General features: G+C 30.8%; 197 protein-coding genes, 2 tRNA genes and 3 pseudogenes (2 of these 202 cut by a window edge). 85 read left to right on the top strand and 117 right to left on the bottom strand.

What is annotated here, in order from left to right; genetic code table 11:
- The 6 genes from ACFQ5N_RS04790 to ACFQ5N_RS04765 all read right to left on the bottom strand — a co-directional run.
- Positions 1-674, bottom strand: partial view of an enoyl-CoA hydratase/isomerase family protein gene (locus ACFQ5N_RS04790; RefSeq protein WP_386808197.1) — the 5' portion only. Its footprint begins 103 nt before the window's first position; the window shows 674 of its 777 coding nt (coding positions 1-674); the start codon lies at positions 672-674; its stop codon lies off the left edge, out of view.
- Positions 675-678: 4 nt separating this feature from the next.
- Positions 679-2,088, bottom strand: a complete 1,410-nt coding sequence (locus tag ACFQ5N_RS04785) for a sensor histidine kinase (RefSeq protein ID WP_386808195.1) — start codon at positions 2,086-2,088, stop codon at positions 679-681.
- Positions 2,089-2,197: 109 nt separating this feature from the next.
- On the bottom strand, positions 2,198-2,455 hold the full coding sequence (locus ACFQ5N_RS04780; protein WP_386808193.1) for a SemiSWEET family sugar transporter: 258 nt from the start codon (positions 2,453-2,455) through the stop codon (positions 2,198-2,200).
- Positions 2,456-2,534: 79 nt separating this feature from the next.
- The gene (gene ald, locus ACFQ5N_RS04775; protein ID WP_386808191.1) at positions 2,535-3,608 is read right to left on the bottom strand and encodes an alanine dehydrogenase; all 1,074 of its coding nucleotides are present in this window, start codon (positions 3,606-3,608) and stop codon (positions 2,535-2,537) included.
- Between the two features lie 89 nt (positions 3,609-3,697).
- Entirely contained in the window at positions 3,698-6,514 is a 2,817-nt protein-coding gene (leuS, locus tag ACFQ5N_RS04770) for a leucine--tRNA ligase (protein WP_386808188.1), read from the bottom strand.
- Between the two features lie 149 nt (positions 6,515-6,663).
- A complete protein-coding gene (locus ACFQ5N_RS04765) occupies positions 6,664-7,206 on the bottom strand; it encodes a DUF2911 domain-containing protein (RefSeq protein WP_386808186.1) in 543 nt (180 codons plus the stop codon).
- A gap of 179 nt (positions 7,207-7,385) precedes the next feature.
- On the opposite strand from ACFQ5N_RS04765, the gene ACFQ5N_RS04760 reads away from it, so the two are divergent.
- On the top strand, positions 7,386-8,300 hold the full coding sequence (locus tag ACFQ5N_RS04760) for a DMT family transporter (RefSeq protein ID WP_386808184.1): 915 nt from the start codon (positions 7,386-7,388) through the stop codon (positions 8,298-8,300).
- On the opposite strand, the gene ACFQ5N_RS04755 is transcribed toward ACFQ5N_RS04760, so the two are convergent.
- Together ACFQ5N_RS04755 and ACFQ5N_RS04750 are read right to left on the bottom strand one after the other, a co-directional pair.
- Positions 8,292-9,221, bottom strand: a complete 930-nt coding sequence (locus ACFQ5N_RS04755) for a ketopantoate reductase family protein (RefSeq protein ID WP_386808182.1) — start codon at positions 9,219-9,221, stop codon at positions 8,292-8,294. The two genes, ACFQ5N_RS04760 and ACFQ5N_RS04755, sit on opposite strands and share 9 nt — an antisense overlap.
- Before the next feature lie 44 nt (positions 9,222-9,265).
- Positions 9,266-11,581, bottom strand: coding sequence for a TonB-dependent receptor (locus tag ACFQ5N_RS04750; protein ID WP_386808180.1), 2,316 nt, complete (start codon positions 11,579-11,581; stop codon positions 9,266-9,268).
- Positions 11,582-11,730: 149 nt separating this feature from the next.
- Here ACFQ5N_RS04750 and ACFQ5N_RS04745 point away from each other — a divergent pair, with 149 nt between their 5' ends.
- From ACFQ5N_RS04745 to ACFQ5N_RS04720, 6 genes and pseudogenes are all read left to right on the top strand, one after another.
- Positions 11,731-12,390: a metal-dependent transcriptional regulator gene (locus ACFQ5N_RS04745; RefSeq protein WP_386808178.1), complete on the top strand. Its 660-nt coding sequence runs from the start codon at positions 11,731-11,733 to the stop codon at positions 12,388-12,390.
- Positions 12,391-12,394: 4 nt separating this feature from the next.
- Complete coding sequence (locus ACFQ5N_RS04740; protein ID WP_386808176.1) at positions 12,395-13,432, top strand: metal-dependent transcriptional regulator; 1,038 nt, start codon at positions 12,395-12,397, stop codon at positions 13,430-13,432.
- Positions 13,416-15,614 (top strand): annotated as a pseudogene (gene feoB, locus ACFQ5N_RS04735) (ferrous iron transport protein B). The gene ACFQ5N_RS04740 and the pseudogene feoB (ACFQ5N_RS04735) overlap by 17 nt, the downstream one beginning before the upstream one ends.
- 17 nt (positions 15,615-15,631) lie before the next feature.
- On the top strand, positions 15,632-16,225 hold the full coding sequence (locus ACFQ5N_RS04730; protein ID WP_386808174.1) for a Crp/Fnr family transcriptional regulator: 594 nt from the start codon (positions 15,632-15,634) through the stop codon (positions 16,223-16,225).
- Between the two features lie 58 nt (positions 16,226-16,283).
- Positions 16,284-18,716 (top strand): arylsulfatase, encoded by a 2,433-nt coding sequence (locus ACFQ5N_RS04725; RefSeq protein ID WP_386808173.1) that lies wholly within the window; start codon positions 16,284-16,286, stop codon positions 18,714-18,716.
- Positions 18,717-18,959: 243 nt separating this feature from the next.
- A complete protein-coding gene (locus ACFQ5N_RS04720; protein WP_386808172.1) occupies positions 18,960-19,766 on the top strand; it encodes a hypothetical protein in 807 nt (268 codons plus the stop codon).
- A gap of 198 nt (positions 19,767-19,964) precedes the next feature.
- Here the strand turns inward: ACFQ5N_RS04720 and feoB (ACFQ5N_RS04715) are convergent, their stop codons facing one another.
- The 3 genes from feoB (ACFQ5N_RS04715) to ACFQ5N_RS04705 form a co-directional block, all read right to left on the bottom strand.
- Complete coding sequence (gene feoB, locus ACFQ5N_RS04715; RefSeq protein ID WP_386808171.1) at positions 19,965-22,070, bottom strand: ferrous iron transport protein B; 2,106 nt, start codon at positions 22,068-22,070, stop codon at positions 19,965-19,967.
- 15 nt (positions 22,071-22,085) lie between these two features.
- Positions 22,086-22,310 carry a FeoA family protein gene (locus tag ACFQ5N_RS04710; RefSeq protein WP_386808170.1) on the bottom strand — a complete coding sequence of 75 codons (225 nt, stop codon included), beginning with the start codon at positions 22,308-22,310 and terminating at the stop codon, positions 22,086-22,088.
- A gap of 75 nt (positions 22,311-22,385) precedes the next feature.
- Entirely contained in the window at positions 22,386-23,060 is a 675-nt protein-coding gene (locus ACFQ5N_RS04705; RefSeq protein ID WP_386808168.1) for an SCO family protein, read from the bottom strand.
- A 158-nt stretch (positions 23,061-23,218) separates the two neighbouring features.
- Here ACFQ5N_RS04705 and rseP point away from each other — a divergent pair, with 158 nt between their 5' ends.
- Positions 23,219-24,532 (top strand): RIP metalloprotease RseP, encoded by a 1,314-nt coding sequence (gene rseP, locus ACFQ5N_RS04700; RefSeq protein ID WP_386808166.1) that lies wholly within the window; start codon positions 23,219-23,221, stop codon positions 24,530-24,532.
- Between the two features lie 94 nt (positions 24,533-24,626).
- Here rseP and mgtE read toward each other — a convergent pair whose 3' ends face one another.
- Genes mgtE through ACFQ5N_RS04680 form a run of 4 tightly spaced genes read right to left on the bottom strand, consistent with a single transcriptional unit; the run spans position 24,627 to position 28,873 of the window.
- The gene (gene mgtE, locus ACFQ5N_RS04695) at positions 24,627-25,976 is read right to left on the bottom strand and encodes a magnesium transporter (protein WP_386808164.1); all 1,350 of its coding nucleotides are present in this window, start codon (positions 25,974-25,976) and stop codon (positions 24,627-24,629) included.
- Positions 25,966-26,742 carry a 16S rRNA (adenine(1518)-N(6)/adenine(1519)-N(6))-dimethyltransferase RsmA gene (rsmA, locus tag ACFQ5N_RS04690; RefSeq protein WP_386808163.1) on the bottom strand — a complete coding sequence of 259 codons (777 nt, stop codon included), beginning with the start codon at positions 26,740-26,742 and terminating at the stop codon, positions 25,966-25,968. Before rsmA ends, mgtE begins: the two co-directional genes overlap by 11 nt.
- A gap of 4 nt (positions 26,743-26,746) precedes the next feature.
- Positions 26,747-27,079, bottom strand: a complete 333-nt coding sequence (locus ACFQ5N_RS04685; RefSeq protein WP_386808161.1) for a DUF4286 family protein — start codon at positions 27,077-27,079, stop codon at positions 26,747-26,749.
- Positions 27,080-27,097: 18 nt separating this feature from the next.
- A complete protein-coding gene (locus ACFQ5N_RS04680) occupies positions 27,098-28,873 on the bottom strand; it encodes a tetratricopeptide repeat protein (protein WP_386808159.1) in 1,776 nt (591 codons plus the stop codon).
- A gap of 137 nt (positions 28,874-29,010) precedes the next feature.
- On the opposite strand from ACFQ5N_RS04680, the gene ACFQ5N_RS04675 reads away from it, so the two are divergent.
- Complete coding sequence (locus ACFQ5N_RS04675; protein WP_386808157.1) at positions 29,011-29,154, top strand: hypothetical protein; 144 nt, start codon at positions 29,011-29,013, stop codon at positions 29,152-29,154.
- Here the strand turns inward: ACFQ5N_RS04675 and serS are convergent.
- From serS to ACFQ5N_RS04660, 3 genes are read right to left on the bottom strand one after another with little or no spacing between them, the layout of a single operon-like run.
- Positions 29,147-30,421, bottom strand: a complete 1,275-nt coding sequence (gene serS, locus ACFQ5N_RS04670) for a serine--tRNA ligase (protein ID WP_386808155.1) — start codon at positions 30,419-30,421, stop codon at positions 29,147-29,149. The genes ACFQ5N_RS04675 and serS overlap by 8 nt on opposite strands.
- Before the next feature lie 52 nt (positions 30,422-30,473).
- Positions 30,474-31,016 (bottom strand): hypothetical protein, encoded by a 543-nt coding sequence (locus ACFQ5N_RS04665; RefSeq protein WP_386808153.1) that lies wholly within the window; start codon positions 31,014-31,016, stop codon positions 30,474-30,476.
- A gap of 23 nt (positions 31,017-31,039) precedes the next feature.
- Positions 31,040-31,972 (bottom strand): bifunctional riboflavin kinase/FAD synthetase, encoded by a 933-nt coding sequence (locus ACFQ5N_RS04660; protein ID WP_386808151.1) that lies wholly within the window; start codon positions 31,970-31,972, stop codon positions 31,040-31,042.
- Between the two features lie 159 nt (positions 31,973-32,131).
- Here ACFQ5N_RS04660 and ACFQ5N_RS04655 point away from each other — a divergent pair, with 159 nt between their 5' ends.
- Both ACFQ5N_RS04655 and ACFQ5N_RS04650 read left to right on the top strand, forming a co-directional pair.
- Positions 32,132-35,962, top strand: a complete 3,831-nt coding sequence (locus ACFQ5N_RS04655; protein ID WP_386808149.1) for a reprolysin-like metallopeptidase — start codon at positions 32,132-32,134, stop codon at positions 35,960-35,962.
- Between the two features lie 26 nt (positions 35,963-35,988).
- Positions 35,989-36,195, top strand: coding sequence for a YwbE family protein (locus ACFQ5N_RS04650; RefSeq protein ID WP_386808147.1), 207 nt, complete (start codon positions 35,989-35,991; stop codon positions 36,193-36,195).
- Between the two features lie 107 nt (positions 36,196-36,302).
- Here ACFQ5N_RS04650 and ACFQ5N_RS04645 read toward each other — a convergent pair whose 3' ends face one another.
- The 5 genes from ACFQ5N_RS04645 to folB form a co-directional block, all read right to left on the bottom strand.
- Positions 36,303-38,138, bottom strand: a complete 1,836-nt coding sequence (locus ACFQ5N_RS04645) for a M1 family metallopeptidase (RefSeq protein WP_386808145.1) — start codon at positions 38,136-38,138, stop codon at positions 36,303-36,305.
- Positions 38,139-38,237: 99 nt separating this feature from the next.
- On the bottom strand, positions 38,238-39,881 hold the full coding sequence (locus ACFQ5N_RS04640; RefSeq protein ID WP_386808143.1) for a S8 family peptidase: 1,644 nt from the start codon (positions 39,879-39,881) through the stop codon (positions 38,238-38,240).
- Positions 39,882-39,895: 14 nt separating this feature from the next.
- Positions 39,896-40,756 carry an MBL fold metallo-hydrolase gene (locus tag ACFQ5N_RS04635; RefSeq protein ID WP_386808142.1) on the bottom strand — a complete coding sequence of 287 codons (861 nt, stop codon included), beginning with the start codon at positions 40,754-40,756 and terminating at the stop codon, positions 39,896-39,898.
- A gap of 148 nt (positions 40,757-40,904) precedes the next feature.
- Positions 40,905-40,975 (bottom strand) — tRNA-Cys (locus ACFQ5N_RS04630).
- Between the two features lie 143 nt (positions 40,976-41,118).
- Entirely contained in the window at positions 41,119-41,478 is a 360-nt protein-coding gene (gene folB, locus ACFQ5N_RS04625; RefSeq protein WP_386808140.1) for a dihydroneopterin aldolase, read from the bottom strand.
- Positions 41,479-41,757: 279 nt separating this feature from the next.
- Here folB and ACFQ5N_RS04620 point away from each other — a divergent pair, with 279 nt between their 5' ends.
- Complete coding sequence (locus ACFQ5N_RS04620) at positions 41,758-43,437, top strand: glutamine--tRNA ligase/YqeY domain fusion protein (protein WP_386808138.1); 1,680 nt, start codon at positions 41,758-41,760, stop codon at positions 43,435-43,437.
- Between the two features lie 77 nt (positions 43,438-43,514).
- On the opposite strand, the gene ACFQ5N_RS04615 is transcribed toward ACFQ5N_RS04620, so the two are convergent.
- The 11 genes from ACFQ5N_RS04615 to ACFQ5N_RS04565 form a co-directional block, all read right to left on the bottom strand.
- Positions 43,515-44,489 (bottom strand): DUF4837 family protein, encoded by a 975-nt coding sequence (locus ACFQ5N_RS04615; protein WP_386808137.1) that lies wholly within the window; start codon positions 44,487-44,489, stop codon positions 43,515-43,517.
- 4 nt (positions 44,490-44,493) lie between these two features.
- Positions 44,494-46,032 (bottom strand): lytic transglycosylase domain-containing protein, encoded by a 1,539-nt coding sequence (locus ACFQ5N_RS04610; RefSeq protein WP_386808135.1) that lies wholly within the window; start codon positions 46,030-46,032, stop codon positions 44,494-44,496.
- Between the two features lie 6 nt (positions 46,033-46,038).
- Complete coding sequence (locus ACFQ5N_RS04605) at positions 46,039-46,992, bottom strand: OmpA family protein (RefSeq protein ID WP_386808134.1); 954 nt, start codon at positions 46,990-46,992, stop codon at positions 46,039-46,041.
- Between the two features lie 18 nt (positions 46,993-47,010).
- Positions 47,011-47,769, bottom strand: coding sequence for an exodeoxyribonuclease III (locus tag ACFQ5N_RS04600; protein ID WP_386808133.1), 759 nt, complete (start codon positions 47,767-47,769; stop codon positions 47,011-47,013).
- Between the two features lie 211 nt (positions 47,770-47,980).
- Positions 47,981-49,804: an AMP-binding protein gene (locus tag ACFQ5N_RS04595; RefSeq protein ID WP_386808132.1), complete on the bottom strand. Its 1,824-nt coding sequence runs from the start codon at positions 49,802-49,804 to the stop codon at positions 47,981-47,983.
- Positions 49,805-49,811: 7 nt separating this feature from the next.
- Positions 49,812-52,109, bottom strand: coding sequence for a penicillin-binding protein 1A (locus ACFQ5N_RS04590; protein WP_386808131.1), 2,298 nt, complete (start codon positions 52,107-52,109; stop codon positions 49,812-49,814).
- Positions 52,109-52,591, bottom strand: coding sequence for a gliding motility lipoprotein GldH (locus ACFQ5N_RS04585; protein WP_386808130.1), 483 nt, complete (start codon positions 52,589-52,591; stop codon positions 52,109-52,111). The genes ACFQ5N_RS04590 and ACFQ5N_RS04585 overlap by 1 nt, the downstream gene beginning before the upstream one ends.
- Positions 52,584-54,044 carry a regulatory iron-sulfur-containing complex subunit RicT gene (gene ricT, locus ACFQ5N_RS04580; RefSeq protein WP_386808128.1) on the bottom strand — a complete coding sequence of 487 codons (1,461 nt, stop codon included), beginning with the start codon at positions 54,042-54,044 and terminating at the stop codon, positions 52,584-52,586. The genes ACFQ5N_RS04585 and ricT overlap by 8 nt, the downstream gene beginning before the upstream one ends.
- A 112-nt stretch (positions 54,045-54,156) precedes the next feature.
- Positions 54,157-54,387: a ferredoxin gene (locus ACFQ5N_RS04575; protein ID WP_386808127.1), complete on the bottom strand. Its 231-nt coding sequence runs from the start codon at positions 54,385-54,387 to the stop codon at positions 54,157-54,159.
- Positions 54,388-55,641 carry a peptidase U32 family protein gene (locus ACFQ5N_RS04570; protein WP_386808125.1) on the bottom strand — a complete coding sequence of 418 codons (1,254 nt, stop codon included), beginning with the start codon at positions 55,639-55,641 and terminating at the stop codon, positions 54,388-54,390.
- 103 nt (positions 55,642-55,744) lie between these two features.
- Positions 55,745-57,097, bottom strand: coding sequence for a Kelch repeat-containing protein (locus ACFQ5N_RS04565; RefSeq protein ID WP_386808124.1), 1,353 nt, complete (start codon positions 57,095-57,097; stop codon positions 55,745-55,747).
- Between the two features lie 196 nt (positions 57,098-57,293).
- Between ACFQ5N_RS04565 and ACFQ5N_RS04560 the strand changes: the two genes are divergently transcribed.
- Positions 57,294-58,283 (top strand): aspartate-semialdehyde dehydrogenase, encoded by a 990-nt coding sequence (locus tag ACFQ5N_RS04560; RefSeq protein ID WP_386808122.1) that lies wholly within the window; start codon positions 57,294-57,296, stop codon positions 58,281-58,283.
- Between the two features lie 71 nt (positions 58,284-58,354).
- Here the strand turns inward: ACFQ5N_RS04560 and trxA are convergent, their stop codons facing one another.
- Positions 58,355-58,714 carry a thioredoxin gene (gene trxA / locus ACFQ5N_RS04555; protein ID WP_386808120.1) on the bottom strand — a complete coding sequence of 120 codons (360 nt, stop codon included), beginning with the start codon at positions 58,712-58,714 and terminating at the stop codon, positions 58,355-58,357.
- Between the two features lie 343 nt (positions 58,715-59,057).
- On the opposite strand from trxA, the gene ACFQ5N_RS04550 reads away from it, so the two are divergent.
- From ACFQ5N_RS04550 to ACFQ5N_RS04535, 4 genes are all read left to right on the top strand, one after another.
- Complete coding sequence (locus tag ACFQ5N_RS04550) at positions 59,058-61,841, top strand: TonB-dependent receptor (protein ID WP_386808119.1); 2,784 nt, start codon at positions 59,058-59,060, stop codon at positions 61,839-61,841.
- Positions 61,842-61,866: 25 nt separating this feature from the next.
- Positions 61,867-63,375, top strand: coding sequence for a G-D-S-L family lipolytic protein (locus tag ACFQ5N_RS04545; protein ID WP_386808117.1), 1,509 nt, complete (start codon positions 61,867-61,869; stop codon positions 63,373-63,375).
- A 165-nt stretch (positions 63,376-63,540) separates the two neighbouring features.
- On the top strand, positions 63,541-65,049 hold the full coding sequence (gene atpD, locus ACFQ5N_RS04540; protein WP_386808116.1) for a F0F1 ATP synthase subunit beta: 1,509 nt from the start codon (positions 63,541-63,543) through the stop codon (positions 65,047-65,049).
- 12 nt (positions 65,050-65,061) lie between these two features.
- A complete protein-coding gene (locus ACFQ5N_RS04535) occupies positions 65,062-65,340 on the top strand; it encodes a F0F1 ATP synthase subunit epsilon (protein WP_386808115.1) in 279 nt (92 codons plus the stop codon).
- Positions 65,341-65,398: 58 nt separating this feature from the next.
- Here ACFQ5N_RS04535 and ACFQ5N_RS04530 read toward each other — a convergent pair whose 3' ends face one another.
- Positions 65,399-65,929: an RNA methyltransferase gene (locus ACFQ5N_RS04530; RefSeq protein ID WP_386808113.1), complete on the bottom strand. Its 531-nt coding sequence runs from the start codon at positions 65,927-65,929 to the stop codon at positions 65,399-65,401.
- Positions 65,930-66,190: 261 nt separating this feature from the next.
- Between ACFQ5N_RS04530 and ACFQ5N_RS04525 the strand changes: the two genes are divergently transcribed.
- The 5 genes from ACFQ5N_RS04525 (at position 66,191) to ACFQ5N_RS04505 (ending at position 72,389) form a co-directional block, all read left to right on the top strand.
- Positions 66,191-68,197, top strand: coding sequence for an LruC domain-containing protein (locus ACFQ5N_RS04525; protein WP_386808111.1), 2,007 nt, complete (start codon positions 66,191-66,193; stop codon positions 68,195-68,197).
- Between the two features lie 148 nt (positions 68,198-68,345).
- Positions 68,346-70,922 (top strand): DNA mismatch repair protein MutS, encoded by a 2,577-nt coding sequence (mutS, locus tag ACFQ5N_RS04520; protein WP_386809023.1) that lies wholly within the window; start codon positions 68,346-68,348, stop codon positions 70,920-70,922.
- Positions 70,923-70,996: 74 nt separating this feature from the next.
- Entirely contained in the window at positions 70,997-71,449 is a 453-nt protein-coding gene (locus ACFQ5N_RS04515; RefSeq protein WP_386808108.1) for an RNA methyltransferase, read from the top strand.
- Positions 71,450-71,499: 50 nt separating this feature from the next.
- The gene (locus ACFQ5N_RS04510) at positions 71,500-71,817 is read left to right on the top strand and encodes a Sec-independent protein translocase subunit TatA/TatB (RefSeq protein WP_386808106.1); all 318 of its coding nucleotides are present in this window, start codon (positions 71,500-71,502) and stop codon (positions 71,815-71,817) included.
- Entirely contained in the window at positions 71,817-72,389 is a 573-nt protein-coding gene (locus tag ACFQ5N_RS04505; protein ID WP_386808104.1) for a phosphatase PAP2 family protein, read from the top strand. The genes ACFQ5N_RS04510 and ACFQ5N_RS04505 overlap by 1 nt, the downstream gene beginning before the upstream one ends.
- On the opposite strand, the gene ACFQ5N_RS04500 is transcribed toward ACFQ5N_RS04505, so the two are convergent.
- The 5 genes from ACFQ5N_RS04500 to ACFQ5N_RS04480 form a co-directional block, all read right to left on the bottom strand.
- Positions 72,382-73,023 carry an O-methyltransferase gene (locus ACFQ5N_RS04500; protein WP_386808101.1) on the bottom strand — a complete coding sequence of 214 codons (642 nt, stop codon included), beginning with the start codon at positions 73,021-73,023 and terminating at the stop codon, positions 72,382-72,384. The genes ACFQ5N_RS04505 and ACFQ5N_RS04500 overlap by 8 nt on opposite strands.
- A 76-nt stretch (positions 73,024-73,099) precedes the next feature.
- Positions 73,100-73,348, bottom strand: coding sequence for a hypothetical protein (locus ACFQ5N_RS04495; RefSeq protein ID WP_386808099.1), 249 nt, complete (start codon positions 73,346-73,348; stop codon positions 73,100-73,102).
- An 11-nt stretch (positions 73,349-73,359) separates the two neighbouring features.
- Positions 73,360-73,926: a sigma-70 family RNA polymerase sigma factor gene (locus ACFQ5N_RS04490; RefSeq protein ID WP_386808097.1), complete on the bottom strand. Its 567-nt coding sequence runs from the start codon at positions 73,924-73,926 to the stop codon at positions 73,360-73,362.
- A gap of 110 nt (positions 73,927-74,036) precedes the next feature.
- Positions 74,037-78,068 (bottom strand): PAS domain S-box protein, encoded by a 4,032-nt coding sequence (locus tag ACFQ5N_RS04485; protein ID WP_386808095.1) that lies wholly within the window; start codon positions 78,066-78,068, stop codon positions 74,037-74,039.
- Between the two features lie 110 nt (positions 78,069-78,178).
- Positions 78,179-78,970, bottom strand: a complete 792-nt coding sequence (locus ACFQ5N_RS04480; protein WP_386808093.1) for a sensor histidine kinase — start codon at positions 78,968-78,970, stop codon at positions 78,179-78,181.
- 179 nt (positions 78,971-79,149) lie between these two features.
- Between ACFQ5N_RS04480 and panB the strand changes: the two genes are divergently transcribed.
- The 4 genes and pseudogenes from panB to ACFQ5N_RS04460 all read left to right on the top strand — a co-directional run bounded on the left by panB (position 79,150) and on the right by ACFQ5N_RS04460 (position 81,688).
- Positions 79,150-79,968 carry a 3-methyl-2-oxobutanoate hydroxymethyltransferase gene (panB, locus tag ACFQ5N_RS04475; RefSeq protein WP_386808090.1) on the top strand — a complete coding sequence of 273 codons (819 nt, stop codon included), beginning with the start codon at positions 79,150-79,152 and terminating at the stop codon, positions 79,966-79,968.
- Between the two features lie 61 nt (positions 79,969-80,029).
- Positions 80,030-80,962, top strand: a pseudogene (locus ACFQ5N_RS04470) (2-hydroxyacid dehydrogenase); the annotation flags it as partial.
- Positions 80,936-81,379: a VOC family protein gene (locus tag ACFQ5N_RS04465; protein WP_386809022.1), complete on the top strand. Its 444-nt coding sequence runs from the start codon at positions 80,936-80,938 to the stop codon at positions 81,377-81,379. The pseudogene ACFQ5N_RS04470 and the gene ACFQ5N_RS04465, both read left to right, overlap by 27 nt.
- 33 nt (positions 81,380-81,412) lie before the next feature.
- Positions 81,413-81,688, top strand: coding sequence for a TM2 domain-containing protein (locus ACFQ5N_RS04460; protein WP_386808088.1), 276 nt, complete (start codon positions 81,413-81,415; stop codon positions 81,686-81,688).
- Between the two features lie 7 nt (positions 81,689-81,695).
- Here the strand turns inward: ACFQ5N_RS04460 and ACFQ5N_RS04455 are convergent, their stop codons facing one another.
- The 3 genes and pseudogenes from ACFQ5N_RS04455 to ACFQ5N_RS04445 all read right to left on the bottom strand — a co-directional run bounded on the left by ACFQ5N_RS04455 (position 81,696) and on the right by ACFQ5N_RS04445 (position 85,287).
- Positions 81,696-83,525, bottom strand: coding sequence for a GNAT family N-acyltransferase (locus ACFQ5N_RS04455; RefSeq protein WP_386808086.1), 1,830 nt, complete (start codon positions 83,523-83,525; stop codon positions 81,696-81,698).
- 37 nt (positions 83,526-83,562) lie between these two features.
- The gene (locus tag ACFQ5N_RS04450) at positions 83,563-84,810 is read right to left on the bottom strand and encodes an aspartate kinase (RefSeq protein ID WP_386808084.1); all 1,248 of its coding nucleotides are present in this window, start codon (positions 84,808-84,810) and stop codon (positions 83,563-83,565) included.
- 1 nt (position 84,811) lies between these two features.
- A pseudogene (locus ACFQ5N_RS04445) lies at positions 84,812-85,287 on the bottom strand (N-acetyltransferase family protein).
- 124 nt (positions 85,288-85,411) lie between these two features.
- Between ACFQ5N_RS04445 and fbp the strand changes: the two are divergent.
- Complete coding sequence (fbp, locus tag ACFQ5N_RS04440) at positions 85,412-86,434, top strand: class 1 fructose-bisphosphatase (RefSeq protein ID WP_386808082.1); 1,023 nt, start codon at positions 85,412-85,414, stop codon at positions 86,432-86,434.
- 137 nt (positions 86,435-86,571) lie between these two features.
- Positions 86,572-87,180, top strand: a complete 609-nt coding sequence (locus ACFQ5N_RS04435; protein ID WP_386808080.1) for a superoxide dismutase — start codon at positions 86,572-86,574, stop codon at positions 87,178-87,180.
- A 67-nt stretch (positions 87,181-87,247) separates the two neighbouring features.
- Here ACFQ5N_RS04435 and ACFQ5N_RS04430 read toward each other — a convergent pair whose 3' ends face one another.
- Positions 87,248-89,149: an amidophosphoribosyltransferase gene (locus tag ACFQ5N_RS04430; protein ID WP_386808078.1), complete on the bottom strand. Its 1,902-nt coding sequence runs from the start codon at positions 89,147-89,149 to the stop codon at positions 87,248-87,250.
- Positions 89,150-89,212: 63 nt separating this feature from the next.
- Positions 89,213-90,139, bottom strand: coding sequence for a PfkB family carbohydrate kinase (locus tag ACFQ5N_RS04425; RefSeq protein ID WP_386808076.1), 927 nt, complete (start codon positions 90,137-90,139; stop codon positions 89,213-89,215).
- Between the two features lie 98 nt (positions 90,140-90,237).
- Here ACFQ5N_RS04425 and ACFQ5N_RS04420 point away from each other — a divergent pair, with 98 nt between their 5' ends.
- The 17 genes from ACFQ5N_RS04420 to ACFQ5N_RS04340 all read left to right on the top strand — a co-directional run bounded on the left by ACFQ5N_RS04420 (position 90,238) and on the right by ACFQ5N_RS04340 (position 105,674).
- The gene (locus ACFQ5N_RS04420) at positions 90,238-90,660 is read left to right on the top strand and encodes a SufE family protein (RefSeq protein ID WP_386808074.1); all 423 of its coding nucleotides are present in this window, start codon (positions 90,238-90,240) and stop codon (positions 90,658-90,660) included.
- Between the two features lie 51 nt (positions 90,661-90,711).
- Entirely contained in the window at positions 90,712-91,032 is a 321-nt protein-coding gene (locus ACFQ5N_RS04415) for a DUF59 domain-containing protein (RefSeq protein ID WP_386808072.1), read from the top strand.
- On the top strand, positions 91,033-91,542 hold the full coding sequence (locus ACFQ5N_RS04410; protein ID WP_386808070.1) for a DUF2480 family protein: 510 nt from the start codon (positions 91,033-91,035) through the stop codon (positions 91,540-91,542).
- A gap of 80 nt (positions 91,543-91,622) precedes the next feature.
- A complete protein-coding gene (locus tag ACFQ5N_RS04405) occupies positions 91,623-92,555 on the top strand; it encodes a DUF3078 domain-containing protein (RefSeq protein ID WP_386808068.1) in 933 nt (310 codons plus the stop codon).
- A 215-nt stretch (positions 92,556-92,770) separates the two neighbouring features.
- Positions 92,771-93,655 (top strand): DUF3078 domain-containing protein, encoded by an 885-nt coding sequence (locus ACFQ5N_RS04400; RefSeq protein ID WP_386808066.1) that lies wholly within the window; start codon positions 92,771-92,773, stop codon positions 93,653-93,655.
- A gap of 79 nt (positions 93,656-93,734) precedes the next feature.
- Entirely contained in the window at positions 93,735-94,796 is a 1,062-nt protein-coding gene (locus tag ACFQ5N_RS04395) for a CNNM domain-containing protein (RefSeq protein ID WP_386808065.1), read from the top strand.
- A gap of 293 nt (positions 94,797-95,089) precedes the next feature.
- Positions 95,090-95,332, top strand: coding sequence for a 4Fe-4S dicluster domain-containing protein (locus ACFQ5N_RS04390; protein WP_386808062.1), 243 nt, complete (start codon positions 95,090-95,092; stop codon positions 95,330-95,332).
- 2 nt (positions 95,333-95,334) lie between these two features.
- Positions 95,335-95,964 carry a ferric reductase-like transmembrane domain-containing protein gene (locus ACFQ5N_RS04385; protein WP_386808060.1) on the top strand — a complete coding sequence of 210 codons (630 nt, stop codon included), beginning with the start codon at positions 95,335-95,337 and terminating at the stop codon, positions 95,962-95,964.
- Positions 95,961-97,712, top strand: coding sequence for an FAD-binding protein (locus tag ACFQ5N_RS04380; RefSeq protein WP_386808058.1), 1,752 nt, complete (start codon positions 95,961-95,963; stop codon positions 97,710-97,712). Before ACFQ5N_RS04385 ends, ACFQ5N_RS04380 begins: the two co-directional genes overlap by 4 nt.
- 270 nt (positions 97,713-97,982) lie before the next feature.
- Positions 97,983-99,284, top strand: coding sequence for an Lcl C-terminal domain-containing protein (locus ACFQ5N_RS04375; protein WP_386808057.1), 1,302 nt, complete (start codon positions 97,983-97,985; stop codon positions 99,282-99,284).
- Between the two features lie 209 nt (positions 99,285-99,493).
- Positions 99,494-99,907, top strand: coding sequence for a hypothetical protein (locus tag ACFQ5N_RS04370; protein WP_386808055.1), 414 nt, complete (start codon positions 99,494-99,496; stop codon positions 99,905-99,907).
- A 202-nt stretch (positions 99,908-100,109) separates the two neighbouring features.
- Positions 100,110-100,859: a polyphosphate polymerase domain-containing protein gene (locus ACFQ5N_RS04365; RefSeq protein WP_386808053.1), complete on the top strand. Its 750-nt coding sequence runs from the start codon at positions 100,110-100,112 to the stop codon at positions 100,857-100,859.
- A gap of 11 nt (positions 100,860-100,870) precedes the next feature.
- Complete coding sequence (locus ACFQ5N_RS04360) at positions 100,871-101,467, top strand: DUF4956 domain-containing protein (protein ID WP_386808051.1); 597 nt, start codon at positions 100,871-100,873, stop codon at positions 101,465-101,467.
- 11 nt (positions 101,468-101,478) lie between these two features.
- Positions 101,479-102,183: a DUF2490 domain-containing protein gene (locus tag ACFQ5N_RS04355; protein WP_386808050.1), complete on the top strand. Its 705-nt coding sequence runs from the start codon at positions 101,479-101,481 to the stop codon at positions 102,181-102,183.
- Between the two features lie 138 nt (positions 102,184-102,321).
- Complete coding sequence (locus tag ACFQ5N_RS04350; RefSeq protein ID WP_386808049.1) at positions 102,322-103,749, top strand: CotH kinase family protein; 1,428 nt, start codon at positions 102,322-102,324, stop codon at positions 103,747-103,749.
- Between the two features lie 102 nt (positions 103,750-103,851).
- Positions 103,852-104,964 (top strand): sensor histidine kinase, encoded by a 1,113-nt coding sequence (locus ACFQ5N_RS04345; RefSeq protein WP_386808048.1) that lies wholly within the window; start codon positions 103,852-103,854, stop codon positions 104,962-104,964.
- Positions 104,961-105,674 carry a LytR/AlgR family response regulator transcription factor gene (locus ACFQ5N_RS04340; protein ID WP_386808047.1) on the top strand — a complete coding sequence of 238 codons (714 nt, stop codon included), beginning with the start codon at positions 104,961-104,963 and terminating at the stop codon, positions 105,672-105,674. The genes ACFQ5N_RS04345 and ACFQ5N_RS04340 overlap by 4 nt, the downstream gene beginning before the upstream one ends.
- On the opposite strand, the gene hflX is transcribed toward ACFQ5N_RS04340, so the two are convergent.
- Complete coding sequence (gene hflX, locus ACFQ5N_RS04335) at positions 105,671-106,885, bottom strand: GTPase HflX (RefSeq protein WP_386808045.1); 1,215 nt, start codon at positions 106,883-106,885, stop codon at positions 105,671-105,673. The two genes, ACFQ5N_RS04340 and hflX, sit on opposite strands and share 4 nt — an antisense overlap.
- A gap of 105 nt (positions 106,886-106,990) precedes the next feature.
- Between hflX and ACFQ5N_RS04330 the strand changes: the two genes are divergently transcribed.
- The gene (locus tag ACFQ5N_RS04330) at positions 106,991-107,962 is read left to right on the top strand and encodes an endonuclease/exonuclease/phosphatase family protein (RefSeq protein WP_386808044.1); all 972 of its coding nucleotides are present in this window, start codon (positions 106,991-106,993) and stop codon (positions 107,960-107,962) included.
- A 54-nt stretch (positions 107,963-108,016) separates the two neighbouring features.
- Here ACFQ5N_RS04330 and ACFQ5N_RS04325 read toward each other — a convergent pair whose 3' ends face one another.
- From ACFQ5N_RS04325 to ACFQ5N_RS04300, 6 genes are all read right to left on the bottom strand, one after another.
- Entirely contained in the window at positions 108,017-108,349 is a 333-nt protein-coding gene (locus tag ACFQ5N_RS04325; RefSeq protein ID WP_386808042.1) for a hypothetical protein, read from the bottom strand.
- Between the two features lie 345 nt (positions 108,350-108,694).
- Positions 108,695-109,021: a hypothetical protein gene (locus ACFQ5N_RS04320; RefSeq protein WP_386808040.1), complete on the bottom strand. Its 327-nt coding sequence runs from the start codon at positions 109,019-109,021 to the stop codon at positions 108,695-108,697.
- A 233-nt stretch (positions 109,022-109,254) separates the two neighbouring features.
- Positions 109,255-109,581: a hypothetical protein gene (locus ACFQ5N_RS04315; protein ID WP_386808038.1), complete on the bottom strand. Its 327-nt coding sequence runs from the start codon at positions 109,579-109,581 to the stop codon at positions 109,255-109,257.
- 190 nt (positions 109,582-109,771) lie between these two features.
- A complete protein-coding gene (locus ACFQ5N_RS04310; protein WP_386808036.1) occupies positions 109,772-111,838 on the bottom strand; it encodes a DUF5689 domain-containing protein in 2,067 nt (688 codons plus the stop codon).
- A 10-nt stretch (positions 111,839-111,848) separates the two neighbouring features.
- Positions 111,849-114,614: a TonB-dependent receptor domain-containing protein gene (locus ACFQ5N_RS04305; protein ID WP_386808034.1), complete on the bottom strand. Its 2,766-nt coding sequence runs from the start codon at positions 114,612-114,614 to the stop codon at positions 111,849-111,851.
- A gap of 44 nt (positions 114,615-114,658) precedes the next feature.
- Positions 114,659-117,538 carry a lamin tail domain-containing protein gene (locus tag ACFQ5N_RS04300; RefSeq protein WP_386808032.1) on the bottom strand — a complete coding sequence of 960 codons (2,880 nt, stop codon included), beginning with the start codon at positions 117,536-117,538 and terminating at the stop codon, positions 114,659-114,661.
- Between the two features lie 200 nt (positions 117,539-117,738).
- Here ACFQ5N_RS04300 and ACFQ5N_RS04295 point away from each other — a divergent pair, with 200 nt between their 5' ends.
- From ACFQ5N_RS04295 to ACFQ5N_RS04280, 4 genes are all read left to right on the top strand, one after another.
- Positions 117,739-118,785, top strand: a complete 1,047-nt coding sequence (locus tag ACFQ5N_RS04295; RefSeq protein ID WP_386808030.1) for an endonuclease/exonuclease/phosphatase family protein — start codon at positions 117,739-117,741, stop codon at positions 118,783-118,785.
- A 41-nt stretch (positions 118,786-118,826) separates the two neighbouring features.
- Positions 118,827-119,612, top strand: coding sequence for an EcsC family protein (locus ACFQ5N_RS04290; protein ID WP_386808028.1), 786 nt, complete (start codon positions 118,827-118,829; stop codon positions 119,610-119,612).
- 149 nt (positions 119,613-119,761) lie between these two features.
- Positions 119,762-122,158 (top strand): TonB-dependent receptor domain-containing protein, encoded by a 2,397-nt coding sequence (locus tag ACFQ5N_RS04285; protein WP_386808026.1) that lies wholly within the window; start codon positions 119,762-119,764, stop codon positions 122,156-122,158.
- A gap of 58 nt (positions 122,159-122,216) precedes the next feature.
- On the top strand, positions 122,217-123,341 hold the full coding sequence (locus ACFQ5N_RS04280) for a PepSY-associated TM helix domain-containing protein (protein ID WP_386808024.1): 1,125 nt from the start codon (positions 122,217-122,219) through the stop codon (positions 123,339-123,341).
- 5 nt (positions 123,342-123,346) lie between these two features.
- On the opposite strand, the gene recJ is transcribed toward ACFQ5N_RS04280, so the two are convergent.
- Complete coding sequence (gene recJ / locus ACFQ5N_RS04275; RefSeq protein WP_386809021.1) at positions 123,347-125,044, bottom strand: single-stranded-DNA-specific exonuclease RecJ; 1,698 nt, start codon at positions 125,042-125,044, stop codon at positions 123,347-123,349.
- 106 nt (positions 125,045-125,150) lie between these two features.
- Here recJ and ACFQ5N_RS04270 point away from each other — a divergent pair, with 106 nt between their 5' ends.
- The 4 genes from ACFQ5N_RS04270 (at position 125,151) to ACFQ5N_RS04255 (ending at position 126,857) form a co-directional block, all read left to right on the top strand.
- Positions 125,151-125,597, top strand: a complete 447-nt coding sequence (locus tag ACFQ5N_RS04270; RefSeq protein WP_386808022.1) for a hypothetical protein — start codon at positions 125,151-125,153, stop codon at positions 125,595-125,597.
- An 11-nt stretch (positions 125,598-125,608) separates the two neighbouring features.
- On the top strand, positions 125,609-126,049 hold the full coding sequence (locus ACFQ5N_RS04265; RefSeq protein ID WP_386808021.1) for a hypothetical protein: 441 nt from the start codon (positions 125,609-125,611) through the stop codon (positions 126,047-126,049).
- A 10-nt stretch (positions 126,050-126,059) separates the two neighbouring features.
- Positions 126,060-126,524, top strand: a complete 465-nt coding sequence (locus ACFQ5N_RS04260; protein WP_386808019.1) for a hypothetical protein — start codon at positions 126,060-126,062, stop codon at positions 126,522-126,524.
- 132 nt (positions 126,525-126,656) lie between these two features.
- Positions 126,657-126,857 (top strand): helix-turn-helix transcriptional regulator, encoded by a 201-nt coding sequence (locus ACFQ5N_RS04255; protein ID WP_386808017.1) that lies wholly within the window; start codon positions 126,657-126,659, stop codon positions 126,855-126,857.
- 303 nt (positions 126,858-127,160) lie between these two features.
- Here the strand turns inward: ACFQ5N_RS04255 and ACFQ5N_RS04250 are convergent, their stop codons facing one another.
- Together ACFQ5N_RS04250 and ACFQ5N_RS04245 are read right to left on the bottom strand one after the other, a co-directional pair.
- Positions 127,161-128,171, bottom strand: coding sequence for a dipeptide epimerase (locus tag ACFQ5N_RS04250; protein ID WP_386808015.1), 1,011 nt, complete (start codon positions 128,169-128,171; stop codon positions 127,161-127,163).
- 198 nt (positions 128,172-128,369) lie between these two features.
- Positions 128,370-128,795, bottom strand: coding sequence for an OsmC family protein (locus tag ACFQ5N_RS04245; protein ID WP_386808013.1), 426 nt, complete (start codon positions 128,793-128,795; stop codon positions 128,370-128,372).
- A gap of 210 nt (positions 128,796-129,005) precedes the next feature.
- Between ACFQ5N_RS04245 and ACFQ5N_RS04240 the strand changes: the two genes are divergently transcribed.
- Positions 129,006-129,449: a hypothetical protein gene (locus tag ACFQ5N_RS04240; RefSeq protein ID WP_386808011.1), complete on the top strand. Its 444-nt coding sequence runs from the start codon at positions 129,006-129,008 to the stop codon at positions 129,447-129,449.
- An 87-nt stretch (positions 129,450-129,536) separates the two neighbouring features.
- Here ACFQ5N_RS04240 and ACFQ5N_RS04235 read toward each other — a convergent pair whose 3' ends face one another.
- The 4 genes from ACFQ5N_RS04235 to ACFQ5N_RS04220 all read right to left on the bottom strand — a co-directional run bounded on the left by ACFQ5N_RS04235 (position 129,537) and on the right by ACFQ5N_RS04220 (position 134,222).
- Positions 129,537-131,666 carry a Tex family protein gene (locus tag ACFQ5N_RS04235; RefSeq protein WP_386808009.1) on the bottom strand — a complete coding sequence of 710 codons (2,130 nt, stop codon included), beginning with the start codon at positions 131,664-131,666 and terminating at the stop codon, positions 129,537-129,539.
- A 205-nt stretch (positions 131,667-131,871) separates the two neighbouring features.
- Complete coding sequence (locus ACFQ5N_RS04230; protein WP_386808007.1) at positions 131,872-132,945, bottom strand: hypothetical protein; 1,074 nt, start codon at positions 132,943-132,945, stop codon at positions 131,872-131,874.
- A gap of 16 nt (positions 132,946-132,961) precedes the next feature.
- Positions 132,962-133,672 (bottom strand): hypothetical protein, encoded by a 711-nt coding sequence (locus tag ACFQ5N_RS04225; protein WP_386808006.1) that lies wholly within the window; start codon positions 133,670-133,672, stop codon positions 132,962-132,964.
- Complete coding sequence (locus ACFQ5N_RS04220; RefSeq protein WP_386808004.1) at positions 133,659-134,222, bottom strand: RNA polymerase sigma factor; 564 nt, start codon at positions 134,220-134,222, stop codon at positions 133,659-133,661. The genes ACFQ5N_RS04225 and ACFQ5N_RS04220 overlap by 14 nt, the downstream gene beginning before the upstream one ends.
- A gap of 171 nt (positions 134,223-134,393) precedes the next feature.
- Between ACFQ5N_RS04220 and ACFQ5N_RS04215 the strand changes: the two genes are divergently transcribed.
- Positions 134,394-134,945, top strand: a complete 552-nt coding sequence (locus tag ACFQ5N_RS04215; protein WP_386808003.1) for a hypothetical protein — start codon at positions 134,394-134,396, stop codon at positions 134,943-134,945.
- A gap of 173 nt (positions 134,946-135,118) precedes the next feature.
- Here ACFQ5N_RS04215 and gdhA read toward each other — a convergent pair whose 3' ends face one another.
- From gdhA to metG, 3 genes are all read right to left on the bottom strand, one after another.
- A complete protein-coding gene (gdhA, locus tag ACFQ5N_RS04210; protein WP_386808002.1) occupies positions 135,119-136,456 on the bottom strand; it encodes an NADP-specific glutamate dehydrogenase in 1,338 nt (445 codons plus the stop codon).
- Positions 136,457-136,589: 133 nt separating this feature from the next.
- Positions 136,590-139,622 carry a PEP/pyruvate-binding domain-containing protein gene (locus tag ACFQ5N_RS04205; RefSeq protein WP_386808001.1) on the bottom strand — a complete coding sequence of 1,011 codons (3,033 nt, stop codon included), beginning with the start codon at positions 139,620-139,622 and terminating at the stop codon, positions 136,590-136,592.
- A 139-nt stretch (positions 139,623-139,761) separates the two neighbouring features.
- Complete coding sequence (metG, locus tag ACFQ5N_RS04200) at positions 139,762-141,819, bottom strand: methionine--tRNA ligase (RefSeq protein WP_386807999.1); 2,058 nt, start codon at positions 141,817-141,819, stop codon at positions 139,762-139,764.
- A 102-nt stretch (positions 141,820-141,921) separates the two neighbouring features.
- Here metG and ACFQ5N_RS04195 point away from each other — a divergent pair, with 102 nt between their 5' ends.
- From ACFQ5N_RS04195 to ACFQ5N_RS04180, 4 genes are all read left to right on the top strand, one after another.
- Complete coding sequence (locus tag ACFQ5N_RS04195; protein WP_386807998.1) at positions 141,922-142,815, top strand: S66 peptidase family protein; 894 nt, start codon at positions 141,922-141,924, stop codon at positions 142,813-142,815.
- Between the two features lie 55 nt (positions 142,816-142,870).
- Positions 142,871-143,230: a YraN family protein gene (locus ACFQ5N_RS04190; protein WP_386807997.1), complete on the top strand. Its 360-nt coding sequence runs from the start codon at positions 142,871-142,873 to the stop codon at positions 143,228-143,230.
- 96 nt (positions 143,231-143,326) lie between these two features.
- Positions 143,327-143,734, top strand: a complete 408-nt coding sequence (locus tag ACFQ5N_RS04185; RefSeq protein WP_386807996.1) for a DUF134 domain-containing protein — start codon at positions 143,327-143,329, stop codon at positions 143,732-143,734.
- 19 nt (positions 143,735-143,753) lie between these two features.
- The gene (locus ACFQ5N_RS04180) at positions 143,754-144,128 is read left to right on the top strand and encodes a NifB/NifX family molybdenum-iron cluster-binding protein (protein WP_386807994.1); all 375 of its coding nucleotides are present in this window, start codon (positions 143,754-143,756) and stop codon (positions 144,126-144,128) included.
- Positions 144,129-144,164: 36 nt separating this feature from the next.
- On the opposite strand, the gene ACFQ5N_RS04175 is transcribed toward ACFQ5N_RS04180, so the two are convergent.
- On the bottom strand, positions 144,165-145,511 hold the full coding sequence (locus ACFQ5N_RS04175) for a redoxin family protein (protein WP_386807992.1): 1,347 nt from the start codon (positions 145,509-145,511) through the stop codon (positions 144,165-144,167).
- Between the two features lie 42 nt (positions 145,512-145,553).
- Positions 145,554-145,907, bottom strand: a complete 354-nt coding sequence (locus ACFQ5N_RS04170) for a hypothetical protein (RefSeq protein ID WP_386807991.1) — start codon at positions 145,905-145,907, stop codon at positions 145,554-145,556.
- A gap of 64 nt (positions 145,908-145,971) precedes the next feature.
- Between ACFQ5N_RS04170 and ACFQ5N_RS04165 the strand changes: the two genes are divergently transcribed.
- Both ACFQ5N_RS04165 and ACFQ5N_RS04160 read left to right on the top strand, forming a co-directional pair.
- Positions 145,972-146,490, top strand: a complete 519-nt coding sequence (locus ACFQ5N_RS04165; protein ID WP_386807990.1) for a CvpA family protein — start codon at positions 145,972-145,974, stop codon at positions 146,488-146,490.
- Between the two features lie 74 nt (positions 146,491-146,564).
- Positions 146,565-147,662, top strand: coding sequence for a TlpA family protein disulfide reductase (locus tag ACFQ5N_RS04160; protein WP_386807988.1), 1,098 nt, complete (start codon positions 146,565-146,567; stop codon positions 147,660-147,662).
- 64 nt (positions 147,663-147,726) lie between these two features.
- On the opposite strand, the gene ACFQ5N_RS04155 is transcribed toward ACFQ5N_RS04160, so the two are convergent.
- The 18 genes from ACFQ5N_RS04155 to ACFQ5N_RS04070 all read right to left on the bottom strand — a co-directional run bounded on the left by ACFQ5N_RS04155 (position 147,727) and on the right by ACFQ5N_RS04070 (position 167,390).
- Entirely contained in the window at positions 147,727-148,479 is a 753-nt protein-coding gene (locus tag ACFQ5N_RS04155) for a tetratricopeptide repeat protein (protein WP_386807987.1), read from the bottom strand.
- Between the two features lies 1 nt (position 148,480).
- On the bottom strand, positions 148,481-150,247 hold the full coding sequence (locus ACFQ5N_RS04150; protein ID WP_386807985.1) for a BatD family protein: 1,767 nt from the start codon (positions 150,245-150,247) through the stop codon (positions 148,481-148,483).
- Positions 150,248-150,253: 6 nt separating this feature from the next.
- On the bottom strand, positions 150,254-151,066 hold the full coding sequence (locus tag ACFQ5N_RS04145) for a tetratricopeptide repeat protein (RefSeq protein WP_386807984.1): 813 nt from the start codon (positions 151,064-151,066) through the stop codon (positions 150,254-150,256).
- Positions 151,056-152,105: a VWA domain-containing protein gene (locus tag ACFQ5N_RS04140; RefSeq protein WP_386807983.1), complete on the bottom strand. Its 1,050-nt coding sequence runs from the start codon at positions 152,103-152,105 to the stop codon at positions 151,056-151,058. The genes ACFQ5N_RS04145 and ACFQ5N_RS04140 overlap by 11 nt, the downstream gene beginning before the upstream one ends.
- Before the next feature lie 25 nt (positions 152,106-152,130).
- Positions 152,131-153,138, bottom strand: a complete 1,008-nt coding sequence (locus ACFQ5N_RS04135; protein ID WP_386807981.1) for a vWA domain-containing protein — start codon at positions 153,136-153,138, stop codon at positions 152,131-152,133.
- Positions 153,125-154,051, bottom strand: a complete 927-nt coding sequence (locus ACFQ5N_RS04130; protein WP_386807980.1) for a hypothetical protein — start codon at positions 154,049-154,051, stop codon at positions 153,125-153,127. The genes ACFQ5N_RS04135 and ACFQ5N_RS04130 overlap by 14 nt, the downstream gene beginning before the upstream one ends.
- A 33-nt stretch (positions 154,052-154,084) precedes the next feature.
- The gene (locus ACFQ5N_RS04125) at positions 154,085-154,957 is read right to left on the bottom strand and encodes a DUF58 domain-containing protein (protein ID WP_386807978.1); all 873 of its coding nucleotides are present in this window, start codon (positions 154,955-154,957) and stop codon (positions 154,085-154,087) included.
- Positions 154,958-155,037: 80 nt separating this feature from the next.
- Positions 155,038-156,042, bottom strand: a complete 1,005-nt coding sequence (locus ACFQ5N_RS04120; RefSeq protein WP_386807976.1) for an AAA family ATPase — start codon at positions 156,040-156,042, stop codon at positions 155,038-155,040.
- 115 nt (positions 156,043-156,157) lie between these two features.
- The gene (locus ACFQ5N_RS04115) at positions 156,158-156,904 is read right to left on the bottom strand and encodes a UDP-2,3-diacylglucosamine diphosphatase (protein ID WP_386807975.1); all 747 of its coding nucleotides are present in this window, start codon (positions 156,902-156,904) and stop codon (positions 156,158-156,160) included.
- A gap of 37 nt (positions 156,905-156,941) precedes the next feature.
- Positions 156,942-158,576: a S41 family peptidase gene (locus ACFQ5N_RS04110; protein ID WP_386807973.1), complete on the bottom strand. Its 1,635-nt coding sequence runs from the start codon at positions 158,574-158,576 to the stop codon at positions 156,942-156,944.
- Complete coding sequence (locus ACFQ5N_RS04105; protein WP_386807971.1) at positions 158,573-158,998, bottom strand: deoxycytidylate deaminase; 426 nt, start codon at positions 158,996-158,998, stop codon at positions 158,573-158,575. The genes ACFQ5N_RS04110 and ACFQ5N_RS04105 overlap by 4 nt, the downstream gene beginning before the upstream one ends.
- A 56-nt stretch (positions 158,999-159,054) precedes the next feature.
- Entirely contained in the window at positions 159,055-159,639 is a 585-nt protein-coding gene (locus ACFQ5N_RS04100; protein ID WP_386807969.1) for a HupE/UreJ family protein, read from the bottom strand.
- Positions 159,640-159,692: 53 nt separating this feature from the next.
- On the bottom strand, positions 159,693-161,177 hold the full coding sequence (locus ACFQ5N_RS04095; protein ID WP_386807968.1) for an aminotransferase class V-fold PLP-dependent enzyme: 1,485 nt from the start codon (positions 161,175-161,177) through the stop codon (positions 159,693-159,695).
- A gap of 8 nt (positions 161,178-161,185) precedes the next feature.
- Positions 161,186-163,144 (bottom strand): protein-disulfide reductase DsbD family protein, encoded by a 1,959-nt coding sequence (locus ACFQ5N_RS04090; RefSeq protein ID WP_386807967.1) that lies wholly within the window; start codon positions 163,142-163,144, stop codon positions 161,186-161,188.
- A 325-nt stretch (positions 163,145-163,469) separates the two neighbouring features.
- Positions 163,470-164,147, bottom strand: coding sequence for a response regulator (locus ACFQ5N_RS04085; protein WP_386807965.1), 678 nt, complete (start codon positions 164,145-164,147; stop codon positions 163,470-163,472).
- Positions 164,148-164,156: 9 nt separating this feature from the next.
- On the bottom strand, positions 164,157-166,136 hold the full coding sequence (locus ACFQ5N_RS04080; RefSeq protein ID WP_386807963.1) for a tetratricopeptide repeat-containing sensor histidine kinase: 1,980 nt from the start codon (positions 166,134-166,136) through the stop codon (positions 164,157-164,159).
- Positions 166,137-166,274: 138 nt separating this feature from the next.
- On the bottom strand, positions 166,275-166,436 hold the full coding sequence (locus ACFQ5N_RS04075) for a hypothetical protein (RefSeq protein ID WP_386807961.1): 162 nt from the start codon (positions 166,434-166,436) through the stop codon (positions 166,275-166,277).
- Positions 166,437-166,664: 228 nt separating this feature from the next.
- Complete coding sequence (locus ACFQ5N_RS04070; RefSeq protein WP_386807960.1) at positions 166,665-167,390, bottom strand: LytR/AlgR family response regulator transcription factor; 726 nt, start codon at positions 167,388-167,390, stop codon at positions 166,665-166,667.
- Between the two features lie 222 nt (positions 167,391-167,612).
- On the opposite strand from ACFQ5N_RS04070, the gene ACFQ5N_RS04065 reads away from it, so the two are divergent.
- Positions 167,613-167,768 (top strand): hypothetical protein, encoded by a 156-nt coding sequence (locus ACFQ5N_RS04065; protein WP_386807958.1) that lies wholly within the window; start codon positions 167,613-167,615, stop codon positions 167,766-167,768.
- A gap of 16 nt (positions 167,769-167,784) precedes the next feature.
- Here the strand turns inward: ACFQ5N_RS04065 and ACFQ5N_RS04060 are convergent, their stop codons facing one another.
- Complete coding sequence (locus ACFQ5N_RS04060) at positions 167,785-169,470, bottom strand: mechanosensitive ion channel family protein (protein ID WP_386807956.1); 1,686 nt, start codon at positions 169,468-169,470, stop codon at positions 167,785-167,787.
- A gap of 136 nt (positions 169,471-169,606) precedes the next feature.
- Positions 169,607-169,688: transfer RNA gene (locus tag ACFQ5N_RS04055), tRNA-Leu, on the bottom strand.
- 150 nt (positions 169,689-169,838) lie between these two features.
- Between ACFQ5N_RS04055 and ACFQ5N_RS04050 the strand changes: the two genes are divergently transcribed.
- The 3 genes from ACFQ5N_RS04050 to pth all read left to right on the top strand — a co-directional run bounded on the left by ACFQ5N_RS04050 (position 169,839) and on the right by pth (position 172,111).
- Positions 169,839-170,780 carry a ribose-phosphate pyrophosphokinase gene (locus ACFQ5N_RS04050; protein WP_386807954.1) on the top strand — a complete coding sequence of 314 codons (942 nt, stop codon included), beginning with the start codon at positions 169,839-169,841 and terminating at the stop codon, positions 170,778-170,780.
- 24 nt (positions 170,781-170,804) lie between these two features.
- Positions 170,805-171,410: a 50S ribosomal protein L25/general stress protein Ctc gene (locus tag ACFQ5N_RS04045; protein WP_386807952.1), complete on the top strand. Its 606-nt coding sequence runs from the start codon at positions 170,805-170,807 to the stop codon at positions 171,408-171,410.
- A gap of 134 nt (positions 171,411-171,544) precedes the next feature.
- The gene (pth, locus tag ACFQ5N_RS04040; protein WP_386807949.1) at positions 171,545-172,111 is read left to right on the top strand and encodes an aminoacyl-tRNA hydrolase; all 567 of its coding nucleotides are present in this window, start codon (positions 171,545-171,547) and stop codon (positions 172,109-172,111) included.
- A gap of 30 nt (positions 172,112-172,141) precedes the next feature.
- Here pth and ACFQ5N_RS04035 read toward each other — a convergent pair whose 3' ends face one another.
- The 13 genes from ACFQ5N_RS04035 to ACFQ5N_RS03975 all read right to left on the bottom strand — a co-directional run bounded on the left by ACFQ5N_RS04035 (position 172,142) and on the right by ACFQ5N_RS03975 (position 187,888).
- Positions 172,142-173,437, bottom strand: coding sequence for a redoxin domain-containing protein (locus tag ACFQ5N_RS04035; protein ID WP_386807947.1), 1,296 nt, complete (start codon positions 173,435-173,437; stop codon positions 172,142-172,144).
- A gap of 172 nt (positions 173,438-173,609) precedes the next feature.
- On the bottom strand, positions 173,610-174,059 hold the full coding sequence (locus ACFQ5N_RS04030; protein ID WP_386807945.1) for a 6-pyruvoyl trahydropterin synthase family protein: 450 nt from the start codon (positions 174,057-174,059) through the stop codon (positions 173,610-173,612).
- Between the two features lie 9 nt (positions 174,060-174,068).
- Positions 174,069-174,251, bottom strand: coding sequence for a hypothetical protein (locus ACFQ5N_RS04025; protein WP_386807943.1), 183 nt, complete (start codon positions 174,249-174,251; stop codon positions 174,069-174,071).
- Between the two features lie 3 nt (positions 174,252-174,254).
- Positions 174,255-175,010: an enoyl-CoA hydratase/isomerase family protein gene (locus tag ACFQ5N_RS04020; protein WP_386807941.1), complete on the bottom strand. Its 756-nt coding sequence runs from the start codon at positions 175,008-175,010 to the stop codon at positions 174,255-174,257.
- A 12-nt stretch (positions 175,011-175,022) separates the two neighbouring features.
- Complete coding sequence (locus ACFQ5N_RS04015; protein ID WP_386807938.1) at positions 175,023-176,357, bottom strand: MATE family efflux transporter; 1,335 nt, start codon at positions 176,355-176,357, stop codon at positions 175,023-175,025.
- The gene (locus tag ACFQ5N_RS04010) at positions 176,350-176,856 is read right to left on the bottom strand and encodes a GNAT family N-acetyltransferase (protein WP_386807936.1); all 507 of its coding nucleotides are present in this window, start codon (positions 176,854-176,856) and stop codon (positions 176,350-176,352) included. Before ACFQ5N_RS04010 ends, ACFQ5N_RS04015 begins: the two co-directional genes overlap by 8 nt.
- 14 nt (positions 176,857-176,870) lie before the next feature.
- Positions 176,871-177,719: an alpha/beta hydrolase family protein gene (locus ACFQ5N_RS04005; RefSeq protein WP_386807934.1), complete on the bottom strand. Its 849-nt coding sequence runs from the start codon at positions 177,717-177,719 to the stop codon at positions 176,871-176,873.
- Positions 177,720-177,729: 10 nt separating this feature from the next.
- Positions 177,730-180,465: a PD-(D/E)XK nuclease family protein gene (locus ACFQ5N_RS04000; RefSeq protein WP_386807932.1), complete on the bottom strand. Its 2,736-nt coding sequence runs from the start codon at positions 180,463-180,465 to the stop codon at positions 177,730-177,732.
- A 264-nt stretch (positions 180,466-180,729) separates the two neighbouring features.
- Entirely contained in the window at positions 180,730-182,100 is a 1,371-nt protein-coding gene (locus ACFQ5N_RS03995) for an OmpA family protein (RefSeq protein WP_386807930.1), read from the bottom strand.
- Between the two features lie 115 nt (positions 182,101-182,215).
- Complete coding sequence (gene kbl / locus ACFQ5N_RS03990; protein WP_386807928.1) at positions 182,216-183,409, bottom strand: glycine C-acetyltransferase; 1,194 nt, start codon at positions 183,407-183,409, stop codon at positions 182,216-182,218.
- A 24-nt stretch (positions 183,410-183,433) separates the two neighbouring features.
- Entirely contained in the window at positions 183,434-186,583 is a 3,150-nt protein-coding gene (locus ACFQ5N_RS03985; RefSeq protein WP_386807925.1) for a UvrD-helicase domain-containing protein, read from the bottom strand.
- Between the two features lie 51 nt (positions 186,584-186,634).
- Positions 186,635-187,252, bottom strand: coding sequence for a hypothetical protein (locus ACFQ5N_RS03980; RefSeq protein WP_386807923.1), 618 nt, complete (start codon positions 187,250-187,252; stop codon positions 186,635-186,637).
- A gap of 195 nt (positions 187,253-187,447) precedes the next feature.
- The gene (locus ACFQ5N_RS03975; protein ID WP_386807921.1) at positions 187,448-187,888 is read right to left on the bottom strand and encodes a TerB family tellurite resistance protein; all 441 of its coding nucleotides are present in this window, start codon (positions 187,886-187,888) and stop codon (positions 187,448-187,450) included.
- 98 nt (positions 187,889-187,986) lie between these two features.
- Here ACFQ5N_RS03975 and mfd point away from each other — a divergent pair, with 98 nt between their 5' ends.
- Complete coding sequence (gene mfd / locus ACFQ5N_RS03970) at positions 187,987-191,364, top strand: transcription-repair coupling factor (RefSeq protein WP_386807919.1); 3,378 nt, start codon at positions 187,987-187,989, stop codon at positions 191,362-191,364.
- Positions 191,365-192,228 carry a DMT family transporter gene (locus ACFQ5N_RS03965; protein WP_386807918.1) on the top strand — a complete coding sequence of 288 codons (864 nt, stop codon included), beginning with the start codon at positions 191,365-191,367 and terminating at the stop codon, positions 192,226-192,228. It abuts the gene before it with no gap.
- Position 192,229: 1 nt separating this feature from the next.
- On the opposite strand, the gene ACFQ5N_RS03960 is transcribed toward ACFQ5N_RS03965, so the two are convergent.
- On the bottom strand, positions 192,230-192,826 hold the full coding sequence (locus ACFQ5N_RS03960; RefSeq protein ID WP_386807917.1) for a beta-phosphoglucomutase family hydrolase: 597 nt from the start codon (positions 192,824-192,826) through the stop codon (positions 192,230-192,232).
- Positions 192,827-192,893: 67 nt separating this feature from the next.
- A complete protein-coding gene (gene dprA, locus ACFQ5N_RS03955) occupies positions 192,894-193,997 on the bottom strand; it encodes a DNA-processing protein DprA (protein WP_386807916.1) in 1,104 nt (367 codons plus the stop codon).
- A gap of 96 nt (positions 193,998-194,093) precedes the next feature.
- On the opposite strand from dprA, the gene ACFQ5N_RS03950 reads away from it, so the two are divergent.
- Together ACFQ5N_RS03950 and ACFQ5N_RS03945 are read left to right on the top strand one after the other, a co-directional pair.
- Entirely contained in the window at positions 194,094-195,026 is a 933-nt protein-coding gene (locus ACFQ5N_RS03950) for an HU domain-containing protein (RefSeq protein ID WP_386807915.1), read from the top strand.
- 67 nt (positions 195,027-195,093) lie between these two features.
- Positions 195,094-195,603 carry an acyl-CoA thioesterase gene (locus tag ACFQ5N_RS03945; protein WP_386807914.1) on the top strand — a complete coding sequence of 170 codons (510 nt, stop codon included), beginning with the start codon at positions 195,094-195,096 and terminating at the stop codon, positions 195,601-195,603.
- Between the two features lie 2 nt (positions 195,604-195,605).
- Here the strand turns inward: ACFQ5N_RS03945 and ACFQ5N_RS03940 are convergent, their stop codons facing one another.
- The 4 genes from ACFQ5N_RS03940 to ACFQ5N_RS03925 are packed head-to-tail and all read right to left on the bottom strand — an operon-like array spanning position 195,606 to position 200,304.
- A complete protein-coding gene (locus tag ACFQ5N_RS03940) occupies positions 195,606-196,832 on the bottom strand; it encodes a murein hydrolase activator EnvC family protein (protein WP_386807912.1) in 1,227 nt (408 codons plus the stop codon).
- Positions 196,832-197,608, bottom strand: a complete 777-nt coding sequence (locus tag ACFQ5N_RS03935; protein ID WP_386807910.1) for a DUF4292 domain-containing protein — start codon at positions 197,606-197,608, stop codon at positions 196,832-196,834. Before ACFQ5N_RS03935 ends, ACFQ5N_RS03940 begins: the two co-directional genes overlap by 1 nt.
- Complete coding sequence (locus tag ACFQ5N_RS03930; RefSeq protein ID WP_386807909.1) at positions 197,609-198,601, bottom strand: tetratricopeptide repeat protein; 993 nt, start codon at positions 198,599-198,601, stop codon at positions 197,609-197,611.
- Between the two features lie 29 nt (positions 198,602-198,630).
- Complete coding sequence (locus tag ACFQ5N_RS03925) at positions 198,631-200,304, bottom strand: ABC transporter ATP-binding protein (protein ID WP_386807907.1); 1,674 nt, start codon at positions 200,302-200,304, stop codon at positions 198,631-198,633.
- A 216-nt stretch (positions 200,305-200,520) separates the two neighbouring features.
- Between ACFQ5N_RS03925 and ACFQ5N_RS03920 the strand changes: the two genes are divergently transcribed.
- Positions 200,521-202,383: an ABC-F family ATP-binding cassette domain-containing protein gene (locus ACFQ5N_RS03920; protein ID WP_386807906.1), complete on the top strand. Its 1,863-nt coding sequence runs from the start codon at positions 200,521-200,523 to the stop codon at positions 202,381-202,383.
- A 93-nt stretch (positions 202,384-202,476) separates the two neighbouring features.
- Here the strand turns inward: ACFQ5N_RS03920 and ACFQ5N_RS03915 are convergent, their stop codons facing one another.
- A complete protein-coding gene (locus ACFQ5N_RS03915) occupies positions 202,477-203,193 on the bottom strand; it encodes a 3'-5' exonuclease (protein ID WP_386807905.1) in 717 nt (238 codons plus the stop codon).
- Between the two features lie 190 nt (positions 203,194-203,383).
- On the opposite strand from ACFQ5N_RS03915, the gene ACFQ5N_RS03910 reads away from it, so the two are divergent.
- Positions 203,384-204,085, top strand: a complete 702-nt coding sequence (locus ACFQ5N_RS03910) for a response regulator transcription factor (protein ID WP_386807903.1) — start codon at positions 203,384-203,386, stop codon at positions 204,083-204,085.
- Positions 204,075-205,124 (top strand): sensor histidine kinase, encoded by a 1,050-nt coding sequence (locus ACFQ5N_RS03905; RefSeq protein ID WP_386807902.1) that lies wholly within the window; start codon positions 204,075-204,077, stop codon positions 205,122-205,124. The genes ACFQ5N_RS03910 and ACFQ5N_RS03905 overlap by 11 nt, the downstream gene beginning before the upstream one ends.
- Here ACFQ5N_RS03905 and ACFQ5N_RS03900 read toward each other — a convergent pair.
- The 5 genes from ACFQ5N_RS03900 to rnpA form a co-directional block, all read right to left on the bottom strand.
- Complete coding sequence (locus tag ACFQ5N_RS03900) at positions 205,092-205,907, bottom strand: glycosyltransferase (protein WP_386807901.1); 816 nt, start codon at positions 205,905-205,907, stop codon at positions 205,092-205,094. The two genes, ACFQ5N_RS03905 and ACFQ5N_RS03900, sit on opposite strands and share 33 nt — an antisense overlap.
- Positions 205,908-206,138: 231 nt before the next feature.
- Positions 206,139-207,410: a phosphoribosylamine--glycine ligase gene (gene purD / locus ACFQ5N_RS03895; protein ID WP_386807899.1), complete on the bottom strand. Its 1,272-nt coding sequence runs from the start codon at positions 207,408-207,410 to the stop codon at positions 206,139-206,141.
- A gap of 63 nt (positions 207,411-207,473) precedes the next feature.
- Positions 207,474-209,162 (bottom strand): DUF6909 family protein, encoded by a 1,689-nt coding sequence (locus tag ACFQ5N_RS03890; protein ID WP_386807898.1) that lies wholly within the window; start codon positions 209,160-209,162, stop codon positions 207,474-207,476.
- A 61-nt stretch (positions 209,163-209,223) separates the two neighbouring features.
- Positions 209,224-210,861: a S41 family peptidase gene (locus tag ACFQ5N_RS03885; RefSeq protein ID WP_386807897.1), complete on the bottom strand. Its 1,638-nt coding sequence runs from the start codon at positions 210,859-210,861 to the stop codon at positions 209,224-209,226.
- Complete coding sequence (gene rnpA, locus ACFQ5N_RS03880; protein WP_386807896.1) at positions 210,848-211,234, bottom strand: ribonuclease P protein component; 387 nt, start codon at positions 211,232-211,234, stop codon at positions 210,848-210,850. Before rnpA ends, ACFQ5N_RS03885 begins: the two co-directional genes overlap by 14 nt.
- Positions 211,235-211,325: 91 nt before the next feature.
- On the opposite strand from rnpA, the gene ACFQ5N_RS03875 reads away from it, so the two are divergent.
- A complete protein-coding gene (locus tag ACFQ5N_RS03875; protein WP_386807895.1) occupies positions 211,326-212,504 on the top strand; it encodes an acyl-CoA dehydrogenase family protein in 1,179 nt (392 codons plus the stop codon).
- A gap of 51 nt (positions 212,505-212,555) precedes the next feature.
- Here ACFQ5N_RS03875 and glmS read toward each other — a convergent pair whose 3' ends face one another.
- From glmS to ACFQ5N_RS03860, 3 genes are read right to left on the bottom strand one after another with little or no spacing between them, the layout of a single operon-like run.
- On the bottom strand, positions 212,556-214,409 hold the full coding sequence (glmS, locus tag ACFQ5N_RS03870; RefSeq protein WP_386807893.1) for a glutamine--fructose-6-phosphate transaminase (isomerizing): 1,854 nt from the start codon (positions 214,407-214,409) through the stop codon (positions 212,556-212,558).
- 12 nt (positions 214,410-214,421) lie between these two features.
- On the bottom strand, positions 214,422-215,948 hold the full coding sequence (locus tag ACFQ5N_RS03865; RefSeq protein WP_386807891.1) for a DUF4270 domain-containing protein: 1,527 nt from the start codon (positions 215,946-215,948) through the stop codon (positions 214,422-214,424).
- A 17-nt stretch (positions 215,949-215,965) separates the two neighbouring features.
- Positions 215,966-216,775, bottom strand: a complete 810-nt coding sequence (locus tag ACFQ5N_RS03860; RefSeq protein WP_386807890.1) for a glycogen/starch synthase — start codon at positions 216,773-216,775, stop codon at positions 215,966-215,968.
- A 106-nt stretch (positions 216,776-216,881) separates the two neighbouring features.
- Between ACFQ5N_RS03860 and panC the strand changes: the two genes are divergently transcribed.
- Genes panC through radA form a run of 4 tightly spaced genes read left to right on the top strand, consistent with a single transcriptional unit; the run spans position 216,882 to position 220,488 of the window.
- Entirely contained in the window at positions 216,882-217,721 is an 840-nt protein-coding gene (panC, locus tag ACFQ5N_RS03855) for a pantoate--beta-alanine ligase (RefSeq protein ID WP_386807889.1), read from the top strand.
- Between the two features lie 38 nt (positions 217,722-217,759).
- A complete protein-coding gene (gene panD, locus ACFQ5N_RS03850; RefSeq protein ID WP_386807887.1) occupies positions 217,760-218,110 on the top strand; it encodes an aspartate 1-decarboxylase in 351 nt (116 codons plus the stop codon).
- A gap of 2 nt (positions 218,111-218,112) precedes the next feature.
- A complete protein-coding gene (locus tag ACFQ5N_RS03845) occupies positions 218,113-219,087 on the top strand; it encodes a lysylphosphatidylglycerol synthase transmembrane domain-containing protein (RefSeq protein ID WP_386807885.1) in 975 nt (324 codons plus the stop codon).
- Positions 219,088-219,129: 42 nt separating this feature from the next.
- Positions 219,130-220,488, top strand: a complete 1,359-nt coding sequence (gene radA / locus ACFQ5N_RS03840; protein WP_386807884.1) for a DNA repair protein RadA — start codon at positions 219,130-219,132, stop codon at positions 220,486-220,488.
- Between the two features lie 47 nt (positions 220,489-220,535).
- Here radA and ACFQ5N_RS03835 read toward each other — a convergent pair whose 3' ends face one another.
- Together ACFQ5N_RS03835 and ACFQ5N_RS03830 are read right to left on the bottom strand one after the other, a co-directional pair.
- A complete protein-coding gene (locus tag ACFQ5N_RS03835; protein ID WP_386807883.1) occupies positions 220,536-221,282 on the bottom strand; it encodes a uroporphyrinogen-III synthase in 747 nt (248 codons plus the stop codon).
- Between the two features lie 16 nt (positions 221,283-221,298).
- A complete protein-coding gene (locus tag ACFQ5N_RS03830) occupies positions 221,299-221,961 on the bottom strand; it encodes a DUF4271 domain-containing protein (protein ID WP_386807881.1) in 663 nt (220 codons plus the stop codon).
- A gap of 68 nt (positions 221,962-222,029) precedes the next feature.
- Here ACFQ5N_RS03830 and ACFQ5N_RS03825 point away from each other — a divergent pair, with 68 nt between their 5' ends.
- From ACFQ5N_RS03825 to ACFQ5N_RS03815, 3 genes are read left to right on the top strand one after another with little or no spacing between them, the layout of a single operon-like run.
- A complete protein-coding gene (locus ACFQ5N_RS03825) occupies positions 222,030-222,749 on the top strand; it encodes a polyprenol monophosphomannose synthase (protein ID WP_386807879.1) in 720 nt (239 codons plus the stop codon).
- 11 nt (positions 222,750-222,760) lie between these two features.
- Complete coding sequence (locus ACFQ5N_RS03820) at positions 222,761-224,110, top strand: dihydroorotase (RefSeq protein WP_386807877.1); 1,350 nt, start codon at positions 222,761-222,763, stop codon at positions 224,108-224,110.
- On the top strand, positions 224,103-224,516 hold the full coding sequence (locus tag ACFQ5N_RS03815) for a DUF4296 domain-containing protein (RefSeq protein ID WP_386807876.1): 414 nt from the start codon (positions 224,103-224,105) through the stop codon (positions 224,514-224,516). The genes ACFQ5N_RS03820 and ACFQ5N_RS03815 overlap by 8 nt, the downstream gene beginning before the upstream one ends.
- Positions 224,517-224,563: 47 nt before the next feature.
- On the opposite strand, the gene ACFQ5N_RS03810 is transcribed toward ACFQ5N_RS03815, so the two are convergent.
- Positions 224,564-225,571 (bottom strand): SDR family oxidoreductase, encoded by a 1,008-nt coding sequence (locus tag ACFQ5N_RS03810; RefSeq protein ID WP_386807874.1) that lies wholly within the window; start codon positions 225,569-225,571, stop codon positions 224,564-224,566.
- 82 nt (positions 225,572-225,653) lie between these two features.
- Between ACFQ5N_RS03810 and tyrS the strand changes: the two genes are divergently transcribed.
- A complete protein-coding gene (gene tyrS, locus ACFQ5N_RS03805) occupies positions 225,654-226,940 on the top strand; it encodes a tyrosine--tRNA ligase (RefSeq protein ID WP_386807873.1) in 1,287 nt (428 codons plus the stop codon).
- Between the two features lie 54 nt (positions 226,941-226,994).
- On the opposite strand, the gene ACFQ5N_RS03800 is transcribed toward tyrS, so the two are convergent.
- Positions 226,995-227,975 carry a LuxE/PaaK family acyltransferase gene (locus ACFQ5N_RS03800; RefSeq protein WP_386807872.1) on the bottom strand — a complete coding sequence of 327 codons (981 nt, stop codon included), beginning with the start codon at positions 227,973-227,975 and terminating at the stop codon, positions 226,995-226,997.
- 88 nt (positions 227,976-228,063) lie between these two features.
- On the opposite strand from ACFQ5N_RS03800, the gene ACFQ5N_RS03795 reads away from it, so the two are divergent.
- From ACFQ5N_RS03795 to amaB, 3 genes are all read left to right on the top strand, one after another.
- Positions 228,064-228,600: an RNA polymerase sigma factor gene (locus ACFQ5N_RS03795; protein ID WP_386807871.1), complete on the top strand. Its 537-nt coding sequence runs from the start codon at positions 228,064-228,066 to the stop codon at positions 228,598-228,600.
- Between the two features lie 17 nt (positions 228,601-228,617).
- On the top strand, positions 228,618-229,838 hold the full coding sequence (locus tag ACFQ5N_RS03790) for an outer membrane beta-barrel protein (protein WP_386807870.1): 1,221 nt from the start codon (positions 228,618-228,620) through the stop codon (positions 229,836-229,838).
- 129 nt (positions 229,839-229,967) lie between these two features.
- Positions 229,968-230,686: the start of an L-piperidine-6-carboxylate dehydrogenase gene (gene amaB, locus ACFQ5N_RS03785; protein WP_386807869.1), read on the top strand. The gene runs 823 nt beyond the window's last position; 719 of the gene's 1,542 nt are visible here — the first part of the coding sequence; its start codon is at positions 229,968-229,970; its stop codon lies beyond the right edge, outside the window.

The raw sequence follows: 230,686 nt of genomic DNA, 5'->3' as shown, positions 1-230,686 counted from the left end.
CCGTTTACGCAATTGGTATAATTAGCATTTACAGATTTAATTGCAGCTGCAATTGCCACAGATGAATTGTTTGTAATTTTACCTGCTAACTTTTTGCATAAAGGCAACAAATCAATTTGTTCAACAACATAATTCACCAAACCCCAATCTTTTGCTTCCTCAGCCGAAATCATATTGGCTGTCATAATCATTTCCATAGCTTTTCCTTTTCCAACTAATTGAGACAAACGTTGCGTACCACCATAACCTGGAATTACACCTAAACTAACTTCAGGCAATCCCATTTTAGCATTACTGCTTGCAACTCTAAAATGTGCCGCCATAGCTAATTCTAATCCGCCACCAAGTGCAAAACCATTTACAGCTGCAATTACTGGTGTTCCTAAATTTTGAACAAAATCGAACAAAAGCTCTTGTCCTTTTCGTGCCAACTCAGTACCTTCTTCAACAGTGAAATCAGAAAATTCTTTTATATCTGCACCTGCAACAAAAGCTTTTTCACCGCTACCTGTTACAATAATCACTTTAATTTCAGTATTTTCATCTAACCGTTTAAATGCAGTATGCAACTCTTTAATAGTTTGCGTATTTAATGCATTTAATTTTTTGGGTCTGTTAACTGTAACAATTGCTAAATTAGTATGCTGCTCAATCAATACATTTTCAAAATCCATGATGTTATTTTTTTGGTATTACAATTCTAAAAACTGTTCCTTTATTTAGTTGTGAGGTAAAAGTGATACTTCCGTTATACGTTTCTATAATATTTTTAACCATAGGCAATCCTAACCCCATTCCACTTGATTTTGTTGTAAATTTTGGTTCAAAAATTTTATCTTCATCTTCAACTGAAATTCCTTTACCATTATCAGAAACTAAAATAATTACATTTTCATTTTCTTCAGCTACGGAAACCTCAACTTTTTTATGCTCTACTTCATCTAGCGCTTGTGTTGCGTTCTTCACCAAATTGGTAACCATTCTAATTAATTGGGTTTTATCTAATTCAGCAACAATTTCTTCTTTCTTTGGAAAAAAGGAAATATAATCTTCAGTGAAAATATCTAACGCATGCTTAACAACATCTACAACATTTAGCTGTTCTTTACTTTGAGTAGGCATTTTTGCAAAATTTGAGAAAGCCGAAGCAATAGAACTCATAGTGTCTATTTGCTGAATTAATGTTTTACTATACTCGTTAATTTTATCGTAAATTTCAGGATCTTCAGCATTAAATCTACGTTGAAAACTTTGCACTGTTAAACGCATTGGAGTAAGCGGATTTTTAATTTCATGTGCCACTTGCTTAGCCATTTCTCTCCAAGCTTGCTCGCGTTCGCTCTTTGCCAATTTAACTGCACTTTCTTCTAACTCATCAACCATTGCGTTGTAGGCGTTTACCAAAGTAAAAATCTCAGTACTGGCATCTTTCAATATAATTTTTTCATTGCGCTTGTTCAAACGCGTATGTGTCATTTTATCTGTTACCGCTTTTATAGACCTTGTAATGTAACTAGAAATAAAATAAGCCAATCCTATAGCAAACAAAAACATTAAAGCGTACACATAAGCCATACGCATTAGAAACTCTTCTAAATCTTTATCTTGAGCGGTGTTATCTTGTACATACTGTAAGTTTAAAATTCCAATTGGCATAAATTTATTATCGGTAATATAAGTGTATGAAGACTGAAAACTATTACCTTCAATTGTTTTAGTATTTACAGACCTGTGTTGATAGTTTGAATAAATTTCATTTAAAATAGAGTCTGATAACATTTTAGGCGCATCACTTTGTACAAAACCTGCATGCGAACTAATTGCCAATTTTCCTTCCAACTCATAAATATTGATTTCTAAATTTTCAATATCTGAAATTTCATAAATTTTATCTTTAAAAATATATGGAAGGTTCTTTGTTTCTAGAGAATAAGTGTTTCCCGTATTGAACCAATAATTAATAGAAGCTTTAACAGATTCTTCTTTTCGAAGTAATCTACCTTCATTATACTCATCTGTTTGTTCTTTATATTGGTAAATTGTAACTGCCGCAATTAATACTGATGCCAATAATATTAATAATATCATGGCTAAAAATATTCTATTCCGAAGTGATAACTGTTTAATCCTCATGGTTTAATTTGAAGTAAATATACTTATAATTTCACTGCGTAATTACAATAAATATACCAAAGGTTTATTTATAGCGAACTTTAAACCCAATAATAATTAAAGTTAAAATAGCAGTAATACTATTTGCAACTATCATAGCAAAGCTGTTTAAATGAATTCCATAAATTAACCATAAAACAATACCCACAAACATGGAGATATACATTGTTAATGAAATATTACCTGCCGATTTTGTTTTCCAAGTTTTATAAACTTGAGGAACGTAGGCTGAAGTGGTTAAAAAAGCCGCTACCAAACCTAACAATTCGAATTTATCAATCATTTTTATGAATTAAAACACAAAGCTACACAAAAAAAGCCTTCATAAAATTATGAAGGCTTTTCTAAACTATGAAAATTTCTTATTTCAAAATGTCTTCACAAACAATTTCTCCTTTTACAATATTTAATCCGCTATTTAAATTTGGATTAGATTCACAAGCATTTACCCAACCTTTGTTTGCTAATTGCAATACATAAGGTAACGTAACATTTGTTAATGCAATTGTAGATGTATAAGGCACTGCTCCTGGCATATTTGCTACACAGTAATGTACTACATCATCAATAATATAAATAGGATCTTCGTGTGTTGTAGGTTTTGTAGTTTCAATACATCCTCCTTGATCTACAGCAACATCAACTATTACTGTTCCAGGTTGCATTTCTTTCAACATATCACGTGTAATTAATTTTGGCGCTTTTGCTCCTGGAATTAATACACCTCCCACAATTAAATCGGCATCTTTAATATGTCTTCTAATATTGTACTCACTAGAAAATTCAGTTATTACATTGTTTGGCATTACATCATTAATATAACGTAATCTATCCATGTTAATATCTAAAATATTAACAATAGCACCCAATCCTGCAGCCATTTTAGCAGCTTGCACACCAACAACTCCACCACCTAAAACTAATACTTTTCCTGGACGTACACCTGGTACACCACCAAGTAAAACACCTTTTCCTTTAATTGGTTTTTCTAAATACTTAGCTCCTTGTTGAACAGCCATTCTACCAGCAACTTCAGACATTGGAGTTAACAATGGTAAAGTACCATTATCATCAACAACCGTTTCATATGCAATACAAATTGCTTTACTAGCAACCATTGCATCTGTTAAAGTTTGATTTGAAGCAAAATGAAAATACGTAAAAATAACTTGACCTTCTTTTGCCAAACTATATTCTTTTTCAATTGGCTCTTTCACCTTCACAATCATATCTGCAATTGCATACACTTCTTCAATTGAAGGCAATAAAGTTGCGCCTGCTTTTACATAATCATCATCACTAAAACCACTATCAAATCCTGCTCCTTTTTGAACATAAACAGTGTGGTTGTTTTTAGTTAATTCAAAAACTCCTCCTGGAGTTAATGCTACTCTACTCTCGTTGTTTTTAATTTCTTTTGGAAGACCTACAATCATTTTTTAGGATTTTAAAATATTAAACAAAAAAAAATAAAAAAACTCAACATTAGCGCTACAATATTAATATCTACTAATAGAATATTACCCTAACCCACAATGTTGATTATTTTTCCAGGAACAACAATTACTTTTTTAGGTGTTCTACCTTGTAGTTGCTCCTTAGTTTTTTCGTGTGCCATAGCAGCAGCTTCAATTTCATCTTTACTTAAATCTAAAGATAATTCCATTTTGAAACGCATTTTTCCATTAAATGAAACCGGATACACTTTACTACTTTCCACTAAATATTTTGGCTCAAAAACAGGGAAATCAGCTATTGAAACAGATGTTTCATACCCTAATTTATTCCATAACTCTTCAGCAATATGCGGCGCATAAGGCTCCATAATTACAGCTAATGGCTCTAAAATAGCACGTTTATTACATTTTAACGCTGTTAATTCATTTACAGCAATCATAAATGTTGAAACTGATGTGTTGAAAGAGAAATTAGCAATATCTTCTTCAACCTTTTTTATAGTTTTATGTAAAGTTTTAAATTCTTCTTTTGTTGGCTCTTCATTAGAAACCGAGAATTCACCATTAACAATATACAATTTCCAAAGCTTTTTTAAGAAACTGTACACTCCTGAAATTCCTGAAGTTTTCCAAGGCTTTGATTGCTCTAAAGGTCCTAAAAACATTTCAAACAAACGTAAACTATCTGCGCCATATTCTTCACAAATAGTATCAGGATTAACAACATTGTATTTAGATTTTGACATTTTTTCAACCTCACGACCAACAACATATTTATCGCCTTCTAATACAAATTCAGCATCTTTATATTCAGCTCTCCAATTTTTGAATGCTTCAACATCTAATTCATCAGATGTATTTACAAAAGAAACATCGGCATGAATTGGTTGTACTTTTAAATCTCCTATTAATCCTTTTGAAACAAATTTATTTTCACCTTCAACTCTATACACAAAAGCTGAAGTACCGGTAATCATTCCTTGGTTAATTAACTTTTTAGCAAACTCATCATTTGGAACAAAACCTCTATCAAACATAAATTTTTGCCAAAAACGAGCATACAATAAATGCCCTGTTGCGTGCTCACTTCCACCAATGTATAAATCTACATCTTGCCAATAATTTACCGTTTCTTGCGAAAAGATATCCTCGCTATTTGAAGGGTCCATATAACGGTTAAAATATTGTGAACTTCCTGCCCAACCTGGCATAGTATTTAACTCTAAAGCAAACACAGTTTTACCATTAATTTCATCATTTGAAACAACCTCATTTTTAACAGTATCCCAAGCCCAAACAGTTGCATTTCCTAATGGCGGCTTTCCATCTTCCGTAGGTAAATACTTTTCAACCTCAGGTAATACAATTGGCAAATAAGCTTTGTCAATCATTTGTGGCATTCCGTTTTTGTAATATACCGGAAAAGGTTCTCCCCAATAACGTTGACGACTAAAAACAGCATCACGCAATCTGTAATTTATTTTACCATAACCAAATCCTTTTTCTTCAATTTCATAAATGATTCTTTTCATCGCTTTTTTGTACGATAAACCATTTAAAAAATCGGAATTTGCAATTTTTACACCTTCTTTTGTTGAACAAGCTTCTTCAGAAATATCAACGCCTTCAAAAATATTTGGAATCTCTAATTCAAAATGTTTTGCAAATGCGTAATCACGCTCATCACCACAAGGAACCGCCATTACTGCACCTGTTCCGTAACCTGCCAACACGTAATCACCAATCCAAATTTGAATTTTATCACCTGTAAAAGGGTGTATTGCATACGCACCTGTAAATACTCCCGAAATAGTTTTTACATCGGCCATACGTTCTAGCTCACTACGTTTTGCAGTAGCTTTTTGGTAGGCTTCAACCGCGTCTTTTTGTGCTTCTGTTGTAATTTTAGAAACCAATTCATGTTCTGGCGCCAATGTCATAAAACTAACACCAAAAATAGTATCAGGACGCGTAGTAAAAACTGAAATTTTATCGTTTTCAAATCCATCAACATTAAAATCAACCATAGCACCTTCAGATCTTCCAATCCAGTATGTTTGCGAATCTTTTAACGGTTGTGGCCAATCTACCTTATCCAATCCGTCTAATAATCGTTGTGCATATGCAGTAATTCTCATACTCCATTGCATCATTTTTTTACGAACTACAGGATGACCACCACGCTCTGAAACTCCGTTTACAATTTCATCATTTGCAAGTACAGTTCCTAAATTAGGACACCAGTTTACTTCCGTTTCAGATAAAAACGTTAAACGGTATTGTAATAATATTTCTTGTTGTTTTTCTTCTGAAAACCCTTTCCAAGCTAATGCAGTAAAAATTTCAACATTTTCATCACAAACCGCATTTACTTTTGCATTTCCTTCAGCCATGAAAATAGCTGATAGCTCTGAAATAGGTTTTGCTTTATCTGCATCTTTACAATAATACGACTCAAATAATTGAATAAAAATCCACTGTGTCCATTTGTAATAACTAGGATCTGACGTTCTTACTTCTCGTGACCAATCAAAAGAAAATCCAATTTTATCTAATTGTTTTCTATACGTTTTAATATTAGCTTCTGTTGTAACCGCAGGATGTTGCCCAGTTTGTATAGCATATTGCTCTGCTGGCAATCCAAAAGAATCGTACCCTTGCGGATGCATTACATTAAAACCTTTGTGACGCTTATAACGTGCATAAATATCAGACGCAATATAACCTAGTGGATGCCCAACATGAAGCCCAGCTCCTGATGGGTAAGGAAACATATCTAACACGTAAAACTTTGGTTTTTCAGATATGTTTTCGGCTTTAAACGTTTGGTTTTTTGCCCAATACTGTTGCCATTTTGCTTCTATCTCTCTAAAATTATATTCCATCCTAATTTTTCATTTTTTAAAAGCGCAAAGTTACGTTTTAAAAAGAAAACAGTAAAGTGTTTATTTTAGAAACTAGTTAGAACTTTTTTTAACTAAAAAACGGCGTAAAACCCAAGGTTTACGCCGTTTTAATATCTAAAGTAAACTAATTATCCTTTTACAGGAACAGTAACAATTGTATTTCCAAAACCAAAGTACATAGTTGCATCATTATCCTTTCCGTCAAAAGCTATAGAAAAAGCTTCAATCAATTCATCTGATTTTGAAACAGCTCCTTTTACTCTAACAACGTCTTCAGCTTCTTTATAAAAATAAGATCCCCAAACATTTTCAGCAGTACTTAAAATAACTGTCCATTCATTTTCATTTGGAATGGTGAACAACGTGTATTTACCAGCTTTTACAACTTCACCACCAAAAGTCACATCTTTATAAAAAGTAATTTCAACAGCTTCATTTGCTCCTGTTCTCCAAACTTTACCAGCTGGAGCTAATTTTTCAACAGTTCTTCCTTTTAATTGCGGACGACTATAAATAACCTTTACCATTTTGTTTGATTCCTTATAACTTGAAGGATAAGCTGCGGCATCCATTGGACTTTTGTCTAATTTTGCAAATTTTTGAGCAGACATTTCATTGGTAAACAGTAGTGCGATTGCTAAAACAGCAACAAATAGTACATTTTTTTTCATTTTAATAATTTTAATTAGAATATTAATTTTGAGCTTTGTCTGCAAAAAATAGCATTTCATACACCAAATAGTATTAATTTTTTGTTAAAGCCTTTTAAAATAAATAAACACAGCTCATTTTTAAAGCCTTTAAATTTCAGAATATTGATTACTTTCGCGCTCATTAATCATTTTTATTAGTGAATAAACAAAACTACAAAGCACATTTAGCACTACTTGGCGCCAATGTTATTTATGGAATGAACCATTTAATAGCTAAAGATATAATGCCTGAAAAATTAGGCCCAACGGCTTTTATTTTTCTAAGAATTTTAGGTGCAAGTATCTTATTTTGGATTCTTAAATTCACTATTAAAGAAAAAATAGACAAAGAAGATTATTTTAGACTTATTGTTTGTGGTATTTTAGGTATTGCCATTAATCAGCTGCTTTATTTTCATGGTCTAAATTTAACTTCTCCCATTGACGCCTCAATTATTTACACTTCGGTTCCTGTTTTGGTTTTAATTTTCAGTTATTTTATACTGAAAGAAAAAATTACACGCACAAAAATTGTAGGAATTATAATTGGTGGAACCGGTGCTTTGTTGCTTATTTTATATGGAAACAAAAATGAAGGAACCAGTACTTTTTTAGGAAATATGTTAATTTTTTCAAACGCCATATTTTACGCATTCTATTTAGTTTATGTAAAACCATTAATGAAAAAATATCATCCAATAACTGTAATTAGTTGGGTGTTTTTAATTGGGTTTTTATTTATGATTCCTGTTGGTTTTAACGACTTTAGAGCCACAAATTTTGAAGCTTTTACTTTAAATACGTACTTAGTAATTGCTTTTGTATTGTTTGCAACCACCTTTTTAACTTATTTATTTAATATTTATGCATTAACAAAAGTTGCACCTTCAGTAAACGGAAGTTATATTTATTTGCAACCTGTTGTTAGTTTTGTAATGGTGAGTTTGTATGCTTTTGTTATAGGAAATGAAGCGTATGCACAAGACATAAGTTTAACCAAAATAATAAGCTCTATTTTAGTAATTGCGGGTGTTTTTTTAATTAGTAAAAAACCTAAAGCAAAATTAGCTTAAACCTCTTGCTTTTTTTTCCTGCGGAAGCAAAGTGTAATAAATAAACTCATTTACAGGCGTTGCCACACCCAACTCTTTACCCAATCTAACAATTGTCCCATTTTGAGCTTCTAACTCTGAAGGTTTTCCGTTCATAATATCTCGCTGTAAAGAAGCCGTAGTTTCATATGGCAACGATTCAATAATATCAAATTGTTTTTGAATAATATCACCAGGTAAGTTTACACCTTTTGCTTTTGCAACCTCAAGAATTTCTTGAGCAGTTTGCAATAGCATATTTTTTATATATGGTGAAGCCAACATTTCTCCATGAGTGGCTCTTGTTAATGCTCCCATAGCACTAACGGTAGTTATGTATAAATACTTAGTCCATATTTCTTTTTGAATATCGTTTGCTAAAACTGTTTTAATTCCTGCATTTACTAAGGTATTCTTCAATTCTAAAGCTCGGTTGGTTTTTGTATTGTTTAATTCCCCAAAAACAATAGTTGGTTCATAAGCAACGTGATTTATAACTCCATAATCTTCTACAAAACTAACTACTTTACACAAGCCACCTAACACGTGTTTTTTATCAATTATTGAACTCAAAACTTCATGATTATCACATCCATTTAACAATGAAATTACAACTGTATTCTCGTTCAATACTGGTTTAATTGTTTTAGCAACTTCAGCCAACTGCCAAGTTTTTGTACAAATTAATATTACATCAATCTCTTTAACTTCAAAAATATCATTTGTTGCTACGGCCGGCTTTAGTAAATAATCTCCTTTTACACTTTTTAATTGCAACCCATTTTTTTGAATTGCTTCTAACTGTTTTCCACGAGCAATAAACGTTACATTATTTCCTGCTTGTGCCAATCGAGCACCAAAATAACCACCTATGCCTCCGGTTCCATAAATTACTATATTCATACGTTAAAATTACTAAAAGCCTTTTACTTAAGATGAATTATTTCTTAAAAAGAACCAATTTTTACACCCATAAAATAGGTTCTTGGCATTGCTGGACCATACACATAATTACTATCTCTATTTTTCCCTGAATCAAAATCACTTTGATACGCATTTAACACATTTTTAATTCCTCCAAAAAATTCTAATCCTGTTCCTAAAGAAGCAATTTCAAAAATATATCCGGCTTTAAAACTTAATTCGGTAAAAGGGTTTGAAGTTACATACGCGTCAAATTCTTGCTCAGGAGCACCGGCCAAATGCACAATTTCCATTGAACCTGTATACACCATATTTAATGAAGCATTGAACTTTGGCGTAGGTGTATAAGTTAATGTAGAATATCCATACACATTTGGTGTTCTCAAAAATTTTCGTGTAGGTTCCAACGTTTCAGAATACGAAACTGTACTATCATATTTACTAGATTGTGCCGTTAAACCCAATTCTAACTGTACTTTTTTATTATAATTCCCTCTTAACTCTATAGTTCCTCCTTTAACAATGGCACCATCTCCATTTCTTTTCTCGTACAACAAACCAAAATCATCAGACCCAATAGGTTCTAAATAAAATGCATCTTTTAAATGCGTATAAAATCCTTCAACTGTAAAACCTGCAATAAATTTTTCAGAAGATTTATCATAATTTACAGAACCACTAAAACTACTCGATTTTTCTTCTTGTAAATTTGGTGATAATGAAATTCTAGACACTCCACCTCCTGCAAACGCAATATGCAAATCGGTATCAAAAGCTTGTGGCGCTCTAAAACCAGTTCCCCAAGTTAACCTAAATTGTGTTGTTTTTTTTAACTTATACAACATAGAAACTCTTGGGCTAAACACCATGTTATCTAACAAATTGTGCTTGTCTCCACGTATTCCTAAGAGTAAATTAAATGCATTTGAAATTTCCCAATCGCTTTGTAAAAACATTCCAAAATTGGTTGTTTTTTGATCTATTAAATAATTATATGCTTCAATTTCATCATAAACCACATCATCAACATACTCTAAACCAGCTGTAACAACATTTTCGCCGTGTAAAAAATCTAAAAACCGATGATTTAATTGAGCTCCGGCTTGCCAAGTAGACACTTCAGAAATTCCGTAAGGTGGATTTGCATAATGATTTAAAATATCTTCCTCTGAATCCTCGGGTAATTCAGGACGTATCCCTGTATAATGATCTCTATCTGTTTTTTGGGCGGACATATATGTAATAAAAGAAGAATTGTCTTCATTAAAATTCAGCTGATAATCTAACGTTCCTACCAACACGTTATGTGTACGCTCTTCAGCTTGCAAGGAAAAATGAGGTGGTCCATCAACCATTTCTCCACCATAACGATATTCATTCATACTAGTTAAACTCAATTCTATTTTTTGATTTTCCGTTGGTAAGAAAAACATATTTATTCCGTAGGAATCGTTTTTCAATTCAGGTAATTCAGAAAAATTATCGTCATTAGCATCGTAGTATTCTCTATTACGTTGACTAATAAAAAAAGAAACACCTGCATTTTCATTCTTTGTAAGTAGCGTTGCATTTCCGTTTAACATATGATCTGAAGCCGACCCATCAATACTTTGAAAAGTATAGCCAACATTAAAATAATTTTCCTTTGGAACTTTGGTCAATACATTTACAGTACCACCAATAGCACTAGAACCGTACAATGCAGAACCTCCACCACGTACAACTTCAATGCGCTCAATCATATTTTGAGGTATTTGCTCTAAACCATACAAACCTGTTAACGGACTAAAAACCGGGCGACCATTGATTAATATTTGCGAATACCCACCAGCCAAACCATTCATTCTCAATTGTGTATAATTACACGTTTGGCAGTCTGTTTCCACACGTAATCCAGGTTGAAATTTCAATCCTTCCGATAAATTACATGCCTGAACATTGGTTAACATTTGACTATCTATAACACTCACAATAATTGGAGATTGCGTTTGTCTTTTAAATGTTTTTGTTCCCGTAACCACAATTTGATCTAAGCCAAAAACATCTTCTTCTAACTTTTTATTTAAAATAAACTCTTGATTCGTTTCAATTTTAACCTTTATTTCTACCGTTTTAAACCCAAGTGAACTAATTACTACAATTAGCTCTCCACTAGGCACAGTAAAACTATATTCTCCTTTAGAATTAGTTGTTGTACCGTAACTGGTATTTTTTATTTGAACGGTAACTCCCGGCACACCGCCAATCTCGTCTATAATCTTCCCTTTTAATACACCTCCTTCAGTAGCAAAACCAAACTGCATTAAAAACAACAATAAACCTCCTATAATATTTTTCAAAATTCTTTATTTTTTTTACAAATGTAATTATTATTTTTAGACTTGTCTAAATTTCTATTTAACGAAGACTAAATTATTAATTCTAACCTTCTAAAAAATAATTTATTGATTTAAAATATTTTATCTAAATTTGTTTAAAATTATTATTTGTGCTATCTCAAACAGAAGAAAATTATTTAAAAGCTATTTATCACATAGAAGCATCTCACGTTAAAAACGTGAGTACAACTTTAATTTCTAAAAGTTTAGTTACTAAAGCCTCATCTGTTACAGATATGCTTCGGAAATTAGCTGATAAAAAATTAGTGAATTACGAAAAATATAAAGGTGTAAAACTAACAACTGAAGGAAAGAGTATCGCCCTTAAAATTGTGCGAAGACACCGACTTTGGGAAGTGTTTTTAGTAGAAAAACTAAATTACAATTGGGACGAAGTACACGATATTGCAGAGCAATTAGAACATATAAAATCTAATTCCTTAATTGACAAATTAGAAGTCTTTTTAAATTTCCCAACACACGATCCGCATGGAGATCCAATTCCTGATTCAAAAGGAAATTTAAATATTAAAGAAACAGTATTACTTAGCAATGCCAAAGAAGGCGTTTTATATAAAATTGCCACTGTAAAAGACAATTCAAAATCTTTATTACAATTTTTAGACAAGCACGCGTTAACCCTTGATTCTGAAATAACGATACTTGATAAATTTGATTTTGATGATTCTGTAACAGTGAAATTACAACAAGAAAACACCTTAACGCTTTCAAAAAAAATATGTGAAAACGTATTTGTAACTATAAAATAAGACCATGACAAACCCAGTAATATATTTAATTGTATTCGGAATAGTAGTACTACTACTTTTAATCTTATTTTATCCAAAAACAGGTTTATTTTGGAGGCTTCAAAATAGTTTTAAAAATGACTCTAAGGTTCTTATTGAAGACATTTTAAAAAAATTGTATCACGCTGAAGACAGTGGAAAATCTTTAAACAGCAACGATATCATCAACTCTTTAAATGCTAGTCCCCAAAAGGTATTAACTACCATTGATGATATGAAACAAAAAGAGCTCATTCATTTTGAAAATGGAGATATAAAACTAAACGAAACCGGAATGGACTATGCACTTAGAATTATACGTGTGCATAGATTATGGGAAAAATATCTTTCTGAAAAAACTGGGTTTAACAAAAAAGACTGGCACGAAATAGCAGAGGAAATGGAACATAAATTAGACTCTGAGCAAGCACAAGAATTAGCGAATCACCTAGGAAACCCAAGATTTGACCCTCATGGAGATCCCATACCAACTGCTGCTGGTACCATTGAAAAACTACAAGGAAAACCACTACCAACATTTGAAGAAGGTACCATTGCAACCATTGTTCATATAGAAGATGAACCAGATATTATTTACAAACAAATACTAGCTGAAGATTTACGTATTGGGTCTCATATACGTATTGTTGAAAATAACCAAAAGCGAATTGTATTTCATTCAGAAGGTGAAGAATATATTTTAGCTCCTATTGTTGCCAACAACATTACAATTGTTGAATTGTTAAAAGAAGAAATTTCTGAAGAAGATACTTTTAGACTTTCAAATTTAAAAGCACACGAAAAAGCAAAAATAATAGGAATTTCCAGAGAATGTAGAGGTGAAATACGTAGAAGATTATTGGATTTAGGTTTTGTAAACAATTCTTTAATTGAAGTTGACTTAACAAGTCCTATGAAAGATCCAAGAGCTTATTTAGTTAGAGACACAGCAATTGCCATTAGAAACGAACAAGCCAAATTTATATTAATTGAAAAAGTTAACAACTATGCAACAATCAACTAAAAGCGCTTGTGAAGGCTGTGATTTAAACCAAGCTTCTAACTTAAAAAAATTAGGTATCAATATAGATGATACTGATTTTGTAGTTGCGTTAGCAGGAAACCCAAACACAGGTAAAAGTACCGTTTTTAATGCCTTAACAGGATTGAGACAACACACAGGAAACTGGCCTGGAAAAACCGTTACTCGTGCTGAAGGTGGATATAGTTACAACGATAAAAAATATAAATTAGTTGATTTACCAGGTACATATTCGCTGCTTTCAACCTCACAAGATGAAGAAGTAGCAAGAAACTTTATTCTTTTTGGAAAACCTGATGTTACTATTATTGTTGTAGATGCCAGTAGATTGGAACGAAATTTAAATTTGGTATTGCAAATTTTAGAAATTACAGACAAAGCTGTTTTGTGCTTAAACTTAATGGATGAAGCAAAACGTTTAGGAATAGAAATTGACGAAAGAACTTTAGCAAGAGACCTAGGAATTCCCGTTGTTCCTGCCAGTGCACGGTCTAAAAAAGGAATTCCAGAACTTTTAAAAACAGTAAGTCAAGTGGCTAGCGGAGAAATAAAATGCAAACCGCATCGCATTAAAAATGTTCCAAAAAAAATAAATGCAGCCATTGAAAAATTACGTTTACAAATAGAAGCCGAATTTCCTAATTTGCCTAACAGCAGGTGGATTGCCTTGCGATTACTTGATGGAGATCAACGCATTATTGAAGCTGTTAAAACAGGTGAATTTATTACTGAATAAATAGAAGCTATTACCATGAATACACAGAAAATATTAAATACCAGTAATGATTTAAAATGGGAAATTGGCGAAGGTTTTCACGATAAATTAACGGAAGGTATTTATGCAGATGCCGCTACCATTGCTCAAAATTCAGTTCATAAAAATGGTGACAAAAAACACTTTAGGTTTGACCGAAGTTTGGATAAAATTGTAACTAGCAAACTATGGGGTTTTCCTATTATGGTTGCTATCCTGTCTATTGTATTATGGCTCACCATTATTGGTGCTAATTACCCATCTGGTTTATTAGCTGACTTATTAATAGGAACCATTTATCCTTGGTTAAAAGGTATAGGGGAAACTTTTGGATTTTCTTGGTGGTTAAGTGGCTTTTTATTTGACGGTGTTTATTTAGCATTAGCCTGGGTAATTGCAGTAATGCTTCCGCCAATGGCAATATTTTTTCCATTATTTACACTATTAGAAGATTTTGGATATTTACCAAGAGTTGCTTTTAATTTAGATTATTTATTTAAAAAATCTGGAGCGCATGGAAAACAAGCGCTTACTATGAGTATGGGTTTTGGATGCAATGCTGCTGGTGTTGTTGCCACTCGTATTATTGACAGTCCAAGAGAACGTTTAATAGCAATTATTACCAATAATTTTTCATTATGTAATGGTCGTTGGCCAACACAAATACTTATTGCTTCTATATTTATTGGAGCCTTAGTTCCTCAAAATTTTGCTGGTGCTATTTCAACATTAGCTGTAATTGGAATTGCATTATTAGGAATTGTAGTCACCTTTTTAGTCTCATTATTTCTTTCAAAAACAATGTTAAAAGGAGAAGTTTCTTCTTTTACTTTAGAATTACCACCTTACCGACCACCTGTATTTTGGAAAACAATTTACACCTCTTTAATTGATAGAACACTTATTGTTTTATGGAGAGCATGTCTTTTTGCTGTTCCAGCAGGAGCAATAATTTGGTTAATTTCAAATGTTACTATTGGAGATACTACTATTGCAAATTGGTTGATTGTAAATTTAGATGGTTTTGGGTTCTTACTTGGTTTAAACGGAGTAATTCTGCTTGCGTACATTGTTGCGATTCCTGCGAATGAAATTGTAATTCCAACAATTTTAATGCTAACCGTAATGAGCGCTTCAATTGCAGGTGTTGGAGAAGGAAATGGGGTGATGTTTGAATTAGAATCTGTTTCAGCAACTGGAGATATATTAAGAGCTGGAGGATGGACTTTATTAACAGCTATTAACGTGATGCTTTTTAGTTTATTACACAACCCGTGCAGTACAACTATTTATACTATTTACAAAGAAACAAAAAGTGTAAAATGGACTACTGTTGCTAGTATACTACCTATTATTTTAGGTTTTACAGTATGTTTTATTGTAGCACAGGTTTGGAGAATAATTGCATAAAGCTCAATTTTTATAAAATGGATCTATCAAAAAAAGCTATAAAAGACATCATTACTAAACAATTTCCAGTTTTAGGTAAAGAAGAAATAAAACTATTTTTATCTATCTCAGAATATTCTTGGGCAAAAAGCAAAAAACTTTTATTAAAAGGCGGTAGTAATAGCAAACAAGTATTACTTATTTTAAAAGGTTCAGCAAGAGCTTTTATGATTGATAAATCTGGCCAAGATTTAAACAATTATCTAAGAACAGAAGGCAATTTAATTGCTGATGCTAGAGTATTTGGAAATGAAACTCAAATACTATCTGTTGAGTCGGTAAGTGAAATTCATTATCTTAAATTTGATATTGAACAATTAGAACAACTTGGGTACAAGAACAAAAAACTAATGGAGTTTTATTTAAACTTTTTAAAAGAAATAATTCTTGCACTCTCACACAGAGTCAATACTTTTGTTAGCATGACAGCCAAAGAGCGCTACGATGATTTAAAAAAATGGAATCCATTATACCTTCATTCAACATATGATAAACATATTGCCAGTTTTTTAGGAATCACACCTTTAACCCTCCATAGAATCAAAAAAAATAAGATAAAACCTATCAAATGATATTTTTTTTGAAAATTATAAACAATAAATTTGTTTATAATTTCAAATCATTTTTTTTATGAAAACTACTAAATTAAAGGTATTCTTTAGAATACTATTTGTTGGTTGCTTAGTTACAGTTGTTTCAAGTTGTAACCAAACAGCAAATCAATCAAAAGAAAGTAACAACGCTACTCCTGAATTTAAAGGTAAAATAGCTTTAGACATTCGTGATTCAGAATCAGACTGGTCAGCTTACACACCAAAAGCAGCACCTGAAGGTGCTCCAAATGTACTGTTTATACTATATGATGATACTGGATTAGGAGCTTGGTCTCCTTACGGTGGTGCAATTAACATGCCAACAATGGATAAACTAGCTGCTAATGGTTTAACGTACACGCAATGGCATACCACTGCACTATGTTCGCCAACGCGTTCAACAATTCAAACAGGAAGAAATCACCATTTAAATGGAATGGCTGCTATTACAGAAACAGCCGATGGTTTCCCAGGAGCAAATGGTAGAATGGGACCAGAAGTAGCTCCTCTTTCTGTAATATTACAAGAAAATGGATACAGTACTTTTTGGATTGGGAAAAATCACAATGTTCCTGAGCAAGATGTTGCATCTGGAGGAAGTAAAAAACAATGGCCATTACAAATGGGATGGGATCGTTTTTACGGATTTATTGGTGGAGAAACTAACCAATGGTACCCAGATTTAATTGAAGACAATCATTTTGTAGAAAAAGAATTTGAAGAAGGGTACCACCTTTCTAAAGATTTAGCAGATCACGCTTTGGGAATGTTAAAAGACCAACAAGCTACCAATCCTTCAAAACCTTGGTATATGTGGTACAATCCAGGAGCAAATCACGCACCTCACCATGCACCTAAAGATTACATTGCTAAATACAAAGGAAAATTTGATGCTGGTTATGATGCTTATAGAGATTGGGTAACTGAACGTATGATTGAAAAAGGAATTCTACCTGAAGGAACGGTAAATACACCTATGAACCCAATGCGTGAAGATATGGCACAAGCAATTGATATGGTTCGCCCTTGGGATACTTTAAATGACGATGAGAAAAAATTATTCGCTAAAATGGCAGAAGTATATGCTGGTTTTTCTGAATTTACCGATGTACAAGTAGGAAGAGTAATTGATTATTTGGAAGAAAGTGGACAATTAGAAAATACAATTGTATTATACGCTGCTGATAATGGAGCGTCAGGAGAAGGTTCTCCAAATGGATCAGTAAACGAAAACAAATTTTTTAATGGGTACCCAGATGAATTATCTGAAAACATGAAATATATAGATGTTTTAGGAGGTCCAGAAACATATGAACATTATCCAACGGGATGGGCTTCTGCTTTTTCAGCACCTTTTAAAATGTTTAAGCGTTATTCGCAATATGCTGGAGGTACAAATGACCCTTTAGTAATTTCTTGGCCAAAAGGTATTAAAGCAAAAGGAGAAATTCGTAATCAATACCATCACTCTGTCGATATTGTTCCTACTTTATTAGAAGCAATAGGATTGGAAATGCCTAAAGTACATAATGGTGTAAAACAAGTACCACTATCAGGTGTTTCAATGGCATACACTTTTGATGCAGAGCCAAATGCCTCTACTCAAAAACACGTACAATATTATGCTATGTTAGGTTCTCGTGGAATTTGGAAAGATGGTTGGAAAGCTGCTGCTGTTCACGCACCTCTTTCAGGAGTTGGAAATTTTGACAAAGACGATTGGGAATTATACCACGTTGCTGTTGATAGATCTGAATCTCATGATTTAGCAAAAGAAAACCCAGAAAAATTACAAGAATTAATTGATGCTTGGTTTGTTGAAGCAGAGAAAAACAATGTATTGCCGTTAGATGATAGAAGTGCTGCTGAAATAATTGGTATTGAAAGACCATCTGCAGAACCATCTAGAGATAGATATATTTATTATCCTTTTGCTGCTGCGGTACCAGAAGGAAATGCGGTGAATGTAAGAGGACGTTCTTATAAAATATTGGCAAATGTAGAAATTACAAATACTACATCTGGAGTTGTATTTGCACATGGTTCTCGTTTTGGAGGTCATTCTTTATTTATCAAAAACAAGAAATTATACTATGTATATAATTTCTTAGGGATAAAACCTGAGCAAGTTTTTGAATCTTCTGTAAAACTAAAACCAGGTAAATACACTATTGGTATGGAGTTTATTAGAGAAAAAACAGGTGAAAAAGGAGAATCTCTTGGTAAAACAAAACTATACATAGATAATAAAGTGGTAGCTGAAGGCCCTATGAAAACACAGCCAGCGAAATTTACATTATCTGGAGATGGATTATGTATAGGATATGATAGCGCAGATGCTGTTAGTGAAAATTACCCTTCTCCAAGTAAATTTAATGGAGGAAAAATTGATTTTGTTGGTGTAACTGTAGAAGGAGTTCCTTATGTAAACTTAGAAGCTGAAGCAAAAAGAGCAATGATGAGTCATTAATTTGAACTTTTTAAGTTTATTATTTATTAATAAACGCTTAAATGATAGCCAATTTTTAGACTTTAATTATCTAAAAATTGGCTATTTTATTTGAATCAAACTCTTAAAGCAATTATTCACAGTTAGTTTTTTCAAATAAAAATTATAACTTGCAATAAATTGTCTTTCACATTACTATTTTAGTAAGGTTTTAGCTCAAGAATATAGGACATTTATATAAAACATCTTTCAATTTTTACAGTTATGAAAAAACTAGTTTTAAGTTTCGTTTTGCTTCTATTTGTAGTAAATATAAACACCCTAAAAGCACAAAATGAAGAGAATACGGGTCATTCAGCAGAGAAATTAGCAAAACAATTAGCAAATCCAGTAGCCTCACTTATTAGTGTACCCCTTCAAAATAATTTTGATTTTAATCTTGGTGCTTTCAACGGCTTTCGATATAACGTTAATCTTCAACCCGTAATACCTATCTCTATTAATGAAAAATGGAATTTAATTAGTAGAACAATCTTACCTTTTATTTCTCAAAATGATGTTACTGCAATTGGAACTAACCAAACAGGCCTTGGAGACACTACACAAAGTATCTTCTTTTCTCCAAAAGAAGTTAAAAATGGTATGGTTTGGGGAACTGGTGTAGTTTTAACAATACCAACAGCAACAAACAATTTAGGTTCAAAAAAATGGGGAGCAGGTCCAAATTTACTAATATTAAAATTACAAGGTCAATGGACATATGGAGCATTAGCAAACCATATTTGGTCCTATGCAGGCAGTGGAACAAATGACATTAGTAATACTTTTTTTCAACCTTTTTTAACTTATGCAAATAAAAGTGGAGCTTCATTCACTATTGCTTCAGAAAATACACAAAGTTGGGACAGTGACACATTTAGCGGTTTTGCAGGCGTTTACTTTTCAAAAGTTTTAAAATTTGGAAAACAAATGATGCAGTTAGGTGGAGGACCAAAAATTTATTACGGTAACAATCCTTTAAATCCAGAATGGGGAATTAGAGCAAATATTATTCTATTATTTCCAAAATAAGCTGATTCCCTTTTTAATAGACACTTATTTTAAAACTCATATTGTTTAAACAAATTCGTAGTAATAACTGTTAGAAAATACTTTAACAATTACAATTGGTATTACACTTACTTCCTTTGCTTTTAGATTTAAAGAAATACTTTTTAATTAAAAATGCAAGGGCCAATCCCAATGTTATGTATACTAAAATATCTTGCATTAGCTTAAAATATTAAATGCTATTACCGCCGAAAAATAAGCTAAAGCTCCCATACAAATTAATTGTAAAATAGGCCATTTCCAGGAGTTAGTCTCTTTTTTAACAATGGCTAAAGTACCAATACACTGCATGGCAAATGCATAAAATAACAATAACGAAACTCCTGTTGGTAAATCAAATACTTTATCTCCATTTGAATCAACTTCAGCAGCCATTCGCTGTTTTATTGTGCTTTCATCTCCATCACTATCTACATTATAAATAGTAGCCAAAGCACCTACAAACACCTCTCTAGCCGCAAAAGAACTAATCAAGGCAATCCCAATTTTCCAATCATACCCCATAGGCTTTATGGCTGGTTCAATGGTTTTTCCCATATAACCAATATAAGAGTTTTCTAATTTATAAGATGCTATTTTCTTTTGAAGATCTTCTTGAGATAATTGAGCATTTTCTTGTTTGGCTGCTACTGTTTCCTCGGCATTCTTAAAAGATGCCGGCCCGTTTGATGCTAAAAACCATAAAACAATTGAAATTGCTAAAATAATTTTTCCTGCACCAAGTACAAATGCCTTTGTTTTTTCAACAACTTCATATAAAATGTTTTTTATTGAAGGTATTTTATAATTTGGCATTTCAATTACAAACAATGTTTTCTTTTTTATTTTTAAAACCTTATGCAATACTATTGCCGACAAAATTGCAGCGGCAAATCCAAGTAAATATAAAGCCATCATTGTTAAACCTTGTAAATTAAGAAAACCTAACACTTGCTTATCAGGAATAATTAATGCTATTAAAATGGCATAAACAGGTAGTCTTGCAGAACAAGTTGTAAACGGAATAACCAAAATAGTTATCAAGCGTTCTTTCCAACTACTTATATTTCTGGACGCCATAATTGCCGGAATAGCACACGCTGTTCCTGAAATTAATGGAATCACACTTTTTCCACTCATTCCAAATCTTCTCATTATTTTATCCATTAAAAAAACCACACGACTCATATACCCGGTTTCTTCTAAAATGGCAATAAAAGTAAATAAAATGGCAATTTGAGGAATAAAAATAATAACGCCTCCAATACCCGGAATAATACCTTCTGCAACTAAATTGGTAAAGGTTCCTGGTGGCATTACAGATTTTGCCCAAGAACTTAAACTTGCAAAAGCGCCATCAATTAAATCCATTGGATAACTAGCCCAATCAAAAATACCTTGAAAAATAAATAATAAAATGGCTGCAAAAATTATATAGCCAAATATTTTATGCGTTAAAATTCTATCTAATACACCTCTTAAATCGGTTGCTTTAGATGAATCTACGTTGAAATTTTCTTTTAAAACATCGTTGATAATTTGATACCTTAAAATTGTTTCTTTGTGCTGATATCGTTTTATGCAAACGGCATCTTCTCTAAATTTTAAAACTAATTTTTGTTGTTTTTCCGTCAAAAAGTCAAACTCTTCGTCTTGTGTAATTAACAACCACGATTTATACAACGGGAAATCTGGAAATGCTTTTTTTAGGTTTTCAAAGTAGTCGGCATCAATTCTATCAGAAATTTTTGCAACAGGAGTTTTATCTAAACTTTTGTAAGCAAGTATTTCAGTTTTTAACTCTTCAATCCCAATTTTTTTTCTTGCACTAGCTAAAACTATTTTTGTTTTTAGCTTTTCTTCTAATTTTTTAACATCTAAATTAATCCCTTTTCGTTTCATTTGATCAACCATATTGATCACCAAAATTGTAGGGAGTTTTAAGTCTTTTATTTGAGTAAATAAAAGTAAATTTCTTTTAATATTTTCAACATCTACCACTACCACCACAACATCAGGAAAGGTGTCGTTGTTTTCATCTAACAATGTGTTTAGCACCAACGTTTCATCCATAGATGATGGGTTAATACTATAAGTTCCAGGCAAATCTATTATTTCGGCCTTAGCCGTATCATTTAACTTACAAATACCTTGCTTTTTATCTACAGTTATTCCTGGATAATTTCCAACCTTTTGTTTTAACCCTGTTAATTGGTTAAATAAAGAAGTTTTTCCTGTGTTTGGGTTTCCTATTAAAGCAACTTTTACAACCTTTTCACTATTCATTCAGTTTACAGTTTGTTACTTATTAATGGTAATTTTCTCGGCAGTTTCTTTTCTAATTGCTAAATGACTTCCATTGACTTTAATATACAAAGGATCTTGCATAGGTGCTTTTTGAATAAGTTGCACCTCAATACCTGGTAAACAACCCATTTCAAGAAGCTTTAAAGGAATTTGCTCCAAACAAAGTTTTTCTATAAAAGCCTTTTCTCCTATCTTTAAATTTGCAATGGTTTTAAACATTATTAAGAATTATTATAAATAATATACAGCAAATATACTAAATTAGAACGATTCTAAACAATGATAATTGTCACTTTAATTTTTTTCAGCTTGTAATATTCGAATATCTGCGGTTAAACGCTCAATATCTTCTAGGTCAGTTCCATCATAAAAGCCTCTAATCTGTTTCTTTTTATCAACCAACACAAAATTTTCAGTATGTACAAAATCTTGCAAGCCACCATCACCTTCATCTAAAACAGCAAAATAACTTTTTCTGGCTAGTTTGTATATATGTTTTTTATCGCCAGTTGTAATGTTCCATTTTGAATCAATTACACCTTTTACATCAGCATAAGCTCTTAAAACCGAAACACTATCAATTACTGGTGTTACTGAATGTGATAAAAACATAACATCATCATCGTTTTTAAATGTTTCTTGTAAAATACCAATATTATTGGTCATTACCGGGCAAATTGTTAAGCATCTTGTAAAAAAGAAATCGGCTACATAAATTTTACCTTCATAATTGGCTTGCGTAATGGTATCTCCATTTTGATTAATTAATTTAAAATCGGATACTTTATGATTATTTCTAATATGCACCAAAGATTCATCAACCAATCTTGGATTTACATCAGCAGGATTAAAAACTGGCAATCGCTTTTCAGGTGTAAGCATTGTATAAATTGCATATACCATTAACACTGAAAAAACACCCATAATAACCAACGTAGGTACCGACTTCTTGAAAAACTTTAAATCCATTTTTGCATAAAATTAAAAAACAAATTTAGCACAATTAGTATACATAGTTACTTAAGTCTTTTAAAACTTTGTTAAAAGGTAACTTAACCTTATTTCTTAGTTTTTACAACTGTATTTAAAACCGTACATTTGTGCGATTTTATTTTGAAAAAACATATATGGAAATATTAATAAAGGCTTCACAATTTATTTTAAGTCTATCTTTTTTAATTGTTTTGCATGAATTAGGACACTTTATTCCTGCAAAGCTATTTAAAACTCGAGTTGAAAAATTTTACTTATTTTTTGATTACAAATTCTCTTTATTTAAAACAAAAATTGGCGATACCGTTTACGGAATAGGTTGGATACCTTTAGGTGGTTATGTGAAAATTTCAGGGATGATTGATGAAAGTATGGACACTGAGCAACTAAAACAACCTGCTCAACCTTGGGAATTTAGATCTAAACCAGCTTGGCAACGCTTAATAATTATGTTGGGTGGTGTTATTGTAAACTTTATACTTGGTATTTTAATTTACATAATGATAACCTTTGTTTGGGGAATTGATTACGTAGCTCCTAACGATGTGAAACAAGGTTTTGCTGTTCATGAGACGTTTAAAGAATACGGATTTAAAGATGGTGATAAAATTACCAAATTTAACGGCGAAACACCTTTGGATGTTACTGATGTAAACAAACATTTATTTTTAAGAGGTATTACTTCTTTAGATGTAACGCATCAAGATGGAACTAATGAAACAATTGCAATACCTGAAAATATTGGAAGTATTATGTGGGAAAATGGAGTTATGACACCTTTTTCACCTATTATTCCTCCAGTAATTGGAACAGTTTCTACAGATTCACCAGCTGACAATGCAGGATTAAAAGTAGGAGATAGAATTGTTTCTATGAATGGTGTGGCAATTAACTATTGGCACCAATTAACATCAACTATAGTAAGTGCTACTGAAGAAATTGCTATTGTTGTTGAAAGAGATGGAACAACTGAAAACATAGTAGTAAAACCAGGTGAAGATAAAACTATTGGTGTAGCTCCAAGCACATCAAACACCGTTGTAGTTCAACATAAAGACTATACTTTTTTAGAGAGTATTCCTATGGGTAATTCTTTAGCGGTTTGGACGTTGAAAGACTACATTTCTCAATTTAAATATGTTTTCACTAAAAAAGGAGCAACAAGTATTGGTGGTTTTATTGCAATTGGAAATATTTTCCCTGCAACTTGGAGCTGGCAAGCATTTTGGAGCATTACAGCCTTTTTATCAATTATGTTAGGGTTTATGAACTTACTGCCAATTCCAGCTTTAGATGGTGGTCATGTAATGTTTACTTTATATGAAATTATTACAGGTAGAAAACCAAATGACAAGTTTTTAGAGTACGCTCAAATAACAGGATTTATATTGTTAATTGCATTGCTTATTCTTGCCAATGGAAATGATATTGTGAAACTATTCTCTTAATAGTATTAACACTTAAAAAAAATGCCGAACAAGTTTTGTTCGGCATTTTTTTTATTCATTTTGAATAGAAATATTCTTATAAACTTCTTTAAAACTAAAAACCTAAAATGCTTTTAGCAATATAGAAAAACAAAAATATTCCAAAAATATCATTACTTGTTGTAATAAAAGGTCCGGTAGCAATAGCTGGATCAATTCCACGCTTATCTAAAATTATTGGTACAAAAGTTCCAATTAACGAAGCTATAATAATTACACATAACATAGAAATTGCCACGGTAAAACTAAATTTAAAATCCATACTAGTAACCAACCCAAAAATTATAATAAGTAAGCCTAAAACAACACCACTTATTAAACTAATGCTAACCTCTTTAATAAGACGTTTAAACAAACTACCTTTAATAATATCATTAGCCAAACCTTGCACTATAATTGCAGAAGATTGAACACCTACATTACCAGCCATTGCGGCAATTAAAGGCGTAAAAAAGAACAGCTCTTTATAATTACCTAAAGCCGCATCAAAACCTTCCATAATAAAAACACTACCAAGCCCTCCAAAAAGCCCTAAAACAAGCCAAGGCAAACGTGCTTTTGTTAATTCAATAATACTATCATCAGCTTCAACATCATCTACTAAACCAGCTGCCATTTGATAATCTTTTTCAGCTTCTTCTTTTATAACATCAACAATATCATCAATGGTAATTCTTCCAACTAAACGACCTAATTCATCAACTACAGGAATGGCTTCTAAATCGTACTTTTGCATAATTCTAGCCACTTCATCTGTTTTATCATGAACATTAACCGAATCAACATTTTTAATAAAAACATCAGTAATTGGAGATCGTGTTGAAGTTGTTAATAAATCTTTTAATGATAAGCGACCTTTTAAAACATCGCTATCATCAACAACATAAATAGAGTGTACACGTGTAACTTCCTCAGCTTGTGCCCGCATTTCTTTAACACAAGTAAGCACATTCCAATTTTCATTCACCTTCACCAATTCCTTTGCCATTAAACCACCGGCAGTATCTTCATCATACCTTAAAAGTTCAACAATTTCTTTGGCGTGCTCAACATCTTCAAGTTGAGATATTACTTCTTCCTTTTGCTCTTCAGGTAATTCGTTGATAATATCAGCAGCATCATCTGTATCTAATTCATCAATTTCTTCGGCAATTTCTTTTGAGGAAAGTCCTTTTAATATTTTTTCACGATCATCCTCATCTAACTCTGCAATAACATCCGACGTAAAATCACTATCTAATAATTTTATAATATATAGTGAATCTTCAGTGCTTAACTCTTCAATTAACTCAGCAACATCAGCATAATGTACATCTTCTAAACTTTTTAAAAGTGTATTATCATGTTTATCAATAATTAGTTGTTGAATATTTTCAATATATTCTTTTGTAATTTCAAACTGCATCTTTTTCTATTTTAGAAGTAAGACTAATAAACTCTTGAACAGACAACTGTTCTGGACGTTTTCCAAAGATAGCATCTTCTCTTAAAACATCAGACAGATTGAATGTTTTTAAACTGTTACGTAATGTTTTTCTACGTTGTTGAAAAGCGGTTTTTACTACTCTAAAAAATAATTTTTCATTTACAGGAAGGGTATAATTTTCTTTCCTTATCAATCTAATCACTCCTGAATCTACTTTTGGTGGTGGATTAAAAACCGTTGGTGGTACTGTAAATAAATACTCAACATCATAAAATGCTTGCGTTAACACTGAAAGAATTCCGTATACCTTACTTCCTTTTTTTTCAGCTATTCTTTGAGCAACTTCTTTTTGAAACATCCCCGAAAACTCAGGTATTTGATGTCGGTTTTCTAAAGTTTTAAAAACTATTTGTGTTGAAATATTGTATGGAAAATTACCAATAATTGCCAATTGTTCCTCTCCAAAAAAATCAGACAAGTTTATTTTTAAAAAATCTTTTGAAATAATCCTGTTTGCTAAATTTAAGTAATGTGCTTGTAAGTATTCAATCGATTCTGTATCAATTTCAATTACGTGTGTTGTAAATGGTTTTTTGAGCAAGTATTTTGTTAAAACACCCATTCCAGGACCAATTTCCAATACATTTTTGTACCCTTTTTCTGTTAAACTATCTGCAATTTGTTTTGCAATAAGTTCATCTTTTAAAAAGTGCTGTCCAAGGTGTTTTTTTGCTCTTACACTCATATAATTAATTTTTTACAGTAACACTAAATTGCTCGCTTATTACTTTTAATTCTGTTCTAAAAGCTATTATTTTATCTTGAAATAAGCTGTTTGCTTCATCTCTAAGTTTTGGAGCATCATCTTTATAATATGCTTCTAAAGTCTCCATACTATCTGTTGTGTATTGAACAGAATATGTTGTACCTCCCATTTCTTCATCAATTAAAACTTGAGTCATTTTAGCGTTGCTAAATTTACCCGAATTTAACATTTCTGGAATGTGTACCGTTTTCATCCATTGCAACCATTTGTCATGGATTTCTTCTGCTACGTTAGTTGTTACGTTATATATATACATGTTATTAGTTTTTAGCTTTTAATTTATATGGTCTCCTCTTAATTTTCTATACTTTTTTCGGGCATCTACTAAAAAAATACTCGAAGGATATTCAAAAATTATGCGTTGATAATTAGAGGTTGCTTTTTCTATATTATTTAATTTATTTAAGTATAATTCAGCCAAAGAATAAATGGCATTGTCAACTAAAATATCGTCATTTTTTAAAGCAATAATTGCTAAATAATTAGATTCAGCTTTTAGATAATCTTCTGTTTTTTCAAATAATTTTGCTTGCTTAAACAACGCTTCATCAAGTAATGAATGCTCTTTATAATTAGTTACAATTACCTGTAATGTATCTATTGCTTGTTTGTTTTTATGTTGATACTCTAATAATTCTGCACTTGCATATGTTTGCAAAACAACTCTTAAACTATCTTTTGCACTATTATCTGTTATCAATAAATTTAAATCTAACGCATCATTTGAAATTAATTGCGACGTTGAATTTTTTAGCACGCTTAACTGTGATTGTGCCCATTCAAAATCTCCTTTAAAATAAGAAGTTTGCGCAATTTTAAAACGTGCTTCTTGCCCTATTTCATGATTTTTTAAACTATTTTGAACTTGAGTATAATAAATTAATGCAGTACTAAATTTATTTGTAAACACTAAAACATCTGCCAATTTGGTTTTTACAAAACCATTTTGAAAATCATTTAAAGGTAATTTTAATATCTTTTTTAACTCTGAAATTGCTTTTTTAGGTTCACCTCTTTTAAACGCTAAAAAATCAGCATAAGCAACTTGAATATTTAGTGTAGTTTTATCTTTTCCGTATTGCTTAAATAATTCTTGAAATTGAGTTTCAACTACCTCTAAATCTATGTTAGACTCCATACTAATTTGCAGTAAATACAACTTAGCAGTTAATTCAACATCAACATCTTTTGTATTTTCTAATACATATTGAAAACAACTTTTAGAAACTTCAAAAGCCTTATTTTCAAAAGCTATAGTTGCTATTTCAATTATAGGATTTAAATCTTCTAAATTTCTTTTATACACCGCTTTTTCTTGAATAAAAGCCTTCATATAATCACTTTGCTGCAAATACAACCAACTTAACAATTGATTCCAACTATTTTTAGGATTGTTTTGAGAACGTTTTAGCAATAATTTTCTTAATGTAATATTATTGGTGTTTTCGGGGTCATCACTTAAAAAGCTACCCATATAATTTTTAGCACGTGGTACATATTTCTCATCCAATTCAACCATATCTAAATATGTATTAAACATATTTGGAACATCTGCTTTTTCACCATAAATGGTTGCAATTTGAAAATTGTAATTTGCAGACGGATTCAATTGCATTGTTTTTTTATACGCCAATAAAGCTTCATCTAACAAATGATTATCTTGAAATGATTTCCCTACTAAATATCCAATATTTGGATTTTCATCAATTGCTGCTAATGCCTTTTGGTAATATAAATTTGCAGTTTCTTTATGGTGTTGTAATTGAAAAATATAACCCAAGTCAACATACAAATAATTATTATTAGCACTTTTTCGAAGTTGCTTTTGAATTAAATCATTAGCTGTATCATACGCTTCTAACAATTGATAACAATCAATTAAATAATTGGTATAACTTGAATTATGCGGATTTTTCTCATGTAATTTTTTATAAATAGAAGCAGCTTTTTCATACTCTCCATTTCTAAAATATTGATACGCCAATTGCTGATCTTGTGCAAGCATTTGCAAAGAAAAACAACAAAAAAATATGAGAATTAATTGACGCATTTACTATTTATTATAGTTTCAAAGATAACCAAACAACTGTTAAAGTTTTTATAAATACAGCTTAATTTGATTCCTTAATTGTAACATTTTGGCCTGAAATTTGTCTTAAACATATAACACAAACAATCTTTATAAACATGAAAGAATTAATTAAACAATACGAGGCAGCTAAAAACAGCGCATTAAAATTTATGAATAACGGAGAATTACACGCATATTTTGATGCGTTAATTAAAATGAACCACTATAAAAAATTAATGATTGCTGTACAGGCTAATTAATTATATCAAAGCCACAATACGGAACTAAAACTTCAGGAATTTTAATTCCTTCAGGTGTTTGGCAATTTTCTAACAATCCAGCTAAAACTCTTGGTAAAGCTAAAGAACTACCATTTAACGTATGTGCTAATTCGCTTTTACCATCGCTATTTTTAAAACGAAGTTTCAAACGGTTTGCTTGAAAAGTTTCGAAGTTTGATACCGAACTAATTTCTAACCAACGATCTTGTGCTGTTGAAAACATTTCAAAATCATAGGTTAATGCAGAAGTAAATCCAATATCGCCACCACATAAACGTAAAATACGGTAAGGCATTTTAAGATCTTGTAAAATTCCTTTCACGTGTTCAACCATACCATCTAATGCTTGGTAAGATTTTTCTGGGTGTTCAATTCTAACAATTTCAACTTTATCAAATTGGTGCAATCTGTTCAACCCACGAACGTGCGCTCCATAAGAACCAGCTTCACGTCTAAAACAAGGTGTGTAAGCTGTTTTACAAATAGGAAATTCACTTTCTTTAACAATAACGTTTCTATAAATATTTGTTACAGGAACTTCACCTGTTGGAATCAAATATAAATCGTCTTGTGCATCATGATACATTTGACCTTCTTTATCTGGTAATTGCCCTGTTGCAATACCTGAAGCTTCATTAACTAAATGAGGTACTTGAACCTCATCATAACCAGCATCCGTATTTTTATCTAAAAAATAATTTATAAGTGCTCTTTGTAATTTGGCACCTTTTCCTTTATAAACAGGAAAACCTGCTCCTGAAATTTTATTTCCAAGCTCAAAATCTATAATATCATATTTTTTTGCCAGTTCCCAATGTGGTAATGCCCCTTCGTGTAAAACAGGAATTTCACCTTCTTCAAAAACGTTTACATTGTCTTCATCTGTTGATCCTGCAGGAACAATTTCATTAGGAATATTTGGAATTAAATACAATAACTCCTGTAATTCTGTTGCTTTTTGTTGAAGTGTCTCAGTCAACTCTTTTGATTTCTCTTTAAGTTGCCCTGTTTTTTTCTTTAAAATTTCAGCTTTTTGGCGTTCACCAGTTTTAAAAAGCATTCCAATATCTTTTGATAATTTATTGGACTCGGCTAATACTGCGTCTAATTCAGTTTGTGTTGCTCTTCTTTCTTCGTCAGCTAAAATAGTTTTATCAACTAATTCTGCTGCATTTTTTAAGTTTCTTTTCGCTAAACCTTTTAAAACAATTTCCTTGTTTTCTCTAATAAACGCTACTTGTAACATGGCTTTTTCCTTTAATTAGTCCGCAAATTTAAGAAATTGCTATGAAAAGAAGCTAATTACTTGTAGTTGATTTTAAAGAAACCGTTTCGTGAATTTCGGAAACAATTTGAGGGACTTTTTTAATGATAAAATTTACATCAATTTTCACCAAATTAGGCGCTGTTTTTGTCAAGTTAAAAACACCTTTTGAAACAGGAAAGTAACCGCTTTCTCCTTTGCAAAAACACAAACGACCGTAATGCATTTTTATCTCTTTTAAAGTTTCATTTTGTAATTGTAAATCCTTTGTTAAATCTAGCTCAGCATACACAATTTCAGTATAATTACTGTCTTCAGTATCAGAAATTGGATTTTTTGTAAATGAATATTTAAACAATGTTTTAGTACCATCATCAATTACAGGGTACACATTTCCAAATTCATCTGTTTTAAAATTTAAAGATTTATTTGGAATTAACTCTAACAAACAGGTTCCCGATTTTGGACAATTTTCACTTTGTTGCATTACAACATCATTTACTAAAACTGAATTTGTAGGTTGCGAAGTTTTACAAGATACTAACACCAAAAAACAAATAATTACAAGATTTTTCATAGGTTTAATTTACAAAATTTATGCTAAAAAATATCGTTAATTAATTTAAGTGATTTTTCTTTATCTTTTTTTAATTGCTGCTGCAAGGCTTCAATAGATTCAAATTTTTGTTCATCACGTAAAAATGACACTACCTCAACCTGAATTTTTTGACCGTACAAATTGGCCTTAAAATCAAAAAAATGAATTTCAATGGTTTGGTTTTTACCACTAACAGTTGGCCTAAAACCAATATTCATCATTCCAAAAACTGTTTTAGAATTTAATTCAGATTTTACCAAATATGCACCCGTTTTTGGTAAAAGTTTGTACGTTTCTTTAATTCTTAAATTTGCAGTTGGAAACCCAATTTTTTCACCTAAATTATTTCCGCTAACTACTTCTCCGGTTAATATAAAATAGTAACCTAAAAAGTTATTTGCTTTTTCAATTTCACCATTTTCAATGGCAGTTCTAATTTTTGTTGAACTCACAGAAATATTGTCTATATCTTTTTGAGAAATTTCATTCACACCAAAATCATAGGTATGCCCATATTCTTCTAATTGCTCAAAATTACCTTCTCTATTTTTTCCAAAGTGATGATCATATCCTATAATTAATTTTGAAATATTTAAGGTGTTTACAAGAATTTTTCGAACAAAATCTAACGCCGTAAGTTTAGAAAAATCTTCAGTAAAAGGCTGAATAACAATTTCTTCTAATCCGATTTTCTCTAATAATTGAATACGCTCATCAATTGTATTTATTAACTTTATATCAATATCTTTTTGCAACACCATTCTTGGATGCGGGAAAAAAGTAAGCAGTAAAGATGTGGCATTTTTTTTATTAGCACTCTTAATTAGTTTTTTTATAACTTTTTGATGCCCTACGTGCACCCCATCAAACGTACCTATGGTAACAAATGTTTTGTTGGTTGAATTATATTGAGATAAATCGTTGTAAATTTTCAATGTTGAAAACAATATTTAGGAATTGAAGTGGTAAAAATAATGTATTTTATTAAAAAGCAGCATACCCAAATTAATTTATATTGGTATTAAAATTGTAGAAAAAAGAATATGAGTTATATTTGTTAACACTAAAATTTATATTTAACTAGAACTAAAACTATGAAAGCATTATTTTATAAACTAATTACCAGCGTATTTTTTTTCTTTTTTACAGTGCTTTCACTTACAGCCCAATCACACGATGAATTGTGGTCTAGAAACGCTGAAGTTGAAGTAAATTCAAAACATAAAGTTGAAAGAAGATCAATTCCAAATGCTTATGAAATTTTTCAATTAGACATTGATGCTTTAAGCCAAAAACTTCAAAATACTCCAAAAAGAAAGGGCAAACAAGGAAAATCAAGTAGTATTATTGGTTTTCCAACTGCTTCTGGAGATATTGTAAATTATGAAGTTTTTGAAGCTTCCATTTTAAATGAATCCTTACAAAATAAATATCCAAGTATTAAATCTTACATTGGTAAAAGTGTTGACAATTCTGGAGAAATAATTAGATTTAGTTTATCAAAAATAGGTTTACACGCAATGGTTATGCAGCATAAAGGTGGTGCTGTTTTTATTGACCCGTACACTTCAGATTTTAAATCGTATATGGTTTATTCAAAAAAAGATGTACCAACAATAGATCCTTTTGTTTGTTTGGTTGACGAAACAAATTCAGAAGAAACTTCAGAAAAATCAACGCTTAGTTCAAAAAGCACGAATGCAAATGATGGCCAATTAAGAACTTACAGATTAGCTATTGCTACAACAGGAGAGTATTCTCAGTTTCAATTAATTTACAACGGTATAGGTTCAAGTACACCTATTTCAGAAAAAAAAGAAGTAATACTTTCAGCCATTAATGTTACAATGACACGTGTAAATGGAATTTTTGAACGTGATCTTTCATTAACCATGGAATTAGTTGCAAATAACGACGATGTTATTTTTTTAGATCCAGGTCTTGACGGGCTAACAAATGACGATGGTAGTGTTTTAATTAGTGAAAGCCAAACCGTGATAGATGCCAACATAGGTTTTGATAACTATGACATTGGCCATACATTTAGTACTGGTGGTGGTGGTTTAGCACAATTAAATTCACCTTGTACCACCAATAAAGCTAGAGGAATAACTGGTTCAAGTTACCCAATTGGTGACACTTATGATATAGATTATGTTGCACACGAAATGGGACATCAATTTGGGGCGCATCATACATTTAATAGTGATGAAGGAAGCTGTGATGGAAATATAAATAGCAGCACAGCCATTGAACCAGGAAGTGGTTCTACAATTATGGCGTATGCAGGTTTATGTACTCCTGAGAATGTGCAATCACAAAGTGATGACTATTTTCATTTAGTAAGTATTAGAGAAATGTGGTCAAATATTAGCTTTGGAAATAGCAGTAGTTGTGCAGTATTAACTGACACCGGAAATTCAGCACCTAATGTTAGTACATTAACAAACTACACCATCCCTGTTTCTACTCCTTTTGTTTTAAGCGCTAATGCTACAGATGCTGACAATGATATTTTAACTTATACTTGGGAACAATTAGATACTGAAACTGCTATTGCTCCTCCAATTCCAACATCAACAGAAGGACCTTCATTTAGATCGGTTGCGCCAAGTACATCACCAATGAGATACTTTCCAAATCAAAGTACGGTGATTGCTGGTAACTTAAATAATTCTTGGGAAGTGTTACCTTCAGTTAGCAGAACTATGACATTTGGTGTTAATGTTAGAGATAATAATTTAAATGGAGGACAGTCTGCAAGTAAAGAAATGACCTTAACATTTAGCGACTCTTCAGGACCTTTTAAAGTAACCTCTCAAGCTAGTGCTACTTCATGGAATTCAGAAGATTCAAAAACAATTACATGGGATGTTGCAAATACAACCAGTGCTCCTGTGAGCTGTTCAAATGTAAATATTTTACTTTCAACTGATGGAGGTTATACCTACCCTTACACATTGGCTTCAAATGTTCCAAATAACGGTTCGTACTCTATTACTGTTCCTAATACAACCACCAATTTAGGAAGAGTTAAAGTAGAAAGTGTTGGCAATATTTTTTACGCTATAAACAGTGCAAATATTAGTATTCAAGCCAAAGAGTTTCAAATGAATTTTAGCGAAAGTAACGTACAAGTTTGTAAACCGTCAAATGCAGTTTATAGTTTTAATTACAATACTTTTTTAGGTTTTAATGAAACCACAACATTCTCTGCTACCGGAAATCCTGCAGGTTCTGTGGTTACATTCAACCCTACAACTGCAACGGCTAATAACACAACTGTTGAAATTACCATTAGCAATCTTACCAATGCTACTGTTGGAGCATATGAAATTGATATTATTGGAACATCAGCAACTACTTCATTAGAAAGAACAGAAACACTTACATTGAATGTTTTTGATGATAACATAACAGCACCAACACTAGCAAACCCTGTAAATAATGCAACCGAACTATTAAGCCCATTTGTTTTTGAATGGGATACTAATGAAAATGCAGAAACTTATCAAATTCAAATTGCTACAGACAGTGATTTTAACTCAATTGTTGAAGAAAACAATGCCGTTACGTCAAACACTTATACTTCAGAAGTTTTAGATACCAACAACACTTATTTTTGGCGAGTAAAAGCAATAAATAACTGTGGTGAAAGTGTTTTTTCAGAAGTATTTTCATTTCAAACAGCAAGTGTTTTTTGTAATATACATAGCGCTACAGATACACCTTTAAATATACCAGACAATAATTCAAGTGGTGTAAATTCAGTAATTTCAGTAACAGATAACTTATCTATTTCAGATATTAAAGTTTCAGTAAATATTACGCATCCTTATTTACAAGATTTAACCTTGACACTTACTAGTCCAAATGGCGTTGCAATTTTACTCTCTGTAAGTAATGGTAGTTCTGGATCTAATTACTCAAATACAATTTTTAGCGATGATGCCACCACAGCTATTAGTGATGGTTCAGCTCCTTTTAGCGGAGAATACACTCCTCAAGTAGCATTATCTAACCTAGACAATACAACATCATTAGGTGATTGGACCTTAAATGTGACAGATAATGGAGCTCAAGACGTGGGTGTTATTGTAAGTTGGGCCATAGATATTTGCGGAGTACAAGCTGCAGATGCGAATGACGACGATAATGATGGCGTAAGTAATGATATTGATCTTTGTCCAAACTCAACACCGGGTTCTAATGTAGATGCACTAGGTTGTTTTATGCTTTCTGCAAGCAATTTTAATATTGAAGCTATAGGTGAAACTTGCTCTGGAAAAGGAAACGGACAACTATTAATTTCTACGGAAGAAAGACATACTTATACCACAACCATAAATGGTGTTGACTATAGTTTTTCAAACAGTAGAATTATTGAGAATTTACCTAACGGAACCTATGATTTTTGTATTGCTATTGCTGAAGAAAATTATGAGCAATACTTTACAATAACTATTGAAGAAGCCGCTACAATTTCAGCAAAAGCAACTGTTAAATCTAATAATGCAGCCATAACAATTTCTGAAGGAACAGCACCTTACAGCATATTGGTAAATGGAAAAGAAGTATTAAAAACTTCCAACCCTTCTTTTTCAATTGCAATTGAACACGGTGATGTTGTTGAAGTTAAAACAGCTATAGAATGTGAAGGTGTATTCTCAAAAAACATTGATTTATTTGAAAACATAATAGCCTATCCAAATCCTTCAAATGGTAGTTTCCAAATTACGGTACCTTCTAACAATAGCAATGTAACTGTTGAAATTTACAATGTACAATCACAATTATTATTAACTAAGGTTTACCCTGTAAAATATGGAGAAATTCAATTAAATATTGAAGAAATGCCTTCAGGTGTTTATTTTGCCAAAATTATTTCAGAGAACCCAGCAACACTAAAATTAATTAAACAATAGTTCATTAACACCATTATTTTTAAGACATGGAAACTCAAAAATTAGAAGGGAAATTTAGAAAGAATATAACTATTGGAAGTACTGTTGAAGTTGTACAAAAGCAACACCAAAGATCTGGTGAATTAACTGAAGGAATTGTAAAACGTTTTTTAACCAAATCACCCAATCATCCGCACGGAATTAAAGTACAATTAGAAACTGGTATCGTTGGCCGTGTAAAATGGGTTTTGTAAGTATTAAAACTTATAATTATTAAATTTCACATAAAACCCTGTATTCAAAAAGTATGAATACAGGGTTATTTATTTTTTAGATGTACGTTTTATTAAAACTTACATTCTTATTTTTTTACATAAGTATTATTTGCTTTATCAATATCAGCCATCATTCCTGAAGGATCAATTTCAACCTTAACAACATCCTTTTTAGTAGTAAAAGTATAGGTAGGATATGCCCAAGCCCAATCTTTTAAAATAGTTGCTGAAGTTGGTTTTGTTCCCCTCATCATTTGCAACGGAATATTAAAATTTTCTGAAGTCCCATCAGCATAAGTAACAGTAACATCAATTGGCATTGGCATTGCACCAGCTCTTGCTAAAGTAATTGTACTTCCTTCAACTTTTGCTACAGCATAATCTATGGTATGTTTTGTCTCTGTCCATTCATTTAAATACCAATCTAAATGAATTCCTGAAACTTTTTCAGCAATACGTTTAAAATCGTTTGGTGTTGGGTGTTTAAATTTAAAGTCGTTATAATATTGTTTTAACGTTTCCTTTACGTTATCCTCACCAATAATATAGTTTAATTGCGAAACAAAAATACTTCCTTTGGTGTAGCTTCCAATACTAAAAGCTGCGTTGGTATTAAACCTATCAGAATGTGTAGTTAGCGATTCTTCAAAATCGTTTTTTACAATATAATAGTAACCTCTGTAGCCATTTGAGTTTGGTGTATCACTTTCTCCTTTTAAATATTTATTAGAAGCTAATGTTGAAATATATGTTGTAAATCCTTCATCCATCCAAGAATGCTTACTTTCATTGGTAGCTAATAAATGCTGAAACCATGCATGCGCAAATTCATGAAAAATGGTTCCTGCAATTCCATTTAAACTTTTTCCGCCAGCAACCAAAGTACACATTGCATACTCCATACCACCATCTCCACCTTGAATAACTGAATATTGTTCCCAAGGATACGGTCCAATAGCAGTATTGTAATACTCCATAGCTTTTACCGTTAATGGCTGTACTTCTTTCCAAGCTTTTTTATAGGTATCGGTATTTTTATATAAAAAATGAAGTGTTGTTCCACTTTCAGTTTTCACAACATCATGAGCATAATTAGCATCAGCAGCCCACGTAAAATCGTGTACCATTTTTGCCTTAAAATGCCACGCCAATTTTTCTCCTTTTTGAATAGCTAAAGGCAAACTTTTGTTTTCATATCCGTGACCAATTTCTTGCGGATTTTGAAGTACTCCGGTTCCACCAACTGTATATGTTTTATCAATATGAATAGTTACATCAAAATCACCCCAAACTCCGTGAAACTCACGAGCAATATATGGATGATCGTGCCAACCTTCAAAATCATATTCAGCCATTTTTGGATACCATTGTGCCATAGAAAGTGCAATACCATCTTCACTATTTCTTCCTGCTCGTCTAATATGAACAGGTACTTGACCTTCAAATTCCATATCAAATGTTACTTTTTCTCCAGGCTGAATTGGTGAAATCAAATCAACAACTAGTAACGTTCCTTCCACAGTAAATGATAACTTTTTTCCGCCTTGTTTTAACGATAACACATTTAAATACCCTATTTCATTTAGTTTTAAATCTGCTATTCTACTTTTATAAACAGGATTTTCCTTTGTTCCTGTGTTGGTAACCATCCTTCTATCTGGGTCTACAATTGATTGTAGCCTGCTATCCATTTCGCTTCCTGGTTGAAAAGCATTGTAGTATAAATGGTAAAAAACTCTGTTTAAAACATCAGGAGAATTATTAGTGTACACCAATTTTTGAGTTCCGGTATATTGGAATGTTTCTACATTCATATCAACATCCATAGTATAATCTACCTGTTGTTGCCAATACGATGTATTGTTTTGAGCATTTATTAAAACAGTGTTGGCAACAAATAAGAGTATCAATAATTTTTTCATGAGGTTGTTTTTTTTCGAAAGTGCAATATAGCTATAACTATAGAAACTAAAAAAGCACCTTCAAAATGAAGGTGCTCTTTTAACAGAACATTATAATTTTTACTTTTTATTTACCATTTTATCAGCTAATAACAATGCATTGTAAGCATTTAATACTTTTCCTGAAACTGATAATGTTGAAAAATTAGCTTTTTCACCTTCTTTTCCTGGAATTAAAACATCCATATCAACTTCAATACCTGAATTCATGATAATGTGTTTTACTTGACTTGCAGATAACTCTGGGTAGTATGATCTTACCAAAGCAGCAACACCTGCAACTTCAGGAGATGCCATTGATGTACCATTGTATTTTGCATACTCATTATTTGGAATTGTAGAATAAATTTGAACTCCAGGAGCAAAAACATCTACATTTATTTTTCCGTAGTTTGAAAAAGTTGCAGGCATATTTTCATCATAATTAGAGCTCATTGCTCCAACGGTTAAAACATTGTCACAAAGTTCATTTATTTTATCAGCAGTATCATTTGGCCAATTTTCACTTACATCAATATCTTTACCATCATTACCAGCCGCGTGAACTAATAATACATCGTTTTTCTCAGCATATTTAAAAGCTTCAAAAACCCACTCTGGATTTGGAGACCAACTTTTTCCAAAGCTCATATTAATTACTTTTGCACCATTATCAACGGCATATCTAATTGCTAAAGCAACATCTTTATCACGCTCATCTCCATCAGGAACGGCTCTTACAGACATTAACACAGCATTATCTGCAACACCTTTCATTCCAAGGTTATTAGTACGATTTGCTAAAATAATTCCTGAAACATGTGTTCCATGTGATTCTATTTCTTTTGAACCAATTACAGCACCATTTCCATAGTTTAAATTTGTAATATCCTCAGGGTCATCACCTACAATTGCTCTACCATCATACTCTAAATCGTAACTTTTATTTTCTGCTTGAGAATCATAGTACTCTTTAAAATCTTCATATGTAGCGCCTCTTTCATACAACGCAATTAATCCTGCTACTTGTCCTGACAGTGCAACATCATCAGATTTAAATGCTTTTAAAGCTTCTAATGAAATACTATCAGTACCCATTGCTTTCATAACATTTTCAAATGTGTCATTAATTTGATTTAAACGCTCCATAGTTGCAATATGTGATCCTGCAGAAGCATTGTAAGCTTTTTCGTATTTTTTAAACAATTCAAAATCTGCTTTATCTTCAGCACTTACAGTTTCAGCTGTTTTACCTTCAAATTTAGCTTTTGATTTTGCATATAAACGAGTAATTTCTAACTGCTCAGGAGCAGCAACACCATAACCTCCTAAAAAGTTCCATCCATATACATCATCAACATATCCATTTTTATCATCATCAATTCCATTTCCAGGAATTTCTTTTGAATTTACCCAAAGTACATCTTTTAAATCTTCGTGTTCAATATCAATTCCTGAATCAATTACACCAACTACAACAGTTGTACTTTCTTTTCCTTCAACAAATTTATAAGCTTTCTCTAAACTCATTCCTGGAATTGAGTCTGATGCTAAATCGGCATGCGCCCAATGATTAAAATCTTCATCACTAATTGTTCCTTTTTTTGCAGTTGCATTTGCTACAGCTGTGTCCATTGTAGGAACGGCCATATTTTTAATTGAACTACAACTTGATAATGTAATGGCTGCAATGGCCACTACATACATTGGTTTTAATATTCTCATTTTTATCTTTATTGTTAATTAAATACTTCGTTAAATTTAAAGGTTTCGTTCACTCGAACTCCTTTTTCTGTATGCTTTACTGTACATAATTGGTTGCTAGCATCATGCTCTAAAAACAACACATAATTATTATCTGCAGCTTTATTTAAAAATTTCGCTTTTTCATCCATTGTTAATAAAGGACGCGTATCATAACCCATCACATACGGTAAAGGAATATGACCTACAGTTGGCAATAAATCTGCCATAAAAACCAAGGTTTTATCTTTATACTGAATATGAGGAATCATTTGTTTTTCGGTATGGCCATCAGCAAATAAAATATCAAATCCTAGTGCAGTGTTTTTAGCAAAATCACCAGTAGGAATATCTAAAAACTGTAACTGTTCGCTCGCTTCAATAGGATTTATATTTTCTTTTAAAAAAGAGGCTTTTTCACGCACGTTAGGAGCTATAGCCCATTGCCAATGATTTTTATTAGACCAAAATTTGGCATTTTTAAAAGCAGGTTGGTAACCAGTTCTGTCTTTATTCCATTGAATAGCACCACCACAGTGATCAAAATGTAAATGCGTTAAAAAAACATCGGTAATATCATCACGGTGAAAGCCGTATTTGGCTAATGAACTATCTAAAGAAAACCCTCCAAAAAAGTGATAGTATCCAAAAAAATTATCAGATTGTTTGTTTCCTGTTCCTGTATCAATTAATATGAGCCTATCTCCATCTTCAATAAGCATACTACGCATACTTAAATCAACTAAATTATTTGCGTCAGCCGGGTTGGTTCTTTGCCATAAAGTTTTAGGAACTACACCAAACATAGCACCACCATCTAACTTAAAGTTTCCTGTTTCAATAGGATAAATTTTCATACACGAAAAAATTTCAATACAACTAACTGAATATCAATACAAAATACATACCAGTTATACTTATTGCAAGCACAAATATACATTAATTTATGCTTAACAAAATGTTAAAGAATTAAAAAAACCCAAGCATATTGCTTAGGTTTTTTTGAGGCGACGAGCGGATTCGAACCGCTGTAGGAGCTTTTGCAGAGCCCAGCCTAGCCACTCGGCCACGACGCCATAATTTGGATTGCAAATTTAATATTTTTTAATGAGTTAACAAGTATTTTTTTAATTAATGTTTAATAGCTGCTTATTCAAAATTACTCACTTGTTACTATAGTTGTTTTAGTTGTCTGAATATAAATACAATAAAAGCTAAATTATTCTCTTTTTTTACTCATTTCAATAGTCACCATTGCTACATTGCCTCCAATTGGTGGATTTAATTTAGAAACTTCAACTTTAGCCAATTTTACAATACTAATTTCAGCTAAAATACGATCTAAAATACGTTTAGCAACTTCTTCTAAAAGTTTAGAACGTATAGCCATTTCCTCTTTTACAATTTTGTTTAAATGTACATAATCAACCGTATCTGCCAGGTCATCAGACACTGCAGATTTTGATAAATTAGCTTTTACAGCAACATCAACTCTATAATCTGAACCAATTTTACCTTCTTCAATTAAACAACCATGATAGGCATATACTCTAATGTTTTTTACTTTAATTGTTCCCATAATAGCTTAAATTTTATGAACTACTACAAAGGTAGAATTATGAAATGATATTTTACCATTAATTATTGAAATTTAACCCCTGCGTTAGGGATAGAATGGTTTGTTTGAGCTCTTTTTTTTGTTTTTCTAAACTAAAAAAAAGCGAGTAATGATAGCCCGACCTGTAAGGGAACGCCCAAATAATTTTTATAATTTTAAACAGAATGCTTCATTTAGTACAGTTACAAGTTGAATTGCCAAAAAAAATCGATATTTTTGCCCTTTATTACTATTATAATTATGAGTGAAGAAAATAAATCACTGAATTTTATTGAGCAAATTATTGAAGAGGATTTGGCCAACGGACTACCAAAAGAGAAATTGCGTTTTCGATTTCCGCCTGAACCAAATGGTTATTTGCACATTGGACATGCAGCTTCTATTTGTTTAAATTTTGGCTTAGGTTTAAGTTACAATGCGCCTGTAAACTTGCGTTTTGATGATACAAACCCTGCGAAAGAGGAACAAGAATATGTAGATTCAATTAAAGAAGATATTAAATGGCTTGGCTTTAATTGGGATAAAGAATTGTATTCTTCAGACTATTTTCAGCAATTATTTGATTGGACAATTACCTTAATTAAAGAAGGTAAAGCGTATGTAGATGACCAATCTTCTGAAGAAATGGCAAAACAAAAAGGTACGCCTACTGAAGTTGGAATTAATAGCCCAAATAGAGATAGAAGCATTGAAGAAAACTTAGATTTATTCATGAAAATGAAAAATGGTGAGTTTGAAGAAGGTTCTCATGTTTTGCGTGCAAAAATTGATATGGAACACGTAAATATGCATATGCGTGATCCAATTATGTATAGAATTTTGAAAAAACACCACCATAGAACTGGAGACGATTGGTGTATTTACCCAATGTACGATTGGACACACGGTGAAAGTGATTATTTGGAGCAAATTTCACATTCTATTTGTACTTTAGAATTTAAAAGTCATAGAGATTTATACGATTGGTACGTAGACCAAGTAGTAGATCCAAGTTTATTAAGACCTAAACAACGTGAATTTGCTCGTAGAAATTTAAGCTATACTGTAATGAGTAAGCGTAAATTATTGCAATTGGTTGAAGAAGGTATTGTAAATGGTTGGGATGACCCTAGAATGCCTACAATTTCAGGTTTGCGAAGAAGAGGTTATACTCCAAATTCAATTAGAACTTTTAGTGAAACTGCAGGAATCTCCAAAAGAGATAATGTTACAGATGTTGCTTTGTTAGAACATTGTATTAAAGATGATTTAAACAAAACTGCACCACGTGTAATGGCTGTATTGAACCCTGTAAAAGTGGTAATTACCAATTATCCTGAAGGAAAAGAAGAGCTTTTAACTGCTGAAAACAATCAGGAAGATGAAAATGCAGGTTATAGAGAAGTGCCTTTTAGCCGAGAAATTTATATTGAAAAAGAAGACTTTAGAGAAGAAGCTAATAAGAAGTTTTTTAGATTGAAACTTGGTAAAGAAGTTCGTTTAAAAAACGCATATATTATTAAAGCTGAAAGCTGTATAAAAGATGAAAATGGTGAAGTTACTGAAATTCACTGTACTTATGATGAGGATTCTTTAAGCGGAAGTGGAACTGAAGCAAGCAAACGTAAAGTAAAAGGTACCTTACATTGGGTTTCTATAAAACACGCAGTAAAAGCAGAAGTAAGAGTATACGATCGCTTGTTTACAGATGAAGCTCCTGATAGTTATAAAGACAAAGATTTTAAAGAATTTATAAATCCGAACTCGTTACAAATTATCAATGCTTTTGTAGAACCAAGTTTAAAAAGTGCCAAAAACTTAGATCGTTTTCAATTTCAACGATTGGGATACTTTTGTGTAGATACTGATTCAACTGAAAGCCATTTAATTTTTAACAGAACTGTGCCTTTAAGAGACAGTTGGGCTAAAATGGCTAAGTAAATTATCTTTTATTATAGAACTAAAAAACCCGTTTCAACAATATTGAAACGGGTTTTTTATGATTTATTTTTTGTATTCTAGTTAACTTTTAAGGTTTTTAAAATAGCTTCTAATTCAAACATATAATCACGTTTATTAATTCCAGGAGCAAACGTTAAACCTTCAACCACAATTAAACGATTATTAGGCTTATCAACTACAGTATAGCTTAAAAAAGGACCTGCCATATACACACCTTTCACTTCCCATTTACCTCTTGTTTCAAACGCTTTTTTTCCATCAATTTCAACATCAAATATGTGTGGTGTATACGCTTCTTCTGTAATCATATAAGAATCGTCAACTTGACCAGGAATATTTTTTTTACCAAACGCATTTCTAATGGCTACAATATTATTTCCATTCTCATCGTCTTCTGAAGTAATTGGCACACTATACGCAAATAACTCCATACTATTTCCTCCATTTAAGTGATATCTATACCAAACAAAATCACCGTTATCTTCAACCTTCCTGTATGTTCTAGGAATTGTAATACTAAAACCTTGTTTTTTAAATGTTTCAATTTGAGCTGGATCCCAATATTTTTTTAAAATACTTCTTCTAACCGTTTCTAAATCTGCGCTTTTAAAAACTTCAATTATTCTTTGACTGTTTTTTTGAATTTCAGCAATTAGTTCTTCTTCATTTTTACCGGTAATAGTAATTATTTTTTGTGGAGACGCATACACTTCTGAACCAACTAAGAATGAATTTTCGCCAGTAATTCCAACATTTAAAATACTACGTGTAGCTTTAAACATAGAACTAAAATTTTCCATAGGTACTTGTGTTACTTCAAACTGAGACTCAGGTTGTGGTAAACCTACTACAGGCTCTGCAATTATTTTACGCAATTCGTCACCAATATCACCAGCCCATTCGCTATTTTTCATAACAACCAACAAATTATTAATTCGTCCGTTTGCCTCTTTATAACTCTTTTTTTGATTTCCTGAATCACACGAAATAAAGAGCGTAATAATTGCTAATAGAATACCTAGTTTTTTCATTATTTTAATTATTATAAATTTTTAATTCAGTTCCTGGCTTTAGACTTTTAACCCTCCAAATATCATTCCAATCCTTAATATTTTGAACTGAAACATTTGGGTATTTTTGTGCAATTAACCAAAGTGAATCACCAGACTGCACTTTATAAGTAGAATATTTACCCGTTGGAACCACTTTTTTAGATGTTGAAGCTACTGCTTTTGTAGGTTCAACATTCATTTTTTTAGGATAAATAGTAAGTTTTTGCCCTACTTTTAAGCGTGAACTCTTTAAATTATTCCAACGTTTTATACTACTAACAGAAACACCATATTTTTCAGAAATTTTACCTAAATAATCTCCACTTTTAACTCTGTAAACTGTACGATCATTCATTTCAACATAACGTGGCAAGGGTTTTTCACGTTTTGCTTCTTCAGCCAAGGCATATTTGTAAATAAGATCCTCATTGCTCACAAAAGCTCCAATATCTTTTTTAGGTAAGGTTAATGTGTAATTTTTACCTTTTATAAATGGAATAATATCTAATTTATATTGCGGATTTAAAAACTGAAGCACTTCAATATCAACATTCAATGTTTCATAAATTTGCTCAAATGTTAATTGTCCTTTTACCTGAACTGTATCTGTCTCAAAATAAGCAATCGCATTTTTTTTAGCCTTTATATTGTGCTCTTCAGCATATTCAAATATATATAAGGTTGCGTAAAACGCAGGTACATACCCAGCTGTTTCTCTTGGTAAATTATGACGTATATTCCAATAATTTTTACTTCCTCCAGATCTTCTAATAGCTTTACTTACATTCCCTGGCCCAGAATTATACGCCGCTAAGGCCAAATCCCAATCACCAAAAATTTTATACAAACTTGACAAGTATTTACAGGCAGCTTCTGTTGCTCTGTAAGGGTCTGAACGCTCATCTACATATGAGCTTACATTTAAATCAAATTGCTTCCCTGTTTGGTACATAAATTGCCACAAACCTTTGGCGCCAACATATGATTTTGCTCTTGGCTTTAAGGCCGATTCAACAATGGCTAAATATTTAATTTCTAACGGAATATCATATTTATCCAATTGCTCTTCAAACATTGGAAAATAATAACGTGCGCGTTCCATTAACACTGAAAATGCTGATTTTCGTCTTTTCAAGTATGTTTTAATTACTTGCTCTAAGTTTTGGTTGTACTCAATATGAAAAGGCGTTTTACTATCTAATGCCAACAAACGTTCTTTTAACAAAGCTGTTGGAAGCTCTTCAAGTTCTGTTACCAATTTTTCATCATCTCTTAACACGTACGGAATTGTGTCATACAGCGGAGACTTAATCAATTCATTCAACCATAAACTATCAATTACAGCGGCTTCTACATGAGTTTTAAATAATAATGAATCTGGTGTTTTTAACAATAAACTATCTCCAGAAGAAAGTAATTCTTTAGAATCTTCAATAGTTTCAATAGCCAAAGTGTCGGATTCTGTTTGAGAAAACCCGACACTTGTTACTACTAATAAAAGTACTATTAGTATTTTTTTCATGTATTCTTATTCGTTTAAAAGTTTTGAAATTTCGTCTAAGTTAGGCGCTAAAATAATTTCAATTCTTCTATTTTTTGCTTTTCCTTCTTTTGTTTCATTGGTACCCACAGGTACATATTCACTTCTTCCTGCTGCTGTAATTTGTGTAGGATTTACTTTTTCGCTTTCTAAAATACGTACAATTGCAGTTGCGCGTTTTACAGATAAATCCCAATTATCTAAAACTGTTGTTCCTTTGTATGGCACATTATCTGTGTGCCCTTCAATCAACACATTTATATCTGCGTTTTCAGCTAAAACAGTTGCCAATTGCTTCACGGCTTTTTTCCCTTCAGAACCAACTGCCCAGCTACCAGAATTAAACAATAATTTGTTTTCCATAGACACATAAATTTTTCCATTTTTATGTTCTACAGTTAATCCTTTTCCTTCAAAATTATGCAATGCGCTAGAAATAGCATCTTTTAATTGCTGCATTTGCGCCTCTTTTGCATTGATTAAACTTTGTAATTCTTCAATTTGAATAGAGCGTTCATTTAATTCTTTCTGAAGATTTTCTAAACGCAAACTTTCAGCCGCTAATATTTTCTCTTTCTCTTCTAACTGTGCTAACAACTCTTGATTTTTTTGAGATTGTTCAGCCAATTTTTTTGAACTTTGAGCAGATAAAGCTTGGTATGATTCGTCTAAATTATTGTATTTGTGTTGCAATGCTTCTAAATCACTTTGCAATTGTGCCTTTTGTGCTGAAAGCTCGTCATACTCTTTATTCAATTTCACTAAATCGTCTTCAAGTGATTTTTTAGCTGCTAATAAATCGTCTTTTTCTTCTATTAATTTTGAATTTGAAGAACGTAATTTATTGTATTTAGATTCTAAATCTTGATATACTTTTTTTGACACACATGCATTTAATGTACATGCAATTACGCATAAAAGTGCTATTTTTTTTAACATCATAAAGTTTTGTTTTAGTATTTAATCAATTTCTACTACAATAGGACAATGGTCTGAATGCTTTGCTTCAGGTAAAATATACGCCCTACTAATTCTATCTTTTAACGGTTCACTTACCATATTATAATCTATACGCCAACCTTTGTTATTGTTACGTGCATTTGCTCTATAACTCCACCAACTATAATGATTTGGTTCTTTATTTAAATAACGAAAAGAATCTATAAATCCGCTATCAATAAAACTTCCAATCCATTCACGTTCAACAGGTAAAAATCCTGAAACACCTTTCATTTTAGGATTGTGAATATCAATTTCTTCATGACAAATATTGTAATCTCCACAAATAACAATATTTGGAATTTCTTTTCGCAACTCATTTACATACTCTTGAAATTCAGCCATATAATTTAGCTTAAAATTTAAACGAGCATCATTTGTTCCTGAAGGCAAATACAAGCTCATTACTGAGACATCATCAAAATCTACACGTAAATTTCGACCTTCAAAATCCATTGATTCAATTCCCGTGCCATACTCAATATGATTTGGTTTTATTTTAGATAAAATAGCAACACTGCTATACCCTTTTTTTTGTGCCGAAAACCAATAGTGATATGGATAACCAGCATTTTCAAATAAACTTAAATCTAATTGTTCTTTATGCGCCTTGGTTTCTTGAATACAAATCACATCAGGATTTGCAGCTTCCAACCATTCTATAAATCCTTTTTTTAATGCAGCTCTAATTCCGTTTACGTTATATGATATTATTTTCATTATTATTTTTAAGTATTGAAAAATTAAAAGTTTGTAAAGTTAACTGAAAGATTTAATGATTAAAAATAAAAACCAACTAAGAAATTTTATAACAATTATTAAAACGCTTAAATCTTTCTCTTATTATTTTAAAATATTGATAATCATTAATATTGAAGCGATTAACTGAGTTCCTGCAAATAGATACTTTAAATTGTTTTATCAGAAAAAATTACTGTTTCTTTTTGTATAATTCTTTTAATGCTCTTCGCATTATTTTGTTTGATGCTGTTCTTGGTAACATTTCTATTTCCACTAAATCTGAAACTTTAAAAAGTGGATTTAATTGCTCTTGAACACTCTTTTTTGTTTGCACTAATTTTTCTTCAGCTGATAAGGTTGATGTACAAGCAACATAAAATACAACTAAATTACTTGGACCTCCGCCTTTTGGTGTAACTGCAATTGCCGCTGCTTCTTTTACAAAATTTTGTTGGTTAACAATTGCTTCAATTTGAACCGAACTTACTTTAATTCCACCTAAATTTATGGCATCATCAACTCTTCCTTGAGCTTTGTAATAACCGTTTGATAGCTGTTCCAATTCATCTCCATGTCTGCGTAATAATTTACCTTCAAAAGTTGGTGTATTTTTATAATACACTTCAAAATGATTTTTATTTAACAAGCTTTTAGACAAACCCAATATTGGCGGAATTAAAAACAGTTCTCCTTTATTTGAAAGTTTATTTTCTTCATTCAACAATACAAATTCACCACCCAATGCTTGGGTAGAAAAGGTGCTTGCACAATTTGGTTGCACAATAGTACTTGTAACATATCCACCACCAATTTCAGTACCTCCGCAGTATTCAATAACAGGTTTATTGTTAGCCAACTGCATTAAATATTCCATTTCAAATGGGTTAGAAACTTCACCTGTTGAACTAAAACATTTTATACTACTCCAATTAAATTGCTCCATACAACCAGAAGTTTTCCAATGCTTTACAAAACTTGGAATTACACCTAACATTGTTACATTAGCATTTTGTACAAAAGCACCAAAATTTTCACCTATTGGTGCTCCATTATACAACGCAATAGTTGCTTTATTTATTAGCGTTGCAAATACTAGCCAAGGCCCCATCATCCAACCTAAATTGGTTGGCCAACAAACCACATCATTTTTGTGAATATCTTGGTGATAATATCCATCGCTGGCGCACTTTATAGGTGTTGTATGTGTCCACGGAATTGCTTTTGGCGCTCCGGTTGTTCCAGATGAAAACAAAATGGTAATGATATCATTTGGCTTTTGAATAACCGTTTGAAAGGCTGTTTTTTCACTTAAAAAATCAGTCCAACAGCTATCTTTTTCTCTTAAATTATTTTTTTCTTCGGAAGTTTTTATAACAATTGTTTTCGGAGCATTTGCTTCCAATAACTTTGTGTATAATGGTAACTCTTTACCATTTCTATGAATAACATCTTGCGTAAAAACTACTTTAGGATTCGTGATTTTTAAACGAACTGAAATTTCATTTGGAGTAAAACTATCTGCAATAGTAACAATAGGCATACCTGCTTTAATACCTGCTAAATAAATAGCAACAGCTTCCAAAGTCATAGGCATATCAATAGCTATTGTATCACCTGTTTTTAAACCTATTTCAAGAAAACCATTGGCAATTTTATGAACAAGTATTAAAAGTTCACGCTGTGTTACTTTTTGAAGTGTTCCACCTTCATGTTGAAATACTAAAACAACCGCATCCTCTTCATTCTGAAAACAAGAGTCTACAATATTTAATTTTGAATTGTATAGCCATTCGGCATTTTCAACACCTTTTGCAATGTTTAATATAGCAGTGAATTTTTCTTGAAATTGAATTCCTAGGTTTTGAACTGTTTCTGTCCAAAAATCTTCTTTATGTTTAACTGACCATTTCCAAAAATCATCATAATTTTCAAAACCATGTTGCTGCATCATTTTATAAATGTTGCTGTGCTCAATGGTTTCTTTTGATGGTTTCCAATATGGCTTACAAGTCATTTTTTATTTAAAATTCTTCAACTTCTTCTATAATTGTTTCAACAGTTTCATCTTCTTCAGTAGTTTCATTACAATCAACTTGAATACTTAGATCTTCAGGCATTTCAAAATCTTCTTGACTTACTGATAGCTCAGGGTCTGCATATAATTTCTTATAATACAATGCCCAAATAGGCAACGCCATTGTAGCACCTTGACCTTGTGTAATTCTTTTAAAGTGTGTTGCTCTATCTTCACCTCCAACCCAAACTCCTGTGGCTAAATTTGGCACAATTCCCATAAACCAACCATCTGATTGATTTTGAGTTGTACCCGTTTTACCAGCAATAGCATTTGTAAACTCATATGGGTAACCTGTGGCAACATTATCTGGGTATTTTCCCCATTTAGTTCTTAATCTAATTCCCGAACCAGCCTGTGTTACACCTTCTAACAAATTAACAACTACATAAGCAGATTCTTCACTTAAAACCTCTTTTGAAGAAGGTACAAATTGCTCTAAAACGGTTCCGTTTTTATCTTCAATTTTTAAAAGCATCATTGGCTCAATTTGCAAACCTTTATTTGCAAAAGTTGCATACGCACCTACCATTTCATACAGTGATAAATCTACCGAACCTAAAGCAATTGAAGGAACTTCTGGAATTTTACTTTTAATACCAGCACTTTTTGCCAACGCTACAACCGTTTTTGGGTGTACACGATCAATTAAATTAGCTGTTACTACATTTACCGATCCTGCCAAAGCCTCTTTTAAAGTTAACTCTCCACCGTATTTATCATCAGAATTTTTTGGGGTCCAATCTTCTGGCATTCCGTATTTTTCCTTCGGAATTGTGTACGGAGTGTTTGGTAATTTAAAACAAGGTGATAATTTTAACTGATTGATTGCTGAAGCATACACAAAAGGTTTAAAGGTAGAACCTACCTGACGTTTTTGTTGTTTTACAGCATCGTATTGAAAATGTTTGTAATTAAAACCACCAACCCAAGCTTTTACATGACCTGTTTGCGGCTCAACCGACATTAAACCTGATCTTAATATTTGTTTGTAATATAAAATAGAATCTTTTGGTGTTAAAATGGTGTCAATATCACCTTTCCAAGAAAAGATTTTCATTTCTGTTTTTTTATTGAAAGAAGCTCTAATTTCTTTTTCTGAAGCTCCATTTTTCTTCATTCGTTTCCATCGATTAGATCGCTTCATAGCTTGCGTCATAGTAGTTGCTATTTCACTATCTTCTAAATCATAAAAAGGTGCTGTTTTATTTCTTTTTTGCTCTTTGTCAAATACACGCTGTAGGTTAGACATATGTTCGTCCATTGCTTCTTCAGCATATTTTTGCATTCGAGAATCTAAGGTTACATAAATTTTAAGTCCGTCTCTATGTAAATTGTATTTAGTACCATCAGGTTTAGGATTGTTTTTAATCCACGTTTTCATAACATCACGTAAATACTCTCTAAAATAGGTAGCAGTTCCATCACTATGACTTTCTCTATTGACATCTAAATTTAGATCTGTCAATTGTAGCGAATCTTTCTCCTTTTCAGAAATAAATTCATTTCGAAACATTTGCCCTAAAACAACATTTCTTCTATTCCTAACCAACTCTTCTCTTCTTAAAGGATTGTAGTAAGAAGCATTTTTAAGCATTCCAATTAACATTGCAGATTCAGCAACTGTTAAATCAATTGGTTCTTTCCCAAAATAAATGCGTGAAGCAGAACGAATACCTACTGCTAAATTCAAAAAATCGTACTTATTTAAGTACATGGTTAAAATTTCTTGTTTGGTATATTGGCGTTCTAATTTAACCGCAATTACATACTCTTTAAATTTTTGAAGTATTCTTTCTGGTAAATTTTTTGAACCTTCACCAGTAAACAATAATTTTGCCAATTGTTGAGTAATAGTACTCCCACCACCATCTTTTCCTAATTTTGCAACGGCACGCGCTGTTGCTTTAAAATCAATACCTGAATGCTCATAAAAACGTTCATCTTCAGTTGCAACCAACGCTTTAATTAAATTTGGTGGTAAATCTTTAAATTTAACTGGAGTTCTATTTTCTTTAAAATACTTTCCTAAAGTTTTTCCATCAACAGAAATAACTTCAGTAGCTAAATTATCTTCTGGATTTTCTAATTCTTCAAAAGTTGGAAGCGTTCCAAAAACTCCCCAAGAAGCTAATAAAAATATAAATATAATAGATAGCGTTCCTCCTAAAATAGCAATCCAAAACCATTTTATATATTTTGAAAAATTAGGAGTTGTTGTTTTTTTTGCTTGTGCTTTTGCCATTAGTTCACTTTTTCTATACTTAAACCTACATCAATAATACCATTTAAAGGTGCGCTTCCATTAATATCATTTATGCCTCTTGTTGCGTGTTGAATATTAAATTTATAATCACCTTTTTCTGTAAAAACTACATTTTCTTTATAAAACAGTTTATTCTCTTTTACATCAGTAAATCCGGTTCCCAACCATTTTCCTTGGCTATCTGCCATTTCATATTCTAAGGTATCTATTACCCTTAAACCTTTAGGAAATTCAATTTTAGCTATTAAAAATATAGAACTGTAATTGTAATCTTTATTATTTCTTATAGCTATAAACACATTTTTAGCCGAAATAGTATCTGTATTTGAAACAATAAATTCAATGTTATTTTCAGAAGCCCACTGATTGTCTTCAATAGATTGATATTGATCGTATATCAACCCCGAATCACAAGAAACAAGCAGCAAAGCTCCAATTAAAAATTGGAAATATTTATGCATCTTTAGTAGTATTCTCACTTTTTTTAGGTGGTCTTCTTCTTTTATTTCTGTTTTTATTATTTCTTGGCTTATTTACAGGTTTATCAGCTCCCTCAACTTTTGGTTGTTGTTTTTTATTTGCCAAAGGTTTATTTGGTTTGTTTTTAGGGTTCTGTTTGTTCTGAACCGGTTTATTGTTTTGAGCCGATTTATTACCTTGAACAGGTTTCTTTTTATTTTGATTTCCAGGTTTATTTGGATTTACTCTTTGCTTTTTAGGAGCCGCCTTTCGTTGATTTTGCCCACCTCTTGTTTGAGCTGGCTTATTAGCACTTTTTGCTTGAGGTTTTCTTTTTTTATTTCTGCGTTTATTGTTGCGCTTTGGCGCATCAAATCTGGTTAAACTATCTTGCCCAACAACGTTTTCAAAATCAACTTTAACTTCTTCAACTAAATCATCTTCATATTCTTCTAACGAAGCAATTTTTTCTTGATTTTTATTTAAAGCAATAATTTCTTGAACTTGCTCTAAAGTTAGCTTATACCACTTACTTCTATTTTCAATATACGTATACCAAAGTAACCCTTTAAAAATGTCCATTTTTACAAATGAAGCATTCCCTTTTTCAGTTCTTAAAATTACATCTTGTCTTGGAAAACCATTTAAGGCATCTAAATACGTATCTAACTCATAATTTAAACAACACTTTAGTTTACCACATTGACCTGCCAATTTTTGGGGATTTAAAGATAGTTGTTGGTAACGTGCTGCAGTTGTATTTACTTTTCGTAAATCTGTCAACCAAGTTGAACAACACAACTCTCTACCACAAGAACCTACACCTCCTAAACGTGCCGCTTCTTGACGAAGCCCAACTTGTTTCATTTCAACACGAATACTAAAAGCACTTGCCAAATCACGTATTAATTGTCTAAAATCTACACGATCATCAGCTGTATAATAAAAAGTTGCTTTATTTCCATCACCTTGATATTCAACATCAGACAATTTCATTTTTAAGCCTAATCGCATTAAAATTTCACGACCACGATATTGTGTATCATATTCTTTGCTACGTGCAGCCTTCCAAATATCAATATCTTTTTGACTTGCTTTGCGGTATATTTTTTTTACAAGTTCACTATCAGGAGCAATTCCTTTCTTCTTCATTTGTACTTTAATCAATTCTCCTGTTAGAGAAACAGTACCAACGTCATGTCCTGGATTTCCTTCAACAGCAACAATATCACCTATTGAAAGTTGAAGTTTATCATGGTTATGATAAAAGTGTTTTCTACCATTTTTAAAACGTACTTCTACAATGGTTTCAGGTTCTTGACCTGAAGGAAGCGCCATGTTTGAAAGCCAATCAAAAACGGTAAGTTTTTCACAACTATCAGTGGCACAATTACCGTTACTTTTACAACCTTTTGGCGTACTATTTATATCTGAAGAGCAACTATTACAGCTCATATATTTTTTAATTTTATTGTGTTACGTAAAATTGATAATTCAACTCTACAACCTTCACTAATTTGTAAAGATATGATTAAAATTACGAACTGTAAAACGTATAAAAAGGGATTTACGTTTGTTTTACATCAATAATTTTTACTGGGCAAGCTTCTTTTGCTTTTATACTGTCATCAAAAATAGTTTCGTCAGGAGATTTTATAGTAAAAAACCCTTTCTTTTCTTTAGCATGCAACAGCACAGATTTTCCGTCTTTTTTAGACATTTGAAACTGAGCAGGAGCCAATTCAACACAGTAATTACAGCCAATACATTTAGCTCTTTGTAATGTAATAATAACCATTTAGGCTTCTACTTTGTTTTCAACTATTTTGTATAGTTTATCAGAAGGTCTAATTCTAAACTCTAAAGGAATTGTTACAGAATCTCCCTTGGTTCCTTTTTCACCTTTTACATCGTTTACAAACATTTCTTTCACTTCCATTTCTTGAGCACCTGTTGTTGGACCAGTAATTAAAATAGTATCTCCAACAACAACGTCGTAAGCTTCTATTTTAAACTCCCCAATGTTTGCCTTTGGAAAATAATGCATTCCTTTTCCAATATATACTTTCTTTTGAGTGGCATGACTTCCAGATCCTTTGCTCCATTCACCAAGTTGCTGTCCTAAATAATAACCACTCCAAAATCCACGATTGTATACTTTCTCTAATTCTTGCATCCAAGAAATTACTTTTTCTTTGCTATAAGTTCCAGCTTCAATACTATCAATTGCATCACGGTAACATTTTATAACTTTTGCAACATATTCAGGAGCTCTTCCTCTTCCTTCAATTTTCAATACTTTAACACCAGCATCAACAATTTCATCTAAAAAATCAATAGTACATAAATCTTTTGGAGACATAATATATTCATTATCTAGCTCCATTTCAACACCTGTTTCTTGATCTACAACCGTATATTTTTTTCGGCAATTTTGTTTACAAGCACCACGGTTTGCTGACGAGTTATGGTTGTGCAAACTCATATAACATTTTCCTGAAACCGCCATACATAAAGCACCGTGTCCAAAAATTTCAATTTCTAATAAATTTCCTGAAGGTCCACAAATATTTTCTTTTGCTATTTGCTCAGTAATTTTCTTTACTTGACGCAAACTTAACTCTCTACTTAACACCATAGTATCAGCAAACATGGCATAAAAACGTGCCGTTTCTATATTTGTAATGTTAATTTGAGTAGAAATATGAACTTCCATCCCAATGGCTCTAGCTGAAGCAATTACAGCTTGATCCATAGCAATTACAGCTGTAATATCAGCTTCTTTTGCTTTTTGAAGAAGGGTTTTTATAATTGTTAAATCGTGATCGTAAACAATAGTATTTAATGTTAAATACGTTCGTACGTTTTTAGCTTTACATCTGTCTGAAATTTCCTGCAAATCATCTAACGTAAAGTTTATAGTTGCTCTTGCGCGCATATTTAATTGCTCAACACCAAAATATATTGAATCTGCGCCGTTGTCTAATGCAGCTTGTAATGATTCAAAATTTCCGGCAGGAGCCATTAATTCAATTTTCCCAGTAGTAGTCATTCTTTTTTAATTTTTTGCAAAATTACGTATTTTCTTATAACTATTAGTTATTCAACTAAATAATCGTTTTCTAAAGAATGTTAAAAAAAATGAAGGTGAAAATTTATAAGGTTTTAGTTCTTATAATTTTAGTTTTATTGAATTCAGAAATATCAATACTATATAATGCTGAGGAAGGAGTTGTTTCAAAATCACCAAAACGTAAACCGCCAAGTATGTATAGTTTATTGTTTGAAAAATACATTTTTGAATAGGTTATATTTAATTTAATATAAAACTCATTCAACTCTTTAGTAAGTGTATTGTATGTATATATTTTGTCTTTATCAAAAAGATAAATTATTTCATTATTATTTGCTATGGCCGGAGACTCCATTCCAAAAAACAAATTACCTTCTTTTTGCCACGTATTTGTTTTTAAATTATAACTTTCTATTTGCGACAATGGCTTTTTATTAAAACCACCTATTAAATAAATTTTATCTTTAATTAGCACACCTTGTGTTTCTTTAGCTACTGACATGGTATCTAGCTGATACCAAAATCCTTCTTTCAAATTATATAAATGAACTTTGTTATTATACTCTTTAGCACCGCTTTTTTTCATTTTTACTGAACCACCAAGAACAATTAAATTGCCTTGGTAATTAAAAGAGGCAAAATTAACAGCTTGATGCGGATTTGTTTCATCAACAATTCTTGTATTGTTTTGTACATCTAATAATTCAATAGTTGCATTTAAATAATCTTTTCTGCCTCCACTAGATAATATTTTACCTCCTAAAATATATACATATTGATTGATGATGTTTACATTATGTGCTGATCGTTTATCAAATTTCAAGATGTTTTTCTCCCAAGTATTTGTTGGTATATCATAGGTTAAAAAATCTCCTCTATACATATCATAATTATAAGAAACACCAGCTTTTAAAAGTTTTTCAATAAGCGTTAAATCTGAATGCTCATACTTTTCTAAGGTTTTTTCAACAGCATCAAAATTGTAAGAAGCATCTCCACCAACAACAAATATTTTATCATTATTTAAAACTCCACCAAATGAAAAAATACCATATTTCATTGATTTTAACTTTTTATAACTAATTGTTTGCTTTAAGTTTCTTTGATTAACTAAGGCAACTTCATCTAAAAAATTAACATTTTTCACCAAATACACATTGTAGATTTTTTGTCCTTTATTTAAAGCCATTTCAACAGTTTGATACCCAATATGTGAAAATTGAATATTCCCAAGGCCTTTTTTATTGGTAGCTATTTTTAAATAATAAACACCTTTAGGATTAGAAAACGTGCCATCTTCAAGGTTAACAACACTTACATTCACACCTTCAATAGGTTTATTTGTTGCTGCATCAAAAATTCGACCTTCAATATATTGTGAATAAGAGCTAATCGCAATAAATACAAATAAAATACACGTTGTAATTTTTTTCATTTTAGTTTTTTCTTTGAAGTCAAAATTTAAGCATTGTGATAAATTTAGTCTAAAAAAATACAACAATAACAAACTTTACTATTTGAGTGCATTTTTTAACAAAAAAATATTTTTGTGTTAATTATTATTTTTTAATGTTGGTTTGTCCCTTTTTTTTACAAAATTTGTATTCATATTAAACTTAAAAACCAAAAAGATGAAAGTAGCTGTTGTAGGCGCTACCGGTATGGTAGGAAACGTAATGTTACAAGTTTTAGCGGAAAGAAATTTTCCAATTACTGAATTATTATTAGTTGCCTCTGAAAGATCAAAGGGGAAACAAATGGAATATAAAGGTAAAACTTATACAGTTATAGGTTTGCAAGATGCTGTTGATGCAAAACCAGACATTGCTTTATTTTCTGCTGGCGGAAGCACTTCTGAAGCTTGGGCTCCAAAATTTGCTGAAGTTGGTTGTACTGTTGTTGATAATTCTTCGGCTTGGAGAATGGATCCTACTAAAAAATTAATTGTTCCAGAAATTAACGGAGACGAATTAACAAAAGAAGATAAAATTATTGCAAATCCAAACTGTTCAACTATTCAATTAGTAATGGCTTTGGCTCCTTTACATAAAAAATATAAAATGAAACGTGTGGTAATTTCTACCTATCAATCTGTTTCAGGAACAGGTGTAAAAGCTGTTGAGCAATTAGAAAACGAAACAAAAGGAATTAAAGGAGAAATGGCTTACCACTATCCAATTAATAGAAATGCAATTCCACAGTGTGATGATTTTATTGAAAATGGGTACACAAAAGAAGAAATGAAATTAGTGAATGAACCAAAGAAAATTTTAGCTGATGATTCTTTTTCTGTAACGGCAACTGCGGTACGTATTCCAACTGCTGGTGGACATTCAGAAGCTGTAAATATTGAATTTGTAAATGATTTTGATTTGGCTGAAGTTAGAAAATTATTAGCTGAAACTCCAGGAGTTATTGTACAAGATAATTTAGACACTTTTACATATCCAATGCCAGCTTATGCACACAATAAAGATGAAGTTTTTGTGGGTCGTATTAGAAGAGATGAATCACAAGCAAATACATTAAACCTTTGGATTGTTGCAGACAACTTACGTAAAGGAGCTGCAACCAATACTATTCAAATTGGTGAATATTTAATTGCAAACGAATTGGTTTAAATTTTAAATCAAGTTATATATATAAAAAAGCCGCACAATGTGCGGCTTTTTTATTTTAGGTGTTTTAAATGTTATTTTTCAACCTTTAAAACATCTGCTATAATTTTTTCTAAATCATGTTTTGGAAGCGCACCTTGTGCCATTTGAGGCTCACTATTTTTAGGTACAAACAACATTGAAGGAATACTTCTAATTCCAAAAGCTGCTGCTAATTCTTGTTCAGCCTCTGTATCAACTTTATAAATATTTACTTTCCCTGCATAATCATCACTCAATTCTTCTAAAACTGGTGCAAGCGACTTACAAGGTCCACACCAATCTGCGTAAAAATCAATAATACAAGGTATTTCTCCTTCAAATTTCCACTCTTTATTTTTTTCGAAATTAAAAACCTTTTCTAAAAAGGTTTCTTTAGTCAATAATTCTGTCATCTTATTAAGTTTTTATATCAATTATTACGCAATATACATACCACGTTTATTTACCGACAAAGTGACATAAAAACTACCAAAGCGCAAGTAACTTTTATCACATTGATTTTCATTTTATGAACATACCTAAGCTTTCATGTAATACTTTTAACCCTTTCAATCAACTTTAAAAAAAGTATTTGTAACCTAAATTTATTTTTCCTCACAAGTTGCAAAAACTGAATAAAATTCAAAAAATACAGCTCAATAATAAATATATTTCGTTTAATTATTGGATTTTTACGATAATTAGAAAATTATTGTAATTTGCGCCGAATTAAATTTAACATCAATCACACAAAAAATGAAAAAATTATTAAGTTTTTTTATCACATTATTTATGGGTTCTGTTATGCTTGCTCAAACAGCCATTACAGGAACAATAAGTGACGCAAACGGCCAGCCAATTCCGGGTGCCAACATTGTAGTTTCAGGAAAATCAATTGGAACTACTACAGATTTCGATGGAAATTTCTCTTTAAAAGTAAATCAAACACCTCCTTTTTCTATAGAAGCTTCTCTAATAGGTTTTGCAACTGTAACAGCTAAAATTACCCAAATAAATGAAAATGTAGCTATTACTTTAGGAGAATCTGCAACAATTTTAGACGAAGTTGTGGTTTCAGCATCTAGAACTCCTGAACGTATTTTAGAATCACCTGTAACCATTGAAAGAATGGATATTAGAGAAATTAAAAACACCACATCACCTTCATTTTATGATGGTATTGAAAACCTAAAAGGTGTAGATGTTAATACCAATAGTTTAACATTTAAATCTGTAAACACACGTGGTTTTGCCACATTTGCCAATACACGTTTTATGCAGTTAGTAGATGGAATGGACAATTCATCACCTGCATTAAATTTTAACTTAGGAAACTTGTTAGGAATGTCTGAGTTAGATGTAAATAGTGTTGAACTTTTACCAGGAGCATCATCAGCCTTATACGGTGCAAACGCTTTTAATGGTGTTTTATTTATGACTAGTAAAAATCCATTTGACCATGACGGAATTAGTTTTTACGCAAAAAGCGGAATGACTACCCAAGAAGCTGCAGGAGACAATCAATTTGTAGATTTTGGAATAAGAATGGCTTATAAATTCAGCGAAAAATTTGCAGCCAAAGCTTCGTTTTCTTTTTTAAAAGGAACCGATTGGTTTGCTACTGATTATAGAGATTTTACCAATCCTGATTTTGACAGAACCAATCCAGCTTATGATGGTTTAAATATATATGGTGATGAAGTTGCAACAACCTTAAATTTTGATGCTTTAGCCGGCTTACCTGAAGGAACATTAGGATCGCAAAAAGTTTCAAGAACAGGTTACCAAGAAAGTGACTTAACAGATTATGTAGCGCAAAGCGCAAAAGCAGACATTGCTTTACATTACCGCCCAACTGGAGGTGAATTAGAGCTAATTTATAATTTTAAGTTTGGAGTAGGAAATACTATTTATCAAGGTGCAAACAGGTACGCTTTAAAAGATTTCTTTATGCAACAACAAAAACTTGAAATTAGAAATAATAACTTTTTTGTGAGAGCTTATATGACAGGTGAAGATGGAGGAAACTCTTACGACACTCGTTTTGCTGCTATTAACACCAACAGGTCTTGGAAATCTGATACCGATTGGTTTACTGAATACGCACAAACCTACATTGGTGGTCGCTTAGGTTTAATTCCTGGGATGCCAGCATTAGATGATGCTACAGCGCACCAAGTTGCACGTGGCGTGGCTCAAACAGGTGCTTTAGTACCAGGAACAGCAGAATTTAAAAAAGCTTTAAATGAAGTAATTGCAATTCCTGATTTAACAACAGGTGCAAAATTTCAAGACAATACCAAATTGTACAATGTTGATGTAAATTACAATTTTCATGAATTAATTGACTTTGTAGATATTCAAGTTGGAAGCCAATGGAGAATGTATTCAATAAATTCAAAAGGTTCAATTTTCACTGATTATGATGGACCTATAAATTATGACGAATGGGGAGCTTACATGCAATTACAAAAGAAATTTATTAACGAAAGATTAAAATTTACAGGATCTATTAGATATGACAAAGCGCAAAATTTTGATGGTAATTTTTCACCTAGAGTTTCATTCACATATTCAGCAGGAGAAAACAAAAATCACAATATAAGAGCTTCTTTTCAAACAGGGTTTAGAAATCCAACAACACAAGATCAATATGTTGGTATAGATGCTGGTAGTTTAATTATTGTTGGTTCAGCACCTGACAATTTAGAAAGATACACTTCAAATCCGTTACCAGTGAGTGCTATTGGGCAATCATTAGGTGCACCAAGCACTGTACAATTAACAGGAACTGATGCATATTACAACGCATTTTCAATATCTTCTATTTCAGCAGGATCACCAGAAAAAGCTTACTTTGATTTAGTAAAACCTGAAAAAGTAACAGCGTATGAAGTAGGTTATAGAGGACGATTTAACAGAATTGCTTTAGATGTAAACGCATATTACAATGATTATAAAGATTTTATTGGTAACAAAAATGTAGTTGTTCCTTTATACGGTCAAACAGATTTTTCTGATTATAACCCTGAGACTATGCCAGCTCCGCCTGCTTCAATTGCACTTAGCCAAGGAGATTACCAAGTATTCCAAATTTTTACAAATTCACCAGCAGATATTTCTTCATACGGAGGAAGTATTGGTGTTTCTTCTAAAGTGTTTGCAGATTATAGTTTTGGAATTAGTTACACATTCTCAAAATTTGATTTTGACCAAAGCACTGATCCTGATTACGAAGCCGGATTTAATACTCCTGAACATAAGGTAAAAGTTTCTTTTGGAAACCCAAAAATTATTAAAAATGTTGGGTTCAACATTAATTATAGATGGAATGATGAATATTTGTGGCAATCAACATTTGCTGATGGTATAATTGCAGCACGATCAGTATTTGATGCACAAGTAAATTATACCGTTTCAAAAATTAAATCCGTTTTTAAAATTGGAGGCGCAAACATAGGTGGTAAAGAATATTTTAGTGCACCTGGAACTGGAAAAATAGGGTCGCAATATTATATGTCTTGGACCATTAATCCTTAATTTAATCTCTATAACTATTAAAATTATGAAAAAAATAATATACATCGCCTTCTTCACTATAATTTTTACTGCTTGTACAGATGATGACTATGGAGTAACTCCTTATATTGTAGAAACGCCTGAAGCAGATATTCCTGAGATAGATTACACAAGTGGCACTGCTGATTTTTCAAACTTTGTTGCTGTAGGAAACTCTTTAACCGCAGGATATTCAGACGGAGCATTATTTATTGATGGTCAAAACACATCATTTCCAAATATACTAGCTACGCAATTTCAATTGGCTGAAGAAAGTACATTTACACAACCACTAATGAGTGATAATTTAGGTGGACTTCTACTTGCAGGAAATCAAATTACTTCCAATAGATTGTACCTTTCATTTGCATCAGGGTCTCCAAATCCTGAAGTTATAAATGGAACTCCTACTACTGAAATTACAAACATAATAACAGGACCTTTTAACAATATGGGTGTTCCTGGCGCAAAAAGCTATCACCTTACCGCTGCCGGATATGGTAATATTGCAGGTGTTGCTACCGGGCAAGCAAATCCATATTACGCAAGAATGGCAACAAGCTCAGAAAGTTCAGTAATTGCAGATGCTATTTCTCAAAACCCAAGTTTCTTTTCATTATGGATAGGAAACAATGATATTTTAAGTTTTGCTACTTCTGGTGGTGCAGGAATTGATCAAACTGGAAATATGGATCCTTCATCTTATGGAAGTAATGACATTACAGACCCAACTATTTTCTCACTTGTTTATAGCCAATTATTAGAAAATTTAACAATAAGTGGTGCAAAAGGTGTTGTTTCAAATATCCCTAGTATTTCATCAATTCCATATTTCACAACAGTTCCTTACAATGCAATACCTTTAGATGCTGCAACTGCAACAATGTTAAATAGTGCATTTTCAGAATACAATCAAGGTTTACAATTTATTGTTGATAACACTCCATATTTATCACAAGAAGAAGCTGATAAACGAATGGTTTCTTTTGTTGAAGGTCAAAACGCTGTACTAATTTTAGACGAAGATTTAACAGATTTATCTGCGTTAAATCCGAAATTAACAAATATGAGACAAGCAACTGCTGAAGATTTATTAGTGTTAACTTCTAGAACATTTTTAGGTACAACTGTAGGTGATAATCCGCTGTATATAAATGGTGTTTCGGTTCCTTTAGAAGATAAATGGGTATTAACTGCTACAGAGCAAGAGCTGGTTGAAACTGCAAGGTTAGCATATAATACATCTATTGAAAATTTGGCTACTCAACACGGTTTAGCATTTTATAATGCAGCTGCAACTTTACAAGAATTAAATGAAGTTGGAATCACACAAAACGGAATTACCTCAACGGCAACATATGCAACCGGAGGTGCTTTTTCTTTAGACGGTGTACACCCTTCACCAAGAGGATATGCAATAATTTCTAACGGAATGATTGATGTTATTAATGCAACGTACCAATCAAATATACCCAATGTAAATGTTGGAAACTACCAAGGTTTATACATAAATTAACAACTATAATTAAAATTGATTCAAATGAATTAAAAAACAGATGTTAACATTAGGATTTTATTTTTTAATTCTTTTTTAAATTAAATCAAAAAAACTATCTTTGGCTTCTGAAAAAGGAGGCTCGCCTCAAAAGGTTAAACTACTAAAAAATAAACAGTTAAAGTAATGGCAAAAGTTACAGGTAAAGTGGCACAAATTATTGGACCAGTTATTGACGTTGAATTTGGTTCAGAAGCAGAACTTCCAAAAATATATGACTCATTAGAAATCACTAAAAAAGATGGTTCTTTATTAGTTTTAGAAGTGCAATCACATATTGGTGAAGATACAGTTAGAACTATTTCAATGGATTCAACAGATGGTTTAAGTAGAGGAACTGAAGTTGTTGCTACAGGAAATGCAATTCAAATGCCAGTTGGTGCAGATATTTACGGACGTTTATTTAACGTAATTGGAGATGCTATTGATGGTTTAGGAGATTTACCTAAAGCAGGAGAAAATGGTTTACCAATTCACCGTCAATCTCCTAAATTTGAAGACTTATCTACTTCAACTGAAGTATTATATACAGGAATTAAAGTTATTGACTTAATTGAACCATACGCAAAAGGTGGTAAAATTGGATTATTTGGCGGAGCCGGTGTTGGTAAAACAGTATTAATTCAAGAGTTAATTAACAATATTGCAAAAGGTCACGGTGGTTTATCTGTATTTGCAGGTGTAGGAGAAAGAACTCGTGAAGGAAATGACCTTTTAAGAGAAATGTTAGAGTCTGGTATTATTAAATACGGTGACGATTTTATGCACTCTATGGAAGATGGAGGATGGGATTTAGATAAAGTTGATAAAACTGAAATGAAAGAATCTAAAGCCACTTTCGTATTCGGACAAATGAATGAGCCACCAGGAGCACGTGCACGTGTAGCCTTATCTGGTTTAACAATTGCTGAATATTTTAGAGATGGTGCTGGTGAAGGTCAAGGAAAAGATGTATTATTTTTCGTAGATAATATTTTCCGTTTTACACAAGCTGGTTCTGAGGTATCTGCCTTACTAGGTCGTATGCCATCAGCGGTAGGTTACCAACCAACATTAGCAACAGAAATGGGAGCAATGCAAGAGCGTATTACTTCTACTAAAAACGGTTCAATTACATCTGTACAAGCGGTATACGTACCTGCAGATGATTTAACGGATCCTGCGCCGGCAACAACATTTGCGCATTTAGATGCAACAACTGTATTGTCTCGTAAAATTGCTGAGTTAGGTATTTATCCTGCGGTAGACCCGCTAGATTCTACTTCAAGAATTTTAACTGCTGAAATATTAGGTGACGAACACTATGATTGTGCACAACGTGTAAAAGAGTTATTACAACGTTACAAAGAACTACAAGATATTATTGCAATTTTAGGTATGGAAGAGTTATCTGAAGAAGATAAACAAGCAGTACACAGAGCACGTAGAGCACAACGTTTCTTATCACAACCTTTCCACGTAGCTGAACAGTTTACAGGAATCCCAGGAGTTTTAGTTGATATTAAAGATACTATTAAAGGATTTAATATGATTATGGATGGTGAGTTAGATAAATATCCTGAAGCAGCTTTCAACTTAAGAGGTTCTATTCAAGAAGCAATTGATGCTGGAGAAAAAATGCTTGCTGAAGCATAAAAACGAATTGATATGATTTTAGAAATAGTTACACCAGAAGCAACATTAGTACATAGTGATGTTGAATTAATTTCAGTTCCTGGAATAAATGGTGAATTTCAAATATTGAATAATCACGCACCTATTGTTTCTTTATTAGTTGAAGGAACTGTGAATTTTAAAGGTGATAATGTGAAAATTGAAGAAGAATTTCAAGATAAATTTACCAATGTAAAAGGAGCATATTCTTTAGCAATAAAAAGCGGAACAATTGAAATGAAAGAAAACAAAGTAATTATACTTGCTGACTAAATTTCAATATAACATAACAATCTTAAAGCCTTGTTTTTTTAACGAGGCTTTTTTTTGCTTAATACTTAAACTTTTTAAATAAATCCCATAATACCACACCACAACTTACAGAAATATTTAATGAGTGCTTTGTACCAAACTGAGGTATTTCAATACAAAAATTAGATGCAGATACTACTTCTTGCTGAACTCCTTTAACCTCATTACCCATAACTATCGCATATTTTTGATTTGGTACAATTGCAAAATCTTGTAACAGAGTGCTATTTTCAGCTTGCTCAATTGAAGCCACCAACACATCTTCACGTTGTAATTTTTGCACTAAAGATAGTGTGTCTTCTACATATTCCCAAGCAACAGATTCTGTAGCTCCCAAAGCTGTTTTATGAATTTCTTTATGTGGCGGCTGTGCAGTTATTCCACACAAATAAATTTTTTCAATTAAAAATGCATCACTAGTTCTAAACACTGAACCAATATTATTTAAACTTCTAATATTATCTAGAATTACAATTAAAGGAATTTTATCAGTTTTTTTAAAATCCTCAACATTCAATCTGCCAAGTTCGCTATTTTTTAATTTTCTCATATGTTAAATATTAAAGCAAATATAAATGTTTAACTCAACTTTCTACTATTACAATTCAATTTCACAAGTATAACACCTCATTTATTGTCCAAAAAACAATTTAAATTCCAAAATATGGAATAATTCAAATGCTTTTTACCTTTGAAAATCCCCATTTTAGGCGTATCTTAGTATAAATTTTCATAATTGGCACAATATTAGGTAATTAAATTTATAATAAAATTAAACCTAATGGAAGCAGTAACAAAAATTAAATTCCCCATGAAAAATATTAAAACCTCTTTATTAGTAGTAAGTATCTTTTTTATTGCATTTACCTCTTGTACAAAAGATACCATTTCCGAAGTCACAGAACCTGAAGTAGTCGATGTTAGCGAATTAGAAATCGACAAGTTAAATATTCCTGACGGATTTGACTTTAGCACAACACAAACAGTTACTGTTACTATTAACGATAATAAAAGTAATGTTAAGTACGACGTATACGCATATTCTGATGAAAAGTATTTTGAAGGAATGCAAACCTATGAAAGTGAAAGCGGAGAAACTGTTACAGATTCAATTTTTAAATCAGATGTTTTAAACAAACTTATTTTTACAGGAGTACCTTACAATGGTAAATTAAGTCAAACCGTTACATTACCTAATTACTACAATCAGATTTATATTAGAAGAAATGACAATTTAAAATATTCTTCTGCTATTGAAACTATTAGTAATAAAAAAGTTGAATACACTCATAACGAAGTAGCAAGTAAATCATACGGTACAAAAGTAGATGATCTTTTATACTGTGTAAATGGTTCTGCAGAGTTGTTTCAAGTAGATCCAATTACCGGAGCTTATACGTATTTATCAGATATGCCAATGGGTAGTTATACGTGTGCTATAGATCAAGCAAATAAAACAATGTACTCTATTGGACGATCTAGTCCATATCCATTAATGAAATATTCAATTGAGGATAACTCATGGGAAACAGTTGCCAATGTTCAAAAAGGAGGACCTCGTTTAGATTATAATTATAGAGATGGATTGTTGTATTTTTCTAGTGGAGCAACGTTATACACTTACGATCCAACAAATGGAAACACATTAAATACTTGGTCTATTAATGGACTTGACAATACAGGTGGTGGAGATTTAGCTTTTGCAGAAGACGGAACACTATTTATGTGTACGTTCTCAGGTTTATACAAACTTGAATTAGATGAAAATAATGAATACGAAAGCACTAGAATAAGTGCAGACAATTTACCTTTTAAACCAACTTCTATGACATTTGATTCTAATCAAGAGTTATGGTTAGCAAGTAACGATAGTAGCTCTGATTTAATAATTATGGATACCGAAACAGGTGGATGGCAATATAATTACGGACCAAACGCTAATAACAATGTTGAATATGGAAGAACAATAAACGACCTTACAACTTTTAGAATTTATTCGGAAACTACTGAAGATACAGATTCTGACGGTGATGGAATTATTGACAGAGATGATGAATATCCAGATGATGCAGAAAAAGCATTTGAAGTTTTTACACCAAGTAAATACGGGTGGGGAACAATTGCCTTTGAAGATTTATGGCCAGCAACAGGTGATTATGATTTTAATGATGTAGCATTAAATTACAAAGTAATAGCAGTATTAAACTCACAAAACTTAGCAGTTCAGATAGATTTTATTTACAATGTAAAAGCAAATGGAGGAAGTTACATTAACGGATTTGGTCTTGAAATGGAAGGACTTTCACCTTCAGAAATTGAAAGTGTTACAGGAACAGTTTTAACACAAGGTTATATTAATGAAGATGCCAATGGAACCGAAGTAGGACAAGAAAATGCAGTAGTTATTTTGTTTGACAATGCGCATACAATGAAAGGAAATGAAACAACATTATCAATTAAATTTAAATCTCCAATTACAACTGAGAAATTAGGAACAGCTCCTTTCAATCCATTTATGATTATTAATAAAATAAGAGAAAAAGAAGTACACTTACCAAATGGACACACAACTTCTTTAGGTTTAAAAAGTTTTGAAATTGATGGTATTAATAGAGATGAAGACGGAGATTACTTAACAGACAATGGATTACCTTGGGCCATTAACATTGTACATGATTTTAAAGTTCCTAAAGAAAAAATAACTATTACAGATGCCTACAACTATTTTAGCCAATGGGCAACTTCTGGAGGGTATGAATATGCCGATTGGTATAAAGACAGCGCAGGATACCGAAATGAACAAAACATAGATAATTAATTAACTATTTTATTCTAAATAAAGGTCCATCTTCAAACAAGTTGGACCTTTTTTTATGTTTGTAATACTAATTGTAATTCTATAACTTCGCTTTCATTAAATTTAAAACCATCCACACTTGGGAAAAGCCAAAAAAGTTACTCCATTAATGAAACAGTATAATGCTATTAAGGTGAAATACCCTGATGCCATGTTACTTTTTAGAGTGGGAGATTTTTACGAAACCTTTGGAGAAGATGCCAAAAAAGCTGCGCACGTTTTAGGTATTATTTTAACCAAACGTGGTGCAGGTAGTGAAACTGAAACTGCCTTAGCAGGTTTTCCGCACCATTCACTAAACACCTATTTACCAAAACTGGTAAAAGCCGGAATGCGTGTTGCAATTTGCGATCAATTGGAAGATCCAAAAATGACTAAAAAAATTGTGAAACGTGGTGTTACCGAATTGGTTACTCCAGGTGTAGCGCTAAACGATGAAGTTTTACAATCTAAAAGCAATAACTTTTTAGCCTCAGTACATTTTGGTAAAAAAATAATTGGTGTAAGTTTTTTAGATGTTTCAACAGGTGAATTTTTAACCGCACAAGGAAACAGCGAATACATAGATAAATTATTACAAAACTTTAGCCCAAGCGAAGTGTTGGTTCAAAAACAACATAAAGCAAAGTTTTTTGAACTTTTTGGAGAGCGGTTTTACACATTTTATTTAGAAGATTGGATTTTTCAATCAACCTATGCGTTAGAAACCTTAACCAATCATTTCAAAGTAAAAACCTTAAAAGGATTTGGCGTTGATGAATTGAACGAAGGTATTATTTCATCAGGTGCCATTTTACACTATTTAGGAGAAACACAACATAATAAACTAGATCACATTTCGGTTATCAATCGAATTTCAGAAGACAATTATGTTTGGATGGATAGGTTTACCATTCGTAATTTAGAATTGTACAATTCTACTTCAGTAAATGCCGTTACACTTTTAGATGTAATTGATAAAACTATTTCACCTATGGGTGGACGCCTATTAAAGCGTTGGTTGGCATTACCTTTAAAAGACATGAACCGCATAAAAAAGCGCCATGATATTGTAAAATATTTAATTGACAATGATGACTTTTTTGATATTGTTACCTATCAAATTAAACAAATTAGTGATCTTGAAAGGTTGGTTTCAAAAGTAGCAACAGGAAAAGTGAATCCACGAGAAGTTGTATTGTTAAAAAACTCATTAAATGCCATAATTCCAATTAAAGAAGCTGCTGAAAAAAGCGGTAATGAAAGTTTAAAAATAATTGGCGAACAACTACAAAACTGTAATACGCTTCGTGAAAAAATTTCAAAAACAATTAACGAAGATGCTCCGGTAAACATTAACAAAGGAAATGCCATAGCCACAGGAGTTTCTGCCGAATTAGATGAATTAAGAGCTATTTCAACTTCAGGAAAAGATTACTTAGATGCTATGCTGGAACGAGAAACAGAACGTACCGGAATTTCATCATTAAAAATAGCCTTTAACAATGTTTTTGGGTATTATATTGAAGTTAGAAACTCACATAAAGACAAAGTTCCTGAAGAATGGATTCGCAAACAAACGCTGGTAAATGCGGAGCGGTATATTACTGAAGAGCTAAAAGAATACGAAACCAAAATTTTAGGTGCTGAAGAAAAAATTGGAAAACTTGAACACGAGCTTTTTGCTGAATTAATTAGCAATTTACTAGACTATATTCAGCCAATACAGTTAAACGCCCAATTAATTGCTCAAATTGATTGCTTGCTTTCTTTTGCTGAATTGGCCAAATACAACAATTATGTTCGCCCACAAATTGATGAAACTTCAGATTTAGAAATTAAAAATGGGCGTCATCCAGTAATTGAAAAACAATTACCGATAGGAGATGAATATATTGCCAATGATGTTGTTTTAAATAGAACACAACAACAAATTATTATGATTACCGGTCCTAATATGAGTGGTAAATCGGCTATTTTACGTCAAACAGCATTAATTGTATTATTAGCACAAATGGGAAGCTATGTTCCGGCACAAAATGCCAGAATTGGTATTGTAGATAAAATATTTACACGAGTTGGTGCAAGTGACAATATTTCAATGGGCGAATCTACTTTTATGGTAGAAATGAACGAAACAGCAAGTATTCTAAACAATATTTCAGAACGTAGTTTGGTGCTTTTAGATGAAATTGGAAGAGGAACAAGTACGTATGATGGTATTTCTATTGCTTGGGCAATTGCTGAATATTTACACGAACATCCAACAAAAGCAAAAACTTTATTTGCAACTCACTATCATGAATTAAATGATATGACCAATACATTTAATCGTGTAAAAAACTTCAACGTTTCCGTCAAAGAACTAAAAAACAAAGTTATTTTTTTACGAAAGTTAGTAGCCGGAGGTAGCGAACATAGTTTTGGTATTTATGTTGCTAAATTAGCAGGAATGCCAACTGCAGTGGTTCACAGAGCCTCAAAAATGTTAAAACAATTAGAAAAAAACCACACCAACACAGAGGTAAAAGAAACCTTAAAAAATGCACAAGAAGAAGAAATGCAGTTAAGCTTTTTTAACCTTGATGATCCTTTACTTGAAGACATTAAAGAGGAAATTCTTTCAACAAATATTGATGCATTAACACCAATTGAAGCTTTAATGAAATTGAATGAAATAAAGCGAATGTTGACGAAGAAAAAGTAATTAAAAAGTTTCAATCGTCATGTCAAACCTAATTTGCTTCACGATGAAATATTTAAAATAAGCGTATAAATAGAATGATAAATAATTTAGAACAAGGCTTTTTTGGAATTGGGATTCAAAATGGAAAAACTCCTGAAAACTTAGGTGTTTTATGGAGATCAGCTCAAAACATGGGTGCTAGTTTTATTTTTACCATTGGCAATAGGTATGCAAAACAAGCTTGCGACACGCACAAAGCAACAGGTGCTATGCCTTATTTTCATTACAATACTTTTGAAGATTTTTACAACAACTTACCTAAAGGAGCTCAATTAGTTGGTGTTGAATTAGATGAGAAAGCAGTGCCTCTTGAAACTTTTACGCATCCAAGACGTTGTGTTTATTTATTAGGTGCTGAAGATCACGGTATGTCTAAAGCTGCTATAGAAAAATCGCATTTTTTAGTAAAATTTAAATCTACATTAAGCTTAAATGTTTCTGTTGCAGGAAGTATTGTTATGTATGATAGACAAGCTAAAATAAGTTAACATTTTTTATTGATTCAAATATATTATCTTTACAAACTAAATTACTAAACATGTATCTATTCATTAGCGGACCTGAAATTTTTGTAATATTACTTATTGTAGTAATGGTTTTTGGTGCTGATAAACTTCCTGAAATTGCACGTGGCTTAGGAAAAGGAATGCGTCAAGTTAAAGATGCAACCAACGATATAAAACGAGAGATTAAAACAAGTGCTGAAAAAAATAATGTTGATATTGACGTTGCCACAAAAGTTAGAGACGAAATTAGTAAAGTAAAAGATAATATTGGTGATTTTACCGATCCTGTAAGTAAAGTAAAAAACAATGTTATTGATGAAATTACTGGACCAATAAAACGAACAAAATAGTGTTAGAGCTATTAAATACGCTTGTAAATTTAGACAAACAACTACTTCTTTTTTTACATGCTCAAGGGAGTTTATTTTGGGATGATTTTTGGATTTTTATTACCACACCAATACACTGGATTCCTTTTTTTATTTTACTATTCTTTTTAGGTTATCGTGTATATAGGTTAAAAAAAGCCTTACTCATAATGGGTTTTACAGCTTTAAGTGCTTTAACAGCATTTACCTTAGTAAATATTATTAAAAACTACATTCAACGGTTACGCCCCATAAATGACACCTCTATAAACACAAATATTAGGGTATTAATTGAGCAAAATGATTTTAGTTTTGTTTCAGGACATTCAACCGTATCATTTACAATTGCATTTTTAATGTTTTGGGTTTTAAAACAAAAATACAAATATGCTTTTTTAGTATTTTTATTTCCTTTACTGTTTGCATACAGCCGAATTTACTTAGCAGCCCACTTTCCTTTAGATATTTTATTTGGAATGTTACTAGGTTATTTAATTGCAACCATTTTTAATTTAGGCATTCAAAAAGTAGTTTTCAAAAAAGAAACTATTTAACTCTACTTATTGTTAAACCATCTCTAATAGGAAGCAATACGGTTTCTATGCGTTCATCTGTATTTAATAACGCATTGTAAGTTAACAATGCTTTTGTATCAATATCCTTTGGATTTAATTCTTCAACAACTTTGCCACTCCACAAAACATTATCAGACAAAATTACACCTCCTGGGTTCATTTTATCAATAATTAAATTAAAATAATTTACATAATTAGATTTATCAGCATCAATAAAAACCAAATCAAACTTTTCTGTAATTGTTGGAATAATTTCCAATGCATTTCCTACACGTTGTTTTATTTGCTTGCTATAAGCAGACTTTTCAAAATAACTTTTAGAAAAATCTTCTAACTCTTCATTTTTATCAATAGTAATTAGTAAACCATCTTTTTTCAGTCCTTCAGCTAAACACAAAGCTGAATAACCTGTATACGTGCCAATTTCTAAAATTGTTGATGGTTGTATTAGTTTTGACAACATAGATAAAACACGCCCTTGAAAAGCTCCACTTAACATTCTTGGATTTAACACCTTTTGCCAAGTTTCTTTATTTAATTGCTTTAAAATTTCGGGCTCTTGTTGTGAATGCCCTTCAACATAAGCATCAATATTTTCAGGTAAAAAATTCATGTTTATTTAATTTATAAAAATACAAAAAACGGAACTTTTGTTGAAGGTCCGTTTTTAAATATTTCGTTTTTAATTGTTAACTATTTTTTTGCAACTCTTTTTCCATGCATTGCTTTTCTTCTTCTGAAAGACAGCATTTTTCTCTTTTTTGCACCTCTGCTTGTTTTTTATAACATTTGGTCATAATACCATTTTGTTTACTATACCTTCCACATTTTTTACATAAAAAAAGGTGCAAACTCAATTTAATTCTTTCCAACAAAGATACTTCACCATATTGGCTTTTATCACAAATTGTAGTTGCTTCGTCACAGCTTAATTTCATTTGTCTAAATTTTAATTTTTGAACCAATTATCTTCCATACATTTTCTTAACTGAGTTCTGGCTCTATGGATTATTACCCAAAGATTTGACGAGGTAATTTCTAATTCCTTACAAATCTCCTCGGTTTCAAACTGTTGAATTGTTTTCATACGAAAAACCATACCGTATTTTTCAGGCAAATTATCAATGCATTGCTCTAAAACTGTATTCAACTCTTCATTTTCTATACTTTTATCGGTGTTGTTACTCCAATTTGAAGGCACTCTCTCTTCAATCCATTCTCCTTCACGATCACCATCAGCATAAAAATTCATTTTCACTTCAGCTTGTCCTTTAGCTGAATTTATTTTACGATAATGGTCTATTATTTTTCGCTTCAAAATAGCTATTAACCAAGTACGCTCACTTGCCAACCCTTGAAAATTATCTTTGGATTTTAAGCCTGAAAAAAAAGTTTCTTGCACCAAATCTTTGGCCAAATCATGGTTGTTAACTCTACTTATTGTATAATTAAATAAATAATCTGCATGTAATTTTACCCAAGAGTCTGGGTTTAAAGTATGTTTCTTTTCTGCCATTATTTTTATGCTATAGGCTAAAATAGTTATTTATTTAATACTAACCTTGTGCTGTGTGTTTTTTAAAGTTTTAATATTCTCAAAATAAAAAACTAATAAAATAACATAAATTAATTAGTGAATTCTTGTATTAAATCAAATAATATTTTTTTATCAATAGGTTTTGAAACATACCCATCAAAACCATTCTCCAACGCGTTTTCTTTGTCAGATTCCATGGCAAAAGCAGATAGCGCTACGATAGGAATATTTGGTCGTATTTGTTTAATTTCTTTCATAGCCTCAATCCCATTCATTATCGGCATTTTAATATCCATTAAAATTAATTTAATTTCAGGATGTTTTTTTGCCATTTCAACAGCTTCTAATCCGTTTTCAGCTTCTATTACTTTATAGTTAGTTTTTGAAAACAATTCATTAATATATAATAAATTATATTCTTCATCTTCTGCTACTAAAATTGAAATCTCAATATTACTTTCCACAATTTTTACTTTTTTATCTACTACACTTCTTACTATTGTCTCTTTAACTTTGGTATAAGGAACGGTGAAAAATATAGTAGTTCCTTCCTTTGAGGAGTTCAACCAAATTTCACCTTTAAATAATTCAACAAACCTTTTAGATATTGCTAATCCTAATCCGGTTCCTTTACTTTGTTTTGAATAATCTTCATCTACTTGAATGAAACGGTCAAAAATAACATCATGTTGTTTTTTATCAATTCCAACACCTGTGTCTTTTACATAAAAACGTAAAAAGCCATCAATTAGTTCATATCCAAATTCAATACTTCCTTTGTTTGTAAATTTAAAGGCATTTGACACTAAGTTTGTAATGACTTGATTTAGCTTTGTTTTATCTATTTTTATATTACTTTCAGAATTTTTAAGTCCTTTAACACAAGTTAATTTTAAATTACTTTTTTTGGCTTTAGGTGCATAAAATGTTTCTAAATTATGCAAAAGCTCGTTTACATTTACATTTTCATAATTTAATTTTACAACTCCTGCCTCTATTTTTGAAATATCTAAAATATCATTTACAATAGATAAAAGTTGCTTGGAACTATTTATCACAATTTTAGCATATTCTTTCCTTTCAGCATAAGACAATTCAGGATTTAAAAATAATTCAGAAAAACCAATAATACCATTCATTGGTGTTCTAATTTCATGACTCATATTTGCTAAAAAAGACGATTTTAACCTATCAGACTCTTGTGCTTTAGCCAACGCCAATTTAAGTTCATTCTCTGTATTTTTACGCAATATTGCAATACTTATTTGATCTGCTACAAATTCTAATAATGAGAGGTCTTTTTCAGTATACGCATCAACATTTTCATAGCTTTGAACTACAATAACACCAAATACTTTATCTTGTGTTTTTAAAGGAACACCTGCCCAAATTCTTGAATCGTTTCCTATTAAACCAACTTCTCCACTTTCTACAAGTTTTGCGTGTGATTCATTCGTAAACAACATTGATTTTTTAGATTTAAACACATAACCTGTAAGTGATTTCTTGGCTGGGAAATCTGTTGTAGCTTCAATTTCATCAACAATTACTGGTGTATGAAAAGAATCATTTTTTTCATTATACAATGCTATATAAAAATTACGCGTGTCAATTATTTTACTTAATTCGTGTCTTATAAAATAACCAAACTCTACAAAATCTTCAATTCTAATTGCTGCATTTGAAATGTTATAAAGTATTTTTTCTAATTCTTCTTTTTTTACTCTTTCACTAATATCCCGAACCAATGCATGAATGGTAATATCATTTTTATCTTCACCAATTTTTGTTAAAGAAACTTCTGTTGGAAACACAGTTCCATTCTTTTTTTTATGATACCATACAAACCTTTCACTTCCATTTTCTAAGGCTAACCTCATCATTTCTTCTGCTTTTAAAAAAGAACTTTCTCCACCTGGCTGAATTTTAGGTGAAATTTCTGAAGGATGCACTTTTACTAAAGAAGCTTTATCTGAATATCCAAATAGTTTTAAAGTAGCCACATTACAGTCTACAAAATTACCATTCTTCAAAATAAAAACAGCATCGCCTGATTTTTCAAATAAATCTTTATACTTTTTTTCTGATTTTTTTAATAACGTTTTTGATAATATTCTATCTGTAATATCATCAACAAAACAAGCAGTACCAATTACATTATTTAAAGCATCTTTTAAGGTTACGCTGTACCAATCACAAGTAATAATTTTACCACTTTTAGTTATATTCTCGTTGGTGTTTTTTAAACTTTGATTATTTGTAAATAGTGTTTCCCTAAGAACACTCATTTCGTGCTTTAAATGAGGTGGAGTTAACAAATCTTTTATTGACTCTCCAATTACTTCTTCAGCTGAATATCCAAAAATTCGTTCTGCTGAATTATTCCATTCAATAACTTTATAATTAACATCCCACATTATTGATGCTAGTGGTGTATTGTTAAATTGGTCTTTTAACCGTTGATTACTTTTAAAAAATAAATCTTCTGTTTTTTTACGCTCCGTAATATCCGATGTTATTCCTTGAATATGAGTTACCTTACCTTTATCATCTTTAATTACCTCAATACTGGTTTCAATCCACTTAATTTCACCTGTTTTGGTTACTACTCTAAACGTTTTCTTGGGCTTTACTTTTTCTGATGCTACTTCTCCTTTTAATAACTGAAAAAAATAGGTTCTTATAAAATCAACATCAGGAGGATACACCAATTCAATTATTTTTACTTTTCCACTTAACAATTCAGTGTCTGTATACCCAAATAATTTATCTGAATTTTCAGAAGCAAAAACAATAGGAAAATCCCAACTGTTTTCACATAAAATAGCTACAGAAGAGCTTTTATTAATAATATTATATGCTGCTTTTACTTTATTCTCATTTTCTTTTTGACTGGTAATTTCATGAAAAAACATAAGCATAGTATCACTAGAAGGAATAATTCTATTCTCAAACCAACGACCCCAAGGTTGAAAGTAGTTTTCAAAACTTATTGCTTTTTTAGTTTCTAATGCTTTTTGATAATTATCATAAAACAAATCACCTTCTTTTTCATGAAATTCACTCCAAATATTTTTCCCAATAAGTTCAGCTTCATTTTTACCTAATAATTTACACGCTATGCTATTTAAATATAAATAATTGGAGTTTTTATCTAATATCACAAAACCATCTTGAATACTTGAAAGGGTATTTGATAATATTTTTTTAGTTTTATTAAGTTTTTTTTCAGATAAAACCCTCTCAGTAACATCTTGACATATACCAACTACACGCTGTACTTTACCGTTAGAAATAATAACACTTCTTTTTTCGTAAACATACTTTAGCTCACCTTGTTTGGTAAAAATTCTATATGTTAAATTTTGATTAGGATTGTTTATTAGATAATCTAATGAAAAGTTATTTACCAAGGCAATATCATCTTTATGAATAAAAGACAGGTAAAAATTTAAACTAAGTAATGAAAGGTTAGGAGCCATTCCAACCATAGAAAACACCTCGTCTGACCAATTTAACTCTCCTAACTCAAAATCGTAAAACCAGCTAGATAATTTTGCAATTTCCTGAGCTTCTTTATACCGTTTTTCACTAATAATTAAAGCATTTTTTGCCTTTACTCTTTCGGTTATATCTTCAATTGATACAATTACATTTTTTAAGGTTTCTTCGCTTCCTAACTCAACTCTATATTTTATTATAATATTAAGAACATCACCTTCTAAGGTTTTATTCACAGTTTCAACAACAGTTTCCTTTTTCCCCGTTAAAATATCTCTAACTAATTTTGAAAACCCTTTGGAAGAATCAACCGTAAATACTTTATCTAAGTTTGCTAATAAATCTCGTTTATCTTTAGCCTTGTATAATTTAACTGCAGTGGCATTTACTGCTTTTATAATAACTTTTTCGTGCAATCTATCAACAATACTTTTATTTTTCAACAAAAAATTTTCAACATCTAAGTTTGCTTCCTTTGCTTTTTTGTCAATAAAAATTTTTACTTCCGAAAAGTCTTCAATGTATAATGCAATTGGTGCATACTCAAAAAAACCAAAGTAATTTTGCGCATCATAATTCATCTCAGACATATTAGATTTAATAGTATTGTTCTCCTCCATCTAGCTATTATTCATATTATTCACCTTATAAATATACGTAATATTTATAATTTTACATATTGAAATAACTGAAGCTTTCTCTTTTGGCGAAACCTATTTGCTTGAAACAATTATTTTGGAATAGAAAATTTAAAAGAAGTGCCTTTGTTTAAGGTGCTATTTACTTGAATAGTTCCTTTATGAAAGTCTAAAATAAGTTTTACAATTGCCAAACCTAAACCTATACATTTTTCTTTATTTTCAGAATAGGTATTCACTACATAAAACTCTTTAAAGATATTGGTAACATCTAATTCTGACATTCCAATTCCTTCGTCAATTACCTTAGTTTCAATATAATTTTCATGTTCCACAACTTCAATACTAATTGTGGTATTAGCAGGTGAAAAACGAATAGCATTTTGAATTAATGCACTTATAACAGTTTCAATTTCAGTTTTATCAAGCGTTACAAAAATTTGATTTTTAGGTAATTTTGTTGAAATACTAATTTGTTTAGTTTCAGCTTCAGCATTAAACTCACTTATCACTTTTTTTACTAATGAAACATATTCAACTTTGGCTAAATTTAATGCGTACGATGGAGATTTTAACCTGTTTAACTTACTTAAAGCATTTAAAAATTGTATGGAAAAATCTGTAGAGTTTTTAATAACCTCAACATACTTTTCAAATTTTTCAATTGAAGTGTCCAATCCATTACTTGCCAATATTTCTGAAAAAGAATAGGCAACTCCTATAGGGTTTTTAAGGTTATGAACTACCTTTCTGTTTCGCACAAAGTTTTCTTCTTGAATGGTTTGTAATTGATTGTTTTTAGATTTTAATTGTAAGCTTAGCTCAACAATTTTATCTTCCAATTCCTCAATATAATTGGCTGATTTGTTTTGGTTCTTTTTCAAAATAATGCGGTTTAAAAAGTAAAAGTAAATTTAATAATGCTGAAAATCAAACTTTTGTTAAATTCTATAACTATTCGCAAAAATACTTTTCAACAATATGAAGTTTAAATAAAACTAAGCTATATAAATCTGATTTTTGATTACTTTTGCTCTTTAGTTTTTTAAAACAAAGCAAACCAATGTCAACTGCAAAAAAAAGTTACAAAAAAATTACCACAAAATCATTAACAGATATGAAAATGAATGGCGAGAAAATTGCCATGTTAACTGCCTATGACTATACCATGGCAAAAATTGTGGATAATGCTGGAATGGATATTATTTTAGTTGGAGACTCTGCCTCAAACGTTATGGCGGGTCATGAAACTACTTTACCTATTACATTAGATCAAATGATTTACCACGCAAGCTCTGTTGTAAGAGCTACTTCAAGGTCACTTGTAGTGGTAGATTTACCTTTTGGTAGTTACCAAGGAAACTCTAAAAGTGCCTTAGATTCTGCCATAAGAATTATGAAAGAATCTGGTGGACACTCTGTAAAATTAGAAGGTGGAAGTGAAATAGCCGAGTCTATTTCAAGAATTTTAACCGCAGGAATCCCAGTAATGGGACACTTAGGCTTAACACCGCAATCAATTTATAAATTTGGAACTTTTACCGTAAGAGCCAAAGAAGAACAAGAAGCAAAAAAGCTATTAGAAGACGCTAAATTATTAGAAGAACTTGGATGCTTTGCCTTAGTACTTGAAAAAATACCAGCTAAATTAGCCAAAGAAGTTGCTGAAAGTTTATCAATTCCTGTAATTGGTATTGGTGCAGGAAACGATGTTGACGGACAAGTATTGGTTACGCATGATATGCTTGGAATGACACACGAATTTCATCCACGTTTTTTACGCCGCTATTTAGATTTATACAGTGAAATGACAGGTGCTTTTGAAAGCTATATTTCAGATGTAAAAACCAGAGACTTTCCAAATGACAGTGAGCAATATTAATTCCTTTTAACTATATTTAAGCGTAAAAAATAAAACTACAAATAAGCAAAACACCAATTTTATGAAAGTACTTCTTATAGATACCAATCATGAAATTCTTCAAAAAGGTTTAGAGCAATTAGGTTGTATTTGTGATGAAGATTATAAATCTACAAAACAACAAATTGAAGAAAAAATTCACAGGTATGAAGGAGTTGTTATTAGAAGTAGATTTAATATTGACACAACTTTTATAAACAAAGCAACAAACCTAAAATTTATTGCAAGAGTTGGTGCCGGATTAGAAAGTATTGATACTAGTTACGCTGAACAAAAAGGAATTCACTTAATCTCAGCTCCTGAAGGAAACAGAAATGCTGTTGGTGAACATGCGTTGGGAATGATTCTTTCCTTATTCAACAACCTTAAAAAAGCAGATTTAGAAATTAGAAAAGGAAAGTGGTTACGTGAAGCAAATAGAGGATTGGAACTTGAAGGGAAAACCGTTGGACTTATAGGCTACGGTAATATGGGAAAAGCTTTTGCTAAAAAGCTAAAAGGTTTTGGTGTTGAAACTATTTGCTATGATATAAAAGAAGATGTTGGTGATGAAAATTGCACACAAGTTTCTTTAGAAGAATTGCAACATAAAACCGATGTTTTAAGTCTACACACACCGTTTAATGAGCTTTCTCACAATATGGTAAACGCCTCTTTTATTGAAAAATTTAAAAAGCCTTTTTATCTTATAAATACAGCAAGAGGATCTGCTGTGGTTACAAATCACTTAGTAGAAGCGCTTAGCAACAAAAAAATATTGGGCGCTTGTTTAGATGTGTTAGAATACGAAAAGTTATCATTTGAAAATTTATTTGAAAATGAAACACTACCTGAAGCTTTTGAACATTTAATCAATGCTGAAAATGTATTACTTTCACCTCATATTGCTGGTTGGACGGTTGAATCGAATATTAAATTAGCTCAAACTATTGTTGATAAAGTAGAAACTACTTTTTTTACTAAAAAAGAGCAACAAACCAAACCTGTATTAAAAAGAGTTACAGGTATTGGAGGGTTATTTTTTAAAACAAACAATCCTACCAAGTTAAAAGACTGGTACAAAGCACATTTAGGCTTTAACACCGATGATTACGGCGCTACTTTTTGGTGGAAAGATAAAAATGGAAATAACGCCAGCACACAATGGAGTCCTTTTAAAAGTGAGTCTGATTACTTTTCTCCTTCAAAAAAAGAGTACATGTTTAATTATAGAGTTGATAATTTAGTAAATTTACTGCACGCATTAAAAAAGGAGAACGTAACCATAGTTGGAGAAATGGAAACCTACGACTACGGAAAATTTGCTTGGATTTTAGATCCTGATGGAAATAAAATTGAATTGTGGGAACCAATTGATGCTGCATTTTTATAAAAAAAAAAATAAATCAATATAAACTGAAAAAAAATGGATGTAATAGATGAAAATGGACAAGTTGTGCCAAAAAGCAACGAAGAAAGTAAAAGAGTGATTACTGGAGTATTAGCAATAGTATTAGGCTCTCTTGGTGTTCATAAATTTGTACTTGGCTATACAAAAGCAGGAATTATTCAATTAATTATCTCTTTTGTTAGTTGCGGAATTTTAACTTTAATTCCTTTTATTGAAGGTATCATCTACTTAACAAAATCAGATGAAGAATTCATAAACACTTATCAAAAAAACACTAAAGAGTGGTTTTAACAATATATTAGAAGGCGGAATTCTTTTTTATTTCGCCTTCAATTATTTCATCTTCTATTTTACTTTCTAGCTCAGCTTGAAACTCTTCTAAAACTGGTTTTACCGTACTTTCTGGTATATCTGAAACACGAATATACATTAAACCATCTACAGCATTATTAAACTTAGGATCTACATTAAAAGCTACTAACCTGGCATTTTGTTTTACATATTTTTTAATTAAAACAGGCAAACGTAAATCTGGCTCTAACTCATCAATAACCTTATCAAATTTATTTAAATCTGCTTCTGTTGCATCAAAAACAAAATCTTTATCAGCATCTTTTAGCTTTACTTTATATTCTTTTTTAGGATGAATGTATTGCGCAATATACGGATCGTAATAATGTGATTTCATAAACTCAATCATTAACGATTTTGAGAAATTTGAAAACTGATTGCTAATACTTACACCACCAATTAAATATTTATATGCTGGATAACGAAGCGTAACGTGTACAATTCCTTTCCACAACAAAAATAATGGCATTGGTTTTTGTTGGTACTCCTTTATTACAAAAGCACGGCCCATTTCAATGGAATTTTCCATCATATTATACAATTCAGGCTCAAATTTAAACAATGTATGTACGTAAAAACCTTCAATTCCGTACTTTGCATAAATGCCTTTTCCTAAGCCCATTCTATAAGCGCCAACTATTTTTTTAGCCACATTATCCCATAAAAACATATGGTGATAGTAGCCATCAAAAACATCTAAATCTATAGATTCATTAGTACCTTCTCCAACTTCTCTAAAAGTAATTTCACGCAAACGTCCAATTTCAAACATCACATTTGGAATTGCTTTACTTGGCGCAAAAAACACTTCATAATTTTTACTTAAAAGCAAGCGCCCATTTTGATTTCTTAACGCTTCAACTTCTTCAATAATTTTATCGTTATTTTTTTGTTGAACAATCTCTTTTGGTGCCTTCGGAATTTTTAAAGACTGGGAATTTATTCCTACAAACTCCTTTTCAAAAGGGTTTGCTAACATATAAGTTTTTTTACGTATAAAACTCCTAAATTCTTGCAAATTAGGATACGCTTTTTGGTCTTTTACAGAAATAGGTTTTCCAATTCTAACTTTAATTACCCTTCCTTTTTGCGATAATAATTCAGAAGGTAATTTAGCCGTTCTTAAGGTTGGATTTAACTTTGACAACAAATAAAAAAGACGACTATTTTTAGCATGAAAATAAATAGGAATTACAGGGACATTTGCTTTTTGAATTAATTTTAAAGCACCTTCTTCCCACGGTTTATCTACAATTAACTTTCCGTCTTTGTAGGTTGAAACTTCTCCTGCAGGAAACAACCCTAAAGGATAACCTTCTTTTAAATGTAATAACGCGCTTTTAATTCCTGCTAAGCTAGATTGAACTTCTTTTCTATCTTCAAACGGATTTACAGGCATAATAAAAGGCTTCATAGGCTCAATTCTATGCAGTAAAAAATTAGCTATAATTTTATAATCGGGTCTTCTTTCTATTAACAGTTTCAACAATAAAATACCGTCTAATCCGCCCAAAGGATGATTAGAAACTGTAATAAACGAACCTGTTTTTGGAATTCTGTTAAGATCTTCTTCAGGGATTTCAAATTTAATTTGAAAATCATCTAATAATGCTGAAAAAAACTCTAAATCTTTTAAATGTTTGTGCTTGTTGTAAATTTTATTCAACCTAGAAATTCGAAGAATTTTCATAATTCCCCAACCAAAAAAAGTACCAATAAACCCATATTTATCTAGGCTTACTGCTTGTGCAACCTCCTTAGCTGTAACTAAACTCATTTAAAAAAATTATGAATAAGAACAAAAATACGTAAAATTATTCCATAATAACTTGAACCGTACCTTTTGTTACTTGTTTTAATAATACCTTCCCTTTTTGCTCTATAGTAGCAATTGATTTTTTAGTTGCATGCCTAATGGTATACAAATTAACAGCTTTAAAATAACTAACTTTATATTTCTTTGTAAGTTCTTCTAAAAAGTCTTGAAAATTACCAAATTTATCTTCAATGCACACCGAAAAGCTCAATGCGGAATTTTGTATTAAATTTACTTTTAATTTAAAATCATGTAAAATTTTAAAAATATGGCTCAAATTATGCTCTACCATAAAAGAGAAATCTACCGCAGCTATTGATACTAAAATTTGATCTTTTTTTACTATAAAACAAGGTGTTTCAGGTACTAAATCATAACCTTTACTCACCGTGGTTCCTTTCAAATCTAAATTATAAAACGAACGTACATACAACGGAATATTTTTATTTTCTAACGGCTTTAATGTTTTAGGGTGAATAACTGATGCTCCATAAAAAGCCATTTCAATAGCTTCATGATAAGAAATTTGGTTTAATAGTGTTGTACTTTCAAAAAAACGTGGATCGGCATTTAAAACGCCATCAACATCTTTCCAAATTGTTAAACTATTTGCCTGTAAACAATACGCAAAAATAGCCGCACTAAAATCTGAACCTTCACGCCCTAATGTTGTTGTTTCTCCGGTATTGGTAGCACCTAAAAACCCCTGAGTAATGTATAAATTAGCTGTATTTAACTGTGAAATATTTGCACAAGTTACTTCCCAATTTACTTGAGCATCTCTAAAATGAGCAGTTGTTTTAATAAAATCTCTAACATCAATCCAGTTATTCTCTATTTGCTGCTCTTTTAAATAAGCACTTATAATTTTGGTTGAAAGCAGCTCTCCAAAACCTACAACCTGATCGTAAATAAAATTATAATCTTTCTTTTTATTTGAAATAAAAAAACCACTTAATTGACCTAAAGTAATTTCTAATTCTAAAAAAATTGGATTGTTTTTATCAGAGAAAAGTGCATTTATAATTGTTAAATGAAAGTCTCTCACAAATTCAATAGAACTATTTAAATTGTGTTGTTTGTAACAATAAGCAGCTACAATATTTTCAAATGCATTGGTCATTTTTCCCATTGCAGAAACAACAATAAGTGTGTTATGATAGCCTTCATGTTTTAACACACGAACCACATTTTTAACACCATCAGCATCTTTTACTGATGCACCACCAAATTTGAAAACCTTCACGTTACTTATTTAAGTATTTTTTCATTTCATCCCAATGAATTTGAGCGGTATCCCAATCTCTCAATACCTTTGCCCCAGTACTTTCATAAAAGGTAATTGCTGGCTCATTCCAGTCTAACACAGCCCATTCAATACGTTTTACACCTTTATCAAAACCATATTCAATTACTTTTTTAAACAAAGCACTTCCTATTTTTAAACCACGTTTTTTTCGGTTACAATTAAATCTTCTAAGTGAATTGTTGGTCCTTTCCAAGTAGAATATCTTGGATAAAAAAGAGACATTCCAACAATTTCGTTATCAATTTCAGCAACAAAAATGTTAAAAAGAGGTGACGCTCCAAAACCATCCTTTTGCAAATCTTCAACTGTTACCAAAACGGCATCTGATTCTTTTTCAAAATCTGCTAATTCTTGAATTAAATTTAAAACTGAAGGCATATCTTCAATCTTCCCTTCTCTTATGGTAAAATTCATTTTTCTATATATTTTTATTCGTATATGCTAAAGTAAAACTCTTTATGTAAACTATATTACAAACTAGTTGAATTTTCAAAATATTTTTTTCGATATTTGTATAAACTAACACTATATAATATTCATGGAAAACAACAATTTAACATTAGGAGAGTTTATAATTGAAAATCAAAAACATTATAAATCTACTTCTGGAGAATTCACCCGATTATTAAGCTCTATAAAATTAGCTGCTAAAGTTGTAAACTACAAAGTAAACAAAGCTGGTTTGGTAGATATTATGGGAGCTGCAGGTGAAACCAATATTCAAGGAGAAGATCAACAAAAATTGGACGTATATGCCAATGATGTTTTTATGAAAACGCTTATTAATAGAGAAATTGTTTGTGGAATTGCTAGTGAAGAAGAAGATGATTTTGTTACCATTACAGGGAAAGAAGGTACTAATGAAAATAAATACGTTGTACTTATTGACCCATTAGATGGCTCTTCAAATATTGATGTAAACGTATCTGTTGGTACAATTTTTTCAATTTATAAAAGGGTAACTCCTATTGGTACACCAGTACAAATAGAAGATTTTTTACAACCAGGTAATTTACAAGTTGCTGCAGGTTATGTGGTATACGGAACATCAACTATGTTAGTTTACACATCTGGTAATGGAGTAGATGGATTTACGTTAAATCCTGCAATTGGTTCATTTTACTTATCGCACCCTAAATTTAGATTCCCAGATGATGGTAAAATTTATTCTATAAATGAAGGAAATTACATTCATTTTCCGCAAGGAGTAAAAGATTATTTAAAGTACTGCCAAGAAGAAAAAGATGAGCGCCCTTACACGTCAAGATATATTGGATCTTTAGTATCAGATTTTCACAGAAATATGATTAAAGGTGGAATTTACATGTACCCAACAAGTTCTATTGGGCCAAAAGGAAAACTACGTTTGTTATACGAATGTAATCCAATGGCTTTTTTAGCAGAACAAGCCAATGGAAAAGCTTCTGATGGGTTCAAAAGAATATTAGATATAAAACCTACAGAATTACACCAGCGTGTGCCTTTTTTCTGTGGAAGTAAAAATATGGTTGCCAAAGCCGAAGAGTTTATGGCTAATTACCCTGAAGATGCCGATTATTAATTTTTTTAAAATTTCACAATCAATATAACATTTAACAATAACACTATAAAAACATTTGATTTTTAAGATTTCTTAAAATGAAAACTGTTAACTACCTTTGAAGAAAGAAGAATAATTTAAACTAAAAATATATAACTATGTCTTTTGAATTACCAAAATTACCGTACGCTTATGACGCTTTAGAACCACATATTGATGCTAGAACAATGGAAATACACCACTCTAAGCACCACGCTGGATATACAAACAACTTAAACAATGCTATTGCTGGAACAGATTTAGAAGGAAAATCTATTGAAGATATTTTAGGAGGTCTAGATATGAGTAATGGAGCCGTAAGAAATAACGGTGGTGGTTTTTACAATCACGGTTTGTTTTGGGATGTAATGAACCCTGAAGGAAAAGGATATTTAAGTGGAGAATTAAAAGATGCTATTATTGCAGAATTTGGTTCAGTAGATGCTTTTAAAGATGCTTTTGCAAAAGCTGCAGCAACTCGTTTTGGATCAGGATGGGCTTGGTTATGCGTTCATAAAGGTGGAAAAGTTGAAATTTGCTCAACTGCAAACCAAGACAACCCTTTAATGCCAGGTGTTAGCTGTGGAGGTTTTCCAATTTTAGCATTAGACGTTTGGGAGCACGCATATTACTTAAACTACCAAAACAGAAGACCAGATTACATTAATGCATTTTTTAATGTAATTAACTGGAATCACGTTGAAAAATTATACGCTGAAAACAAATAAATTTCAGTTTATTTAAAATAAAAAACGCACCCAATGGGTGCGTTTTTTTATACTATAAATTAAGCTATTAATAAGCTCTTTCATTATTTCCTTCAAAGAAATTAATATACGAATCATTCACTACTCTGTTTCCACCAGGCGTAGGATAATTCCCTGTAAAGTACCAATCTCCTAAGTGATTTGGACAAGCTTTATGTAAATTATCAACTGATTGATAAATAATTTCAACTTCAGCATTAATATCATCTGTTTTCAACATTTCAGCAATTTTATTAGAAATTTGCTCATCGGTAAATGATGCGTAAATATCTTGAACAGAATTGGTAATCTCAGCATCTTCTAAATGTTGTTGGTTTTTACATTTTTTATAAACCTCTTCAACAATATGATATTGATTTGTATCTTTTAACAACTCTAACGCTGCTCTAAACGCAATAAAATCACCCATTTTTGCCATATCAATTCCATAACAATCTGGATATCTAATTTGAGGTGCCGAAGACACAACAATTATTTTTTTAGGTTTTAGCCTATCTAAAATTTTAATAATACTTTTTTTCAAAGTTGTACCACGTACAATACTATCATCAATAATTACCAAATTATCTGTTGGCTTTACAATTCCGTAGGTAACATCATATAAATGTGCTACTAAATCATCACGGCTATTATCATCAGCAATAAATGTTCTTAGTTTTGCATCCTTAATTGCTAATTTCTCTACTCTAGGTCTTTCTGACAATATCTCAGTAACTTTTTCAGCTGATAAATTACGTTTACCATCTAAAATCATTGCTGTTTTTTGTTTGTTTAAAAAATCTTCAGCAGCTTCGCTCATTCCATAAAATGATGTTTCAGCTGTATTTGGAATATATGAAAAAACTGTTTCTGAAATATTATTATCAATCTTTTCTAAAATTTGAGGAAATACAAACTTTCCTAAATTTTTACGCTCCGTATAAATATCAGCATCACTTCCTCTTGAAAAATAAATACGCTCAAATGAACATGCTTTTTTAGGTAATGGCTCTGTTACTTGTGGTAAACTAATTTCACCACTACGCTTAATAATTAATGCATGACCTGGCTCAATTTCTTTCACATCATTAATTGAAACGTTAAACACTGTTTGAATAACAGGACGTTCTGAAGCTACCACAACAACCTCATCATCTTTATAATAAAATGCAGGTCTAATTCCGGCTGGATCTCTTAATACAAACGCATCTCCATGACCTAACATACCAGCCATTGCATAACCACCATCCCAATTTTTTGCAGAACGTTTTAATACTTTTTTAATATTAATTCGTTCTTCAATTAAAGGAGAAGCATCCTTTTTAGATACACCATCATTTTTCTTTATTTTTTGGTATGATTTTTCAACAGCATCATCAATAAAATGACCTATTTTCTCCATTACCGTAACTGTATCAGTCAATTCTTTAGGGTGCTGACCAATTTCAACCAAATCATTAAACAGTCGTTTAGAGTTGGTCATATTAAAGTTACCTGCTACAATTAAGCTTTTATGACGCCAGTTACTTTGACGCAAAAATGGATGAACGCTTTCTATACTATTTTTCCCAAAAGTACCATAGCGTACGTGTCCTAAAAACAAATTTCCAATATAAGGCGCATTGTTTAATTGCCATTGAACATCATCAACTTTATCTGGGTTTTCTTCATTTAATCCATTTAATCTTCCATTAATTTGAGAAAAAATATCCTGAATTGGTTGTGGTTTGTTAGACCTTACCCTGCTAATATATCTAATTCCTGGATCAACGTTAAACTTAACACTTGCTAAACCAGCTCCGTCTTGTCCGCGGTTATGCTGCTTTTCCATTAATAGGTACATTTTATTTAAACCATAAAATGCAGAACCATATTTGTCCTTATAATATTGTAATGGTTTTAATAACCTAACCATTGCAATTCCACACTCGTGTTTAATAGCGTCACTCATTGTTTTGTTTTAATTATTCAGTTAATATAAATAAAAAATTCGGCACGCACGCCGAATTTCATTTTAACTTAATTCTATTTCAAATTGAGTTAATTGTTTAAATTGTAATAATCTTTCTTGAATTTCCTTTTCTAATAAAGATTCCATTCGCTCTGTTCCAAATTTCTCTACACAAAAAGAAGCTAAATTAGACCCTGCAATTACCGCCCTTTTCATATTTTCAAAAGAAATATCTTCAGATTTGGCTAAATAACCAATAAACCCTCCGGCAAAAGTATCTCCTGCTCCTGTTGGATCAAAAACTTCTTCTAAAGGCAATGCTGGTGCAAAAAACACATCGCCATTGTTAAATAACAAAGCACCGTGTTCTCCTTTTTTAATCACCACATATTTAGGTCCCATTTCATGAATTTTTTGAGCCGCTCTTACCAATGAATATTCTCCTGAAAGCTGGCGAGCTTCTTCATCATTTATAGTAATTACATCAACTTTAGCAATTACCTCCATTAATTGATCTAAAGCACTATCCATCCAAAAATTCATAGTATCTAAAACTATTAATTTTGGTTTTGTTGAAATTTGATTAATTACGCCCATTTGAACAGCTGGGTGTAAATTTCCTAACATTAAAAAATCTGTATCAGTATATTCCTCTGGAACAACTGGGTTAAATTCAGCCAATACATTTAAATCTGTAATTAAAGTATCTCTGGTATTTAAATCGTTATGGTATTTTCCTTTCCAAAAAAACGTTTTTCCATCTTCAATAATTTCAACACCATCAGTATTAATTCCTTTTCCGTTTAATTGCGTTAAATAATCCTTCGGAAAATCTCCTCCAACTACAGATACAATACCTGATTTTACACCAAATTGCGCTGCAGAAAGTGAAATATACGTTGCTGCACCACCTAAAATTTTATCAGTTTTTCCAAACGGAGTTTCAATAGCATCAAAAGCAACCGTACCAACTATTAATAATTTACTCATATTTTATAGTATATACACATCTAATTAACCTTTTTAATTGTGTTTAAATTTTTTTTAGACACTTGATGTGATTATTTTTGCAAAAATAAGTTTAAAAAATGACTATCAAAGAAATACAAGAAGAAATTATAGATGAGTTTTCAATGTTTGAAGATTGGATGGAACGTTATGAATATATTATTGAACTTGGAAAATCGCTTCCAATGATAAATGATAGTTTTAAAACAGATGAAAATTTAATTGTAGGTTGCCAAAGTAAAGTTTGGTTACATTCTGAAATAGAAGGTAATGAAATAAGTTTTACAGCAGACAGTGATGCTATTTTAACTAAAGGAATTGTAGCTTTATTATTGCGTGTTTTTAACAATCAAAAACCTTCAGATATTTTAAAAACAGACTTGTTTTTTGTTGATGAAATTGGTTTAAAAGAACATTTGTCTCCAACACGTGCCAATGGCCTTGTTTCTATGATTAAACAAATTAAATTATACGCATTGGCTTTTCAATCTAAATTAAGTTAATTCATGTATATTTGTACTTATTTAGAATGAATATAAAGAAGTTTTTTTGAGATGAATAGTGATAGAGTTGAAGATTTAGGGAATAAAATTGTAGGGAAATTAAAAACAATTTATGACCCTGAAATACCTGTAGATATTTTTGAATTAGGATTAATATATGATGTTTTTGTTAGCGAACATAATGATGTTAAAATTTTAATGACTTTAACTTCTCCAAACTGTCCAGTTGCTGAAACTTTACCTGTTGAAATTGAAGAAAAAGTAAAAACATTAGAAGAAGTTAACAACGCTGAAGTTGAAATTACCTTTGACCCAATGTGGACACAAGATATGATGAGTGAAGAAGCTAAACTAGAACTTGGATTTTTATAAATGCCTACTGAAATTGTAAATAGAGTTGCCAACAGCCAACTTCAAACAATTGACCTTGAAGATTATTATCCAGCAGGTCCAAGATCTGTTATTGACATTAAACAATGGTTATTTCATGAACTTGTTTTAAAAGAAACTGAATTTCGTGAACACTTAAACAAGCACGATTGGAGTCAATACCAAAACCATTTTATAGCTTTAACTTGTTCATCTGATGCTATTATACCTTCTTGGGCGTATATGCTTATTAGTACATTTTTAGCTCCATACTCAAAAACTATTGTTGTAGGTAACTTAATTGAACTAGAAACGGCAATCTTTCAAAATATTATTTCTAATTTAAATATTGAAGCTTTTATAAACAAACCTGTTATAATAAAAGGTTGTGCTAACAAACCAATTCCACCAACAGCATACATTCAATTAATTCAAAAATTACAACCTCAAGTAAAATCAATTATGTTTGGTGAAGCCTGTTCAACAGTACCACTTTTTAAAAATAAAAAATAATTTTTGTGACTTTTAAATTAGAAAAGAGTCTAACTAATACATAAAAACATTTTAAAAATTAAACTAAAACAATGAATCAAATGAAAAAAGTAATTTTAGCAATTGCGGTACTTTTTGGTACTACAAGCTTATTTGCACAAACTTTAGAAGAGTTAAAAGCTGAACAAGCACCTAAAAAAGATTCTATAGCTGCTTTACAAGCTAAAGTTGACGCTATAGATGCACAAATTGAAGCTTTACCAGGATGGAGAACTGGTGCTTTAGGTACTATTGGAGGTACTTTATCTGGATCTGATAATTGGTATTCTCAAGCTACTCCAAATTCATCTGCAGGTAAAATAGGATTCACTGTAAATGCTTTTGCAAACCTTATAGAAGAATCGTTTTTCTGGAGAAATTCAGCAAATGTAAACTTAAGCTGGGTGAAATTTGACGATAAAGATGATCCTACTGATCATTCTGATTTTGAAGAAGCTACAGATGTTTTCAACATCTCATCTCTTTACGGTAGAAAATTAAGTGAAAAATTCGCTATTTCTGGTTTAGCAGAATACAGAACAACAATACTAAGTAACTTTAATGATCCTGGATATTTAGATCTTGGGGTTGGTGCAACATGGACACCTGTTACAAATTTAATTGTTGTAATTCACCCTTTAAACTACAACTTTGTATTTAGCAGTGGAGATACTGTATTTGAATCTTCTTTAGGAGCTAAAATTGTAGCTGACTATGCTAGAAAAATTGGAAATGTAAAGTTTAAAACTAACCTTTCTGCTTTCCAAAGCTATAAAAGCTCAGACTACTCAAACTGGACTTGGACAAACACATTTGGATACACATTATGGAAAGGTATTGGTGTAGGGTTTGATTTTGGGTTAAGAAAAAACAAACAAGAAGCTTTAAACTATGCTTTGTCTAATTTGGCTGATGGTGCTACCACTCCAACTTTTGACACTGTAGATAACAAATTACAAACTTACTGGATGTTTGGATTGAATTATTCTTTATAATTTATTTCAAACAACTCAAAAAATAAAAAAGAGCTTTCAGTTGAATGAAAGCTCTTTTTTTTGGTTCCTATTAAATTATTTTTATAAAATCACATTTGGCAAAATTTTTGTTGAATACTTTTTATCAAAATCAAGTATTCATTTTACAATCAATTATTTAAAAATTTGATTGTATTTTTTTTACTTTTAATGTTTTTAATAAATTCATAACTATTATGAAGTATCCATTAGTATTCATTGTTTTTTTATTCATTTTTAATAGTTCATTTGCCCAAGAACTTAAACTAAAAGAAGTAACTAAAGAAGGTTGGGTACATCACGGAAAATTTACCTTTTTATTTAACCAATCAGCCTTTTCAAATTGGGCTGCTGGTGGTGAAAATACACTTGCCGGAAACATTAATTTAAACTACACATTCAATTATAAAAAAGACAAGTTTATTTGGAACAATAAAATAATAAGTTCTTACGGACTCACAAAAAGTAAAAATACCGATTTTCCTAAAAAAACTTCTGATGGAGTAATGTTTAACTCTATGTTTGGTTATGATGCAGACAATTATTGGTTTTACTCTTTATTAGTGAATTTTAAAACACAATTTGCCAAAGGATACAAATACAATAAAGATGATAATGGTAAAGAATATCGCGAAGAATACACTAATTTTATGTCTCCCGGATATTTACTAATTGGTCCAGGTATGCTTTGGGAAAAAAGAAAAACCTTAAAATTAAACCTAGCTCCTGCCACTTCTAAATTTGTATTTGTTGATAAAGATTTTACAACTCCAGATAAAGGTTATTTTGGGGTTGAAGAAGGAGAAAGTATACGTTATGAAATTGGTTTTAGCGCATCATTGTACTACAAATTTAAAGTAATGACAAATGTAACTCTAGAAAATATTTTAGCCTTTTATTCCAACTACATAGACAATCCTCAAAACATTGATATGAATTACACAGTAAACTTAGATATGAATATCAATAAATATTTATCTGCCGATTTTATTTTTCAATCTATTTATGATGACAATGCCTTTAAAGGTTTTCAAATAAGAGAAGTATTTGGAATTGGATTAAACTATAATTTTGAACATTAAAACTTCTCTAATTTCAGTTTACATCATTTTATCTTAAAGTAAAAATTATTGCTTATTTTAGCAGCAAAACAACTGCTAAATGTCATTACTAATATTTTACGCAATCTTATCAATCTTTTTCTCGTTCTTGTGTTCTGTGCTAGAAGCGGTATTATTAAGTATTACTTCTACCTTTATTCAAGTTAAAAAACAAGAAGGAAAAAAGTATGCAACAACGCTAGAAAACTTTAAAAAAGATATTGATCAACCTTTAATTGCAATTTTAACCGTAAATACAATTGCACACACAGTTGGTGCTATTTTGGTTGGAGTTCAAGCCGAAACATTAGATTATGATTTTCAGTTTTTAGGAATCAATGTTGTTGGTATCGTATCAGCAATTATGACTTTTTTAATTTTAGTAGTTTCAGAAATTATACCTAAAACAATTGGTGCAACTTACTGGAAACAACTTGCCAATTTTACCGCAAAAGCACTTTCATTCTTAATTTTCCCATTAAAATGGACAGGAATTTTATGGTTGTTACAAATAGCTACCAAATTAATTGGAGGAAAAAATGCACACGGTTCTATTTTAAGTAGAGAAGATTTTCATGCAATGACAGATATTGCACATAAAGAAGGGGTTTTTGAAAAAAATGAAAGTGCCATTATAAAAAACTTACTGTCGTTTAAAGATATTGAAGCAAAAGATATTATGACTCCAAGAACCGTAATGATGACGGCTTCTGAAGACACATCAATACAATCTTTTTATGACGAGCATCCAAAACTACGCTTTTCTAGAATTCCAATTTTTAAAAGCGATTCAGATTTAATCACAGGAATGATTTTAAAAGATGAAGTTATGGAGCAAATTATTAACGGAAAAGGAGACGAACCTTTATCATCTATTAAAAGAGAAGTTTTACTTACCAATAGAAATATTCCTATTCCTGATTTATTTGAAATTTTAATTTCAAAAAAAGCACATATTGCATTGGTTACTGATGAATATGGAACAACAACTGGCCTGGTAACTATTGAAGATGTTATTGAAACCCTACTTGGTTTAGAAATTATGGATGAAAGTGATAATGTAGCCGACTTGCAACAACTAGCCAGAAATAGCTGGGAATTACGTGCAAAAAAATTGGTTTAATTGAAGAGAAAAACAAAGAAGAATAACAATACTTTCTTCTCAAATTTTCGCACTTTTTGTACTACTTTAAAAACACTTCCTATTTATAGGTTCACAACTGAATTTGTTTTATGCTCTATAAAATAACTTACTCCTAGTTAAAAAACAGCCTAAACCGTTATCTTTCTAACAATTACACCTTTACAAAAAAATACAGCTTGGTTTAAACACTCATTTAACCAAAACACACTTTCGTTATTAAAAACAAGGGAAACGTTGATAATAATTTAGCAATTAAACTATAAGTTTTTTCTTTGAACTACAATTCAAAAGAAAAAGTAATGGCTATAGAAAATATAAACGGATGCATTGGGTGTGAAGAATGTATAAAAAGCTGCCCTACAGACGTTATAAGGTTAAATCCAGATTCTAAAAAAGCAGAGATTTTATATCCTGAAGACTGTCAAATTTGTCATTTATGCCGTTTATATTGTCCTGTTGACGCTATAACTATTACACCAAACAAATCTATTCCAGTAATCGTTTCATGGGGTTAATTATGAAAAATAAACACTACATCTTTAAAATAACATCATTGGCCATTATTTTTATAATAGTGCCAATTTTATTATACTTCTTAGGGGATTTTCCAAAAAGAAATTTACTAATGGAAAGCGTATCACTCATAACCATTATTGGCTTTACACTTTTATTATCTCAATTTTTTTCAACTAGAATGAATAAAAAATTAGTTAAAAAAATTAGAATGGTAAACGTTTTAAAAGTTCATAAAATAATTGGGTATCTATTTATTTCAATCCTTTTATTTCATCCTATTTTAATTATTCTTCCAAAGTTTTTTGACAATGCTGTAACTCCGTTAGATGCATTTACAAAATTAATTACAACTTTTGATAGTTTAGGTGTAATTTTAGGCTTAATTGCCTACGTATGCATGGTAATACTTTTAATTACTTCATTTTTTAGGTTTAAACTTAAATTAACCTATAGAACTTGGAGAAGCATACACGGTTATTTTACCATGCTTTTTATTGTTACCGCTACTTGGCATGTAATTAACATAGGTCGCCACAGTAATACACCATTCTCCATTTATTATGTACTAATGGTTGCCAGTGGAATTTTCTACCTACTTAGAACGTACCTTTTTAAAACTTCAAAAAAATGAAAAAGACACCAACAAAAAATAATATTTCTAGACGTAAATTCATTTCTTTAGCCGGTGGAGCAGCAGCCAGTTTAGCAGCAATGTCAGCCATAGGAATGCCATTAGATTGGGCTTTAAACAATCCAGAAATTGATGTTGACTCTTTAAATATTGATAAAATTAACACTGACGTACTGGTAATTGGTAGCGGAATGGCAGGTTTATTTGCCGCCGTAAAAGCACATGATGCAGGTGCTAAAGTTCATATGGTTTCAAAAGGTAGGTTAGGTGCTTCAGGACAAACACCTTTTGCTAAAGGTATTTTTGCTTTTGATCCTGAAAAAGAAAATTTAACCTTAGATGAATTTGTTGCTAAAGTTTCAAAATCTTCACTAGGAACAAATAACAATGCCTATACACGTCAAATGGCTAAACATTCTTTAGCGCGCGTAAACGAGTTAAAAGAATGGGGATTTTTTAATTCAGCCATTTACAACAAAAGTTTTAGCAAACCCATTGAAGAAAGAAAAATTCCGGTACATGAACGTATTGTAATTACACATTTAATAAAAGAAAATAACAAAATAGTAGGCGCAGCAGGTTTTAGTGTTGATAAGGAAAAAGTACTTTTTTATGAAGCAAAAAGCGTAATACTTTGTACGGGTGCTGGCGGATTTAAACCTAACGGTTTCCCAATTTGTGACCTTACACATGACGGTACTGTAATGGCTTACAATATTGGTGCAAAAGTAACAGGGAAAGAATGGAATGATGGACACCCTGGTAAAGCAGAAAATTCCGCAGCTTGCTACAATGGTTGGGGAAATATGTTTGAACAAAAACCAGGTACTACAGGAGTTGAAATTCGACATGATTTAGGTGTTGATATGAATTATGTTGCCTACAAAAATGGAAGTCCTTTAAAAATGGGACCTCCAGGATCGGGTCAACAAACAAATGTTAGTGGAGGACCATATAAACCAAGTGAATTCGAAAGAAAACAATCTGGTCCGCCGGGAGAAGATGGCAAAGAAGGAAGAAGACCACCAAAAGGTGGTAAAGAAGGCGGAGCACCTCCAGGAATGGGAGGAAGTATTGTAGGTGGTTCTTCCGCAGGAATGGCAATACACAAGTCTGAAGGTTTGGTGCCAATTAACGATCAATGCGAATCTACTATTCCAGGCTTATACGCCGCTGGTGATGCTTTAGGTTCATATATGGCAGGAGCTATTTACACACAAATAGGATCTTCATTAGCCGGATCTGCAGTACAAGGTGGTGTTGCTGGTGAAGCCGCAGCAAACTACAGTAAAAATATAGAAACTACTCATATTTCTACTTCAAAAATAAATGAAATTCAAGAAGAAATATTAGCGCCTTTAAAACGAGAAGCAGGTTACAGTCCGGCTTGGGTAACACAAACCTTACAAGGAATTATGATTCCTAATTTCATTATTTACATTAAAAAAGAAAACTTGTTAAAAGCCGCTTTAGCTTATGTTGAAGAATTAAGAGATCACCATGCGCCAATGCTAAGAGCTTCAAATTTACACGAATTACGTTTAGCGCACGAGACTAAAAATATGATTGTAAGTGCCGAAATGAAATTAAAAGCATCAATTATGCGTACCGAAAGTAGATGCAGTCACTACCGATTAGATTACCCAGAAATAGATAACGAAAACTGGCAAGCTTGGATTAATATATTTAAAGGAGCTGATGAAACTATGCAGTTTGAAAAACAACCTTTTAATACTTGGCCTGTTTAAAATAAATATAAAAGAACACCCTTTTTTCATTTTCCTAGAAAGAATCAACACCCTAAATGTTGGTTCTTTCTTTTTTTAAGTTCCTATTTCACTGTAATTAACAAAGTTTCATTTCTTAATCAAAAGATGTTAATTTTTGGGTTTTAAAACACAGCGCTTCATAGATAAAAACCACCTAAACGTTGATTCAAATTTTTATTTAATCCACTCTACTCTTTCTTTGTTTCATCTTAAAAAACAATTAAAATAATGACACTAAATTTAATACACATGAAAACAATGAAACTTAAAAATTTAAGCCTACTATGCCTTAGTGCATGCTTGGCATTTGCTACAATAGCTTGTGATGATGATGATGATGATACGATAACTGATGAAATAGACGGAACAGAAGAAACTACAGAAAATTTACCTGATATTTCAGGATTCCCTATTGTTGGAACTAACCAATCAAAATTCTTTAACAATACAACAGAAACCACAACGCAATCCACAGATGATGACTTTTATGGTCAAAACGCAAATTACCCAGGTACAACACCAAGTTATGAAGATAATGGAGATGGTACAGTAACCGATATGGTTACAGGGTTAATGTGGGAACAATCTTTTGACCACAACGGAGATGGCAGTATTGATGCAGATGATAAATTATCTTATGCTGATATACTAATAGTTGTAAACACAACTTCTACAGGAGGTTATACTGATTGGCGTGTACCAACAATTAAAGAAATGTATTCTCTTATGATGTTTAGCGGTCGAGATATAAGTTCTGTAGAAGGAGATGATACTACAGGTTTAATACCTTTTATCAATACCGATTACTTCGACTTTGATTATGGAGATACGGAAGCTATGGAGCGTTTAATTGATGTTCAGTGTGCTACTACAGCTGTTTACGTAAGTGACGAAGTTAGTGAAACCGTTTTTGGAGTGAACCTTGCTGATGGACGTATAAAAGGTTATGGAACTGAGATGATGGGACAAGACAAATCGTTCAATTATTTATTAGTTCGTGGACGTGAAACTTATGGTATAAATGAGTATAGCGACAATGGTGATGGTACCATTTCTGACTCTGCAACAGGTTTAATGTGGATGCAAGATGATAGTGCTGCTAGCATGGTTTGGAAAGATGCATTAAACTATGCAGAAAACTTTGAATATGCTGGGTTTAGTGATTGGCGCTTACCTGATGCAAAAGAATTACAAGGAATTATAGATTACACAAAATCTCCAGCTACAACTAATTCTGCAACTATTGATAGTGTATTTAATAGCACTGTAATTGAGAATGAAGCAGGTGAAGATGATTATCCTTGGTATTGGAGTAGTACAACCCATGAAGCAGAGTCTGATGACATGGAAGGTGGATGGGGAGTTTATTTAGCTTTCGGACGTTGTATGGGTAATATGGGAACTGATACCTGGACTGATGTTCACGGTGCAGGAGCACAACGTAGCGATCCAAAAGATGGTGACCCTACTGAATTTGAAGATGGCCATGGACCACAAGGAGATGCTATAAGAATTTTAAACTATGTGAGATTAGTACGAAATATAAATTAATAAGGTTTGGTTGATGAATGTGAAAGGCTTGTTATTCCTGGGGAGGATTACAAGCCTTTCCTTTTTTTAGAACATCTTCTATAAAAACTAGTATTCATAGATAAAATACAGCAATTCATTGATTGTTATTTCACACTTCTGCAAACTTATGTTTCTTTGAATAACGATTTAAAAATAAATAAAAAAAGCAATATTAAAAAATTCAGATTATGAGATTTAAAATGAACAAAGTATGGAAATTGGTTGTTGTAGCATTGATAATTACAACAAGCGCATGTGGGCAACAAAGAGGCGGTCAAGGCGGCGGTCAGCAAGGTGGAGGTCAACAAGGACCACCTCCAGTACCAACTGCAAAGGAAATTAAAACAATGGTAAGCAATTTAGCTGAGGAGCTCTTATTATCAGAAGAACAAGAAGAACAAGTATTAGAATTATATACAGCGCATTTTGAAGAGGTTGAAGACAAAACAAGTTCTGGAAGACCTGATAGAAGTGAAATGGAAGAATTAAAAGAAGATTTTGAAAATGATGTAAAAGATGTTTTAACTGAAGATCAACAAAAATTGTATACAACTTATCAAAAGAAAAACAGTAAAAAAAGAAAATCTAAACGAGAGATGTAAAATTTAAACCCAAAATTCACATTAAATAGAAGTGAATAATTACGTAAATTGAGGTGTTTGATTACTATCCGCTTATAAAAACCAGTTGGTTTTAATAAGCGGATTTTTTTTGCTTTTTTTTAAGACTATTTCATTGATGTAATTCCCCAATTCATTGATTTTCTTTCTTTACAAGCCTTATACTTAGTTCCTTTACACCACAATGAAACAACAAATAAAACAAGTCGTAAATAATTTAGATCCTATTTCTTTAAGCGAAATGGACGGTGTTTCTTTAATGAAAAGAACTGACACAAAATTTGTAATACATCAAAAACAATTAATTGAAGTATTAAAAACTGTCACAGATAAATATAGAGTTCTTGAAATTAATGGAAATAGATTATTAACCTATTCATCATTATACTTTGACACTGAAGACAAAAAATTTTACCACGACCATCATAATGGTAAAGTAAACAGAACAAAAGTAAGAATGCGTAAATACATGGAGTCTAACATATGTTTTCTTGAAATTAAACAAAAAGACGGAAAAGGAAAAACTACAAAATCTAGAATTCAAATTAAAGATTTTGAAACAAAACTTCCTCAAGATTTAATAGATTTTATTGACAGTAAAACCATTGAAAAAATAGACCTAAAACCTATTATATGGAACAAATTTGATCGTATTACATTGGTTAATAAACACGCCATGGAACGCCTAACCATAGATTTAAACCTTGAATTTAAAATGAATTCTTCTACAAAAGAATACCATAATTTGGTAATAGTTGAAGTAAAACAAGAACGTTTTGATAGAACTTCTCCAGTAGTAAAATCTTTAAAAGAAAAAGGTATAAACCCTTACAGCATGAGTAAATATTGTATTGGAATGACAAACATTTATCCAGATATTAAATACAATAGATTCAAAAAAAAATTAATAAAAATCAATAAAATAACAGCTTAAAACAACAATCAATGGAATTCTTAGACATCCCTTTTTTCGATGATGATTTTTTTAAAATGATCTTTCGATTTATCCTAAACTTTTTATTTTTAACCGTTATCATTCGTTTTATTTATTACCCTGATTCAAAACGAAAAGACTACGTTTTTACCTATTATTTAATTAGTATCATTGTTTTTTTCCTATGCTTTACGCTTAAAAAATACGAAATGGACATAGGTATGGCTTTAGGTTTATTTGCCATTTTTGGAATTATACGTTACCGCACAAACCCCGTAGATATAAAAGAAATGACCTATTTATTTGTAGTTATTGGTGTATCTATTATAAATGCATTGGCAAATAAAAAAATGAGCTATGCTGAAATTCTTACAGCAAATGCCATGATTATTTTTGTTTTACTTTTTATTGAAAAATACTGGGCATTAAAACAAGTAGTTTCTAAATCTGTTGTTTATGAAAATATTCAAAACATAAAACCAGAAAATTACCACTTATTAAAAGAAGATTTAGAAACAAGAACAGGATTAGAAATTAACAAAATAAAAATTGGTGATGTAGATTTTTTAAAAGACACAGCAAAGGTTACCATTTTTTATTTTAAATAAAACACTCCATTATGAAAAATAAAACAATATTAATATTATTGGCTTTCACCCTTTTTGTAGTTCAAAAAAACCAAGCTCAAGATGAAGATTTAAATGATTGGGAAAGCTGGAACTCAATAGGAATAAAATATAAGCTAAATAAAAAATGGGCTTTTGAACTAGAACAACACCTACGTTTAAAAGAAAACTTTTCAGAAATAAAAAAATACATTACCCAAGTTGGTGTACAATACAACATCACCAAAAAATTTAAAGTTGGAGCAGCTGCTAGGTACATAAGTAAAAATGACAATACCGGTAATATTCAAGGCTACGAAGACTATTTTAGATTTCATCTAGAGGCAAGTTACAAACATAAAGTTGATGATTTTACCTTTGGATATCGTTTAAGATACCAAAATAAAAATGAGTTAGGTGTTAGTCCTTCTGAAGGTGATTACGCCAACCAACACCTTCGTTTTAAAGCAAGTGTAGGTTATAACATAAAAAACTGGAAACTAGATCCAGAAGTCTCTGCTGAAATATTCAACCATTTTGAAGAAGGCGAAGAAAATGGCTTTGACAGGTATAGAATTACCGTAGGTTCAGAATATAACATGAAAGCTTACGGAAAATTAAAATTTTATTATCGCTTTAAAAAACAGCTTAATGAAACTTATCCTGAAACCAAAAACATTATTGGATTAAAATACACTTATACAATTAAAAATAAATAAGCATTACAAAAAATAAATACCTAATTATAAAAGCTATTCGTAGATAAAATAACCTAGTTCATTGATTCATTTTTCTATAAAACTAGTAACCCGTTATTTTTGTTCATTATAAAACACCACTTTAAACATAAGAATATTATGAAAAAACCAATTATTAAAATTTTAAGCATAATGTTCATCTCAACAGCATTCATATTCACAAATTGCTCTGACGATGAAACTTTCACAGATAATGGTTCTAGTTCTGGCACAACAGAAGAAACAACACCAGTAATTGATGATATAGATTTTGAGGCAACAGATTGGACTACAGAAACGCATAGTAAAGATGCCGACCCAAACTTTGATGAAGTTTTTAGCAATACTGAAGTAAAACGTTTAGATTTTGTTATTTCTGAAGAAAACTGGAACGTAATGTTGAATGACATGACAAACATTTACGGTACTTTTGGCCGTGGTAGCGGTGGATCTTCAAGTTTTTCTGATGAAGACCCTGTTTTTGTTCCTGGATCTGTTTTTTATAATGGTACCGAATGGTACAAAGTAGGTTTGCGTTTTAAAGGAAACTCAAGCTTACAAACAGCTTGGCAATCAGGAATTTTAAAATTGGCTTTTAAAATGGATTTTGATGAATATGAAGATGATTATCCGCAAATAAAAAATCAACGTTTTTATGGCTTTAAAAAATTTAGTCTTAAAAACAACTACGACGATAATTCATTATTAAGAGAAAAAGTAACAGCTGACATATTTAGAGATGCAGGATTAGCAGTTTCAAATACAGCTTTTTACACGCTATACGTTGATCACGGTAATGGTCCAGAATATTTTGGATTGTACACCTTAGTTGAAGAAGTTGACAACACCGTAATTAAAACACAATTTTCTAGTGATGATGGTAACTTATACAAACCTGAAGACTACGGATCAAGCTTTGCCTACGGAACATTTAATGAAGATGGATTTGAAAAGAAAACAAATGAAGATGATTCTGACTGGAGTGATATTCAAAGTGTGTTTACAGCCTTACACGCAACTACAAGAACAAGCGATCCTGCAACTTGGAGAGCAGGATTAGAAGCTGTTTTTGATGTTGAAACATTTTTAAATTATCTAGCAGTTAATACAGTGGTACAAAACTGGGATACGTATGGAAGAATGGAGCATAATTATTACTTATACAACAATCCAGACAACGGTTTATTAACTTGGATTCCTTGGGATAATAATGAAGCTTTACAAGACGGAAAACAAGGAGGCTCATTGAATTTAAATTTCTCTGATCTATCAAGTAATGATTGGCCTTTAATTGAATATTTATATGATGATGATGTGTACAAAGCAAAGTACGATGCTTATGTAAAAGCAACAATAGACGGTCCTTTTAATACAACTTACATTCAAGGAGTTTATGACACGTATGCAAGTTTAGTTGAAACGTATGCAACATCAGAAGTAAATGGTTATACATTTTTAAATAGCAGTAGTTCATTCTACACAGGTATATCAACATTAAAATCACATGCTGCAAGCAGAAGCACTGCAGTAAGCAATTATTTAAATTAAGTTAAATTTGGTTTGGTTATATTTGTTCGTACATCCTTATAGGGTTGGTTGTACGAACAAATTTTTTATCCAATTTTCTCTATATACTTTAGCAGAGACACAATGAAATCAACAAAGAATTTCAATAATTTTCAGCCAATAATTATTACTGCTTTTTGGGCATTATTATTTGCATCTCCACTACTATTTGGGCGATTTGAAAATGAAATAGAATGGGACCATATTTTTATAGTTTGGCTAAATTACCTACCATTGTTACTTGTTTTTATTGTAAACAGGTACATTTTATTACCAAAATTATTATTTAAAGGAAAAAAAATCGCTTATTTTTCTGCTACCTTTTTACTAATTTGCTCCATAGCTTTTAGCTTGTTTTTCTTTCATCCAAAAAACAACACACAACAAAGAAGGTTACCTCCACCACCCGAGAGAAGTCAAAATATGGACTTTCAAAGACCTGAACCACCACGGTTTAATTCAAAAGAAAGACTTCCTATGCCTTCTAACCAAAAAACACCCGATTCTATTCCGCCTTATGCAAACTTTTTAATACTTGCTATTTTATTAGTAGGTTTTGATGCCGGATTAAAAATTTCTATGCGCTGGGCAAAATTAGAACAGGAGAAAATGAAACTTCAAACTGAAAATATTGAAAATCAACTTGCTATACTAAAAAACCAAGTAAGTCCCCACTTTTTCATGAATACCTTAAACAATATTCATGCGCTGGTTGATATTGATACTGATGAAGCCAAAAAAGCAATCATTAAATTGTCAAATCTTATGCGTCATTTACTTTATGATTCTGAAGAAAAAATGACTCCAATTAAAAAGGAAATTGAATTTATTGAAAGTTATATTGAATTAATGCGCCTTCGTTTTTCAAATAAGGTGAAAATTAATGTTGAAATTCCTTCAGAAATTCCACATAAATTTATTGCACCATTGCTGTTTACTTCATTATTAGAAAACGCTTTTAAACACGGAATTAGCTATCACACAACATCTTTCATAAATTTAGCGCTGTCTTTTAATAAAAATAACCTGAATTTTATAATTGAAAACAGCAATCACCCCAAAAAAGATGAAGCAGCTTCAGGTATTGGAGTTGAAAATACAAAGAAACGTTTAGATCTTATCTACAAAAATAAATATACCTTAGTGGTTGATCAAAACGAAAAAATATATCGTGTAAATTTAACTGTTCCAATATGATAACTTGTATAGCAATTGATGACGAGCCTTTAGCTTTAAGACAAATAACAACATATATTGAAAAAACACCTTTTTTAGACTTAAAAGATTGTTTTGAAGGTCCTATTGATGCTATTACATACTTACAAACACACACCATTGATTTAATGTTTGTTGATATTAATATGCCAGATATTAATGGTTTAGATTTTGTAAAATCATTAGAAAATCCACCAAAAATAATTTTTACAACGGCTTATAGCGAATATGCCGTAGAAGGATTTAGAGTAGATGCTATTGACTATTTATTGAAACCTATAGATTATGCTACTTTTTTAAAAGCTTCAAACAAGGCAAAATCTTGGTTTGATGTTCATGAAAAACAACCCGAACAGCTTCAAAGTAATGAAGATTTTTTGTTTATAAAATCTGAATACAAAATTGTACGCATAAAACTAGATGATATTAAATATATTGAAGGTATGCGCGAATATATTCGTATTCACTTAGCTAATGACAAGCCTATTATGACACTTTTAAGCATGAAAGCTATGGAAGCTCAATTAGCAAACAAAAACTTTATGCGTGTTCATCGTTCATATATTGTGAATTTAAATAAAATTTCAACTATTGAACGTAACAGAATTATTTTTGACAAAGTATATATTCCGGTAAGCGACCAGTATAAAGAGAAATTTCAGCAATTTGTTGAAAAAAACTTTTTATCCTAGCTATCCTCTTCAGTATACTCTTGGTATAAAAAGTCGTTGTAAGGAAAACGTGTAATGTGAATTTTTTTAATTTCTTCAAACACTTTTTCTTTAAAATCCTCTAAGTTTTCTTTATTTAAAGCAGAAATAAACAAACACTTATTGTCCATTTTATTCATCCAAGTTTTCTCCCAATCAGCTAAAGTATAGTGCATTTTAGATTTTTCGGTAACCAAATCGTCACTTTCAATAGTTTCGTGTTTATACGCGTCAATTTTATTGAAAACCATAATGGTAGGTTTATCAGCACTTTTAATTTCGTCTAAAATTTTATTTACTGAAGCAATATGATCTTCAAAATTAGCGTGCGAAATATCAACTACGTGCAATAATAAATCAGCCTCACGAACTTCATCTAGTGTAGATTTAAAAGATTCTACCAATTGTGTAGGAAGCTTTCTAATAAACCCAACCGTATCAGTTAACAAAAACGGAATGTTTTTTATAACAACCTTTCTAACTGTTGTGTCTAATGTAGCAAACAACTTGTTTTCAGCAAAAACATCACTTTTACTAACTACATTCATTAGTGTAGATTTCCCAACATTTGTATAACCTACTAAAGCCACACGCACCATTTTTCCACGGTTTTTGCGCTGTACAGCCATTTGCTTATCAATCACTTTTAATTTCTTTTTCAATAAAGAAATTTTATCACGAATAATACGTCTATCTGTTTCAATCTCTGTTTCACCCGGACCTCTTAAACCAATTCCCCCTTTTTGACGTTCAAGGTGTGTCCATAAACGAGTTAAACGCGGCAATAAATATTGGCATTGAGCCAATTCAACTTGCGTACGTGCATAACTTGTTTGTGCGCGGCGCGCAAAAATATCTAAAATTAAATTGGTTCTATCTAATACCTTACAGTCTAATACTTTTTCAATATTTCTTAGTTGAGACGATGATAATTCATCATCAAAAATAGCAGTTTCAATATGATGCGCTTCCATATACGAACGCACTTCATCTAACTTCCCAGCACCAATAAAGGTTTTAGGATGTGGCATTTCTAATTTTTGCGTAAATTTCTTTACCGCTTGTCCTCCTGCAGTTAGTGTCAAAAACTCCAATTCATCTAAATATTCATTAGATTGTTGCTCATCTTGGTGCTGTGTAACAACACCAATTAAAACGGCTTTTTCAGAGGACACTTTTCTTTCTTCAATCATATTTTTATGTGCTTTTACAGTCTGTATTTTTCAAGAATGCTTTGCAAAGATACAAATACAATGTTTAATTCTAATTTTGTATTTTCGAGTTTCTAAAAATAACACATGTTTTCATATTTCAAATCTCCAGGGAAAATTAACAATGCTTATACCATAGCATTTTATAACCTTGAAAATTTATTCGACACAAAGAACGATCCAAAAATTTTAGACGATGATTTCACTCCAAAAGGCAAAAAAAATTGGAATCCAAAACGTTATAAAAATAAAATTAAAAAACTTGGAAATGTAATTACGCAATTAGGAACTAAAAAATCTTACTATTCACCTGCAATAGTTGGTGTTGTTGAAGTTGAAAACGACACTGTTTTAAAAGATTTAGTAAACAATAGCGCCTTAAAAAACCACAATTATGGTTTTGTACACTATGACTCTCCAGACGAAAGAGGTATTGATGTAGCTTTATTGTACAAAAAAGAATTATTTGAATTAATTAGTTCAGAAACTTTTCCTTTATATGTAAATGGTAGCAACGGAGAAAGAGATTACACCCGAGACGTGTTATTGGTAAAAGGAAATTTAAATGGTGAGCTTATGCACGTATTAGTAAACCATTGGCCTTCAAGAAGAAGTGGTTTTGATGAAACTGAAGAAAAAAGAATAAAAGCAGCCGAATTGGTTTATAAAATATCTGAAAATATAACTGCCGAAACTCCAAATGCGAAAATAATTATTATGGGTGATTTTAACGACGACCCAACAAGCACAAGCGTAAAAAAACATTTGGTAAATAACACGTTTTACAACCCAATGGAACGTTTAATTAACACAGGAAATGGTACTTTAAATTACAAAGGAACTTGGCATTTATTTGATCAAATTATCTTTTCAAAAAACTTTTTTAACCTTGAAGAAAATACGCACACGTTTAAATACGCTGAAGTTTTTGACAAGCATTTTTTAAAAGAATGGAAAGGAAAATATAAAGGAAACCCTTTTAGAACCTATATTGGAAAATGGTATCAAAGTGGATTTAGTGATCATTTTCCCGTGCATGTGTATTTAAAAAAGTATTAAAAAAAGCTCAAACTTAACAAGTTTGAGCTTTAATTTTTAAATATGCATTTCATATTATGCCCTTTTTACTTTCAATGACATTGTAAATATTTTATCTCGTTCGCCAGGATTTTGAATTCTTTTTCTATTCAAATTTTCACGAACATAATTTAAAATATCAGGATTTACAGAATCAACCGACAATACAACAATTTCTCCTTCTGAATTAAATGTAAACGAAATCATAGTATTTATTTCATTTTTTATTTCAAACTCAGGAGTAGTTAACAGTTCAACAATTTGTGTTCTAATTTCTTTTTTTGGTTTTTCTGAAGGAACATCATTTGAAGCGAATAAACTAGCTGTTCCAAATACGAAGGCAATTGCCAATAATTTAAATTTTCTCATAATTAATAGATTTTGGTTAAAAGTTTTGTTTTTGTTATTTCAAATGTATGCCTAATTTAAGCTCATAACATTTTTCTAAAACTGATTAACAATTGTTTAACCCATCATTTTTTCAAAAAAACTCAAAAAATATTCTTCAAAAAACAAGAAAAACATCTAACTAATTGTTTTTCAACCATATAAGAAGGTGTAAAAAATATTAAATAGTCTTATTTTTACAATAAAAATTAACTTAAATTATGTTAAAATGTGTTTTTAGGGCTATTTTACTTAAAACAGAAACGCACCTTAATTATTTATAAAAGAAGTATTTACAAGAAAAATAGTGGCAATAAAAAATAGTAACTACTTTTTACAAAGATAAATTTCCTGAATCTCAAGTTCATTTAATTTAAATTTAGCAGTTTTCCCATCTAAAGAACATCCTACCATTAAGTTATCTAACTTTTTTGCTGTGGTTGAAGTAATTTTATGAGTACCGTATAGCTGATTGTCTATATAAATTAACTTACAAAATGTAAATTTTTTGTCCCACATAAGTACTTTTACCTTTTGCTTAGCAGCAATTGCTTCTTCTAAGGTTACTTTTTGTGTGTGGTACACTTTGCAACCTTGAAATAATAGTACTGCAAATACTAAAATAAAACATTTGAAAAAGAATGTTACTTTCACTTTTTACAAATTGAAATTGAAAGCAATAGAAATAAAGAAAGTACCAAAAAAAGTAAACAACTATTAATTTAGCACCAATAGCAACAGAAGAATAACCAATCTTCAGTAGTGTATTAAATTGATTATTAAGTTACTAAAAAAAATAAACATTTACAATTTAATTTTTGTAAATATTGTGCAAAAAAAAAGCTCAAACCCTTAAGGTTTGAGCTTTTTTAACTTTGGTCTGGTATTTATTTTATTACAATTGGCATTGTAAAATTTCTGTTTGCTCTTCCTGGATTAACTAACACTTTGCTGTTAATGTTCTCACGAATAAAAGCTAAAACTTGTGGATTTGTAGAGTTTACTTTTTTAACAATAATTTCACCTGATGTACTAAATGTAAAAGTTACATTAACTGTTACTTCACTATCAATAGTATGGTTAGCATCTTGTACTAATTCAACTATTTGTTGTCTAATCTCATCTTTTGAAACTTCTGGGTTTATTATATTATTTGCAAATAAACTTGATACTCCAAATACTAAGGCAATTGCCATTAATTTAAATTTATTCATCTTTTTTATATTTAAAATTGTTACTTTAATTTAATACTCAAATTTACGGTAATTTTACATTGAAATTCACCTTCATGAATTTTTCACAACTTTGAATCAAAAAATTAAGTTTATTGCGTTATTGACAACAATTAAATGATTTATTTAGTTAAAAATACCATATACTTTAAAAATACCTAATAAAATTATGTTATCTATAATTTGGAGAAAAGTCATTTGGAGCGTTTTTCGGCGTATTTGGGTATAGAACCAATAAATTATTTGCATTTGTTGAAACCGTCCATTCACTAATTTCAAACTTATTATTTGAATTATTTACCTCTAAATTACGAAAAGCACTTCCATCTAAATATTCCCAACTTGTACCATTTCCATCTTCACCAACTACACCATATATATCAATAGTATTTCCCGAGCTATCAACCAATTCATAAACATCATCTCCATTTCCAGAAATATATGTAGATTCTATGGTTGGCGTTATTCCAAAAACACTTGCAAAACCGGTATTAGCAATTATCACAAAACCACCTGAAGAAATTACAACTCCGCTTAAATCTATTGGAGTTCCTGAGACTGATGTAGCTCCATTTGTATATTTATTCAATTTCCAACCTGTTAAATTAATTGCTGAAGCTGTAGCGTTATACAATTCAACAAAACGCGCTGTTGTACTATTTTTAGGATCGGCAACTTCTGTAATTAAAACTTCTGGGATAATTACAGGGCAAACTTCATAAGGTTCTGTAAAATCAACATCACTAATCGCTCTTATTTCAATTGCTGAAGTTAACACACCCGTAATTGCCCCGTGACCTTCAGGAAATAGTTGATTGGCAAACAGTGCGTTTCCATTAGTAAAAACTGATATTTTATTTGATTCGTTACAAGTTTCTAAAATTCTAACACCATCATCAGTTCCTGAAAAGTAAGCAAAAGCTGATCCTAATTCACTTTCTACCAATTGTACATTTATAACTTTTACTAAAGTACTTTCATATTGTTCTGCTACCACTTCTGAAATTAACAATTCTTTAGGTTTCAATTCAAAATTTTCACCACTATTATATAAGTAAGTTTCAACGGCATCGGCATTTATTTCAACAACCTCATTTTTCTTTGGAAATCCAACAGTTAAAATACCTTCATTTTTATTCATATATAAGGAGTTTAACTTTACAAAAACTTTATCGCCTAAAGCATAGTCTTCATAAATCATCTCTTTATCAATTAATAACTGAATTCCAGCAGAAGGATTTTCAACAGCGTCTTGAAGCACCAACTTATTTTCAAAATTACCTTGCTCATCACTTGAAATTACATAACCTTCAATAATATATGGTGCAGAAACTCCAAACTCAAACAAACCACTTTCATACAATTCTCTTACCTCCTTTATTGTAATTGTTGGTGTGAATGCATTTGAATAATCACAACGTGGTTCAGAAAAATTCAAATCTTTTGAGTCTCTAACATACAATTGAAAATCATCGTAATAATTACTCAATATTGCAGTAATACTTCCTTTTCCTTCAGGTAATAATTCATTTTTAAAATCGGAATAACCACTATTGCGAACAATTACATTTCCTGTAAAACCACAATTGCTATTAAAACTTTCAAGTGTGCGGTCTACGGTTAAAGAGTTGTTTAAATTAGCATATGAATTTCCCAACGCATTACTACTAAATTGCACATTATCTATTTGAATAAGCATCTCTAAAAAATCCTCATTTAATTCTGAAATTTTCACCAATTTAGGTACAATTTCAGCAACCTCACAAGACCTTACAATTCGGTTTTTCACATCTGTTGAAGGAATTCTATCTAACTCCTTTCCATTTGCAACTCCAATTTGAAAACTACCGTAACTATAGCCAACCGCCAAACCTTTTAACTTTACATAAATTTTTCTACCAACATTATACGTTGTGTATAAATCTGTTTGATCTATTGCTAGTTTTATGGCTGCCGTAGGATTTTCAGCTTTATCTTGAATGGAAATTGTTTTATAAATATTACCAGCCTCGTCATTTGAAACAACATAACCTTCAATAATAACCTCTTCCTCAATTTCAGTTGCTCCACCAAAATAATACATTTCTTTTACTTGTTGAATGGTGTTTGTCACCGTAATTTCTGGCGAAACACAATCTACATTTGGTGTAAAAAAATCTGAATCTTTCACACACCCTGAAAAAAGGCTCACTACTAGCGCTATTTTCACATAGTTTTTAATTTTTAAATATTGTTTCATAGCTATATTTTTAAAATCTCATATATACATTTACATAGTACGAAGCTTTGTTTCCATACCAATATTTTGGACCAAAAATGGGCTTCTCCAATTGTTTATCTTGCTTTAACTCTGGATAATTTGCATTTCGAGACTGCTCAAAACCTCCCGTTTTAAATAACGCTCCTAAAACATTGTTTACTCCAATAAAAAAACCAACATATTTTTGATTTATAAACCAAGATTTACCACCAACCATATTCACTAAAAAAGCATCATTAAAACGTTCTTGCGCTAACAATAATTTTACTTGTTCTTGGGTTACCTCAACTCCGGTTTCATCATCTACAAACGGAACACCATCAGCATCTAAATAAAAATTATCGGTTCGTAATAAAGGAGAAATATCTAAATAATTATGCGTTAACAAATTGGCATTCATTTGAAACCACCAATATTTTGGATCTCGATACTCAAAACCCAAAGAATAAGCTCTTTGAGGTGTTCCGGCAACACGATAATCTTTTAAATAAGCGGTTCCAAAATCACTCTCCAATTCCAAAAAACTTTCTGATTGCAAATACAAATGCGGATTGTTACTATACGTGAATTGCCCAAAAGATCCTGCAGCCAAAACACTAATTGTAGATGTTGCTTGGTAACGTGCACTTAACTCAGCTCCCAAATGAAGTTTATCAACACCAGTTACGATTTCATTTACAAAATCTGCTTGGTCACCACGTAAACCTTCAGCAAAAAAGAACCCTGTTTCAATAGCATTGCGAAACTGCGTATAAAACCCCGTAAGCCTTCCTTGCAACTTTGGTGAACGGTATAAATAAGTAACATCAGCTGTGAGTGTTTTCTCACTTTTTAAATTTGGAGTACTATTATTATTGACTCGTGAGTTAGAAAATGAATTTCTAATAGTAGGTGCATTTGACAAATAACCAGCATTTAAACTCAATAAATTCCTACCATTAAATTTATATGTAATCCCAGCTTTTGCACTAATATCTACAAAAGATTGTTTTGCGCTTTTTCCCAATGAGTTATCTGGATAACGTCCATTTTTATAAAATCCTTCTCGCTGGTAATTCGTGTTTTCAAAATGAATACTTGCAAAATAATCCACTTTTTTACCCACATTTTGAACTTGGGCAAAAGCACCTAAAACCGAAGCATTTATAGTATATTTATATTGAAATTGATCGCCTTCAAAAATACTACGATTTGGGTTATTTAAATCGTTTTGCCGTGCATCACCTTGCGAATACTGATCTAAATCAACAAACTCATTTCCACCTAATAAATCTAACATTTCAGCAAAGTTTTTTGAAGTTAAATTACGGTATGAAACGCCCGCATTTATATTCATACTATCTGACAGATTTGAATTTACTATAGAGCTGAATGAAAACTGCGTATCATCTACACTGTCTTCATAAACGTAATACAATGCATTTCCTTTGTCTGAGTTTACTTCATACAAATTAGCCCAATTTAGTTGGCCATTATTTAAAAACTCTTGCTCAGATAAATAAGCGTTGCCATAATCTAAATCATCTTCATATCGCAAATAATTACTAGGCAAATATTTCCAATATGTAGGATCTGGATTTGGTGCGTTAAAATACCCCAATCTACTATTTCCTATATGTCCAAATTGATACGAAACAGTGGTGTTTATTGAGATTTTATTTATATCAAAAAAATGACTTAACATAACAACAGGCTCTACAATTTCTTTCATTCTTGAATTGCGTTTATCACCTTCTTGATTTCCCCAATACGAATTGTATTGATACCCTTTTAAATCAAATACTTCTTGTGTGTTTGGCGACGATTTTCCTCGCCTATTTGAAGCTACAAAAGCCGTTAAATTAAAACTATGATGTGCATTCAATCTTTTTTCAGTAGCAAAAAACCCTGACCACGCGTTGTATGAAGCACCTTCAAAATAACCTTCTTGCGCAAACCTATAGGATCCTGAAGCTACAAACGCCCAATTATTTTCATTTAAACCAGATGCATACGTTGCCATTACGCGCCCTGCATAACTTCTATTTGTTGATGAAACAGAAACCTTTATTCCTTTTTGATGATCTGAAGCTCGCGTACTAAAATTAGTAGACCCTAAAACACCTCCAAAAGAATACGCCGCTGGCGCTAATCCTGTTGTAAATTCCTGATTTCGAAACGCATCATTTAAACCTCCCCAATTTCCCCATTGAGGTCTGCCATCATACAATTTATTCATTTCAACACCATTAATTGAAATAGTTCCTAAACTTGAATCGTACCCACGAATCTTAAACCAAGCCTGACTAAAATTAAATGCTGCTGCGCTTAAATACACATCTTTTGAAGATTGAAACAAACCAGAAACATAGGCTGAACTTTGGTTGCTATCATCAAAAAAATCATCATCAGACAAAGAAATAATACTCTTATCAACAAAGTCAACTGTGGCTACATTTAAATAAATAACACCTAAGTTATACGGCTTATTTTCTTCTACTAATATTGAAATATTTTGAGGTTGATAGCCTTCTAAAAACAGCTGTAAAATATACGTTCCCGTTGAAATGCCTTCAATTTTAAATTCACCTAAATCATTTGTTTTAGTTAAAAAAAGATGGTCTAATATTTTTACTGAAACACCTTGTAAAGGCGTTTCAGTATTTGCTGCTACAATTTTTCCTTTAATAGAATTCTCTGCTTGTGCAAGCGCATTAAAAACACACATCAAACAGACAATAGTAGCAATACCTATTGTTTTTGTTTGCTTTTTCATATTTATCTTTTTCATAAAAATTAAGAACACAACTAATTCTTAATTCATTTTTTTAATAGCTTTTTTTGAATCATTTTATGATTTGATAATTGAACTCTTACAAAGTAAATTGAACTTGCTAAAGCTGCTAAATCAACAATTTTTTCATTGGTTTCCCCTTCAAAATCAATCAATTTTCTTCCTAATAAATCAACAATCTGAATATGTTCCATATAAACATTTTCTAACGTAGAAAATTCTAATTTTTCGTTTTCTATAATTGAAATAGATAATAAATTTAAAGGAACCTCATCCTCAATTCCTAAAACCTCTTCTTTGAAAAAACGAATTTTAAAACGCTTGTTAAACGTTCCAACTTCAGAAGTAAAAAAATAACTAGACTCTGACAAATTATGAGATTTCCCTGTCACTTGATCTTCAACATATACAGTTAATGCCGTTAAAAAATCACCTTCAATTTTAGCTATGGATAATTCATATGTAATTGGCTGCTCTATAGAGGTGTCAAACCCTAAAACAAACTCTTCATTTACATTCAACTTTTCTTTTGACTTTCCTTGAATAGCCAATTTACTTTCACTTCCTTCAACAGTTGAATAAATTGAAGCATATAATTTAGACGATGAATTTCTAACCGTATCGTAAAAAGGTGTATCCAACTCATTTGTAGCTCCATCAACATAACCAACCAAGGCCTGACTAAACAAACCTCCTTCAGCAGTTAAATTTAACCACAACCTATTGGTATTTTCAATCTCCTTACTATTTTTATCCAACTTAAAAAACTGATTGTTATGCTGTTGCACTCGCATTGCATTGTTAAAAATTACGTTTCCTTTGTAAATACCTGCGGAAGCGGTACTAACGGCTTGAGCATTATTTGAAAACGACATAAAAAATCCTTGACAAGAAGGTATAAATCGCTCAGGAATTTGACTATCGCCTCCGGCGGAAATTGAACCAGTCCCATTAATTACTGCATAATCAGACTGTGAAAAATTGTATTGATCATTTCCATTCGCTGTATTTGAAGGCGGTGTATTTTGAGACCACAAATAAATTGCTCCGTCTAAAACACCCGAAGGATTGGAAATTGAATTGTACACATTTTCACTAAAAAAAGCATCAACATCAATTGCAGAAGGATACGGATTTCCAATAAAATTCCAATTCACATCATTTTTTTCGGTATCATTTCTATAAGCAGGAACTGTTATAACACCGTTATTAAATGCACCAAAAAACACACATTCATATTGCTGGCCAGCGTGCGTAAATTTATTGGGTGTATAGGTTGCCGCATAACCAACACCAGGGATCATTAAATCTGTAGCCTTTACGTATTGCCAATCATCTCCATTATCATCAACATTATCCTGTCCACTTACTGCAGCATTGTTATTATTATTTTCAGCAAAAGCATCTAACCAGTTTTGAGCTTTAAACCAAAATCTTCTACTTTCTGCTGCATTTACAAGCGTATTTCCAATAATTGCACTTGTTACCGGACTGCTCCAATACGTATATTCGTACCAAGCATTAATGGGTGCTGCTGTTTTTTGTACACTTGCAGTTCCATTATCTAAAATTTGAAAACTAGCTAAGTTATTCGTTTGTAAAAAAGCTGCTGCTGTTTCAACAATTAAATCTCCTTTTATTTCAACATTATTTTGAACCTCAATAAAAGTTGAATTGGCAATTGTTAAAATGGCATTTTCTTCAACCAATAAAGAGCAAGCATTAAAACTTGTATTGGAAGAAGTATTGTACGACTGATTTACAATTGCTGTTGTGTATTTATTTGGCATACCATTACTCCAAGCCATTCCGTTCCAAATAGAAGTTTTAGAATTAGAACATACATATCCGCAATCTCCAAAATAGGATCCTAAATTAGAAAAATCATCTACACTCAATTCATCCCATTCTAATTCATCAAATAGCACCGAAGGCTCTTTTACAACAAGTTTTCTTTTAAAACCTTTATCTTCTCCAAAATTTGTAGGATCGCCAATTACACCAACCACATCTATAATACTAGTAGCATTAGCTAAAGCAACAGCATCATTTCCATTAAATTTTAACGAATTGGTAGACTGACTTTCAACAACTCCAATTGCAGCTGAACTATGCGACAATATAAAAACTCCGTAAGGCTCAATACTTCCAACCAAATCAATTGTTGATGAAGAATTACTTCCATTGTAAAAAATTTGAATTGAATAATTATTGGTAAGTAGTATTTGAGCATTTGTAGGGTTGTAAATTTCTATATATTTATTGAAGGAACTTCCTTCCATATATTCTGAAATAATAAGCTCAGAACAATTGTTTACCAATTCAGCATTTAATGTGAAATTTGTTAAATTAAACGGGCTAACACCACTTGCGCTTGTAACCCAATTCGCTATTTTATTTACCTCAACAGCAAATTCACCAGCGGTTTTTCCATCTCTCACACCAAAATATTTTCCATCATCACTATTCAACAAAACATAATTTGAAAATCCATTAGGAAAAGTACCCATAACACTCGCATCTTTAGCAACAGCGTGTAAAAAAGTGGTTACATTTCCTACAGAAGTTCCTTGATATGCAATTAAACCATCACCACTATCTGCTAATTGAATATCTCCATCAGCAGTAACATTAAAATTTGAAGTATTTACAGAATATGAAATAGCTGTTCCGGCCAAAACACCTCCGACAGGAACCGTATATAGAATTGTACCTTCACCAGCACCAATAGTATTATCACCATCAGCTTCTTCATCTGTAAAATAAATTTCAGTTCCAGCATCTAAATCAACGAAAGTAACAAACACAAAATCTTCTGAAGGAGTATCTATTCCAATTATAGAAATATCTCCTTCAAAAAGTATGGTTTGTCCGTAGCCAAAAAGAAATGCGCACAGTGAAAACACTGTACAAAAGAGCGATTTATTTAACATAGCAATTATTAATTTTACGCTTATACTCAATAAAATTAAATTTTAATTCAATAAAACTTACTGATATTTATCATAAACACATCAAATTCATTGTTTCACCTATGAAAAATACAATTTCACATATATTCAAACATTGTTTGTAAATTAGCAACTCATAAAAATGAAATACACTCATGAAACGATTTCCTCTATTAGTTTTAATACTATTAATTACAAGTAATGCACTTTTCGGTCAAAAAAAGTACGAAATAAGAACCGTTGCTTTTTACAACTTAGAAAACCTATTTGACACTGAAAATGATACGCTTATTAATGATGAAGCGAGTCCTATAATGGAGATTAAAGAAGGAAGAGAAGCTATTTACGAAAAGAAGTTAAACAATATGGCAAAAGTAATTTCAGAAATTGGAATTGCAGAGTCAAAAAATAGCCCAGTAATGCTTGGAGTTGCTGAAGTTGAAAATAAAAAAGTGTTAGAAGATTTAATTTCAACAGATTATTTAAAAGATCGTAATTATGAAATTATTCATTATGATTCTCCTGATTTAAGAGGAATTGACGTGGCTTTTTTATACCAACCAAATTATTTTAAACCAACCAATAGTGAAACTTTTGAATTGAAGCTTTGGGATGAAGAAGGCAAACGAATTTTTACGCGTGACCAGTTATTGGTTTCAGGTTATTTAGATGATGAATTGGTGCATGTAATTGTAAACCATTGGCCTTCAAGAAGAGGTGGAGAAGAAAAAAGTAGACATAAACGTGAAAAAGCTGCCTATTTAAACACTCAAATAATTGCAAAGGTTAGAGAGAATGATCCAAATGCAAAAATTATTATTATGGGCGATTTTAATGACGACCCAACCAATTCAAGCTTCAAAACAGTATTAAAAACAAAATCTAGAAAAGCCGATGTAAAAGAAGGAGATATTTACAATCCAACAGAAGATATGTTTAGACGTGGACAAAACACGTTAGTATACAGAGACAATATAAACTTGTTTGACCAAATTATGTTTACATCGCCATTACTAGCTTCAAAAAAAGATTATTCTACTTATAAAATGTACAAAGTAATCATTTTTAATCCGCAGTATTTAACTACACAAACAGGGAAATATAAAGGTTATCCGCATAGAAGTTTCGCCGGATCTAATTTTATAAATGGCTACAGCGATCATTATCCAGTTTATATGTATTTATTAAGAGATAAAAAATAATTCAAGCTTTATAAATTGCTAATTAAAACCTTTTAAGAACGTTGAGCTCAAAAATTTCCATTCAAGACAAACAAGAATTAGTAGTAGCAAAGCAATTGTTAGAAAATCCAGGAATTGCTGCAAAATTGACGAATTTTTTAGGCACACCTATAGAAAAAGGTTTTGAAGTTCTTCCAGAAAATTGGAAACATAAAATAAGTGTAATCACTCAAAAATCATTGTTAAAAGCAACTGAAACTGCTATTTTAACCATGAAAAATACACCTTCAAAAACTCCTTCAAATAAATGGCACAAATTAAGTGTAGCCACTAGTGGTGGTATTGGAGGCTTTTTTGGTTTTACGGCTTTAGCCATTGAACTTCCTGTTTCAACAACTATAATGCTAAGATCAATTATAGATATTGCCAGATCACAAGGTGAAGATGTTGACACATACGAAACTAAATTAGCTTGCTTAGAAGTATTTGCTTTAGGAGGAAAAACAACTTTAGACGATGCAACAGAGAGCGGTTACTTTACAATGAGAACTTTATTAGCTAAATCTATTTCAGAATCTATGCAGCATTTAGGTTCTAAAACAGCATCAAAAGAAACAGCTCCGGCATTACTAAAACTTATCTCTAGTATATCACAAAGATTTGGAATACAAATATCTGAAAAGGCAGCCGCACAAGCCATTCCTATTTTGGGAGCAGCCGGTGGAGCGCTTATCAACACAATTTTTATAGATCATTTTCAAGACATGGCAAAAGGTCATTTTATAGTTCGTAAACTTGAAAAAAAATACAACCAACAACAAGTTAAGGCTTTATACGAGCAACTTTAATTCCATTTTACACTACTTAAACCTCTCTGCTACCCCATAAAACAGTAGCTTTAATTTTTTATTAAGAATCATTCTAAATAATTTGGTAGATTTGATAATGCATATTACATTTGCGACTTATTATTTTTAATTAGTCTAAATAAAAACAAATGAATAAAATTATTACACTACTTGTATGTCTAACTATTAGCACATTCACGTACTCTCAAACCGGAAAAATTACTGGGAAAATTACAGATGACGGAAACAACGCTCTTTTTGGAGTTAGCGTATCATTTAAAAACCAACAAAAAGGAACACAAACCAATGAAGAAGGTGTGTTTGAAATTACCAACATTGAAAATGGAGATTACACACTATTAATTTCAATTTTAGGTTATAAATCTAAAGAAGTACCATTTTCAATTACAAACAGTGAACCTGTAAATTTAAATACGATTATTATTTACGAAGGAAACGAAATACTAAGTGAAGTATTTATTGAAGGTACTAGAGCAAATAAATTTTCAAGAAAAGAAAGTGCTTATGTTTCAAAAATGCCACTTAAAAATATTGAAAACTCTCAAGTTTACAATACAGTAACCAATCAGCTTCTTGTATCTCAATCTGTTAATAGTTTTCAAGACGCCTTAACAAACGCCACAGGTGTTACCAAATTATGGTCTTCAACTGGTAGAAGTGGAGACGGTGCAGGTTATTATTCAAGTAGAGGATTTGCAGTACAACCGCAATTAGTAAACGGAGTTGCCGGAATTACAAATGGATTTATAAACCCTTCAAACGTAGAGCGTGTTGAAGTAATTAAAGGCCCTTCAGCTACTTTATTTGGAAGCTCTGTTACATCATACGGAGGTTTAATTAACATTATAACTAAAAAACCATATAAAGGTACTGGTGGTGAAATTACATTGGCTGGTGGATCAAATGATTTTGCTAAAATAAATATGGATGTAAATGTTTCAGCAAAAGAGAAATTGTCTTTTAGACTAAATAGTGGCTACCAAAAAGAAAATAGCTTTCAAGATGCTGGATTTAAAAAATCGTACTACATAGCGCCCTCAGTTTCTTATAAAGCTAGCAACAATTTAGCCTTTAATTTTTCGTACGAAGCTTCAAAAAATGAACAAACAAATGAAACCTTTTTATTTTTAAACAGGTATGGACCTCTTGCATTTAGTTCAATTGAAGATTTAAACTACGATACCAACTTATCATTCACTAATAATGATGTTGTTTTAGAAAACAATACACAAAACTACAGAGGGGAAATTGCTTGGAAAATTACAGATAAATGGTCTTCTCAAACTTTAATTGCTGGTGGTGTGGCAAAATCTAATGGATATTATACGTATTTATGGAATTTTGCTGATTGGTCAAACCCTTCTGCTCCAGTAGGAACACCTTACTTTAACTTGTACGCACAAGATACTGACGCTAAAACAAAAACCTTAAACCTTCAACAAAATTTTAATGGTATTTTTAATTTAGGTGATTTTCAAAACAAAGTACTTGTAGGTTTTGATTATTTAGATTCAAAAACAATTGATCAAAGTTCAAATTGGGGCTATTTAAACACTATTAACCTTCAAGGAGATTTACTTGCAGGAGCACCAACCAGTGCAGAAAATTTAGAAACTGCATTAAACAGAATTGGAAATGTTGATAGTGATGTACGCCAAAATGTATTTGGAGCTTATGTATCTGACATTATAAATATTTTACCTTCATTATCTGTAATGGCAAGTGTACGTTATGACAGATTTAACTACAAGGGAGACCAAAACACAGATGAAGATGATGATACAGAGTATACAGAGTCTACATTTTCTCCAAAGTTTGGAATTGTTTATCAACCTATTTTAAACAAGGTATCTATTTTTACCAATTATCAAAATGGATTTTCATACGTAAACCCACAATATATTACAGATTTTACCACTGGAGAAACATACTTACAATCGTATGATGTTGAACAAGCAAACCAATTTGAGTTTGGTGTAAAAACAAAATTATTCAACAATAAACTTGAAACTACATTAAGTTATTACAACATAAATGTAGCTAATAAATATTATTGGGCAACTAAAACACAAGACCTTGAAGTAAATAGCCAAGGTATTGAATTGGAAGTAAACGCAAACCCAATAAACAGATTAAACCTACACGGTGGATTTAGCTATAATGATTCTGAAATTACAAATTCTCCATCTGCAACTTACTTAGAAGGAAATAGATACGGTGAATCTGGACCAGAAATAACTTACAATTTTTGGGCAGACTATAAATTCTTAAAGAATTTTGGGGTTGGAGCTGGTTTTAACGGAGCTACAGAATACGACACAATGGTTGATTACAAAGCGGCAACTGGTAGTTTTTATTTACCTGCCTACACTATTTTAAACGCTTCAGTATATTATGAAACAAACAAATTTAGAGTAAGTGTAAAAGGAAATAATTTAACTGATGAAGAATTCTATTCAGGTTGGAGCACTGTTACACCGCAAAACAAACGTGTAATTTTAGCTACTTTAAACTATAAATTCTAAATAAAAACTTTGAAAATGGCAATTCAAACGAATTGTCATTTTCCTTTTTTCAAAGGATATGAAATATCGAAAATCCATACTCGCATTACACAAAATTTTAGGTTTACTTACAGGAATTGTAGTATTTATAGTTGCAATTACAGGTAGTTGTTTCGCTTTTAAAGATGAAATTGAAAGTCTGTACAGCGATTATAAAAAAGTAAATCCACAAAACAACGCATTAATTACTGTTACAGAAGCCAAAACTATTGCTTCAAAAATATTTCCAAACAATACCGTACACGGAACAGTTTTTAGCAAACAAGATGATGCTGTTGAAGTTATTTTTTATGATGCAGAACCTGAATTTTATCAAAGTATTTTTATAAATCCGTATTCTGGGGAAATAATTCAAGTTGATGATCATTTATCAGGTTTCTTTGCCTTTGTTTTAAAAGGTCATATGCGATTATGGTTACCAAAAAAAATAGGAGAACAAGTAGTTAGCGCCTCCATTATGCTATTTATTTTCATTATTATTTCAGGGTTTTTGTTGTGGTTACCAAAAAAGCGAAAAGGATTAAAAAAACGATTAAAATTTGACTGGAAAGCAACTACAAAATGGAAACGAAAGAACTTTGATTTACACGCAATCTTTGGTTTTTACATTTGCTCCTTTGCCTTAGCTCTTGGAATTACAGGAGTAATTATGTCGTATGATTGGTTGAAGTATGTAGTATACATATCAACCGGTGGAGACAAGGTGCCAGCATTTATAATTCCTGAAAATAATAGTAAAATAAGTGCTACAGATTATGAAGTAAAACCCATTGATTTATTAATTCCAAAACTATTAAAAGAATCACCAAATGCTGAAAGTTTTGAGTTACATTATCCTGAAAGTGAAGACAATAGTATTTACGTAGAAGTTTCAAACAGTAAAGGATTATTTTACGACTCTGATTTTCGTTTCTTTGATCAAAACACTTTAGAGGAAATTGAAACGGATGCTATTTTTGGCAAGTACAAAGACTCCAAATTTGCCGACAAACTTTTAAGAATGAACTACGACATTCACATTGGTGCAATTGGAGGAATAACAGGTAAAATTATTGCTTTTTTTGCAAGTTTATTAATTGCCAGTTTACCTGTTACAGGTGGTTTACTTTGGTACGGAAAAAAACATAAAAAGCAGCATAATTAATTTAATTATGTTGCTTTAATGTCTTTTAAGAGCAATTGCAATGATGTATTTCCATTCCAATGGTTTTCATCAATATTAAAAGCAGCATTAAAACCTTGTTCTTTTTGAACTAGATTAAATTTATCACCCATACTAAAACCAATAGCATTGTAGGTTTTTTGATTAGCTCCTTCAATAACATTTAATTTTAAATGTGTTTGATCTGCACCAACCTTTTTTCCAAATCCATTATCCCGTAGGCCTGAAGCCGAAAAAGTTGGACGCATATTTTGAGGGCCAAACGGCGCTAATTGTTTTAAAATTCTAAAAAACTTCGGAGTAATTTCAGATAAACTAATCTCAGCATCAATTGTTATTTCTGGCGTACGCAATTCTTCTGCAATGGTTGCTTTTACAACCTCTTCAAACTTTGCTTTAAATTTTGGGTAATTTTCTACCGTCAAGGTCAATCCCGCTGCATATTTATGTCCTCCAAACTGCTCAATAAATTCTGAACATTCTTCCAAAGCATTGTACACATCAAATCCTTTTACAGATCGTGCAGATGCTGCTAATTTATCGCCACTTTTTGTAAAAACTAAAGTTGGTCTGTAATAGGTTTCTATCAATCTAGAAGCTACAATACCAATAACACCTTTATGCCAATTTTCAGCATATACAACTGAAGTGTAGTTTTGCTGCTCATTATTAGCTTCAATTTGCTGCAAAGCTTCAACAGTAATTGTTTTATCAAGCTCTTTTCTATCGTTGTTATTTTTTTCAATTTCAGAAGCAAATTTTACGGCTGCATCAAAATCGAGTTCTGTTAATAATTCCACGGCATAATTTCCGTGCTTGATTCTTCCAGCAGCATTGATACGAGGCGCAATTACAAAAACAACATCGGTAATAGTAAGCTCTTTTTTCTCTAACTGATGAATCATAGCTTTTATACCATTTCTTGGATTGGAATTTATTACTTGTAATCCGTAATAAGCCAACACTCTATTTTCACCGGTAATTGGAACAATATCAGCTGCCACGGCTGTAGCTACTAAATCTAAATACGGAAGCAAATCTGTAATAGTTTCACCACGTTCACTTGCCAACGCCTGAATTAATTTAAAACCAACACCGCAACCGCACAACTCTTTGTACGGATATGCACAATCTTCACGCTTTGGATCTAAAACAGCAACGGCTTTAGGAATTTCACTCCCTGGCCTGTGATGATCACAAATAATAAAATCTATCCCTTTTTCTTTTGCGTAATTTACTTTGTCAATGGCTTTAATTCCACAATCTAAAGCAATTATTAATGACATTTCATTGTCTTCAGCAAAATCAACTCCTTTGAAGGAAACACCATAACCTTCAGCATAACGATCTGGAATATAAGTAGCAATATTGGGATGAATTGTTTTTAAATACGAACTCATTAATGAAACCGACGTAGTTCCGTCAACATCATAATCACCGTACACCAAAATATTTTCATTATTGGCAATTGCCAACTCAATTCTAGCAACAGCTTTATCCATATCTTTCATTAAATATGGATTGTGTAGATCACTTAAATTAGGGCGAAAAAAAGCCTTTGCAGCATCAAAAGAATCAATACCACGTTGAACCAATAACTTAGCCAACGTATATTCAACACCTAACTCTTTTGCAAGGTTTTTAGTTATTTCAGAATCGGTTTCGGGCTGTAATTTCCAACGCATAGCAGTACTTTTTTTCAAAAGTAATCAATTCAAATAAGTTAAAAAAATTCTATTTTATTTGTTTTAATGTAAACAAAACTTTACATTTGTATAAAAATAATAGATAATGAAATTACAAATATTACCAAATTGGTGTAAAAAATTAGGGCTAATTTTATTCTTTTCCTTTTTTGTTTTAACAGGTTTTGAAGAATTTAGAGCTGGCTGGTATAGTGTTGAAGATAGCAGTCCGTACAAACCAGTAAATCAAACCCAGGCAGAATATAAGCCTTATAAGGTTTCTGAAATAATGAATAATATTGGCATTCACTATTTTGAAATGCTTGGTATAATAGGAATGCTTATTTACATGCTTTCAAAAGAAAGAATTGAAGATGATTATATTCACAAACTTCGATACGAATCTTATCTTTTCTCTAGTATTTTCTGGTTAGTTATTGCAATAATAGCTTACTCCTTTAACGAAAACTTAAAACTTTCAATAGATTATTTTATTTACTTATTTATTTGGACATACTTAATTACATTCTTTATAAAAAAACGTATTTACTAAAAATTTAAACTATGAAATTGCAAATACTACCAAATTGGTGTAAAAAATTAGGATTAGCAATCTTTTTTATAGGCACAATAGTTGGAGGTTATGATGACTTTAAAGAAGGTTTTACTGAAGGCTACAATTCAACTAGAATAAAAGAACAACCTTTAAATTATAAACCAAACTCGTTCCTAACCGACAATTTTGGAGAAATAGGCTTGCATATATTTGAAATTATTGGCGTTCTTGGAATGCTAATTTACATGCTTTCAAAAGAAAAAATTGAAGATGATTATATTCATAAACTTCGATACGAATCTTATCTATTATCAAGTATCTTATGGCTAGTTATTGCTATAATAGCGTACTCTTTTAACGAAAACTTAAAACTTTCAATAGATTATTTTATCTACTTATTTATTTGGACATACTTAATTACATTCTTTATAAAAAAACGCATTTACTAAACACACAACTATGAAAACTCAAATATTTCCAAACTGGTGCAAAAAATTAGGATTAGCAATGTTTATAATATTTTCATTTATTAGTGCAGGAGATAGTGCTATAAATGGATATTGTGATGGTCAAAATTCATTTCAACCAATAAATGAAAAAACTGAAAACAAAACTATTACTACACCTCCAAAAAGTAATGTTACTACTTTTAAAGATTTTTTTGGTGAAAAAACATTACGCATTTTAGATGCACTTTCGCTTTTTGGAGTTTTAATTTATATGCTATCAAAAGAAAAAATTGAAGACGATTATATTAATATATTACGATTAGAATCGTACAAATTTACAGCCATTATTGGTATTTTAATTTCAATATTACTTTATGCTTTTTCAGAAGAAATTAAACTAACTATAGACTATTTTATAACCTTATTTATGTACTTATATCTAATCACATTTTTTATTAAAAAAAGAGTGTACTAGCTATGATTACCTTTTTAGCATTATTAAATAGTTTTGTATTTAAGTACTTTTACGAAAATACAATTGAATTATTAACGAGTTTAGTTCTAGTAATTATTGGAATCACTATTTTTGAACTCAAATTTTTCTATAATGAAAAACTTAATTAAAGTAGAACGTGCGAGACACGATTTAACACAGGCTCAACTAGCAGAAAAACTAGGTGTTTCGCGCCAAACTATTCACGCTATAGAAAAAAATAAATTCAATCCATCAGTAACATTAGCCATAAAAATGGCGCAATTTTTTAATGTTACAGTAGAATATTTGTTTACTATTGAAGAAGAAGATTAGTAAAATTTTTAAACCTTAAAAAAAGTGTTTAACGCATTGTATTACTCAACAACTTTAAATCTGTTTTTGTATTGCTAGCTGCAATTACTATTCTATTCTTTGCTTTTTTTAAGTTACTATTAAAAATTAGTAATTACATAAACTACCATAAAAAGCTTTTCATTTTTTAATTCCTACAATTAAATTTTCTTGAAATTTTTAATGAGTTGAAAAGCCCAAATAAGTGGCTCCTCCAAAGTATAGATATTCGTTATTTCCAATCTGAATAGTTCTATCAGGAAAACAATTAACAATCATAATTTCTTATATCAACGTAACACCTAAACCATTTAAATTACTGTAAGAAATAACTCCATTTTCTATAGTAACACCATTTGCAATATCTTCAGACAGTAATAAAGGGCCATCCATATCAACGTAATTTAACAACGGTAATAAATGTGCAATTGCCGAAATACCAACCGAAGACTCGGTCATACAACCAACCATAGTTTTCATTCCTAAAGCTTTTGCTTTTTCCAACATTCTTTTTGCCGGAGTTAAACCTCCACACTTTACCAATTTTACATTAACGCCATGAAAATGATTGTAACATTTTTCAACATCATCTTCAACCAAACAGCTTTCATCTGCAATTATTGGTAAAACCGATGCTTCAAAAACTTTTTTATGCGCATCCCAATCATTAGCTTTTAAAGGTTGCTCTAAAAATTCTACTCCTAGTTTTTTTAATGCTATGGAATTTTTAATGGTTTCATCAACAGTCCAACCACAATTAGCATCAATTCTAAAAATAGCATTTGTGTGTGTTCTAAGTTCTTCAACTATTTTTATATCTTCTTTTGTACCCAATTTAATTTTATAAATTGGCCAAGGCAACTCTTTCATTTTAGCTACCATTTTTTCAATAGTATCTATTCCAATAGTATAATCGGTTAACGGATTGTTTGAAATATTAAAACCCCATAATTCATACAATTTTTCACCTTTTTTTTGAGCATACAAATCATTAAATGCCAAATCTAAGGCACAAAGCGCAAACATATTTTCTTTAAAATACGGATATAATTCAGCCCAAAACTGTTCGGGTGTAGAATTTCTGTTGACTTTAATTTTAGGTTCAAGCGCAGTAATAGCATCCATCATTTTAGGCACAGTAATATTGTAATACGGGCTTGATGTTGCTTCGCCTAAACCTGTAAAACCACCATCTTTTAATTCAACAATAAGTGAAGGTTGAATATCGCGTGATTCCCTTGAAATGGTAAATGTATGTTTAAGTTTTAAATTATATTCATTTAACTTTATCTCCATAGACTTGGTAATTAGACAAAGTAAATTTATACAATTATAAATGTATTTCGCCTTAATTTAAGGTGAAATAATCTTAAATAAATAACTTATATTTTAAAAATAATTAAATTTATTGTTTTAACATTTATTGAAATCACAACAAAATTTAAAATACCTTCAAAATATCACAAACCTAAAATGGATACTTTTAAAACTTAATTAACTTTTTTCTTCTCTATAATTAATCTCAATAGAAACATCAGCAAATTGACGAAACATTTCCATTACTCCACAGTAACGCTCAACCGATAAATTAACCGCTTTCTCAATTTTAGCTTTTTTAAATTCACTTCCTATAAAGGTGTAAATTACTTTTACCTTATCGTATACTTTTGGATGCTCTTCGGTTAAATTAGCAACAACTTCAATTTTAAAATCATCAACCTCAGCACGCATTTTTTTCAACAAAGAAGCAACGTCCATTGCAGAACAACCTGCCAATGAAGTTAACATCATTGCTTTAGGTCGCAATCCTTTTCCCTGCCCGCCAACTTCTTCAGCAGCATCAATCATTACGCTCCCTTCCGGAGCTACAGATTCAAACAACATTTGCCCTTTCCAACTTAATTCTATTGTATTTGTCATAACTATTCGTTTTAGTTTAACTACAAATTTAAAAGTTTTTTAACGGTATTAGCATAACAATTTTCACAAAAAAACAACTTATCATTAAAAGCCAATTAATTGTTAGCGTGAAATAAAAAATTAATAACCATTTTATCTTATATTTTTTTAAGAATGAGTACCTTCGATACCTTTATATTAGTAATTGACATTTAATACTTTTTAAAACAAATGAGACAACTTACACTACTTTTTATATTTTTTACTGTACTTGGATGCAAAAACAATGAATGTGAGGGTATCGCTTGTTTTTCTCCACCACCTAATTTTTCTTTTGAATTAGTAGATAAAGCAACAGGTGAAAATTTATTTACCAATGAAACTTTAAATAGCAACGATATTAAAGTGGTAGATGAAGAAAATAATGCCGTTTCATATAGTTTTATTTCTGAAAACAATTACAATATTTTAAGCTTAAATGAAATTGGCTGGAACTTAGATCCGCATACGTATACTATAACTGTTGGCGATTTAGTTGAATTTACACTTGAATTAGATATGGAAGAAAAATATGAAAATTGCTGTACATTTTTCAAAACCGAGACATTTCAACTTTCAGGTTACGAATATGAACAATCTAACACAACTGATATTTACACCATTCAAATAGACTAAATATAAGCTTTAGCGCTTATGTAAATTGATTAAAACACACAACAAATGCCGCTTTAAAAAATGACAGTAAAGAAAACTTTAAGTGTTTTATTTTAAATTTTTCATAGATAATTGAATGCGTTTACGTGCCACATCCACTTCTAAAACTTTTACTATTACTTGTTGATGTAAACTCACAATTTCACTAACATCGCTCACAAATTTATCGGCTAAATTAGAAACGTGAACCAAACCACTTTCTTTAATTCCTATATCTACAAAACAACCAAAATTAGTAATGTTATTTACAATTCCGGGCAATAATTGTCCTTCGTGCAAATCATTTATTGTGTGAATGTTTTGATTAAATGTAAATACTTTTGCTTGTTCACGCGGATCTAAACCTGGTTTTTCTAACTCAGAAATAATATCTTTTAATGTTGGTAATCCAACGGTTGCTGAAGTATATTTTTCTAAATTTATTTTTTGAAGAACTGCTTTATTTCCAATTAAATTAGCAACAGAACTGCCTTCATCTTTTGCCATTTTTTCAACAACTTTATAACTTTCAGGATGTACTGCCGAATCATCTAACGGGTTTTTAGCATTTTTTATGCGTAAAAAACCAGCACCTTGCTCGTATGCTTTATTACCTAAACGAGCTACTTTTTTAATGTCATTTCTTGAAATAAAAGCACCATTTTCATCTCTGTAATTCACAATGTTTTCGGCTAATTTTGGTCCAATTCCTGAAACATAACTTAACAATGAAACACTTGCTGTATTTATATTTACACCTACTTTATTTACACAACTTTCAACAACAGTATCTAGCGAATTTTTTAATTTGGTTTGATCTACATCGTGTTGGTATTGCCCAACACCAATAGATTTTGCGTCAATCTTTACCAACTCAGCCAACGGATCAGCCAATCGGCGACCTATTGAAACCGCTCCGCGTACGGTAACATCAAAATTAGGAAATTCATCACGCGCAATTTTGGAGGCTGAATAAATACTAGCACCGGCTTCGCTCACCACAAAAACCTCAACATCTTTGTTGAATCTCATTTTACGAATTAATTGCTCTGTTTCTCGTGAAGCGGTTCCATTTCCAATAGCAATAGCTTCAATTTTATAAGCGTCAACCAGCGAATTAATTTTTTTCATTGCTCCAATAGCATCGTTTTTTGGAGCGTGAGGATAAATAGTTTCGTTATACTCTAAACCACCTTGCGCATTTAAACAAACCACTTTACAACCCGTTCTAAATCCAGGATCAATTGCCAAAATAGTTTTTTCGCCTAAAGGTGCACCTAACAATAACTGTTGCAAATTTTTGGCAAAAACTTTAATAGCTCCTTCATCAGCTTTTTCTTTTGAATTGTTTAAAATTTCGTTTGATAAAGAAGGTAGCAACAAACGTTTATACGCATCTTGAATAGCTAACTTTATTTGAGTTGAACAAGCATTGTTAGACCGAATAATTCTACTTTCCATTTTATCCAATGCACGATCGTTGTCAATTTCAATTTTTACACGTATAAAACCTTCTTTCTCTGCTCGTAAAATAGCTAAAAAACGATGCGATGGACAACGGTTTAAACTTTCAGACCATTCAAAATAATCTCTAAATTTTTGTGCTTTTTCATCTTCTTTTTTTGTTTTTACAACTTTTGTATTGATAGTTGCAAATTTCTCTAATTGATAACGAATATTGTTTCTTATATCCGTTCGTTCATTAATCCATTCAGCAATTATAAAACGAGCGCCCTCTAAGGCTTTTTCCTCATTCTCAACTTCGTTATTCGTATATTTTGAAGCTGTATATTCCAAATCATTCACACGCTGACTCATAATCATTTTTGCCAACGGTTCTAATCCGTTTTTACGAGCTGTTTCAGCTTTTGTTTTACGTTTTTTCTTGTAAGGAAGATACAAGTCTTCTAAAGCAGTTACATTGGTAGTAGCTTCAATTTTTTGTTTTAAATCTGAAGTTAAAACATCTTGCTCTTCCAAAGCTTTTAAAATGGCTTTTTTGCGTTTTTCTAGCTCTTCAAACTGTGCTTTATATTTTACAATATCACCTATTTGAACCTCATCTAAATTTCCTGTACGTTCTTTTCTATAGCGAGAAATAAACGGAATGGTACAATCTTCATTTAATAATTCAATGGTGTTTTCTATACCTTTTGAAGGAAGATTGGTTTGTGATTTTATAAAGTTGAGTAGTTGCATTGTAACAATTTTATCATTTTAATGTAAGGTGACCTTTTACTATTTAATTTGTTATCACACCTAATTTGATACCAACGATCACTTTTAGGTATTAAGGTTTCATTTTAGGAGCAACAAAGGTATTACTTACTTGGTATTTATGCATAAAAAAACGGAGACATTTAATGCGCTCCGTTTTTATATATTCCATTTATTTTTTAACTATTTATAACTCAAAACGTAACCCTAAAGAAATATTATTTTGCTTTACATTAGGATCGTTAAAAATGGTATTTAAATCATATTTACAATACAACGAAAAATCATCAACACCAATATACGTACTTAACCCATAAATAAAATTGGCTGTATTGTAACTCTTTTTAATTTTATCTTTTTGCTTAGACCCATCTTCTGAATATTTTAACTTTTGACGTGTTCCCAAATTAAAACCAGCATACGCTCCTATACCAAATTTAAATTTTTTACGTGTTGAATATCTAAAATAATTATCACGTTCTATTTTTTTTGAAGGTCCAAATTCAAAATGAATAGGAACAACTAAATTATCCATTCGCAACTTTGATTTTGTAATATTTGTAGGAAAATCTTCTACGTTGGTTAAATCACCATTTTGAACAAAATATTGATTATCTGTTGGATTTAAACCGTTAAATGTAAATGAAAAACCATACTTAAATCGCACTGCATTTGATTCTTTTAACAATCGAGTAGACCACAACCAACCCATCTCAAAATATTTACTTTTTCCTATTTTATACGGAGAGTCGTTAATAGATTGTCCTTCAATAATAGCGTTATTCAACCCAAAAGAAATTAAAAGATTTGAATGTGTACGTTTGTCGTACTTTTTTTTCTGACCATACTGAATATCAATCAAAGATTCTTCATCTTCAAATATTTGTAATGTTAATTTATACGGATCAGTACTCAACTCAATATTCACATCATCATCATTAAATTTTACAATTGCTCTTTCAGACAAAGCAATAGAATTCTCAATAATTGCAATTTTATTTTCAATATTTAAGGCATGAATTTCTGCAGCTTCTTCTTTTAATTTATCGGCTTCTTCTTTTGTAATTTCACCATTATTAAAGCGTGTATTAATTGCAACTACTTCTTTTTTTAACGCCTCTTTTTCGCCTTGAATAATCTGCTCTTTTTTCTCTTTAATTTTTACTTCTTGTTCTGAAGGTTCTGCCGTTTCTTGCGCAACTATTGGTTGCCACAAAAAAGCCTGACTTAACAATAAGCATACTACTACTATTTTTTTCATTTTTGATTGTTTTTAGTTAGTCTCCACGATCTGTAATAACTATTTTTCGAGGAGTTTTTAAGGTTGTAATAATTTTTTCTACTAATTTTTCTTTAAAATCTTTGTCTAAATCATCTTCAACATCAGCTAAAAGAGAACTAGCGCTTACACCTCTTTTTTTAGATATTTGATGATTTACACGTAATTTAATTTTTGAAGCATTTAATAAATGCTCTACTTCAGCGTTTAAAATTTCTTCTTCTGAAGGTTGCTCAACTACTAAAATTTCTTCGGTTTGTATTTCAACAGATGTGTTTTCAATAGTTATAATTTTTGAAGACTCTGTTGTTTCAACGGTACTACGAATAGCTATTGCTACATTTTCAACTTCTTTATTTTTTAAAATTATTGGTTGCTTTTTTTGAGTTTCTTTTACAACTGAATTTACTGTAGTTTCTGCAACTCTAATTTCAGGTTCTACCACAATTTCAGGTGTTTTTTTAACTTCTTCTTTTAGTGTTGGAGCTACAACAACTGGCACTTCAACTACAGGTTTATTTGTTTTAAAAAAGTACAAACCAACTGAAAAAAACATTAAAAATATAGCGGCATATTTTAAAAACCACCACTTACCAGTTTTTTGAGTGCTTTCTTCAGTATCTAATTTTTGACTTAATTGATCCCAAGAATTTTTAGAAGGAACAATACTTCTGTTTTGTAATTTTTCTCTTAATTTATGTTGTTCCATGATACTTTTTTTGATTTATAGAAATCATTTTTTGTAATGCTTTTCTAGCTCTAGACAGTTGTGTTTTTGATGTTCCTATTGAAATACTCAACATTTCTGCTATTTCGGCGTGTTTATAACCCTCAATCACATACAAGTTAAAAACCACTTTACTACCATTAGGCAATTCATTTATATACAACTGTAAATCTTCTACAGCAATAGACAATTCAATTTCGTTATCAACTATGCTTTCAAAGCTTTCAATTTCGTTTGTAAGGGTTAATTCTTTTTTTGTTCTTAAATAAGAAATACTTTCCCAAACCATTATTTTTCTAATCCAACCTTCAAAACTACCTTCATTTGAAAACTGATGTAATTTGGTAAAAACTTTAAAAAAACCATTTAACATTACCTCTTCACTTTGCTGAACATCTTTTATATAATATGCACATAAACTCAACATTTTTGGTGCATATTTATCGTACAAACATTTTTGAGCTTTTCTATTGCTTTTAAGTGCTTGCTTAATTAATTGCGAATCGTTATTTAGTTTTATGACTTTTAGCATACTTTTTTAAAGGCCTTACATATATAAAGACGCTTTAAAGTTTAAAATGGTTGACAAAGAGTGTATTTTTTTTAAATGTAAACAAGGTACTTATTTATTTTATAATTTTTTTCAACTAGTAATTGCAATAATTATTGATAACTTTAAACCTTACTAAACGAAAACAAACGTATGAAAAAATTAGCATTCACTTTATTTTTATGTGGAATCACACTTATAGCGAAGGCGCAAGATGCAAGTGTAGAAAAATCTGTATTTGGAATTCAAACAGGGCTTTTAGGTATTTGGGCACATCATGAAGCTAGACTATCAAATAAGTTTGCTTTACGAAGCGAAATAGGATTGGATAGCGGAATTCACAATGATGATTTTTTTATGGTGCCTGGTGTATCTTTAGAACCTAAGTTTTATTACAATTTAAATAAAAGAGTTACTAAATCAAAAGACATTACAGGAAACAGCGGTAGTTTTTTATCGCTAAAAACAAGTTATCACCCCGATTGGTTTATTATTTCAAAATCTGATAATTATAATGTTTCCAATCAAATTTCTATAGTTCCAACTTGGGGAATGCGAAGAAATATTGGCAAACATTTTAATTACGAATTAGGAATTGGAATTGGCTGGTTGCACGAGTTTGCTGATACGGTTAATAATTATAAATATGAAGCCAGTAATGAAACAGCTATTAATTTACATACAAGAATTGGATACCGTTTTTAAATAGAAATTTATTAAAGTACCTCGTGCTGAACTTGATTCAGCATATTCCCTCACCAATAATCAATGAGAATTAGAATTTGAAACAAGATAAGTTTTACAAACATTACACCATAAAAAAAACAGTCACAAAATATTTTGTGACTGTTTTTTTATCTCTAATAATAATCTCAAATTTAAATTACGCCAAGATCTAACATAGCGTCGGCTACTTTAATAAAACCTGCAATATTTGCACCTTTTACATAGTTAATGTAACCATCTTCTTCAGTACCATATTTTTCACAAGCCACATGAATTGAAGACATAATTTGATGCAGTTTTGCGTCAACCTCATCTTTTGTCCAGTTAATTTTCATGGCATTTTGAGACATTTCCAATCCTGAAACCCCAACACCACCAGCATTTGCTGCTTTTCCTGGAGCAAACGGAATTTTATGATTATGAAAAACCTCAATTGCTTCAGGCGTACAACCCATATTAGAAACTTCGGCAACATATTGCACACCATTTGCTACAAGTTGTGCAGCATCTTCACCGTTCAATTCATTTTGAATTGCTGAAGGCATTGCAATATCACATTTTACTTCCCAAGGCTTTTTTCCTGGATAAAATACCGCTTCAGGATATTCTTCAACATACGGAGAAACAATATCATTATTTGAAGCTCTTAAAGACAACAAATAATCAATTTTATCTTCATCTAATCCGTCTTTATCGTACACATATCCATCAGGTCCTGAAATGGTAACAACTTTACCACCCAATTCTGTTACTTTTAAAGCAACGCCCCACGTTACGTTTCCAAACCCAGAACAACAAACTGTTTTTCCTTTAAAAGAATCGTTTTGAGTTTTCAACATGTCTTTGGTAAAATAGGTTGCTCCAAAACCAGTTGCTTCAGGTCTTATTAAACTTCCACCCCAATTTAAACCTTTACCGGTTAACACTCCAGAGTTTTCCATTTGCAATTTCTTGTACATTCCGTACATAAATCCTATTTCTCTACCGCCAGTACCAATGTCTCCTGCAGGAACATCAGTATTTGGGCCAATTACACGCCATAATTCTAACATAAAAGCTTGGCAAAAACGCATAATTTCAGCATCTGACTTTCCTTTTGGGTTAAAATCTGAACCTCCTTTTCCACCACCCATTGGCAATGTAGTTAAGGCATTTTTAAAAATTTGTTCAAAACCTAAAAACTTTAAAATACTTAAATTTACACTTGGGTGTAAACGAATACCACCTTTATATGGTCCAATTGCATTATTAAATTGCACTCTATGGCCTAAATTTACGTGTACATTTCCGTCATCATCAACCCAAGAAACTCTAAAAGTTATAATACGATCTGGTTCAACCAAACGTTCAATAATTTTGGCCGATTCGTATTGTGGGTTTTCATTGTAAATTGTTTCAATAGACTCTAATACTTCTTGCACTGCTTGTAAGTATTCTTTTTCCCCTGGATGTTTGGTTTCAAGGTTATTTAGTATCTCTTGTACTTTCATATCTATATATAATTAACAGCTATTAAAATTATAATCAATTAAACTTTTATCAAAATTACTCAAATAAATTACAATATTCGTAAAATGTTATTGAGATTTTCTATAATTATTTTGGTTTTATCAATTGGCATTTTTACATAAATCCATCAGGAGGCAAATCATCTATCAATTCTTCTAATGAAACTTCTTTCTTTTTAGGGTGAATACCTTCTTTGTAAATGACAGCGTTATTACTTTTTCCTTCAATTATAACACTCAAAGGGTCTTTAAATCTAATATGTCTTAAATATGTGTCTTCAAAAACTGCTTCTTGGGCATTTAAATAATCAAGGTCTAAAAACCCATCATTTACAAACGGATTAATAGTTAAATAACCTACCTTGAACGAGGTTAAATTTTGAAAAAAATGTGTTCCTTGACTTGGATCAATTCTAAAATCATTTAACCCTGCTTCAACAATTATTTTTGCAGCTGAGATTTGCGGCCAAATTACAGGAATTCCTAACCACGGATCACTTGAACCCCATCTTCCTGGACCAACTAAAATGTACTGATTATCAGTTTCAATAAACGTTTTATTAATATGCGCTACCGCATTTGCAATTTCTCTTGTATTGGCTGAGTTAAACGTTTCTGGTTTTACATATACAAAGTCATAAATATGATCATATTTTCCATTTCCTAAAGCTGATTTAGAATAAATAATACTTTCTTCTTGTTTAAAATCTTTAGGAATTTTACATAAATTATCATTGCTTTCAACAATAGGTCTTATTTGTAAAAAACTAAATTCCTTAGGCTCTCCTTTGGGCACATCTAAATTTACAGCAAACTCCATTTCAATAGGGTTTCTCATTTCACGTTGACTTACTTGCAACAATTTTTGTAAAATTTCAGGTAAAGGAAATGTGTTGTATTTTAAAATATTATCAAATGTAATTACTCTAATTCCATCATGCATTACACCTGGCTTAATTACATTATTTTGCAAATCGTATGTAGATGCTACAAACTTTAATGAACCATGTTTCTCTGCTCTTCTAACAGTAATTTTCTTTTTATTTACGGCTTCGCTAATAGATGTTTTATAACTATTTGGATTTACATCTAACCCATAAAAATATTTTTGAGTATCACGTTGTGTTGAGCCTGGTGATGAGAGTTGCAATACTTTTTTTGAATGATAAGGCGAAAATCGTAATACTTTTCCGCCTCCAACTATAATTTCACCTAAACCTAAAGCTATATTTGCAATTCCTTCGCTTGGCTGTTCATTTCCTATAGGATAAAAATTAATAGAACGTGCAACTCCTGAAATATTTGGATAGTAAACATCATCATATTGTTTGCCAATAACTTCTTGCAAAATCACCGCCATTTTACTTTCTTCAATAGTATGTGAAGTTGCTTTTAAATAACTTTTACTTGCGTTAAAAAAAGATGATGCCATTACCGATTTTACGGCATTGCAAATCATTTCTAACATTTTTACAGGCTCAGTGTTTGGCAACATATAGGTTGAAAATATACCTGCAAAAGGTTGGTAATGCGAATCTTCTAACACGCTTGAAGAACGAATAGCGATAGGAGATTGGGTTACTTTTAAAAAGGATTCAATATCTTCAACCACCCAAGTTGGTAATGGCTTTGAAATAAACATACTTAATATTTCTTCGTCATTATTACATTCTCCAACAAATCGAATTAGTTTATGCGTATCCATAAATTCATCAAAAACCTCGGTACTTAACACCACAGTTCTTGGAATTGAAATTTTAACATCGGCAAAATGTTGTCTTAATTTATGACGCTTTAAAAAAGAATCTATAAATGCCAAACCTCTTCCTTTTCCACCTAATGATCCATCTCCAATTCTTGCAAATCCTAAATATTCATCGTATTTATTTTTATTGAATTTTGAAATAATTCCGCGCGCTCTAAATCCTCTGTAAGCTTTTATGGCATTTATTAAATAGGTTCTTGCTTGCTCAGGATCATCAAAATCATCGTATTCAACCTTGCTAAATAAATCGGCTAACGGAAATAAAACCCTTGATTTTAACCATTTTGAATATTCGCTTCTTTTTGAGTGATAGGCAATACAGTCTGCGGTTACAACGCTTAAAGATTTTTGAAATGTGGTTAAGTCTTTAGCAATTGCCAATACTTTCATTTGAACAGGATCCCAAAATTCAAAATCGCCAAAAGAAAAATACTGATTGATGTAGTTTTTTATTTCTTCTTCTAATGTTTGAGTATGCTTGTATAAAAATTTCCCTTTTAACTCAAGTGCATATTTTTCATTATTGCTATCTGATGATTGTATTAAAAACGGAAAATAACGCTTAAAGCTTCGCACATATTTTAAAAAGTGAAATCCTGCTTTTGCGTCTCGTTTTCCTTTTCTAAAATAAGAAACATCAGAAATTACGCCTAACAGATTGTTTTTATATTCTTTAAATAAATGCAACCCTTCTTCATAATTGGTGGCCAATAGAATTTTTGGTCTACCACGCATCAACATCATTGTACGGTGCGCATTTAATCCTTCAGACATAAAAGACCGCGTTTGATTCAATAAAATTTTATAAAAAACCGGTAAATATTTTGAATAGAATTTTAATGAATCTTCAACCAATAAAATAGCTTTTACACCAATTTCATTGATATCTTTTTCAGCATTCATTCTGTCTTCCGTTAATTTTATTATTGCTAAAATAATATCAGCATTTCCGTTCCAATGAAAAACATAATCTATATTTCCTGAACTTTCACTGCTAATTTTTTCACGCAATTGGGTTGAATAATGACTTATTGCAGCAATTGGAACGTTTGGAAAAGCAGCTTTTATTTTTTTTGAAGTTTCAACCGTTTTAAAATTCCCAATATCTAACCAAGTAATTACCAAATCAATTTTATTTGCTTCCATTGCCATTATGGCTCTTTTAGCAGAATTTGCATGTTCAAAACTTGGAGGATACCGCAAGTTTAAAGCGGTATATTCATTAAAAATACGCTCATCAATTCTACCATCTTCCTCCAACATATAGTAATCGTAATTTGAACAAACAATTAAAATTCTATAAATTCTTTTTTGCATTAATTGGTCAAAAGCAACATCTTCAAACTCATACGATTTTAAATCAGGTAGTGGATTTTTATTCATTTTTTTAGCGGCTTTTATTTACTATGCAATATATTATTTTACAAAGAGATTTTAATGCCTTTTGGAAGTTAATTCTGTATATAAAAAAAAGGACTGCAAAATGCAGTCCTTTTTAGTTGTATATTTTTTGAAAATTTAATTAGCTTACTTGTTCTCCGTTGGCTACAGTATCATTTTCAGGCTCAATAAAAGCAAGTTTTCCATCAGGCGTATCTGTCATTAAAATCATACCTTGGCTTTCAACACCGCGTAATTTTCTTGGTGCTAAATTTACCAAAACAGTTACTTTTTGACCAATAATATCTTCAGGTTTAAAACTTTCAGCAATACCAGAAACAATAGTTCTAGTGTCAATACCAACATCAACTTTTAGTTGTAATAACTTTTTTGTTTTTGGCACTTTTACTGCTTCTAAAATAGTACCTACACGCATATCTAATTTGGTGAAATCGTCAAATTCAATAGTTTCTTTTTGTGGTTCTACTACTTTATTTTCAGCTTCATTTACTAATTTTGTTGCTTCTAATTTATCTAATTGCACTTGCACTTCAGCATCTTCAATTTTTGCAAACAACAACTCAGCTTTCCCAATTTTATGGTTTGGAGCAATTAGCTCTTCGGTTTCAGCAATTGCACTCCAAGCTACACTTTCAGAAACTTTTAAAATACCTTTTAATTTTTGAGCTGAAAAAGGTAAAAATGGTTCTGCTACTACTGATAAACCTGCCGCTATTTGCAACGCAACATACATAACAGTTTTTACACGTTCTGGAGCTGTTTTAATTAATTTCCAAGGTTCTTCATCTGCCAAGTATTTGTTTCCTAAACGAGCTAAATTTATAAGTTCTTGTGATGCTTCTCTAAATCTGTAACGCTCAATTGAATTGGCAATTATTGATGGATATTTTTGTAATTTCTCTAAGGTTTCATTATCAACATCAGAAAACTCATTTGGTTCAGGAACTACACCTTCGTAATACTTATTTGTAAGTACTACAACACGATTAATAAAGTTTCCAAAAATAGCTACTAATTCGTTGTTATTACGTGCTTGAAAATCTTTCCAAGTAAAGTCGTTATCTTTTGTTTCAGGAGCATTTGCTGTTAATGCATAACGCAACACATCTTGCTTTCCTGGGAAATCTTCTAAATATTCATGCAGCCAAACTGCCCAATTTTTAGAGGTTGAAATTTTATCACCTTCTAAATTTAAAAACTCGTTTGCAGGTACATTTTCAGGTAAAATATAGCTTCCTTCAGCCTTTAACATTGCAGGAAAAATAATACAGTGAAATACAATATTATCTTTTCCTATAAAATGCACTAACTTCGTATCTTTATCTTTCCAATACGGTTCCCAATCTTTTCCTTCACGAGCTGCCCATTCTTTGGTTGATGAAATATAACCAATAGGCGCATCAAACCAAACGTACAATACTTTTCCTTCTCCACCTTCAACTGGCACAGGAATTCCCCAATCTAAGTCACGTGTTACGGCTCTTGGTTTTAAACCGTCATCTAACCACGATTTTACTTGACCTAAAACATTTGTTTTCCAATCGTTTTTATGACCTTCAACAATCCACTCACGCAACCATTTTTCATATTTATCTAATGGCAAATACCAATGTTTTGTAACTTTAGTAGTTGGTACATTTCCTGTAATTGCAGATTTTGGATTGATTAAATCTGTAGCGTTATGACTTGTTCCACAACTTTCACATTGATCACCATAACTTTCTTCATTTCCACATTTTGGGCATGTTCCAATTACAAATCTGTCTGCTAAAAACTGATTTACCTCTTCATCATACAATTGCTCAGTAGATTCTTCAATAAACTTACCTTCATTGTATAATTTCTTGAAAAATTCTGAAGCTGTATCGTGATGTACTTTTGCAGATGTACGAGAATAATTATCAAAAGAAATACCAAAATCACTAAACGATTGTTTGATAATTGCGTGGTATTTATCTACAATATCTTGCGGAGTAACTCCTTCTTTTTTTGCTTTAATAGTAATTGGCACACCGTGCTCATCTGAACCACAAATGTATAATACATCGTTTCCAGTGTTACGTAAATAACGTGCGTAAATATCAGCAGGCACATAAACACCAGCTAAATGTCCAATATGAACCGGTCCGTTTGTATACGGTAATGCTGCCGTAATTGTATATCTTTTTGAATTGCTCATCAAAATCTGTTTAAGAAAGTGCAAAAATAAGGATTGTTTATTAGAAAAGTGAATAGTTAATTGGCTTTTCGTAATTTGCAATCTGATTTATTAAAAATTAAGATGATTCAACCTACAATTTTACAAAAAAAAGACACTGTTGCCATTGTTTCTACTGCTCGAAAAATTTCTTTAGCTGAAATTCAACCAGCTATTGATTTACTTAAAAAATGGGGTTTAAATGTTGAAATTGGCGCAACAATTGGCCTTGAAGACCATCAATTTGCGGGAACCGACGTACAACGCACTGCTGATTTTCAAAAAATGTTAAACAATCCAAAAATTAAAGCTATTTGGTGTGCTCGTGGCGGCTATGGAACGGTTAGAATTATTGACACTATAGATTTTACAGCATTTCAAAAACATCCGAAATGGCTTATTGGCTATTCTGATATTACGGTTTTACACAATCACATTCACAATTTAGGATTTCAAACCTTGCATGCAACAATGCCTTTAGATGTTGAAAAAAACTCAAAACACGCTTTAGCTTCATTAAAAAAATGTTTGTTTGGAAAACCTGTTTCATACAGTATAAAAACTTCCAAAGAAAATAAATTAGGAACCGTAACTGGTGAACTAGTAGGTGGAAATTTATCAATGTTGTATAGTTTACTTGGAAGTGATTCTAGTATACAAACCGCTGAAAAAATTCTGTTTATTGAAGATTTAGATGAATATTTATATCACATAGACAGAATGTTTATGAATTTGAAACGCAACGGTTATTTTAATAATTTAAAAGGATTAATTGTTGGCGGAATGACAAGTATGCACGACAATGCTATTCCGTTTGGAAAAAATGCCAAAGAAATTATTTTAGATACAGTTTCAGAGTTTGATTTTCCGGTTGTATTTGATTTTCCGGCAGGACATTTAAAAGATAATAGAGCCCTAGTTTTAGGAGAAAAAATTAAGCTGAAAGTTGGGGAAGAAGAAACTACATTGTCTTTCTAAATGCAGTGAACCTGAATGAAGAATCTCACGGTCAATATGACTAAAAAACAAAAAAATGGCTACACACAATGATTTAGGTGAACAAGGAGAACAACTAGCTGTAGAATTTCTACAAAAAAAAGGCTACCAAATTTTAGATAGAAACTGGCGTTATAAAAAAGCCGAGGTTGATATTATTGCACAAAAAGGAGCTGTTTTAGTTATTGTTGAAGTAAAAACTAGGTCTTCAAACTATTTTGGAAATCCACAAGATTTTATAAATCAAAAAAAGGTACAACTACTAGTTGAAGCTGCAAATGAGTATGTAATTTCTAAAGATTTAAATGTAGAAGTTCGTTTTGATATTGTTTCTATTCTTAAAAATAAACAAGCATTTAATATTGAACATTTAAAAGATGCCTTTTTGCATTTTTAATTTAAGTAACAAAACCTACAAAAATAAACTCTATTTAATTTTAATTATGAACGCTCGTTCATTATATTTGTGACTTGTTTACAAAACTCACAATAATTGGCAAGACCAGAAAAAAATAGAAAAGTCTCTCAACCTCCTATTATGAAAGGGTTTAAACCCTATGGAATACCACGTTGTAAACTAGAAACGGTTCAACTTACCTTAGAAGAATACGAAAGTATTAGGTTAGTAAATTATGAAATGTTGCCACAAAAAGATGCAGCAGTACATATGAATGTATCTAGACCAACACTAACTCGTATTTACAATAAGGCTTTAAAAAATATTTCAAAAGCATTTATTGAAGGAAAAGCAATTGAAATTGAAGGTGGAAATTACGAGTTTGATAAAGCATGGTCACGATGTAAAAATTGTCACAATTTAGTTGAAGGAGAACACCACAAAGCCAAATGTAAAAACAAAAAAAATTGTAAATCTAAAGGACTTAAAAAATTAAATATTTAAAAAATTAATCAATATAATTATGAAAAAAATAGCTATACCAGTAGGTGAAAATAACCAAATTGATGATCATTTTGGACATTGCAAATATTATAATATTTATACATTATCAAACGATAATAAAACTATAGATATAAAAACATTACCATCAGAAGAAGGTTGTGGGTGCAAATCTAATATTGCCAGTGTTTTGTCTGAAGAAGGTGTACAAGTAATGCTTGCTGGCGGAATTGGTGCAGGCGCTATAAATGTATTAAACAGATGGAATATTGATGTAATACGTGGTTGCTCTGGCGATGTAGACAACTTAATAGATGCTTATGTAAAAGGATTAATTGTAGATAGTGGAGAAACTTGTGCCGCACACGGCGAAGACCACGAATGCAGTCATTCATAAAACAAAAAAACGGGCTTTAAAGCCCGTTTTTTTAATTTAATTTCCAAAATAAGTTTTTACATCCTTTACATACTCAGGTTTAGCTATTATTTTTTTATTAGCATCTAAAATAAAATATGTTGGTGTACTTACAATTTCATATGTTTTGGCAATAGAATTTTCCCATTTACCCAATCCTAATACGTTGGTCCAATTTAAAAACTTCTCTTTATAAACATCATATCCTAATCTATCATTTTCTAAGGCAACATCAACCACGTGAATATTTGGTTTGTCTTTTAAAAACTCATACAGTTCAGGTACTTCAACAACACAATGTGAACAACTTGTACTCCAAAAAACCAACACATACGTCTCGGCTTTATTCAGCGCATACAAACTTTTTGATGCTCCATTTTCATCCCATGAAAAATCAGGAGCATTTTTTCCAACAGCCAATCTTACATTATTTAAAATAGTTTCAATATCGACTTCATTTTGTAGTGTTGCTGGTAATTTATTATAATAATTCACCATTAAATATTCCATGGCTCTTAAATTTTCTCTTTGAGAAAATGTAAACAACAAAGTAGTTGTTACTTCAGCTCGTAAACTTGCATTATCTTCAAGTCTGTACATTACGTTATCTATGGCACTTTTATGTAAAGCAAACTGAACATCAGGATCTTCAGAAACATTAAAATAAAACACATAGTTTAAAACATATTCGGTAATTTCTGTTGAATTTTGAAGATACACATCTGTAAAATCTATATAATCAAAGTAATGCGTTTTTTCACTGTTTAAATATTCTTGAGCACTTTCAAACAACGTTTCATTGTAATATTTTTTTCCCGCTTTTATAAAATGGTACGCAAGCTTGTCTTTAGATTTTTCTTCAAACTCTTGTTGTGTAGCAGTGTAGCTTAATAAAGTACTTTTATACAAAACTCTTGAGTCTACTTTTTCTTCAACAGTTTTAAGCTTAAAATAACGGTATTGAATAGCGTCTAATTGTTGCTTTAAAACAGCTGTTTGGTTTAAAAAAGAATAGTATAACTTATTGTCTTCTGAAGTTGAAAACTCAATGGTTTCCGCAGGCATATTTGGATCAAATTTTACATCTAAATTTTCTTTGTTGTAAATAAAATTTACATTTCCTGAAGCCTCCATTTTAAAACGCAATCTATACATTCCTTTGGGTGCATTCTCAGGAATATTAATTGAAAACGTACCATTTTCAATAGTTACATTGTCAATATAAATTTGTTTTGACCCTTTTAATTGGTACAAAGCAACCCAAGAAACAGTTTCATCAATTGGAGCCATTGTTCCCTTAACAATGTGTTGCCCTTGCGCTACTGTTGCAATAAAAAATAAGGTTATTAGTAGTTTTTTTAACATTTTTTAAAATTTTTAAAATACATAACAATACTATAAAAGTACTTAAATTAATTCTTGTTGTTTAAAATAAAGTACAATTGCTTCCTTCATTAAAACTGTTTGTTCTCCAGGTTTTAAAATTGGAAGTTCCTCTAAACTTTTATAATGTGGCCATCCGTCGTCATCAAAAAAGTCAAATTCATAATATCCAAAAGGTTCAAGTAAACGGCAAATAGCAATATGCATTAAGTTTACTTTGTCATCTTTCTTAAATTCAACAGCGCCTTTTCCAAGTTCTTGTACACCTATTAAATAAATAATTGCATCTAAATTTAATTGCTCACCTTCACCAAATTTAGCAGCAATAATTTCCACTACCTGGTTCCAATTTTCTTTTAATTGTTGATCTCTTGACATTTGATAATTTTAGTTAGGCTGCAAATATACAAATCGATTCATGTATATTTACAAAAAGAATTATATGAATACGTTTGACATAATTATAGCAGCACTTTTAATTTTTGGATTTGTAAGAGGATTACTAAAAGGATTATTTGTTGAAGTTGCTTCTTTAATTGCATTAGTTGCCGGAATTTATGGTGCCATTCACTTTTCTTTCTTTGTAGCTGATTTTATAGTAAACTACGTTTCTTGGGAAGAAAAATATATTGCCATAGCATCTTTTGCCATTACATTTGCAATTATTGTTTTAGCTATTGCATTGGCAGGTAAAGCACTTACAAAAATTGCCGATCTTGCGGCTTTAGGACTATTAAATAAAATTTTAGGTGGTGTTTTTGGAGCACTTAAAATTGGTCTTATTTTAAGTATTGTTTTGCTCATATTTACAAAAGTAAACAAAACAATTCCTTTTATTTCAAACGAACAAAAAGAAGATTCAGTTTTATATGAACCTGTTAAAAATTTAGCGCCTACACTTTTTCCCAACTTTTTAAAAGTAGTGGAAGAAGAAGCTGAGGAGTTAGACGTTTCTATTTAATTTTTGTTAGTAAAACACTTTTTATACGTCCAAAAAGGCATAAATATTTTATACCTATGTTTCAAAAATACCTTTTGCGTTCAATTTTTATTTGTAGCGCACTTTTAATAATTAGTTGTTCTACCAAAGAAAAACCAACTACATCAATTTCAGGAACTATTAATGGTTTAGCGCAAAGCTTTATACTACTTTCAAAAGTAGACAATGTTCAAGAGAAAAAAACAACCGTAATTGATACGCTTCAAGTTCAAGAAAACGGTACTTTTCAATCTAAAAACTTACAAGCTCCTGCTATTTATACGCTTACCTTTAACAACAAAAAAACAATGCAATTAGCTATTGATAAAAACCAAGCAGTTGTAATTGAAGGTTCGCATTTAGATAGTTTAAACGTTACAGGATCAAAAGATTCAGAATTGCTACTAGCGTATGAAACCTTTAGAAAAGAATCATTAAATAGGTTGGTATATGCTGTTCGAAAAGAAATTTCAACACTTAAAAAAGAACAAGCTTCAGAACAAAAAATTACCGAATTAAGAGCGCTTGAAATTGAGAACTACAATAAACATTTAGCTGAACTTACGGTTTTTATTGAAGAAAAAATGGGTACATCTATTGCTATTTACCCAACTTCAATTCGTTGGAATGGAGAAAATTTAGCGAGTTATAAAAATATTGTAGCCAACTTTAAAGCTGCACACCCAAATATTGAGATTACTTCAAAACTAGAAAAACGGGTTGAATTATTACAAAAAACTGCGGTTGGAAGCTATGTTTCATCCATTGAAATGCCTTTAAAAGAAGGAACTATTATAACTCTAAATTCTGTTAAAAAAACATATACATTGGTTGACTTTTGGGCAAGTTGGTGCCCGCCGTGCAGAACCGAAAGCGCTATGTTAAATACATTATACAACACATACCATTCAAAAGGATTTGAAATTTATGGAATTTCATTAGATTCAAAAAAACAACGTTGGCTAGATGCTTTAGAAAAAGACAACAGAGTTTGGCCAAACGTATCAACTGTTGAAGGCTTTAAATCTGCTGTTGCTATTGAATACGGAATTACAGCTTTACCAACCAATTTTATAATTAATGAAGAAGGAAAAATAATAGCGTCAAATATACACGGCGAACACTTAAAAGCATTTATTGAAGATTTATTTTAATAAAAAAAGTCCAAACAAGTTATAAAACTTGTTTGGACTTTTTATTATTTAGTACTTAAGTAGCTTAAATTTCTTTTAACTCTTCATCATTCATCCAACCAACTTTACCATCGGCAATTTTAATTTTTTTCCAGTTATCCAATTCATCTAAAATAATAACTTTGGTACCTTCGTGTAATTCAAATACCTCATCACTTGAAGAAGTTGGTGCATTTTTAACCTCAACTTTTGGAGCAAAAATTATAGCTATTCTATTTTTTTTAACTGTTTTATAATTGTTAAACGCAAAAAATACACTTATTAACATAACAACTACAGCAATTATAGTAGTATTAAAGTAAAGTAATTTTTTTCTTGTAGCATCAGAAAAATGATACATTAAAAACAAAAACGACGCTAAAAACGATGCAATAACAGCTATTAAAGCCCAAGTATCAAAAGATAGTTTTTGAATTATATTTGCTGAAAAACGTTGAAATACTGTTTTTGGTAATTCATCAATCACATCAATGGTCATTCTTTTTGCAAAAGCTAAATTAAACCTAGCATCTTCATTTGCCGGATTTAATTTAAGTGCCTTTTCATAATAATAAATAGCAGGAGCCACTTTGTTTAATTTATAGTAGGTATTTCCTAAATTAAAATACAAATCACTAGACACTAAACCTTCTTCTTCAATAGCTAAATAAACACCTAATGCGCGCTCATAATTAGCTTCTTTATAAAATGTGTTTGCTTCAGCAAACAATTGATCTTGTGTTTGCGAAAACACCGCCAAATTAAAAAATAACACGAGTATGGTAACTAGCTTTTTCATTTTATAAATACTTGTCTATTTTAGTAATTACATTTTTTGCTTTCTCTAATTCCTGCTCCATCATAACATTGGTAGTAGGTGTATAACGTGCAAAATCACAATCATTTAACACTGCCATAAACTCATTGATTGTATCTAATTCAACGTTTTTATTTTGTAATATTTCAGAAATTTTTTCTTTTGAAATATCAGAGGTTTCAACGTGCAGTTTTGCTTTTAAGAAATTGTGTAATGCTTTTTCTAAAGCTACATAAAATGCTTCTTGATTTCCTAATTGTTTTTTTGCCTGCGATAAATATTTACGTGCTAACTTATCAGCTTTTCTAATTTTGTTTCCAAATACATCTCCAGCTCTTTTAGCTCTTCTTCTACCTATAAATATTCCAATTGGAATGGCTAAAAACGGCAACAATAGTAACAACCAAAATTGTTTTGAATGTAAAAATTCCTTTTTTTGTATTGGTTCAAAAGTGCTTTTTAAAGCTATAAACCTAAAATTATTATCGTTTGCAACCACGTGTTGTTTGGTAATGGTACTGCTGTCTGCAGTTGAGGTTGGAATTTCTTTACCTTCTAACACATCAACAATAATAGGTTCAATATTTATGGTTTTATATTTTTTTTCTTTTGGGTTGAAATAAGAAAAATTAACAGCAGGAATTTTATATTTCCCTTTGTATTGCGGAACAACTGTGTACGTATCTGTAATACTTCCACGTAAACCGTTTAATGATGTAACAACTTGTTCTTTATGCTCAGGTGTGTACACTTCTAATTCTGCTGGTGTAGTTATCTTTGGAATTTCAAATAGTTTTAAATTTCCACGTCCTGAAACCTTTACTTCAATTTGGGCAGCATCATTTGCTTTTAATTCATTTTTATTAGTTGCTACAGTAAAATCAAATTCACCAACAGCACCTGTAAAATCAAGCGGTTTTCCTTCAATTGGTAAAGCTTTTACATTCACATTTTTTACAACAGATTGTGTAGAATAGCTAATATTTTTTGTAATCATATTTCCAAAGAAATCTCCTGTACCCGTTGGAATACCAACTGAAAAGTCCATTTTCATAGGCTCAATTACCAGTTTGCCATCTCTTTGAGGAATTAATACCGCTTTCTTTAAAACAATATACCTGTAACTCTCATCATTATAGGTTCCTTTTTTAACGCTAATTTCCTTTACATCAATATCTTGATTCCAAAAACCATTGTACTGTGGTGATTCACTAACTCTCCAATCGTTTACGCTAATATTTTCACTTACATACAATTTGTAAACAACGTAAATACCTTCACCAACATAAGGTTTCATATTTGAAACTTCAGCAACTAAATGAATGTTTTGTTGCGCAATATAAAGTGGATTATTTGGGTCTTTAGGAACCTCGACTTCTTTAGTAACTGTAATTTTTACAGGGTTTGATTTAATAATTTCATCTTTATATTCAATTTGCGCTGCTCCAATAGTAAACTCACCCACTTTTGTAGGTTCAACAATATAAATATATGATTGTGAGTAGCTTGTTTTTCCGTTAATCCACGATTGATTTACAGAAGAACTTGGTCCACCAACTACTTTAAAATTGGTGAATGAAGGTGGTTCAAAATTATCTGCACCTTGTTTATTTACGGTAAACTGAATTTTAAAGCGTTGGTTTACACCTAACTTATTTTTACTCACTGAAGTTGTAAACTCAATTTGAGCAAAAACTGCTTGCGTTGCAAACACTAAAATACCAAGTATGAAAAACTTTTTAAATTCCATTTTTTACTACCAGTCTTTTTCTTGTTTAATTTTTTTGCCTTTCGCTTTTTGTTCGTTTAATTTTTTCTGAGTTTTATTCTCTTCGTTATTCATAGCATCTAATAACTGTTTCATTTGCTCAGGCGATAATTGATTTGGTCTAGGCTGCTGCTGTTTTTGATCTTCTTTTTTATCGTCTTGATTTTTTTTCTGATCACTTTTATCATCTTCCTTGTCCTTTCCTTTATCTTTTTGATCTTTATTTTTATCGTCTTTCTTTTCGTCGTCTCCGCCTTCTTTATCTTTTTGATCTTTATTTTTATCGTCCTTGTTATCTTTATTATCCTTATTGTCTTTGTTGTCTTTATTATCCTTATTATCTTGTTTTTGCTGCTCTAACAATTCTTGCGCCATAGCTAAATTATAACGCGTTTCTTCATCTTTTGAATTATTTCTTAAAGCATTTTTAAAGGCTGCAACGGCTTTATCATATTGCTTTTCTTTCATAAATGAATTTCCCATATTATGATAAGCTTCAGCTTTGCTATTTTTATCTGGAGCCGTTTTTTCTAAAATTTCAAATTGCGCAACGGCTTCTTTATTTCTGTTTTGTTGATAAATGGCATTCCCCAAATTATAAGATGCTTTAGGGTAATTTGGGTTTTTAGTTAACGCCTTTTTATACGCTATTTCTGCATCTCCAAACTTTAACTGATTGTACAGTTTATTACCTTCACGCACATCTTCTCTGGCTTCACGCTCCAATTGCTCTTGATTTTTCTGTTGAGAAAAACCTACAAATGAAAACAACAAAAACACTATAAATAAACTATTTCTCATTCTTCTCAGTTTGATTAAATAAATTTAATTTTTGAATCCAATTTGTCTTCTTTTCAAGTAACAAAACATCAATTACTAAAAACAAAATAGCAAATCCAATAAACCATTGAAATTGATCTTTATAATCTGAAAATTGTTTGGTTTCAAATTCACTTTTTTCGGCTTTTAACAATAAATCTTCAACAATATCAATTGTTTCTTGTGTTTTGTTTCCGTTTATATATTTTCCGTTTCCTTCATCAGCTATGGTTTGCAACATTGAAGGATTCATTTTAGTTATAACAACTTCACCTTTACTGTCTTTTTTATAAGAAATAACTGTTCCGTTTTCTTTAATTGGAATTGGCCCTCCTTTTTCAGTTCCTACACCAATGGTATAAATTTTAATTCCTTGTTCAACTGCTGATTTTGCCAAACTTGTAGCGCTTTCTTCGTGATCTTCACCGTCTGAAACAATAAACAAAAAACGATTGGTTTGTTCATCATTATCAAAATATGTCATTCCACGTCCAATAGCATCATTTATGGCTGTTCCTTGGCTTGAAACCATATCTGGATCTGCATTTTGCAAAAACATTTTGGCTGCAGCGTGATCGGTTGTTATTGGTAATAACGGATACGAATTTCCGGCATAAATAATTATTCCAATTCTATCGCTTCCTAATTTTTCAATAATTCGGGTAATTATTTGCTTTGATTTGTCTAGCCTACTTGGCGCAATATCTTCAGCCAACATACTTTTTGAAACGTCTAATGCAAACACAATATCAACTCCCTGACGTTTTACAGTTTCTAACTTTGTACCCATTTTTGGGTTTGTTAATGAAACAATTAGAAAAGCCAAACCTACGCAAACAACAATAATTTTTAAAAATGATTTAAAGTTTGATTGTTTTGGACTTAACTTTTGAATTAAACCGCTATCTGCAAATTTTTTCTGTGTTCTTTTTTTCCACCAAAACACCAACAAAAACAGTACAAATACTACTGGAATAATTGTTAAGTAAATAAAATATGTTGGTTCTTCTATTTGATACATTTCTTTTTGTTAAATCGTTTACTTTCTATATAAAACTTTTAAATATGGTGTTTCTTAATACCACTTCTAGCAAAATAAATAAACCTGCCAAAATAACAAGAAATCTATATCTTTCTTGATAGTTATAATATTTAAACTCTTCTATTTCGGTTTTTTCTAATTTGTTAATTTCTTCGTAAATAGCCTTTAACTTGCTATTATCTGTAGCTCTAAAATATTTACCTTCGGTTTCTTTTGCTATATATTTCAACAAATCTTCATCAATTTCAACAGGCGAACTTCTAAACAATAATTTCCCTGTTTGAGGATCTTTTGCATATGGAAAAGAAGCTGTTCCGTTGGTTCCTAAACCAATTGTATACACTTTTATATCTAATCCAACCGCCAACTCAGTAGCTGTTTTTGGATCAACAAATCCTGTGTTATTTACACCATCGGTTAATAAAATAATAACCTTGCTTTTGGCTTTACTCTCCTTTAATCTGTTCACTGCTGAACCTAAACCCATTCCTATAGCGGTACCACCATCAAGGTCTCCCCATTTTATTTCAGAAATGGTATTTCTTACAATTCTTTTATCGCTTGTTATTGGTGTTTGGGTAAAACTTTCACCTGCGTATACTACAATTCCTATTCGGTCATTTGGACGTTGATTTACAAACTCATTGGCTACTTTTTTCAATGCTTCCAATCTGTTTGGTTTTAAATCGCGTGCCAACATACTTGCAGAAACATCAATAGCCATAACAATATCAATTCCTTTATTTGTTTTTGTACGCGAGCTTACCGATACATTTCTTGGACGTGCTAACGCCAAAATTAATAAGGTTAATGCCAACAATCGAAATACATATAAAAGCGGCTTTAATTTTGCTAAAATTGAAGGTTTTGCTTGAAAACCTTTTGTACTTGCCATGGTTAATGCAGCGCTATTAGTGTTGCGTGTTAAAAAATACCAAATTGCTAACAACGGAATTAACACTAGCAGCCACAAAAAACCTGGATTTAAAAATTCAAAATTACTTCCCATCATTTTCTTCTTCTTTTACAGGTTCTTCTTTAATGGGTTTTAAGCTTTGTAAAATACGTTCAGAGATATTTCTATGTCCTCTAATTTCTTCAACAATTGGCTTTGATTTTGCAAACTTCACCAAATCGGCACTTTGCAATACTTCTTTTAATTCTTTAATAGTTTCTTTTGAAATTCCTAGGTTACTTGATTCGTTAAAATCAAGAATAGTATCAATCAACTCATCTGTTGTAGATTCTAACGCAGGAATATTTATATCTTTTTCAATATATGTTCTAACAATATTGGTTAACTCAGAATAATAAACCTTTACTTTGTTTTGTTTCAATAGTTCTTTTTCGTCTAATTCTTTTAAACGTTGTAAAGCTTCTTGAATTGGCTCAATGTAAACAACAGGAGCTTCTTTTTTCACTTTCTTTCTAAAAATGAAATACAAAATAACAGCAACAATTATAAATATTGGAATTAGCCACCAAAATAAATGTTTATAATCATCAAATGTTTTAGGTTCTCTTTGAATGGATTTTATAGGAAACATTTGTTGCTTTGTAGTATCAACCTTTACAGTTGCTACATTTAACAAAATAGAGTCTGTTAAATATTTTTTACTATTTACTAGTACATTTTGCTGCGGAATTACATACTGACCACTATCAAAACTAGTTAATAAATATTTTTTTTCTAATCTATTTTTAAGTGTGTCGGTTGTTAAAACTTCAACAACTTCAACCTTTCCTAAACTGTCTAATTGTAATTTTGGAAAAACCACATTACCTGTTTTGTTTACCAAAATTTTGTATTGAATTTGCTCTCCAATTCTAATAGTAGTTGTATCAACTTTTATAGAAACAGGATTCTCTTGTGACCAACTAACAAACCCAATAAAAAATACTATATAAACTAAAAATCTCTTCATTTTTATGTTCTTCGCGTCTTTCAAATTCATCTTCTATCTTGCGCCTTTATGTTTAAAATAACCTAATAATTTTTTCACATAACTTTCATCAATTCTAGAACTTATTGTTCCGGCACCACTGTGACTAAATGATTTTTCATAATAATCAACAGACTTTAAATAGTGTGCTGCGTAACCGTTTCTTACACTTTTTGAAGCAGTATTTACCAACATTGTTTCGCCGGTTTCTGCATCTAACATTGGCACCATACCTAAATTTGGTATTGTAGCATCATGCTTGTCAAATACTCTAATTCCGGTAACGTCATGTTTTCTACCTACAATTTTTAAAGTATGCTCATAATTTGTATCCATAAAATCAGACAACACAAAAACAATGGCTTTCTTTTTTATAACCTGTGATAAAAATTTTAAAGCGTTGTTTACGCTTGTTTTTTTACTTTTAGGTTTAAACTCGATTAATTCTCTAATAATTCTAAGCACATGACTTTTTCCTTTTTTTGGAGGAATAAACAATTCTATAGCGTCAGAAAACAACATTAAACCAACTTTATCATTGTTTTGAGTTGCTGAAAAAGCCAATGTAGCAGCAATTTCAGTAATGGTATCTCTTTTAAATTGTTGTGTTGTACCAAAAAGTTCAGATCCACTAATATCAACCATTAACATCATGGTTAGTTCTCGTTCTTCTTCAAAAACTTTTACATATGGCTCATTATAACGTGCAGTTACATTCCAATCAATTGCCCTTACATCATCTCCGTATTGATATTGTCGCACTTCAGAAAAAGTCATACCACGTCCTTTAAATGAACTGTGGTATTCTCCTGAAAATATATGATCAGACAAACGACGTGTCTTGATCTCTATTTTACGAACTTTTTTTAGTATTTCTTTGGTATCCATATATTTTAGTTTGAAAGTGAAAAAGTTAAAAGTTGAAACGTATTAAAACATGGTTCAACCCATAAACTATTAAACTCTCTCTATGGTACTTCTACTTGATTTACAATTTGATTGATAATGTCTACTGAAGTTATATTTTCAGCTTCTGCTTCATATGTAATTCCAATACGGTGACGTAAAACATCTTGCACTACAGCACGAACATCTTCAGGAATTACATATCCTCTTCGTTTTATAAATGCGTAACATTTTGCTGCCATTGCTAAATTTATACTTCCACGAGGTGAAGATCCAAAGCTTATTAAAGCTTTTAAATCTGGTAAGTTGTATTTTTCAGGATAACGTGTTGCAAAAATAATATCTAAAATATATTTTTCAATTTTCTCATCCATATAAACCTCTTTGGCTGCAACTCTGGCTCTATTAATTTGATCTATAGATACTACAGAATTTACATTTCCAAAACTTCCTGCTAAATTAGCACGCATAATTAACTGCTCTTCGTCTAATTTTGGATAATCAATAACTGTTTTTAACATAAATCTATCTACCTGTGCTTCTGGTAAAGGATACGTTCCTTCTTGCTCTACAGGGTTTTGAGTTGCCATTACTAAAAATGGTTCATCTAGCTTAAACGTTGTATCTCCAATAGTAATTTGACGCTCTTGCATTGCTTCTAACAACGCTGATTGAACTTTTGCAGGTGCACGGTTTATCTCATCCGCAAGTACAAAGTTGGCAAAAATAGGTCCTTTTTTAATGGTAAAATCATTGTCTTTTACACTATAAATCATTGTACCAACAACATCGGCTGGTAATAAATCTGGAGTAAATTGAATTCTACTAAAATCTCCAGCAACAGCTTTTGACAAAGTGTTAATTGCCAAAGTTTTTGCTAACCCAGGAACACCTTCTAACAAAATATGTCCGTTACCCAACAAACCAATAAGTAATCGTTCAATCATGTGCTTTTGTCCAACAATAACCTTGTTCATTTCCATGATTAACAAATCAACAAATGCACTCTCTTTTTCTATTTTCTCATTGATAGCTTTAATATCTACCGAAGCATTATTTTCAATCATTTTTATATTTTTTAGCCGCGTGAATTTAACGCACTTTATTTAAGCATGCAAATAGCAGAAATATTTTTTAAAATGTTGTTAAAAATTGGTTAAAATATGAGGTAAACAGTGATGTTTAGTAAGTTTTTAACATTAGATCTTCACCATCAAAAACGGCATAAGTAAAATAGATTACCCAGTCTCCTGTATTTAAATATTTTGAGGTTTCAGAAACCTTAATTTCCATTGGTAAATGCCTATGTCCAAACACAAAATAATCGTACTGTTTTTCAGTTAATTTCTTTTTGCAGTATAACACCAACCATTCATTATCTTCACCCAAAAATTTCACATCTTCATCACCTGAAATAAGTTTATTTTTAACTGATAAATGTTGTGCTAACCCAACACCAATATCTGGATGCAACCAACGATACAACCACTTAGACAAAGGGTTTGTAAACACTTTTTTCATGCGTTTATAACCTTTATCTCCTGGGCCTAAACCATCACCATGACCAATTAAAAATGTTTTGTCATGAAGTGTAAATTCTTGTGGTTTAAAGTAAACAGGAATGTTTAATTCGGTTTCAAAATAATCACGCATCCATAGATCGTGATTTCCAACAAAAAAGTGAATTTCCACTCCGCTATCCTTTAGTTCGGCTAATTTTCCTAATACACGAACAAAACCCTTAGGAACAACTTTTTTATATTCAAACCAAAAATCGAATAGATCACCTAATAGAAATAGAATTTCTGCATCTGATTTAATTTCATCTAACCATTTTACAAATTTTTGTTCTCTAACTTTACTTTTTTCAATAGTTGGAGCACCAAAATGCTGATCGGATGCAAAGTATATTTTTTTTTGAATTGCCAATTTGAAATGGTTCTTAATTAAGCTTCTTTTAGCAAAATTACTCTTTATTTTTTTCGTTTTCTAATTCTAACACTTTTAAAATAACATTATCGTGTGTTTGGGTTACCATAAAATAACCGGTATCATCAAATAAATTACGTGCTATAAAAGCATTGAAATAACGTTTTAAGTCTTCTCTTTCTTTTGGAGACATCACCACATCAAGATCTAGTTGATTTGTGTATTTATTAAAAACTTGGTTATCTGTATCAAAGTTCTTTACAAAATCTTCTAATTCCCAAGCTTCCATTTCCTCTCTATGACTATCAATATACTCAAACGTAAAATCGTTTAAACCTCGGTATAATATATTTCTATACGTATTCAACGTGTCAATTGGCACAAAAACATCAGGAATAATACCGCCACCACCGTAAACAATTTTCCCTTTTGGAGTGGTGTATTTTAAAGAGTCGTTTACCTTTATACTATCTCTTGAAATTAGTTCTCCATTGTGAATTCTCTCGGCATAATCATTTCCATACGCTTGTGCAGATTCATTGCTATACGGTTTTTGAATAGATCTTCCTGTAGGCGTGTAATAACGAGAAATTGTTAAACGAACCGCAGAACCATCACCTAAATCCATTTCTTGCTGTACCAATCCTTTTCCAAAAGAACGACGACCAACTATGGTTCCTTTGTCATTATCTTGAAGTGCTCCTGCAACAATTTCACTTGCTGAAGCTGAATTTTGATCAATTAAAACATATACATTTCCATCTTCAAAATCACCTACTTCAGAAGCGTAAGATTTATCTACTTTACCACGTTTATTTTTAGTGAATACAATTAATTTCCCATCTTCTAAAAACTCATCAACAATGCTATTTGCAATATCCATAAAACCACCTGGATTTCCTCTTAAATCAAGTACTAAAGAAGTCATACCATTTTCTATTAACTCATCTAAATAAGTTTTAAATTCATTGTAGGTTGTACGGGCAAATCTTTCTACTTTAATATAACCTAAACTTGGTGTAATCATATAATGCGCCGTTACACTTTTTAATGCAACTTCACCTCTGGTAATTGGAAACTCTATCACTTCATCACTTGAGCGTCTGTAAACCGAAACATTTACTTTAGTGTCTGGTTCTCCTTTTAATGATTTTAATATGGCAGCACTTATTTTTCTATCTCCAATAATACTTCCTTCTTCAATTTCAAGAACACCTGCTTTTTTTAGCATACTTTCTCCAAAAAGAGTATCAGTATCAGCATAAATAATTCTATCTCCAGCTTTAATTCCGGCTCTTTCACTAGGTCCGTCTTTAATTACTGTACTAACTGCAATTGAATCTTTATACATTAAAAATGAAACACCAATTCCAACAAATTTACCTTGCATATTTTCAGTAACTTGCTGTAAGTCTTCTTTAGGAATATAAACTGAATGCGGATCTAGTTTTCCCAACATTTCAGTAATAGCACCATCTAACAACTCATCGGTATCAACTTCATCAACATAATCGTAATTAATATAGTTGATTAGTTTTTTAATTTTAGCCTCCTTGCTATTCACACTAAACAATGCCGATTTATTATTGAAGTTTAAATTACTTCCAATAAAAACGCCCAATGCAATGGCTAAACCAATTAAAAAAGGAATGTAAATATTTCTCTTTGTCATTTTATATTTTTCAAATAAGTTAACTCAACACCTGCTTTCTTTAAAAAATCAATCCCAGTAGTATCTTTATACTCATTGGCATAAACAACACGTTTAATACCCGACTGGTGAATTAATTTACTGCACTCTCTACAAGGTGATAATGTTATATATAACGTTGAGTTTTTACAAGATTGTGTTGATGCCGCTACTTTTAAAATAGCATTGGCTTCTGCGTGTAAAACATACCACTTTGTTTCACCTTCATCTTCACAACAATTTTCAAAACCTGTAGGTGTTCCATTAAACCCATCTGAAATAATCATTCGGTCTTTTACAATTAAGGCTCCTACTTTTTTTCGATCACAATGCGATAATTTTGCCCATTCCATAGCCATTCGCATATACGCATTGTCGTATTTTAATTGTTTTTTCTCTTTCATATTGTTTAAAATGATTACGAAAATAGTAAGAATCTTAAAATCACATAGTTAAATTTTTACCAAATCCAATTATTAATCAACATTGGTATTACCACACCAATTACAATTGATGAAATAACTAGTATCCAATCACGCTTTGAAAAACGAAATATTGTTTGAAAAATAAATCCAAGTAATAATATTACTATTACAATAACAACTTGTGCTAATTCAACTCCTAAGGCAAATTCTAATAATGGTAAAAATTTATTACTTTCTGAACCTATCAACATTTTAAAATAACCAGAAAAACCTAAGCCGTGAATTAACCCAAAAAATAACGCGAAAAATAAATTAGTGTTTGTTTTTGTGTCTTTTGAAGCTGTTTTGGCATAAAAAATATTCACCAAAGCGGTAATAAAAATAGTTAACGGAATTAAAAACTCTATCCAAGCTTTACTTACTGAAACTACGTTGTATGCTGCTAATAATAATGATACGGTATGACCTATTGTAAATAGGGTAATTAACCAAAATATTTTTTTCCAATTCTTAAAATCGTACACTACTGCAAGTGCTATTAAAAATAATACATGGTCATAAGCTTTCCAGTCTAACACATGAAAAAAGCCTTCTTTTACGAAAAAGATTAAATTATCCATTTGGGGTTTAATTAAGTTCGTTCAAATATAGAAAAAATGCCTCCTTAAAAGAACTACTTAAACCAATTATTTACAATTTCTGGTTCAATAGCCTTCGCTGATTTATGAACAAATTCGTTTTTATCAGATTTATATTCATATGCTTTGGCCCATTCCAAATGATTTTCAGCAACTTCTTTTATACTTTCGCATACATACAAAACTTCTTGATTTGTAATGGTAGGATGAATAGACATACGAACCCATCCTGGGCGCTCTGTTAAACACCCTTCAACAATTTGTTTTTCTATATCTTTTGATGCTTTTTGATCTACGTGTAATAAAAAATGTCCATAAGTTCCAGCACAAGAACAACCTCCTCTAGTTTGTACACCAAAACGATCGTTTAGCAGTTTAACAATTAAATTATAATGTGCATTTTCAACATAAAAAGAAAATACTCCTAAACGATTTGTATGCTGATCTGCTAATATTGTTACGTTTGGAATTTTGCTGAGTTTTTCAAAAATTAATTCATTAATTTCATGCTCTCTATCTAATATGTTTTGAATACCCATTTTTTCTTTTAGCTGAATAGCTAAAGCAATTTTAATGGTTTGCATAAAGCCTGGTGTACCACCATCTTCACGCGTTTCAATATCATCAATATAATCGTGATCTCCCCACGGATTTGTATAACTTACTGTACCACCACCTGGATTATCTGGCACAATGTTTTTATATAATTTTTTATTGAAAATTAACACACCTGAAGTTCCTGGGCCACCTAAAAATTTATGCGGAGAAAAGAAAATAGCATCTAAATAAGCATCTTCATCTTGCGGATGCATATTAATTTCAACATAAGGTGCAGAACAAGCAAAATCAACAAAACAAAGTCCGCCATTTTGATGTGTTATTTTAGCAATTCTATGGTAGTCAGTTCTAATTCCAGTTACGTTTGAACATGCTGTGACTGATGCAATTTTAATGGGTCTGTCTTTATGTTCTTCCAAAAGTTTTTTATAACTATTAAAACAAATTAAACCAGATTCTTGACAAGGAATTATAACCACATCTGCAATAGTTTCTAACCAAGATGTTTGATTAGAATGATGTTCCATATGCGTAATAAAAACAATTGGTTTTAATTCTGTAGGAATTTGTGTATGCTCTTTTAAATTCTCAGAAACCTTTAAACCCAAAATTCGTTGTAATTTATTTATCACACCTGTCATACCGGTTCCTTCGGTAATTAAAACATCATTTGAACTTGCATTAACATGCTCTTTTATAATGCTTCTGGCTTTGTGGTACGCCATAGTCATTGCTGAACCTGTTATTGAAGTTTCAGTGTGTGTATTTGCAACAAAAGGACCAAATTCATTCAATAATTTCTCTTCAATTGGACGATACAATCGTCCGCTAGCTGTCCAATCAGTATAAATAATTTCTTTTGTCCCGTACGGTGATTCAAACGTATAATCAACACCAACAATATTTTTTCTAAACTGTTGAAAATAAATTTCTAAATCTGACATATTTTTTGAATTACTCATGTATTCAATTACTTTTTAAAGTTTGAAATTCCGTCTTTTAACCAATCGTGGTATTCATCAACATCTGGTGTGTATGCCGTAGGATCATTCAAATTTTCTTCATTTAAATCCATTAACACATAAAAAGGTTGTGCATTTGCCCCAAACTTTATGGTTTGAAATTCGCTCCATTTTTGACCGATGTATTTTAATTTTTTACCTGGACGTAATTTTGATTCAATTACTTCATCTTTTGGTAAAAGTCTTTTATCATCAACATACAAAGAAATTAAAACTACATCATTTCTTAAAATTGGTAAAATTTTATCTTTTGCCCATACATTTTGCTCCATTTTTCTACAATTTACACAAGCGTGCCCTGTAAAATCAAGCATAATAGGTTTGTTTACTTTTTTAGCATACGCAACACCTAAATCATAATCGTTAAATGCTAAAATGTTATGAGGTGGCATTAAATGTGCTCCTTCAGGAATTTCAGAGTGTGCAGCTCCAACCTCTAAACCATCGCTTAACTTTGTAAAACCTACGCCGTATGGCGATTCGCTATAATGTTGTGCTGGTGGAAATGCACTTATTAAGTTTAAAGGCGCTCCCCAAAGACCAGGTAACATATACAATACAAATGTTAATGAAAGTAAACCTAAACTTAACCTTCCTACTGAAATATGTGTAATAGGAGAATCGTGTGGTAATTGTATTTTTCCGAATAGATATAACGCTAATGTTCCAAAAATAGCTATCCAAATTGCTAAGAAAACCTCACGTTCTAACCAATGTAATTGCAATACTAAATCTGCATTTGATAAAAATTTAAACGCTAATGCCAATTCTAAAAACCCTAATACAACTTTAACTGTATTTAACCAACCTCCAGATTTTGGTAACGAATTTAACCAACCTGGGAATGCTGCAAATAATGCAAAAGGAATTGCTAAGGCTAATGAAAATCCTAGCATACCAACAATTGGTCCAACTTGATTTCCTCCTGCAGCTGCTTCAACTAATAATGTTCCAACAATAGGACCGGTACAAGAAAATGAAACAATAGCTAAAGCCAATGCCATAAAGAAAATTCCAATCATACCACCTCTATCAGCCTGAGCATCAATTTTAGTTCCCCAAGAACTTGGCAAGGTAATTTCAAAAGCTCCCAAGAAAGAAACTGCAAAAACAAGAAGTAATAAAAAGAATATAACGTTAAACCACACATTTGTTGATAAGGCATTTAATGCATCGGCACCAAAAATAGCGCTTACAAAAGAACCTAATAACACATATATAATTACAATTGATAAACCGTAAATAATTGCGTTTTTAACACCTTTTGCTTTGCTTTTGCTTTGTTTTGTGAAAAAGCTCACCGTCATAGGAATCATTGGAAAAACACAAGGCGTTAACAAAGCTGCAAACCCAGAGAAGAAGGCAATAATAAATATACCAAGTAAACTTTTATTGGATGATTTTTCTTGATTCTTTACCGTTGCAACAGCTGCTGTTTTTGAAGTACTTACGGTAGCTTCAGAAATATTAAACTCTAAATCTACAAAAGTTGGAGGCAAACAATTTGCATCATCACAAACCATAAATTCAACTTCACCAATAATAGTATTTAAGGCTGAATTTGTGAGTTTAATACGCTGTTTAAAGGTAGCAGCGTTTTCAAAATATTTAATTTTCATTCCAAAAACTGGATCGTCTACAGTATGTCCTTCTTCTTCAGAAGTATCACCAATCAATTCAAAACCATCAGAAGTTGTAAATGCAAAAGATGTTGGTATTGGACCATCTTCAGGAACATTTTGAGAATATAAATGCCAATTATGATCAATATTTGCAGTAATTACTAAATCAAATTCAGTGTCTGAAATTTTTTCAGTTGAAGTAGCCCATTTTACAGGGTCATGAATTTGCGCATAACTTGTTGTGCCAATTACAATACAAAATAGTAGGAGGAATAAATTTTTCATAAAACTTATGTGTCTTTTTAAAGTTGTCAAAATTAATGAATATTAATTAGTAAGACGCAAAATAATAGAAGCCCCTTAATTGTATAGTGTTAAATTTTTCCTAATTTGATACAACTTTTTAACTACCTTAAATCAAAAATTAAAATTGAATACCTAAAATATGGTTTTACCTTACAAAATTTAGGTGCTTTCCATAAACATTAGGTTTCCCAATAAAATTTTATCTCCAAGACTTTTTTTGAAAAAAGTTTCATTATATATTTGAGTATCTATAAAAAGATAATCAACCCCAAAAACTTTTTTTATAGTAAAAAAGGATTCATAATTATATGAATCCTTTTTCTTTTGCTTTTAATATTAACTCTCTATCATCATTTTCTTTTACTTCAAAAAGAACTTTTAAATGTTTCTTTCTTTTTTCAAGACCAGTCATTGACATTGGAATTATTTTAGGAAGATCTTTCATTTTTGTACCAATAGACATTTCGTACAATAATTGACGATCAATTTTATCTAATTTATAATCTATAGATGATTGTTTTCTAAACAGTTCTAAAACAGATTTACTGTAATAAGGAGTATCAGCTAAAATGGTTTTTATTGAGGTAACTAATTCATTTTTATTTACATCATTTTTAATTAAAAACCCATCAGGATTTACATTTTTTAAGATAACTTGAATTCTATAATTATCATTAAATGTAGTTGCAATTATAATTTTACAATTAGGAATTATTTGCCTAATTTTTATACCAATGTCTTCTCCTGATAAAATTTTTCCATCAGTTGAAGGTGGTAAAGAAATATCTAAAAATACAATATCAATTCCATTTGCTTTAGATGCTTTTGTAATTGTTTCAATAGCATCATCACTATTATTTACAATAGTAATGTCAAATTTAAGTTCATCATTTTCTGAACTTATATAATCAAAGGCACTTTTATACGCATCAGCAATTATTGGATGATCATCAACAATTAATACACTATAAATTTTACTCATGTTACTTTATTATTGCATTGGAGACTCTACAGAAATTGTGGTTCCTTTATTTAGTTTAGATTTTATTTCGAAAATTCCGTTAATATTTTGTGTTCTTGAAACCATATTTTTTAAGCCTATTCCTTTTCGTTTTCCTTCAACATCAAAACCTATTCCATTGTCTTTAATCACTAACTTTAAATTGTTATTTTTTAACTTAAACATTATTTTTACGTGATTGGCTTCAGAATATTTAATAATATTTTGCAATGCTTCTTGAGTAATTCTATAATAATTAATTTTTACATCATCACTTATTTCATCACAATTGATAGTACTATCATAGATATATTCATATTCGAACACCCCTAATTTACTCTTTTGTTTTATTAAATCCTCAATAATTTTGAAGAAATCTTCCTTTGAAGATAAAATTTCGTTCTTAAGTTCGTGAGAAATAGTTCGTATTTCTTTTTCAATATTCTGAAGCTCATCGATATACACTTGATGTTTTTCTATAGTTTCAGTGTCTCCTTTAATATTTAAAAATCCGAGTCCCAATCTGGTTCCAAAAATTTTCCCTAAAACACCATCATGTAAATCTGCAGAAATTCTATGTCGTTCTTTCATACGACCTTCTTCTAACTTAGATTGTTGTTTTAGCATTAATGAGAATATTTCTTCATTGGCTTTTTGTTGCTCTCTTTCAAATAACAGCTCTTTGGTTTTGGCTCTTTGTGCTCTTAAAAAATAGGCAAAGGAAAGAATTGACAGCAAAAAAACTGCACCTATTAATATTAAAATTCTTTCTTGTGTTAATTTTTCAGTAGCCTCAATATATTCATCTGTTTCAAACCGGATTCGCGTAAATTTATTTCTTGTTTTACGCTCTTCAATTTGTAAACTATCATTTAAATGCACATACTCAGCTAAATAAATATGAGACTTTGGTTTGTTTACTTTTGAAAGCAATAATAAGGTTTCTAATTTATCTCGGTTATTATCTACTTGCTCCGCTAAATTATAAGCTTCAATCCCAAATTGTACGGCTTTTACAGTATCATACTTAGCTGCGTAAAACTCAGATAAATGACGGTTACTAATTACAACTCCAGAAATATTTTTAAGACTATCTCTTATTTTTAAAGCATATTTAAATTCTTTTTCAACATCTGTAGTGTCTGCATTTAAAAAATTGGTATACGCAATATTATCTCTTAAACGCGCATAAAAATTGAGATCGTTCTTCTTTAAATCGCTGTTTTCTATAGCACTTTCAAAACTTTCAATAGCAGATTCGTAATTGCGCTGTTTTTGGTATACCAAGCCAATATTACTTAAACTCCATTCTTTAAAATTTCTCTTATCTACTTCTTTTACTTTTTCTAAATATTCAATGGCTTTGTTATGGTAATAGATAGATCGGTCAAATTCTTCCAAATTATTGTAAACAATCCCTAAGTAATTATAACATCTGTATAAATTTCTGGGCCTATCTAACTTTTTATAAATGGCTATAGCTTCAATCAATGAAATTTCACTACCGGTATAATCCTTTATTCGACCCTGAATAAAACCCAAATTGTACAGCATATTAGCTGTATACAATTCATGTTTTATACTCTTAAAACTTTCGTAAGCTTTATGATAGTGATAATATGCACTGTCAATCACCTCTTTTTTTTGATAATAAGAGCCGTAATTCCAATGAGCATCACCAATTTTAAAGGTATCTTGCAGTTTAGTTGCTAAGCTTAGGTTGTCTAAATTTACTTTTTTAAATAATGGGTCGTTATTTAATAGCTCTGCTTCAAATGCAATTTTTGAAAAGTAATAGCTTTTTAATGTATCTGATTTTTTTGATTCTGCAGCTTCAAAAGCTTTTTCTAAAGCTTTTTTGCGCTCTTCTATAGTTAACTTTCTGCTTTTTGATTGGGCTAACCAAACATCCGTATTATCAATTTTTGAATCAACCAAATCATTTTCTTTAACATCTTCACTACATCCCATAAATATTAGGATTAACAGAAAATTATAAAAAATATAAGATAGAGGTGTTTTCAAAATTAGCTAGTTTAAAAACAAAGCTACTAAAAAAAGCCTTACACAAATGTGTAAGGCTTTTAACTTTTATAGAATAACTATTACTTAGTTTCTTTCTCTAATTACATCAGCACTACTTTCCTCTCCTGTTGCTTGTGTGTTTTCTACTGAGTACAATTCATCATCATCAGATACTGAAGTTGCAGAACAAGAAGTTAATAAAGTTGCGAATAATACAAATGCGAAGATAAATTTAATAGTTTTCATAATTTAATAGGGTGTAAATTGGACAATATGTTTTTTAATTTGTTAAAATCGTTTTTTTAAGATTTAAACGGCTTCAAATTTTAGGTACTAATTTGTTAAAAAAAGAAACTTTTAACGTTTAAATCTGAGGCTAAATTAGAACAAACTTGAAGATGTAACTACCTATTATTACATTCTTTAGTAAAAGCATACTGTTTATAAGTAAAAGTGTACTATTTGAAAGGGAGATTAATTTAAAGATTGGTAAGAATATTCTGAAAGTGCTTTATTCATACTCTCAATATTATTAATATATGTCTTAGTAAAAGGCACTTCGTAGTTGTTTCGTTTTATAGTACATGTAAATTTACCATACTGTATTCTTGAAACAAAATTTTTATTAATAATATAGCTTTTATGAATTCTATGGAAATTGTTTGGCAAAATTTCCTCGAAAGTTTTTAATGTTTTAAAAGCGCTAATTACATTTCCATCATTCATATAAAAATCAGTTGTATTATTATCGGCTTTTAAAAATAAAATTTCATCTGTTTTTAAATATTGATAATCTTTATATGATTTTAAGCATATATTTTTTCGAGATCTTGCAGGTATTTTTTTCAACACTTTTAACACAGACTTTCTAATCTCTAACTCTGATAATGGGTTTAACAAAAAGTCAAAAAAACCATTTTTTATCACATCATAAACCAAATCTTTTGAAGCTGAAATTGCAATAAAAACAGGGAAATCATCATTAAATAAATTTAGTTCCTGCGCAAATTTAAAAGGATTTTCAATAGCATTATCTAAATTAAAAAACACTAAATCAGGGGTTTCCTTTAAAATAGTGTTCATTGCATCGTCATAATCGTTAGAAACACCAATACAATTAAACTCATAATAATCCTCTAAAACATTCTTTATACTTTGAATAGAATTTTGATCAGTGTCAATTATAAAATAATTTCTCATAATATTTGAAATGGAAAGATAACTTTTTTCAAAAATACTAAACATTTGCCACAAGCAAGTGTGGTTTATCCTTCCTTTTTTTATGGGTAAAATAGCAAAAAACTCACATAATTGCATTATTTTTAAATATCTTCAAAATAGATAGTTTGCTTTATACTGTTTTCAGTAACCCCAATAAAACGAGTTATTTAGTAATTCTTAATTACAAAAGTTCATAGAAAAATGACAAAAAAAGAATCGAAAAACAAAAAAAAGACAGCTATCAATAGTGATGAAAACACTAAAATAATTCCGAGTAATTCAGCAAATAACAAACAATCAAAAAATATGTTCCCAAACGATATTCAAGGATTATTTGAGCGTTTAGGTTTAGAATAATTTTTAAAAACAGTCACTAATCATCGTTTGATTTTTCAACTTTTACTTGCTGATTTCTTCCTGTTAAATGATCTACAATTTTATCTAAAGGTGTTTTATCTTCAGATTTTAATTTACTTGGAACAGTAGTTAAACTACCATCTCTTGCTGCCATATACGCAGGTGATAGAATTTCAATACCGGCATCATTAAATATATCTAAAATATTTTTATGTATTTCTGAATAAATGAATGGTATTTTTTTTGATTCAAAAGTATGTGCATTTAATTCATACGACACATAATAATCATCTAAACTTTTTTGAAGTATAAAAGGTTCTGGTGTTTTTTCAACAAAAGTAGTTTTATTGGCCGCTTCTATTAATAACTTATGAACTTTTTGCCAAGGTAAATCGTACCCTAATGTAATAGTTGTATGCACTATAATACTTCGGCCTTCATTATTAGAATAGTTAATAATTGTTCCTACTAAAATGTTTGCATTTGGAATGGTAACATCTTCATTTTTTGGTGTTCTAATACGAGTTACCAAAATTGATTTTTCAATAACATCTCCCACAATACTATCAATTCTAACACGATCACCAATTTGAAATGGTCGCATATATGTTATTACAATACCTGCAATAATATTTGCTATTGCTGAAGTTGAACCAAATGAAATAATTGCTCCAATAAAAATAGAAACACCTTGGAAAGCTGAAGAACCCGAACCTGGTAAATATGGAAATATTAACACTAAAGAAAAGGCATAAATAAAAATACTTAGAATATTACCAGTTGGTTTTGCCCAATCTTTATGAAAGTTTCTAATTTCAAACTTTCCAATTTCAATATCGGCTGAAATTTCTTTAATTACCCTAACAACATACCTTGCAAACAAGGCAATAACCAAAATAAAAAATAAAGAAGGTATAAAATCTATAAACCCAAACACCACAAATTTAACCGGTGTTGCAATGTATCCATAAAATAATTTTACCAAATGTTCAGCCCACGGAAAAAAACTAAACATAAATGGCGCATACACAAATAAAGCAACTCCAATTATTACAATGCGAACAATATTTGAAATGAAAACGAAAATATTTGCTGTACTTTTTGGAATAAAATACCTTAAAATATTTCTGTTCTTTCTTAAAAAATTCTTCTCAATTTTTGACAAAGGCACATTTAACTTTCTAAAAAGCCAATTCACCAATTTTATAAATGCAATTAAAAAAACTAACGATAAGGTAAAATACCCAATTCTAATTAACCATTCTTTTGGTGTTAAATTCACTAATTTATCAAGGCTTTTTTGAACACTTTTAGTTCTACTTTTCGCCAATTCAATTAATGATAAATCGCTATTTTCAAGATCTATATTACTAGTAATAAATAACAATTTATCATTAAAATACGTTTCAATAAAATTATTATTAGACTGAATATAAACACTATCAGTAATAGCATTGTAATTTTTTGTGAATTTTTGAAGCCTATCTGAAATACCGTTAGCTCTAAAAGTAACAGGGTAACTATTCGCACTATTATTTATATAAAAAAGTGTATCTAAGTTAAAAACTACTGGAGCTGAAACCATCTCTGACTCTTGCTGTAAACTTATTAATGGGTAAACTTCGGTATTTTGATGCTCAACAAAAGCAAATAAAATAGTAGGAATAAGACACAGCGCCAGTAAACATTTTTTCAAAAACATATTGCTAATTTTTTCTAAGCTAATATATTAAAAAAACGCATAATTAGTTATAAATCATTAAAGATTCCCAATTTAAAAAGCAAAAATTCAAAAAATAAAAAACCTGCTAATTATTTAATTAGCAGGTTTTTATAAGTACCTCGAGTGGGAATCGAACCCACACTCCCGAAAGAACTGGATTTTGAATCCAGCGCGTCTACCAGTTCCGCCATCGAGGCATTGCTGAAATGGATTGCAAATTTATAATTTTTTTTCATCTAAAACACAAAAACTTTACGAAGTTGCATAATTACTACTTAAATAATTTTAAATTTGCACCCAACAAACAACAACACATAAAAAACCGAATCATTAAACACAACTAAAAAATGGAAAGTAATCGATTAGCTCCCAAAATTTTTGCTTGCAGACAAAGTAGAGCATTGGCAGAAAAAATTGCCGAATGCTACGGTAGCGAGCTTGGAAATGTTGAAATTTCAAAATTTAGCGATGGTGAATTTCAACCCGCATTAGTAGAATCTGTAAGAGGTAGACGTATTTTTATAATTGGATCTACTTTTCCAAATTCAGATAATTTAATGGAAATGCTTTTAATGCTTGACGCAGCTAAAAGGGCTTCTGCACGTCATATTACTGCCGTAATGCCATATTTTGGTTGGGCAAGACAAGATAGAAAAGACCGTCCTAGAGTTGCTATTGGTGCAAAATTAGTGGCAAACTTATTACAAGCAGCGGGTGCTACTAGAATAATGACTATGGATTTGCACGCGGATCAAATTCAAGGATTTTTTGAAAAACCAGTAGATCACTTATACGCTTCAACCATATTTTTACCTTATTTAAAAGAGTTAAAACTTGAAAACTTAACCGTTGCATCTCCAGACATGGGAGGTTCTAAACGTGCATATGCATATTCTAAATATTTAGAAAGCGATGTGGTAATTTGTTACAAACAACGTTTAAAAGCAAATGTTATTGATACCATGGAATTAATTGGTGAGGTTGAAGGACGTCACGTAATTTTAGTTGATGATATGATTGATACAGGAGGAACTTTAGCAAAAGCAGCAAACGTAATGATGGAAAAAGGAGCTTTAAGCGTACGTGCCGTATGTACACATCCTCTTTTATCAGGTGAAGCATATGAAAAAATTGAAAACTCTCAACTATTAGAATTGATTGTTTCTGATACAATTCCTTTAAAAAGAGAGAGTTCTAAAATAAAAGTTGTATCTTGCGCGCCTTTGTTCGCAGATGTGATGCATAAAGTACAAGATAACAACTCAATAAGCGGACAATTTTTAATGTAAATTAATAATAAATAGATAAATAAAATGAAATCAATTACAATCAAAGGATCTCAAAGAGAAAGCGTGGGTAAAGTATCAACTAAAGCCTTACGTAATGCTGGAAAGGTACCTTGCGTATTATACGGAGGGGATAAGCCATTACACTTTTCAGCTGATGAAACAGCATTTAAAAACTTAGTGTACACGGCAAACGTATATACTGCAATGATTGAAGTAGAAGGTGCTACATATCACGCAATTTTACAAGATATTCAGTTTCACCCAGTAACTGACAAAATTTTACACATAGATTTCTACCAATTATTTGACGATAAAATGGTAACAATGGAAATTCCTGTAAGATTAGTTGGAACTTCTCCAGGTGTAATTAATGGTGGTTCTTTACGTTTTGCAATGCGTAAATTAAGCGTAAGAGCTTTACCTTCAGACTTACCTGATTTTATCAACGCTGATATTTCTAAGTTAAAAATTGGAAGCAAATTATTTGTTACTGAATTAGCAGATGAAAAATTCTCTATTCTTCACCCTGAAAACTCTGTTGTTGTTCAAGTTAGAACTTCTAGAAGTGCTGTTGCAGCAACTGACGAAGATGAAGATGAAGACGAAGCAACTGAAGAAGCTGCTGAATAATTTAACTTTAGTAAAAGTATTTAAAAGCGTTGCAAATTTGCAACGCTTTTTCTTTTTAGTACTTTTGCAAAATGCAATTATTCGAATTCATTAAAAAAATATTCGGCACAAAAAAAGAAACTACAGAAGATCTTATGAAAAAATTCTTAATTGTTGGTTTAGGAAATATTGGTGAGAAATATGACGATACTCGCCATAATATAGGTTTTAAAATTTTAGATGAAATTGCAGCTAAAGAAAGTACTACTTTTGAAAGTCAAAAACTAGGTAGTATTGCTAAATTTAGATTTAAAGGAAGAACTTTTACACTTTTAAAACCTTCAACTTTTATGAATTTAAGCGGAAAAGCTGTTAAATATTGGATGACCAAAGAAAACATTACGCTAGAAAATATCTTGATTATTTGTGATGACTTAAATCTAAATTTTGGTGCTATTAGAGTAAAAGCAAAAGGAAGTGACGGAGGTCACAATGGCTTAAAAGACATAAATGCGGTGTTACAAACTCAAAAATACGCGCGTTTTAGGTTTGGAGTTGGAAATGAGTTTTCTAAGGGCAGACAAGTAGATTATGTTTTAGGAAAATGGAATAACGACGAATTTAAGTTGTTACCTGAACGCCTAGAAAAAGCCCATGAACTTGTAAAATCATTTGGCACAGCTGGCTTAAACAACACCATGAATTCTTTCAACGGAAAATAATACTGAAGTTACAGTATTAAAAAAAGTAACCTATTTGTCATTCTTCAACAATTTATCAAACAATTCTTCCAATTGATTAGTACCAATTCGTTTTGAAATAATTTTTTTGTTCTCATCAAGTACAAAAACCTGCGGAGTTGATTTTATATGGTATTCCTCACTAAAATTAGAACGATTATAGGGGTCAATTAGGTTTATAAGTCTGCTCATATTATATTCCTCAATAATTTTTTTGGTTTCATCAAACTCATTATGAGTCGATGTACTTATAGTTATTACCCTAACATCATCATCTTTATGGTTATCTTTAAATTTTACAAGTTCTGGCACCGATTCTTTACAATAATCACAATCTAGATCCCAAATATACAACACGGTATATTTTGAATTCGTATCGTGAATACTAACTGGCTCCGCAGGTACTTTAAAATTTTGCATTTCAACGTTTGGCGCTACTTTGCCACATAGAAACGGCCGTAAATCATTTGCATCTTCCTGCATTTTTTTTAATTGCTCTTTATCAATCCACGGAGTTTTACCATTTAAATAATAATTATCAACTAAATGTACATAAACCGCATCCATACATACCGTATTAGATTTTGCATATTTATTTACCAAACGTATCACAAAATATTTAAACATTTCTTGATTCACTTCTAAAAGTTTAAGCACTTTATCTACTGCGACAATAACAGAGTCTGGATGTTGAATTGTTAACCTATCACTTATATACAAATCAATTTTAGAATAAATTATTGGAGTACGCAGCAAACGTTCATCAGCAAAATTTAAATTATCAAAAAAATGCTCTTTATAATAATAAAATCCTTTGTCTTTACCTTGTTTTTCATTTTCAGGAACTGTAATATTTCGACTCGATTTTATAATAGCTGCCGTAAAACTATTTGAATATTCACTAATGATATTTTTCTGATATGCATCTACTTCTTTATCAACATTTTCCTTATTTTCTTCCTCTCTTTTTTGTTCTAAAAATTGCAAGTAATCAAAATAGAGTTTATTCTCAAATGAATTCTCTACTTGCATATTAGAAACAAAATTGTTTGAATCGGTTGAGAGTTTGAAATGTTGCTCTTCTTTATTTACCAAAAACTCGAATGATTTTCTCAATGAAGGAAAAAACGCAATATACATTCCGGGATCAAGTTCTTCATCTCCGGTTGCTAAAAATAAACCAGGCTTTGCCGCCTTTAACGTGTCATTAATAAATTGTTTATCTCCTAAGTGATATGCCAGAATCATTTCAGAACTGTCATAATTTTTGATTTCAAAAGTCAGTTCATACCCATTTTGAGCGTGCATTGAAAAGTTTGAAATGAATAAAACTATTACAAATATGGTTAAGAGGTTTTTTGAAATCAATTTTGACATCATCGGATTGTATAAATTTAAGGTGATTTTCACAAATTTCTAGTTACAATAATAATGATTTTTTCTTAATGTATTGTCAAAATGGAACTTCCCATTAAATGTACTACTGGTCAGAAGCAAACCACTCGGCATGTGATGTTCCGGTTTCTTGTAATTTTAATGAATGTAACTGAATTGTTTCAGGTAAATTCTTTTTTATTTTCTCAGCAAAATCAATCAGCATCATTTCACTTGTTGGCTGGTAATCTACTAAAATAACATTATGCCCTCGTTTTTCAAGTTCTTCAGCTAATTCAACGTGCGGTGTATTTTTATTAAATACAGTTGCGTGATCAAATTTATCTACAATTTCAGTGAGCACAATTTTTTTTAAATCACCAAAATCAATCACCATTCCAAATTTTACATTTGAAGTATCTGTAATTGGCGTTCCTATTACTGTAACAGATAATTTATAACTATGTCCGTGTACATTTTTACATTTTCCGTCGTAGCCATATAATGCATGACCAGTTTCAAAATCAAATTGTTTTGTTATTCTAATATTACTCATAACTATAAATTAATCGTCTAAATCTTTTCTGTTTTTTGCTTTATAAAATACCAAATAAGCAATGGCTACCAAAAAAACAAAAGGCAAATAAGTACCTATAACCACACCAATTTCGTAACCACTATCAGGTGCATTTTTTATTTTTTCTTCAATATCAACTTGTTGCAATAACGCAATAAAACCTGCTAACATTTGTTATTTTTTAAATTTTTGAAGTGCTGTTTTTGTAGCTTCAGACAAAACTAAATTCCCGCTTATTTCTGCTCTTTTTTCTAACAATACATTCCAATCTTCCGTTCCACTCCAAAGTGTTTGTTTTAAAGCCTTTAAAGCTTCTGAATTATATGTTGAAAGTTTTATTGCTAAATGTTCTACTTCAGCATCTAGCTCTTTAATTGAATCAAAAACTTCAGCAAATAAACCTTTTTCTTTTGCCCAATAAGCCGTTTTCCAATTGGTAGCATTTATAGCTAATTCAGAAAAAGCAGCTACACCAATTTTACGAGTTACAGCAGGTTCAATTACAAAAGGACCAATTCCAATAGTTAATTCTGAAAGCTTTATAGATGCTTGTTCTGTAGCAAGGCAATAATCACACGCTGCAGCTAAACCTACACCACCACCAACAGCCTTTCCTTGTACACGCCCAATAATTAGTTTTGAGCAATTTCGCATTGCGTTAATAACGTTTGCAAAACCTAAAAAGAATTGTTTTCCTTGTTCTAACGTTGAAATAGCAACCAATTCGTCAAAAGAAGCGCCAGCGCAAAAAGCTTTTTCTTTTTCACTTTTTAAAACAATTACATGAACTTCTGAATTTGTACTAAGCGTATTAAATGCCTCGGCTAACCTAGCTAATAATTCACTTGGAAACGAATTGCTCGCTGGGTGAAAAAACTCAATTGTTGCAATATTATTTTGAATATGTGTGTATAAACTTCCGTTACTCATAAGAGTTCAAAGTTACGTGTTTTTATGTAAATATTTCTGTCTAAATTTTACAACCAAAATTCCCGATCGTAAAAGCATCCAAACTGTAAAAGCCATCCAAATGGCATATAACTTTAAATCAAAATAATCTCCAATTAACAAGGTAGGAATAAACCCTAAAAAAGTAGCAACAATTAATAAGTTACGAAGCGTAACGGCTTCTGCCAGACCTTTAAAAATACCATCAAAAACAAAAGCTACTGCATTTATAGGTTGCATAAATAATACAATCCAAAATATACCGTAAAACGATTGCAACACAAATTCATCTTTTGAAAATAATAATCCTATTTCCTTATAAAATACACCACAAATTAAAGCTAATATTACGGCAATAACAATGGAGTATCTACTTAACTTAATGCTTAGTCTCCACATTGTTTCATAATTTTTCTCTCCCAATAATTTCCCTGAAACTATATTACCAACACTTGCATAACCATCAATAAAAAAAGCAAAAAACAACCAAATTTGAAAAGCTATGGTTTGCGCAGCAATATAATTTTCGCCATATTTTGTTGCATATGAATTTGCTAAATACAAAGCCACATTTAAAGACATAGCTCTAATAATAAGATTCAAACTAATGGCTAACAAATTTTTAATTTCTTTATTAAGCTGAAATGTAAGTTTTAAATTAAAAGGTGTTTTATTCAACAATAATATAAGTGCTAAAACAGCCATTACACCTTGCGCAATAACACTAGCCCAAGCAGCTCCTTTTACATTCATTGGAGCAATAAAACCTTCAATTCCATAAACTAATACAAAGTCTAGCGCAATGTTTAAACTAGCACCAACAATACTTATTACCATTGGCCAAAAGGTGTTTTGTAAACCTCTAAAAACCCCAAATACAGAAAATACGAATAACGTTAAAGGAAAACCAATAGCTCTAATTTTATAATAATCTATTGCGTAATTTAAAATTAGACCATCTGCATTGTATAACTTAAAAATTTGTTCAGTAAAAAATATTGTTCCTATATAAATAACAGTACTTAAAAATAAATTAATAGCTATAATTTGCGCTGGTAACGTTGCAATTTCATCTAACTTTTTAGCACCTAAATACTTTGCTACAATTGCTGAAATTGCGGATCGTGTTTGTGCTAAAATCCAAACCAAAGCAGAAATAAATGAACCCGCAATACCAACTGCTGCTAAAGCCTCAGTAGGATTTACAGGAACGTTTCCAACTATTGCAGTATCAGTAATAGACAATAAAGGTTCTGCAATACCAGATATAATTGCTGGAATTGCTAATTTATTTATGCCTTTAAACGTAATATTTGATTCTTTATACATTCACTATTTTTTCAAAACAATAAAAAGGATGCTCACTTTGTTTTGGAAAATAAATAGCTCCTAATTGTGTATAATTTTGTTGTTTATAAAACTGCTGATTACGTTTGTTTTGGCTAAAAGTATCTAACCTAATTGAAATATAATTATTTTCCATTGCGTAGTTTTCAGCAAACTCCATTAACTTTTGAGCATATCCTTTTCCTTGAAACTTTGGATGAATAGCTAACCTATGAATGTATAAATTATGATGATTTTTAGTTAACCATTTTACGTTTTCATATTCTGCATCTTCAATTTCGGTTAATACAATTAATCCTATAATATTTTGATCTATTTCTAATTTCCAAAGTTGCTGTAAAACAATATCTTTTTGAAGTACTTCTTTTGAAGGGTAGAACTCATTCCATTGAAAAATTTGTTTATCAATCATATCTTTTGCACAACTTTTTGTTATTTGCAACAATTGATTGATGTCTGATATTTCAGCCTTTTTAATCATTTTTCTTAAAAGCGTTATTTTTTAATAAAACGAATACTATAATTTACTACTTCAGCTAAATGAACAGGCATTTCAGTTGCTGTCCAAGGCTGTGTACAACCTAAAGGATGATTCATTTCTTTAACAATTACCAATTCACTTTTAGGATTCCAACTATGTAAATTTTCTGCCTCATTGGTTTTTACAACCTCATCTAACTCTCCTTGAATAATCAACTGCGGAATGGTAATATTAGCAACAGCATTTTTAATGGTCAATCGCTCTTCATTTTCTTTAAAATTGGTGTAAAACTGAAAATAATGTGGCATTTGTTGCTTTGTTCTTGCGTTTTCAATGTACGAAACACCTTCTTTTTCCCAGTACTGAAGAATTTTTTCATCTTTCGGAAAACGAACTCCATAATCTGAAACACCTGCCCAAGAAATTATTTTTGAAATTTTATTATTTTCAGCAGCTTTAATAGTTACAATTCCACCTCCACGAGAATGTCCAATTAACGTAATATTTTCAAAATCTGCTTCATTTTTGTAATCTGAATTATTTAACAACCAATCAATAACCGTTTCTAAATCATCTAATTCTAGCACAAAATTATTGTTTCCAAAAGCTTCTAAATCTGGAAAATCAATTGGGTTTTCTAAAGTTCCACCGTTGTGAGAAAAATTAAACTTCACAAAAAATAAATCTTCAGAAGCAAATTTTTCAGCTGCCAAATTCCAAGCGCCCCAATCTTTATAACCTTTGTAACCATGACAAAAAATTACCACTGGTTTTTTGGTATTGTTTGCTTTGTAAAATAAATCGGTTACTATTGGTTTTTTATGTTGCTTGCTTTTTATAACAGTATTTTTAATAGACTTCATATTGTTTTATTTAAAATGGTAAATTGTCATTTTGTTTGAATGGAATAATTGGATTTAGAATCTCTAAAATTATTTTATGGATTTCAGACATAAAATCGTTAATGCGCTCTTCAGAAACCTGGTTATCTTTAGTTTTACTTTCTGAAAAATTCATTTTTAAAAAACCTGCTTGCAAATTTTTAAAAGAAATAATCCCACTCTCTAATTCATTGTACGTTTTCTTTGAAGTTGCCAAAAACATATGCGAATATAACATAACTTGCATTGCCTTGGTGTATTTATAATCTTCACTTATTACACTAAAATCGGTAATTTTTAGTTGAGCACTTTCAACTTTTCCTGTTTTATAATCTATAATTCGTGTTACGCCATCCAATTCATCAACTCTATCCACAATTCCTCTTAATTTAATTGGAAAATCAACACCATCAACACGTATTTCACTATTTAAGTTCCCTTCCAAAGCAATAATTTTGAGAGCTTTTTTTTGTTGTAGAAGTTGTAATTCTTGCTTTAAAAAACGTTGAATATAACTTTTACTAACTTCAAAAATTAATTTGTTTTTACCTGTTTGAATATTCCCTTTTAAATAATGTTTCTCAAAATATGTATTCAATAAAGGAATCATATTTTTTTGCATGGTAGCAATATGTTCTTTCTGCAAAAATTTTCCAATATACGGAATGTACATTTGCTCTAACACATCATGTATAACAGAGCCCATAGTGTTTGCTGCTATGGTTTCTTCAACCTCATCATCTTCTTTAATTCCTAATACTTTTTGCTCGTAAAAACTTATTGGATTGTATATGTAATTTGCCAATGCTGAGGGTGAAATTCCTTTTGTAAAAACTTCTTTTAACTTTTCTAAAACCTCAGGCGTTTTTTTAATTTCCAACAAATCTGTTTCAAAACGTTGTACTTTTGGGCTAATTATTGTTTTTGTAATAGCTGGATTGTTAATTTCTAATTGCGTTAAAAATCTACTTTTTTCACCTGAGCCATACCCGTCAGTTTCGGTATTATAAATTAAATAAATAGTAGAAGCTCTTTGCAATAAACGTTGAAAATGATACGAGAAAATGGCATCTTTTTCTTGATATGTTGGCAGGTCAAAATATTTTTTTACATCGTAAGGAATAAATGAAAAATCATTTTTCCCTCCAGGTAAAATTCCTTCGTTTACTGATGTTATAATTACCGTTTCAAAATCTAAGGCTCTTGTTTCTAACATTCCCATTAATTGTAAACCTTGCAAAGGTTCTCCTTGAAACGATAACTTTTCATTTTGCAATAATTGATTGTAAAACAATGTCAAAGTTTTTAAATCAGAAATATGATTGTACTTAGAATTTAAGGTTTCTAATTGCTGAAAAACATTGTAAAATCTAAATAAGTATTCTTTTTCAACACCTTCAACAAATGGTTTTAATTCATTAATTAAACCTGCGCATTGCTGCACAATTTCATTGGTATTTGCAGAAAAAGTAAATAATGAAAATAAAACGGAAAGGCTTGATTTATCTTCATTTGAAATATCTTTTGTTAAATCTTCAACCGTTAAAAAAATACTGTTCTCTTTTTTTATTTTTGAAATAATATTTTGAAGTTCTTCCTTATAAAGTTTATTTAAAAAAGGATCATTTAATAAGCTTATTACATCTTTATAATAAAACTGTGACGTTTCCTTATTAAATCGTTGTTGATTTAAATGCATTTTAAACAGTTTATCAAACAAACCTGCCACAGGAATATCTTTTAACGGATATCCCATAGTAATATTAATATTGTTAACGTTGTTTGGCAAAGAGTTTAGCGTTAAGGTTAACAAATTCTCATCGGCTAGCACCAAAGCTGTTTTACTAAAACTAGTAAAGTTTGCTAATAATTCACCTGCATATTTAATTTGTGTACTGTTTTTAGGAGCACCAATTAAATGAATATCTTGCGTTTGATTTAAATGAGTATTGGACCATAAAAAATCATTCTCCTTATAATAAGACCATTCCTTTTTATATTTTCTTAAGAAAACTCCTGCTTCATTTGTGTTTTCAAAAAAAGAAGAATTTGCATCCCAATAAACCGTTGCTACGCCATTGTTTAATAATTCCTGAAAAATGTACTCTTCAGCTTTATTTAACGCGTTAAAACCAACAAAAACAACCTTACTATTGGTATTATTTTGAATGTAAAACTCTAAATTGGCGGTAGCTTCTTTATAAATTAGACCTTGATAACCAAATTTATTATTTTTCAAATTTTGATATAATGCGTTGTATAATACATTTAAATTTTCGAAAAAATGTAAATAATTAACAGCCAACTTACTAGGCTTTTTATCTAAAAACCAGGTATCAAGTTTTTTAATATCCTTTAAGTTTTCAAAAAAATCATTTGTATCCACCAAATAACTATCAATCTCATTAAAATCATGCAAAGCAATTGTAGCCCATTGTGAGAAAGCCTCAAAAGATTCTAAATTATTAGTTGGAAGATGCGATTTATAAATAGAATAAAATTCAAATAAAAGTTGGGTATTGTCAATCAAATGAAGATCGGCTAACTGTTGAATATAATTTTCAATACTTTCAATTTTTGGAAGAAAAGCAGTTGTTGAAATATTTCGCATCAACTCTTCTTTTAAAAACACACAAGCACGTTGACTGGGAAGCACAAAGGTTAACTCATTTAAGTTTTTTTGATTTTTTAAAACCTCATCAACTACATTTGAAATAAATGATTTCATATAACTTTTTTAGACTATAAAAGTAAAAAAGCCATTTCGAATGAAATGACTTTTTTAAAAGTATTTTTTATTTGTTCTAATTTACGCTTATCTAAAATTACTAACACGTTAACACATACAACTAAAGACTGTTCTCGTCTTAAGCGAAACAGAAAAAGTCAATTAAATTACAAAGTGTAAAACTTATAAATACAAAGCAATTTTAAACAAAAAGAGCCATTCGTAAACGAATGGCTCTTTTATATTTATAAAACGTATGTTAAATTATTTTTGTAATTTAATTTCTACACGTCTGTTCATTGCTCTACCTTCTTTTGTTTTGTTAGAATCTACTGGTTGAGTAGAACCGTAACCTTCAGAAGTTAAGTTCTCAGGATTGTAACCTTTAGAAATTAAGTAATCTCTAACAGTATCAGCTCTATCTTTTGATAATTTATTATTGAAAGAATCTGGACCTGTAGCATCAGTGTGACCTTCAATATGTAATTTAGTTTCAGGATATGCTTTAATAATTTCATAAGCTTCATCTAAACGAGTTTCAGTTTCAGAAGATTTGAAAGTATCTTTTTCAGTATCAAAATAGATACGGTTACCTAATTCTTTTAATTTTGCAAGATCAGCATCAGTTAATCCTTCAGGACAACCATTATTTGAAGCTGGACCTGCAACATTAGGACATTTATCATCTTTATCTGCAACACCATCAGCATCAGTATCAGGCCATACACAACCTTTATTTGCTACTGGACCAGCAACTGTAGGACAAGCATCGTCTTTATCAACAACACCATCACCATCAGTATCAGGACATCCACCGTTAGCAGCAGTACCTTTATCATTTGGACAAGCATCTTTAGCATCAGTGATTCCATCAGCATCAGCATCTGGACAACCTTTTAATTCAGCTAAACCAGCTACATCAACACAAGCATCTTCAGAATCAATAACTCCATCACCATCAGTATCAGGACATCCGTTGAATTCAGCTAATCCAAATACATCTGGACAAGCATCTTTTTTATCATACACACCATCTCCGTCTGTATCTTTTCCACCCATTTTAAAAGTGATTCCTGCAGAATGTTGCCAGTGATCAAAAAGATCGCTATCAAAAGTGTGTCTGTACCTTGTTTCAATTGATAATCCAACATTATCATTAAACCAGAAGTTTGCTCCAACACCAGCATTACCAGATGCAGTATCTAAATCATCCATCCAAGTGTAACCTCCACCAATTAATACGTAAGGGTCAAACCATTTTGTGTCTCCAATAATTTTATTAACATCATATTTAATAGAACCATCAACAGTCCAGAAAGAATAATCATCAACACTCATATCCCCAATGTTCTCAATTTTATTGAAACTTCCAGCAGCCTCAAAACTGAAACCTGCAGCTAAATATCTCGCAACAGTTAATCTACTAACTGCAGGAACGATATTATAGTGGTCGTTCGCATTAAAAAACTCGCTGTACCAGTTTCCTCCCCATTCAGTTTGAGGATTCGTTGGATAAAAATCTACTGCGTTTACACCAAAGCCAATTGCCCAAGGATTGTTTTCGTCCTGTGCATTTACATTGCTGAAACCTGTAACTAATAACAAAGCCAATAAGGCTACTTTTAAATGTTTCATTTTCAAAATTTTAAATTAAATGTTCTTTTGTTAATTAATAATTGAGCCAAAAAAGCCAAATATACCAAGCAAAAATACAAAATTATCTGTAACACAGCATATTTTTTCTATTTTTCTATATAATCTTTAATACTTTTCCAACTTTTTTGAAGGCTTTTAAAGCTTTATCTAAATTTTCTTTAGTATGGGCTGCAGATAATTGAACCCTTATTCTTGCCTTATTTTTTGGCACTACAGGAAAAAAGAAACCAATAACATAAATACCTTCTTTCAACAATAAATTTGCCATCTCTTGTGCTAACTTCGCATCATATAACATAACTGGAACTATTGCTGAATCACCTTCAACAATATCAAAACCTGCATCTAACATACCTTTTTTGAAATAATTCGTATTCCAATCTAGTTTATCTCTTAAAGATGTATCTTTTAATAACAATTCAAAAACCTTTAATGACGCTCCTACAATTGCTGGTGCCAAAGAGTTTGAAAATAAGTATGGCCTAGATCGTTGACGAAGCAGCTCAATAATCTCTTTTTTACCTGTTGTATATCCACCCATTGCTCCTCCTAATGCTTTTCCTAAAGTACCGGTAACAATATCAACTCTACCCATAACATTACAAAGTTCTAAAGTACCCCTTCCTGTTTTACCAATAAATCCGGCCGCGTGACATTCATCAACCATTACTAGCGCATCATATTTTTCAGCTAAATCACAAATTTTATCTAAGCTAGCTACAATTCCGTCCATAGAAAACACTCCATCAGTAACAATTATTTTAAAACGATGTTGCTGTTTATTCGCTTCAATTAATTTTGCTTCTAAAGAATCCATATCATTATTAGCATATCTGTATCTCTCGGCTTTGCATAAACGAACTCCGTCTATAATAGATGCGTGATTTAAAGCATCTGAAATAATAGCATCTTCTTTTGAAAACAATGGTTCAAATACTCCTCCATTAGCATCAAAAGCAGCAGCATACAAAATGGTGTCCTCTGTTTCATAAAAATCAGCTATTTTTTCTTCTAATTGCTTATGAATATCTTGAGTTCCACAAATAAAGCGTACTGAAGACATTCCATAACCGTGAGAATCCAAAGTGTCTTTTGCTGCCTGAATAACTTCAGGGTGATTTGATAAACCTAAATAATTGTTTGCACAAAAATTGATAACTTCTTCACCTGTACTTATTTTAATTACCGCATCCTGAGAAGATGTTATTATACGTTCAGACTTATAAAGTCCTGCTTCTTTAATGTTGTGCAGTTCTTTTTGCAAATGCTCTTTTATAGCTCCGTACATAATTGTAGTTTTTATTTACACATTTTAAACCTCTTTAATTGTAATTTCATTATTTATATAAACTAATAATTTATTAGCTATTTTATAATCTAAACTTTCTAAAACCGATGCATATTCATTTACTTGATGTACGTGTTTTTTTTCTGGTTTTCCCGTTTTATAGTCAATAATTGTTACTTCTTCATTATTTAAAACTAATCTATCAGGAATTACAATTCTTTTATCAGCAGTTAATATTTCACGTTCAGTAAATACCGTATTATTTTGTTCAAAATATTGCGCTAATTTTTCATGTTCTACAACATTACTTACTATTGAAATAATTTGGTCAAATGCACTTGATGTAATTATTCCTTTATAGAGGTACTGATTTACAACTTCTTTAATGTCACTTTTTGTATTTATTTTTGATAAAATTTCATGAATTAAATTTCCATAAACAATAGCTTTACCTTGATCCGTATCCCAAAGTAATGATGAATTTGCAACTATTGAAATATTATGATTTTTCCATGAATTACTAATAAAATGTTCTTGCGTGGTTGTTTGACTTTCCTTTGTTTCTTCAAAATCACCTCGCATAGGATTTCCAAAACTGTAGGTTAATTTCTCATTACTCCACAAATTCAACCCTTTTAAATAATTGATAAAAAGACCAGACGTAAATTTTAGGTCTTCTTCATTGGTTTTTTTTGAAATTTTTAATTTTGTAACCACATACAATTGCTCAACCGCACGTGTTAAAGCTACATACAAAATATTGTAATTATCTAGCTCTAATTCTTCTTTGCGCTCGTCAAATAATGCAACGCCTTGCTCTCCAATATAATTTAGTTTTTTACCATAGCTAACAAGTAATGATTTTAAATTACTGGTTTGGTTGTTAAAGGTATACCAAACCTTTGGATTGATTTGATTGTAAATATCAATGTCATACGGATAAATAACTACAGGAAATTCCAATCCTTTAGCTTTATGAATGGTCATAATTCTAACCGCATTTTTTGCTTCAGAAGCAACAATACTTAACTTATCCTTTTTTAAATCCCAATACTCTAAAAAGCCACCAATAGAAACTTGCTTTTTTTGCTGATATTCAAAAACTACATCTAAAAAAAACTGAATATTAGCATCAGATGTTTTTACCAATTGAAAACTTCGAATACAGTATTCTATACTTTCATAAAACGGACTTTTAACAAATTCATTGTAATTAAAAAAGGTTTGAAATTGTTTTAATCCTTCAAAAAACAACTGATTTTCTAAATGTACAAATTCGTTTAAAAATTGATGTTTATCAATCTGAATTTCCAAATAATCATATAAATAGTAAAGTAACTGAACTTTAAATTCTTTGTTGGTTGGATTTTGAATTACATTCAACAAATTAATAATAAAAGTAACCTTTGGACTATTTTTTAATAACAAGGTTTCTGAAGAAATAATTTCAATGCCTTTTTCAGTTAAATAATTGGCAACCTCAACACCCTGTTTTTTAGTTCGCACTAATACACACACTTCATTTTTTTGAAATTTAGGATCTAAATTGTCAATAATTTCAAAAACTTTTCTTGGAAACATTAACGCTCTTTCATCGGCTTCTTTTTCATCTTCTAAAAACGATAATTCTACATAACCACCTTCATTAGAATTTAATAGTTGGCTATTTCCTTCAGCATATAAATTTCTAAATTTTTCATTCCCCAAAAACTGTGATATATGCGTAAAAAATTGGTTATTAAATGTTATAACTTCACTAAAACTTCTATAATTTGTGGCTAAGTTTTTAATTTCTTCTTCTACATAAAACGGATTGGTATTTTCGTTTTTTGCTGAAAGACCAATAAATTGCTCTGCTTTTCCGCCACGCCATCTATAAATAGATTGTTTGGCATCACCTACCAACAATAATTTTCCTTTTTCGCCAAATTCATCTGCTGAAGAAATTGCATTTTCAACCAACGGAATTAAATTTTGCCATTGCAATATCGAAGTATCTTGCATTTCATCTATAAAATAATATCTAAATTTTTCACCAATTCGTTCATAAATAAAAGGTGCAGGCTCATCTTTAATTGTATCGCTAATTAATTGGTTAAACTCTGCATTTAACAAAATATTATTTTCTTGTTTTAAATCTTGTAACGCTTTATTGATGTGACTTAAAACGGCTAACGGAATTAAACTATTCAAAAATAAATCATTCAAAGTTTTTTGTTGAAACAAAACTTCAGATTGGTTATATAAATTCACCAATGTTGGAATTACAGCATCAATAGCAGATTTTACAGCATCTGATTTTGATTTTGAATAAAACATTTCCTCTTCAATGCGTACTTTTAATTTCCCTTGATCAAAGAACTTTGCTTTTTTAGCATCGGCTACTAATTGTTCAAAATGCTTTGGAATAAGCGAATAATAAAAATCTTTATGGGTAACTCCTGTATTATTTATTATTTCTAAACCTTGCTCTCCAATGCTCTTAAAGGTTTCTGCAATTTTTTTATTTTCTTTTTGAAGTTCTTCTTTTAAGCTTTTAAACTCATCCATTGAAATTTCATGGAGTGATTTTAAATGTACGGCGTCACTTTCATTCAAAATTAATTTGGCAAAGTTTTTAAGATCTAACGAAATATCCCAAGATTTATCGTCGTCTAATTTTTGAATGGCATAATTCACTAAAACACCCGTTAACTCTTTGTTTTCTCCAATTTTTGAAATAACAATGTCTACAGCTTCATTTAATAAGCTTTCGGTATCCATTTCTACTTCTGAATTCAACGGAAGATCTAAATCATACGCAAAAGTTCTTATTAATTTATGCGTAAAACTATCAATAGTTGTAATATTAAATGCAGAATAATTTTGAAGAATAGCACTTAAAACTGTTTTAGATCTATTGAAAATAGTTTGCTTAGGCAAACTAGTTTCTTTACAAATTATTGGAAGCATACTATTTGATTCTTCTTCATTAGAAAAATCTTGTAAATTTTCAATAACACGCGTTTTCATTTCACCAGCAGCTTTGTTGGTGAACGTAACCGCTAAAATTTGTTGAAATTTATACTGGTTATTACTAGCTAATAGAATTTTTAAATATTCTTTAACTAAGGTAAAAGTTTTTCCGCTTCCGGCAGAAGCATTGTAAATTTGAAAAGGCGCTGTGTCTTGCATTGAAAAGAATTATAATGCAAGTTAGTAAATAAAACGCTTTTAAAAGCTTCTTTAATTACAGTTTCTCCAAGAAGCTGAGTTTCCTGAATTCATTCTAAATACCAAACTCAATCCATAATAAAAATGAGGAGCTAATTTAAAATCATCAGAATTATATTTATACAAAGCCTCAACGTTTAAACCAACTTTATCCGTAAACCAATAGTTTGCTCCTGTACCAATATTAATAGTGGCACCACTATAATTAGCAAAAGTATAACCACCACCTGCAAGCATAAAAATGGTAAAATCATTTGATGTATCCATAAAACTATAACGTAAGTTAATGTCAATTCCAACATAAGTTGTTCCATCAACAGCTACATCTCCATATTTAGTAATGTTGTTAAAGGCTAATAAACCATCAACAGAAAGGTTATTCACTAAATGTCTTGTAGCCAATATTTGAGGACCCGAAATATTCCAATGATCTCTTGCATTTGCAAATTCATTTAAAAAACCATTATCATTTCCTGTATTTGGTGCGTGTGAAGGAAAATAATCTATTGCATTTAAACCAATTCCAAAAACCCATTTATTAAATTCATCTTGAGCATAATTCTCTTGAATTAAAAATAGACTAAAAACTATGTAAAAAAATACAGACTTTGATGTAAACTTAGGCATCATACTTATAAATACATTTTAAAAATCGCAAAAATATACTTTTTAACGTTAAAAAACCTAAACATATTGTTCAGGTTTTACAATTCAATTCTCTTTATATTTTATTTTCGCATTTAATAGCTTGCAAATAAGCATAACACATTTAGCTAACCCCATAATTTGAGATTTATTACTTTTTAATAAGTACAACCAACTATGCTATTGATTTATTTTATCAACTTTTTTTATGGTCTTTTTAAAATCGTCCATATCAGGTTCAATTAAAAAGAAATCTATTGCAGCTTTTACAACTTCCCTAGCAGTTTCAATTGGAAAACCTAAACCAACTGCAATTCTATCCATAATTGATGTTTTATCAATAGTTGGATTTTTATCAATAAACATCATTTTAGTTAAATCGTATAAACGTTCTAAACGATCTTCATAACTTACTGGCGGATTTACAGGATATGTTGTGGGATCTTTCAAAATTTTTCGAAATTCACTTTTAGAAATATCTAATCTTTTTGCCAATCTTTTCAATAATTGATATTCGTCTTCATCAATTGTATTGTCCAATAAAGCCAATCTCACAATGTTTGCAAAATGCCCTATATTTTCTTCGTGCAGTCCTGTTGGATATAAATCTGAAATTGTCATAGTCTGGTATTTAAGTTCTTATCTATAAATTTAAGGAATTATTGTTGATTTTATTGGCTTTTTTATAAAAATACTACCTTTGCCAAAATTTGCATTTTTTGAGTAAGCAAACCATTTTAAAAAGTTACGAGCAACTTGTACAAAAAAAACAATTAGCTCCATTATTATTAAAAGAGAAAAACCATTTTCAAATTTCGAATTTGGTAGGATCGTCATTGTCTTTTATTATTGCTGAAAGCTTTAAAGAGTCTGAGAAACCATTTCTTTTAATTTTTAATGATAAAGAAGAAGCAGCCTATTATTTAAACGACTTAGAGCAATTAATTGGGGAAAAAGATGTACTTTTTTATCCTGGTTCCTACAGAAGACCTTATCAAATTGAAGAAGTTGATAATGCCAATGTGTTATTGCGTTCAGAAGTTTTAAACCGAATAAATTCTCGTAAAAAACCAGCCGTAATTGTTACATATCCTGATGCTTTGTTTGAACAAGTGGTTACCAAAGCTGAATTAAACAGAAACACGTTAAAAGTAGCAGTAAACGATAATTTAAGCCTTGATTTTGTAAACGAAGTTTTATTTGAATACAAATTTAATAGAGTTGATTTTGTAAGTGAACCTGGTGAATTTTCAGTACGTGGAGGAATAATTGATGTTTTTTCATTTTCACACGATGAACCTTATAGAATTGAATTTTTTGGTGATGATGTAGATAGCATTCGATCTTTTGATATAGAAACGCAACTTTCTACTGAAAAACTAACCAAAATTAGTATCATGCCTAATGTTGAAGACAAAACATTAGATGAAAAACGTGAAAGTTTCCTTCGGTACATTTCTTCAAAAACAGTTGTTTTTACAAAGAATTTAGACTTGCTTTCAGGTAGATTAGATAAACTTTTCAGCAAAGCAGAAAGTGCATTTAAAGACCTTTCTTCAGCCATAAATCATGCAGCACCTAATGAACTTTTTTGTAATGGATCACTTATAAAAAAACAGCTTGAAGATTATACATGCGTTGAAATTTTAAATGCGCACCATAATGAGCTTGATTCAAAAACAACAAAAAAAATTCTTAAAAACAACAAAAAAGATGTTGTTGTTTTTAATACAAAACCACAACCTTCATTTAATAAACAATTTGATTTATTAATTGAAGATTTACAACAAAATACTAAAAAAGGGTTTACCAATTACCTGTTTTGTGATTCGCAAAAGCAAGCAGAACGATTTCATGATATTTTTAAAGAAGTAGATGAAAAAGTAACATACGAAACCATTGTTTTTACATTATATCAAGGTTTTATTGATGTTGAAAATCAAATAGTTTGTTACACCGATCATCAAATATTTGAACGTTATCATAAATTTAGATTAAAAAACGGATACGCTAAAAAACAATCCATTTCATTAAAAGAACTAACTAGTCTTGAAATTGGAGATTACGTAACGCACATTGATCACGGAATTGGAAAATTTGGCGGACTTCAAAAAATAGATGTTGAAGGTAAAAAACAAGAAGCCATTAAATTAATGTATGGCGAACGTGATATTTTATACATTAGCATTCACTCGCTTCATAAAATTTCAAAATACACAGGTAAAGATGGTAAACCACCAAAAATACACAAATTAGGTTCGCCTGCTTGGAAAACCTTAAAGCAAAAAACAAAAACTCGCATACGTCACATTGCCTACAATTTAATTGAATTGTACGCTAAACGTAAAATGCAAAAAGGTTTTCAATACCAACCTGATAGCTATTTACAACACGAATTAGAAGCTAGTTTTTTATACGAAGATACACCAGATCAATCATCTTCAACACAAGATGTAAAGAACGATATGGAAAATGAACGACCAATGGATCGTTTGGTGTGTGGTGATGTAGGTTTTGGAAAAACAGAAGTTGCTATTAGAGCCGCTTTTAAAGCTGTTGATAACGGAAAACAAGTTGCCATTTTGGTACCAACTACCATTTTAGCTTTTCAACATTTTAAAACCTTTAGCGAACGTTTAAAAGATTTTCCTGTAACTGTTGATTATTTAAACCGTTTTAGAACAGCTAGCCAAAGAAAAGGTGTGTTGGCTGGTTTAGAAGATGGATCAATTGATATTGTAATTGGCACACATCAATTAACAAATGCCGCCATTAAATACAAAGATTTAGGTTTACTAATTGTTGATGAAGAACAAAAATTTGGTGTTGCTGTAAAAGACAAACTCAAAACAATTAAAGAAAATATAGACACGCTAACCTTAACCGCAACGCCTATTCCTAGAACTTTACAGTTTTCATTAATGGCAGCACGTGATTTATCGGTAATAAGTACACCACCACCAAACCGTGTACCAACTGAAAGTCACGTAATTCGTTTTTCAGAAGAAACACTAAGAGATGCTATTCGTTATGAAATTCAACGTGGCGGGCAAGTATTTTTTATTCACAACCGAATTGAAAATATAAAAGAAGTGGCAGGTTTATTACAACGCTTGGTTCCTGATGCTAAAATTGGAATTGGTCATGGTCAAATGGACGGTAAAAAGCTTGAACAATTAATGCTTTCTTTTATCAATAATGAATTTGATGTATTGGTTTCAACAACAATTATTGAAAGTGGTTTAGACGTACCAAATGCAAACACCATTTTTATAAATAACGCCAACAACTTTGGACTGTCTGATTTACACCAAATGCGTGGTAGAGTTGGACGATCAAACAAAAAAGCATTTTGTTATTTTATAACGCCACCTTATCATATGATGACAGATGATGCGCGTAAAAGAATTGAAGCCATTTCATTATTTACCGATTTAGGAAGCGGAATTAATATTGCCATGAAAGATTTAGAAATTCGTGGTGCCGGTGATTTATTAGGTGGTGAACAAAGTGGTTTTATAAACGATATTGGTTTTGATACGTATCAAAAAATTCTTAGTGAAACTATTGAAGAACTAAAAGAAAACGAGTTTAAAGAATTATACAAAGGTGAAGCTGATAGCAAACCAAAAGAGTACGTAAAAGAAATTCAAATTGATACTGATTTTGAAATTTTATTCCCTGACGATTATGTAAATGTAATTTCAGAACGATTGAATTTATACAACCAATTAGGTACTTTAAAAACAGAAGAAGAATTGCATACGTTTGAAGCTGAAATAATAGACCGTTTTGGTGAATTTCCGGCGCAGGTTGATGATTTATTAGACAGTGTTAGAATAAAATGGATTGCAAAAAAATTAGGAATTGAGCGCATTATTTTAAAGAAAAAAAGAATGTTGTGTTATTTTATTTCAGACCAACAAAGCGAATTTTTCAACACGCAAACCTTTAAAAATGTTATAAATTACACAACCAGTAATCCTACTACTTGTGTTATGAAAGAGAAAGAAACCAAAAATGGTTTACGCTTATTGTTAACATTTATTCGTATAGATTCTATAAAAACAGCCTTAGAAACCCTTCAAAAAATATAAATGAAAAATACACATATAAAACACCTTGTTGAATTAAACATAGCTATGATGTTTATAAGTACTTCTGGTGTTTTAGGACGCTTTATATCAATGCCACCACCGTTAACAATTTGGTGGCGCAGTTTTTTAACTGTTTTTTGTTTAGGTGTTTATATTTGGTATAAAAAAATAGATTTAAAGGTTTATTCCAGAAGAGATTTATCAACCATTTTGGTAAGTGGTTTTTTTATGGGAGCACACTGGATCACCTATTTTTACGCCTTAAAACTTTCAGGTGTAGCCATTGGAATGTTAGCTATGTTTACATACCCAATTATCACCGTTTTTTTAGAACCTATATTTTTTAAAACAAAGTTAAACTTAAAACACGTTTTATTGGGTGGTTTGGTGTTGGTTGGTATTTACTTTTTAACACCTGAATTAAACATTGAAAACAACGTAAGTTTAGGGGTTTTATCAGGAATTATTTCAGCTGTATTTTATTCAATTAGAAATATTTTAATGAAAAAGAAAACTGCAAATTATCACGGTTCTATGCTCATGTTTTATCAAATGATTGTTATAGCTGCTTTGTTAATCCCTGTATTTTTTATTTTTGAAGGAAACCCTTCAACCCACGACTGGCTAGGTTTGGCTGCTTTAGCATTATTTACAACTGCTATTGGTCACACACTTTTTGTGTTAAGTATGAAACATTTCTCTATAGGAACCATTAGTATTATAAGTAGTGTACAACCTATTTACGGAATTTTATTTGGAATGCTTTTTTTAGGGGAAATTCCGGCTTCAAAAACTATTATTGGAGGTGTTTTAATTCTATCAACTGTTATAATTGAAAGTTATTATTCAAATAAAAACAAATAACTTAAATGGTAAATTTCATTTCAAAGTAATCATTCACGTCAACCACCATCATTCCAACTTCTTCAGCGGCTTGAATTCCTAAAATACCGTCTTCAAAAACAACACAATCTTTTGGAGCAACACCCATTAATTCGGCACATTTTAAAAAGGTATCTGGCGCTGGTTTAAAATTCATGACATCATCGGCTGTAATAATTGGATTAAAATATTCTTTTAATCCTAAAATAGACAACGTTCTTTTTGCGCCAATTTGTGTACTTCCTGTACCTATAGACATTGGTAATTTTCCGTGGTATTTTCTAACTACATCAGTTACCACTTTAATTTCTTGGGTTTGGCTAACCAACTCTTTGTAAACTTTTGCTTTTGCTTTTCCAACCTCATCAGTATTCATGGCTGTTCCAAACAATTCATTTAACTTTATAATAGTTGCAGCCTTTGGCATTCCTGTTAATGTTAAAAACAATTTTGGCGTAAAATCTATTCCAAAAGGAGAAACTGCAGCTCTCCACGCTTCAAAATGATTTTGCATGGTGTTTGCTACGGTTCCGTCTAGATCAAAAATTAAACCTTTGGCACTTGTTGGAATATGTATCATAATAAAAAATTAAGAGTCAAAAATAAGCATAAAAATAAATAGAACACTTGTTTTTACAAGAAGGTTTTTAAATAGCTTCAAACAATTTTCCTGGCAACGGTTTTACCACACCTTTCATTTCTAAATTAAATAAAATAGTAGTGGTTTGGTAAATTGGCAAATTACAATTCAACGAAATAGCATCTAATAATTGTTTTCCATCTTTCAATAAAAAATCATAAATCTGTTGTTCTTTTTCATCTAATTCTACAAACAATTGTTTTTGAATTGGAACCGGAGTTTTACTTTCTAAATCCCAATTTAACATTTCAACCAAATCTTTTGCCGAAGTTAAAATTGCTGCTTTATTTCGTTTAATTAAATCATTACAACCTTTACTAAAACTATCTGTTGTTCTTCCGGGAACCGCAAACACATCTCTACTATAAGAATTTGCAATATCTGCCGTAACTAAAGAGCCGCCTTTATTAGCCGATTCAATAATTATGGTTGCTTCTGAAATTCCTGCAACAATTCTGTTACGCTTTAAAAAGTTCTCTCTTAGTAATACATCATTATGCCAAAAATCGGTTAAAAACCCACCATTTTTATGCATTTCTGAAACATATTTTTTATGTGATTTTGGATAAATTTCTTCAAAACCGTGTGCCAACACACCAATGGTGGTTAGCTCATTTTTTAAAGCAGCTTTATGCGCACAAATATCAACTCCATAAGCAAAACCACTTACAATAATAGGGTTGTATAATGCTAATTCAGCAATAAATCGTTCACAAAAATCACGACCATAACTTGTAATTTTTCGTGTACCAACAACACTTATAATTGGTCTATTTTCTAAATTAAATGTCCCATCTTTAAACAATAAAATTGGCGCATCAATACAATGTTTTAATTTTTTAGGATAATTATCATTTAAAAAATACAGTGTTTCAATATTGTTATTTTTAATATAATTAAGCTCTTTCTCGGCGGCTTTTAAGTTGTTTTTATCACTTAAAAACTGCAAGGTATTTTCACCAATTCCATTAATTTTTGAAATCTTACTTTTCTTCTCGTTTAGCACATTTTTTGCGCTTCCGCAGTGAGATATTAACTTTTTTGCATTGATATCTCCTATACCTTTAACGCGTTGCAGCGCTAAAATATACAGCAATTCTTCTTCAAGCATATTTTAACAATTTGAGTGTCAAGTTATAAAATTATTGTTAATAAAAAATAGGATAACTCTATATTTTTAGGTTGGTTTTCTCTTATATTTGTTTTAATGACATTAGCAAACTACATAAGCGATTTATTATACAGATATGAATGTGTAATTGTACCAAATTTTGGAGGTTTTGTTACCAATGAAATTTCGGCGAAAGTAAACCACTTTACACATACTTTTTATGCACCATCAAAACAGTTGAGTTTTAACGCTCATTTACAAAACAATGATGGTTTATTAGTAAATTACGTAGCTTCGGCTGAAAATATTTCATACGCTAATGCACTTGAAGTTATTGAAGGAGAAGTTGCCCTTTGGAAATCTACCATTGCTAATGAAGAGTTTGAAATTGAAAATATTGGTTCTTTTCACTTAAGTGCTGAAGGAAAATATATTTTTGAACCAATGAATACAGTTAATTATTTAACTTCATCTTTTGGGATGAATTCATATGTTTCACCAGCTGTAAAACGAATTGAATACAAAGAAAAGGTAGCGCAATTAGATACAGTTACTCCAATTATTCCTTTGAAAGAAAACAAACGCAAAACTCCTGCTTTTATAAAGTATGCTGCAACAGCGGCTATTATTTTTGCTTTGGGTTCAGTTGGGTGGAATCAATATCAAACCAATGAATACAACAACTTAGTTGCAGATGCTGAACTTCAGCAACAAAAGGTTGATAAAACCATTCAGGAAGCAACTTTTATTATTGAAAATCCATTACCTACAATTACATTAAACGTAACCAAAGAAACCTTTAACTACCACGTTATTGCTGGTGCTTTTAGAGAACCTGCCAATGCAGAGAAAAAAGTAAAAGAATTGGTTAAAAAAGGTTTTAATGCAAAAATTTTAGGTGTAAATAAATGGAATTTAACACAGGTTTCATACGGAAGTTTTAATGCTAAAAACGATGCAATAAATGCGTTAAATACCATTAAAAAATCTGAATCTAAAGATGCTTGGTTGTTGGTAAAAGAATACTAAACACACAAGAAATAGCCTCTTCACTTTTTTATTAAAATAGCCATATCTTTGCTAAAAATTTATTAGCATGATAAAAACACCTAAAGACTCATTAACTATTTTAACTGATATTGTATTACCTGGTGAATCTAATCCATTAGGTAACTTATTTGGTGGAGAATTATTAGCTAGAATGGATAGAGCTTGTAGCATTGCAGCACAAAGGCACTGCCATCATATTGTAGTAACAGCATCTGTAAACCACGTGGCTTTTAATAAAGCAGTAGCAGTTGGTACGGTTGTAACTGTAGAAGCTAAAGTATCAAGGGCTTTTAAATCTTCAATGGAAGTTTATGTAGATGTTTGGATTGAAGATAGAGAATCACAAAAACGCACCAAAGTAAACGAAGGTATTTACACATTTGTAGCTGTTGACCACACAGGATCACCATTAAAAGTACCGCAAATTCAACCAGAAACTGAATTAGAAATAGAGCGATTTGAAGGTGCATTGCGTAGAAAACAGTTAAGTTTAATACTTTCAGGTAGAATGAAACCTGCTGAAGCTACAGAATTAAAAGCTTTGTTTGCTTCGTAATTTTACATTTTATAAATCCAATTTTTCGGATTTTCAGTTACTGCATTTTTAGATAATACAAATCCAATAATGGTTTTACCTGTAACTTTATCTGTAAAAATTGTACCTATTTCTTGCTTGGTTTTAACCTTGTCACCTTTTTTTACGGTAACGTTCTGTAAATTTTTATACACTGTAATATAATTACCGTGCTGTATTAAAACGGCTTTTTTATTTCCTGTTGTAACCTGAACCGCTAAAACTGTTCCGTTAAAAACGGCGCGTGCTTTACTACCTTTATTTGTTACAATTCTAACGCCATTACTTTGTATGGTAGCAGTTTTTACAATTGGATGACGTTGTTTTCCATAATACATAGAAACATATCCTTTTTCTACTGGCCAAGGTAATTTACCTTTATTTGCAACAAATTGACTAGCCAATGCTTTAGCCTCAGCCGTTAAAGCAAAAGAACCCGCTTTAGATGTTGCTGCTTTTGGTTTATTTTTAGAAGCTGCAATGGCATCTCTAATAATTTTATCAATCTGCGCATCAATAACCGCTTCTTGCTTTATAAATTTCTTAATTTGATTTTTATATTTATTCTCTTTTTCTTTAACCTGACTTAATAAAATTTCGCGCTGCTGCTTTTCTTTTTCAATAACAGATTGTTCTTGTTTTTTCTCAGCTAACAATTCTTGCTTTAATTGTTTTTTAACCTTTAAGTTTTCAGCTAATTCTTGTAAATGAATTGTTTTTTCTTGAATTTCATCTCCCTGTGCTTTTCTAAAAGATGCGTACTGCTTCATATATTGAAATCTCTTATACGCCTGAAAAAAGTTTTCAGAAGACAGTAAAAACATAATTCTACTATTTTGAGATTTGCTTTTATATGATTTGTAAATCATATCTCCGTAATCCTTTTTTAAGGCTGCTAAATCTCTTTTATTTCTATTTATTTCTAACTGATTTAAGTAAATTTCATTATCTAATTCTTTTGATTCTTTTGAAATTACATTAATAAGTTCGTCACTGGTTTTTATTTTTCCATCAATCTCCACCAATTCAACCAATACATTTTTTTCTTTTCTTATGGTATTTGAAAGTAACGCATTTATATAAACCTTGTCTTTTTGAAGTTGAATTCTGCGCGCTTCTAAAACCTCACGCTTGGTTTTTTTTTGAGCTGTTAGGTTTACACTAAAAATTAGTGCTAAAAAAAGAAAAATGTACTTTATGTTAGGCTGCATTATTTTAATGTAATTTCAGTGTAACCACTTGGTATTGAAAATGGAAATGTCAACTGTTTATTAAATTCAACTGAACGATATTCAATATTAATATTGGTTGTTTTTTTATTATCTGTAGCAGTAATATCAACATTTTTTGGGATTTGCTGCCCATTAATTTCTTGATAATTTGGATACGAAACCAAAAGTGTTTGCGCTTTCTCTGGATGACGTATTTCTTGCTTGTCTAATTTAAAGTTTTTTGAATTCAGAAAAAATAAAATAGCAAATAATTCATTTTTCTTTTTTGGAGTTAATTGATAGGTTTCATTTAAAATAGCTGAACTATACCTTCCTTCTTTTAAATTAAACAATGCCTGACCTAACAACAAGTTTTGAATTTTTTCATAATCTAATTCTGTACCTAACCATTTACTTAATAACGAAAAATCGCCATCAAAATAAGTATTGCTTAACTTCTCATAATAACTAACCTTTGTAGGTGTAATTAATACTTTAGCTACAGGAATTCCAAATTTGGTGGCACTCATCCAAATAGTTTTATCTTTCTCTAAACGCATTTTAATGTTAATAGAAACCGATTTACTTTTATCTTTATATTTAGCATTTAGCCTTGCATCAATAGTTTCTTGGTCAAAAACATTTTCATAATGGTTATGAATAATTTTTTTTGTTGAAACCGATGTAACAGCATTTGCACCGGCAATATTTTTTTTTGATTTACAAGATGTAAATATCAAAAAAAGCAACATTATTATTTTAAAACTATATTTCATTTACTTGTTTTGTCTTAATTTTTCAGCTTTCTGTTTGTATTTTAAAGCTTCACTTTCATTCTCTAAACCTTTGTAAGCAATCGACAATTGCTCATAAAAATCAGCTTCCATTTGGTTGTTATCTATAACAAAATCAATGCCAATACTTAAAACGGCAATGGCTTCATTATATTTCATTAATTTATTTAGCGCCAATCCATTAATTTGATATAAAAATGGTTGGGTAGGAAAAAGCTCTAAACCTTCTTTACTGTCGCTATACAACGCATTAAAATTATTACTTTGTAATTCTGAATTTAAAATTTGTCTTAACAGTTTAAAATCTTTAGATGTTTCGTATTGCTTTTTCAAAGTTGCAATATCATTGGTTTTGGCAGCCATTTTTGGTTTAGAAGTGGCGCTTTCCATAGCTTTTTTTCTATTTGCAATATATTGCTTGTAGCCTTTAATTTTTGAAGTAGCTAAAGCTTTTGCTTCAATTTCAGCAATTAAAACTTCAGCCTTTTCAAAATTTTGATTTTGTAGGTACAATAACACCAACTCATCAGAGTATGAAGGGTGCATTGTAATAATTTCTTTTTGAATTTCTATAGCCAAATTAAAACTACGTTGTGCTTTGTAAATAGCTACTTTTTGTGTTAATAAATACACATTTTTTGGATCTTGTAACAAGGCTTTATCAATAAAAATTTCAGCTTCAATATATTTTTTTAGCAATAAATAGTTTTTTGAAAACTCAAACTCTACAGCTTTACTTGTTGAATCAATGGCATAACAAGCTTCTAAACTTTCAATAGCTTTTGAATAATTATTAATGGCTTTTTGCTTTAAAGCTTCAAAAAAATGCGTTTGAAATTCAAGGTTTTTATTTTCAATCAACTGTTCTTTATCACCAGTAACTAATTGGTTTACGCCCACTTCTTGCGCAAATAAATTATTTGAAACCATTAAAGTTCCCATTAAAAATAAACCAAAAACAACTGTACTTTTCATATAGATTCGCAATATACAATTTATTGAAGTTAAATTCCTTTTGGAATGGCGTCAATTAATTTTTGAGTATAGTTGGTTTTAGGCGTTTTATAAATAATATCGGCATCGCCAATTTCTTCAATTTTACCTTTATTCATTACCACTAATTGATCAGACATATATTTTACAACGGCTAAATCGTGCGAAATAAAAATATATGTAAATCCAAAATCTTGCTTTAATTCATTTAATAAATTTAAAACCTGCGCTTGTACTGAAACATCTAAAGCCGAAACGGATTCATCACAAATAATTAGTTTAGGTTTTAACGCGATTGTGCGTGCAATTCCTATTCGTTGACGTTGACCTCCTGAAAATTCATGCGGATATCTATAAAAATGATCCTCTGTTAAACCAACTCTTTTTAAAATATCAAACACGTATTGTTTTCTTTCTGCGGAAGTATTTAAAATTCCGTGAACTTTCATAGGCTCCATTATAGCTTTACCAACAGGAATTCTTGGATTTAGGGAAGAAAACGGATCTTGAAAAATAATTTGAACTTCTTTTCTAAAGTTTTTTAGTTCTTTTTTTGAAAGTGTGGTAACATCCTTTTGTTGATAATAAATTTCACCTTTTGTAGCTTTCTCTAAATGTAAAATGGTACGTCCCAACGTAGTTTTTCCACAACCAGATTCGCCTACCAAACCTAAAGTTTCACCTTCATAAAGCTGAAATGAAACATCATCAACTGCTTTTACAGTGTTGGGTTTTCCAAAGAAAAAACTACTTTCTGAATTAAAGTAAGTGGCTAAATTTTTAACTTCTAACAATGGTTTGCTTTCATAAATTTTTTGATGAAAAGCAGCACGTTGCTCAGCAGTATACACTTCATTATCAATAGTTTGATCAATAAAATCTTTTACAGTTGGTAATTTTTTAATACGCTTTGTTAAACTTGGTTTTGAATTAATTAAAGCTTTAGTGTAATTATGTTTAGGCAATTTAAAAACCTGATTTACGGCTCCTTGTTCTACAATTTTACCATGATACATTACCAAAACATCATCAGCAATTTCAGAAACAAGCGCTAAATCATGTGTTATAAAAATAATGCTCATTTGTGTTTCTTGTTGCAGCTCTTTTAACAGTTCAATAATTTCTTTTTGAACGGTTACATCTAATGCGGTAGTAGGCTCATCAGCAATTAATATTTGAGGTTTACAGGCAATTGCCATTGCAATCATTACACGTTGTTTTTGACCTCCAGAAATTTGATGTGGATATTGCTCAAAAATCATTTCGGCTCTTGGTAATTTTACTTTTTGAAACAACTCAATTACTGTTTTTTTAGCCTCTGATTTTGATATGTTTTTATGCTGTTTTAAAATTTCTAACACTTGGTAACCACAAGTTAAACTAGGATTTAAAGAGCTCATAGGCTCTTGAAAAATCATAGAAATTTGATTTCCACGAATTTGTTGAAACTGTTTATCTGAAATTTTAGACAAATCGGTTTCATTAAAAAGAATAGTACCTTCAACTTGTGCATTTTTATTTAACAAACCTAAAATAGCTAAAGACGTTACAGATTTTCCGCTTCCAGATTCACCCACAATTCCTAAAATTTTTGCTGGTTGCAATTCAAAAGAAACTTGTTGAACAACGGTGTTTTTGTTACTTTTAGAATTAAAAGAAATAGATAGGTTTTGTACGCTTAACATAGTAGAATTTTGTGGTATAAAAATACGTTTTTAAAAATACAGTTTTTGTTTTAAACCGCGTTAGGGATAGAACGATTTGTTTGAGCTCTTTTTTAAGTTTTTTGAAACTTTAAAAAAGCGAGTAGTGATAGCCCGACCCAACGGGAAACGCCCAAATAATTTTAATTGTAATTTAAGCGTATATTTTGTGTAGTTTTGCGGTAAAATATACAGTTAATGAATTACTTATCGGTTGAAAATATATCAAAATCATTTGGAGAATTAGAGCTTTTTAGCAACATTTCCTTTGGAATAAATCAATATCAAAAAATTGCATTTATTGCTAAAAATGGAACTGGAAAAACATCCATGTTGAATATAATTGCAGGGGTTGATAGTTCAGATACTGGACAAATTGTAAGCAGAAAAGGCATAAACATTGAGTATTTATCGCAAGAAGATAACTTAAACAATGAGTTAACAATTGAGGAAAGTATTTTTGATTCGGACAACGAAACGTTGAAAGTTATTGAGGAATACGAGCACGCATTAAACAATCCGGATGACGAAAAAGCGTATCAACTTGCTTTTGAAAAAATGGAGCGTTTAAACGCTTGGGATTTTGAAACACAGTACAAACAAATATTATTTAAGTTAAAATTAGACGATTTAACCAGAAAGGTTAGTGCGCTCTCTGGTGGGCAACGTAAACGTTTGGCTTTAGCTTTGGTTTTAATTCATAAACCCGACTTATTAATTTTAGATGAGCCTACCAACCATTTAGATTTAGAAATGATTGAGTGGTTAGAAAGTTATTTTGAAAAAGAAAAAATTACGCTGTTTATGGTAACGCATGACCGTTTTTTCTTAGAGCGTGTTTGTAATGAAATTGTTGAGTTAGACAACGGTGGCTTTTATTCATACAAAGGTAATTACTCTAACTACTTACAAAAAAAGGAGGAACGTATAGAAATTGAACAAGCAATGGTTGATAAAGCCAAAAACTTGTATAAAAAAGAACTGGAATGGATGCGCAGGCAACCAAAAGCCAGAACCACCAAAAGTAAAAGTAGACAAGACGATTTTTATGTAATTAAAGAGGCCGCTTCAAAACGAAGAAATAATCATAAAATACAGTTAGAAATTGATATGCACCGTATGGGTTCTAAAATTTTAGAATTGCATCATATTTCAAAATCGTTTGGTGATTTAAAAATACTAAATAGGTTTGATTATAATTTTTTACGAGGCGAACGTATTGGTATTATTGGTAAAAACGGAACGGGAAAATCTAGTTTTTTAAAAATAATAACGCAACAAATGCCTATTGACGGCGGTAAAGTTGTTGTTGGTGATACCATTAAATTTGGATACTACTCACAAGATGGTATTCAAATAAAACCAGGGCAAAAAGTTATTGAAGTTATTAAAGAATTTGGAGAGTACATTCCACTTACAAAAGGACGAAAAATATCTGCTGCACAATTGCTAGAACGTTTTTTGTTTAGCCGAAAACGACAATATGATTTTGTAGAAAAATTAAGTGGTGGTGAACGTAAACGCTTGTATTTATGTACCGTTTTAATTCAAAATCCAAACTTTTTAATTTTAGATGAACCTACCAACGATTTAGATATTATAACCTTAAACGTATTGGAAAACTTTTTACTAGATTTTCCTGGTTGTTTATTAGTGGTTTCTCACGACAGGTATTTTATGGATAAAATTGTTGACCATTTATTTGTGTTTAGAGGCAACGGTGTTGTTGAAGATTTCCCAGGAAACTACTCTGACTATAGAGCTTATGAAGACTCTAAACCAGCCAAAGAAACACCAACTGTAAAAAAGGTTGAAACCAAACCAACAAATACTACAACAAAAGCAAAATTATCATACAATGAAAAAAGAGAGTTTGATGGTATTGAAGATGAAATTGCAAAATTAAACACCCAAAAAACAGAGATTGAAGCCAAATTTTTAGACGCATCTCTTTCTGGTGAACAAATAAATGAACTCTCTATTAAGCTTCAAGAAATTAGTACTTTAATAGATACGAAAGAAGAACGTTGGTTTGAACTTTCTGCAAAATTAGAAGGGTAAATATTAAGAATTACTGTTATTCTAAACCTAAGTGAAGTATCTTAAATATTAAATGCTTTATTTAGGTTGCTACATTTAGCATAACAAAATTTACTACACATGAATAATATGTATGTCATCAATTAAAGGTTTGTTATTAAAGCGCAATAATAACTGCGCAATAGCAATGGTATCTTTTTCGCAATAGGTTACAATACGTTTTATATTTTTTTCTTTATAATAAACAGCACCAACTTCACTTCCAGAAATATCATCTTTTGGTGAAGGAATTCCTAAAATAGCGGTTAATAACTTTAACGATGTAAAATGCTTATAATCGCCAAATTTCCACAACTCCATTGTATCTAAATGTGGAATTTCCCAAGGTTTTTTTCCAAATAAATTTAGTTTTTCTGGCAATTCAATTTGGTTGATAATCATTCTTCTTGCCATAAATGGAAAATCAAATTCTTTTCCGTTATGCGCACATAATACGTGTTGTAGCTTGTTAAAATGTTTGTTTAATAACTCTTTAAAATTTTCTAATAATTGTGGTTCTTCGCCATAAAAAGAAGTAACTCTAAACTTTCTATCTTCCGAATTAAATTTGGTGAAAAACCCAACCGAAATACATACAATTTTCCCAAACTCGGCCCAAATTCCAGCACGATCATAAAATTCTTCAGCGGTAAATTCTTCCTTTCTTTGGTACTGTGTTTTTAGCGCAAAAAGCTCTTGTTTTTCTTTAGATAGGTCGGTAAAACTCTCAACCTCAGGTACTGTTTCAATATCCAAAAAAAGGATATTTTCAAAATCTATTTTGTAATTCATTGCAAATTTTTAACTAAAGATAGTAAAAAAAACAATTTCAACTAATTGTTTAAAAACAGTAAAATGTGCTAAAAATGAACGCAATGTCAAGGCAATGTTAGGTTAATGTTATAAATTTATTTACTTTGTATTAGTTTATACATTTAAACTAAGAAATACCTAAATTTGAACAGTTATACAATATTTAACAATGAAAAATTCAGATATTAAAATACTTCTTGTTGACGATGAACCCGATATTTTAGAAATTGTAGGTTACAATTTAAAAAATGAAGGGTACAAAATTTTCACCGCTAAAAACGGAGTTGAAGCACTTAAAATTGCAGAAGATGAAATTCCGCACCTTATTATTTTAGACATTATGATGCCTGAAATGGATGGAATTGAAGCTTGTGAAAAAATTAGAGCCACAGATAGCTTAAAAAACACATTAATTACATTTTTTACAGCAAGAGGTGAAGATTATTCACAAGTTGCAGGTTTTAATGTTGGGGCTGATGATTATATTACCAAACCTATTAAACCTAAAGTTTTAATTAGTAAAATTAAAGGTTTGCTTAGAAGAGTAAATAAAGTAGAAAGTGTTTCAAAAAATACAGATCAAATAAATGTTGGTGGTATTGTTATTGACCGTGAAGAATACGTGATTATTAAAGACGGAGAAAAACTTTCATTACCAAGAAAAGAATTTGAATTATTTTCTTTATTAGCATCAAAACCAGACAAAGTATTTAAACGTGACGATATTTTAAACTTAGTTTGGGGAAATGAAGTTGTTGTAGGTGGAAGAACTATTGATGTTCACATTAGAAAATTGCGTGAAAAAATTGGTGATAATTATTTTAAAACTGTGAAAGGTGTTGGGTATAAATTTGTAATTAATGAAGATTAAAAAAACATATTCTTTTGCCTTTTGGACATCATTAATATTAACTTTTACTTCATTTGTAACTTTTTATCTAGGTTCTTATATTTTTTTAAATATTTGGTTACCCTTTATTAGCGCACTTATTTTTATTTGTGTTGTATATACTTTTTCGTTTTTTATTATTCAATTTAGAGTAGAAAAATTTATTTACTTGCGCATAAAAAATATTTATGAGAACGTTTCTTTGTTAGACGCTTCAGACCTAAATAAAACAGCTGTTTCAGCCGATTTGGATATGCTTTCACTTGAAGTTCAAAAATTTGCTGAAAATAAACAACAACAAATTCAAAACTTAAATCTTAGAGAAGGTTACCGTCGTGAGTTTTTAGGAAATATTTCGCACGAATTAAAAACACCTCTTTTTACCGTTCAAGGTTATTTACTAACCTTAGAAGATGGTGCTATGAACGATAAAAGAATTGGAAAAAAATATTTAAAAAGAGCCAACAAAGGTGTTGATAGGTTAATCTCAATTGTGAAAGATTTAGATTTAATTTCAAAATTAGAATCTAATGATTTAAACCTCAACAAACAAACATTTAATATTGTTGAATTGGTGCAAGAAGTTTTTGATTTGTTAGAAATTGAAGCTAAAAAACGTAATGTTACCTTATTATTAGACAAGCACTACGAATATCCAATTAAAGTTATTGGTGATGTTGAACGTATTGAGCAAGTACTTACCAATTTAATTGTAAATTCCATTAAATACGGAAAAATTAATGGCGCAACCATTGTAAGTTTAGAAATTGCCGAAAACAATAAAGTTTTAGTAAAAGTAAAAGATAATGGTGAAGGAATTAAAGAAGAACATTTAGACAGACTTTTTGAACGTTTTTATAGAGTTGATCAAAGTAGATCACGTGATCAAGGTGGTTCAGGTTTAGGACTTTCTATTGTAAAACATATTATTGAAGCTCACAATGAACAAATTTTTGTAAAAAGTAAAATTGAACGTGGATCAGAATTTTCATTTACCCTTGAAAAGTTCAAACAAGTTTAAATTCAATTCACTTTTAATAGCCTGCAAACCTTTAAAATTATTCGCTTTTTTTAAATCTTCTATTTTAAATTTATCTTGAGTTGAAAAAGGAGCAATACTTTCTTTTGATAATTTCTCTGCCAAATACTCTTGTTCAAATTGCCCTGGTGTTGGAATAAAAAAAGCTTTTTTACCCAAAACAGCCAAATCCATAATAGTTGAATATCCAGATCTTGCAAGTACTAATTTGCTTTCATTTATTGCTTTTTCTAAATCTAATGACAATAAATAATTATTCACTTCAATATTTTCAGCTGTTTGTAAAGCAGCTGCATTTTTTAAAGCGCCTCTAACAAACAACACCTTTCCTTGGTAGTTTTTAAGCGCTGTAAGCACTTTACTTTCTAAAATTGACCTTTGCGGTTCAGGACCCGACAATAGCACTAGCAAGTCGTATTTTAAAGTTGTTTTAAAATAATTGAGTCTGCTTAAAATTCCTATGTATTTTAACTTGAATTTACTGCTTTGTAAATGCCCTAATTTTCCTGATAAATTTGGTGTTGAAGCAGTATCAGGAATCCAACATTCGTCAAATTTTTCCCAAATTTTTTGATGAACTTTAGAAGTAAAATAAGTAGTATTACCAGACAAAACCTGCAATTGATGTGTGATATAAACTGAAGGAACTTTTTTGGAGCGCACTCCAAATCTATTATCAGAAATAACACCTAATATATGTTCTTTCTCTATAATTTCATCAACAATTTTTCTTTCTTTTTTAACGGCTAAAAATACAGAGGGCATACTAAAAAGCAGTAAGAATTTTAAATTCTTACTGCTTTTAGAATACTTTATTTGATAGGATGGAAGTGTGTAACTTTTTAAAAAAGGAAATTCTTTTTGAAGCAAAACTAACGCTTCACCATCACTTGCTAAAATAGGTTCAAAACCACTTTTAAGTAAGGCTTTTATAATAGGAATACAACGAGTTGCGTGACCTAATCCCCAATTTAAAGGAGCGACAAGAATTTTTTTTTACAAGTCAAAACCAATATCTGTTCTAAAATTCATATCATTAAAACATACTTTTTCAATGCTTTTATACGATGTTTTTAAAGCGTCTTTAAAATTGCTTCCGTAAGAAGTTATGGCAATTACTCTACCACCATTGGTTACTAATTTTCCGTCAACAATTGTAGTCCCTGCATGAAACGGAATAGAATTTTTAACTGTATCTAACCCTAAAATTTCTTTTCCTTTTTCATAAGCTTCAGGGTATCCTCCTGAAACTAACATTACCGTACAAGCGCTTTGGTTTTTAATTTCTATGGTTTTGGTATGTAATTCTTTTTTACCAGTTGCAATTAACAACTCTAAGAAATCACTTTCAATTAAAGGAATTACAACTTCAGTTTCTGGATCTCCCATTCTACAGTTGTATTCAATAACTTTAATTTCACCTTTTACAAGTATTAAACCTATAAAAACAAAACCAACATAATCAATATTATCTTTTTGAAATCCATCAATGGTTGGTTTAATTACCAATTCATCAATTTGTTTCATTAATTCATCAGTAGCAAATGGCACCGGAGAAACAGCTCCCATACCACCTGTATTTAGTCCTTTGTCACCTTCACCAATTCGTTTATAATCTTTGGCGCTTGGCAAAGTTACATAGCTTTTACCATCGGTTAATACAAAACAGCTAAGCTCAATTCCGTCTAAAAACTCTTCAATAACAACTTTACTGCTTGCAGTTCCAAATTTTTGGTTTGCTAGCATCGCAGTTAACTCATCTTTTGCTGCTTGTAAATCATTTAAAATAACTACACCTTTACCAGCAGCTAAACCATCAGCTTTTAAAACATATGGAGGCGCTAACTTCTCTAAAAAAGCGTGTCCTTCTTCTAAATTTTCAGCTGTAAAACTTTCGTAAGCTGCTGTTGGAATATTATGGCGCACCATAAATTCTTTGGCAAATTCTTTACTTCCTTCTAATTGAGCTGCTTCTTTTTTAGGTCCAATTACAGGTATATTTTTTAATGTGTCATCATTTAAAAAGAAATCATGAACACCTTTAACTAAAGGATCTTCAGGGCCAACAACTACCAATTCAATATTGTTTTCAAGTACTGCATTTTTTACAGCTTCAAAATCGCTTTGATTAATGTTTAAATTTGTTCCTACTTCTTTAGTACCTGCGTTTCCTGGTGCAATAAAAAGTTTATCTAATAAACTACTTTGTGCTATTTTCCAAGCCATTGCATGCTCTCTTCCGCCAGCACCTAAAATTAATACATTCATAATTATGTGTTCTTTTTACTTTCTTTATTTAAAAATATAATGTGTTTAGTATTAACACAATACTTAAAATATTTGTTCTAAAATTTTTTGAGTAATTACATACGTTGGTAAAACTCCTGATGTTCCTAAACCACCTGACGCTAAAGTACTTCCTGTTTTTAGCGGATTATCTGAAGCATAATACGCATATCTAACTTTTACTTTACTTGAGATATTTCCTCTAATTTTTGCTGCGGCTTGAATGGCTTTTTGGTAATGTGCTCCTTCCATTTCTAAACCTGTTACTTTCCAAGTTGAATCATGGAAAAATTTTAAAATATCTTTATTTTGAAGAGATGTTCCTAAAACTGTAACCATTGCGCCACTATAAACACCAACTCCGCAGTCTTCAAAATGTTTCTTTTTTAACTGATTTTTAAACGGATAATTATCTGCAGTACCTTCAAAAATATGAGATGACGGAATCATAATATCACCTTTTCCACCTTCTAAAATACCTGCTTTTCCCATAATGGAAACAGACTCAACATTTAAATGATGCTTTTTACCTTTTTTACAAATGTATGGTTTTAGCAACTCATCCATTGTTTCATAGGCTTGTTCTCCAAATGCATAATCCATTACAATTAACACAGGTTTTTCTTCGTGTTCAATACTATTTTCAATCTTAAATTGTGTTGTATCAAAAGCTACTTTTTCAGTGTCTATTATTTGAACATTGATATTGGTTCCTGAAGTATCTTTTATATACGTTAAACCATTTTTTGAAGCATATTCTTTTACCTGTTTTCTTAAATCTTCATTGTCATCTTTACTTAACAATTCAAACAAGGAAATAATATCGTTGTCTATTATTTGATTTGGAAGTACTGAAGGCGCGTAAATAGAGTTCATAACACTGTGCATATTTGCACTAATAATATGAATAGGGCGTTCTATTAAATTATTTTCATGTAAAACGTCTTTAATGTTATTTGCCCACATTTCTCCATAAATATGATGTCCAATACGCTCGCGTAATACAGGGCTAAAATTAATGGTACGTTTTAAATTATGAACCTTCTCTTGAATAGCCAAATGCCCTAACCAATAAATAATTTGGAAAAAACGGTCTTCATTATTTTTTTCAGAAAGCTCTAAATGAACTGCTTGTGTTTCAGCAAATGTTCGCCCCAAAATACTTGCCATATGCGCTAACATAATATCGCGCTCATCTTTAGAAAGTTTTTTATTGTGAAGTACAACGTTTTCTAATTTTTTCCACTCTCTAATGGTGTCTTTTTCTTCGTTAATTAAAACTTTATTGGCTATTTTATGAGACTCAATAAATAAGAATGTTAAATGGGTAAGAATATCATAAATTTCAGATCTACCTCTGGTAACTTCAATATTCATTTGATCTTTATCAATTCTAAAACAATTTCTTCTACGCTTTGGCGGAATAATTACTTTAAAGTGAGAATTTGAGTACCCTTCATCAGAAGTTAAATTGATAAACCTACATTCTTCAATTCCAAAAGGAAGACGTTCAATAACATAAATTAATCCGTTTAATTCAACTTTTTCCTCTGCAATTGATCCATAAATTTCAGGTCTAAGTAATAATAACGATTGTCTTAATGTGTCTCCTGAAATACCCATTGGTTTGTAAAAACCACGACTAAATAAATGACGCATTGAAATATATAATCGCTCAATAGCACTTGATGACTCTTGAGCTCTAGTTCTAGAAACTATTTTTGTGTGTTCCATAATATTAATTTGGAAAGCAAAGATACAGATATATTGTTGAACTATAAATTAGCGCCTGCTTTTAGTTTTTTAATATTTTATTATACTGTGACGTATTATTTAAAAGTTCAACAGCTTCTAAAATTGTTGTATCAAAAACTGCTTTTTGTTGATACACACCTTCTTCATAATAGTACCTTTTCACAATTTCTTCGGTAAGTTTTGATAAAACCTCCTCTTTATTCTTATCCAATTCTTTTAACTTTTCTGAATGAATATTTTTTAAAAGATTTGCGTAAGAAGTATTTAAACTTCCATCTAAATTTTCTTCTTTCGCCTTTTTACTAGCCTTAATAAAGTCTAGTTCTGTACTTGTTTCAAAATCAGATTGATGTGCAGCTGCATAAGTTCTAAACGCATTATAGTCTGAATTGTTTAAACTAAATTTTGTAGGTTCTTCAATTGTTGGATTTGCATAAAAATAATTGGTAGCAAAATTAAAAAACATGTTAGAATCAAATACAACTTTGGTAGTTTCAGTAGTTGAAGGTTTTTTAATTTCAACATCTGGTAAAATTCCACCACCACCATAAACTGTTCTACCTTTTTCTGTTTTATACGCTTTTCTTCCAACATCTGAAAATTTTGGAATATTTCCTTTATCATCTCGGTTGGTGTAATCTAATTCTTGAATACATCTTCCGCTTGGTGTGTAATATTTTGAAATGGTAATTTTCATTTGAGCTCCATAAGAAAGCGGTAAATAGCGTTGCACCAAACCTTTTCCAAAAGAGCGTTCTCCAATTACTACAGCTCTATCATAATCTTGTAAAGTACCCGCTAAAATTTCAGAAGCTGAAGCTGAACGGCCATCAACTAAAATTGAAATAGGAATTTCTAAATCTAACGGTTCATTTTTTGTTTTATAAACGGTGCTCCACTTTTTAATTTTTGCTTTGGTGGTAACCACAATTTTATCCTTCGGAATAAAAAAATTGTTGATTTTTACAGCTTCATTTAATAATCCTCCCGGATTACTTCTTACATCAATAATCAGCTTTTTCATACCTTCTGATTTTAAATCTAGAAAAGCTTCTTTTACTTTAGCTGATGCTTTTTCATTAAATGTGGTAAATGAAATATAACCTACCTCAGCATCAATCATGGTATAAAAAGGAACAGGGTTAATTTCTATTTTTTTGCGCGTAACTTCAATATTCAGCTGTTTATTTTGACGCTCAACTTGAAGGTTTACCGTTGTATTTGGCAAACCATTTAGCAAAGCTGTAATACCTTCACCTTCAAAATCTGCCACCAACATATCACCAATTTTAATAATTTTATCTCCTGGTTTTATGCCTGCTTTCTCAGCCGGAGAATTTTTTAAAATCTCGCGAATGGTTAATGTTTTGTTTTTAAAACGTGAAATTGCTCCAATGCCTCCATAATCTCCAGTAGATCTAATTCTTGAATCTTCAACTCCTTGCTCATCATAATAACGCGTGTACGGATCTAAATTAGACAACATATGATTAACTGCATTATTGGTAATTTTAGCAGGATTTATTTCATCAATATAATACATATTTAGTTCCTTAAACAAGGTTGTATAAATATCAATTTGTTTGGCTACTTCAAAAAAATCTGATTGAAATCCGGCTGAAACAGCAACAGAAATTACCACAAAAACACCTATCAACCACTTTTTAATTTTGCTCATCTTCTATAATTTTATGCTGAAATTTTTTACAAACCTTTACAATTGTTTGGTCTAAATCTTCGTATGCTATTTCTTCTTTTGCCATATAAATAAACATAAAAATATATGATTCGTTTAAATTTTCAGCAAATACATGTTTGTTTTTTCGGTATACTTCACGCATCAACCGTTTAATTCTGTTACGGTTTACGGCAAGTTTTACATTTCGTTTAGGAACAGAAAAAGCTACTTTAATAGGAAACTGAGCTTGGTGTTTCACAGGTAAATAAATTAGTTGGAATGGGTACGCTTTTACACGTTTTCCTTCAGCAAATAGTTGCCCTATAAAAATTTTACTCTTTAGCTTTTCGTCTTTTCCTAACGTATATTTCATTAGTACAAATGTAAGGAATAAAAGATTTTAAAAAATAAATTTCAATAGAGTTTAATTCCTAACTTTGTTTAAAACCAAAACTATTTATCCTATGTCACAAGATTTATTTACAGCGCCGGACTACTATCAACTGGACGATTTATTAAGTGAAGAGCATCTTTTAATTAGAAATGCTACAAGAGAATGGGTAAAACGTTCGGTTTCTCCAATTATTGAAACAGCAGCACAAAAAGCTGAATTTCCATCAGAAATTATTACAGGACTTGCTGAAATTGGTGCCTTTGGACCTTATATTCCTTCAGTTTACGGAGGAGCAGGCTTGGATCAAATTTCTTACGGATTAATTATGCAAGAAATTGAACGTGGAGATTCTGGTGTGCGTTCTACAGCTTCTGTTCAGTCTTCATTGGTTATGTATCCTATTTTTAAATATGGAAGCGAAGAACAGCGTAAAAAATATTTACCAAAATTAGCAAGTGGTGAATTTATGGGATGTTTTGGTTTAACAGAGCCAGATTACGGCTCTAACCCGTCTGGTATGCTTACCAATATTAAAGATAAGGGTGATTATTTTTTGTTGAATGGTGCAAAAATGTGGATTTCAAACGCTCCTTTTGCAGACATTGCTGTTATTTGGGCTAAAAATGAAGATGGAAGAATTAAGGGTTTAATTGTTGAACGCGGTATGGAAGGTTTTTCAACTCCTGAAACTCATAATAAATGGAGTTTAAGAACTTCAGCAACTGGAGAACTTATTTTTGATAACGTTAAAATTCCGAAAGAAAATATATTACCAAATAAAGATGGTTTAAGTGCTCCTCTTGGCTGCTTAGATTCTGCAAGATATGGAATTGCTTGGGGAGCCATTGGTGCCGCAATGGATTGTTATGATACAGCTTTACGTTATGCAAAACAACGTATTCAGTTTAACAAACCCATTGCAGGAACTCAATTACAGCAAAAGAAATTAGCCGAAATGATTACTGAAATTACCAAAGCACAATTATTAACTTGGCGTTTAGGAGTGCTTAAAAATGAAGATAGAGCAACCTCAGCTCAAATATCTATGGCTAAAAGAAATAATGTGGAAATGGCTTTAAAAATAGCTCGTGAAGCACGACAAGTTTTGGGTGCTATGGGAATTACAGGCGAATATTCCATTATGCGCCATATGATGAATTTAGAAAGTGTTATTACCTATGAGGGAACGCACGATATTCATTTACTAATTACAGGATTGGACATTACAGGAATTCCTGCTTTTAAATAAAAAAACCAATACGATTAGTATTGGTTTTTTAAAAATTTATAAATTATTCAACTACTCTACCGTAACTGATTTTGCCAAATTTCTTGGTTGATCAACATTACAATCTCTCATTACAGCAATGTAATATGACAATAATTGCAACGGAATTGTTGTTAATAAAGGCGTAAAAGGTTCTAAAGTATCTGGAATTTCAATTACGTGATCTGCAATATCTCTAACTTGTGTATCTCCTTTTGTAACAATAGCAATAATTTTTCCTTTTCTAGATTTAATTTCTTGAATATTGCTCACAACTTTTTCATAATGTCCTTTTCTAGTTGCTATAACTACAACCGGCATAGATTCATCAATTAAAGCAATAGGACCGTGTTTCATTTCAGCAGCAGGATATCCTTCAGCGTGAATGTACGAGATTTCTTTTAATTTTAGCGCACCTTCTAATGCTACTGGGAAATTATAACCTCTTCCTAAATACAAACAGTTTGGAGCATCTTTATATATTGCAGCAATTTTTTCAATCTCAGCATCAAATTTCAATAATTTTTCAACTTTTGAAGGAATAATACTTAATTCTTGAATATAATTATGGTAATCAGATTTTGATAATTCTCCTTTTAAATACCCTAACTTTAATGCTATTAAAGAAAGAACTGTAATTTGCGTTGTAAAAGCTTTTGTTGATGCTACTCCAATCTCTGGACCTGCATGCGTATAAGCTCCAGAATCTGTTTCACGTGCAATAGATGAACCTACAACGTTACAAATTCCAAATACAAATGCTCCATTGGCTTTTGCTAATTTTATAGCCGCCAATGTATCAGCTGTTTCACCAGATTGTGATATTGCAATTACAATATCATCTTTATGAATTACAGGGTTTCTGTATCTAAATTCAGAAGCATATTCAACTTCTACCGGAATTCTAGCTAAATCTTCAAATAAATATTCTCCAACCAATCCGGCGTGCCATGAAGTTCCACAAGCAACAACAACTATTCTTTTAGCATTTAAAAATTTGGTAATGTTATTATCAACACTTCCCATTTTTATAATATCCTTATCTGCTAATAAACGTCCTCTATAAGTATCAACTATAGCATTGGTTTGTTCATGAATTTCCTTCAGCATAAAATGGTCGTAACCACCTTTTTCTATTTGCTCTAAATTCAATTCTAATTCTTGAATATTTGGCTCTACCACTAAATTTCCATGAATTTTTCGAACTCTAATATCTCTATCTATTTTAATAATGGCTAGCTCTTCATCATCTAAATAAATGGCATCTTTTGTGTATTCAATAAATGGTGAGGCATCTGAAGCTATAAAAAATTCTTTGTTATTTTCTCCAATTCCAATGGCAATAGGACTTCCTAAGCGAGCAACAATAATTTCATTTGGATTGCTTTTATCAAAAACAGCAATGGCGTATGCACCCACAACATTTCTAAGTGCCAATTGCACAGCATATCCTAATTTACAATTATTGGTTTTTTTAACTTCTTCAATTAAATTAATTAATACTTCAGTATCTGTATCACTATAAAAAGTATAACCTCTTTTAATTAATTCTTTTTTTAGTGTGTCATAATTTTCAATAATTCCATTATGAACAATTACTAAATTTCCTGAATTGGATTGGTGCGGGTGAGAATTTATATCATTTGGAACACCGTGAGTTGCCCATCTTGTATGGCCTAATCCTAATGTACCTTTGATATTATTTTTTTCTGATATTTCTCTTAAATCAGCAACTTTTCCTTTTGTTTTATATAAACCACCTGTGTTTGATTCACTAGTTAAAACAATTCCAGCGCTATCATAACCTCTATATTCTAGGCGTTGTAACCCATTCATTACAATTGGGTAGGCTTCTCTAAAGCCTAAATAACCTACAATTCCACACATCTAATTTTATATTTAATTGTTTATTTGAGAATAAAATATATCAAGTTTTACTCTTTTATCACCAAATTCTTCACTTTGGTTATACAATACAACTCCTTTTGGTGTCCAACTATATTCACTAATAGTAGTATTTGTAGTACTTGAAGGTAAATCTGTTGGGTTGTATACTTTAATACCTAAGGTTACCAATTCATCATAATCTTCTAAAACTAATACTTCAGAAACATAATCAGTTATAGTAAATACGTACTTATAAGGATTTCCATCATCGTCATATTCTAAAGCGGCTCCAACTGTAGCAACTCCTTCAGTAAGCATATCTAAAATTTGCTCATTGTCTTGGTAGTTGTAAATAAATAATTGTTCAGGTACAATATCACTTGACGCATCTTGATCTACGTAAAAAGTTAGTGTTGCTCCTGTAATTAAGTACTCGTTCTCTCTTAATTCTGGTAAATCTTGTCCTTCAAACAAATCTATAGTTGCTACAGAACCTGCAGCTCCTTGAACATATAATCTGTCTGGGCCACTTTCTTGAATGTTTGAATTGTCTCTTTCTAAAACATTTGATTTATTAGATCCAAAGGTAAAATTGTAAAAGTGTTTAACTCTCACATTTTCTTCACCTGTAATTTCATCTCCATCAAGATCTTCATCAGTATCTTCATCTTCATCATTTGAATAATATATTACCATTCTTGAAGATGCCATAGATAATGAAATAAGATGCGATTCCTTAGTTGTTGTTTCAACAGCTTCAATATAAAAACCTCTAAAATAACGAATAAAGTTATCTGTAGATTCAAACCCAGATCCTGAAGCATTATCAACAAAAATTTCTTGAATCATTGCTTCATTTAATGGTAATTTTATACTTGGGCTTGCATTTGTTTCTTTTATAGTATCTGTATCAAAAACCGTAACTCCATCAGGCATATATCTTTTTATATAGGCTACGGTATCATTTGGATTTACTTTAAACTTTTCTGCGTAAAATGGTGTTGATGATTTTTCAAAAACCTTATCAGAATAATACGTCATTGGTTTTGAAGGATCTGTTGGATCAAGTGTATTTAAAAATGTTTTTAGTTCGTACACTTTTAATTCAAATTCTTGATCAGCATTTCCAAAAACTGAATCTATCTCAAATAAAGGTTTTCCATCTGTAGCATCATCTAATTGCGTAGTTTGGTAAGGAATATAAATAAGTACAGAATCAATTGCTGCGTTCTCTCCATAATCATAATTATCTCCTGTAGCCGATAAAAGTATTTGAGAAACAATTGAACCTTTTAAGGCTCCAAACTCATTATCTGAATAGGATCCTAACAAATATTGAGGAACTCCATTTGCAGGAACTCTTTCAACATTTTCAGAATTTGTACCAACTTCAGCAACAAAATCTCCTATTGTAAATTTCCCATTATCAACAATACCAACTCCAATATTTTCAATTTCTTTTTCACAAGAAATGAATGAAAAAAACACGATAGAAAATAATCCAACGTATTTTAAAATAGTTACAACTTTTGTAGTCATATATGTAGTTTGATTTTTTATGATAAAACTCTGGTTAAGTAAAAATCAGTATAAGCCGTTTCAAACTCCTCTTCTGAGAAGTATTCAAGCACTGGTTTTTCAGTTTCACTTAAAAACTCCATTAATTCAGCTGGTAAATCTTCACTTGCTTTTACAATAGCATCAGAATGTTGAACAGCATTCAATAATAGATTGGTATGGTTAGGGTTTAAAATTGATTGTGCTTTAGATTCATCAATTCCATCAAATTTAACTTTTTCAATGAATTCATTACTTAACAAGCCTTCAAAGCCATTATTGTAAAGTGACGTAATTATTTTACTATCAGCAAATAACGGGTCATTTTTGTAGTATTCTTTAATATACATTGGTAAAAGTGAAGCCATCCATCCATGTACGTGGATAACATCAGGAGACCAATTTAATTTTTTCACAGTTTCTACAACACCTTTTGCAAAAAATATGGCTCTTTCATCATTATCTTCAAACAACTTATTATCTTCATCTGTAAACAAAGCTTTACGTTTAAAGTACTCATCGTTATCAATAAAATACACCTGCATTCTTTCTTTAGGAATTGAAGCCACTTTAATAATCAATGGCATATCCATGTCATTAATAACTAAATTCATCCCAGATAAACGAATTACTTCGTGCAATTGATGTCTTCTTTCATTAATTAGACCATAACGTGGCATAAAAATTCGGATTTGTCCTCCTTTTCCATGAACCATTTTAGCAACATCAAATGAAGTATTTGACAATTCATTTTCTGGTAAATAAGGCACAACTTCTGAAGAAACAATCAATACTCTCTTATCTTTCATATTCCAACTCTTAATTTTAAGATTATGCAAAATTACGAAAATTTATACAGTTTTTAGCTTTAATAACGTAAGTTTGCACGCTTTTAACGTTTATTAACAAAAGAAAATGTTAGTTTTTGCCAAAATAAAATCGGTACAACAAAAAATTGAGTCGTTAAAGAATGAAACTAATGTTGGGTTTGTCCCAACTATGGGAGCTTTACACCAAGGTCATTTATCACTTATTGCACGTGCAAAAAAGGAAAATGATATTGTAGTTGTAAGTATTTTTGTAAACCCAACTCAATTTGATAAAAAAGAAGATTTAATTAACTACCCAAAAACCATTGATACAGATTTATCTCTACTAAAATCTGTAGGTTGCGATATTGTTTTTACACCAACTGCTGAAGAAGTGTACGCCAATAACATTCAATCTACATCCTTTAATTTTGAAGGATTAGAACACCAAATGGAAGGAAAATTTAGAACCGGTCATTTTGACGGTGTTGGCACAATTGTAAAAAGGCTTTTTGATATTGTAAAACCTACAAAAGCTTATTTTGGAGAAAAAGATTTTCAGCAGCTTCAAATTATAAGAAGCATGGTAAAACAACAGCAAATACCTATTCAAATTATTGGTTGTGATATTTATAGAGAAAATGATGGTTTAGCCATGAGCTCTAGAAATACAAGACTTACAAAACAACATAGAGCCATTTCGCCATTTATTTATAAAACACTTAAACAAGCAAAAATTGAGTTTGGCACAAAAAATGCTCAGGAAGTTATAGATTGGGTTAAAAATGAATTTAAAAAACAACCTTTGTTAGAATTAGAGTATTTTGAAATTGCTGATGAAGAAACATTATTACCAATTAAAAGTAAAAATTCATCCAAAAAATACAGAGCTTTTATAGCCGTTTTTGCCGGAAAAATAAGACTTATTGACAATATAAGTTTATAAATATGAATACATTAACACAAAATTATTAATTTTGCGCCATGCAGATAGAAGTAGTAAAATCTAAAATTCACCGAGTTAAAGTTACCGGAGCCGATTTAAATTACATTGGTAGTATTACTATTGATGAAGATTTAATGGAGGCTGCAAACATAATTCAAGGTGAAAAAGTTCAAATTGTAAATAACAACAATGGTGAACGACTTGAAACTTACGCTATTCCTGGACCTAGAAATAGTGGTGAAATAACATTGAACGGTGCAGCGGCCAGAAGAGTTGCCGTAGGAGACATTCTAATTTTAATTACCTATGCAAGAATGGACTTTGAAGAAGCAAAAACATTTAAACCTTCAATTGTTTTTCCAAACGAAAGCAATAACTTGTTAATCTAAGTTTGAACAAAAAATTAAAAAAAATTAGTTTTATAATACTCCCAATAGCATTGGGAGTATTTTTAATTTGGTACTCTATCGCCAAGTTATCTCCAAGTGATGTACAATCCATAAAAACATCATTTCAAACAGCAAATTATTGGTGGGTTGCATTATCTTTAACCTTTGGAATTTTAAGCCATATTTCACGCGCTTATCGTTGGCAATTTTTATTAGAACCTTTAGGCTATAAACCTAAATTTGCAAATAGTGTTATGGCGGTTTTAATAGCCTATTTGTTAAACCTATTTATTCCTAGATCAGGTGAATTTGCACGAGCAGCTACCATAAAAAAATACGATAAAATTCCTTTTGATAAAGCTTTTGGAACTATTGTAGCCGAGCGTGTTGCAGATGCCATTATGCTATTTTCAATTATTGGGATTGCCTTTTTTTTACAAACTGATTTAATTGAAAGCTACCTTTTTAAAGATAAACCTGAAAGTAGTATTTATTCAAAAATATTCATTTTTATAGTACTTCCTATCATAGGCTTCATAAGTTATAAATTCTTAAAAAAATCTAGAAACTATTATATCGTCAAAATAATTTCATTTATAAACGGTTTGTTTGAAGGTGTTATAAGTATTTTAAAAATGAAGAAAAAATGGTGGTTTATTTTCCACACACTTTTTATTTGGTTTATGTACGTACTTATGTTTTATGCAGTAACATTTGCTTTACCTGAAACAACTAATTTACCATTTTCAGCAATTATTGTAGGATTTGTTGTTGGCGGATTAAGTATGGCTTTAACAAATGGAGGCTTAGGAACCTACCCGGTATTTGTTGCAAGTGCATTGGTTTTATACGGTATTCCAAACAATCCTGCATTGGCTTTTGGTTGGATTATGTGGACCGCGCAAACTGTAATGGTTATTGTCTTTGGCTTGTTGTCATTCCAATTCATTCCAATTTATAATAAATACAAAAAATAGTTCCATTTTCTTCCTATATTTACGTTTTTCAAATACCTAAAAATGGCTAAAACTAAAACTTCTTTTTTCTGTCAAAATTGTGGCGCTCAATACCCAAAATGGTTAGGGCAATGCAAATCTTGTAATGAATGGAACACTATTGTTGAAGAAGTTATTCAGAAAGAAGAAAAACGAGAATGGAAACAAAATACAAGCCCAAAAAAAGCCAACAAAGCCTTAAAAATAAATGAAATTACCATTGATAAAGAAGATAGAATTTCAACCTTAAACAATGAATTAAACAGAGTTTTAGGTGGCGGATTGGTAAGAGGTTCTATGCTTTTATTAGGTGGTGAACCAGGTATTGGAAAATCTACTTTACTACTTCAAATTGCATTAAATATTCCCAAAAAAGTGTTGTATGTTTCGGGGGAAGAAAGTCAATCGCAAATAAAAATGCGTGCAGAACGTTTACAAATAGCCAATACTAATTGTTTAATTTTAACTGAAACCAATACCCAAAATATTTTTAAAACTATAGAAGAAGTGCAACCAGATGTGGTTGTAATTGATTCTATTCAAACATTACATACTGAATATATTGAAGCTTCTCCAGGCTCTATTTCTCAAATTAGAGAAACAACTGCTGAATTAACTAAATTCGCCAAAGAAACAGCAACTCCAGTACTTTTAATAGGTCATATTACCAAAGATGGAAATATTGCCGGACCTAAAATTTTAGAACACATGGTAGATGTTGTACTGCAGTTTGAAGGCGACAGAAATCATACCTACAGAATTTTAAGAGCAAACAAAAACAGATTTGGATCTACTGCTGAATTGGGTATTTACGAAATGCAAAGTGTAGGTTTAAGAGAAGTTGAAAACCCTTCAGAAATATTAATTTCACAAAAAGAAGACGATTTAAGTGGAACTGCAATTGCCGCAACATTAGAAGGTATGCGACCTTTAATGATTGAAGTACAAGCTTTAGTTAGCACAGCGGTTTACGGTACACCTCAACGCTCATCAACAGGTTACGACACCAAACGATTGAATATGTTATTGGCAGTTTTAGAAAAAAGAGCCGGCTTTAGATTAGGAGCAAAAGATGTGTTTTTAAATATTGCAGGAGGTATAAAAGTTGATGATCCTGCAATTGATTTGGCTGTAATATCAGCAATTTTATCATCTAATGAAAATGAAGGTATTCCTCAAGATTATTGTTTTGCTGCCGAAATTGGATTAGCCGGTGAAATAAGACCTGTAAACCGTGTAGAACAACGAATTTTAGAAGCTGAAAAACTTGGTTTCAACAAAATATTTATTTCAAAATTCAACAAAATTAGCAATCCAAAACATGCTATTAAAATTGTAAAAGTCACAAAGGTTGATGACATTTACGATAACTTATTTGCATAAAAAAGCCGAGTAAATTACTCGGCTTTTTTATTATAAATACTGTTGTACTATTTCTTATTTGCTGAAACAATATATTTTTCCAATGCCATTGTCATTGAAGGAGTTTCAGGAGTTGGTGCTTGTATATTACACTTTAAACCTGCTTTTTGAGCAGCTTTTACAGTTGTATTTCCAAACACTGCAATTCTAGTATTATTTTGTTCAAAATCAGGGAAATTTTTAAATAAAGAATCTATTCCTGACGGACTGAAAAACACCAAAATATCATAAAACACATCTGTTAAATCTGAAAGATCACTAACTACTGTATTAAATAAAATAGCTCTTTGCCAATCAACTTTTAAATCATCTAACGTTTGAGGAACTATTTCTTTTAATTTATCTGATGACGGTAAAATAAATTTCTCGTCTTTGTACTTCTTAATTAATTTTGCTAATTCTGGGAAAGTACGTGTACCCACATAAATTTTACGCTTACGGTATACCACATATTTTTGCAAATAATAAGCAACTGCTTCAGACTGACAGAAATATTTCATAGAATCTGGCACTGTAAAACGCATTTCTTCAGCTACTCTAAAAAAATGATCTACTGCATTTCTACTAGTTAAAATTACTGCCGTAAAACTACTTAAATCAATTTTTTGAGCTCTTACTTCTTTTGCTTCAACACCTTCAACATGTATAAAAGGTCTAAAATCAATTTTCACCTTTTGCTTTTCAGATAATTCAGTATAAGGCGAATTTTCAGTTTTTGGAGCTGGTTGGGAAACTAAAATTGTTTTCACTTTCATAAACTTCAATTTTGTCTTAAATAGTTAATTTTAAAATAATTACTAAGGGTCCTATTTCAAGTGCGCAAAGGTACAAAATAAAATAAAACAAGTTACCAAAAATGACTTTTTTATTGTTTCTAAGTACTAATACATAACGCAATGTTAGTAAAAATAGAAAAACAATTAAGGTTATTTTAAAAAAAACAAGTTGATAACTTTCTGTATAAAACAAAACTAACAAAAAAGGTAATATACTAATAACCAAGCTATTAAAGTAATTTGATTTTTCATAGAGCAATTTTTTATGAAATTCATTAAAATTAAAAATACTTGCTAAAAAAAATCCAATTAAGAATCGAACAACAAAATATAAAAAGACACAAATAAAAATTAATACAAAAATGTTTCCATCTAATTGACTAAAAGAAGGCACTTTATACCTTAATATTTCAAAAAAAATGAGAGAAAAAGTCAATAATTGCACCAAAAAAAATAAAACCTGAAAATTATTAAATACTTTTTTCTTCTCTTTACTATAATAAATAGCTAGATATTTTTTTGAAAATAAAAGCATACTTGTATGTGCTAACCGCTCATTAAAAAAAAATTTAATAGCCACTAAAATCACAAAAATTGTAAAGAAAACTAATGTAATCCAATCATTATTTTGAGAAAGTATTTCTTTTGCTTCAAACATTAAGTTAGTTCTAATTTTAACGCAAAATTAGTAATAATTTGTTTTATCTTTGCCGCTAAGTTTTTTATATGTCAAATACGCTTGTAATTATTCCTACTTATAACGAAAAAGAAAATATTGAAGCCATTATTAAGGCCGTATTTTCTCAAGAAAAGCAATTTGATATTTTAGTTGTTGATGATAATTCACCTGATGGAACAGTGAGAATTGTTGAAAATTTGCAACAAAAATTTCCAAATTTATTTTTAGAAGTTAGAAAAGATAAAAACGGGTTAGGAACCGCGTATATTCATGGCTTTAAGTGGGCTTTAAATAATAAATACGATTTTATTATTGAAATGGATGCTGATTTTTCACACAACCCAAAAGACTTAATACGTTTGTACAATGCCTGCGCAATTGATGGTGCTGATTATTCTATAGGTTCAAGATATTTAAATAACAAAATAAATGTAGTGAATTGGGATTTTAAACGCTTATTTTTATCATATTTCGCATCAAAATATGTGAAAATTATAACTCAAATACCTATTTTTGACACCACAGCTGGATTTGTTTGTTACAAACGTACTGTATTAGAAAATATTGAATTAGATAAAATTAAATTTGTAGGCTATGCATTTCAAATTGAAATGAAATTTAAAGCCTGGTTAAGAAATTTTAAATTCAAAGAAGTATCAGTTGTTTTTACTGATAGAAAAAAAGGAACATCAAAAATGAGTGGCTCAATTATTTCAGAAGCTGTGTTTGGTGTTATAAAAATGAAATTACAAGGATTGCCAAAATAAAGAAAAAGATTATGGGGTTAACACTTATTAAAAACGCGAAAATTGTTAATGAAGGTACAATTTTAGAAGGTGATGTTTTAATTGATGGAGAATATATTGTAGATATTGACACTTCAATTAGTTCAAAATCTGCTGACACAAAAATTATTGATGCTGAAGGAAAATACTTACTTCCAGGTGCTATTGATGATCAGGTACATTTTCGTGAGCCAGGTTTAACAAGAAAAGCAACCATTGAGACAGAAAGTAGAGCTGCAATTGCAGGAGGAATTACCTCTTTTATTGAAATGCCAAATACGGTTCCGCAAGCAACAACACAAGAATTATTAGAACAAAAATTTGAAATAGCGGCACAAACATCTTACGCCAATTATTCGTTTATGTTTGGTGGTACTAATGATAATTTAGAAGAACTTATGAAAACCAACCCTAAAAATGTGGCTGGTATTAAATTATTTTTAGGTTCTTCAACTGGTGATATGTTAGTTGACAATCAAGAAGTTTTAGAAAAAATATTTTCTTCAACAAAAATGTTAATTGCTGTGCACTGTGAAGACGAAGCTACTATAAAAGCTAATTTAGAAAGCTATTTAGAGCAATATGGAGAAGATATTCCTATTGAAAAACATCCTAAAATTAGAAGCGAACGTGCATGTTATTTATCGTCTTCAAAAGCAATAGAATTGGCTAAAAAAACAGGAGCTCGTTTGCATGTTTTTCATTTATCTACAGCAAAAGAAACTGAACTTTTCACCAATAAAATTCCGCTAGAACAAAAGCAAATTACTGCTGAAGTTTGTGTACACCACTTATGGTTTGATGAAAGTGATTATAAAGAAAAAGGAACGTACATAAAATGGAATCCTGCTGTTAAAACTGCAGAAGATAAAGAAGGACTTTGGAAAGCGTTACTAGATGATAGAATTGATGTAATTGCAACTGATCACGCTCCACATACCAAAGAAGAAAAAAAGCAAGTTTATACCAAAGCACCAAGTGGTGGCCCTTTAGTGCAACACGCCTTACCTGCGTTGCTAAAAGCACATAGAAAAGGAAAAATATCTATTGAAAAAATAGTTGAAAAAATGGCACATAACCCTGCTAAAATATTTCATATTGAAAAAAGAGGGTTTATTAAAAAGGGTTTTTATGCCGATTTAGTTTTGGTTGATATTGCTTCACCTTGGACAGTAACCAAAGAAAATATTTTATACAAATGTGGCTGGTCTCCTTTTGAAGGCACCACGTTTTACTCAAAAATTACACACACCTTTGTAAACGGAAATTTAATGTACAAACTTGGTAAATTTAATGATACCATTAAAGGAAAACGTTTACTGTTTAATAGACCAAATGCGTAAATATTTTTACATACTTTTTTTTAGTTTTTTTTTAATAAACTGTACAAGCAATACAATTATTAAAAAGCCAGACAACTTAATTTCTAAAGATGAAATGGTAAATATTTTAACCGATTTATTTTTAGCAAATGGAGGAAAAAATATTAAAAATATTCATTCACAACGTAATATAAATTATTATCCGTTGGTGTTTGAAAAATATCAAATTGACAGCACGCAGTTTAAAGAAAGTAATTATTATTATACATCAAAAATTGATGACTACGATAAAATTTTAGAAAGAGTTGATGCACGCTTAAAAAAACTAAGAGATCAATATGAGATTGAACGTAAACTAGAAGATTCGCTTAGAAAATCTAAAAAAGATTCAATTAAAATAGCGAATACAAAAAAGGAAGAAGCATAAACCTTTGTACCTCATTTAAATAGTGGATTTTTAAGTTTAAAAATCCACTATTTTTTATTTTTATAAGCTGTACAAACCAATGCAATAGTTTTAGCGATAGGTTCAAATTTAAAATTAAGTGCTTTTTCTAATTTTTCTGAAGAATAAAATCGTTGTGCGTGCATAGATTCTGCAGATTGTTTTGATAAAAGAGGCCGTTTTCTTGTAAACCAATATTTTACCTTTTCAAAACGCCAACCAATGGCACTCATAAATTTTGAAACCTTTATTGTTGGAGGTTTTTTATCAAAATTTTCAGCAATTACATCAAATACATTTTTGAATGATTTATTTTCAGCAACTAAAATAAAACGTTCATTTTTAATAGTACTATTCATTAACTGCAGCATTGCTTTAACCACATCGTTTACCGCAACATAACCTGTAACACCTTCGGTATAAAACTTAAAACCGTTAAAAATATTTTTAAACAATTGACCAGATCCACTGTTCCAAAAGCCAGGTCCTAAAATAACTCCAGGGTTAACAATTACCACAGGAATACCTTCTTGTGAAGCACGCCAAACTTCCATTTCAGCACCGTATTTAGTAATAGCATAACCATAATTACTTTTCTCAATATCCCACTCGGCATCTTCATTAATTAAAGTATCAGGCAGTGCTTTTCCAACAGCAGCAATAGAACTTACAAAACATAATTTAGATACATTTTTTTCAATACAAAAATTTACAATATTGGCAGTTCCATCAATATTAATTTTACGCATTGCTCTGTAATCTTTTTCATGAAATGAAATTAACGCGGCACAATGGTAAACTTTAGTTACATTTTTAAAAGCAAGTTCTAAGGCAAAAACATCGGTGATATCAGCTTCAATCCATTCAATTTTTTGAAACAATTGTTCATACGCTTCAGTATAATAACTAAATACATTTTTAACAGCTTCTAAATTACTAGTACTTCTATGAATTGCTTTTATGGTTTCATTTTCTAAAGAAAGATGATACAATAAATGTGCGCCCACTAAACCTGTTCCTCCGGTGACTAAAATCATAAAACGAATGTAACAAAAATGTTTGTTTAAAGGTATTTCTACAACTAAAATTTTATCTTTGCTCAAATTAAAAATTTATAAAATGAATTTTGTTGAAGAACTACGTTGGAGAGGCATGTTACACGACATTATGCCTGAAACTGAAGAATATTTATTAAATAATAAAACTGCTGGTTATATTGGATTTGACCCTACGGCAGACTCTTTACATATTGGAAGTTTAGTTCCTATCATTATTTTAATGCATTTCCAAAAAGCTGGTCATAGCTCTGTTGCTTTGGTTGGTGGCGCTACTGGTATGGTTGGAGATCCTTCAGGAAAATCAGACGAGCGTAACTTGTTAGATGAAGAAACTTTGGCTAAAAATGTAGCAGGTGTAAAAGGACAATTAGAACGTTTTTTAAAGTTTGATAGCGATGTTGAAAACCCTGCAGAATTGGTAAACAATTACGATTGGATGAAAGAAATTTCATTAATTGATTTTGTACGTGATGTTGGAAAACATATTACGGTGAACTATATGATGGCGAAAGATTCAGTGAAAAAACGTTTAGGATCTGACTCTCAAACCGGAATGAGTTTTACTGAATTTACCTACCAATTATTTCAAGGATACGACTTTTACCATTTATACAAAGAAAAAAATGTAAAACTACAAATGGGTGGTTCTGATCAGTGGGGAAATATTACTACAGGAACAGAATTAGTGAGACGTAAAGCACAAGGAAAAGCATATGCCTTAACTTGTAAACTTATTACTAAAGCTGACGGAAGTAAATTTGGAAAAACTGCTGGCGGAAATGTTTGGTTAGATGCTAAAAGAACTTCTCCTTACAAATTTTACCAATACTGGTTAAACTCATCTGATGAAGATTCTGAAAAGTACATTAAAATTTTTACGTTTTTAGATAAAGAAACTATTGAAACTTTAATTGCTGAACATAAAGAAGCACCACATATGCGTATTCTTCAAAAGAAAATTGGAGAAGAAGTTACTGTAATGACTCACGGAAGAGAAGCTTATGATAACGCTATAAAAGCATCAAACATATTGTTTGGAAAATCTACAGCAAACGATTTAAAAAGTTTAGATGAACAAACCTTTTTAGATGTTTTTGATGGTGTTCCACAAGCTGAAATTGAGCGTACTGTTATAGAAAACGGATTGGATATTGTTGCCGCATTTGCTGAAACTGGTTTCTTAAAATCTAATGGTGAAGTACGTAGAGCATTAAAAGAGAACTCTATTTCTGTAAATAAAGAAAAAGTAAAAGATGGTTTTATAATTTCTTCAAATGATTTAATTGCAGATAAATTTGTACTGTTACAACGTGGTAAAAAAAGTTACTTTTTATTAAAAGTAGTATAAATTATAAAACCTAACAGGTTTTAAAAACCTGTTAGGTTTATTTAAAGTTGAGTCTTACTTCAGCAGCAACAAATTACAACCTCTAATATCAGAGTTATCAAAACGGCCTAATACTTCAAAAGTGTTGTTTGCATAGGTTTTACCTAAATCTTGCGTTGCAATAAACGAACACGAATTTACATTTGCCAAATCAACAACATTAATTCCACCTGATTTTCCTTCAGGTAACATTGTTAGCGCATCTTCCGTATCTCTTGTTAAAATTTTCATCCAAGGTGGACATTCAAAAATACCATTTCCTTTAGAGTATCCTTGGCTTAATAATTCAGTCATTCCATATTCAGAATGAATTTTATCAACTCCAAAACCACTACATAAAATTTCATGTAATTCTTCTCTAATCAATTCTTTTCTACGGCCTTTCATTCCGCCAGTTTCCATAACTACCGTATTTTTTAATTGAAAATTGTAGCTTTCAACCAAATCTAATAACGCAAAGGAAACCCCAATAAGTAGTATTTTTTCACCTTTTTCATCTAAAATTTTTAAATTTTTAGCTAATTCGTCTAAATTATTTAAATAAAAACCACTTTTAGGTTTTTTAGATTGTTGAATCAAATCATCAACCATATAAATTAATGAAGAACCATCACGTTCTAAATATGAAGGTAATAAAGCCAAAATGGTATACTCTTCAATATTTCCATAAAAATATTCAAAGCCTTTTCTAAAGCTTTCTTCATAAATAGCAACATCTGTAACCAAATGTTTACTTTGCTGCATTCCGGTTGTACCGCTACTTAAAAAGGTTTTTTGAATAGGTTCTTGCGAACTAACTATTTGGTGAGTTTTAAAAAACTGAATTGGTAAAAATGGGATATCTTTTACATTTTTTATAGCAAAAATATCTGTTTTTAAATGCGATAAAAACTCTTTATAAACAGAATTATGTTGCGCTTGAAATTGAAATATTTCCAAAGCAAATTGTTCAAACTCATTGATACCTTGAATGTTAAAAATACTTTTTCTCTTCATAAAATTGGGAAACGATGCAAAAGTAATGTAAATTTACGCAACCTATCACTCTTTTAGGTATCTTATTAATAATTAATAACGCTAGTATTTGAGTTTAAATAAACTTATAAAACGATGTGCGAATAACGACCGAAAGGCACAAGAAGAAATTTATCACCTTTTTGCTGGTAAATTGTTTTCTATATGCTTAAAATATTCAAAAAATAAGCAAGAAGCGCAAGATAATTTTCAAGATGGTTTTATAACTATTTTTGATAAAATTGAGCAATTTAAGTTTAATGGTTCGTTTGAAGGCTGGATGAAACGCGTTATGATTAACACTGTTTTAGTAAAGTACAGGAAAAAAAACGTGTTAAATATTGTTACAGAAGAGATTCCTGACGAAGTGATTGTTGACATTGATGATGATGAGGTTTCATTAGACTTTTTATTAAGTTTAATACAAGAATTACCTGATAGGTACAGAATGGTTTTTAACCTTTATGTATTGGATGGGCATTCTCATAGAGAAATTTCAAAAATGTTGCATATTGCAGAAGGCACATCAAAATCAAATTTAGCCCGAGCAAGAGCCATTTTAAAAAGTAAAATTGAAATGCATCAAGAAAGTCAGCAGTCTGTATAAGAATTGTATAGATAAAGGTGAGAGATTCAAAAAATATTGATAGATTATTTCAGGAAAACTTAAAAGATTATGAAGTTTTTCCTCCTAATAAATCATGGAACGCTATTGAAAATAAACTTAATGGTGTACCCAAAAAAACACGTTTTCCCTTTTGGGCCAAATTATCAAGTATTGCAGCACTATTTGTGCTGTTTTTTAGTGTAGGTACTATTTATTTTATGCCTGAAACTAATTTTACCAAAAATTTCCTTCCCAAAAAAAATGTGTCTCCTAAAAAAATAACTGAGGAAGAGAGTTCACCTAAAATAACAAGTACGCCAAATACTATTGAAACTACAAATAGTAAAGTTCAAAACAAGGTTATTAAATTGAACCCCGCATTTCAAAAAGAAATTCTTCCTATAGTTTCTACAAAAGAAATAGCTGTTGCTTCAAAAGCAAAAGAACCTTCTTTAGAAAAAAAACCTTTGAACAATTTAAACTTTTCAAATTCTAAAAAAATTCCGTTTACAGGAGCTTATACAGCGCCTCACATTCAAAAAGAAATTAGCGAAAGTAAATTTACAGTTGCAACTATTTTTGCGCCCATTTACTTTAATTCTTTTGGAGACGGCTCAAGTGTTGACGCGCAATTTAACCATAACGAAACTTCAGGAAAATCATCCTATTCATATGGTGTTAAATTCTCTTATAAACTAAATAAAAAATTTAGTTTACAATCTGGTGTAAACCTAATTAGTTTAGGGCAAACAACAAACAATGTTTATGTTACACCTGGTGTAGCAGTAGTTGGTTTATCTAATATTTCAAATTTACCTACCTTAGGTAAAAGTAATGCTGATTTAGCAAAATCAGGATCTAATTTCAATTCTGAAAACGCTGCAAGTTTAAATCAAGTTTTTGGATATATAGAAATTCCTGTTGAAATAAAATACAACATTACCGATGGTAAAATTGGTTTAAATGTAATTGGAGGAATTAGTACTTTACTTTTAAATAAAGACGAAGTTTTTGTTGAAACAAATTCATTTTCACAAAGTATAGGTAGTTCAAACAACCTAAGAGATATTAACTTTAGCGGTAACTTTGGTTTAGATGTAGATTACTCTATCTATAAAAATTTATTCATAAATGTTACACCAATGTTTAAAGTACAAACAAATACATTCTCTAAAAATGATGGAGGAATTCAATCCTATTATTTAGGAATTTACACAGGATTAAATTATAAGTTTTAGTTGGTTTATTATTTGGTTGGTTACCAAATATTGAATGAAGAAAAGCCATTTCAAATGTGAAATGGCTTTACTTTTTAACCGTTTTTTATTTGTAGCTTTGTTAGCAACCTAAACTAAACTATTTGCTTTATGAAATCTTTGGCTATTCAAAATACTCTTGAGTTATTACATATTAAAACTACAAATTTAGGAACCTCAACAGGTGCTAATTTCTTTGGAAATGGTGCTGAAATTGAATCGTTTTCTCCGGTTGATGGTAAACTAATTGGTAAGGTAACTACAACAACTAAAGAAGAATATGAAAAAGTTGTTAAAACTGCTCAAGCAGCTTTTAAAACTTGGCGGGTAATGCCAGCACCTCAAAGAGGTGAAATAGTGCGTCAATTTGGAAATAAATTACGCGAATTAAAACAACCTTTAGGCGAATTAGTTTCTTATGAAATGGGAAAATCTCTACAAGAAGGTTTGGGTGAAGTTCAAGAAATGATTGACATTTGCGATTTTGCAGTTGGTTTATCACGTCAACTACACGGTTTAACTATGCATTCTGAGCGTCCTGGACACAGAATGTATGAACAATACCATCCTTTAGGAATTGTTGGAATAATTTCAGCATTTAATTTTCCTGTTGCAGTTTGGAGTTGGAATACTGCTTTAGCTTGGATTTGTGGTGATGTTTGTATTTGGAAAGCTTCAGAAAAAGCACCACTTTGCTCAATTGCTTGTCAAAATATTATTGCTGAAGTTTTAAAGAAAAATGACTTACCTGAAGGAATTTCGTGCATTATAAATGGCGATTATAAAGTAGGAGAATTTATGACAACCGATAAACGAATTCCTTTAATTTC

The sequence above is a fragment of the Lutibacter holmesii genome (genome assembly GCF_042679665.1).
In the GTDB taxonomy this organism is placed as follows: domain Bacteria; phylum Bacteroidota; class Bacteroidia; order Flavobacteriales; family Flavobacteriaceae; genus Lutibacter; species Lutibacter holmesii.
The sequence above is the reverse complement of the archived record's forward strand: the minus strand, read 5'-3'. Positions and strand labels throughout refer to the sequence as shown.

What these genes read in the sequence shown, in the direction of transcription:
- ACFQ5N_RS04785 (WP_386808195.1), bottom strand. Translation starts at nt 2,088, where the DNA reads ATGATATTATTAATATTATTGGCATCAGTATTAATTGCGGCAGTTACA.
- ACFQ5N_RS04780 (WP_386808193.1), bottom strand. Translation starts at nt 2,455, where the DNA reads ATGATTGATAAATTCGAATTGTTAGGTTTGGTAGCGGCTTTTTTAACC.
- ald (WP_386808191.1), bottom strand. Translation starts at nt 3,608, where the DNA reads ATGATTGTAGGTCTTCCAAAAGAAATTAAAAACAACGAGAGTAGAGTA.
- leuS (WP_386808188.1), bottom strand. Translation starts at nt 6,514, where the DNA reads ATGGAATATAATTTTAGAGAGATAGAAGCAAAATGGCAACAGTATTGG.
- ACFQ5N_RS04765 (WP_386808186.1), bottom strand. Translation starts at nt 7,206, where the DNA reads ATGAAAAAAAATGTACTATTTGTTGCTGTTTTAGCAATCGCACTACTG.
- ACFQ5N_RS04755 (WP_386808182.1), bottom strand. Translation starts at nt 9,221, where the DNA reads ATGAATATAGTAATTTATGGAACCGGAGGCATAGGTGGTTATTTTGGT.
- ACFQ5N_RS04740 (WP_386808176.1), top strand. Translation starts at nt 12,395, where the DNA reads ATGACAAACCCAGTAATATATTTAATTGTATTCGGAATAGTAGTACTA.
- ACFQ5N_RS04730 (WP_386808174.1), top strand. Translation starts at nt 15,632, where the DNA reads ATGGATCTATCAAAAAAAGCTATAAAAGACATCATTACTAAACAATTT.
- ACFQ5N_RS04725 (WP_386808173.1), top strand. Translation starts at nt 16,284, where the DNA reads ATGAAAACTACTAAATTAAAGGTATTCTTTAGAATACTATTTGTTGGT.
- ACFQ5N_RS04720 (WP_386808172.1), top strand. Translation starts at nt 18,960, where the DNA reads ATGAAAAAACTAGTTTTAAGTTTCGTTTTGCTTCTATTTGTAGTAAAT.
- feoB (WP_386808171.1), bottom strand. Translation starts at nt 22,070, where the DNA reads ATGAATAGTGAAAAGGTTGTAAAAGTTGCTTTAATAGGAAACCCAAAC.
- ACFQ5N_RS04710 (WP_386808170.1), bottom strand. Translation starts at nt 22,310, where the DNA reads ATGTTTAAAACCATTGCAAATTTAAAGATAGGAGAAAAGGCTTTTATA.
- ACFQ5N_RS04705 (WP_386808168.1), bottom strand. Translation starts at nt 23,060, where the DNA reads ATGGATTTAAAGTTTTTCAAGAAGTCGGTACCTACGTTGGTTATTATG.
- rseP (WP_386808166.1), top strand. Translation starts at nt 23,219, where the DNA reads ATGGAAATATTAATAAAGGCTTCACAATTTATTTTAAGTCTATCTTTT.
- mgtE (WP_386808164.1), bottom strand. Translation starts at nt 25,976, where the DNA reads ATGCAGTTTGAAATTACAAAAGAATATATTGAAAATATTCAACAACTA.
- rsmA (WP_386808163.1), bottom strand. Translation starts at nt 26,742, where the DNA reads ATGAGTGTAAGAGCAAAAAAACACCTTGGACAGCACTTTTTAAAAGAT.
- ACFQ5N_RS04685 (WP_386808161.1), bottom strand. Translation starts at nt 27,079, where the DNA reads ATGTATATATATAACGTAACAACTAACGTAGCAGAAGAAATCCATGAC.
- ACFQ5N_RS04680 (WP_386808159.1), bottom strand. Translation starts at nt 28,873, where the DNA reads ATGCGTCAATTAATTCTCATATTTTTTTGTTGTTTTTCTTTGCAAATG.
- ACFQ5N_RS04675 (WP_386808157.1), top strand. Translation starts at nt 29,011, where the DNA reads ATGAAAGAATTAATTAAACAATACGAGGCAGCTAAAAACAGCGCATTA.
- serS (WP_386808155.1), bottom strand. Translation starts at nt 30,421, where the DNA reads ATGTTACAAGTAGCGTTTATTAGAGAAAACAAGGAAATTGTTTTAAAA.
- ACFQ5N_RS04665 (WP_386808153.1), bottom strand. Translation starts at nt 31,016, where the DNA reads ATGAAAAATCTTGTAATTATTTGTTTTTTGGTGTTAGTATCTTGTAAA.
- ACFQ5N_RS04655 (WP_386808149.1), top strand. Translation starts at nt 32,132, where the DNA reads ATGAAAGCATTATTTTATAAACTAATTACCAGCGTATTTTTTTTCTTT.
- ACFQ5N_RS04650 (WP_386808147.1), top strand. Translation starts at nt 35,989, where the DNA reads ATGGAAACTCAAAAATTAGAAGGGAAATTTAGAAAGAATATAACTATT.
- ACFQ5N_RS04645 (WP_386808145.1), bottom strand. Translation starts at nt 38,138, where the DNA reads ATGAAAAAATTATTGATACTCTTATTTGTTGCCAACACTGTTTTAATA.
- ACFQ5N_RS04640 (WP_386808143.1), bottom strand. Translation starts at nt 39,881, where the DNA reads ATGAGAATATTAAAACCAATGTATGTAGTGGCCATTGCAGCCATTACA.
- ACFQ5N_RS04635 (WP_386808142.1), bottom strand. Translation starts at nt 40,756, where the DNA reads ATGAAAATTTATCCTATTGAAACAGGAAACTTTAAGTTAGATGGTGGT.
- folB (WP_386808140.1), bottom strand. Translation starts at nt 41,478, where the DNA reads ATGGGAACAATTAAAGTAAAAAACATTAGAGTATATGCCTATCATGGT.
- ACFQ5N_RS04620 (WP_386808138.1), top strand. Translation starts at nt 41,758, where the DNA reads ATGAGTGAAGAAAATAAATCACTGAATTTTATTGAGCAAATTATTGAA.
- ACFQ5N_RS04615 (WP_386808137.1), bottom strand. Translation starts at nt 44,489, where the DNA reads ATGAAAAAACTAGGTATTCTATTAGCAATTATTACGCTCTTTATTTCG.
- ACFQ5N_RS04610 (WP_386808135.1), bottom strand. Translation starts at nt 46,032, where the DNA reads ATGAAAAAAATACTAATAGTACTTTTATTAGTAGTAACAAGTGTCGGG.
- ACFQ5N_RS04605 (WP_386808134.1), bottom strand. Translation starts at nt 46,992, where the DNA reads ATGATGTTAAAAAAAATAGCACTTTTATGCGTAATTGCATGTACATTA.
- ACFQ5N_RS04600 (WP_386808133.1), bottom strand. Translation starts at nt 47,769, where the DNA reads ATGAAAATAATATCATATAACGTAAACGGAATTAGAGCTGCATTAAAA.
- ACFQ5N_RS04595 (WP_386808132.1), bottom strand. Translation starts at nt 49,804, where the DNA reads ATGACTTGTAAGCCATATTGGAAACCATCAAAAGAAACCATTGAGCAC.
- ACFQ5N_RS04590 (WP_386808131.1), bottom strand. Translation starts at nt 52,109, where the DNA reads ATGGCAAAAGCACAAGCAAAAAAAACAACAACTCCTAATTTTTCAAAA.
- ACFQ5N_RS04585 (WP_386808130.1), bottom strand. Translation starts at nt 52,591, where the DNA reads ATGCATAAATATTTCCAATTTTTAATTGGAGCTTTGCTGCTTGTTTCT.
- ricT (WP_386808128.1), bottom strand. Translation starts at nt 54,044, where the DNA reads ATGAGCTGTAATAGTTGCTCTTCAGATATAAATAGTACGCCAAAAGGT.
- ACFQ5N_RS04575 (WP_386808127.1), bottom strand. Translation starts at nt 54,387, where the DNA reads ATGGTTATTATTACATTACAAAGAGCTAAATGTATTGGCTGTAATTAC.
- ACFQ5N_RS04570 (WP_386808125.1), bottom strand. Translation starts at nt 55,641, where the DNA reads ATGACTACTACTGGGAAAATTGAATTAATGGCTCCTGCCGGAAATTTT.
- ACFQ5N_RS04565 (WP_386808124.1), bottom strand. Translation starts at nt 57,097, where the DNA reads ATGAAAAAAATTACAACGTGTATTTTATTTGTATTTATTGCGATTAGC.
- ACFQ5N_RS04560 (WP_386808122.1), top strand. Translation starts at nt 57,294, where the DNA reads ATGAAAGTAGCTGTTGTAGGCGCTACCGGTATGGTAGGAAACGTAATG.
- trxA (WP_386808120.1), bottom strand. Translation starts at nt 58,714, where the DNA reads ATGACAGAATTATTGACTAAAGAAACCTTTTTAGAAAAGGTTTTTAAT.
- ACFQ5N_RS04550 (WP_386808119.1), top strand. Translation starts at nt 59,058, where the DNA reads ATGAAAAAATTATTAAGTTTTTTTATCACATTATTTATGGGTTCTGTT.
- ACFQ5N_RS04545 (WP_386808117.1), top strand. Translation starts at nt 61,867, where the DNA reads ATGAAAAAAATAATATACATCGCCTTCTTCACTATAATTTTTACTGCT.
- atpD (WP_386808116.1), top strand. Translation starts at nt 63,541, where the DNA reads ATGGCAAAAGTTACAGGTAAAGTGGCACAAATTATTGGACCAGTTATT.
- ACFQ5N_RS04535 (WP_386808115.1), top strand. Translation starts at nt 65,062, where the DNA reads ATGATTTTAGAAATAGTTACACCAGAAGCAACATTAGTACATAGTGAT.
- ACFQ5N_RS04530 (WP_386808113.1), bottom strand. Translation starts at nt 65,929, where the DNA reads ATGAGAAAATTAAAAAATAGCGAACTTGGCAGATTGAATGTTGAGGAT.
- ACFQ5N_RS04525 (WP_386808111.1), top strand. Translation starts at nt 66,191, where the DNA reads ATGAAAAATATTAAAACCTCTTTATTAGTAGTAAGTATCTTTTTTATT.
- mutS (WP_386809023.1), top strand. Translation starts at nt 68,346, where the DNA reads ATGAAACAGTATAATGCTATTAAGGTGAAATACCCTGATGCCATGTTA.
- ACFQ5N_RS04515 (WP_386808108.1), top strand. Translation starts at nt 70,997, where the DNA reads ATGATAAATAATTTAGAACAAGGCTTTTTTGGAATTGGGATTCAAAAT.
- ACFQ5N_RS04510 (WP_386808106.1), top strand. Translation starts at nt 71,500, where the DNA reads ATGTATCTATTCATTAGCGGACCTGAAATTTTTGTAATATTACTTATT.
- ACFQ5N_RS04500 (WP_386808101.1), bottom strand. Translation starts at nt 73,023, where the DNA reads ATGAATTTTTTACCTGAAAATATTGATGCTTATGTTGAAGGGCATTCA.
- ACFQ5N_RS04495 (WP_386808099.1), bottom strand. Translation starts at nt 73,348, where the DNA reads ATGAAATTAAGCTGTGACGAAGCAACTACAATTTGTGATAAAAGCCAA.
- ACFQ5N_RS04490 (WP_386808097.1), bottom strand. Translation starts at nt 73,926, where the DNA reads ATGGCAGAAAAGAAACATACTTTAAACCCAGACTCTTGGGTAAAATTA.
- ACFQ5N_RS04485 (WP_386808095.1), bottom strand. Translation starts at nt 78,068, where the DNA reads ATGGAGGAGAACAATACTATTAAATCTAATATGTCTGAGATGAATTAT.
- panB (WP_386808090.1), top strand. Translation starts at nt 79,150, where the DNA reads ATGTCAACTGCAAAAAAAAGTTACAAAAAAATTACCACAAAATCATTA.
- ACFQ5N_RS04460 (WP_386808088.1), top strand. Translation starts at nt 81,413, where the DNA reads ATGGATGTAATAGATGAAAATGGACAAGTTGTGCCAAAAAGCAACGAA.
- ACFQ5N_RS04455 (WP_386808086.1), bottom strand. Translation starts at nt 83,525, where the DNA reads ATGAGTTTAGTTACAGCTAAGGAGGTTGCACAAGCAGTAAGCCTAGAT.
- fbp (WP_386808082.1), top strand. Translation starts at nt 85,412, where the DNA reads ATGGAAAACAACAATTTAACATTAGGAGAGTTTATAATTGAAAATCAA.
- ACFQ5N_RS04435 (WP_386808080.1), top strand. Translation starts at nt 86,572, where the DNA reads ATGTCTTTTGAATTACCAAAATTACCGTACGCTTATGACGCTTTAGAA.
- ACFQ5N_RS04430 (WP_386808078.1), bottom strand. Translation starts at nt 89,149, where the DNA reads ATGAGTGACGCTATTAAACACGAGTGTGGAATTGCAATGGTTAGGTTA.
- ACFQ5N_RS04425 (WP_386808076.1), bottom strand. Translation starts at nt 90,139, where the DNA reads ATGAGTAAATTATTAATAGTTGGTACGGTTGCTTTTGATGCTATTGAA.
- ACFQ5N_RS04420 (WP_386808074.1), top strand. Translation starts at nt 90,238, where the DNA reads ATGACTATCAAAGAAATACAAGAAGAAATTATAGATGAGTTTTCAATG.
- ACFQ5N_RS04415 (WP_386808072.1), top strand. Translation starts at nt 90,712, where the DNA reads ATGAATAGTGATAGAGTTGAAGATTTAGGGAATAAAATTGTAGGGAAA.
- ACFQ5N_RS04410 (WP_386808070.1), top strand. Translation starts at nt 91,033, where the DNA reads ATGCCTACTGAAATTGTAAATAGAGTTGCCAACAGCCAACTTCAAACA.
- ACFQ5N_RS04405 (WP_386808068.1), top strand. Translation starts at nt 91,623, where the DNA reads ATGAAAAAAGTAATTTTAGCAATTGCGGTACTTTTTGGTACTACAAGC.
- ACFQ5N_RS04400 (WP_386808066.1), top strand. Translation starts at nt 92,771, where the DNA reads ATGAAGTATCCATTAGTATTCATTGTTTTTTTATTCATTTTTAATAGT.
- ACFQ5N_RS04395 (WP_386808065.1), top strand. Translation starts at nt 93,735, where the DNA reads ATGTCATTACTAATATTTTACGCAATCTTATCAATCTTTTTCTCGTTC.
- ACFQ5N_RS04385 (WP_386808060.1), top strand. Translation starts at nt 95,335, where the DNA reads ATGAAAAATAAACACTACATCTTTAAAATAACATCATTGGCCATTATT.
- ACFQ5N_RS04380 (WP_386808058.1), top strand. Translation starts at nt 95,961, where the DNA reads ATGAAAAAGACACCAACAAAAAATAATATTTCTAGACGTAAATTCATT.
- ACFQ5N_RS04375 (WP_386808057.1), top strand. Translation starts at nt 97,983, where the DNA reads ATGAAAACAATGAAACTTAAAAATTTAAGCCTACTATGCCTTAGTGCA.
- ACFQ5N_RS04370 (WP_386808055.1), top strand. Translation starts at nt 99,494, where the DNA reads ATGAGATTTAAAATGAACAAAGTATGGAAATTGGTTGTTGTAGCATTG.
- ACFQ5N_RS04365 (WP_386808053.1), top strand. Translation starts at nt 100,110, where the DNA reads ATGAAACAACAAATAAAACAAGTCGTAAATAATTTAGATCCTATTTCT.
- ACFQ5N_RS04360 (WP_386808051.1), top strand. Translation starts at nt 100,871, where the DNA reads ATGGAATTCTTAGACATCCCTTTTTTCGATGATGATTTTTTTAAAATG.
- ACFQ5N_RS04355 (WP_386808050.1), top strand. Translation starts at nt 101,479, where the DNA reads ATGAAAAATAAAACAATATTAATATTATTGGCTTTCACCCTTTTTGTA.
- ACFQ5N_RS04350 (WP_386808049.1), top strand. Translation starts at nt 102,322, where the DNA reads ATGAAAAAACCAATTATTAAAATTTTAAGCATAATGTTCATCTCAACA.
- ACFQ5N_RS04345 (WP_386808048.1), top strand. Translation starts at nt 103,852, where the DNA reads ATGAAATCAACAAAGAATTTCAATAATTTTCAGCCAATAATTATTACT.
- ACFQ5N_RS04340 (WP_386808047.1), top strand. Translation starts at nt 104,961, where the DNA reads ATGATAACTTGTATAGCAATTGATGACGAGCCTTTAGCTTTAAGACAA.
- hflX (WP_386808045.1), bottom strand. Translation starts at nt 106,885, where the DNA reads ATGATTGAAGAAAGAAAAGTGTCCTCTGAAAAAGCCGTTTTAATTGGT.
- ACFQ5N_RS04330 (WP_386808044.1), top strand. Translation starts at nt 106,991, where the DNA reads ATGTTTTCATATTTCAAATCTCCAGGGAAAATTAACAATGCTTATACC.
- ACFQ5N_RS04325 (WP_386808042.1), bottom strand. Translation starts at nt 108,349, where the DNA reads ATGAGAAAATTTAAATTATTGGCAATTGCCTTCGTATTTGGAACAGCT.
- ACFQ5N_RS04315 (WP_386808038.1), bottom strand. Translation starts at nt 109,581, where the DNA reads ATGAATAAATTTAAATTAATGGCAATTGCCTTAGTATTTGGAGTATCA.
- ACFQ5N_RS04310 (WP_386808036.1), bottom strand. Translation starts at nt 111,838, where the DNA reads ATGAAACAATATTTAAAAATTAAAAACTATGTGAAAATAGCGCTAGTA.
- ACFQ5N_RS04305 (WP_386808034.1), bottom strand. Translation starts at nt 114,614, where the DNA reads ATGAAAAAGCAAACAAAAACAATAGGTATTGCTACTATTGTCTGTTTG.
- ACFQ5N_RS04295 (WP_386808030.1), top strand. Translation starts at nt 117,739, where the DNA reads ATGAAACGATTTCCTCTATTAGTTTTAATACTATTAATTACAAGTAAT.
- ACFQ5N_RS04285 (WP_386808026.1), top strand. Translation starts at nt 119,762, where the DNA reads ATGAATAAAATTATTACACTACTTGTATGTCTAACTATTAGCACATTC.
- ACFQ5N_RS04280 (WP_386808024.1), top strand. Translation starts at nt 122,217, where the DNA reads ATGAAATATCGAAAATCCATACTCGCATTACACAAAATTTTAGGTTTA.
- recJ (WP_386809021.1), bottom strand. Translation starts at nt 125,044, where the DNA reads ATGCGTTGGAAATTACAGCCCGAAACCGATTCTGAAATAACTAAAAAC.
- ACFQ5N_RS04270 (WP_386808022.1), top strand. Translation starts at nt 125,151, where the DNA reads ATGAAATTACAAATATTACCAAATTGGTGTAAAAAATTAGGGCTAATT.
- ACFQ5N_RS04265 (WP_386808021.1), top strand. Translation starts at nt 125,609, where the DNA reads ATGAAATTGCAAATACTACCAAATTGGTGTAAAAAATTAGGATTAGCA.
- ACFQ5N_RS04260 (WP_386808019.1), top strand. Translation starts at nt 126,060, where the DNA reads ATGAAAACTCAAATATTTCCAAACTGGTGCAAAAAATTAGGATTAGCA.
- ACFQ5N_RS04255 (WP_386808017.1), top strand. Translation starts at nt 126,657, where the DNA reads ATGAAAAACTTAATTAAAGTAGAACGTGCGAGACACGATTTAACACAG.
- ACFQ5N_RS04250 (WP_386808015.1), bottom strand. Translation starts at nt 128,171, where the DNA reads ATGGAGATAAAGTTAAATGAATATAATTTAAAACTTAAACATACATTT.
- ACFQ5N_RS04245 (WP_386808013.1), bottom strand. Translation starts at nt 128,795, where the DNA reads ATGACAAATACAATAGAATTAAGTTGGAAAGGGCAAATGTTGTTTGAA.
- ACFQ5N_RS04240 (WP_386808011.1), top strand. Translation starts at nt 129,006, where the DNA reads ATGAGACAACTTACACTACTTTTTATATTTTTTACTGTACTTGGATGC.
- ACFQ5N_RS04235 (WP_386808009.1), bottom strand. Translation starts at nt 131,666, where the DNA reads ATGCAACTACTCAACTTTATAAAATCACAAACCAATCTTCCTTCAAAA.
- ACFQ5N_RS04230 (WP_386808007.1), bottom strand. Translation starts at nt 132,945, where the DNA reads ATGAAAAAAATAGTAGTAGTATGCTTATTGTTAAGTCAGGCTTTTTTG.
- ACFQ5N_RS04225 (WP_386808006.1), bottom strand. Translation starts at nt 133,672, where the DNA reads ATGGAACAACATAAATTAAGAGAAAAATTACAAAACAGAAGTATTGTT.
- ACFQ5N_RS04220 (WP_386808004.1), bottom strand. Translation starts at nt 134,222, where the DNA reads ATGCTAAAAGTCATAAAACTAAATAACGATTCGCAATTAATTAAGCAA.
- ACFQ5N_RS04215 (WP_386808003.1), top strand. Translation starts at nt 134,394, where the DNA reads ATGAAAAAATTAGCATTCACTTTATTTTTATGTGGAATCACACTTATA.
- gdhA (WP_386808002.1), bottom strand. Translation starts at nt 136,456, where the DNA reads ATGAAAGTACAAGAGATACTAAATAACCTTGAAACCAAACATCCAGGG.
- ACFQ5N_RS04205 (WP_386808001.1), bottom strand. Translation starts at nt 139,622, where the DNA reads ATGAATAAAAATCCACTACCTGATTTAAAATCGTATGAGTTTGAAGAT.
- metG (WP_386807999.1), bottom strand. Translation starts at nt 141,819, where the DNA reads ATGAGCAATTCAAAAAGATATACAATTACGGCAGCATTACCGTATACA.
- ACFQ5N_RS04195 (WP_386807998.1), top strand. Translation starts at nt 141,922, where the DNA reads ATGATTCAACCTACAATTTTACAAAAAAAAGACACTGTTGCCATTGTT.
- ACFQ5N_RS04190 (WP_386807997.1), top strand. Translation starts at nt 142,871, where the DNA reads ATGGCTACACACAATGATTTAGGTGAACAAGGAGAACAACTAGCTGTA.
- ACFQ5N_RS04180 (WP_386807994.1), top strand. Translation starts at nt 143,754, where the DNA reads ATGAAAAAAATAGCTATACCAGTAGGTGAAAATAACCAAATTGATGAT.
- ACFQ5N_RS04175 (WP_386807992.1), bottom strand. Translation starts at nt 145,511, where the DNA reads ATGTTAAAAAAACTACTAATAACCTTATTTTTTATTGCAACAGTAGCG.
- ACFQ5N_RS04170 (WP_386807991.1), bottom strand. Translation starts at nt 145,907, where the DNA reads ATGTCAAGAGATCAACAATTAAAAGAAAATTGGAACCAGGTAGTGGAA.
- ACFQ5N_RS04165 (WP_386807990.1), top strand. Translation starts at nt 145,972, where the DNA reads ATGAATACGTTTGACATAATTATAGCAGCACTTTTAATTTTTGGATTT.
- ACFQ5N_RS04155 (WP_386807987.1), bottom strand. Translation starts at nt 148,479, where the DNA reads ATGAAAAAGCTAGTTACCATACTCGTGTTATTTTTTAATTTGGCGGTG.
- ACFQ5N_RS04150 (WP_386807985.1), bottom strand. Translation starts at nt 150,247, where the DNA reads ATGGAATTTAAAAAGTTTTTCATACTTGGTATTTTAGTGTTTGCAACG.
- ACFQ5N_RS04145 (WP_386807984.1), bottom strand. Translation starts at nt 151,066, where the DNA reads ATGAGAAATAGTTTATTTATAGTGTTTTTGTTGTTTTCATTTGTAGGT.
- ACFQ5N_RS04140 (WP_386807983.1), bottom strand. Translation starts at nt 152,105, where the DNA reads ATGTATCAAATAGAAGAACCAACATATTTTATTTACTTAACAATTATT.
- ACFQ5N_RS04135 (WP_386807981.1), bottom strand. Translation starts at nt 153,138, where the DNA reads ATGATGGGAAGTAATTTTGAATTTTTAAATCCAGGTTTTTTGTGGCTG.
- ACFQ5N_RS04130 (WP_386807980.1), bottom strand. Translation starts at nt 154,051, where the DNA reads ATGAAGAGATTTTTAGTTTATATAGTATTTTTTATTGGGTTTGTTAGT.
- ACFQ5N_RS04125 (WP_386807978.1), bottom strand. Translation starts at nt 154,957, where the DNA reads ATGGATACCAAAGAAATACTAAAAAAAGTTCGTAAAATAGAGATCAAG.
- ACFQ5N_RS04120 (WP_386807976.1), bottom strand. Translation starts at nt 156,042, where the DNA reads ATGATTGAAAATAATGCTTCGGTAGATATTAAAGCTATCAATGAGAAA.
- ACFQ5N_RS04110 (WP_386807973.1), bottom strand. Translation starts at nt 158,576, where the DNA reads ATGACAAAGAGAAATATTTACATTCCTTTTTTAATTGGTTTAGCCATT.
- ACFQ5N_RS04105 (WP_386807971.1), bottom strand. Translation starts at nt 158,998, where the DNA reads ATGAAAGAGAAAAAACAATTAAAATACGACAATGCGTATATGCGAATG.
- ACFQ5N_RS04100 (WP_386807969.1), bottom strand. Translation starts at nt 159,639, where the DNA reads ATGGATAATTTAATCTTTTTCGTAAAAGAAGGCTTTTTTCATGTGTTA.
- ACFQ5N_RS04095 (WP_386807968.1), bottom strand. Translation starts at nt 161,177, where the DNA reads ATGAGTAATTCAAAAAATATGTCAGATTTAGAAATTTATTTTCAACAG.
- ACFQ5N_RS04090 (WP_386807967.1), bottom strand. Translation starts at nt 163,144, where the DNA reads ATGAAAAATTTATTCCTCCTACTATTTTGTATTGTAATTGGCACAACA.
- ACFQ5N_RS04085 (WP_386807965.1), bottom strand. Translation starts at nt 164,147, where the DNA reads ATGAGTAAAATTTATAGTGTATTAATTGTTGATGATCATCCAATAATT.
- ACFQ5N_RS04080 (WP_386807963.1), bottom strand. Translation starts at nt 166,136, where the DNA reads ATGGGATGTAGTGAAGATGTTAAAGAAAATGATTTGGTTGATTCAAAA.
- ACFQ5N_RS04075 (WP_386807961.1), bottom strand. Translation starts at nt 166,436, where the DNA reads ATGAAAACTATTAAATTTATCTTCGCATTTGTATTATTCGCAACTTTA.
- ACFQ5N_RS04070 (WP_386807960.1), bottom strand. Translation starts at nt 167,390, where the DNA reads ATGAGAAATTATTTTATAATTGACACTGATCAAAATTCTATTCAAAGT.
- ACFQ5N_RS04065 (WP_386807958.1), top strand. Translation starts at nt 167,613, where the DNA reads ATGACAAAAAAAGAATCGAAAAACAAAAAAAAGACAGCTATCAATAGT.
- ACFQ5N_RS04060 (WP_386807956.1), bottom strand. Translation starts at nt 169,470, where the DNA reads ATGTTTTTGAAAAAATGTTTACTGGCGCTGTGTCTTATTCCTACTATT.
- ACFQ5N_RS04050 (WP_386807954.1), top strand. Translation starts at nt 169,839, where the DNA reads ATGGAAAGTAATCGATTAGCTCCCAAAATTTTTGCTTGCAGACAAAGT.
- ACFQ5N_RS04045 (WP_386807952.1), top strand. Translation starts at nt 170,805, where the DNA reads ATGAAATCAATTACAATCAAAGGATCTCAAAGAGAAAGCGTGGGTAAA.
- pth (WP_386807949.1), top strand. Translation starts at nt 171,545, where the DNA reads ATGAAAAAATTCTTAATTGTTGGTTTAGGAAATATTGGTGAGAAATAT.
- ACFQ5N_RS04035 (WP_386807947.1), bottom strand. Translation starts at nt 173,437, where the DNA reads ATGCACGCTCAAAATGGGTATGAACTGACTTTTGAAATCAAAAATTAT.
- ACFQ5N_RS04030 (WP_386807945.1), bottom strand. Translation starts at nt 174,059, where the DNA reads ATGAGTAATATTAGAATAACAAAACAATTTGATTTTGAAACTGGTCAT.
- ACFQ5N_RS04025 (WP_386807943.1), bottom strand. Translation starts at nt 174,251, where the DNA reads ATGTTAGCAGGTTTTATTGCGTTATTGCAACAAGTTGATATTGAAGAA.
- ACFQ5N_RS04020 (WP_386807941.1), bottom strand. Translation starts at nt 175,010, where the DNA reads ATGAGTAACGGAAGTTTATACACACATATTCAAAATAATATTGCAACA.
- ACFQ5N_RS04015 (WP_386807938.1), bottom strand. Translation starts at nt 176,357, where the DNA reads ATGTATAAAGAATCAAATATTACGTTTAAAGGCATAAATAAATTAGCA.
- ACFQ5N_RS04010 (WP_386807936.1), bottom strand. Translation starts at nt 176,856, where the DNA reads ATGATTAAAAAGGCTGAAATATCAGACATCAATCAATTGTTGCAAATA.
- ACFQ5N_RS04005 (WP_386807934.1), bottom strand. Translation starts at nt 177,719, where the DNA reads ATGAAGTCTATTAAAAATACTGTTATAAAAAGCAAGCAACATAAAAAA.
- ACFQ5N_RS04000 (WP_386807932.1), bottom strand. Translation starts at nt 180,465, where the DNA reads ATGAAATCATTTATTTCAAATGTAGTTGATGAGGTTTTAAAAAATCAA.
- ACFQ5N_RS03995 (WP_386807930.1), bottom strand. Translation starts at nt 182,100, where the DNA reads ATGAAACATTTAAAAGTAGCCTTATTGGCTTTGTTATTAGTTACAGGT.
- kbl (WP_386807928.1), bottom strand. Translation starts at nt 183,409, where the DNA reads ATGTACGGAGCTATAAAAGAGCATTTGCAAAAAGAACTGCACAACATT.
- ACFQ5N_RS03985 (WP_386807925.1), bottom strand. Translation starts at nt 186,583, where the DNA reads ATGCAAGACACAGCGCCTTTTCAAATTTACAATGCTTCTGCCGGAAGC.
- ACFQ5N_RS03980 (WP_386807923.1), bottom strand. Translation starts at nt 187,252, where the DNA reads ATGATGCCTAAGTTTACATCAAAGTCTGTATTTTTTTACATAGTTTTT.
- ACFQ5N_RS03975 (WP_386807921.1), bottom strand. Translation starts at nt 187,888, where the DNA reads ATGACAATTTCAGATTTATATCCAACAGGACTGCACGAAGAAAATATA.
- ACFQ5N_RS03965 (WP_386807918.1), top strand. Translation starts at nt 191,365, where the DNA reads ATGAAAAATACACATATAAAACACCTTGTTGAATTAAACATAGCTATG.
- ACFQ5N_RS03960 (WP_386807917.1), bottom strand. Translation starts at nt 192,826, where the DNA reads ATGATACATATTCCAACAAGTGCCAAAGGTTTAATTTTTGATCTAGAC.
- dprA (WP_386807916.1), bottom strand. Translation starts at nt 193,997, where the DNA reads ATGCTTGAAGAAGAATTGCTGTATATTTTAGCGCTGCAACGCGTTAAA.
- ACFQ5N_RS03950 (WP_386807915.1), top strand. Translation starts at nt 194,094, where the DNA reads ATGACATTAGCAAACTACATAAGCGATTTATTATACAGATATGAATGT.
- ACFQ5N_RS03945 (WP_386807914.1), top strand. Translation starts at nt 195,094, where the DNA reads ATGATAAAAACACCTAAAGACTCATTAACTATTTTAACTGATATTGTA.
- ACFQ5N_RS03940 (WP_386807912.1), bottom strand. Translation starts at nt 196,832, where the DNA reads ATGCAGCCTAACATAAAGTACATTTTTCTTTTTTTAGCACTAATTTTT.
- ACFQ5N_RS03935 (WP_386807910.1), bottom strand. Translation starts at nt 197,608, where the DNA reads ATGAAATATAGTTTTAAAATAATAATGTTGCTTTTTTTGATATTTACA.
- ACFQ5N_RS03930 (WP_386807909.1), bottom strand. Translation starts at nt 198,601, where the DNA reads ATGAAAAGTACAGTTGTTTTTGGTTTATTTTTAATGGGAACTTTAATG.
- ACFQ5N_RS03925 (WP_386807907.1), bottom strand. Translation starts at nt 200,304, where the DNA reads ATGTTAAGCGTACAAAACCTATCTATTTCTTTTAATTCTAAAAGTAAC.
- ACFQ5N_RS03920 (WP_386807906.1), top strand. Translation starts at nt 200,521, where the DNA reads ATGAATTACTTATCGGTTGAAAATATATCAAAATCATTTGGAGAATTA.
- ACFQ5N_RS03915 (WP_386807905.1), bottom strand. Translation starts at nt 203,193, where the DNA reads ATGAATTACAAAATAGATTTTGAAAATATCCTTTTTTTGGATATTGAA.
- ACFQ5N_RS03910 (WP_386807903.1), top strand. Translation starts at nt 203,384, where the DNA reads ATGAAAAATTCAGATATTAAAATACTTCTTGTTGACGATGAACCCGAT.
- ACFQ5N_RS03905 (WP_386807902.1), top strand. Translation starts at nt 204,075, where the DNA reads ATGAAGATTAAAAAAACATATTCTTTTGCCTTTTGGACATCATTAATA.
- ACFQ5N_RS03900 (WP_386807901.1), bottom strand. Translation starts at nt 205,907, where the DNA reads ATGCCCTCTGTATTTTTAGCCGTTAAAAAAGAAAGAAAAATTGTTGAT.
- purD (WP_386807899.1), bottom strand. Translation starts at nt 207,410, where the DNA reads ATGAATGTATTAATTTTAGGTGCTGGCGGAAGAGAGCATGCAATGGCT.
- ACFQ5N_RS03890 (WP_386807898.1), bottom strand. Translation starts at nt 209,162, where the DNA reads ATGGAACACACAAAAATAGTTTCTAGAACTAGAGCTCAAGAGTCATCA.
- ACFQ5N_RS03885 (WP_386807897.1), bottom strand. Translation starts at nt 210,861, where the DNA reads ATGAGCAAAATTAAAAAGTGGTTGATAGGTGTTTTTGTGGTAATTTCT.
- rnpA (WP_386807896.1), bottom strand. Translation starts at nt 211,234, where the DNA reads ATGAAATATACGTTAGGAAAAGACGAAAAGCTAAAGAGTAAAATTTTT.
- ACFQ5N_RS03875 (WP_386807895.1), top strand. Translation starts at nt 211,326, where the DNA reads ATGTCACAAGATTTATTTACAGCGCCGGACTACTATCAACTGGACGAT.
- glmS (WP_386807893.1), bottom strand. Translation starts at nt 214,409, where the DNA reads ATGTGTGGAATTGTAGGTTATTTAGGCTTTAGAGAAGCCTACCCAATT.
- ACFQ5N_RS03865 (WP_386807891.1), bottom strand. Translation starts at nt 215,948, where the DNA reads ATGACTACAAAAGTTGTAACTATTTTAAAATACGTTGGATTATTTTCT.
- ACFQ5N_RS03860 (WP_386807890.1), bottom strand. Translation starts at nt 216,775, where the DNA reads ATGAAAGATAAGAGAGTATTGATTGTTTCTTCAGAAGTTGTGCCTTAT.
- panC (WP_386807889.1), top strand. Translation starts at nt 216,882, where the DNA reads ATGTTAGTTTTTGCCAAAATAAAATCGGTACAACAAAAAATTGAGTCG.
- panD (WP_386807887.1), top strand. Translation starts at nt 217,760, where the DNA reads ATGCAGATAGAAGTAGTAAAATCTAAAATTCACCGAGTTAAAGTTACC.
- radA (WP_386807884.1), top strand. Translation starts at nt 219,130, where the DNA reads ATGGCTAAAACTAAAACTTCTTTTTTCTGTCAAAATTGTGGCGCTCAA.
- ACFQ5N_RS03835 (WP_386807883.1), bottom strand. Translation starts at nt 221,282, where the DNA reads ATGAAAGTGAAAACAATTTTAGTTTCCCAACCAGCTCCAAAAACTGAA.
- ACFQ5N_RS03830 (WP_386807881.1), bottom strand. Translation starts at nt 221,961, where the DNA reads ATGTTTGAAGCAAAAGAAATACTTTCTCAAAATAATGATTGGATTACA.
- ACFQ5N_RS03825 (WP_386807879.1), top strand. Translation starts at nt 222,030, where the DNA reads ATGTCAAATACGCTTGTAATTATTCCTACTTATAACGAAAAAGAAAAT.
- ACFQ5N_RS03820 (WP_386807877.1), top strand. Translation starts at nt 222,761, where the DNA reads ATGGGGTTAACACTTATTAAAAACGCGAAAATTGTTAATGAAGGTACA.
- ACFQ5N_RS03815 (WP_386807876.1), top strand. Translation starts at nt 224,103, where the DNA reads ATGCGTAAATATTTTTACATACTTTTTTTTAGTTTTTTTTTAATAAAC.
- ACFQ5N_RS03810 (WP_386807874.1), bottom strand. Translation starts at nt 225,571, where the DNA reads ATGATTTTAGTCACCGGAGGAACAGGTTTAGTGGGCGCACATTTATTG.
- tyrS (WP_386807873.1), top strand. Translation starts at nt 225,654, where the DNA reads ATGAATTTTGTTGAAGAACTACGTTGGAGAGGCATGTTACACGACATT.
- ACFQ5N_RS03800 (WP_386807872.1), bottom strand. Translation starts at nt 227,975, where the DNA reads ATGAAGAGAAAAAGTATTTTTAACATTCAAGGTATCAATGAGTTTGAA.